This window comes from Actinacidiphila sp. DG2A-62 (assembly GCF_035825295.1).
Classification (GTDB): domain Bacteria; phylum Actinomycetota; class Actinomycetes; order Streptomycetales; family Streptomycetaceae; genus Actinacidiphila.
On the sequence record NZ_JAYMGI010000002.1, the window covers coordinates 6280375 to 6511060 of the forward strand.

Annotated in this window: 182 protein-coding genes, 1 tRNA gene, 8 pseudogenes and 1 riboswitch (2 of these 192 running past the window's edge); of the genes and pseudogenes, 115 read left to right on the plus strand and 76 right to left on the minus strand. The window is 73.5% G+C overall.

Annotation, left to right across the window (positions count from 1 at the left end; translation table 11 throughout):
- The 11 genes from VSR01_RS28340 to VSR01_RS28390 all read right to left on the minus strand — a co-directional run.
- Positions 1–36, minus strand: partial view of a DEAD/DEAH box helicase gene (locus tag VSR01_RS28340; protein WP_326451906.1) — the 5' portion only. The gene continues 2589 nt to the left of window position 1, outside the view; only the first 36 of its 2625 coding nucleotides appear in the window; the start codon lies at positions 34–36; its stop codon lies off the left edge, out of view.
- Positions 37–811: 775 nt separating this feature from the next.
- A complete protein-coding gene (locus VSR01_RS28345; RefSeq protein WP_326451907.1) occupies positions 812–943 on the minus strand; it encodes a hypothetical protein in 132 nt (43 codons plus the stop codon).
- Positions 940–1524 carry a hypothetical protein gene (locus VSR01_RS28350; RefSeq protein WP_326451908.1) on the minus strand — a complete coding sequence of 195 codons (585 nt, stop codon included), beginning with the start codon at positions 1522–1524 and terminating at the stop codon, positions 940–942. The genes VSR01_RS28345 and VSR01_RS28350 overlap by 4 nt, the downstream gene beginning before the upstream one ends.
- Before the next feature lie 75 nt (positions 1525–1599).
- Positions 1600–2208: a hypothetical protein gene (locus tag VSR01_RS28355; protein WP_326451909.1), complete on the minus strand. Its 609-nt coding sequence runs from the start codon at positions 2206–2208 to the stop codon at positions 1600–1602.
- Positions 2209–2257: 49 nt separating this feature from the next.
- Entirely contained in the window at positions 2258–3091 is an 834-nt protein-coding gene (locus VSR01_RS28360) for a hypothetical protein (protein ID WP_326451910.1), read from the minus strand.
- Positions 3092–3298: 207 nt separating this feature from the next.
- Complete coding sequence (locus VSR01_RS28365) at positions 3299–3814, minus strand: hypothetical protein (RefSeq protein ID WP_326451911.1); 516 nt, start codon at positions 3812–3814, stop codon at positions 3299–3301.
- A complete protein-coding gene (locus VSR01_RS28370; RefSeq protein WP_326451912.1) occupies positions 3811–5100 on the minus strand; it encodes a cytochrome P450 in 1290 nt (429 codons plus the stop codon). The genes VSR01_RS28365 and VSR01_RS28370 overlap by 4 nt, the downstream gene beginning before the upstream one ends.
- Positions 5101–5210: 110 nt before the next feature.
- Positions 5211–5840 (minus strand): GTP-binding protein, encoded by a 630-nt coding sequence (locus VSR01_RS28375; protein WP_326451913.1) that lies wholly within the window; start codon positions 5838–5840, stop codon positions 5211–5213.
- Positions 5824–6315: a DUF742 domain-containing protein gene (locus VSR01_RS28380; protein ID WP_326451914.1), complete on the minus strand. Its 492-nt coding sequence runs from the start codon at positions 6313–6315 to the stop codon at positions 5824–5826. Before VSR01_RS28380 ends, VSR01_RS28375 begins: the two co-directional genes overlap by 17 nt.
- Positions 6312–6791: a roadblock/LC7 domain-containing protein gene (locus tag VSR01_RS28385; protein ID WP_326451915.1), complete on the minus strand. Its 480-nt coding sequence runs from the start codon at positions 6789–6791 to the stop codon at positions 6312–6314. The genes VSR01_RS28380 and VSR01_RS28385 overlap by 4 nt, the downstream gene beginning before the upstream one ends.
- Positions 6791–9349, minus strand: coding sequence for a nitrate- and nitrite sensing domain-containing protein (locus tag VSR01_RS28390; RefSeq protein ID WP_326451916.1), 2559 nt, complete (start codon positions 9347–9349; stop codon positions 6791–6793). The genes VSR01_RS28385 and VSR01_RS28390 overlap by 1 nt, the downstream gene beginning before the upstream one ends.
- A 1827-nt stretch (positions 9350–11176) precedes the next feature.
- Here VSR01_RS28390 and VSR01_RS28395 point away from each other — a divergent pair.
- Entirely contained in the window at positions 11177–11776 is a 600-nt protein-coding gene (locus VSR01_RS28395; protein WP_326451917.1) for a 2'-5' RNA ligase family protein, read from the plus strand.
- A 255-nt stretch (positions 11777–12031) separates the two neighbouring features.
- Here the strand turns inward: VSR01_RS28395 and VSR01_RS28400 are convergent, their stop codons facing one another.
- On the minus strand, positions 12032–12625 hold the full coding sequence (locus VSR01_RS28400; RefSeq protein WP_326451918.1) for a GNAT family N-acetyltransferase: 594 nt from the start codon (positions 12623–12625) through the stop codon (positions 12032–12034).
- On the minus strand, positions 12622–13896 hold the full coding sequence (locus VSR01_RS28405) for a hypothetical protein (RefSeq protein ID WP_326451919.1): 1275 nt from the start codon (positions 13894–13896) through the stop codon (positions 12622–12624). The genes VSR01_RS28400 and VSR01_RS28405 overlap by 4 nt, the downstream gene beginning before the upstream one ends.
- Positions 13897–14121: 225 nt before the next feature.
- Here VSR01_RS28405 and VSR01_RS28410 point away from each other — a divergent pair, with 225 nt between their 5' ends.
- The 9 genes from VSR01_RS28410 (at position 14122) to VSR01_RS28450 (ending at position 24407) form a co-directional block, all read left to right on the plus strand.
- Entirely contained in the window at positions 14122–14634 is a 513-nt protein-coding gene (locus tag VSR01_RS28410; RefSeq protein ID WP_326451920.1) for a hypothetical protein, read from the plus strand.
- Between the two features lies 1 nt (position 14635).
- On the plus strand, positions 14636–15052 hold the full coding sequence (locus tag VSR01_RS28415; RefSeq protein WP_326451921.1) for an ATP-binding protein: 417 nt from the start codon (positions 14636–14638) through the stop codon (positions 15050–15052).
- A 292-nt stretch (positions 15053–15344) separates the two neighbouring features.
- Positions 15345–15686 carry a hypothetical protein gene (locus tag VSR01_RS28420; RefSeq protein WP_326451922.1) on the plus strand — a complete coding sequence of 114 codons (342 nt, stop codon included), beginning with the start codon at positions 15345–15347 and terminating at the stop codon, positions 15684–15686.
- A gap of 268 nt (positions 15687–15954) precedes the next feature.
- The gene (locus VSR01_RS28425) at positions 15955–16470 is read left to right on the plus strand and encodes an NUDIX hydrolase (protein ID WP_326451923.1); all 516 of its coding nucleotides are present in this window, start codon (positions 15955–15957) and stop codon (positions 16468–16470) included.
- Between the two features lie 188 nt (positions 16471–16658).
- Positions 16659–16835, plus strand: a complete 177-nt coding sequence (gene fxlA / locus VSR01_RS28430) for an FxLD family lanthipeptide (RefSeq protein WP_326451924.1) — start codon at positions 16659–16661, stop codon at positions 16833–16835.
- Positions 16804–19983: a lantibiotic dehydratase gene (locus VSR01_RS28435; protein WP_326451925.1), complete on the plus strand. Its 3180-nt coding sequence runs from the start codon at positions 16804–16806 to the stop codon at positions 19981–19983. The genes fxlA and VSR01_RS28435 overlap by 32 nt, the downstream gene beginning before the upstream one ends.
- Positions 19980–21227, plus strand: coding sequence for a lanthionine synthetase C family protein (locus VSR01_RS28440; protein WP_326451926.1), 1248 nt, complete (start codon positions 19980–19982; stop codon positions 21225–21227). The genes VSR01_RS28435 and VSR01_RS28440 overlap by 4 nt, the downstream gene beginning before the upstream one ends.
- 50 nt (positions 21228–21277) lie before the next feature.
- Entirely contained in the window at positions 21278–23311 is a 2034-nt protein-coding gene (gene fxlM, locus VSR01_RS28445) for a methyltransferase, FxLD system (protein WP_326451927.1), read from the plus strand.
- An 82-nt stretch (positions 23312–23393) separates the two neighbouring features.
- On the plus strand, positions 23394–24407 hold the full coding sequence (locus VSR01_RS28450; protein ID WP_326451928.1) for a hypothetical protein: 1014 nt from the start codon (positions 23394–23396) through the stop codon (positions 24405–24407).
- A 281-nt stretch (positions 24408–24688) separates the two neighbouring features.
- Here the strand turns inward: VSR01_RS28450 and VSR01_RS28455 are convergent, their stop codons facing one another.
- Complete coding sequence (locus VSR01_RS28455; RefSeq protein WP_326451929.1) at positions 24689–25612, minus strand: FkbM family methyltransferase; 924 nt, start codon at positions 25610–25612, stop codon at positions 24689–24691.
- 253 nt (positions 25613–25865) lie between these two features.
- Here VSR01_RS28455 and VSR01_RS28460 point away from each other — a divergent pair, with 253 nt between their 5' ends.
- On the plus strand, positions 25866–26567 hold the full coding sequence (locus VSR01_RS28460; RefSeq protein ID WP_326451930.1) for a hypothetical protein: 702 nt from the start codon (positions 25866–25868) through the stop codon (positions 26565–26567).
- 261 nt (positions 26568–26828) lie between these two features.
- Here the strand turns inward: VSR01_RS28460 and VSR01_RS28465 are convergent, their stop codons facing one another.
- Complete coding sequence (locus VSR01_RS28465; protein WP_326451931.1) at positions 26829–27584, minus strand: hypothetical protein; 756 nt, start codon at positions 27582–27584, stop codon at positions 26829–26831.
- Positions 27585–27651: 67 nt separating this feature from the next.
- Complete coding sequence (locus VSR01_RS28470; protein WP_326451932.1) at positions 27652–28209, minus strand: ATP-binding protein; 558 nt, start codon at positions 28207–28209, stop codon at positions 27652–27654.
- A 537-nt stretch (positions 28210–28746) separates the two neighbouring features.
- Between VSR01_RS28470 and VSR01_RS28475 the strand changes: the two genes are divergently transcribed.
- Positions 28747–29289 (plus strand): MmyB family transcriptional regulator, encoded by a 543-nt coding sequence (locus VSR01_RS28475; RefSeq protein ID WP_326451933.1) that lies wholly within the window; start codon positions 28747–28749, stop codon positions 29287–29289.
- Here the strand turns inward: VSR01_RS28475 and VSR01_RS28480 are convergent.
- On the minus strand, positions 29201–30250 hold the full coding sequence (locus VSR01_RS28480; RefSeq protein ID WP_326451934.1) for a PhlD: 1050 nt from the start codon (positions 30248–30250) through the stop codon (positions 29201–29203). The two genes, VSR01_RS28475 and VSR01_RS28480, sit on opposite strands and share 89 nt — an antisense overlap.
- Positions 30251–30440: 190 nt before the next feature.
- A complete protein-coding gene (locus VSR01_RS28485; RefSeq protein ID WP_326451935.1) occupies positions 30441–31676 on the minus strand; it encodes an IS256 family transposase in 1236 nt (411 codons plus the stop codon).
- A 1037-nt stretch (positions 31677–32713) separates the two neighbouring features.
- On the opposite strand from VSR01_RS28485, the gene VSR01_RS28490 reads away from it, so the two are divergent.
- Together VSR01_RS28490 and VSR01_RS28495 are read left to right on the plus strand one after the other, a co-directional pair.
- Positions 32714–32887 (plus strand): helix-turn-helix transcriptional regulator, encoded by a 174-nt coding sequence (locus VSR01_RS28490; RefSeq protein ID WP_326453864.1) that lies wholly within the window; start codon positions 32714–32716, stop codon positions 32885–32887.
- Positions 32884–34263 (plus strand): tyrosine-type recombinase/integrase, encoded by a 1380-nt coding sequence (locus VSR01_RS28495; RefSeq protein ID WP_326451936.1) that lies wholly within the window; start codon positions 32884–32886, stop codon positions 34261–34263. Before VSR01_RS28490 ends, VSR01_RS28495 begins: the two co-directional genes overlap by 4 nt.
- Before the next feature lie 205 nt (positions 34264–34468).
- On the opposite strand, the gene VSR01_RS28500 is transcribed toward VSR01_RS28495, so the two are convergent.
- Positions 34469–34540, minus strand: a tRNA-Arg gene (locus tag VSR01_RS28500).
- A gap of 179 nt (positions 34541–34719) precedes the next feature.
- Here VSR01_RS28500 and VSR01_RS28505 point away from each other — a divergent pair.
- The 26 genes from VSR01_RS28505 (at position 34720) to VSR01_RS28630 (ending at position 64336) form a co-directional block, all read left to right on the plus strand.
- Entirely contained in the window at positions 34720–35226 is a 507-nt protein-coding gene (locus VSR01_RS28505; RefSeq protein ID WP_326451937.1) for a response regulator, read from the plus strand.
- A 168-nt stretch (positions 35227–35394) separates the two neighbouring features.
- Positions 35395–36528 carry an ArgS-related anticodon-binding protein NrtL gene (gene nrtL / locus VSR01_RS28510; RefSeq protein WP_326451938.1) on the plus strand — a complete coding sequence of 378 codons (1134 nt, stop codon included), beginning with the start codon at positions 35395–35397 and terminating at the stop codon, positions 36526–36528.
- Positions 36529–36702: 174 nt separating this feature from the next.
- Positions 36703–38094: a diaminopimelate decarboxylase gene (gene lysA, locus VSR01_RS28515; protein ID WP_326451939.1), complete on the plus strand. Its 1392-nt coding sequence runs from the start codon at positions 36703–36705 to the stop codon at positions 38092–38094.
- A gap of 152 nt (positions 38095–38246) precedes the next feature.
- Positions 38247–39539, plus strand: a complete 1293-nt coding sequence (locus tag VSR01_RS28520) for a homoserine dehydrogenase (RefSeq protein WP_326451940.1) — start codon at positions 38247–38249, stop codon at positions 39537–39539.
- A gap of 33 nt (positions 39540–39572) precedes the next feature.
- On the plus strand, positions 39573–40673 hold the full coding sequence (gene thrC, locus VSR01_RS28525; RefSeq protein ID WP_326453865.1) for a threonine synthase: 1101 nt from the start codon (positions 39573–39575) through the stop codon (positions 40671–40673).
- 465 nt (positions 40674–41138) lie between these two features.
- Positions 41139–42062, plus strand: a complete 924-nt coding sequence (gene thrB, locus VSR01_RS28530) for a homoserine kinase (protein ID WP_326451941.1) — start codon at positions 41139–41141, stop codon at positions 42060–42062.
- Positions 42063–42484: 422 nt separating this feature from the next.
- Positions 42485–44539 (plus strand): transcription termination factor Rho, encoded by a 2055-nt coding sequence (gene rho / locus VSR01_RS28535; protein WP_326451942.1) that lies wholly within the window; start codon positions 42485–42487, stop codon positions 44537–44539.
- A 293-nt stretch (positions 44540–44832) separates the two neighbouring features.
- Complete coding sequence (locus tag VSR01_RS28540; RefSeq protein ID WP_326451943.1) at positions 44833–46596, plus strand: trypsin-like serine protease; 1764 nt, start codon at positions 44833–44835, stop codon at positions 46594–46596.
- 182 nt (positions 46597–46778) lie between these two features.
- Positions 46779–48542: a trypsin-like serine protease gene (locus VSR01_RS28545; RefSeq protein ID WP_326451944.1), complete on the plus strand. Its 1764-nt coding sequence runs from the start codon at positions 46779–46781 to the stop codon at positions 48540–48542.
- 287 nt (positions 48543–48829) lie between these two features.
- Positions 48830–49981, plus strand: coding sequence for an LCP family protein (locus VSR01_RS28550; RefSeq protein WP_326451945.1), 1152 nt, complete (start codon positions 48830–48832; stop codon positions 49979–49981).
- Between the two features lie 235 nt (positions 49982–50216).
- Positions 50217–50441, plus strand: a complete 225-nt coding sequence (gene rpmE, locus VSR01_RS28555) for a 50S ribosomal protein L31 (protein WP_326451946.1) — start codon at positions 50217–50219, stop codon at positions 50439–50441.
- A 179-nt stretch (positions 50442–50620) separates the two neighbouring features.
- A complete protein-coding gene (gene prfA, locus VSR01_RS28560; protein WP_326451947.1) occupies positions 50621–51700 on the plus strand; it encodes a peptide chain release factor 1 in 1080 nt (359 codons plus the stop codon).
- A 21-nt stretch (positions 51701–51721) separates the two neighbouring features.
- The gene (gene prmC / locus VSR01_RS28565) at positions 51722–52567 is read left to right on the plus strand and encodes a peptide chain release factor N(5)-glutamine methyltransferase (protein ID WP_326451948.1); all 846 of its coding nucleotides are present in this window, start codon (positions 51722–51724) and stop codon (positions 52565–52567) included.
- A gap of 160 nt (positions 52568–52727) precedes the next feature.
- Positions 52728–53375 (plus strand): L-threonylcarbamoyladenylate synthase, encoded by a 648-nt coding sequence (locus tag VSR01_RS28570; RefSeq protein WP_326451949.1) that lies wholly within the window; start codon positions 52728–52730, stop codon positions 53373–53375.
- On the plus strand, positions 53372–54046 hold the full coding sequence (locus VSR01_RS28575) for an arsenate reductase/protein-tyrosine-phosphatase family protein (RefSeq protein ID WP_442785567.1): 675 nt from the start codon (positions 53372–53374) through the stop codon (positions 54044–54046). Before VSR01_RS28570 ends, VSR01_RS28575 begins: the two co-directional genes overlap by 4 nt.
- 141 nt (positions 54047–54187) lie before the next feature.
- Positions 54188–55492, plus strand: a complete 1305-nt coding sequence (locus VSR01_RS28580; RefSeq protein WP_326451950.1) for an MraY family glycosyltransferase — start codon at positions 54188–54190, stop codon at positions 55490–55492.
- A 278-nt stretch (positions 55493–55770) separates the two neighbouring features.
- Complete coding sequence (locus VSR01_RS28585) at positions 55771–56238, plus strand: hypothetical protein (protein WP_326451951.1); 468 nt, start codon at positions 55771–55773, stop codon at positions 56236–56238.
- A gap of 303 nt (positions 56239–56541) precedes the next feature.
- Positions 56542–57348, plus strand: a complete 807-nt coding sequence (gene atpB, locus VSR01_RS28590; RefSeq protein WP_326451952.1) for a F0F1 ATP synthase subunit A — start codon at positions 56542–56544, stop codon at positions 57346–57348.
- A gap of 100 nt (positions 57349–57448) precedes the next feature.
- The gene (gene atpE / locus VSR01_RS28595; protein WP_326451953.1) at positions 57449–57697 is read left to right on the plus strand and encodes an ATP synthase F0 subunit C; all 249 of its coding nucleotides are present in this window, start codon (positions 57449–57451) and stop codon (positions 57695–57697) included.
- Positions 57698–57738: 41 nt separating this feature from the next.
- Positions 57739–58287, plus strand: a complete 549-nt coding sequence (locus tag VSR01_RS28600) for a F0F1 ATP synthase subunit B (protein ID WP_326451954.1) — start codon at positions 57739–57741, stop codon at positions 58285–58287.
- Positions 58284–59099, plus strand: coding sequence for a F0F1 ATP synthase subunit delta (locus VSR01_RS28605; RefSeq protein ID WP_326451955.1), 816 nt, complete (start codon positions 58284–58286; stop codon positions 59097–59099). The genes VSR01_RS28600 and VSR01_RS28605 overlap by 4 nt, the downstream gene beginning before the upstream one ends.
- Positions 59100–59222: 123 nt before the next feature.
- On the plus strand, positions 59223–60794 hold the full coding sequence (atpA, locus tag VSR01_RS28610; protein WP_326451956.1) for a F0F1 ATP synthase subunit alpha: 1572 nt from the start codon (positions 59223–59225) through the stop codon (positions 60792–60794).
- Between the two features lie 4 nt (positions 60795–60798).
- Positions 60799–61752, plus strand: a complete 954-nt coding sequence (locus tag VSR01_RS28615) for a F0F1 ATP synthase subunit gamma (RefSeq protein WP_326451957.1) — start codon at positions 60799–60801, stop codon at positions 61750–61752.
- A gap of 5 nt (positions 61753–61757) precedes the next feature.
- Positions 61758–63197 carry a F0F1 ATP synthase subunit beta gene (gene atpD, locus VSR01_RS28620; protein WP_326451958.1) on the plus strand — a complete coding sequence of 480 codons (1440 nt, stop codon included), beginning with the start codon at positions 61758–61760 and terminating at the stop codon, positions 63195–63197.
- A gap of 119 nt (positions 63198–63316) precedes the next feature.
- A complete protein-coding gene (locus VSR01_RS28625) occupies positions 63317–63691 on the plus strand; it encodes a F0F1 ATP synthase subunit epsilon (RefSeq protein WP_326451959.1) in 375 nt (124 codons plus the stop codon).
- A gap of 147 nt (positions 63692–63838) precedes the next feature.
- Complete coding sequence (locus VSR01_RS28630; protein WP_442785568.1) at positions 63839–64336, plus strand: DUF2550 domain-containing protein; 498 nt, start codon at positions 63839–63841, stop codon at positions 64334–64336.
- A gap of 212 nt (positions 64337–64548) precedes the next feature.
- Here VSR01_RS28630 and VSR01_RS28635 read toward each other — a convergent pair whose 3' ends face one another.
- Entirely contained in the window at positions 64549–65121 is a 573-nt protein-coding gene (locus VSR01_RS28635; protein ID WP_326451961.1) for a cob(I)yrinic acid a,c-diamide adenosyltransferase, read from the minus strand.
- Between the two features lie 129 nt (positions 65122–65250).
- Between VSR01_RS28635 and VSR01_RS28640 the strand changes: the two genes are divergently transcribed.
- From VSR01_RS28640 to VSR01_RS28660, 5 genes and pseudogenes are all read left to right on the plus strand, one after another.
- Positions 65251–66318: a sigma-70 family RNA polymerase sigma factor gene (locus VSR01_RS28640; RefSeq protein WP_326451962.1), complete on the plus strand. Its 1068-nt coding sequence runs from the start codon at positions 65251–65253 to the stop codon at positions 66316–66318.
- A 165-nt stretch (positions 66319–66483) separates the two neighbouring features.
- Positions 66484–67986, plus strand: a complete 1503-nt coding sequence (locus tag VSR01_RS28645; RefSeq protein ID WP_326451963.1) for an MFS transporter — start codon at positions 66484–66486, stop codon at positions 67984–67986.
- 239 nt (positions 67987–68225) lie between these two features.
- Positions 68226–69095 (plus strand): 3-hydroxyacyl-CoA dehydrogenase family protein, encoded by an 870-nt coding sequence (locus tag VSR01_RS28650; protein WP_326451964.1) that lies wholly within the window; start codon positions 68226–68228, stop codon positions 69093–69095.
- 316 nt (positions 69096–69411) lie between these two features.
- Positions 69412–69711, plus strand: a pseudogene (locus VSR01_RS28655) (STAS domain-containing protein); the annotation flags it as partial.
- Between the two features lie 336 nt (positions 69712–70047).
- Positions 70048–74313: a hypothetical protein gene (locus tag VSR01_RS28660; RefSeq protein WP_326451965.1), complete on the plus strand. Its 4266-nt coding sequence runs from the start codon at positions 70048–70050 to the stop codon at positions 74311–74313.
- A gap of 55 nt (positions 74314–74368) precedes the next feature.
- Here VSR01_RS28660 and VSR01_RS28665 read toward each other — a convergent pair whose 3' ends face one another.
- Complete coding sequence (locus VSR01_RS28665) at positions 74369–75262, minus strand: sulfite exporter TauE/SafE family protein (RefSeq protein WP_326451966.1); 894 nt, start codon at positions 75260–75262, stop codon at positions 74369–74371.
- 137 nt (positions 75263–75399) lie between these two features.
- On the opposite strand from VSR01_RS28665, the gene VSR01_RS28670 reads away from it, so the two are divergent.
- Positions 75400–76062, plus strand: a complete 663-nt coding sequence (locus VSR01_RS28670) for a FadR/GntR family transcriptional regulator (protein WP_326453867.1) — start codon at positions 75400–75402, stop codon at positions 76060–76062.
- 154 nt (positions 76063–76216) lie between these two features.
- Positions 76217–76711, plus strand: coding sequence for a DinB family protein (locus VSR01_RS28675; RefSeq protein WP_442785714.1), 495 nt, complete (start codon positions 76217–76219; stop codon positions 76709–76711).
- Between the two features lie 28 nt (positions 76712–76739).
- On the opposite strand, the gene nucS is transcribed toward VSR01_RS28675, so the two are convergent.
- Positions 76740–77402: an endonuclease NucS gene (gene nucS, locus VSR01_RS28680; RefSeq protein ID WP_326451968.1), complete on the minus strand. Its 663-nt coding sequence runs from the start codon at positions 77400–77402 to the stop codon at positions 76740–76742.
- 306 nt (positions 77403–77708) lie between these two features.
- Between nucS and VSR01_RS28685 the strand changes: the two genes are divergently transcribed.
- Entirely contained in the window at positions 77709–78101 is a 393-nt protein-coding gene (locus VSR01_RS28685) for an SCO5389 family protein (protein WP_326451969.1), read from the plus strand.
- Positions 78102–78202: 101 nt separating this feature from the next.
- On the opposite strand, the gene VSR01_RS28690 is transcribed toward VSR01_RS28685, so the two are convergent.
- The gene (locus VSR01_RS28690; protein ID WP_326451970.1) at positions 78203–79228 is read right to left on the minus strand and encodes an LLM class flavin-dependent oxidoreductase; all 1026 of its coding nucleotides are present in this window, start codon (positions 79226–79228) and stop codon (positions 78203–78205) included.
- A 203-nt stretch (positions 79229–79431) separates the two neighbouring features.
- Between VSR01_RS28690 and VSR01_RS28695 the strand changes: the two genes are divergently transcribed.
- Complete coding sequence (locus VSR01_RS28695) at positions 79432–79770, plus strand: ATP/GTP-binding protein (protein WP_326451971.1); 339 nt, start codon at positions 79432–79434, stop codon at positions 79768–79770.
- A gap of 15 nt (positions 79771–79785) precedes the next feature.
- Here VSR01_RS28695 and VSR01_RS28700 read toward each other — a convergent pair whose 3' ends face one another.
- From VSR01_RS28700 to mce, 5 genes are all read right to left on the minus strand, one after another.
- Complete coding sequence (locus VSR01_RS28700) at positions 79786–80562, minus strand: ABC transporter permease (RefSeq protein ID WP_326451972.1); 777 nt, start codon at positions 80560–80562, stop codon at positions 79786–79788.
- Position 80563: 1 nt separating this feature from the next.
- Complete coding sequence (locus VSR01_RS28705; protein ID WP_326451973.1) at positions 80564–81733, minus strand: ABC transporter ATP-binding protein; 1170 nt, start codon at positions 81731–81733, stop codon at positions 80564–80566.
- Between the two features lie 142 nt (positions 81734–81875).
- The gene (locus VSR01_RS28710) at positions 81876–82814 is read right to left on the minus strand and encodes a cellulose-binding protein (RefSeq protein WP_326451974.1); all 939 of its coding nucleotides are present in this window, start codon (positions 82812–82814) and stop codon (positions 81876–81878) included.
- Positions 82815–82917: 103 nt separating this feature from the next.
- Positions 82918–86472 (minus strand): polarized growth protein Scy, encoded by a 3555-nt coding sequence (gene scy, locus VSR01_RS28715; RefSeq protein WP_326451975.1) that lies wholly within the window; start codon positions 86470–86472, stop codon positions 82918–82920.
- A 226-nt stretch (positions 86473–86698) separates the two neighbouring features.
- Positions 86699–87163: a methylmalonyl-CoA epimerase gene (gene mce, locus VSR01_RS28720; protein ID WP_326451976.1), complete on the minus strand. Its 465-nt coding sequence runs from the start codon at positions 87161–87163 to the stop codon at positions 86699–86701.
- A 166-nt stretch (positions 87164–87329) separates the two neighbouring features.
- On the opposite strand from mce, the gene VSR01_RS28725 reads away from it, so the two are divergent.
- From VSR01_RS28725 to VSR01_RS28740, 3 genes and pseudogenes are all read left to right on the plus strand, one after another.
- Positions 87330–88505 (plus strand): acetyl-CoA C-acetyltransferase, encoded by a 1176-nt coding sequence (locus VSR01_RS28725; protein WP_326453868.1) that lies wholly within the window; start codon positions 87330–87332, stop codon positions 88503–88505.
- Between the two features lie 86 nt (positions 88506–88591).
- Positions 88592–89548, plus strand: coding sequence for a methylmalonyl Co-A mutase-associated GTPase MeaB (gene meaB / locus VSR01_RS28730; protein ID WP_326451977.1), 957 nt, complete (start codon positions 88592–88594; stop codon positions 89546–89548).
- Between the two features lie 498 nt (positions 89549–90046).
- A pseudogene (locus tag VSR01_RS28740) lies at positions 90047–90825 on the plus strand (polysaccharide deacetylase family protein).
- 58 nt (positions 90826–90883) lie between these two features.
- Here the strand turns inward: VSR01_RS28740 and VSR01_RS28745 are convergent.
- From VSR01_RS28745 to VSR01_RS28765, 5 genes are all read right to left on the minus strand, one after another.
- Entirely contained in the window at positions 90884–91366 is a 483-nt protein-coding gene (locus VSR01_RS28745; protein ID WP_326451980.1) for a MarR family winged helix-turn-helix transcriptional regulator, read from the minus strand.
- A gap of 152 nt (positions 91367–91518) precedes the next feature.
- The gene (locus VSR01_RS28750; protein WP_326453869.1) at positions 91519–92205 is read right to left on the minus strand and encodes an AIM24 family protein; all 687 of its coding nucleotides are present in this window, start codon (positions 92203–92205) and stop codon (positions 91519–91521) included.
- 29 nt (positions 92206–92234) lie between these two features.
- Positions 92235–92885, minus strand: coding sequence for an AIM24 family protein (locus VSR01_RS28755; protein ID WP_326451981.1), 651 nt, complete (start codon positions 92883–92885; stop codon positions 92235–92237).
- Positions 92885–93523, minus strand: coding sequence for an AIM24 family protein (locus VSR01_RS28760; protein WP_326451982.1), 639 nt, complete (start codon positions 93521–93523; stop codon positions 92885–92887). The genes VSR01_RS28755 and VSR01_RS28760 overlap by 1 nt, the downstream gene beginning before the upstream one ends.
- Positions 93524–93527: 4 nt before the next feature.
- The gene (locus VSR01_RS28765) at positions 93528–94394 is read right to left on the minus strand and encodes a DUF2127 domain-containing protein (RefSeq protein WP_326451983.1); all 867 of its coding nucleotides are present in this window, start codon (positions 94392–94394) and stop codon (positions 93528–93530) included.
- 200 nt (positions 94395–94594) lie between these two features.
- Between VSR01_RS28765 and VSR01_RS28770 the strand changes: the two genes are divergently transcribed.
- Positions 94595–94969, plus strand: a complete 375-nt coding sequence (locus tag VSR01_RS28770; RefSeq protein WP_326451984.1) for a DUF3817 domain-containing protein — start codon at positions 94595–94597, stop codon at positions 94967–94969.
- Positions 94970–95038: 69 nt separating this feature from the next.
- On the opposite strand, the gene VSR01_RS28775 is transcribed toward VSR01_RS28770, so the two are convergent.
- Positions 95039–96070 carry an ArsR/SmtB family transcription factor gene (locus VSR01_RS28775; protein WP_326451985.1) on the minus strand — a complete coding sequence of 344 codons (1032 nt, stop codon included), beginning with the start codon at positions 96068–96070 and terminating at the stop codon, positions 95039–95041.
- Positions 96071–96140: 70 nt separating this feature from the next.
- Between VSR01_RS28775 and VSR01_RS28780 the strand changes: the two are divergent.
- The 7 genes and pseudogenes from VSR01_RS28780 to VSR01_RS28810 all read left to right on the plus strand — a co-directional run.
- Positions 96141–96872: pseudogene (locus tag VSR01_RS28780) on the plus strand (MFS transporter); the annotation flags it as partial.
- A gap of 167 nt (positions 96873–97039) precedes the next feature.
- The gene (locus tag VSR01_RS28785) at positions 97040–97456 is read left to right on the plus strand and encodes an MFS transporter (protein WP_326451986.1); all 417 of its coding nucleotides are present in this window, start codon (positions 97040–97042) and stop codon (positions 97454–97456) included.
- 211 nt (positions 97457–97667) lie between these two features.
- Complete coding sequence (locus VSR01_RS28790; RefSeq protein ID WP_326451987.1) at positions 97668–98141, plus strand: Uma2 family endonuclease; 474 nt, start codon at positions 97668–97670, stop codon at positions 98139–98141.
- A gap of 98 nt (positions 98142–98239) precedes the next feature.
- A complete protein-coding gene (locus VSR01_RS28795; RefSeq protein WP_326451988.1) occupies positions 98240–98746 on the plus strand; it encodes a MarR family winged helix-turn-helix transcriptional regulator in 507 nt (168 codons plus the stop codon).
- 116 nt (positions 98747–98862) lie between these two features.
- A complete protein-coding gene (locus VSR01_RS28800) occupies positions 98863–99204 on the plus strand; it encodes a DUF3817 domain-containing protein (RefSeq protein WP_326451989.1) in 342 nt (113 codons plus the stop codon).
- An 84-nt stretch (positions 99205–99288) separates the two neighbouring features.
- Positions 99289–100989: an acyl-CoA mutase large subunit family protein gene (locus VSR01_RS28805; protein ID WP_326451990.1), complete on the plus strand. Its 1701-nt coding sequence runs from the start codon at positions 99289–99291 to the stop codon at positions 100987–100989.
- Positions 100990–101209: 220 nt separating this feature from the next.
- Entirely contained in the window at positions 101210–101404 is a 195-nt protein-coding gene (locus VSR01_RS28810) for a DUF397 domain-containing protein (RefSeq protein ID WP_326451991.1), read from the plus strand.
- A 54-nt stretch (positions 101405–101458) separates the two neighbouring features.
- On the opposite strand, the gene VSR01_RS28815 is transcribed toward VSR01_RS28810, so the two are convergent.
- Positions 101459–102073 carry a TetR/AcrR family transcriptional regulator gene (locus VSR01_RS28815; RefSeq protein ID WP_326451992.1) on the minus strand — a complete coding sequence of 205 codons (615 nt, stop codon included), beginning with the start codon at positions 102071–102073 and terminating at the stop codon, positions 101459–101461.
- A 333-nt stretch (positions 102074–102406) separates the two neighbouring features.
- Between VSR01_RS28815 and VSR01_RS28820 the strand changes: the two genes are divergently transcribed.
- The 4 genes from VSR01_RS28820 to VSR01_RS28835 all read left to right on the plus strand — a co-directional run bounded on the left by VSR01_RS28820 (position 102407) and on the right by VSR01_RS28835 (position 106864).
- The gene (locus VSR01_RS28820) at positions 102407–103378 is read left to right on the plus strand and encodes a tetratricopeptide repeat protein (RefSeq protein WP_326451993.1); all 972 of its coding nucleotides are present in this window, start codon (positions 102407–102409) and stop codon (positions 103376–103378) included.
- Positions 103379–104094: 716 nt separating this feature from the next.
- A complete protein-coding gene (locus tag VSR01_RS28825; protein ID WP_326451994.1) occupies positions 104095–104739 on the plus strand; it encodes a DUF6230 family protein in 645 nt (214 codons plus the stop codon).
- Between the two features lie 123 nt (positions 104740–104862).
- Positions 104863–105462, plus strand: coding sequence for a DUF6114 domain-containing protein (locus VSR01_RS28830; protein WP_326451995.1), 600 nt, complete (start codon positions 104863–104865; stop codon positions 105460–105462).
- Positions 105452–106864, plus strand: a complete 1413-nt coding sequence (locus VSR01_RS28835) for a hypothetical protein (RefSeq protein WP_326451996.1) — start codon at positions 105452–105454, stop codon at positions 106862–106864. The genes VSR01_RS28830 and VSR01_RS28835 overlap by 11 nt, the downstream gene beginning before the upstream one ends.
- 121 nt (positions 106865–106985) lie before the next feature.
- Here the strand turns inward: VSR01_RS28835 and pyk are convergent.
- The 3 genes and pseudogenes from pyk to pta form a co-directional block, all read right to left on the minus strand.
- Positions 106986–108411 (minus strand): annotated as a pseudogene (gene pyk / locus VSR01_RS28840) (pyruvate kinase).
- Between the two features lie 146 nt (positions 108412–108557).
- The gene (locus VSR01_RS28845; protein WP_326453870.1) at positions 108558–109691 is read right to left on the minus strand and encodes an acetate kinase; all 1134 of its coding nucleotides are present in this window, start codon (positions 109689–109691) and stop codon (positions 108558–108560) included.
- A 104-nt stretch (positions 109692–109795) separates the two neighbouring features.
- Positions 109796–111886, minus strand: coding sequence for a phosphate acetyltransferase (pta, locus tag VSR01_RS28850; protein WP_326451997.1), 2091 nt, complete (start codon positions 111884–111886; stop codon positions 109796–109798).
- Positions 111887–112106: 220 nt separating this feature from the next.
- On the opposite strand from pta, the gene VSR01_RS28855 reads away from it, so the two are divergent.
- Positions 112107–113105 (plus strand): 2-hydroxyacid dehydrogenase, encoded by a 999-nt coding sequence (locus tag VSR01_RS28855; protein WP_326451998.1) that lies wholly within the window; start codon positions 112107–112109, stop codon positions 113103–113105.
- 49 nt (positions 113106–113154) lie between these two features.
- Positions 113155–114180, plus strand: coding sequence for an ATP-dependent 6-phosphofructokinase (locus tag VSR01_RS28860; protein ID WP_326451999.1), 1026 nt, complete (start codon positions 113155–113157; stop codon positions 114178–114180).
- A gap of 63 nt (positions 114181–114243) precedes the next feature.
- On the opposite strand, the gene glgB is transcribed toward VSR01_RS28860, so the two are convergent.
- The 4 genes from glgB to VSR01_RS28880 form a co-directional block, all read right to left on the minus strand.
- Positions 114244–116817 (minus strand): 1,4-alpha-glucan branching enzyme, encoded by a 2574-nt coding sequence (gene glgB, locus VSR01_RS28865; RefSeq protein WP_326452000.1) that lies wholly within the window; start codon positions 116815–116817, stop codon positions 114244–114246.
- A 196-nt stretch (positions 116818–117013) separates the two neighbouring features.
- On the minus strand, positions 117014–118747 hold the full coding sequence (locus tag VSR01_RS28870; protein WP_326452001.1) for a maltokinase N-terminal cap-like domain-containing protein: 1734 nt from the start codon (positions 118745–118747) through the stop codon (positions 117014–117016).
- Between the two features lie 261 nt (positions 118748–119008).
- Positions 119009–120709: a maltose alpha-D-glucosyltransferase gene (gene treS, locus VSR01_RS28875; RefSeq protein WP_326452002.1), complete on the minus strand. Its 1701-nt coding sequence runs from the start codon at positions 120707–120709 to the stop codon at positions 119009–119011.
- A complete protein-coding gene (locus tag VSR01_RS28880; RefSeq protein ID WP_326452003.1) occupies positions 120706–122691 on the minus strand; it encodes an alpha-1,4-glucan--maltose-1-phosphate maltosyltransferase in 1986 nt (661 codons plus the stop codon). The genes treS and VSR01_RS28880 overlap by 4 nt, the downstream gene beginning before the upstream one ends.
- A gap of 401 nt (positions 122692–123092) precedes the next feature.
- On the opposite strand from VSR01_RS28880, the gene glgP reads away from it, so the two are divergent.
- Positions 123093–125708, plus strand: coding sequence for an alpha-glucan family phosphorylase (glgP, locus tag VSR01_RS28885; RefSeq protein ID WP_326452004.1), 2616 nt, complete (start codon positions 123093–123095; stop codon positions 125706–125708).
- A gap of 122 nt (positions 125709–125830) precedes the next feature.
- Here glgP and VSR01_RS28890 read toward each other — a convergent pair whose 3' ends face one another.
- Both VSR01_RS28890 and VSR01_RS28895 read right to left on the minus strand, forming a co-directional pair.
- Complete coding sequence (locus VSR01_RS28890; RefSeq protein WP_326452005.1) at positions 125831–126037, minus strand: cold-shock protein; 207 nt, start codon at positions 126035–126037, stop codon at positions 125831–125833.
- A 206-nt stretch (positions 126038–126243) separates the two neighbouring features.
- Entirely contained in the window at positions 126244–128337 is a 2094-nt protein-coding gene (locus VSR01_RS28895; protein ID WP_442785715.1) for a M4 family metallopeptidase, read from the minus strand.
- Between the two features lie 407 nt (positions 128338–128744).
- Between VSR01_RS28895 and VSR01_RS28900 the strand changes: the two genes are divergently transcribed.
- On the plus strand, positions 128745–130640 hold the full coding sequence (locus VSR01_RS28900) for an ABC transporter ATP-binding protein (protein WP_326452007.1): 1896 nt from the start codon (positions 128745–128747) through the stop codon (positions 130638–130640).
- Between the two features lie 106 nt (positions 130641–130746).
- Positions 130747–132564 carry an ABC transporter ATP-binding protein gene (locus VSR01_RS28905; RefSeq protein WP_326452008.1) on the plus strand — a complete coding sequence of 606 codons (1818 nt, stop codon included), beginning with the start codon at positions 130747–130749 and terminating at the stop codon, positions 132562–132564.
- Between the two features lie 37 nt (positions 132565–132601).
- On the opposite strand, the gene VSR01_RS28910 is transcribed toward VSR01_RS28905, so the two are convergent.
- Positions 132602–133198 (minus strand): hypothetical protein, encoded by a 597-nt coding sequence (locus tag VSR01_RS28910; protein ID WP_326452009.1) that lies wholly within the window; start codon positions 133196–133198, stop codon positions 132602–132604.
- 323 nt (positions 133199–133521) lie between these two features.
- Between VSR01_RS28910 and VSR01_RS28915 the strand changes: the two genes are divergently transcribed.
- On the plus strand, positions 133522–134883 hold the full coding sequence (locus VSR01_RS28915) for an MFS transporter (protein ID WP_326452010.1): 1362 nt from the start codon (positions 133522–133524) through the stop codon (positions 134881–134883).
- Here the strand turns inward: VSR01_RS28915 and VSR01_RS28920 are convergent.
- Together VSR01_RS28920 and VSR01_RS28925 are read right to left on the minus strand one after the other, a co-directional pair.
- Positions 134864–135816: pseudogene (locus VSR01_RS28920) on the minus strand (IS481 family transposase). The gene VSR01_RS28915 and the pseudogene VSR01_RS28920 overlap by 20 nt on opposite strands.
- Positions 135817–136264: 448 nt before the next feature.
- Complete coding sequence (locus tag VSR01_RS28925) at positions 136265–137311, minus strand: NAD-dependent epimerase/dehydratase family protein (RefSeq protein WP_326452011.1); 1047 nt, start codon at positions 137309–137311, stop codon at positions 136265–136267.
- Positions 137312–137349: 38 nt separating this feature from the next.
- Between VSR01_RS28925 and VSR01_RS28930 the strand changes: the two genes are divergently transcribed.
- A complete protein-coding gene (locus tag VSR01_RS28930; protein WP_326452012.1) occupies positions 137350–137811 on the plus strand; it encodes a MarR family winged helix-turn-helix transcriptional regulator in 462 nt (153 codons plus the stop codon).
- 387 nt (positions 137812–138198) lie between these two features.
- On the opposite strand, the gene VSR01_RS28935 is transcribed toward VSR01_RS28930, so the two are convergent.
- The gene (locus VSR01_RS28935; RefSeq protein ID WP_442785569.1) at positions 138199–139527 is read right to left on the minus strand and encodes an MFS transporter; all 1329 of its coding nucleotides are present in this window, start codon (positions 139525–139527) and stop codon (positions 138199–138201) included.
- Between the two features lie 48 nt (positions 139528–139575).
- Positions 139576–141810 carry a glycogen debranching protein GlgX gene (gene glgX, locus VSR01_RS28940; protein ID WP_326453872.1) on the minus strand — a complete coding sequence of 745 codons (2235 nt, stop codon included), beginning with the start codon at positions 141808–141810 and terminating at the stop codon, positions 139576–139578.
- A gap of 254 nt (positions 141811–142064) precedes the next feature.
- Between glgX and VSR01_RS28945 the strand changes: the two genes are divergently transcribed.
- The 5 genes from VSR01_RS28945 to VSR01_RS28965 all read left to right on the plus strand — a co-directional run bounded on the left by VSR01_RS28945 (position 142065) and on the right by VSR01_RS28965 (position 147349).
- Entirely contained in the window at positions 142065–143087 is a 1023-nt protein-coding gene (locus tag VSR01_RS28945; RefSeq protein WP_326452013.1) for a L,D-transpeptidase, read from the plus strand.
- 272 nt (positions 143088–143359) lie between these two features.
- Positions 143360–144520 (plus strand): L,D-transpeptidase, encoded by a 1161-nt coding sequence (locus VSR01_RS28950; RefSeq protein WP_442785716.1) that lies wholly within the window; start codon positions 143360–143362, stop codon positions 144518–144520.
- Entirely contained in the window at positions 144520–145287 is a 768-nt protein-coding gene (locus tag VSR01_RS28955; protein ID WP_326452015.1) for an enoyl-CoA hydratase/isomerase family protein, read from the plus strand. The genes VSR01_RS28950 and VSR01_RS28955 overlap by 1 nt, the downstream gene beginning before the upstream one ends.
- Positions 145288–145507: 220 nt before the next feature.
- Positions 145508–146002, plus strand: coding sequence for an ATP-binding protein (locus VSR01_RS28960; protein ID WP_326452016.1), 495 nt, complete (start codon positions 145508–145510; stop codon positions 146000–146002).
- A 420-nt stretch (positions 146003–146422) separates the two neighbouring features.
- Positions 146423–147349, plus strand: a complete 927-nt coding sequence (locus tag VSR01_RS28965) for an NADP-dependent oxidoreductase (RefSeq protein WP_326452017.1) — start codon at positions 146423–146425, stop codon at positions 147347–147349.
- A 9-nt stretch (positions 147350–147358) separates the two neighbouring features.
- On the opposite strand, the gene VSR01_RS28970 is transcribed toward VSR01_RS28965, so the two are convergent.
- Together VSR01_RS28970 and VSR01_RS28975 are read right to left on the minus strand one after the other, a co-directional pair.
- Positions 147359–149812: an endonuclease/exonuclease/phosphatase family protein gene (locus VSR01_RS28970; RefSeq protein WP_442785717.1), complete on the minus strand. Its 2454-nt coding sequence runs from the start codon at positions 149810–149812 to the stop codon at positions 147359–147361.
- Between the two features lie 341 nt (positions 149813–150153).
- Complete coding sequence (locus VSR01_RS28975; protein ID WP_326452018.1) at positions 150154–150831, minus strand: TetR/AcrR family transcriptional regulator; 678 nt, start codon at positions 150829–150831, stop codon at positions 150154–150156.
- 210 nt (positions 150832–151041) lie between these two features.
- Between VSR01_RS28975 and VSR01_RS28980 the strand changes: the two genes are divergently transcribed.
- Entirely contained in the window at positions 151042–152466 is a 1425-nt protein-coding gene (locus VSR01_RS28980) for an MFS transporter (RefSeq protein ID WP_326452019.1), read from the plus strand.
- A 407-nt stretch (positions 152467–152873) separates the two neighbouring features.
- Here VSR01_RS28980 and VSR01_RS28985 read toward each other — a convergent pair whose 3' ends face one another.
- Entirely contained in the window at positions 152874–154397 is a 1524-nt protein-coding gene (locus tag VSR01_RS28985; RefSeq protein WP_326452020.1) for a Na+/H+ antiporter, read from the minus strand.
- Positions 154398–154545: 148 nt separating this feature from the next.
- The gene (locus VSR01_RS28990) at positions 154546–155475 is read right to left on the minus strand and encodes a quinone oxidoreductase family protein (protein ID WP_326452021.1); all 930 of its coding nucleotides are present in this window, start codon (positions 155473–155475) and stop codon (positions 154546–154548) included.
- Positions 155476–155571: 96 nt separating this feature from the next.
- Here VSR01_RS28990 and VSR01_RS28995 point away from each other — a divergent pair, with 96 nt between their 5' ends.
- Complete coding sequence (locus VSR01_RS28995; protein WP_326452022.1) at positions 155572–156120, plus strand: MarR family winged helix-turn-helix transcriptional regulator; 549 nt, start codon at positions 155572–155574, stop codon at positions 156118–156120.
- Here the strand turns inward: VSR01_RS28995 and VSR01_RS29000 are convergent.
- On the minus strand, positions 156080–157633 hold the full coding sequence (locus VSR01_RS29000) for an MDR family MFS transporter (protein WP_326452023.1): 1554 nt from the start codon (positions 157631–157633) through the stop codon (positions 156080–156082). The two genes, VSR01_RS28995 and VSR01_RS29000, sit on opposite strands and share 41 nt — an antisense overlap.
- Positions 157634–157768: 135 nt before the next feature.
- On the opposite strand from VSR01_RS29000, the gene VSR01_RS29005 reads away from it, so the two are divergent.
- Positions 157769–158368 (plus strand): TetR/AcrR family transcriptional regulator, encoded by a 600-nt coding sequence (locus tag VSR01_RS29005; protein WP_326452024.1) that lies wholly within the window; start codon positions 157769–157771, stop codon positions 158366–158368.
- 113 nt (positions 158369–158481) lie between these two features.
- Entirely contained in the window at positions 158482–158919 is a 438-nt protein-coding gene (locus VSR01_RS29010; protein WP_326452025.1) for a group I truncated hemoglobin, read from the plus strand.
- On the opposite strand, the gene VSR01_RS29015 is transcribed toward VSR01_RS29010, so the two are convergent.
- A complete protein-coding gene (locus VSR01_RS29015) occupies positions 158909–159886 on the minus strand; it encodes a GlxA family transcriptional regulator (protein ID WP_326452026.1) in 978 nt (325 codons plus the stop codon). The two genes, VSR01_RS29010 and VSR01_RS29015, sit on opposite strands and share 11 nt — an antisense overlap.
- 186 nt (positions 159887–160072) lie before the next feature.
- Between VSR01_RS29015 and VSR01_RS29020 the strand changes: the two genes are divergently transcribed.
- From VSR01_RS29020 to VSR01_RS29030, 3 genes are read left to right on the plus strand one after another with little or no spacing between them, the layout of a single operon-like run.
- Positions 160073–161314, plus strand: coding sequence for an MFS transporter (locus tag VSR01_RS29020; RefSeq protein ID WP_326452027.1), 1242 nt, complete (start codon positions 160073–160075; stop codon positions 161312–161314).
- Positions 161315–161366: 52 nt separating this feature from the next.
- On the plus strand, positions 161367–161582 hold the full coding sequence (locus VSR01_RS29025; RefSeq protein ID WP_326454021.1) for a hypothetical protein: 216 nt from the start codon (positions 161367–161369) through the stop codon (positions 161580–161582).
- Positions 161579–161851, plus strand: a complete 273-nt coding sequence (locus VSR01_RS29030) for a DUF3515 family protein (RefSeq protein ID WP_326453874.1) — start codon at positions 161579–161581, stop codon at positions 161849–161851. The genes VSR01_RS29025 and VSR01_RS29030 overlap by 4 nt, the downstream gene beginning before the upstream one ends.
- A 135-nt stretch (positions 161852–161986) precedes the next feature.
- Here VSR01_RS29030 and VSR01_RS29035 read toward each other — a convergent pair whose 3' ends face one another.
- From VSR01_RS29035 to VSR01_RS29050, 4 genes and pseudogenes are all read right to left on the minus strand, one after another.
- Entirely contained in the window at positions 161987–162643 is a 657-nt protein-coding gene (locus VSR01_RS29035) for a fasciclin domain-containing protein (protein WP_326452028.1), read from the minus strand.
- Positions 162644–162804: 161 nt separating this feature from the next.
- Positions 162805–164465 (minus strand): annotated as a pseudogene (locus VSR01_RS29040) (molybdopterin-dependent oxidoreductase).
- Between the two features lie 372 nt (positions 164466–164837).
- Positions 164838–165167 (minus strand): hypothetical protein, encoded by a 330-nt coding sequence (locus VSR01_RS29045; RefSeq protein WP_326452029.1) that lies wholly within the window; start codon positions 165165–165167, stop codon positions 164838–164840.
- Positions 165164–166054, minus strand: a complete 891-nt coding sequence (locus VSR01_RS29050) for an isocitrate lyase/PEP mutase family protein (RefSeq protein ID WP_326452030.1) — start codon at positions 166052–166054, stop codon at positions 165164–165166. Before VSR01_RS29050 ends, VSR01_RS29045 begins: the two co-directional genes overlap by 4 nt.
- Before the next feature lie 306 nt (positions 166055–166360).
- Here VSR01_RS29050 and VSR01_RS29055 point away from each other — a divergent pair, with 306 nt between their 5' ends.
- From VSR01_RS29055 to VSR01_RS29065, 3 genes are all read left to right on the plus strand, one after another.
- Entirely contained in the window at positions 166361–167539 is a 1179-nt protein-coding gene (locus tag VSR01_RS29055) for a DUF5954 family protein (RefSeq protein WP_326452031.1), read from the plus strand.
- 182 nt (positions 167540–167721) lie between these two features.
- On the plus strand, positions 167722–171225 hold the full coding sequence (locus VSR01_RS29060) for an NEW3 domain-containing protein (RefSeq protein ID WP_326453875.1): 3504 nt from the start codon (positions 167722–167724) through the stop codon (positions 171223–171225).
- Positions 171226–171316: 91 nt separating this feature from the next.
- Positions 171317–171937, plus strand: coding sequence for a hypothetical protein (locus VSR01_RS29065; protein WP_326452032.1), 621 nt, complete (start codon positions 171317–171319; stop codon positions 171935–171937).
- A gap of 37 nt (positions 171938–171974) precedes the next feature.
- On the opposite strand, the gene VSR01_RS29070 is transcribed toward VSR01_RS29065, so the two are convergent.
- Positions 171975–172364 carry a PPOX class F420-dependent oxidoreductase gene (locus VSR01_RS29070; protein ID WP_326452033.1) on the minus strand — a complete coding sequence of 130 codons (390 nt, stop codon included), beginning with the start codon at positions 172362–172364 and terminating at the stop codon, positions 171975–171977.
- 129 nt (positions 172365–172493) lie between these two features.
- Here VSR01_RS29070 and VSR01_RS29075 point away from each other — a divergent pair, with 129 nt between their 5' ends.
- Positions 172494–173114, plus strand: coding sequence for a TetR/AcrR family transcriptional regulator (locus tag VSR01_RS29075; protein ID WP_326452034.1), 621 nt, complete (start codon positions 172494–172496; stop codon positions 173112–173114).
- Positions 173115–173282: 168 nt separating this feature from the next.
- Here VSR01_RS29075 and VSR01_RS29080 read toward each other — a convergent pair whose 3' ends face one another.
- Positions 173283–174206: an NADP-dependent oxidoreductase gene (locus tag VSR01_RS29080; RefSeq protein ID WP_326452035.1), complete on the minus strand. Its 924-nt coding sequence runs from the start codon at positions 174204–174206 to the stop codon at positions 173283–173285.
- A gap of 97 nt (positions 174207–174303) precedes the next feature.
- Between VSR01_RS29080 and VSR01_RS29085 the strand changes: the two genes are divergently transcribed.
- Entirely contained in the window at positions 174304–174912 is a 609-nt protein-coding gene (locus VSR01_RS29085) for a TetR/AcrR family transcriptional regulator (RefSeq protein WP_326452036.1), read from the plus strand.
- A 22-nt stretch (positions 174913–174934) separates the two neighbouring features.
- Here the strand turns inward: VSR01_RS29085 and VSR01_RS29090 are convergent, their stop codons facing one another.
- On the minus strand, positions 174935–175867 hold the full coding sequence (locus tag VSR01_RS29090; RefSeq protein ID WP_326452037.1) for an NAD-dependent epimerase/dehydratase family protein: 933 nt from the start codon (positions 175865–175867) through the stop codon (positions 174935–174937).
- Positions 175868–176017: 150 nt separating this feature from the next.
- Between VSR01_RS29090 and VSR01_RS29095 the strand changes: the two genes are divergently transcribed.
- On the plus strand, positions 176018–176938 hold the full coding sequence (locus tag VSR01_RS29095) for a LysR family transcriptional regulator (protein ID WP_326452038.1): 921 nt from the start codon (positions 176018–176020) through the stop codon (positions 176936–176938).
- 12 nt (positions 176939–176950) lie between these two features.
- Here the strand turns inward: VSR01_RS29095 and VSR01_RS29100 are convergent, their stop codons facing one another.
- The 6 genes and pseudogenes from VSR01_RS29100 to gcvT form a co-directional block, all read right to left on the minus strand.
- Positions 176951–178357 (minus strand): amidase, encoded by a 1407-nt coding sequence (locus VSR01_RS29100; RefSeq protein WP_326452039.1) that lies wholly within the window; start codon positions 178355–178357, stop codon positions 176951–176953.
- A gap of 155 nt (positions 178358–178512) precedes the next feature.
- Complete coding sequence (locus VSR01_RS29105; protein ID WP_326452040.1) at positions 178513–179100, minus strand: TetR/AcrR family transcriptional regulator; 588 nt, start codon at positions 179098–179100, stop codon at positions 178513–178515.
- Between the two features lie 44 nt (positions 179101–179144).
- On the minus strand, positions 179145–180530 hold the full coding sequence (locus tag VSR01_RS29110; RefSeq protein ID WP_326452041.1) for an L-serine ammonia-lyase: 1386 nt from the start codon (positions 180528–180530) through the stop codon (positions 179145–179147).
- A 217-nt stretch (positions 180531–180747) separates the two neighbouring features.
- A complete protein-coding gene (glyA, locus tag VSR01_RS29115) occupies positions 180748–182001 on the minus strand; it encodes a serine hydroxymethyltransferase (RefSeq protein WP_326452042.1) in 1254 nt (417 codons plus the stop codon).
- 60 nt (positions 182002–182061) lie between these two features.
- A pseudogene (gene gcvH, locus VSR01_RS29120) lies at positions 182062–182450 on the minus strand (glycine cleavage system protein GcvH).
- 87 nt (positions 182451–182537) lie between these two features.
- A complete protein-coding gene (gcvT, locus tag VSR01_RS29125; protein WP_326452043.1) occupies positions 182538–183665 on the minus strand; it encodes a glycine cleavage system aminomethyltransferase GcvT in 1128 nt (375 codons plus the stop codon).
- 188 nt (positions 183666–183853) lie between these two features.
- Positions 183854–183962, minus strand: a riboswitch (glycine riboswitch).
- Between the two features lie 112 nt (positions 183963–184074).
- Between gcvT and VSR01_RS29130 the strand changes: the two are divergent.
- Positions 184075–184814, plus strand: a pseudogene (locus tag VSR01_RS29130) (enhanced serine sensitivity protein SseB); the annotation flags it as partial.
- Positions 184815–185140: 326 nt separating this feature from the next.
- Positions 185141–185905, plus strand: a complete 765-nt coding sequence (locus VSR01_RS29135; protein ID WP_326452044.1) for an enhanced serine sensitivity protein SseB C-terminal domain-containing protein — start codon at positions 185141–185143, stop codon at positions 185903–185905.
- A gap of 104 nt (positions 185906–186009) precedes the next feature.
- On the opposite strand, the gene VSR01_RS29140 is transcribed toward VSR01_RS29135, so the two are convergent.
- Positions 186010–187536, minus strand: a complete 1527-nt coding sequence (locus VSR01_RS29140; protein WP_326453876.1) for a DUF885 family protein — start codon at positions 187534–187536, stop codon at positions 186010–186012.
- Positions 187537–187847: 311 nt separating this feature from the next.
- On the opposite strand from VSR01_RS29140, the gene VSR01_RS29145 reads away from it, so the two are divergent.
- The 5 genes from VSR01_RS29145 to VSR01_RS29165 all read left to right on the plus strand — a co-directional run bounded on the left by VSR01_RS29145 (position 187848) and on the right by VSR01_RS29165 (position 193941).
- Positions 187848–188846 carry an ABC transporter permease gene (locus tag VSR01_RS29145; RefSeq protein ID WP_326452045.1) on the plus strand — a complete coding sequence of 333 codons (999 nt, stop codon included), beginning with the start codon at positions 187848–187850 and terminating at the stop codon, positions 188844–188846.
- 82 nt (positions 188847–188928) lie between these two features.
- Positions 188929–190674, plus strand: coding sequence for an ABC transporter substrate-binding protein (locus tag VSR01_RS29150; protein ID WP_326452046.1), 1746 nt, complete (start codon positions 188929–188931; stop codon positions 190672–190674).
- Between the two features lie 98 nt (positions 190675–190772).
- A complete protein-coding gene (locus VSR01_RS29155; RefSeq protein ID WP_326452047.1) occupies positions 190773–191786 on the plus strand; it encodes an ABC transporter permease in 1014 nt (337 codons plus the stop codon).
- Positions 191787–191827: 41 nt separating this feature from the next.
- Positions 191828–192871: an ABC transporter ATP-binding protein gene (locus tag VSR01_RS29160; protein WP_326453877.1), complete on the plus strand. Its 1044-nt coding sequence runs from the start codon at positions 191828–191830 to the stop codon at positions 192869–192871.
- 17 nt (positions 192872–192888) lie between these two features.
- Positions 192889–193941, plus strand: a complete 1053-nt coding sequence (locus tag VSR01_RS29165) for an ABC transporter ATP-binding protein (RefSeq protein WP_442785570.1) — start codon at positions 192889–192891, stop codon at positions 193939–193941.
- Between the two features lie 237 nt (positions 193942–194178).
- Here the strand turns inward: VSR01_RS29165 and VSR01_RS29170 are convergent, their stop codons facing one another.
- Together VSR01_RS29170 and VSR01_RS29175 are read right to left on the minus strand one after the other, a co-directional pair.
- The gene (locus tag VSR01_RS29170) at positions 194179–195345 is read right to left on the minus strand and encodes a cysteine desulfurase family protein (protein WP_326452048.1); all 1167 of its coding nucleotides are present in this window, start codon (positions 195343–195345) and stop codon (positions 194179–194181) included.
- Between the two features lie 122 nt (positions 195346–195467).
- Complete coding sequence (locus VSR01_RS29175; protein ID WP_326452049.1) at positions 195468–196331, minus strand: thioesterase family protein; 864 nt, start codon at positions 196329–196331, stop codon at positions 195468–195470.
- Between the two features lie 110 nt (positions 196332–196441).
- Between VSR01_RS29175 and mnmA the strand changes: the two genes are divergently transcribed.
- The 11 genes from mnmA (at position 196442) to gatB (ending at position 210547) form a co-directional block, all read left to right on the plus strand.
- Positions 196442–197608 (plus strand): tRNA 2-thiouridine(34) synthase MnmA, encoded by a 1167-nt coding sequence (gene mnmA / locus VSR01_RS29180; RefSeq protein ID WP_326453879.1) that lies wholly within the window; start codon positions 196442–196444, stop codon positions 197606–197608.
- Positions 197605–198135, plus strand: coding sequence for a TIGR00730 family Rossman fold protein (locus VSR01_RS29185; RefSeq protein ID WP_326452050.1), 531 nt, complete (start codon positions 197605–197607; stop codon positions 198133–198135). Before mnmA ends, VSR01_RS29185 begins: the two co-directional genes overlap by 4 nt.
- Entirely contained in the window at positions 198132–198920 is a 789-nt protein-coding gene (locus VSR01_RS29190) for an SDR family oxidoreductase (RefSeq protein ID WP_326452051.1), read from the plus strand. The genes VSR01_RS29185 and VSR01_RS29190 overlap by 4 nt, the downstream gene beginning before the upstream one ends.
- Positions 198921–199177: 257 nt before the next feature.
- Positions 199178–200359: a hypothetical protein gene (locus VSR01_RS29195; protein ID WP_326452052.1), complete on the plus strand. Its 1182-nt coding sequence runs from the start codon at positions 199178–199180 to the stop codon at positions 200357–200359.
- Between the two features lie 623 nt (positions 200360–200982).
- Positions 200983–201945 carry a methionine synthase gene (locus tag VSR01_RS29200; RefSeq protein WP_442785718.1) on the plus strand — a complete coding sequence of 321 codons (963 nt, stop codon included), beginning with the start codon at positions 200983–200985 and terminating at the stop codon, positions 201943–201945.
- Positions 201946–202011: 66 nt separating this feature from the next.
- Positions 202012–204258 carry an NAD-dependent DNA ligase LigA gene (gene ligA / locus VSR01_RS29205; RefSeq protein WP_326452054.1) on the plus strand — a complete coding sequence of 749 codons (2247 nt, stop codon included), beginning with the start codon at positions 202012–202014 and terminating at the stop codon, positions 204256–204258.
- 219 nt (positions 204259–204477) lie between these two features.
- Positions 204478–206952: a putative bifunctional diguanylate cyclase/phosphodiesterase gene (locus VSR01_RS29210; protein WP_326452055.1), complete on the plus strand. Its 2475-nt coding sequence runs from the start codon at positions 204478–204480 to the stop codon at positions 206950–206952.
- A gap of 44 nt (positions 206953–206996) precedes the next feature.
- The gene (gene gatC, locus VSR01_RS29215) at positions 206997–207293 is read left to right on the plus strand and encodes an Asp-tRNA(Asn)/Glu-tRNA(Gln) amidotransferase subunit GatC (RefSeq protein ID WP_326452056.1); all 297 of its coding nucleotides are present in this window, start codon (positions 206997–206999) and stop codon (positions 207291–207293) included.
- 5 nt (positions 207294–207298) lie between these two features.
- The gene (gene gatA / locus VSR01_RS29220; protein WP_326452057.1) at positions 207299–208792 is read left to right on the plus strand and encodes an Asp-tRNA(Asn)/Glu-tRNA(Gln) amidotransferase subunit GatA; all 1494 of its coding nucleotides are present in this window, start codon (positions 207299–207301) and stop codon (positions 208790–208792) included.
- On the plus strand, positions 208789–209013 hold the full coding sequence (locus tag VSR01_RS29225) for a hypothetical protein (protein WP_326452058.1): 225 nt from the start codon (positions 208789–208791) through the stop codon (positions 209011–209013). Before gatA ends, VSR01_RS29225 begins: the two co-directional genes overlap by 4 nt.
- A gap of 25 nt (positions 209014–209038) precedes the next feature.
- Positions 209039–210547, plus strand: coding sequence for an Asp-tRNA(Asn)/Glu-tRNA(Gln) amidotransferase subunit GatB (gene gatB / locus VSR01_RS29230; RefSeq protein WP_326452059.1), 1509 nt, complete (start codon positions 209039–209041; stop codon positions 210545–210547).
- An 80-nt stretch (positions 210548–210627) separates the two neighbouring features.
- On the opposite strand, the gene VSR01_RS29235 is transcribed toward gatB, so the two are convergent.
- Both VSR01_RS29235 and VSR01_RS29240 read right to left on the minus strand, forming a co-directional pair.
- Positions 210628–211284, minus strand: a complete 657-nt coding sequence (locus VSR01_RS29235; RefSeq protein WP_326452060.1) for a hypothetical protein — start codon at positions 211282–211284, stop codon at positions 210628–210630.
- A gap of 58 nt (positions 211285–211342) precedes the next feature.
- Positions 211343–212335 (minus strand): serine/threonine protein kinase, encoded by a 993-nt coding sequence (locus VSR01_RS29240; RefSeq protein WP_326452061.1) that lies wholly within the window; start codon positions 212333–212335, stop codon positions 211343–211345.
- Positions 212336–212661: 326 nt separating this feature from the next.
- Between VSR01_RS29240 and VSR01_RS29245 the strand changes: the two genes are divergently transcribed.
- Together VSR01_RS29245 and VSR01_RS29250 are read left to right on the plus strand one after the other, a co-directional pair.
- Positions 212662–212961, plus strand: a complete 300-nt coding sequence (locus VSR01_RS29245) for a hypothetical protein (protein WP_326452062.1) — start codon at positions 212662–212664, stop codon at positions 212959–212961.
- Positions 212958–216164, plus strand: coding sequence for a helix-turn-helix transcriptional regulator (locus VSR01_RS29250; RefSeq protein ID WP_326452063.1), 3207 nt, complete (start codon positions 212958–212960; stop codon positions 216162–216164). Before VSR01_RS29245 ends, VSR01_RS29250 begins: the two co-directional genes overlap by 4 nt.
- 122 nt (positions 216165–216286) lie before the next feature.
- On the opposite strand, the gene VSR01_RS29255 is transcribed toward VSR01_RS29250, so the two are convergent.
- The 3 genes from VSR01_RS29255 to VSR01_RS29265 form a co-directional block, all read right to left on the minus strand.
- Complete coding sequence (locus tag VSR01_RS29255; protein ID WP_442785719.1) at positions 216287–217477, minus strand: PQQ-dependent sugar dehydrogenase; 1191 nt, start codon at positions 217475–217477, stop codon at positions 216287–216289.
- Between the two features lie 388 nt (positions 217478–217865).
- Entirely contained in the window at positions 217866–218948 is a 1083-nt protein-coding gene (locus VSR01_RS29260) for an esterase-like activity of phytase family protein (RefSeq protein ID WP_326452064.1), read from the minus strand.
- 349 nt (positions 218949–219297) lie between these two features.
- Positions 219298–220425, minus strand: coding sequence for an aldo/keto reductase (locus VSR01_RS29265; RefSeq protein WP_326452065.1), 1128 nt, complete (start codon positions 220423–220425; stop codon positions 219298–219300).
- 63 nt (positions 220426–220488) lie between these two features.
- Here VSR01_RS29265 and VSR01_RS29270 point away from each other — a divergent pair, with 63 nt between their 5' ends.
- The 6 genes from VSR01_RS29270 to serA all read left to right on the plus strand — a co-directional run.
- Positions 220489–221466 carry a 2-hydroxyacid dehydrogenase gene (locus tag VSR01_RS29270; RefSeq protein ID WP_326452066.1) on the plus strand — a complete coding sequence of 326 codons (978 nt, stop codon included), beginning with the start codon at positions 220489–220491 and terminating at the stop codon, positions 221464–221466.
- A 353-nt stretch (positions 221467–221819) separates the two neighbouring features.
- Complete coding sequence (locus VSR01_RS29275; RefSeq protein ID WP_442785571.1) at positions 221820–225083, plus strand: putative bifunctional diguanylate cyclase/phosphodiesterase; 3264 nt, start codon at positions 221820–221822, stop codon at positions 225081–225083.
- A 254-nt stretch (positions 225084–225337) separates the two neighbouring features.
- Positions 225338–227209 carry an acetolactate synthase large subunit gene (locus VSR01_RS29280; RefSeq protein ID WP_326452067.1) on the plus strand — a complete coding sequence of 624 codons (1872 nt, stop codon included), beginning with the start codon at positions 225338–225340 and terminating at the stop codon, positions 227207–227209.
- A gap of 32 nt (positions 227210–227241) precedes the next feature.
- Positions 227242–227769 (plus strand): acetolactate synthase small subunit, encoded by a 528-nt coding sequence (ilvN, locus tag VSR01_RS29285; RefSeq protein ID WP_326452068.1) that lies wholly within the window; start codon positions 227242–227244, stop codon positions 227767–227769.
- Between the two features lie 89 nt (positions 227770–227858).
- A complete protein-coding gene (ilvC, locus tag VSR01_RS29290) occupies positions 227859–228857 on the plus strand; it encodes a ketol-acid reductoisomerase (RefSeq protein WP_326453882.1) in 999 nt (332 codons plus the stop codon).
- Positions 228858–229193: 336 nt separating this feature from the next.
- Positions 229194–230686: the 5' portion of a phosphoglycerate dehydrogenase gene (gene serA, locus VSR01_RS29295; RefSeq protein WP_326452069.1), read on the plus strand. It continues 100 nt past the right edge of the window; the window shows 1493 of its 1593 coding nt (coding positions 1–1493); its start codon is at positions 229194–229196; its stop codon lies off the right edge, out of view.

Here is a 230686-nt window from a genome sequence, read left to right on the forward strand (position 1 = left end):
ATCTTCTTTCTGGTGAATATCTTCGTCGTCTCGCATGCGGGGCTTGGTTCCGGGGAAATCCGTATCAGCGGTCGGCTACAGGTAGCTGTGGGGATAATCAGGGTGGAAGCCTGGTTGCTTCGCAGCGCGAAGGTCGTGGCGAGGCTGTGTCGGATACGCCGGCATGACGGCGGCGCCCGCAGATTGCCGGCGGCCACGACCAGACACGGGACGGGTCCGCGCTCTCGTGGGGCAGCGCTAACGTTTGACGCTCCGGTGAGGGGTCATCGACCGACGCGCGGGTCCGGTCGTCGGGCCATGCCGGTCTCGCCAGGCGCGACGGCCTTCTCATGCGACCGACGCGGAGAAGACGGATATCGGTCTCCGCGGCCCGTGGCGGTGAAAGAGCCGGGGCAAGACCGCCAGCCGAGGCACCAGCGGTAAAGGGGCCGTCACGAGGACACGTCGGACGGAGCGTGGCGCCTCCTGTCAGGTTCGCTCGGCTGCCACCGGAATACCAGCGGCAGTTGGCGCACCCAGGTTTCTCGTATCACGACTGCTCGTCGTCCGGCCGCCGGATGACGGCCATCGATCCCCGGTCCGGGCTCGAACCGGGGTCGTCGAGCATTCGCAGACGGCGCGCTGGCGGAGCAGGTCCCGTTGACGTCCGGCTGGCGACCGCGGGGCGTATGGCCTGGTCGCTGGACCCCCGCTGGAGCACCAGAACGGGCGCGAGGGCGCATGTTTTTCTCGGAGTTCCGGCGGATCTCGACGACGGACTGGCATTAAATGCCTTGCAGAAGAGAGCGCGGCCGGACAGCGGTCAGCGTGCCTATCCAGGACTTATCTGCTGTGATGAAGCGTCACCGCCGGTGTGGCCGATCGGCGCCGCTGGGACCGGGGCGAGGCCAACTGCCGCGAGTTCGGCTTCCAGGTCGACGATGGTGACGTCGTGGAGAGTCATGGCGTACTGCCCTGTGAGGCGGCACGGGCGGGGGCGGGGCGGCCGGAGTGAGTGATCTTGTAGGGCTCGCCGAGGGCCCCGGTGATCTGGGGAGCCCCGGCCCGGAAAGCGGTGAACCCGCCGACACGGCGCCCGTAGGAACAGCGGTCGCGGGCGGCTCGGGCGTGCGGGAGGCACAGCGGCGGCTGGAACGTGACGATCCCTTGCGGCCAGTTCCGGCGCAGGCGCGCCTCGGCCGGCGCGACGTCGAGGAAGAGCACGCCCTGCTCGGTGACGCTGGGGCGGCCGGTGCAGTAGTGGCACAGCATCCCGGTCATGCACTCGCGCTGTCGCCCGGGGTGGACCGTCGACCACAGGGGCCGGCCGGTGGGCCAGCCGTGCGCGTCGAGATTCTGCTCGACCCTGGGCAGCAGCAACCCGTGGCGGTCGCGGTCCTGCGGTCGCTCGTCGATGTAAGCCAGCTCCTGCGCCGGCAAGCCGGGGGCCGCGGGCGTGGCGATCGCACGCAGCGTCAGCGCCCGGTCGGTGAGATCGGCCTCGCCTTCACGGGAGGTGATGTACGGAATGGAGTGCTCAGCCATCAGATGCGTAGGTTCCTTCTCGGCCGTCGCCGGCCGCACAGCCCACCTCCCCCGGCGGGCGGGGGCGGGCGCGGGTCAGGGGGTGGGGTAGGTGATGGTGTGCCGGACGCTGCCGTCCTCGCTGGTGGTGATGGCGAGGTGCCCGTAAAGGTCGGTGAGGTGGCGCCGTCGCGCCGCGGCGACGGGGGCGGAAAGCCAGAACCGGCGCGGGGGTTCACCCCACGCTGCGGTGTAGGCGTCCGCGGTCAGACAGGCGCTGGTGTAGGGGAGCGCGCGCACGGGCGTGCGGTGGTTCAGGCGCACACCAGAGCGGTCGGTCACAGCGCGTAGCAGCGCGACCTGTGCGGTCAGGGCGTGCACGGCATCACGGACCGGCGCGGGGACGGGCAGCATGCCGGGCAGGTCGTCGCCGGCGAGGACGAACGCGGCGGCCTCTAGGGCGAGCATCCGGGCGGCTTCGCTGATGAGGGCCGGGGCGTCGTCGGGGCTGAGGCGGTCGATGAGCATCGCCCCGAAGAGCGTCGGAGCTGTCCGCAGATGGGCTTCGGCAGCGGCGGTGAGAGCCCGCCAGTTCGGGTTTTCGGTCCACTCGCCGAGGATCACCGGCGCTTCGGCCGCGAGCTGGCTGGGCAGGTCGCGGTGGGACTGCCGGGGAGGTCGGGGCTCGTCGGTCGGCGGGGTCATGCGGCGTCTCCCGCCTGGTCCGTGCCCGGAAGGGTGATCAGGCGGGCGGTCAGGGCGTCGGCCCGGGCCGGGCGAGCCGGCCGAGAATGAGAGCGGGCTCGGTGTGGCACCGGCGGCAGTAGGGCGCGTAGGCGACGTCGACCAGCCCGGTCGCCGCCGGCCGGAGGGCGTCGGCGAGCTGGTCGGCGAGCTGCTCCCCTGCGGTCAGGTCGTCGGGATCGGCCTGTTCGGGAATGGGGCTGTCGGGGTGCAGGCGGTGCAGCAGCAGGACGCCGTCGGGCACGGTGATCTCGCCCAGGGCGACCTGTCCGGATTCGAGGCGGGGCCGGGCTGCGACCCCGATCCCGGACAGCGCCGCGGTCAGGCGCCATACGGTGGCGTGCAGGCCGGTCAGGTGTGCCTCGATCGCCTCGGCCAGGCGGACGGTGCCGTCCCGGTCCAGACTCCCCAACGGCAGGGCAGGGGTGCCGTCCGCCGCGGTGCGAGGGGCCCCGGCCGCCAGTTCGACGCCGGCGGCGCGGGCGGCGGCGTGCAGCCAGCGCCCCGCGGGGGCCACGCCCGGCTCCATGCCCAGCTCGGCGTTTGGCTGTGGGTCCGTGGTCGAAGCGGTTGCGGTGCCGGAGAGCAGGCGGGCAAGGGTGCGGACGGTGGCCTCTCCGGCGTCCCCGAGCGGGATGCGGTTGCCGTCGGTGGTTGCGACGGGGTATCCGAGGCTGAGGTGTAGACCCGCGGTGCGGGCGGCGGTCCGTAGCCGGCCGAGCGCTGCGACCAGCCCGGCTTCGGCGCTGATGGCGCTGTCGTGGGTGTCGCCGGTGTTGTCGGTGAGGACGCTGGCGGTCAAGTCCCCGGTGCGGGGGCCCGGTGCGGCTTCGGTGGTGGTCATGGTGCCTCGTGACGGGGAGGAAGAGCCTGGTGGGTTGAGACGCGGGGGTGCCTGCCGCCGCCGTGTGCGGGCGGCGGCGGCCGGTGGCCTGCCGGTCATCCCGGACGGGGGTTCCGGGGAGGGGTTCGGCAGACCGTTGGCAGCGCCCGGCACGGGGGTGCCTGGGGCGCGGGACTGCGTCGACCTGGCCGAGTGGCGGTCGGGTGGTCAGTGCGTGGGCGGCGGCCGGGCCGGGCGGGTTCTCAGGGCCCTGTCCGGACCGGTGGCGGTGGGTGTGGCGGTGAGGGCGGCGTGCAGGGGGAGCGGGGGTGTCAGGAGGCGTCCGCCGGGGTGGCGGCGGATCCAGCCGCTGCCGCGGGCGGGCGGCAGCACAACGCAGCCGTGCGCCCTGTAGTCCACGCCCGTGCCGACGCCGGTCCAGTCCAGGCCGGTCTGTGAGCCGGGGGGCAGCAGGAACCCCCACGACCAGCCGTCGACGGTGAACACCGCGCCGACCATGTCGGGGGCGATGCGGTCCAGGCGTTCCACTGCGGGCGCGGCCAGCGGGCCGGGCACGAGCACGACCTCGAAGCCGTGCCCGACCGCCACCGGCACTGGCCGGTCGTGCAGCAACAGGGCGGGCAGCAGCCACAGCTCCTCGCATCTGCCCGCCGCGGCGGGCGCGGCCGAGGCGGACGGCGCGGTCGTCGGGAGCAGAGGCAGGGACGTCGTCGGAGCGTTCACAGCGTGTCCTGTGCTGTTGCGGGGGCGGGGCCAGCCGTCTGCGGGGGTGGCGTGGCGTCGGCCGGGGCGGTGCGGCCGGGCGGAGCGGGGCGGGCGCGCACGGGCAGGGTGCGGTAGCCGCGCAGGGTGTGGTTGAGCAGGCGTTCGCCGGGCCCGGCGGGGTCGAGGTGGTGGGCGTGGCGGGCCAGCGCGGTCAGGACGGCGTGGGCCTGGAGGCGGGCGAGGGGGATGCCCGCGCACAGGTGGGGGCCGGTGCCGAACGCGAGGTGGCCGCCGGGGTTCGGGCGGGCGGGGTCGTAAGCGTCGGCGGTGGGGCCCCAGCGGCGGGGGTCGCGTCCGGCCGCCCCGTACAGCACCCACACCTGGTCGCCGGCGCGGATGCGCACGCCGTCCAGGTCGACGTCCGTGGTGGCCCGGCGGCCGAAGCCCTGTATGGGGGCTTCCAGGCGCAGGCTTTCGTCGAAGGCCGGCGTGGCCCAGGCGGTGGGGGCGGTGCGCAGGCGGGCCCAGGCGGTGGGGTGGCGGGCGAGCTGGCCGATGGTGTCGGCCAGGCCCAGCACGGTGGTGTCCATGGATGCTGCGGTGTAGGCGCTGGCGAGGGGGATGGCGTCAGTCTCGACCAGTCGCCCGGTGTCCACGGCGGCGAAGATGGCGCCCATCCAGCTGTCCGGCCGCACCCGTTCGCGGGTGACCGTGGTGTGCAGGAACTCCACCATCCTGGCGGCGATCGGCAGCGCGGCCTGGTAGCGGGGGTTGGCGGGGCCGAACAGGTCGAACGTGGCGGGCGCGCCCGCCTGGAGCTGGGGCAGGGTGGTCTTGGGCAGGCCCATCAGGTCCATGACGGTGCCGGTGACCATTTCGGCGGCGACCGCGACGGCGTCGACCACTCCGTCGGCCTCGGCGGCGTTGTTCAGGTGGGCGGTGACGATCCGCTCGGCGCGGGCGGTGATGTCGGCGGTGAGGAGTTGGACGGCGCGGGGGGCGAGTTGCGCGGACAGCACCCGGCGCAGCCGTCGGTGGGCCTGCCCGTCACTGGCCAGCACCGTCCCGGCCAGCACCGTGTGGTTGGCCAGGTCGGTGAGGGCGATGCCGTCGGCCGAGGCGAAGGCGTCGTCGTGCAGCACGCGCTCGGCCACCTCGTGCCGTGCGACGGCCCACACCTGGTGCGCGGGCAGGTAGACCGCTGGGCCCTTCTCCCGCAGCACGTGGTAGGCGGGGTAGGGGTCGCGCAGGGTCGCGTCGCAGAACAGGTCGACGTCGCTCGACGGGACGGGCAGGACAGGCATTGCAGGGCTCCGGAAGAAGGAGAGGAAGGAGGAAACAGGCGGGAAGCGGACGGGGGCGGTGGTGTGGGTGGCGCGGTGGTGGGGTGCTCCGTGGCTGCTGGTGGGCGGGTTCAGGTGACGGCGGGCTCGCGCAGGCGGTGCTCCACCAGCGCGATCAGTGCGCGCAGGCTGGAGGCGCTGTCGCGGGCGTCGACCTGCACCACCGGGACCGTGTCGGAGAGGTCGAGCGCTCGGCGCAGCTCCGGCTCGGCGTAGGGCTGCCGCCCATGGAAGGCGTTGACCGCCACGACGAACGGGACACCGCGGCGTTCGAAGAAGTCGACGGCGGCGAAGCAGTCGGTCAGGCGGCGGGTGTCGGCCAGCACGATCGCGCCGATCGCGCCGCGCACCAGGTCGTCCCACAGGAACCAGAACCGCTCCTGGCCCGGCGCTCCGAACAGATACAGCGTGACCGCCCCCTCCACCGACGCGTGGCGTGAAACGGCGCCGGCGGTGATGGTGCGGCGGCCGAAGTCCAGCGCGACCGTCGTGCTCGTCTTCCCGCCGACCCCGCTCGTGTCGTCGACCGTGTTGGGGGCGGTGATGTCGGCCTCCGTCGACAGCGGCTCGATCTCGCTGACCGCGCCGACGAAGGTGGTCTTGCCGACACCGAACCCGCCGGCCACCACGATCTTCACCGCAGGCGCGAACACGGGCGTGGCCGCGGCCGGGCCCGGGCCGGCGCTAGAGGGCTCGGGCACGGGCACGTAAGCCCCTTCCGTGGTGCGGCCCGCCAGTCAAGACGGTGCCGGGTGCGGTACCGGACGGCGCGTCAGGCACCGTGCCGGAGGTGGTCGGTAAGTCGTCGAGGGAGCGGCGCAGGCCGGCGGCGATCCGCTGGAGCAGCGCGGTGGAGACGGTGGAGGCGCCGGCCATGTCCAGCGGGGGCGTGGCGGTGACGGCGCCGGCCGCGAGCAGATCGCGGACCAGCACGGTGACCACGCCCAGCGGAAGCCGCATCCGGGCGGCCAGCTCCGCGACCGCCGCCGGTGTGCGGCACAGCTCCAGCACACGCTGCTGGTCGCGGTTGAACGCCAACTCCTGCGGCAGGCGACGGGCCAGGACCTGGGTGTCCAGCCCCACGGTCTCGTCCGGCGCGTGGACCCGGCCCGCGGTGCTCGCGTAGGGACGAGACTGCCCGGAGCGGCCGGAGGACCTTGGGGGTGGGCTGGTCATGCGGTCGGCCCGGGCAGTTGCGCGGTGCCGCGGCGCTCGGTGTCCAGCAGCGCGCCCAGGTCCTGGTCCAGGCGGGCCAGGTGATGGCCGAGCATGCCGGGCTCGGCGCTCTTCAGGGCGTAGAGCAGGACCAGGCTGTGCCGGCCGATGGGTCCGATCACGCACCAGCCGTCGCGGGCCTCGACCAGACTGCGCACGTGGCGGCCGACCCCGCCGTCGGCCGTGACGCGCTCGGCGAGACTGGCGAGACTGGCGAGCATCGCGCTGCGCCGCTCCCCCGCCTCCCGGTGCAGGTCGCGGGGGTCGCGGCCGGGCTGGGCCACGACGTCGACAGTCCCGGAGGCGTACTGGAGGATGCCGTCGCGGGTGGCGATCACCGCGTCCTGCAGGTGGGCGACCTCGGCCAGGCGCCGGTCCAGGAGCTGCTGCACCTGGGGGTTGCCGGCCGCCGGAGGCTGTGTGTGCGTGATGGTCATCAGGCGGGTCCGTTCTGCTTCGCGGGGTCAGGGGATTCAGGGGCGCCACCGTGGCTGTCGCGGCTGTCGGCTGTGTCGGCGGGCCGGTAGGTCGACCACGCGGCCTGCACCGTCGCGGGATCGTCGGGCGGCTCGGTGAACGGCTGCTCGCGGCGGGCGGGTTCGGCGCCAGGGGGAGGGTCGGCGAGGGCGGGGTGCAGATGCTGACCTCGGGCACGCCGCGGCAGCAGCGGGGCACCGGCGGCGGTATTCGAAGGCAGGCCGTCCCCGGTGTGGGCAGAGCCGTCGCCTGCGCCGGCCGCGAACGTCGAGACCTCGCCGCGGCCGAACGTTCCTGCCGCCGGGGCCGGGCCGCCGCGCGGCGTCTGCAGTCCGACATCCCAAGCGCTCCCGCTGGAGCCGGCCGACGGCGGTTCGGGCGCCCGCGCTGGCGGTACCGGCTGGGCGGAGGACGGGGCACCGGGATGCCCGGTCGCCGGCGCGGGGCGGGTGCGGCGGGGCATCGGCGGCGCGGCCAGCGGCGGAAGCCGGTGCGGCTCGTGGCCGCCGGAGTCCCGGTCGGCGGTCTTGGGAGCGGGGTCGGTCGCCGGGGATGCGGGTTGATCCGGGCCGGGCGCGGCCGTGATGGTCTGGCGGATCATCAGCGTGGCGTGCACGCCCCCGTAGACGCTGCGGCCGAGTCGGACGCTCAGGTGGTGGCGTCGGGCGAGCTGGGCGACGGTGGCAAGGCCGACCTGTCCGTGCAGGGCCGCCATCACTGCGAAATCCGGACTGGGGGTGGCCAGGATGCGGTTCGCGTGTTCCAGCGCCTGCGCCGTCATCCCGGCGCCGGCGTCCACCACCTCTACCGCCACCCCGTGGACGGCCGCCGTCGAGGTCACCGTGACCGGCCCGTTGGAGTAGGCCAGCGCGTTGTCCAGCAGCGCCGCCAGCGCCTGCACTACGCCGGCCGCGTGCTCCGGCGCCACCCACAACCGCTCCGCGACCTGGTTGCGCACACGGCCGGGCTCCCCGGTCGCCACGCCCGCGTCGTTGACCAGGTCCACCAGGGCCAGCGGCGCGGTGTAGAGCATCCCGCGGGCCCGCTCGGTCACCAGCGTCGACAAGTTCTCCTGGTAGCGGCGCGCGGCCGTCGCCGCGGCATCCACCGCCACCAGCTGCCCCACGACCGGCTGCGCCCTCGGCTCGGTCATCAGCTCGGCCAGCCCCTGCAGACTCCTGCTCAGGTGGACCAGGGTGCGGTCGGCGGTCGCGCTGACGAACTCGCCCAGCCCCCGCCGGTCGGCGGCCTGCAGCGCCGCCACTGCCACCGCGGTGCGCTGCGCACGCACCAGGGCCCGCTCGATCACCGCGAACTCATCCGCCGGGCCGTCGGGTTCGGGGAACTCCGCGGCGGGGTCGACGGCCTCGCCGGTGCGCAGCCGCTCCACCACGCCCTCCAGCCGGGCCGCGCCCGCGGTCGTGGAGGCGACCACCTGCCGCTGCCGCCGGGCGATGCCCAGCACCAGCCATACCACCAGGGCGGCCACCAGGCCGATCCCCACGGCGATCGCGACGAGCGTCCACACCACCCGCGTGCGGATCGCGTCAGCCCGCGCGACCCCGTGCGCCAGCAGCCCTTGCGTCCGGGCCAGGTTCAGCGCGGCGATCTTCTGGCTGACCCGCCCGTACGCCGCATCCCAGCCCGCCAGCCCCGCGATGTCACCGGCTTCCACGCTGCCACTCGCCGACGGCGCCGAGACCACCGCCGACTGCACCCGCATCAGCGTCGCCCAGTCCGCGCTCCGTGTGATCGCGGCGTACGACGCCGCCTCGGCCGGCGGCAGATACGGCCCGACCCACCGCTGATACATCACCGCCTGCGCACCGGCCGCCAGCGCAAACTCGCGGCGCCCGGACGGCGTCAGCTCACCCTTGGCCTGCGCCTGCGCCAGCAGCGTGTCCTCGCGCGACAGCGCGTCATCGGCGTAGAAGAGCCCGACGAGCGGACGCGTCTCCAGCACCAGCTTCGGATCGTCCATCGCCGACAGATCCTGGTAGAACGCGATCAGATCACCGATCAGGTCCGTGTAGTCGCCGGCCACCGCATCCGCATCACCCCCGCGGGCATCGGCCTGGGCCCGCACCCGCGGCAGCGACCCCAGCCGGGCGTAGACCCGCTCCACGAACGGCCAGGAATGCCGCTCGCTGACCCGAAGCGTCGACCCCGACAATGTCTGGAACCGCGCCTCGGCCGCGTCCGTCCGCACCCGCTGCGCCGACAGCGCGGCCCGCGAAGCCCTCGACGGCGCCGCCATCGCCACCACACTCGCCCGCCGCTCAGCCTGCACCGCAACAAACAGCGGCAGCGAGTCCTCACCACCCAACCGCCCCGTTTCCGACGCGGTCCGCAGACTCCGCTGCTGCTGCCACCCCGGCACCACCACCAACACCGCTAACGCCATCAGTGCCACCACCGCCACCACCGCGATCAGCACCAACCGCGCACGCACCGTCAAACCGGAGGCCGGTAAGGGCTGGCGAAACCTGCGGTGAGCGGTTGACACGCTGGAGTTCATGAGTCCTCGTTGGGGAGAAGTCGACTGCGAAGCCCTCTGCAGTCCCCGCGCCTTCAGCAAGCGAGGCGCGGATAGGGTCCTGGGCAGTGGTGCGTTGCAGCACTACGGTCGCGTCAGCCGTCCCCCGCGGTCACGGGCGCGGTTGTCCATAGATTCCGGACACCTGACAGGCCCCTGACCTGCGCTTGGGCGCGAATGCCCACCGAAAAAAGGGCAGCCGTCCGCAGCGAACCGTGGGCACTCAGCCACTCGGCGGATAACTCGGCGCTACCGTGGAAGCACCTCACCGACGCACTGGGACGGTCTCATGGCACAACCTCCGAGGCCCGGCAGCAAAACAGAACGCGACGCGCTTCGTCGCGAGATGCTTGCTGCTGGCTGCACACTCACCGAAGTTGCTACCGAGATGCGCACACGATGGGGATTCCGCGCGCGTGAGGGATGGCGGCATGCCCTCGGCTGGTCCCAGCAGGAAGCGGCCGACACCATCAACTCGATAGGTGCCCGGCGCCCTCGATCCGTCGCTGCGGACGCGTCCTTGGTGGGAAAGTGGAAAAATTCCCCCTTCCCGGCGGTCGCCGACCTTCGGAGACCGTGCTCAGTCTTATGTCTGAGGCGTACGGCTGCACCCCCGACCAACTGCTCGATCTGCACGATCGCCGCGCCAAACTCAGCGTCCCGAGAAGCGATACCGCTGCGAAGTCTGAGCCGACGTTGGCTGCGGACAGGACCGTCAACTCGCCCGGCCAAGCGATGTCAACCGGGGAAGGGCAGCGCCCGATAAGCACGGTCGCCGTCCGAGAAGCTGCTGACGAGTCCTCAGCATGGGCTGCGTGGGCCGAGACAACTAATGTGGGCGACATCGCTCTAGAGCAAATCCATGCAGAAATTCGGAGGCTCTCCGCCGATTATCTCGTGGGTGACGCGGTCGATGCGTTCACCCGGACTCGTCTGCTTCGAGACCGTACATTTCGGCTCCTCGAAGGCCACCAATGGCCAAGACAGGCCACGGACCTCTACGCCGCAGCTGGGTATCTGTGCACGCTGATGGCTTGGATGAGTAGCGATCTCGGACATCTAGCCGATGCCGACGCTCACGGACGAACAGCATGGTTGTGCGCCGAGGCGATCGATCACGCCGAGCTACGTGCTTGGACGGCATCTACACGAAGCAAAATCGCCTTCTGGGATGGGCGGTTGAAAGACGCAGTCGAGTGGGCAAGGAGAGGAACGGCAGCGTCCGCAACAGGGACGGTCCAAGTTCTCCTGGCCTGCCAGGAAGCTGACGCCTGGTCCCGGCTCGGCGCCGTCACGGAGACGGAGGAGGCCCTACTTCGAGCGACCGCCGCACGAGACAGCGTTCGAGGTGATGATGAGATCGGAGGGCTCTTCGCCTGCTCCCCGGGTCGACAGGAGCAGTACCACGCCGGGGCGCATCTGCGCATCGGTGCCTACGCCCAGGCTTTTACGGAAGCCGACAACGCACTTCGACTCCTGCGGGCCCAGCCGGTACGGGCCTACGGAACGGAGGCCCAATCCACGATCTCGTCTGCGATGGGTCACATCGGGGTCGGGCAACCGGAGGCGGTGTTAGAGACTCTGGCCCCGGTGCTGCAGCTGCCTCCCGAGCAGCGCCTCGACACAGTCGTAAGCCGTATGCGCGACCTAGCGGGAATGATGGCGTCGACCCCCAGCGCACGAGGATCGGCAAGCGTCCAAGCGCGCACAGCGCTGGCCGATTGGTGCCAGGACTCGGCCCCTCGCAGGTTGGCCCTCTCGCCAGGCAGCGTCGACAAGTGAAAAGATCGCGACATGTCTCCTGAACGCATGGCCAATCACTGGTGGTGGCGCCCCGGCTGGAGCGTAGGCCGGCGGTTTTACACCTGGCATCTCACCTGGGACACCGAACCGGACATCCACCGGTTCGCCGAGGGGTATCGCCAGGCACTGGCTCCGGCCGGGGGCCTGGACCTCATCCCGAACCAGTGGCTCCACCTGACCATGCAAGGCGTGGGGTTCGTCGAAGACATCACCAACTCCGAGGTCGAGGCGATCAGTCAGGCCGCTGGCGCCCGTCTCGCCAGACTTGATCCCTTTCGTCTCACCTTCGGGACACCTGTGATTGATCCCGAGGCGATCCTCGTCCCGGTCCAGCCAGCTGAACCCGTTCGCCGACTCCGATCCGAAGTTCGGGCGGCGATCGGAGAAGTCCTCAACGACGTGCCGGAAAGCGCTGACGGGTTCACCCCACACGTGAGCCTGGCCTACAGCAACACCGAAGGCCCGGCGGCACCCCACGCCGCAGCAGTCGCAGACGCCCACGTACCGCCGGCCACCGCTCTTGTCACACACGCTGACCTCATCATCATCCACCGCGACCATCAGATGTACGAATGGACGACTGTCAAGCAGGTAAGGCTCGGGTGACGAACCGGGTCTGTCGACCCACCATCATGGGACGGCTGCCACGGGGCATGCGACATCACCGCCCATGTGGAGGGCTCCGGCCGGTGTCTTGCCGCGTACGTCGTCTCGGAGCCCCCCCGCCACGGCTTGGACAGTGCGGCGGACGTGTCCGTACGCGTCCTGGGCCGGTGTCCGGACACCGGCCCCGGCAGTGCGCGGCGGAGCCGTGGTCGGGGCTGTGTCGTGCCAGGTCAAAGGGCGTCCGGGCGTGTCCGTTCAGGCTGTCCGAGCGGTGTCCGCGGGCATGTCCGGACCGGCTGCTGGACGGAGGTCCAGCACCATCGCGTCGTACCAGGGAGCGTCGGGGGAGGGCCGGGAGGTGGCGACTGCCCGGTAGCCCCACCGGTCGTACGTCGCCCGGACGCGCGGGTGATCGCGCTCCACGAGCAGGGATGCGCGGCTCTCGGGCCGCTCGCTCATCAGGTCGTTGTGGATCGCGCGGGCGACGCCGGCCCCGCGCCACGCGGTGCGCACCATGATCTCGCACAGACCGAACATGTCTGCTCCGACGCCGTATTCGCGGACGTCGGAGGAAATCACCGTGTCCATCTCCCGCCACTCCTGCTCGGAGTCGGGCCGGCCGTAGGCATAGCCGACGATCTCGCCGTCGATTTCGCCGACGACACAGGACCAGCCGGGATTCGAGCAGTGCCGGTCGAGGCGCTCGGTGAAGCGGGGCACGGAGAAGAACGGGTCGGTTTTGGCTTCCGCCGCGTAGACCTCGGCGTAGACGTCGATGAGCTGCTGCCGGATCTCCGTGGCGTGCTGAGGCCCGTAGTGGGTCGTGGTGAGCACGCTGGCTGACGTCATGATGCGACGACCTCTCGATAGCGGTCGGCGAACTCGGTGGCCCCAGTCGGCGGGTTCCTCTGTACGTCGCCGACGAACCTTGCAAGGTGTTTTCCCCACCGGGGCGATCGCACACGGGCGGTGCCCATGAGGTCCAGGGCGCGGTGCGCCGCGGAAAGCGCTTCGTCGGCCCGGCCGGCGGCGAGGCGGTTGCGTGCGAGGCTCACCTGCGTCGCGAAGCTGTTGCGGCCGAAGCCGGTCGGAAGGAGTTCGAGGGCGTTCTCGTCACGGTCGGCCGCGGTGCGGTAGCGGCCGAGGTGGTAGTCGACGAGCGCGGCCTGCCCGGTGATCTCGGCGGGTCCCACGAACTCCAGCCAGGGCGCGGTGGTTGTGGTCGCGCGGTCCAGGGCGAGGTCTGCGCGGTGCAGGGATTGGCCGGCGCGGCCGCGTTCGCCGCTGACGGCCTGGCCGAGAGCCACCCGGGCGTGTAGAAGCGCGGACAGGCGCGGGTCCCGCCGGTTGCGCGTGGCGTCCAGGGCGTGGCGGGCGATGGCCACCGCCTGATCGCCGTGGCCGAGATCGCATTCGAGGCGGGCCATGTAGCTCCACACACGGGCCTGCAGGGTGGAGTCTTCTGCGAGTAGCGAGTAGCGCAAGGCCATGTCCCACCAGCGGCGGGCCTCGGACGGGCTGCCGCCGTCGTAGGCGAACCAGCCGGCGGACGCTGCCAGCCCCCCGACTGCGGCGTGCAGGCGCCTACGGACGGAGGCGCCGCAGGTGCACGCGCGTACGGACAGTTCCACGTGCTCTACGTAGCGGGCGGCGACATCGGCGAGCTCGACGCCGCCGTGGCGGTCGTCAAGGGCATGGAGTTCGGCGGTGGCCGCGCAGATCGCGTCGACGTCGGAGACTCCGAGGCGCCCTTGGCCGGGCAGCGTCGGGAGGGCCAGGGCGGTACCGAGGCCGAGGAGGAAGTGGCGGCGGAGCACGTGCGATCCCAGGGCGGTTGAGGATGGTGCGTTGCCTCGGACCATAGCGCCGTCGTATCCCGGAGGGGGTGTGAACCCCATCTCACCAGCCGGCACGCCGAAGAGCGCTTCAAGAGGAGCGCGGTACTTCTCGTTCGGCCATGCGGTCTCGCCGTTTAAGAAGCGCCCGACCTGCCGGGGAGAGCAGGGTAGGGGGACCCCGGTGAGCTTGATGGACATGTTGATAACGGCGTCGGAAAGCTGCTCGCGGGTTCTGATGTTCCGGGCGGACATCAGGGCGCGAAGGGCGGCGTTGTCGGCCATGTGCACTCCCAAGGGCTGCTCGGTTCACGACGGTAGCCGCGCGACGACGGCCCGTCAGCAAAACGTCCTCCTGGATGAGAAGTAACTGGCGCCAAACCGTCCTTCAGATGCCCTGCCGGTGATTGCGAACCTGGTTGCGAGCACCGCGCCGGTCTACGTTTCGGCCGCGCAGGGCTCGGACCGGGACGGTGTAGACCGTCGGAACGCACCCGTTGGAGTGCTGAGATGCCGAGCACGCACGCGAATCGCCCGCAGCGCCGCGCTGTGGCGGACTGGCTGTCCGCTGCGGCGTCCCACCGGCAGCGGACCCACGAGGAGTGGCGTAAGCAGGGCATCGCGCTGATCCAGTGCGGGCCGCTGTTCAGCGCGGTGCGGATCCCCGCTGATCTGGTGTGGTCGGCAGCCGGTTCGACCGACGCGGAGACGGTCGCACGCTTACTGGCGGACACGTTGCGCGGCGGGGTGTTCGCTCAAGCGGCGGGCCGCCGGTACTACGCCTTGGTCGAGCCGGACGCCGGCCGGCACTCGCGCGAGACGGACGCCGAGGTCCTGGGCGCAGGCACGTATCTGGGTGTGCCGGCCGTCGACCGCACCGCGGCGGGCACGGCCGCGTTCTGGGTTGTGCCCGTGGTCCGGCCGGGAGCGTTGTGTGCCGCGCGCGATGTCGCGGAGTTGGTGGCCGCCGGCCGTGCGGCTCTGGTCCGGTCCCTGTCGAGCGGTGGTGACGGAGGTGAATGAGGTGCAGTGCCTGGACTTTCGCGCCGGCGCGGGCCGCCTGCCCGTGTACAGCCGGACGTTGCCGCGCGAGGCCGGTTCGGCGGGCGTCTCCCGCCGGGTGGTGACCACCGTCTTGGCCTCATGGCATCTCCGGGTCCTGATCGATGACGCGCGGCTCGTCATCGACGAGCTGGTGGCCAACGCCGCCGACCACGCCGAGGGTGCGTCGATCCGCGTCACGATCACCCGCACCGAGCGGGGCGTGCGCCTGGCCGTGACCGACATGGACCACCGGCAGGCCGTGCTCCGCAGCGCGCTGCCGGGCGACGAGACCGGCCGTGGCCTGTTCCTGGTCGACGAGATCAGCGACCGGTGGGGGGTCGATCCGCTGCCCTGGGGGAAGCGCGTGTGGGCCGAACTGGCCCTGGCCGTGGAATGAACGAGCGCACCGAGCAGGTGGTCTGCACGGTGGCCACAGCCTGCCTGGTGCTCGCCCTGACGTTCGACATCGCCACCAGATAAGACCCCCACCCCGTCCAGCGGCGTTCTACGGGCTGGCGCCGCCCCTGTGCCTCCCCCGTGGCACGGGCCGGAGTGGGCCAACCGGTCCCCCGCTGGTGGGGATCGGCGCGCGCCCGGCCGCCAAACGTGCTCCGGCGGCCGGGCAGCGCGAACACACACACCGAAGGAGAACGGCCATCAGTACCCCCCAACAGCCTCCCGGCTGGACGTTGAGCGATGGCTCTCGCCCGATCAACCCGCAGCAGCTGGCACCACACCAGTTTCGCCTCAACGACTGGGTGAGCGTGGACGGGCACGGGCACGCCTACCGCATCACGAATCTCCGGCAGGTGGACGCCGGCCGCATGGTCGAGCTGGCCCACCACGACCGGGTCTACCTCAAGGCGGGGGCCACGCTGATGGTCTTCGAGGTGGTCCCGCCACCCGAGGGCCACGAGGGCGACGACCTGGACGAGGAGTTGGCCTGCGCGCCGGCCGCGCCTGCCAGGGGTCGGGGACGACGAGCTGCGCCGGGGGCAGGCCGGTACGCCCCCGGCCGCCGCGGACGCTGACCGTGGGCGGCCGCACGTGGGTCCGCGGCCTGTGCCGGCGGTGCGAGAGCACCGACCGGTCGGTGCCGTGGCTCGGCCCCGTGCACACCATCTACGGTGCCGGTGCCCTTCACGCCTGTGAAGGAGTGCATCCGGCGCCTGAAGGACCTGGCACTCACGGATGTCCACACAGCGTCTGCACCGAATGAACTCCCGTTCCCGGCTGGCGACCGGTCACCAGCCGGGAACGGACTCCACCGATTAACAACTACGACAGGAGAACCGCACCGTGGCACACCGCGATACGGACTTACAGCACCCCGGCCAGCGCCGCAACGGCGGCGCCTGGTTGATTTTGGACGACCAGGATCGCGCCCTGCTGGTGCAGCCGAGCTACAAGGACGGCGTGTACCACCTGGTCGGCGGCGGCGCCCACCGCAACGAACCGCCGCACCTCGCCGCCGTCCGGGAGGCCCGGGAGGAGATCGGGCTCACGCTCATCCCGCACACGCTGCTCATCACCGACTGGGTGCCGGACAACCCGGGCCGGTCCGCCGAGGCCACCACCCTCGTGTTCTTCCACCGCCTGGCACCGGGTGAGCTGGACAAGCTCGTGCTCAACGCGGGCGGCACGCCAGACGGTGAGACGCCCGAGCTGCTCGACTACAAGTTCCTGGCCGACGAGGAGTTGGACGCGCACTGCGCGCCGTACATCGTCCGACGCATCCGGGAAGCCAAGGCCGCCGTGACGGACCCCGCCCTGCGCGGCTACCGCATGGAGGGCCGCCGTATCGACGCGGCGTGATCGTGCCTTTGCATCCGGCGCGAGCGCTGCCGGGGTTCTTCGGCGTGAAAGCACCGAGTCACGGCGGTCGTGCGCGGCGGAGCATGGATGGATGACCACGAGTTCGCGCTCGTCCTGAGCTTCCTGGTGCGCGCCCGCCGGGCCCGGAACCAGGGGAACCCATATGCAAATCCTGATCGGAGGAACCCATGGCACCCAGTGCTGTCACCGCCGAAGCGTCGCCCACCGCGACCGATCCCACCGTCCCCGCATGGGACTTGGACATCACCCTGGTCGAGCAGGTCGACCCCGCGAAGATCGTCGTGATGACGGACGACAACTGCGGCAACACCTGTGAGAAGAGCACCTGCATCAGCGCCGTCTGATGTCCTGACAAGTTCGGCCGGGCGCCCGCCCTCGGGTGCCCGGCCGGCCGCTCGAAGCTGCGGAGGATTGGTGAGCCACAAGCGTTTCCAAGCTGCTGACGGTGCCCTGATACGTGCCGTCGGCATCGGCGCAGCAGCGAACGTGCCGGACTGGCCGGCGCCGACCGGGTCGGGAACCGAAGCGGTCACGGCGTGGACATCCTGGATGCGGCAGGTCCTCCAGCACGGCGTCTTACGTGACGCGCTCGAACACGCCGCGCCTGACCTGGTCCTACGGATCAGCGCATTGGCCGACGCGCGGGTCCCTGACGAACGTGACAGCCGGCGGGCCGCGGTGTCCGTCGCCCGCTACGTCGCGCGTCTTCGTGGTCGCGCCACCCCTTTCGGGCTCTTCGCGGGCGTGACGCCTGCCGCCTTCAAAGACCGCGCACGCGCCCGGTGGGGCGAACAGCACCTCGCCGTCGCAGCCGCCGATGCCGGCTGGCTGGACGCGGTGATCACCCCTCTGGAGACCGACCCCTGCACGCTTCCCCACCTCGCTGTGGTCGCGTCCACCACCGCCGTCGTGCGCGACGATCGCCTCGTCGTGCCGTACCGGGCCCTGCGCACCGCCATTGGGACGGGTGCCGCGGAGGTCTCCCTGCGTCACATCGCCCCGGTGCGTGCCGCCTTGCAGATGTCGCGCTCGCCCATCGTCGTGGCCGATCTGATCGAGAAGCTGCACGCCGACTTCCCGGATGCCTCTGCCCAGCAGATCACCACCCTGGTCACCAGCCTCGTGGAGCAAGGGGCGCTGCTGACCAACCTGCGTGCCCCGAGCACGACGCCGGATGCTCTCGGACACCTGCTCCGGGTGCTGTCGGCCGTACCGGACGCCGCTGGCCTGCCATACGGCGAGCTGGCCCAGATCCACGAGCTGTTGGTTCGGCACGTCGCCGCTTCTCCGGCCGCCGCCCGCGTGATCCGGTCCGACGCCGCACAGCGCATGCGTCGCCTGGCGCCCAGCGACCGTCATCCCGTCGCGGTCGACCTCCGCCTCGACGGCGTCATCGAACTGCCGGGGGCGGTCGCCCGGGAGGCGGAGCGCGCCGTCAGGCTGCTCGCCCGGCTGAGTCCGGCACCGTACGGTCCTGCGGCCTGGCAGGAGTGGCATCGCAGGTTCTACGGCCGGTACGGCACCGGGGCGCTCGTGCCTCTGCTGGATGTCGTCGCGGACAGCGGCATCGGCTGGCCGGCCGGGTACCCAGACGCCGCGGATGCCGAACCGCAGCCGAGCAACCGGCGACGCGACGCGGTACTCCTGGCTCTGGCCCAGCGCGCAGCACTCGAAGGGGATATCGAGGTGCTGCTCACCGAGGAGCTGATCGCGGATCTGGAGCGGACCGAGCACGGAGAGAACCGCTGGCCGGACCACCTGGAGATCGTCGCCCACGTCGGCGCACCGTCCCTGGCCGCCCTGGAGGGCGGCCGCTTCCGGCTGACGGCGACCTCCGTGTCCCGCGGCGTGGGCGTTGTCACCGGGCGGTTCCTCCATCTGATGTCGCCCGCTGAACGCGTCAGCCTCGTCGGCGACATCGTGCACGCGCGGAACGGGTCAACGCCCGCCCAGCTCTCCTTCACTCCGCTCGACCCGCGCACCGCCCACGTCGCCCGCAGCACGCGCATGCTGCCTTCGGTCATCAGTATCGGCGAGCACCGCGACCCCGCCGAGCCGGGTGTGCTCACCCCGCAGGACCTCGCCATCGGGTGCGACCCGGACCGTCTGTACCTTGCGGCGCCGCAGCACGGCCTCGTGCTGGAACCGGCCGTCTTCCACGCCCTGAATCTGCACACGCACACGCCGCCGCTGGCCCGGCTCGTCAGCGAGATCACCCGGGGGAAGACCGCAGGTGTCAGTGACTTCGACTGGGGGGCCGCCAGCGGCCTGCCGTTCCTGCCCCGCATCCGCCAGGGCCGGGTCGTGCTCGCTCCTGCCCGGTGGCATCTGGAGGCCGCTGATCTGCCGGGCCGGGCCGCGCCGTGGCCGACGTGGGAGGAGCAGCTCCGCCGGGTCCAGATCCGCCGCCGCATTCCCGGACGCGTCCTGCTGCTCCAAAGCGACTTCCGCCTGCCGCTGGACCTTGACAGCGCCGCCGGGCGCGCCCTCCTGCGCGAGCACCTGAACACGCACCCCCGAGCCGTGCTGGTCGAGGCGCCGCCGCCGGACGCCGACGGCTGGTGCGGCGGACGGGCACACGAGGTCGTCATCCCGCTCACCTCCGCCACGCCCACGACCCCGACCGTTCCCCGTCCTGCCCCGGAGCGAGTCGTCACCCCCACGGTCTCTCAGCTCCCAGGGCGCGGCCGACTGCTCCTGGCCGACTTCTTCGGCGACCGGAAACGGCAGAACGCCGTTCTCGCCCACCTCCCCCGGCTCCTGGCCGAGTTGGAGGCCGAGCGCTGGTGGTTTCTGCGCTTCCGGCACGAAGACGCCGGTGACTGCATCCGCCTTCGGATCGCGCTGCGCGACCCTGCCGCGTTCGGACCAGCAGCCAGCCGGGTTGGCGCCTGGGCGGACGGCCTGCGCCACGCCGGTCTGCTGCGGGACCTCACGTTCGCCACCGACCACGAGCAGACCGGCCGGTGGGGCGCAGGACCGGCGCTCGACGCAGCCGAAGGCGCCGCAGCCGCCGACTCGCGCGCGGTCCTGACCCAACTCGCGGCCCCGAGCCCGCTGCCGGCCGAGGCGGTGACCGCGGCGAACTTCGTCTCCATCGTCGCCGCGTTCACCGGCAGCCCGCAGGCGGCCGTGCGCTGGCTGATCTCCCACGTGCCGCCCACCCCGCCCGGCCGGAGACCGCGCCCCGTTCACGCAGCAGCCGTGGAAGCTGCCGATCCCCGCGACGACTTCGCCGCTCTCCTGGCTGTGGCCGGCGGCGAGACGATCCGCAGCTCCTGGACGGAACGAACGAAGGCCCTGGCCGCGTACGCCGCGCACTGGCCGAGCCCGTCCACTGCGGGCGTGGACCGCGACGCGGCCCTCAACTCGCTGCTGCACACGCATTACCTGCGCGCCCACGGCGTCGATCCGGCCGGCAAGCGGCGCGTCCTTCACCTCGCCCGCGCGGCGGGGCTCGCCGCCGCTGCACGCACCGGAGTGCGCCCGTGACCCCCGACGAGATCCTGGCCACGGCCGATCGTCTCGCCGACCCGACCGCGGGGCACCTGCCGACCGGCGAGGCGTGGTGGAGGCAGTCGCTGGCGCACGGCGCGCCCGGTATCGCCCTGCTGCACACCGAGCTGGCCGCCGCCGGCGCCCGGCCATGGGACCGGGTGCGGACCTGGATGGAGGTCGTCGCCGCCGGGCCCATCACAATCGGGCCCCAGGCCGGGTTGTTCTACGGCGGCGGGGCCGCCGCGTTCGCCCTGGCCGCGGTGAACGCGGCCCGCCCCGGTACGTACACCGGCCCCCTCGCCGTCCTGGACAGCAGGCTCGCCGAGGACACCGTCCGCCGCACCGCGGGAGCCCGCGCCCGGATCGACGCCGGGGAACTGCCGCACCTTGCCGAGTTCGACACGCTGCGCGGTCTCGCCGGCCTCGGCCGATACCTCCTCCGCCGTGCCCCGGCGAACCAGGACCAGACCGAGGCGCTGACCGCGGTCCTGGACTACCTCGCCGCCCTGACCGGGCCGCTGGTCGACGGGCAGGACGTCCTGCCCGGCTGGTGGACCCGTACCGGTCCCGGGGGAGAACCCGACGATGAGGGCTTCGACGGCGGTCACGCCAACTTCGGACTGGCACACGGCATCGCAGGCCCGCTCGCGCTGCTGTCTCTCGCCCTCCTGCGAGGGATCGAGGTCCCCGGACACCGCGCTGCCATCACCACCATCAGCGACTGGCTGAACAGCTGGCGGACCGGCGACGGCGACAACGCCCGCTGGCCGTACATGATCACGCGCGCGGAGTACCGCGAGCAGCCCTCCCAGGTCGAGCACAGCGGCGCCCGGCGGCGCCCTTCCTGGTGCTACGGCACCGCCGGCCTCGCCCGCACCCAGCAGCTCGCCGCCCTCGCCCTCGATGACCCCGCGCTGCGCGCCACCGCCGAACACGCCCTCATCGGAGCGCTCACCGATCCCGCGCAACTGGCCGCCACGGTCGACACCACGATCTGCCACGGCTACGCCGGCCTCGCCCGCATCGCCGAACGGGCCGCGGCCGACGCCGACCCGCCGAACGCCGAACACCTCCGCCCCCTCATCCCCGACCTGCTGTCCCAGAGCCCCGACGCCACGACAGGTCCCTACAGCCACGGCCTACTGGAAGGCGCGGCGGGAACGGCCCTCGCAGCCCTGACGACCGGCACCGGCGCACCGCCGGTCACCGGCTGGGACACCTGCCTACTCATCGCCTGACCGAACGGAGCATCCGCGTGCTGCCTGAGCGCGCCCCATGGCGCCAGTACATGATCGAATTCGCCGATTCCGCCGTCGCCGACGATGTCGCCATCCACGGCCTGGTGCCCGTGCTCGACGGGGCGGCGCAGTGGTGGTTCATCCGCAAGCCACCCGGCTGGCGTCTGCGGCTGCGTTCCGAAGACCCGCGGCCCGCCGTCATCGAGACCGCGCTCGCCGATCTCCAGGCGGGCGGCCGCATCACCAGCTGGACCCGCGGCGTCTACGAGCCCGAAGTCCGGGCCTTCGGCGGCGAACTCGCCATGGACGTCGCCCATCGGCTGTTCCACCACGACAGCCAGCACCTGCTCACCGCCCAGGGCTCGGACGGGCTCGGCCCGCGCGAGAGGGCGGTGCTGCTCTTCTCCACACTGTTCCGTGCCGCCGGCCTGGACTGGTTCGAGCAGGGCGACGTCTGGGGGCAGGTCCTCGACCTGCGCGGAACGGCATCGGTCCACGCCCTGCCCCCGCACCGGGCCGCGGCGGTCGGCGAGAAGGTACGCCGCCTGATGCGAGTGGACGCGAGCAGCGCCCCCGAACTGCTGCCGCCGACCTGGACCGACGCTCACGCCGAAGCCGGGCAGCAGCTCGCCCGCCTCGCACAGCACGGCCAGCTGGACCGCGGGCTTCGCGCCGTTCTGGCGCACTGCTTCATCTTCCACGCGAACCGTGCCGGCCTCGCCGCAACCGACCAGGCCACCGTCGCCCACCTCGCCGCGACCCAGGTCTTCCACACGCCGACACGGCCGAATCACGCTGTCGCCCCCTCCGACACCCATAAGGTCCGCACCATGACGAGCACCACCACCTCCGCCGACACCCCGGAAGCCGCCGAGCTTCGCGCCCGCCTCACCGAAAGCCTGGTGAAGAAGGGCAAGGTCTCCAGCCCCGCCGTGGAAGCCGCTTTCCGGGCTGTTCCGCGCCACTGCTTCGTGCCCGGCAGCCCGCTGCCGGAGGCGTACGCCGACGACGCCGTCTACACCAAGTGGGGGGCCGACGGCGCGCGGATCAGCGCCGCGTCCCAGCCCACCATCGTGGCGCTGATGCTCGAACAGCTCGGGATCGAGCCGGGCAACCGCATCCTGGAAATCGGCGCGGGCACGGGCTACAACGCCGCCCTCATGGCAACCATCACCGGCGAAGCCGGCCACGTCACCGCCGTCGACGTGGACGAGGACCTCGTGGACGGCGCCCGCGCCCACCTGACCACGGCCGGCGTCAGCGGCGTGGACATCATCCTCGGGGACGGCGCCCTCGGCGCACCGGCCGCGGCCCCGTACGACCGCATCATCGCAACCGTGGGCGCCCACGAAGTTCCCCGCCCCTGGCTCGACCAGCTCCGGCCGGATGGTCGGCTCGTCGTCCCGGTCCGCCTGCGCGGCGCCGTCTCCCGCAGCATCGTCTTCGAGCGCGGCAACGAGGGCTGGACGAGCACCGGCAGCGAGATGGCGGTGTTCATGCCGCTGCGCGGTATCGGCGACGACGCGCGGCGCGTCATCGACCTCACCGGCGACGGGCAGGTCACCCTCCAGACGCACAAGGACAACGTGCTCGCCACGGCCGAGACCAGCACCCTGGACGGCGTCCTGGCCACCGACCGGCACGTCGAATGGACCGGCGTCCACTTCGTGCCCATGGAGTCCTTCGAATGGCTGGACCTGTGGCTTTCCCTCCGTCTGGATGACCCGCTGATGCGCATGGAGGTCAAGACCGAGGCCCGCGAACAGGGCCTGGTCACCCCCATGTTCCCCACGGTGGCCATGGCCACCGCCGCCGGGGACGGCAGCCTCGCGTACCTGACGATCCGTCCCGCCGACCCAGCCGACGACGGCACCCGCCGCTACGAGGTCGGCGTCATCGGCCATGGCCCCAGCGCGCCCCGGCTCGCCGCGTCCGTCGCCCGGGAGATCACTGTCTGGAACGACACCTTCCGCAGCCGCACCGTCCGCTTCCACCTTCCCGACCGCCCCGAGCCCACCGCCCCGGACACCGGCCGGTTCCTGCTCGACCGCCCCCAGACCCCTATCACCGTCACCTGGGAGTGACCCGGTGGACCTCGGACAGATAGCCCGTCGGTTTCCCCTCGTCGCCCGCCCCCGACCGGCCTGTCCGCCGCTGCCGGACCGCGTGGCCACCATGCGCCGGCACGCCGCGGCAGCCGCGAGGGACACCGACCAGGCATCCGCCTCCGCGGTCTTCAACCTGGCCGCCCTCCTGGCATCGGACGTCGGCCTGCCGGACCTGGCCCGGCAGTGGTGCCACCGCCAGGCCGATGTGTACCTGCGCGCCCACCCCCTGGGCGCGCAGGCCGCACGCCACGCGCTCGAACCCGTGATCAACCTTGCCCGGCTCCACATGCGAGCCGGCGACGGCGAACGCGCCCACGCCCTCATGGAGGACTTGTTCACCGCGGTCAACGACCGCGCCGACACCGTCATCGAGGGCATCGCCCTGCCCGCCGAACATCTCACCGCGCGCCTGGAGGACCAGCACGATCTCCGGGCGTGGCTGTGGTCGGCCCTGCTCGCCACCAGTGCCCGCGCTCTGGCCATCGCCGGCCGCTGGAACCAGGCGCACGACCGGCTCCAGGCGCTCCGCGGGGTCGGCCGACGCCTCTTCGACGGGCGACAGATCGCGATCCTCGCCCACGCCACCAGTGGACGCCAGGACGCTGCCCTCGCGCTCCTGGCCGAGACCGCGCCCGGAGACCCCTGGGAGAAGGCTGTTGCGGCAGTGCTCACCATCATGTGCCGCAGTGGCGCCACCGACACCGAGGCCGACGACGCGCTCAAGCTGTGCGGTCGGGTCCCGACCGCGGAGGGGCTGGACGTCTTCCACACCCGGCTGCGCCTCGCCCTGGTCGACGCCCTCGGCGAAAGCGACCGTGCGCCCGAGGTCTGCCAGGACGTCATCACCCGCGCATGCATATCCGGCGACGGCTACGCGGCGCGCGACGTCCTGGGGCACCCGGTCTGCAGCGCAGCTCTCCAGCCTGCGCAGCAACAGACCCTCGCCGACGCGGTCGGCGCCGCCGGTCTGGGGCGGCGCTCGATCCCCGCGGACCTGCACGCCGACGTCCTGGCAGCGCTCGCCACCGCGGAGACCGTGCTTCTGCGGACTCTCGATGTGGCCAGCGCGTAGCGGCTCCGAGCTTCCAGCTGTCCATGCGACGTTCGGCGTGACGGCCGGGCTGTCGGTCACCGAACCTTGACTTCGACCAGGGGGGTGGCAGCTTGAAGTCCAGACCGGTTGGCCGCCGTTGGCGGACGCGGCGGGCTCCGAACAGGGGGCCGGGGCTAGATTAACGGCGAACCATGTGACACCGAGCGACATCAGGGCAACCCCGAGCGCTTCGGCCTGCCCCACGGGTCTTTTCCAACCCCCGTACCCGCCTTGGGACATCTGCCAATAGAGCAAGAAAGTCAGGGCAGCGTCTCGGCATCGACGCGCGAGAAGATCAGGTCGCTCTCGCCGGTCACCGGGCCGCGCCACCGTACGGGCACAGCGGACGCCCCGCGCAGGGCAGTCGGGTACGACGCGGCGGCGTACTCGTTGGCCAGGCGGTAGACGTGGAAGCCGGCGCCGCGCATGGTGTCGAGCAACTCCTCGACACTGTCGCCGAGTTGCTCCATGCGCTCGGGGGTGACCTCGACAGTGATCTCGGCGTCCGGGCGGAGCCGGCCGAGCATCGGGGCCATGCCCCGGACGACGCTGCCCTCGGCACCCTCGACGTCGACCTTGATGACGCGGGCCGTTGCGATCTCGTCGGCGTCGAGAATCTCGGGCAGCGGGTACGCCTCGATGTCGAACGTCGACTCGGCCGGCCCGTCGTAGGGGACGATGCTGTTCGCGCCCATGTTCGCGGAGCTGGCCAGTATGAACGTGAGCGTCTGCTGTTTGTCGGAGACCGCGGTGTGCACAGTGCGGATGTTGCGGCAGCGGTTGAGGCGGGCGTTCTGCGCGAGCCGCGCGGTGAACGCCTCGGACGCCTCGATCGCGGCCACCCGCCCCCGCGGGCCGACGAGTTGGGACGCCAGCACGCTGAAGTAGCCGATGTTCGCGCCGACATCGATGAACGTGTCGCCGGGCGCGAGCCGGTTCCGTAGCCACTGCGTCATCCGCGGCTCCCACACCCCGAACAGGTACAGGTACCGCTGAATGAGGTCCTGCGTATCGACGGCGAAGTGCGCGCCGACCGCGGTCTCGGTCACCCGGCGCCGCGGCTGCTCGCGCAGGTGCGGGTTCAGCCAGCGGTCGGCGAGCCGCGCCTTGCCGTACGTGCCCGGCGCACTGCGCACGTACCGCCGCCCCAGCGTGACCAGGGCTTCTGTCGTCGGGCCGCTCATTCGTACGCCTCTCCGCCGGGGGCCACGGGCACCGTAACACTGCCCCACGCGCCGCCGGGCCCCTAAGATCCTCAAGACGTCCTGACGACCTCGTGCAGCAGGATTCGGACCTGAGTACACAGCTGCTGGGGCTGCGGCCACACTCGCGAGCCGCCTATCACTCGTGAGCGGGAACGCAGACTGTTCGCGCCAACTGGGCGGGGCGGGGCCGGTAGTCTCGTAGCAGTTGGTACTGCTACACCCGGGGGATTCGATGTCCGTACGCGCTGGTGTTGCCGTTGCCGGCGGTATCTTGATGCTGGCCGCGTGCAGTACCGATACGTCGCCGACGGGCTCCGGGAATCCGGCACCCGCTGATCGGACCACGGCGGTGGCGACATCCGCTGCGCCCCCGACTGCGTCGCCGACGGCCGCGGCTGCGGGCGCGCCGTCGGTCACCGCGCTGCCGGTCGGACCGGGCCCGCAGAAGCACTACACAGTGCAGGCACAGCCCCCGGTCGGGACTTGCCATTACCGGTACGAGAAGGGCGAGCCGCTGGAGGACCCTGCCTGTACTCCCGGCGCGATCAGCCCCGCCGTGACCCAGGCCACCATCGGGACGACGATCTGCCGGAAGGGCGGGTACACCGGGGGGATCCGGCCACCCGAATCGGTGACCGCCAAGGAGAAAGCCGCTAACGCCAAGTCCTACGGCTACGCCGGCTCATTGTCCGACGCCGAGTACGATCACCTCGTCTCGCTCCAGCTCGGCGGCGACCCCAACGATCCCCGAAACCTGTTCGTCGAGCCGCCGGACCCTGGGCACAAGCCCGGCACCGGGGTGAACAACGCCAAAGACCCCGTCGAGACGAAGCTGCACACCGCGGTGTGCAGCGGCAAGATCACCCTGGCTCAGGCGCAGCAGGCCATCGCGACGGACTGGACGACCGCGCTCACCGTGCTCCACCTGGGCTGAAGCACTGGCTCCTGAGCGGCGTGCGGTCGAGCGGATGTCGGGGTTGTGCGACTGGGGATGTGGGTGCGGGGCCCGCGTCCCCATGTTCGCGGGCCCCGCGGCACGTCGGCGCCCCCGGGCGTGTCCGAGCCGGCGTGCCGGTCTGCGCAGGCCGTTCCGGTGGTCTGCGCTGACGGCCAGGCCCGGCGGGGAGCCGTTTTCGGGCCTGGCCCGGGGAGGTCGGCGGACGTTCCGCCTCCCCGGTCTGGGTGGCCGGTCGCCTCAGCCGGTTGCCGGGTCGGAGCCGGTTTCTGGGTGCGGGCGCGCCTCGTTGTCGTAGCTGCGGGGCGGGTGGGGCTGGAACGGCCATGCGGGCCATGCCGGTGCGGGGGTGGGATGAGGTGTGGGGTGCAGGCCGTAGCGTTCGGGGTGGGCGCTGATGTCGTCCGGACCGTCGCTGTTCAGCAGGGCCATCGCGGCGGCGATATCGGCTGGCCTCGGCGCGCCGGTGAGCTGCGCCAGGCTTCGCGCGGCGGCCAGCAGCGTCTCGGGGTTGGTGACGATCCAGCGATTGTCCGCCGGGGCGTCGGTGTTTGTGCTTTTTGCGGTGCGCTGGTGGGGGACGGTGTCGCCGGTCGGCGGCAGTTGCGAGGGCGGCGGGGTGATGCGTTCCAGCACCACGGTCAGGGTGCCGGGCTGGGAGGGCAGGGTCAGCCAGTGGGTGCCGGGGGGTGCGTCGTCGGTCGCGCCGCCGGTGGGGTTCTTGACGTCGTCGGCGGGGTGTGCGGTGCGGGTTGCGGCGAGCAGGCCGCTGCCGAAGGGGACGAGACCGAAGTCGTAGGGATGTTCCTCCAGTTCGGCGTCGTCGATGTGGGTGAGCAGGGTTCGCAGTGCGCTGTCGAGGGTCACGGGGACGGGCAGGTTCTGCTCCAGCGCGAACGTCTGGGCTGCGGCGAGCAGCGTCAGCCGGTCGGTGATGGCGTAGTCGCTGCGGGTGCGGATGGTCACGGTCAGCGGCACGATCGGCGAAGTGGCCAAGAGGAGTTCTCCTTCTGCCGCAGGGCGGTCTTCGGTCGGTGGGGGTTGGCGCCGGGTGGGGACGGTGTCACCCGTCTGTGAGATCCGTGGGAGCGGCCAGGAAGCGGTTGATCCAGAGGGCGGCTGTCATGCTGCGCACGCTGTCGGGCGTGCCGGGGGCGACGGGTAGGACCGCCCAGACGGTCTTGTGGCGGCGGGTTTCATCGATGCGGACGCCGTCGTGTCGGGCCAGGGCGTGTACCAGGGCCAGGCCGCGGCCGGATTCCGCACGGGGGTCTGCGTACGCGTCGGTGGCCAATCTGCCGGCCGCGGTCTCGCTGATGCCGCCGGGGTCCTGGTCCCGAACCAGGACGACTAGGTCGCCGGCGGGGCACAGAGCCAGGTCCAGATGGGTCGGGCCGTTCACGGTGTGCTGCGCCGCGTTGGTCACCAGTTCGGTGACGACGAGTTGCGCGTCGGCGGCGGTGTCCGGGTGCAGGTTCCAGCCGCCGCGTGAGAGAACTGCGCCGACGTACCGGCGGGCTGTGGCGACCGGGCGCTGGTCGCATGCAAGGGACAGGCGGCTGATCTGCTGCGGCCCGGCCATCAGGCGGGTGACCGCTGCCGTGGTCCGGGCGCTGGTCATGAAAGACTCCTCACTCCTGATGTGGTAGCAGGTGCTCCTGAATCCATATGAGCGCGGTTCAGGGCCCGTGAAAATGGTCGGGTCCCGTCCCTGGCCGGGGTCCGACCCGGGTCGACTCCGGACCCGGAGTGCCACGTCGCGGAGTGCGGTTATCCTGCCGATATGAGCCTTTCATCTTATTTTCCGAATATTGGTATGTGATGTCCGACCCCGGCCCGCCGGATCTGCTGCGGCACTGGCGCCGCCGTCGGCGGCTTGAGGACATCGAGGCTGTGGCTGCTCTGCGTCTTCCGCCGGAGCGGCTGCGGTACGGGCTGAGCGTGCCGGTCATGGCCTTGCTCCTGGGCGTCACCGAACGCCACTACCGCAGGATCGAGGCCGGGACCGCACACGGGGTCAGCGCGGCGCTGATCGACCGCATCGCCGTCCTGCTGGCGCTGAGCGCCGGCGAGCGCGAGACGCTGTACGTGTGGTGTGGCCACCGGCCGCCGGACCGTGACTCCGGCCCGTCGGACCCGGACGTGCCAGGCCGACCTGTTGTCGATGCTCCACGCGATGCGGCACGGGGCGTACTGGTGCAGCAACGGGTACGACGTCCTGGCCGTCAACGCGCGCGGCGCCGCGAACTGGCCCTGGATGCGCGCCCCGGGGGCGAACGTCATGATCAGCCTGCTGACCGGCGAAGGGCGCGAGCAGTGCGTGGACTGGGAACACCGTTGGGCCCCGCTGCTGCTCGCCCAACTGCGCAGGGAGATCATCCATCAGCAGGGCTCGGGCCAGCTGGAGGTCCTGGTGCGCCGGGTGTGCCGCGACCCGCTCGCGCGCAGGATCTGGGAGGGCACCGCCGACGTTCAGCCGCGCGCCTACGGCACCACCCGGCCCATGATCATGCCACCATGGGGCGCCGAGCCGGTGGAGATCACCGTCTCGGCCGTGACCCCCGTCGTCCGCCCCGACCTGCGGATGGTGTGCGCGGTCCCGGCACCGGGCGTCACGCCGTTTCCCGCGCTGTCCCGCGACCCCCGTCCGGGCCGGGGGAGTGGGTCTGCGCCGCGTCCAGGTAGAGGGCCGTCGCGCTGAAGCCCGGCCCGAACCCGATCACCAACCCGGGGCCCTTCGCGTCGCCGGCGGCCAGCGTCCGCTGCAACACGTCCAGGACCGCCGGCCCGCCCAGGTTGCCGCCGGACAGGGAAGCGAAGGAATGCCGCCCGGCCGTCTCGGGAAGGCCCAGCGCCTGCACGGTGCCGGCGATGATCCCGGGACCGCCCGGATGCACCGCGGCCCACTCCACCGGGCGCCCGTCCAGCCATGACGTCAGATGCGGCAGAACCTCCCCGGCCGCGCGGGATGCACGCGGCCCGGAATCGAAGTGCAGCCCGTCGGCGTCCACCCGCGACCAGTACCGGTCCCCCGAGTCAGGCTGGAGCCACTCCCACACCGCAGCCTCCCCGCACAGGCTACCGGCGCCCTCCGGTACGAGCGCCTCGTCACCGACCACCACCGTCGCCGCCGCGCAGTCCCCGAACAAGCCGCCGTACAGCACCGTCTGCAAGGACGCGTGCTCCGGGTGGTACAGCGTGCTCAGCGCCTCGGCCGCCACCACCAGCACTCGGCTACCCGGACGAGCCTGAGTGATCCGGGCCGCCTGAACGAGGGCGTGCACACCGCCCGCGCACGCCAGCGTGGTCAGAGGCACCCGGGTCACATCCGGGCGGAGCCCCAGACGCCGGATCATCTCCACCTCCAGCCCTGGCACCGTCCACGACGTGGAATGCGTCGTGACCACCGCATCCACCTCCGTGCGGTCGAGCCCCGCCACGGCCAGAGCGCTGATGGCCGCCTGCTCCGCGAGATCGGCCACCGCCGCCCAGACCGCCCGAGACCTGGGCCCCACACCTTCTAAGGCGGCCGTCTTCTCCAGCGAAGCCACCCACGGCCGGCTCACCACACCCGCGGCGCGAAGCATCCGCAGCCACACCGCGAGCCTTGGGTGCCCCGGATGTCTGGCCTCCAAATCGGCCGCGATCTCAGAGGTCAGCACCTCTACTGGCGCCCGGCACACCGTTGGGCATGTCATCGAAAACACAACGAACCCTCCTCCATCTCTGCCCAGCGTCGCAGGCACCGGCTGGACGCACCGCCGAACCGTTGAATGCCCGCTGAACGGTGAACACGGGGTCACGTCCGCTGGAGTGGTGTATCGACGGCCACTCGGTGATCTTGTTTTGAGGCTATGCGGTGAGTTCGGTGGTCAGGGTCGTGTTGCCGGTTTCTGACACGTTCGGGTGGCCGGTCTTGGCGAGGATGTCGCGGCTCATGTAGCGGCGGGCTTCGGTCCATTCGTCGTTCTGCTCGGCCAGGACAGCGCCGACCAGGCGGATCAGGGCGGTGCGGTCGGGGAAGATCCCGACGACGTCGGTGCGGCGGCGGATCTCCTTGTTCAGTCGCTCCTGGGGGTTGTTGGACCAGATCTGCCGCCAGATCTCGCGGGGGAACGCGGTGAAGGCCAGCAGGTCGCCCTGGGCGGTGTCCAGGTGGGCTGCAGCCTTGGGGAACTTCGCCTCCAAGGCGTTCAGCACGTGCGTCATCTGGGCTGTCACCGCTTCGGCGTCGGGCTGCTCGAAGACCGTCCGCAGCAAGGTGGCCACCCACGGCTGGGCGGACTTCGGGACCTGGCTCAGCAGATTCCTTGCGTAGTGGGTGCGGCAGCGTTGCCAGGACGCGCCGGGCAGGACGGCCCCGATCGCGGCGACCAGGCCGGTGTGGGCGTCGGAGACGACGAGCTGGACACCGGACAGGCCGCGGGCGGTCAGCGAGCGCAGGAACGCCAGCCAGCCGGCGCCGTCCTCGGCGGTGGCGACGTCCAGGCCGAGGATCTCGCGGTGCCCGTCGGCGTTGACGCCGACAGCGACCAGCGCGTGCACGTTGACGATCCTGCCGCCCTCGCGAACCTTCTGGGTCAGGGCGTCGACCCAGACGAACGCATACGGGCCGGCGTCCAAAGGCCGGTTGCGGAACGCTGCCACCTGCTCGTCGAGGTGCTTGGCCATCGCGCTGACCTGCGACTTCGACAACTGGGTAACGCCGAGGGACTGCGCGAGTTTCTCCACCCGCCGTGTGCTGACGCCCAGCAGGTAGGCGGTGGCGACCACGCTGATGAGGGCCTGCTCGGCCCGGCGGCGGCGCTCGAGCAGCCAGGCCGGGAAGTAGCTGCCCTGCCGCAGCTTCGGGATGGCCAGCTCGATCGTGCCGGCGCGGGTGTCCCACTCCCGCGGGCGGTAGCCGTTGCGGTGGTTGACGCGTTCGTCGCTGACCTGCCCGTACTCTGCATTGCAGAGTACGTCGGCTTCGGCGGACATGAGTGCGTCGCTGAACGTCTTGACCATCGCGCGCAGCAGATCGGGACTCGCCGAGGCCAGGTTCTCCTCGGTCAGGGCGTGCAGGGGCAGACTGTCAGGTGCGGTCATCGTGCTGATCTCCTTCGAGGCTAGACACTTCGAAGATCAGCCGGTGGCCGTCTCTCTATGCGGGCACCAACCCGGACGCCGGGACAAACCCCCGGATCAGGTCCCACCCGTTACACCACTTCCAAAGACGCAACCGAACACGGCTTCCTGCTCTTCCCGGCCACGCGGCAGCGTGCCACTCGCCTAGACCCGCAGGTGTAGGGGGTCCCGGGTTACGTTCCCTGCTCTTCGCCTGCCGCTCCCAAGACCCCAGGGATGCTGCTGTTGGCGGACGTTGATGTCTACCAGGACGTGGCTGTTCGCGCCGGTCATCAACGAGCCGGGGCGGCGCGGCCCTTGATGACTCGTGAGGGTGGGGGTGCCGCATGGATATGTCCGAGCCGAATTTCGCTAACGGCAAATGAATTTTCTCGTCAAAGGGTGGACGACTCGGCGGCATCCATGGCAAAGTATGGCTTTCCCCGGTTCGTTGCGGTGACCGTTTCCCTGTGCCCGTCCATGCGACTCGTGTTGCCCCACTGTTGTAGACGACGAAGTGCGGATGGACCTACCGTCACGTTACTGACGTGAGCCCGGGGTCGACTGCTTGGAGCATCGATAGCACGATTATGAGAGTCCGCTGCCCCCGTATTTGTGTCCCTCGCCGTGGGTAGGGAGCAGGGCTGCCCGCCCCTGCCGCCTGGGGCTACGGTCCCTATAACACGGAAAATACCGTCAGGCAAAACGCTCTTTCTGAGGATCATTGTTGTCGTCCCGCACCGACTGCTTGGCAGCGGATCAGCGGGGACTGCGGCCGGCGGCAAGGGGCTGCCGCCGTGTCCTTGCCGCGTTGCGTCCATGTGATTGCGCGGTTCGACGAGATGAGGGTCCTCTTTGCGACGAGCAACACGTCACTTCCAGCCGGTCCGAACATCGGTTCCGCGCCGTCCGGGACGGGGACGGGACAGAGGTACAACGGCTCCTCCCGCCAGCGGACTGCAGGAGGTTACGGCCGAGAAGGGGGCCGCGTGATCGGGCGGCCGAAAGGTGACGTGCTGATGACGGTGCCGGAGGTACTGGAAGAGCTAAATGGTATCTCGCGGCGAACATTTTACCGGTGGCGTGAGCTTGGTATGGGGCCGAAAGCGTTCAAGTTGCCGAATGGTGAATTGCGCATCCGGCGCAGCGTGTTCGTGCAGTGGTTGGCTGACAGAGAGGATGAGGCGGCTTGAAGACCAGCGACGTTCGCATATGGAGCGTCAGGGTCAAGCGACGACAAGGGAAAGACACCTACGAGGTGCGGTGGGCCGTAGCCGGGCGCGAAATCTCTCGATCCCGGGCGACCAAAGGGCTCGCTGACAAGCTCAGGGCGCGCTTGCTGATGGCTCAGGAAGCCGGAGAGCAGTTCGACACGGAGACCGGCCTTCCCGCATCCATGGAGGAACAGCAGGCCGGACTCAGTTGGTACGCGTTTGCGCTGAAATACCTCGCGATGAAGTGGCCCCATGCCGCTCCGAACTACCGTGACGACATCAACGAGGCTCTCACTGCCGTGACGAAAGCGTTGGTGCCCAAGCGTCCAGACCAACCCTCGGACAACGCTTTGCAACGAGCCCTGCGCGACTGGGCGTTCGTGCTGCCAGGACCAGCTGAGCGAGAGATGCCGACTGGAGCAGCCGCTGCGATCGACTGGGTGGCCATGCATTCGCCTGCGCTGAGGGACCTCGAACAACCGGCCGTGATGCGCGGAGTGCTCGATGCTCTGAAGCTGAAACTGGACGGGACGGCGGCCAGCAGCGAGACGGTGAAGAGGAAGCGAAAGGTTCTGGTCAACGCGCTCAACTATGCGGTGGAGTTGGGCGAAATCAAAGACAACCCCGTGAACGCGGTGTCCTGGCAGAAGCCGCCCCGGGTGATACCCGTCGATCCCCGCGTGGTGGCCAACCCCAAACAGGCGCGCGTACTGATCGACGCGGTGTCGTATGTGGGCGGGTACGAGCGGGCCCGGGGGCGCCGCCTGGTGGGGCTGTTCGCTGGGATGTACTACGCCGGTCTCCGCCCCGCCGAGGCCGTCGGCGTGGCGCGCGTAGATTGTGACCTGCCGGAGGAAGGGTGGGGCCGGGTTCTGCTGCACCGTACCCGGCCGACGGCGGGCAAGAAGTGGACCGGGACCGGCGAGGTGCACGACGACCGCGGGTTGAAAAACCGTGAGCCGGAAGATGTCCGGCCCGTGCCTCTGCCGCCGCAACTAGTCGCGATTTGGCGCGAGAGCATCGACACCTTCGGCACGGCCGACGACGGCCGACTCTTCTTCAACGAGCGCGGTGGCCTCGTGGGTTCCTCCACCTACTCGCGGGTGTGGGCGGAGGCTCGGGAACTCGGACTGCCGCCCGAACTTGCCGCCAGCCCTCTGGCCGACCGTCCGTACGACCTCCGTCACTCGGCGTTGTCAACCTGGCTGAACGCAGGGCTCGATCCCACGGAGGTGGCTGAACGTGCTGGTAACAGCGTCGAGATCCTCCTAGCCAGGTACGCCAAATGTCTGCACGGCAGACACGTCGTAGCCAATCGCCGTATCGACGCCCTGCTGAATGAATACGAGTCATGATCAGCATCGAGCGCCCCGCAGCACTAGTTGCGGGGCGCTCGATGTCCCCGTTCTAGGGGATTGTTCCGCGAATGTCCGATCCCGCGCATGTCCCGCGCTGCCCGTCCTAGAGGTGCCTTGCGTGGCGCATGGTTGCACACAGTGACAGACCCCCTGGTCAGGCGAACTACCTGATCAGGGGGTCTTGTAGGCACCTGACCTGCGGTGCCCCCGGCAGGATTCGAACCTGCGCACACGGCTCCGGAGGCCGTTGCTCTATCCCCTGAGCTACGGGGGCGACGGGAAGAACAGTACCAGGTTGGGAGGGGTGGGCCTGACAGGGTTTCGGTGGGGTGGGGGAGGGGGCGCGGGTGGAGGCTGTGGTGGGGGCGGATGGGGGAGCGGGGTTCACCCTTGGGCGGGAAGAAATGGGGAAAACGCGGACGGGTCGCGGCGGGCACGCCTAGGCTTTCGGGTGTGACGGGCGCGTCCGGCCGGGTCCTTGTGGTGGATGACAACAAGGTGATCCGGCAGCTGATCAGGGTCAACCTTGAGCTGGAGGGCTTCGAGGTCGTGACCGCGGCCGATGGTGCCGAGTGCCTGGAGATCGTGCACCGCGTGCAGCCGGATGTCGTGACGCTCGACGTGGTGATGCCCCGGCTCGACGGTGAGCGCACGGCCGCCCGGCTGCGCGCCGATCCCCGTACGCAGGACACCGGCATCGTCATGGTCAGCGCCGGCACCGTCGCGGACGGTGTCGGCGACGCCTACCTGGCCAAGCCGTTCGAGCCCGCCGAGCTGGTCGAGACGGTACGCCGCCTCGCCGCGCGCCGCGCCGCCTCCCCGCCCGGCGGCGACCAGTGCGGCCCGGGTGGCCCAGCCGGCCCGGGCGGCCCGAGCACCCCCAGCGGCTCCGACGACCCCGACGTCGACCCGCCGCCCGACCAGTACCGTGGCCGCACCCCCGCCACCTCCGGCCCGTAGGCGGGTAGCCGGTGGGTGGCCCGGTGGGCCCGGTGGGCCGGCGGCCCGGGAGACCGGCCGGCCCGTAGCCCCGCGCGCGCGTCGATCCGCCCGCCGCGGGCAGCGGGAGGGGGCCTCCGCCGAAACCCCCTCGCCCTCCCCGCCCCCTCCTCCCCTACGCTTTTGTGCGTGACCCCCGCCGAGCTGTCCCGCACCGTCCTCGCGACGGTGCGCCGTGCCGTCGAGGCCGGGGAGCTGGACGTGCCCGCGCTGCCGGAGCGCGCCGTGGTGCAGCGCCCGCCGCGTCCCGGCTGCGGCGACTACGCGACCAATGTCGCGCTCCAGCTCGCCGGCCCGGCCGGTCGCAGCCCGTACGAGGTCGCCGCCGTGCTCGCCCGCCGGCTGGAGAAGGAGCCGGGCATCGCCGGGGTCGAGATCGCCGGCGCCGGATTCCTGAACATCACGCTCGACGCGTGTGCGTACGGCGACGTCGTACGCCAGGTGCGCCAGCAGCGCGGCGGCTACGGGCACGGGGACGGCCTGGCCGACGAGGCGCTGACCGTCACCGGCGACACCGGCCCCCGCGCCGCCGTCGTCGCCGAAGCGGTCAACGCGCTGCTGCACGCCGCAGGCGCGCGCCCCGGCCCGCCGCAGCCCGTCACCGTCGCCGAGCCGCCGCTCCCGGCCGCCGAGCCGCCGTTCCCGGCCGCCGATTCGCCGCTCCCGCCGGCCGCGCCGCCGCTTCCGTCCGCCGATCCGGCGCTCCCGGTCACCGCGCCGCCGCTCCCGTCCGCCGAACCACCGCTCCAGGACACCACGCCCGCCGCGCCCCCCGCGCCGGGCGCCCTCGGCCCCGACGCCACCCGCTGGGCCTACCTCCGCCCGCCCGCCGAGGACGTCCCCCGCCTCACCCCCGACCTCCTCGTGCAGCGCGAGGCCAACCCGCTGTTCCGCGTCCGCTACGCCCACGCCCGCACCCGGGCACTGCAACGCCACGCCCACGACCTGGGCATCGACGTCGAACAGCCGGCGCAGGACCCGTACCACCACCCCGCCGAGACCGAGTTGCTCGGCCTGATCGCCGACTTCCCGCGCGTCGTGGAGACCGCCGCGCGCCGCCACGCGCCCGACCGGGTGGCGCGGCACCTGGAGCGGCTCGCCGACGCCTTCCTGCGCTTCCAGCAGGAGTGTCCGCCGCTGCCGAAGGGCGACGAGAAACCCTCGGCCGCCCACGCCGCCCGCCTCCGCCTCGCCGACGCGACGGGCGTCGTGCTCGCCGGCGGCCTGCACCTCCTCGGCATCACCGCCCCCGACCACCTCTGATCCCCCGACCACCTCTGAACCCCCGGCCGCGCCGGTACGCGCCCGCGACGCCCGCCCCGCACCCGGCCGCCGATCACGCCGACACGCCGACACGCCCGTCACACCGATCACGCCGAGCCAAGCGCCCAGCACCACCAGAGCACCACCCGAGCCCCGCACAGAAAGTCCACGCCCGTGAGCCGCTCCGCACACCCCGCAGGCCCCCGTCACGCCGACGTGCTGCCCGAAGGGCACTACGCCGCGCCGCCCGCCGACCTCAACCACCTCGACCCGCGGATCTGGTCGCGCACCGTGACCCGTAACGACGACGGCGCCGCGCAGGTCGGCGGCCTGGACGTACGGGCGCTGGCGCAGGAGTACGGCACCCCCGCGTACGTGATGGACGAGCAGGACTTCCGGGCCCGCTGCCGGGCCTGGCGCAGTGCCTTCGGGGACGGCGCCGACGTGTTCTACGCCGGCAAGGCGTTCCTGTCCCGCGCCGTGGTCAGGTGGCTGCACGAGGAGGGCCTGAACCTCGACGTCTGCTCCGGCACCGAACTCGCGGTCGCGCTCGACGCCGGCATGCCCGCCGAGCGGATCGCGCTGCACGGCAACAACAAGAGCGCCGCGGAGATCGAGCGCGCGGTGGGCGCCGGCGTCGGGCGGATCGTGCTCGACTCCTTCCAGGAGATCGACCGGGTCGCCGACGCGGCCCGGCGGCACGGCGTCCGGCAGCGGGTGCAGATCCGGGTCACCGTCGGCGTCGAGGCGCACACCCACGAGTTCATCGCGACCGCGCACGAGGACCAGAAGTTCGGCCTGTCGCTGGCCGACGGGCAGGCCGCCGAGGCGGTCCGCCGGGTGCTGGCGCGAGGCAGCCTGGAGCTGGCCGGCATCCACAGCCACATCGGCTCGCAGATCTTCGACATGGCCGGCTTCGAGGTGGCCGCCCGCCGCGTGGTCGGACTGCTCGCCGCGGTGCGCGACGAGCACGGCCTGGAACTGCCCGAGATCGACCTCGGCGGCGGCCTCGGCATCGCGTACACCCCCGACGACGACCCGTGGGAGCCGCAGGACATCGCCAAGGCGCTCGGCGACATCGTCACCCGCGAGTGCGAGGCGGCCGGGCTGCGGCCGCCGCGGCTGTCCGTCGAGCCCGGCCGCGCGATCGTCGGCCCGACCGCGTTCACCCTCTACGAGGTCGGCACCACCAAGGAGCTGCCGGGCCTGCGCACCTACGTCAGCGTGGACGGCGGGATGTCGGACAACATCCGCACCGCGCTGTACGACGCCGAGTACTGCGTCGCGCTGGTCTCCCGCACCAGCGACGCGGAGCCGATGCTCAGCCGGGTGGTCGGCAAGCACTGCGAGAGCGGGGACATCGTGGTCAAGGACGCGTTCCTGCCCGCGGACCTTGCCCCCGGCGACCTGCTGGCGGTGCCCGCCACCGGCGCGTACTGCCGGTCGATGGCGAGCAACTACAACCACGCGCTGCGTCCCCCGGTGATCGCCGTCGCGGACGGCCGCGCGCGGGTGATCGTACGGCGCGAGACCGAGGACGACCTGCTGCGCCTGGACGTCGGCTGAGCGCAAATTCGCCGCCGATCGGCGGACCGGCGGAAAAAATGTCCGCCGCGTCCGCCGTACGGCGCAGGGGTCTCGCGATCCGGACAGGGCGTGGCTTCTCCCGTCCGGTGCGTGAGACTGGGTTCCTCACGAGGTACGAGAAACGAGGTCGGATGATGCGTACGCGTCCGCTGAAGGTGGCGCTCCTGGGGTGCGGTGTGGTCGGCTCCGAGGTCACGCGCATCATCACGACGCAGGCGGACGACCTGGCCCAGCGGATCGGCGCGCCGATCGAGCTGGCCGGGATCGCCGTCCGCCGCCCCAACCGGGTCCGCGAGGGCGTGCCGTCCGACCTGCTCACCACCGACGCCACCGCGCTGGTCAAGCGCGGCGACATCGACGTGGTGGTCGAGGTCATCGGCGGCATCGAGCCGGTCCGCACGCTGATCACCACCGCCTTCGAGCACGGCGCGTCGGTCGTCTCGGCGAACAAGGCGCTGCTGGCCGCGGACGGCGCGAGCCTGCACGCCAAGGCTGCCGAGCACGGCGTGGACCTCTACTACGAGGCCGCGGTGGCCGGTGCGATCCCGCTGATCAGGCCGCTGCGCGAGTCGCTGGCCGGCGACCGGGTCACCCGGGTGCTGGGCATCGTCAACGGCACCACCAACTTCATCCTCGACAAGATGGACTCCACCGGCGCCGGCTACAGCGAGGCGCTGGACGAGGCCACCGCGCTCGGTTACGCCGAGGCCGACCCGACCGCCGACGTGGAGGGCTTCGACGCCGCCGCGAAGGCCGCGATCCTGGCCGGGATCGCCTTCCACACCCGCGTCACCATCGACGACGTGCACCGCGAGGGCCTCACCGAGGTCACCGCCGCGGACATCGCGTCGGCCAGGAAGATGGGATGCACGGTCAAGATGCTCGCGATCTGCGAGCGCTCGGCCGACGGCCGTTCGGTCACCGCCCGGGTGCACCCGGCGATGATCCCGCTGAGCCACCCGCTGGCCTCCGTCCGGGAGGCGTACAACGCCGTCTTCGTCGAGGCGGAGGCGGCCGGGCGGCTGATGTTCTACGGTCCCGGCGCCGGCGGTGCACCCACCGCCTCCGCCGTCCTCGGCGACCTGGTGGCCGCCTGCCGCAACAAGCTGGCGGCGACCACCGGAGCCGGCGAGTCCGCGTACACGCACCTGCCGGTCAGCCCGATGGGGGATGTGGTCACCCGCTACCACATCAGCCTCGACGTGGCGGACAAACCCGGCGTCCTCGCTCAGGTCGCCACGGTGTTCGCCGAGCACGACGTGTCCATCGACACCGTGCGCCAGCAAGGCAAGGACGGGGAGGCCTCGTTGGTCGTCGTGACCCACCGGGCCAAGGACGCGGCGCTCTCGGCGACCGTGGGGGCCTTGCGCAATCTCGACACCGTACGCGGTGTGGCCAGCATCATGCGCGTGGAAGGGGAGTAGATCCTGATGAACGCAAGCCTGGACGAGCCTCGAATGCCCGACGGCGCCGCGGCGCCGCGCACCGGCCGCGCCGCCGGCGCCCACCAGTGGCGGGGGATCATCGAGGAGTACCGGGACCGGCTGCCGGTCTCCGCCTCGACCCCCGTGGTCAGCCTGCTGGAGGGCGGTACGCCGCTGGTGCCCGCGCAGGTGCTGTCCGAGCGGACCGGCTGCGACGTGTACCTGAAGGTCGAGGGCGCCAACCCCACCGGGTCGTTCAAGGACCGCGGCATGACCATGGCGATCTCGCGGGCCAAGGAGGAGGGCGCCCAGGCCGTCATCTGCGCCTCCACCGGCAACACCTCCGCGTCGGCCGCGGCGTACGCGGTGCGCGCCGGGATGGTCTGCGCGGTGCTGGTGCCGCAGGGCAAGATCGCGCTGGGCAAGATGGGCCAGGCGCTGGTGCACGGCAGCCGCATCCTCCAGGTGGACGGCAACTTCGACGACTGCCTGGACCTCGCCCGGGGGCTGAGCGAGAAGTACCCGGTGGCGCTGGTCAACTCGGTCAACCCGGTCCGCATCGAGGGCCAGAAGACCGCCGCGTTCGAGATCGTGGACGCGCTCGGCGACGCGCCGGACATCCATGTGCTCCCGGTCGGCAACGCGGGCAACATCACCGCGTACTGGAAGGGCTACCGCGAGTACGCGGCGGACGGTGTGGCGTCGAGGCGGCCGCGGATGTGGGGCTTCCAGGCGTCCGGCGCCGCGCCGATCGTCAACGGCGAGCCGGTGCGCCAGCCGCAGACCATCGCCACCGCGATCCGGATCGGCAACCCGGCGTCCTGGCAGTTCGCCGAGCAGGCGCGGGACGAGTCCGGCGGGCTGATCGAGGCGGTGACGGACCGCCAGATCCTGGTCGCGTACCGGCTGCTCGCCGCGCAGGAGGGCGTCTTCGTCGAGCCCGCGTCGGCCGCGTCGGTGGCCGGGCTGCTCAAGGCCGCGGACGAGGGCCGGGTCGACCCCGGCCAGCGGATCGTCTGCACGGTCACCGGCAACGGCCTGAAGGACCCGGACTGGGCGGTGGCCGGGGCGCCGCAGCCCACCACGGTCCCGGTCGACGCGGACACCGCGGCCCGCAGCCTCGGGCTGGCCTGACCGACGGCGCGCCGGCCCGACCGCGGCGCGCCGGCCCGACCGCGGCGAGCCGGCCCGCCCGGGACGGCCCGGCCCGATCCGCGAAGCGTCGGGCCGACCCGTGGCGACCCGGGCCCATCCGTGGCGACCCGGGCCGACCCGTGGCGACCCGGGCCCATCCGTGGCGACCCGGGCCGCCCCGTGGCGACCCGGGCCGACCCGCGGCGGCCTGCTGCCGCGCAGGCGGGGGCGCACACACGGCACGCGACACGCATCACGCGCGGTGCGTGCGCCCTATGTCGCAGGAGAACCTTCCTTCGATACGCTTGGTTCAGCGGCGCGCACATCGTGCGTTCGATGCGTTCGTATCGTTCGTGCGTGCCCCGCATCCGGCGGTTGTCCAAGGACCGCCGACTCCCCGCCCGGCCGCGACGGCAACGATGCCGCGCCCGCAGGGCGACCCGCACCGAGGAGATTCGTCGAACCATGGCCGGTCCCGCGTTCCGCGCTGCCGCAGTACGAGTGCGCGTCCCCGCGAGCAGCGCCAACCTCGGCCCCGGCTTCGACGCGTTCGGCCTGGCCCTGGGGCTCTACGACGACGTGGTGGTCCGCGTCGCCGACGCCGGGCTGCACGTGGACATCGCGGGCGAGGGCGCCGACACGCTGGCCCGCGACGAGAAGCACCTGGTGGTGCGGTCGCTGCGGACCGCCTTCGACCTGCTCGGCGGCCAGCCGCGCGGCCTGGAGGTGGTGTGCGCCAACCGCATCCCGCACGGCCGCGGCCTCGGCTCCTCCTCGGCCGCCATCTGCGCGGGCATCATCGCCGCCCGCGCGGTCACCATAGGCGGGCCCGGGGTGCTCGACGACACCGCGCTGCTGGAGCTGGCCACCGAGATCGAGGGCCACCCCGACAACGTCGCCGCCTGCCTGATGGGCGGCTTCACGCTCGCCTGGACCGAGGGCGGCGCCGCCCGCGCGGTCCGGATGGACCCCGCCGGCTCGCTGGTGCCGGTGGTCTTCGTGCCGGCCGTGCCGCTGGCCACCGAGACCGCCCGCGGACTGCTGCCGCGTACCGTCCCCCATGTGGACGCCGCGGCGAACGCCGGCCGGGCCGCCCTGCTCGTGGAGGCGCTCACCCGGCGTCCTGAGCTGCTGCTTCCCGCCACCGAGGACCGCCTGCACCAGGAGTACCGGGGTCCGGCCATGCCGGAGAGCCTGGCGCTGGTGAACCGGTTGCGCGCGGAGGGCGTCCCTGCTGTCGTGTCGGGCGCCGGGCCCACGGTGCTCGCGCTGACCGACGAGGGGGCCGCGGACAAGGTCTCCCGGTTCGCCGGTGAGGGCTGGGCGGCCAACCGCCTGGCGCTGGACACGGCCGGGGCCAGTGTCCTGCCGCTCGCAGGGGGGCAGTGACACGATTGCCGGCCGGAGAGAGGGGAATATGTGTGGGACGGGGTAGTGTTAACCTCAAGCCAGCATTCGCCGCCCGATGGGCGCGATGCGCTGTGTCCCCGCAAGTGCCGGGTGCGTTGTCGCACACGGCAGCGGTCGGCACATCTTCCGGGAGCCTCCCACACCGCACAGGCAGCCTGACTGGGGAGTCGGACAGCCTGCCCGCGCAGTGTCGAGCACGCTCCGGATTCGGTACGTGATCCAGGGGTTGTCCCACGGGTTCTCCACGGGGGCTCCTCGGTACCGATTCAGCACGTATGTATTTCTGCCGCCATCAGGCGGACCACCGCCCCGGCTCTGAACAGCGGAAACGCACAGATCCGGACAGCACGACCGGTCGCCGAGCCAGACAGGCCGACGTCCGCTCCAGGGAAGGACCCTTCGTGAGCGACACCACCGATCTGATGGGCGTGCGCGCAGACAACTCTGTCGCCTCGTCCGACGCCGCCGCTCCTGCCTCCGGTGCCGCCCCGGCCAGTCCCACGCGGCGGCGCCGGACCGGTACCGGTCTGGACGGCATGGTCCTGGCCGAACTCCAGCAGCTGGCCTCCGGCCTCGGCATCAAGGGCACCGCGCGGATGCGCAAGAGCCAGCTGATCGAGACCATCAAGGAGCGCCAGGCCGGCGGCGGGGCGACCGCCCCGCAGGCCGAGGCCGCGCCGGCGGCGGAGAAGCCGAAGCGCAGGGCCACCTCCCGGGCCCGTCTGGAGCAGGCGGGCGAGGTCGAGACGGCGCAGGGCGCCGAGGCCCAGCAGATCGAGATCCCCGGCCAGCCGGCCGGTGAGAAGGCCAAGACCGCGGCGAGGGCCGAGCAGTCCGACCGCGGCGACCGCGCCGGGCAGGCCGCCCAGGCCGCCGCCGACACCGCCGAGGGCCGCCAGGGCGGCGCGGCGGACGCGGACCGTGCCGACCGCGGCGACAAGGGCGGTGACCGCGCCGACAAGGGCGAGAAGGCCGACAAGGGCGAGCGCGGCGACCGCGGCGACAAGGGCGGCGACGCCAAGCAGGGCCAGGGCGGCGACGACCGCCAGGACCGCCAGCGCGGCCAGCGCGGCGACCGCCGCGAGCGGCAGCGCGACCGCCAGCGCAACCGCGGCGAGGACGGCGGCGACGGCAACCGCCAGCAGCGCCAGGGCGGCGGCCAGAACCAGGGCCAGGGCCAGCAGGGCGGCGGCCAGCAGGACGACGACGAGTTCGGCGAGGGTCGCGGCCGGCGCCGGGGCCGCTACCGCGACCGCAGGGGCCGCGGCCGGGGCCGTGACGACTTCGCCGGCGGCGGCGAGCCGCAGGTGGCCGACGACGACGTGCTGATCCCGGTCGCCGGCATCCTCGACATCCTCGACAACTACGCGTTCATCCGGACCTCCGGCTACCTGCCGGGCCCGAACGACGTGTACGTCTCGCTCGCCCAGGTCCGTAAGAACGGCCTGCGCAAGGGCGACCACGTCACCGGCGCGGTGCGGCAGCCCAAGGACGGCGAGCGGCGCGAGAAGTTCAACGCGCTGGTCCGGCTGGACTCCGCCAACGGGATGGGCGCCGACTCCGGCCGCGGCCGTCCGGAGTTCAACAAGCTCACCCCGCTCTACCCGCAGGACCGGCTCCGGCTGGAGTCCGACCCGGGTGTGCTGACCACGCGGATCATCGACCTGGTGTCGCCGATCGGCAAGGGCCAGCGCGGCCTGATCGTGGCCCCGCCGAAGACCGGCAAGACCATGATCATGCAGGCGATCGCCAACGCGATCACCACCAACAACCCCGAGTGCCACCTGATGGTCGTCCTGGTCGACGAGCGTCCGGAAGAGGTCACCGACATGCAGCGGTCGGTCAAGGGCGAGGTCATCTCCTCGACCTTCGACCGCCCGGCCGAGGACCACACCACGGTCGCCGAGCTGGCCATCGAGCGCGCCAAGCGGCTGGTGGAGCTGGGCCACGACGTGGTCGTGCTGCTGGACTCCATCACCCGCCTGGGCCGCGCCTACAACCTGGCGGCGCCGGCCTCCGGCCGCATCCTGTCCGGCGGTGTCGACTCCACCGCGCTCTACCCGCCGAAGCGGTTCTTCGGCGCGGCGCGCAACATCGAGGACGGCGGCTCGCTGACCATCCTGGCCACCGCGCTGGTCGAGACCGGCTCGCGGATGGACGAGGTGATCTTCGAGGAGTTCAAGGGCACCGGCAACATGGAGCTCAAGCTCGACCGCAAGCTCGCCGACAAGCGCATCTTCCCCGCGGTGGACGTCGACGCGTCCGGCACCCGCAAGGAGGAGATCCTGCTCGGCGGCGAGGAGCTGGGCATCGTCTGGAAGCTGCGCCGGGTGCTGCACGCGCTGGACCAGCAGCAGGCGATCGAGCTGCTGCTGGACAAGATGAAGCAGACCAAGTCCAACGCGGAGTTCCTGCTGCAGATCGCCAAGACCACGCCTGGCCAGAACAACGACTGACGGCAGCGCCGGCGGCGGCACCGACGCCGCCGGCCGCCCCGTCGGCACGAGCTGACGACGTGGGCTGACGACGTGGGCTGATGGCACGAACTGACGACCCGTCAGGAAGCGTCGTGTCGCGGCCCGTTCGCCGGACGTTCACCCGCCCCCCGGTTCCCGCCGGGGGGCGCATTCATGTCCGCGCCGTACGCTGCGGCGGCCGCAGGCAGGGGGACCTCCTGTGCGCACGTGTTCGTCCACGACAGGAGATCTGTGTGATCCGCTTCACCGGGGGGTGGCCGCGGCATGCCCGCGTGACCGCTCCGCTCGCGGCGCTGGCCATGGGCGCCGCGAGCCTGATCCTCGGCGTGCCCGCGCATGCCGACACCGCCCACGCCGACACCGCCCACGCCGGCGCCGCGCACGCCGACACCGCGCGGGCCGGCGCCGTCCGCGCCGCGACCACCGCGCGAGCCGGCGCCTCCGAGGGCGACGCCGCGCTGCGCGCCCGCGTCCAGCAGGCCGCGCGGCAGCTGACCGCCCCGCGCGGCGGCCACGCCGCGCCGCAGATCATCGGCGGCAGCACCACCAACATCGACAACGCGCCGTGGATGGTCCAGCTCTGGTACTTCAACGCGGACGGCACCGCGATCTTCTGCGGGGGCACGCTGGTCGCGCAGAACAAGGTGCTGACCGCCGGCCACTGCGTCGACGGCCTCGACTGGGCGGACAACGGCGTGGTGGTCGCCGACACCGGCGTCCTCGGCGGCACCGACGTCAGCCCGGTCGCCCTGGTCCGCTCGCAGTGGCTGCACCCGTCCTATGACGGCGCGGCGTACGACAACGACATCGCGCTGCTCACGCTGGACACGCCGCTGAACCTCAAGACGCTGCCGCTGGCCACGCCGAACGACGCCGCGCTCTACGCGCCCGGCACCCAGGCGACGGTGTACGGCTGGGGTGTCACCGACTCCGGGGTGGACAGCCAGAACCTCGCCGAGACGCTCCAGCACCTGACGCTGCCGGTCAACTCCGACACCGCGTGCGCCGACGAACTCGACGCCGCGGTCGGCGGCGACGCCTATGTCGCCGGCCACATGATCTGCGGCGGCGAGGGCGGCACCGGCGACGACGCGACGGGGAAGACGACCTGCTCGGGCGACTCCGGCGGTCCGCTGGTGGCCGGCGGCAAGATCGTCGGCGTGGTCTCCTGGGGCGTCGCGAACGACACCCAGGACTGCAACGTGCCGGGCACGTACGACGTGTTCACCAAGGTGTCCGGCTACGGCGGCGCGGTCCAGCCGCGCCTCTTCGACACCGACATCTCCCGCGACGGCAAGGCCGACATCGTCGCCAAGACGTCCGCGGGCGCTTCCTACGCCTACGCCTCCACCGGCACCGGCGTGCGGTCCAGGGCCAACGCCCCGATCTCGTTCGCCAATTACGACACCGTGGTCCAGGCCGACCTGGAACGCGACGGCTACCAGGACTACATCCTGCGCGCCACCTCGTCCGGCAACGTCTTCATGGGACACCGCACGGCCGACCGCGCCTCGTACTCCTACAGCCAGATCGGCTCCGGCTGGAAGACCGTCAAGGCGATCGTGGTGCCCGGCGACATGACCGGCGACGGCATCCCCGACCTGCTCACCGAGGACTCCGCGGGCCGGGTGTGGGTGTACCCGGGCAAGGGGAACGGGCTGTTCACCACCGCGGTGCTGACCAACGCCTCCTGGAGCCGGTACAACCTGGTCGTCGGCCACGGCGACTACACCGGCGACGGCATCGCGGACGTGCTCGGCCGCGACACCGCGAGCGGCGCGCTGTACGTGCTGCCGGGCACCGGGACCACCGCGGCGCCGTTCGGCCCGGCGGTGCAGGTCGGCAGCGGCTTCAACGGCTTCGACAAGCTGGTGGCCGTGGGGGACTTCACCGGCGACGGCCACGCGGACCTGCTGGCGCGGGTGCCCTCGGGGACGCTGTTCCTGTTCAAGGGACAGGGGGTGGCCGGCCCGGCCGCGTTCGCCCCGTGGCAGAAGATCAGCGGCGGCTGGAACATGTACAGTCTGCTCGGCTGACACCCTGGGTTTACCGTAACTTTGCCCGCCCTCCGGTCCTCGCCGGAGGGCGGGCTCATATGTATGTCATAGGATCTGGCAGCCGCAGGTTGGGGGGACCTCCTGCGGCTTCGATCCCGTGCCCCCGCCGCGCCCTTCGAGCGCGGCCGTCCTGGCACATCTTCTGACTCTCAGGAGTTCGCGTGCAACTTGCGCACCACATAGGGGGGAAGCGGCGACTGCCGCTGGTACGGCGGCTGTTGACCGCCTCGGTGGCCGCGGCCGCGCTCACCGCGACCGGCCTGACGGCCACCGCGCACGCCGACAGCGGCGGCGCCAAGCCGGTGCTGCTGCCCCCGAAGGGGGCCCACCTCACCGGCACCACCCAGCCCGCGACCACGTCGGGCAGCACCGCCAAGCCGCAGATCATCGGCGGCACCGACACCGCCTTCAGCGCCGCGCCGTGGATGGTGCAGCTGCTGTTCGAGTGGGACAACGACGGCAACTTCTACTTCACCTGCGGCGGCACCCTGGTGGCGCCCAACAAGGTGCTCACCGCCGCGCACTGCGTGGAGGACGAGAACGGCGCCGCGCTGGACTGGGTGAACCACGGCCTGGTCCTCGGCGGCACCGCCAAGCTCGTCGGCGGCGGGGGCAGCGACCCCGAGGGCACCGTCGCCACCGTCAAGCGGGTCTGGCACTACTCCTCGTTCAGCCCCGCCACGCTCGACAACGACGTGGCCCTGCTGACGCTCGACCAGCCGCTGCCGTACAAGACGCTGCCGACCGCCAAGAGCACGGACGCGTCGCAGTACACCGCCGGCACCCAGGCCACCGTCTACGGCTGGGGCGTCACCGACTCCGCCGCCGGCAGCCCCAACCTGGCCCCCACGCTGCGGCACCTGGCCGAGCCGGTGAACTCCGACGCGACCTGCTCCAGCGCGCTGGACGCGGCGGTCGGCCCCGGCGTCTTCAAGCCCGGGCACATGATGTGCGCGGGCGTGCCCGCCACCGGTGACGACACCACGAACAAGACCACCTGCTCCGGCGACTCCGGCGGCCCGCTGGTGGCCGGCGGCAAGGTCATCGGCGTGGTCTCCTGGGGCGTCGCCGACGACAGCCACGACTGCGGCGTGGCCGGCACGTACGACGTGTTCACCCACCTGTCGACCTACGGCGCGGCCGTCCAGCCGCACGTGGACGACAACGACCACTCGCGCGACGGACGCGCCGACCTCGCGGTGCGCACCACCGCCGGCGGCTCCTACGTCCACATCTCCAACGGCACGGCGTTCCCGACCCGGGTGACCTCGCCGGTCTCCTTCAAGGCCGACAACCTCGTCGTCCCGGCGGACCTGAACCGCGACGGCTACCAGGACTACCTGGTGCGCAACAGCTCCACCGGCGCGATCTACTCGGTGCGCCGCAGCGCCACCAGCGCGACGTACAAGGGCACCTACCTCTACGGGGGCTGGGGCTCGGTCAAGGCGATCGTGGTGCCCGGCGACCTGACCTCCGACGGCATCCCCGACATGGTCGCGGAGAGCCCCGACGGGCGCGTCTCGGTCTACCCGGGCAAGGGCAACGGCACCTTCGGCGCCCCGACCCAGTTCGCCTCCGGCTGGTGGCAGTACAACCAGGTGCTGGGGCACGGCGACTTCTCCAACGACGGGATCGCCGACGTCATCACCCGGGACGCGGCCACCGGCGACCTGTACCTGAACACCGGCACCGGCAAGGCGTCGGCGCCGCTGGCCCCGCGGGTGCTGCTGCAGAAGAACTGGGGCGGCTGGAACAAGCTGGTCGCGGCCGGCGACATCACCGGCGACGGCCGCGCGGACCTGGCGGCCCGCACCCCGTCCGGGACGCTGTACATCTTCCCGGGCAACGGCCAGGTCGCCTCCGGCGGCTTCGGCCACTCGCTGCTGGTCGGCACCGGCTGGCAGCAGTACGACATGATCGACTGACCGTCGCGGTCGGATCACCGGTGCGCCGGCCGCGGCCGGCGCACCCCGGTGGTCACCGTACGTGAGCGACAGGCACGGCAGGTGACGTCCGGGGAAACGTTCCGCGCGCGCCCGCATATCCCCTGAGCTGGGGGTATGCGGGCGTTCGTGTGCTCCGGCAGGCCCGCGACGGGGCCGGGCCGGATCCTCCCCGGATGCCGGATGCCCCGGTCATGGCGCACGATGGAATGTCCGACGCGGCGGGCCGCCCGCGGCGCCGGACGGATCGGACCGCCGGAGGTGGCGCCATGCTGGACCAACAGCTCCCGCCGGCCGGCTCCAGCCCCAGCGGGGCCGGGGACGGCCGCCGGCGGCGCCGTCGCGGCCTGCGCATCGCCGCGTGGACCGCCGCGGGCGTGGTGCTGGCCGGCGCGGCGGGGGCGGGCTACCTCTACCACCGGCTGAACGCCAACATCAACAGCGTCGACATCGACGGCGCGCTCGGCGGCCACCGCCCGGCCCCGCTCGGCAACGGCGCCATGGACATCCTGGTGCTCGGCTCCGACTCGCGCTCCGGCGCCAACCGCGCCTACGGCCACGACAACGGCACCGCGCGCTCCGACACCGCGATGATCGTGCACCTGGACAAGGGCCACCGCAGGGCGAGCGTGGTGAGCATCCCGCGCGACACCCTCGTCGACCGGCCGGCCTGCCGCACCGCCAAGGGGCGCGCGGCGCCGGCCGCGCACGCGGTGATGTTCAACTCCGCCTACGAGACCGGCGGGCCCGCGTGCGCGGTCAAGACCGTCGAGCAGCTCACCGACCTGCGCATGGACCACTACATCGAGGTCGACTTCACCGGCTTCAAGCACCTCGTGGACGCCCTCGGCGGGGTCCCGCTGACCACCACGCGGTCCATCCACGACACCAAGAGCCACCTGACCCTCGCGGCCGGCCGGCACACCCTGGACGGCGAGCAGGCGCTCGGCCTGGTGCGCACCCGGCACGGCGTCGCCGACGGCAGCGACCTGGGCCGCATCCAGCTGCAGCAGGCGTTCATGCGGGCGCTGCTCGACCGGATCGCCGGCATCGGGCTGTTCACCAGCCCCACCGAGCTGGTCTCGGTCGCCGACACCGCGACCAAGGCCGTCACCACCGACACCGGCCTCGGCTCGGTGAACAAGCTGATGGGCCTGGCCGACAGCGTCCGGCACCTGAAGGCGGGAGATGTGCACATGGTGACGCTGCCGGTGCGGTACGCGGTCGCCGACCCCGACCGGGTGCAGCCCATCGACCGGCAGGCCGCCATGGTGTGGGCGGCGCTGCGCGCCGACAAGCCGATCCCGGCCGCCGCCACCAAGGGCTCGGTCGCGGAGCGCGGCGGCGCGGGCAAGGTCGTCGCCGACCAGGGCGCCACCCCGTCCGCCCGCCCGCCCACCGGCTCCGGATCGCGCCGCTGACCTGCGCGGACGCGCGGAGGACGGGGCCGGGAGCGACGGCCGGCCCCGGGCGGAGCGGCCCCGGGCGCCCGGGGAACGGGGCCGGCGGGCGTGCGCCGGGGGCGGGAATTATCCGCGGCAGCCCCTGGTTTTGGGAGATGCGGCCAGTGCTGGCAGACTGGTCCGCTGGCCCCGGTTCACGCTCCCGCAAACCCGCGGTTGCGACCCGGCGCCCTCCCGAACCTAGGAGCATCCTTTGAAGCGCGACATCCACCCCGAGTACGTCGAGACCCAGGTCACCTGCACCTGTGGCGCCTCGTTCACCACCCGTAGCACCGAGACCAGCGGCCAGATCCGCGCGGACGTGTGCTCCGAGTGCCACCCGTTCTACACGGGCAAGCAGAAGATCCTCGACACCGGCGGCCGCGTGGCCCGCTTCGAGGCCCGCTTCGGCAAGGCCGCCGGGTCCGCCAAGAAGTAGCGACCCGACAGCGCCGGTCCACGGCCGTCCCCAGGGCGGCCGGACCGGCGCTTTGTCGTCCGCACTCCCTGTCGGCGCTCCCGACCGCGCGTCCTCGCGCGCCCCTTCCGTACCAGCGCCCCCGCGCCCCCGTCGCGCCGTCCACCGCGCGCACTCCACTTCGTCCCAGGGAACCCGAGATGTTCGAGGCCGTCGAGGAACTGATCGGCGAGCACGCCGACCTCGAGAAGCAGCTGGCCGACCCCGCGGTGCACGCGGACCAGGCCAACGCCCGCAGGCTCAACAAGCGCTACGCGGAGCTGACCCCCATCGTGGGCGCCTACCGCTCCTGGCGGCAGACCGGCGACGACATCGACACCGCGCGCGAGCTGGCCGCCGACGACCCGGACTTCGCCGCCGAGGTCAAGGAGCTGGAGAAGCAGCGCGAGGAGCTGACCGACCGGCTGCGGCTGCTGCTGGTGCCGCGCGACCCCAGCGACGACAAGGACGTCATCCTGGAGGTCAAGGCCGGCGAGGGCGGCGAGGAGTCCGCGCTGTTCGCCGGCGACCTGCTGCGGATGTACCTGCGCTACGCCGAGCGGGTCGGCTGGAAGACCGAGATCCTCGACGCCAACGAGTCCGACCTCGGCGGCTACAAGGACGTCCAGGTCGCGGTGAAGGCCAAGGCGTCGCACGAGCCCGGCCAGGGCGTGTGGGCGCGGCTGAAGTACGAGGGCGGGGTCCACCGGGTGCAGCGGGTGCCCGCGACCGAGTCCCAGGGGCGTATCCACACCTCGGCGGCCGGCGTGCTGGTCACCCCCGAGGCCGAGGAGGTCGACGTCGAGATCAACCCCAACGACCTGCGGATCGACGTCTACCGCTCGTCCGGCCCCGGCGGCCAGTCGGTCAACACCACCGACTCGGCGGTGCGCATCACCCATCTGCCGTCCGGCCTCGTGGTCTCCTGCCAGAACGAGAAGAGCCAGCTGCAGAACAAGGAGTCGGCGATGCGCATCCTGCGCTCCCGGCTGCTGGCCGCGGCGCAGGAGGAGGCCGAGCGCGAGGCGTCCGACGCCCGGCGCAGCCAGGTCCGCACGGTGGACCGCTCCGAGCGCATCCGGACCTACAACTTCCCGGAGAACCGCATCTCCGACCACCGCGTCGGCTTCAAGGCGTACAACTTGGACCAGGTGCTCGACGGGGACCTGGACGCGATGATCCAGGCGTGCGTGGACGCCGACTCCGCCGCCAAACTGGCCGCGGCCGCCGACGCCGGCTGACCGCCGAGAGGGGAATTGGTAGTGAATCTGCTGCTCGCCGAGGTGGCGCAGGCCGCCCAGCGACTCGCCGACGCGGGCGTGCCCTCGCCCCGCTTCGACGCCGAGGAGCTGGCCGCGTATGTCCACGGGGTCAAGCGCGGCGAGCTGCACAGCGTTCCCGACGCGGAGTTCGACGCCCGCTACTGGGAGGCGGTGGCCCGCCGCGAGGCCCGCGAGCCGCTCCAGCACATCACCGGCCGGGCCTTCTTCCGCTACCTGGAGCTCCAGGTCGGCCCCGGCGTCTTCGTGCCCCGCCCGGAGACCGAGTCCGTGGTCGGCTGGGCGATAGACGCGGTCCGCGCGATGGACGTCGCCGAACCCCTGATCGTGGACCTGTGCACCGGGTCCGGCGCGATCGCGCTGGCACTGGCGCAGGAGGTGCCGCGCTCGCGGGTGCACGCCGTCGAGCTGTCCGAACAGGCCCTGGAATGGGCCCGCAAGAACGTCGCGGGCAGCAAGGTCGACCTGCGGCACGGCGACGCGCTCACCGCCTTCCGCGACCTGGACGGCCAGGTCGACCTGGTCGTCTCCAACCCGCCGTACATCCCGCTCACCGAGTGGGAGTACGTCGCCCCCGAGGCCCGCGACCACGACCCCGAACTCGCCCTGTTCTCCGGCGAGGACGGCCTGGACGCCATCCGCGGCATCGAGCGCGCCGCCTCCCGGCTGCTGCGCCCCGGCGGCGTCGTGGTGGTCGAGCACGCCGACTCCCAGGGCGGCCAGGTGCCGTGGATCTTCAAGGAGGACGCGGGATGGGCCGACGCGGCCGACCACCCGGACCTGAACAACCGCCCGCGCTTCACCACGGCCCGCAAGGCGACGCCGTGACCGCGGGCCGCGCCCTGACCGCAGGCCGCGCCCCGACTGCGGGCGACGCCCCGACCGCGGGCCGCGCCCTGACGACGGCGCGTCCGCAACGCCCCCGGCGGCGCCCGCGACGCCGCCCGCACCACCCGCACTTCACGCACCGCTCGATGGAGGTCAGCTGATGGCACGGCGATACGACTGCTCCGAGGCGACGGACCGGGTCACCGGCCTGCGCGAGGCCACCTCGGCGGTCAAGCGCGGCGAACTCGTCGTCCTGCCCACCGACACCGTCTACGGCATCGGCGCCGACGCCTTCGACGCCGAGGCCGTCGGCGACCTGCTGGAGGCCAAGGGCCGCGGCCGCAACATGCCCTCGCCGGTGCTGGTCGGCTCGCCCAACACCCTGCACGGCATCGTCACCGACTTCTCCGAGCAGGCGTGGGAGCTGGTCGACGCGTTCTGGCCCGGCGCGCTGACCATCGTCACCCGGCACCAGCCGTCGCTGAACTGGGACCTCGGCGACACCCGCGGCACCGTCGCGGTCCGCATGCCGCTGCACCCGGTCGCCATCGAACTGCTCACCGCCACCGGCCCGATGGCCGTCTCCAGCGCCAACCTGACCGGCATGCCGTCCCCGCAGGACTGCGACGCCGCGCAGGACATGCTCGGCGACTCGGTGGCCGTCTACCTCGACGGCGGCCCGACGCCGGCCGCCGTGCCGTCATCCATCGTCGACGTCACGGGCAAGACGCCGGTGCTGCTGCGGGCCGGGGCGATCAGTGCGGAGGAACTCCGCAAGGTCGTACCCGACCTGCAGGAGCGCAGTTGACGCCGGACGGACGCGGCATACGGGGACCCGCGCCCGCGCCGGCGCGGGCGCACGCCGCCGCGGAGCACGGGGGCGCCGTCCCGGTGTTCCGCGTGCTCCACGTCTGCACCGGCAACGTGTGCCGCTCGCCGATGGCCGAGCGGCTGATGCGGCACGGCCTGTCCCGGCGGCTCGGGGACGCCGCGGCCGGCGTCCTGGTGGAGTCGGCCGGCACCTGGGGCCACGAGGGCGCGCCGATGGAGGCGCACGCGGCCGCGGTGCTCGCCGAACACGGCGCCGACCCGGCCGGCTTCACCGCGCGCGAGCTGCTGGACGAACACGTCATCGACGCCGACCTGGTGCTCACCGCGACCCGCGACCACCGCGCGCAGGTGATCTCGATGGGCCACGCGGCGGGCCTGCGCACCTTCACGCTCAAGGAGTTCACCCGCCTGGTGCGCGCGATAGACATGGCCACCCTGCCCGAGGGCACCGTGGCCGAGCGGGCCCGCGCGCTGGTCAGGGCCGCCGCCGCGCTGCGCGGCTGGCTGCTGGCGCCGAGCCCCGACGCCGACGAGGTGCACGACCCGTACGGCGCCCCGGTCGGCTACTTCCGCAGCATCGGCGAGGAGATCCACACCGCGCTCGACCCGATGGTCACCGCGCTGACCGGCATCCCCGCGGCGGTCTGACCGCCGGCCGCGCCCGCCCCGGCGCCCACCGGCCGCCGCAACCGCCCTACCCTTTTCCCGGCCGGTGCAACCGCCGGCGGACCCTGTGAGTCTTGAGAGGTGTTCGCCGAGCAACCCCGGCCACCACTAGGGTGTGACGCTGTGCGCGAGTATCTGCTGACTCTCTTCGTATCGGCGGCGGTCACCTACCTGCTGACCGGCCCGGTGCGCAAGTTCGCCATCGCCGCCGGCGCCATGCCGCCGATCCGCGCCCGCGACGTGCACCGCGAGCCCACCCCCCGCCTCGGCGGCATCGCCATGTTCGGCGGGCTGTGCGCGGGACTGCTGGTCGCGGCCCACCTGAACAACATCAGCGACGTCTACAAGCTCTCCAACGAGCCGCGCGCGCTGCTGTCCGGGGCCGGGCTGATCTGGCTGCTGGGCGTGCTGGACGACAAGTGGGGCGTGGACGCGCTGATCAAGCTCGGCGTGCAGATGATCGCGGCCGGCGTGATGGTGCTCCAGGGCCTGACCATCCTGTGGCTGCCGGTGCCGGGCATCGGCCCGGTCGCGCTCACCCCGGTGCAGTCGACGCTGCTGACCGTGGCGCTGGTGGTGATCACCATCAACGCGGTGAACTTCGTGGACGGTCTGGACGGTCTGGCGGCCGGCATGGTGTGCATCGCCGCCATCGCGTTCTTCATGTACGCCTACCGCATGTGGTACGGCTACGGCATCGAGGCGGCCGCGCCCGCCACGCTCTTCAGCGCGATCCTGATCGGGATGTGCCTGGGCTTCCTGCCGCACAACATCCACCCGGCCCGGATCTTCATGGGCGACTCCGGCTCGATGCTGATCGGCCTGGTGCTCTCCTCCGGCGCGATCTCCATCACCGGCCAGGTCGACCCGGACGCGATCACCGACCTGACCGGGTCCACCAAGGAGACCGTGCACTTCATGGTGCCGGTCTACATGCCGCTGCTGCTGCCGCTCACCATGATCGCCATCCCGGCCGCCGACCTGGTGCTCGCCGTGGTGCGCCGGACCTGGAAGGGCCAGTCGCCGTTCGCCGCCGACCGCGGCCACCTGCACCACCGGCTGCTGGAGATCGGCCACTCGCACGCCCGCGCGGTGTGGATCATGTACTTCTGGGCCGCGCTGATCGCCTTCGCCGCGGTCGCCTTCTCGGTCAACTCCTCCAGCCTGATGATCGTGTTGGTGATCATCGCGCTGAGCGCGGTCGGCCTGGTGGCGCTGCTGCTGCCGGCCTTCACCCCGCACGCCCCGCGCTGGGCGGAGTCCGTGGTGCCGCCGCGCTACCGCCGCCGGCGCCGGCGGATGGCGGCGGCCGCGGCCGCCGCCGAGCGGGAGATGCGCTCGGCCAACCCGCCCGCGCTGGGCGGCGCGACCGCCGTCGGCGACCGCGCGCCGCTGCCCGAGCGCCGCCGCCCGGTGAAGACCCGGTGAAGGGGCGACAGGTGAAGGGCGGACAAGGGTAACTGGACAAACTGGACGGCGTGTCGGGTTCACATGGATGTGACAGGCAGCACACCTCCATGGTAAAGACCGCATCAAATACTTTGTGATACCGTTCACGAAAGCAGGGAACACGCCGAGAGAACCGCTGGAGCGGTCAGTCGGCGCGGGGGCTCGACCCCCGTGGCCCCGTACTCCCCGCACCCCTGATTACGCTCGTCTCCGACGACACCCGCTCTGCCCCAACTCCCGCCGGAGGAGCCGTCCCCGTGCAGACGAACATGCAGACGAACGACGCCCGCATTCTCCGCGGAGCCGCGATCATCGCCGCTCCGGTGGGAGTGGTGGCCACCGTCGCCAGCGCGGTCATCGCCGGCGGCAAGGGGCTGATCGGCGGTGTCGTGGCGGTCGCTGTCGTCGCGGTCTTCTTCGGGCTCGGGTCGTGGGCGCTGATGCGCCTGACCCAGGACCGCCCGCAACTGGCGATGAGCGCGGGGATGCTCATCTACGTCGTGCAGATCCTGCTGATCGGCATCTTCATCGTGGTGTTCAGCGACACCACCGCGTTCAACCCGCGAGCCTTCGGCGTCACCCTGCTGTGCACCGCGCTCGCCTGGGTGGGCGGGCAGGTGTGGCAGGCGATGACGGCCAGGATGCTCTACGTCGAACCCGAACCCTCCGTGCCGCCCGCCGAGGAGGCGACCCCGGTGAGCTCGGGGGCCCGCGATGCGGGTTAGGGCAGTCACAGACCCTAAGGGGCGGGTAAAGAGCCGCCATTCACATCTGCTATCGTCCGGAATCGCATCTGGACGTGGAGGCCCCTCGCGCATCGGGAATGTGCTGCCCCCGCGCCCATCGGTGTACTCGGAACCGGGGCCGCGTACGGCCCGCGGCCCCCGGGTGCCCGGTCTTCGATGCGGGCTCCCAGCGGACGGCGGCGGCTTCGCCCTGCCCCGTACGCAGTGCCGACCAGCGGCCCCCGTGGCCGCGCTGACACACAAGGTTGCCGTTACTTATGCGTCACGACGAAGGAGTCACGGGTGAGTGCCCACACGCTGCTCGCTGAGCCTGGATGCCACATCCAGCACGACTGCGCTTTCCCCGCGCCGGGCCTGCACTCGTTCGACTTCAAGCCGATCTTCAGCATCGGCAGCTTCGACTTCACCAAGCCGATGCTGCTCGCGATCATCTGCATGCTGCTGGTCGTCGGGTTCTTCTGGGCCGCGTTCCACAAGCCCAAGCTCGTCCCCGGCCGGGTGCAGCTGATCGGTGAGATCGGCTACACGTTCGTCGCCCGCAGCATCGCCCGCGAGGTGATCGGCAAGAAGGGCGACAAGTACGTGCCCTTCCTCACGTCGATCTTTTTCTTCGTGTGGATCATGAACGTGATGTCGGTCATCCCGCTCGCCCAGTTCCCGGCGACGTCGCGGTTCGCGTTCCCGGTCGCGCTGGCCGCGCTGGTGTTCATCACGTACATGTACCTGACGTTCAAGAACCACGGCTTCGGCGGCGGCATCAAGAACCTGGTCTGGATCGACGGCCTGCCCAAGCCCCTGGTCCCGCTGATCGTGGTGCTGGAGTTCTTCTCCAACGTCATCCTCCGGCCGTTCACCCTCGCGGTGCGGCTGTGGGCCAACATGTTCGCCGGTCACATGCTGATCGTGATGTTCAGCGTGGCGACCTGGTATCTGCTGACCCCCGCCTGGTTCACGGCGGTGTCCGGCGGTTCGCTCGTCATCGCGATCCTGATGACCGCCCTGGAGGTACTGATCCAGTTCCTGCAGGCGTACATCTTCACGCTGCTTGCCTCGATCTACATCCAGGGAGCGCTCGAAGAGGGTCACTGACCCCCGGCGGGGGTCGCCGACCCCCGCAAGGCGCCCACCACCACACCGTTTTCCGCTGGGAAGCCCCCCAACGGACCGCAAAACGAAGGAAGACAGGGAAATGTCTGCCGAGCTCGTCAACCTCGCCGCCTCCACCACCGTCGCGGGCCGCATGGGCGCGATCGCCTACGGTCTGGCCGCCATCGGCCCCGGCGTCGGCATCGGCCTCGTCTTCGGCCACTCGATCGAGGCCATGGCCCGCCAGCCCGAGGCCATGCCGATCATCCGTACCAACATGTTCCTCGGCTTCGCCCTCTGCGAGGTGCTCGCGCTCCTCGGCCTGGTCGTTCCCTTCATCTTCCAGAAGTGAGCCGGCCCCGCCGCTAAAGCAACCCGACGAAAGGTTCAGACATGATGACCTTCCTGGCGGAAGAGGGGGCGCAGAATCCGCTCATCCCCGACACCGCGGAACTGATTGTCGGCCTGATCTGCTTCTTCATCGTCTTCGGTTACCTCGGAAAGAAGCTCCTGCCGAACATCCAGAAGACCCTGGAAGAGCGGCACGACGCCATCGAGGGCGGCCTGGAGCGCGCGGAGAAGGCGCAGGCCGAGGCCAACCGCACGCTGGAGGAGTACAAGGCGCAGCTCGCCGAGGCCCGCCACGAGGCGGCCCGGATCACCGAGCAGGCCCGGCAGCAGGGTGCGGAGATCATCGCGGAGATGCGCGAGGAGGGCCAGCGCCAGCGCGAGGCCATCATCGCCTCCGGCCACGCCCAGATCGAGGCGGACCGCCGCCAGGTGACGGTCGCGCTGCGCCAGGAGGTCGGCCGCATCGCCACCGACCTGGCCGGCAAGCTCGTCGGCGAGTCCCTCCAGGACAGCGCCCGGCAGAGCCGCACCATCGACCGCTTCCTGGACGGGCTCGACGAGTCCGCCTCGGCAGCCGAGGCCAGCCGATGAACGGAGCCAGCCGCGACGCGCTGCACGCCGCCCGCGAACGGCTCGACACGCTGACCGCGAGCCGGACCGTCGACGTCACCCGGCTCGCCGACCAGCTCGCGGCGCTCACCGCGCTGCTCGACCGCGAGGGCACCCTGCGCCGCGCCCTGACCGACCCGGCCCAGGACGGCGAGGCCAAGGCCGAGCTGGCCCGGCGGCTGCTGTCCGGCCAGATCAACGCGGACACCCTCGACCTGTTCAGCGGCATGGTCAGGGCCCGCTGGTCGCAGTCCCGCGACCTGACCGACGCGGTCGAGGAGCTGGCCGACAGCGCCGACCTCATCGCCGCCGAGCGGGACGGCTCGCTGGACGACGTCGAGGACGAGCTGTTCCGCTTCGGCCGGATCGTCGGCAGCAGCGCGGAGCTGCGCACGGCGCTCGGCAGCCGCGCCGCCACCGGCCAGGCCAAGGCCGACCTGGTGCGCTCGCTGCTCGGCGGCCGGGCGGCTCCCGTCACCCAGCGGCTGGTCAGCCGTCTGGTCACCGCGCCGCGAGGACGTAGCCTGGACGGAGGGATCGAATCCCTGTCCAAGCTGGCCGCCGCTCGCCGGGGCCGGATGGTCGCGGAGGTCGTCTCGGCGGTCCCGCTCAGCGACCGGCAGAAGGAGCGCCTGGGCGACGCACTGGCCAGGATCTACGGCCGGCGTGTGCACCTGAACCTCGACGTGGACCCCGAGGTCCTCGGCGGAGTCCGGGTGAAGATCGGCGACGAGGTCATCAACGGCTCCATCGCGGACCGCCTCGACGAGGCGGCGCGCCGGATGGCGGGCTGACCCCCACCGCCCGGCGACACCAACTCAAGAAGCATGAAGGCGGCCCGAGTTGGCCGCAGTGCTCTGGGGGAAATCCCCAGACCCCCAGAACATAGGGCCCAACAAGGAGAGCAGGGAACCCAGATGGCGGAGCTCACGATCCGGCCGGAGGAGATCCGGGACGCGCTGGCGACTTTCGTCCAGTCGTACCAGCCGGACGCCGCCTCGCGCGAGGAGGTCGGCACGGTCAGCGTTGCCGGAGACGGCATCGCGAAGGTCGAGGGACTGCCCTCGGCCATGGCGAACGAACTGCTGAAGTTCGAGGACGGCACCCTCGGCCTCGCCCTCAACCTCGAGGAGCGGGAGATCGGTGCGATCATCCTCGGCGAGTTCGACGGCATCGAGGAGGGCCAGCCGGTGCAGCGCACCGGCGAGGTGCTCTCGGTGGCGGTCGGCGAGGGCTACCTCGGCCGGGTCGTCGACCCGCTGGGCAACCCGATCGACGGCCTCGGCGAGATCGAGACCGAGGGCCGCCGCGCCCTCGAACTGCAGGCGCCCACCGTCATGCAGCGCAAGTCGGTGCACGAGCCCATGCAGACCGGCCTCAAGGCCGTCGACGCGATGACCCCGATCGGCCGCGGCCAGCGCCAGCTGATCATCGGCGACCGGCAGACCGGCAAGACCGCGCTGACCATCGACACGATCATCAACCAGCGCGACAACTGGCGCTCGGGCGACCCGAAGAAGCAGGTCCGCTGCATCTACGTCGCCATCGGCCAGAAGGGCTCCACCATCGCCGGCGTGCGCGCCGCACTGGAGGAGGCCGGCGCGCTGGAGTACACCACGATCGTCGCCGCCCCGGCGTCCGACCCGGCCGGCTTCAAGTACCTCGCCCCCTACACCGGCTCGGCCATCGGCCAGCACTGGATGTACCAGGGCAAGCACGTGCTGATCGTCTTCGACGACCTGTCCAAGCAGGCCGACGCCTACCGCGCGGTCTCCCTGCTGCTGCGTCGCCCGCCGGGCCGCGAGGCCTACCCGGGCGACGTGTTCTACCTGCACTCCCGCCTGCTGGAGCGCTGCGCCAAGCTCTCCGACGACCTGGGCGCCGGCTCGATGACCGGCCTGCCGATCGTGGAGACCAAGGCCAACGACGTCTCCGCGTTCATCCCGACCAACGTCATCTCCATCACCGACGGCCAGTGCTTCCTGGAGTCCGACCTGTTCAACGCCGGCCAGCGGCCCGCGCTGAACGTCGGCATCTCGGTCTCCCGGGTCGGCGGCTCCGCCCAGATCAAGGCGATGAAGCAGGTCTCCGGCCGGCTGAAGCTCGACCTGGCGCAGTACCGCGAGCTGGAGGCGTTCGCCGCCTTCGGCTCCGACCTCGACGCCGCGTCCAAGGCGCAGCTGGAGCGCGGCCAGCGGATGATGGAACTGGTCAAGCAGGGCCAGTACGCCCCGTTCCCGGTCGAGGACCAGGTCGTCTCCATCTGGGCCGGCACCACCGGCAAGCTGGACGACGTACCGGTCGAGGACATCCGGCGCTTCGAGCGGGAGCTGCTGGACTACCTGCACCGCGAGCACAAGTCCCTGCTGACCGCGATCGTCGAGACCGGCAAGCTGCCGGACGAGACCATCGAGACGCTCACCGAAGCGGTCGCCGCCTTCAAGAAGCAGTTCGAGACGTCCTCGGGCGCGCTGCTGGTCGAGGGCTGATCGCATGGGCGCACAGATTCGGGTCTACAAGCGCCGGATCAGGTCCGTCACCGCCACGAAGAAGATCACCAAGGCGATGGAGATGATCGCGGCCTCGCGGATCATCAAGGCCCAGCGCCAGGTGGCGGCCTCGTCCCCGTACTCCGACGAGCTGACCCGCGCCGTCACGGCGGTGGCGACCGGCTCCAACACCAAGCACCCGCTGACCACCGAGGCGGAGAACCCGACCCGGGCCGCGGTCCTGCTCGTCACGAGCGACCGCGGTCTGGCCGGCGGCTACTCCTCCAACGCGATCAAGGCCGCCGAGCGGCTCGGCGAGCAGCTGCGCGCCGAGGGCAAGGACGTGCGGTCCTACGTCGTCGGCCGCAAGGCGGTGGCCTACTACTCCTTCCGCGAGCGCGACGTCGCCGAGGCCTGGACCGGCTTCTCCGACAGCCCGCAGTACTCCGACGCCAAGGCCGTCGCGGCGCCCCTGATCGAGGCGCTGCAGCAGGACACGGCCGAGGGCGGGGTGGACGAGCTGCACATCGTCTTCACCGAGTTCATCTCGATGATGACGCAGAACCCGGTCGCCAGGCGGCTGCTGCCGCTGACCCTCGACGGCGCCGAGGCGGGCGCCGACCCGGCCGGCGACGGCGCGGGTGCGGCGGTGGAGCAGCGCCAGAAGGGCGAGGCGCTGCCGCTGTTCGAGTTCGAGCCGTCCGCGGAGGGCGTGCTGGACGCGCTGCTGCCGCGTTATGTCGAGAGCCGGATCTACAACGCGCTGCTGCAGGCCGCCGCTTCCGAGCACGCGGCCCGCCGCCGGGCGATGAAGTCCGCCACCGACAACGCGGAAGACCTCATCAAGTCGCTCACGCGGCTTGCCAACGCGGCCCGCCAGGCCGACATCACCCAGGAAATCAGCGAGATCGTCGGTGGCGCCAGCGCCCTGGCCGACGCGAACGCGGGGAGTGACTGACCACTATGACCACCACTGTTGAAACCACCGCCACCGGCCGGGTGGCGCGGGTCATCGGCCCGGTCGTCGACGTGGAGTTCCCCGTCGACGCCATGCCGGAGATCTACAACGCGCTGCACGTCGAGGTCGCCGACCCGTCCGCGGACGGCGCCACCAAGACGCTGACCCTGGAGGTCGCGCAGCACCTGGGCGACGGCCTGGTCCGCGCCATCTCCATGCAGCCCACCGACGGCCTGGTCCGCCAGGCCCCGGTGACCGACACCGGCGACGGCATCACCGTGCCGGTCGGCGACGTCACCAAGGGCCGCGTCTTCAACACCCTGGGCCAGATCCTCAACGACCCGCAGGCCGAGTCCGAGGTCACCGAGCGCTGGGCGATCCACCGCAAGGCGCCGAAGTTCGACGACCTCGAGTCGAAGACCGAGATGTTCGAGACCGGTCTGAAGGTCGTCGACCTGCTCACCCCGTACGTCAAGGGCGGCAAGATCGGCCTGTTCGGCGGCGCGGGCGTGGGCAAGACCGTGCTCATCCAGGAAATGATCATGCGTGTGGCCAAGCTGCACGAGGGCGTTTCCGTCTTCGCCGGCGTCGGCGAGCGCACCCGTGAGGGCAACGACCTGATCGAGGAGATGGCCGAGTCCGGCGTGCTCCCGCAGACCGCGCTGGTCTTCGGCCAGATGGACGAGCCGCCGGGCACCCGGCTGCGGGTCGCCCTGGCCGGCCTGACCATGGCGGAGTACTTCCGCGATGTGCAGAACCAGGACGTGCTGTTCTTCATCGACAACATCTTCCGGTTCACCCAGGCGGGCTCCGAGGTCTCCACGCTGCTCGGCCGGATGCCCTCCGCGGTGGGTTACCAGCCGAACCTGGCCGACGAGATGGGCCAGCTGCAGGAGCGGATCACCTCCACCCGCGGTCACTCGATCACCTCGATGCAGGCGATCTACGTCCCCGCGGACGACCTGACCGACCCGGCGCCGGCCACCACCTTCGCCCACCTCGACGCGACGACCGTGCTCTCCCGGCCGATCTCGGAGAAGGGCATCTACCCCGCGGTGGACCCGCTGGACTCCACGTCCCGCATCCTGGACCCGCGCTACATCTCGCAGGACCACTACGACTGCGCCTCGCGCGTCAAGGGCATCCTGCAGAAGTACAAGGACCTCCAGGACATCATCTCCATCCTCGGCATCGACGAGCTGGGCGAGGAGGACAAGCTCACCGTCTTCCGCGCGCGGCGCATCGAGCGCTTCCTGTCGCAGAACACCCACGCGGCGAAGCAGTTCACCGGTGTCGACGGCTCGGACGTGTCGCTGGACGAGTCGATCGCGGCGTTCAACGCGATCGCGGACGGCGAGTACGACCACTTCCCGGAGCAGGCGTTCTTCATGTGCGGCGGTCTCGACGACCTGAAGGCCAACGCCAAGAAGCTCGGCGTCAGCTGAGCCGCAGTCCGGCGTGCGCGTGAGGGGGGCCGGACCCGGGTCCGGCCCCCCTCACGCACCCCTTATTCTTTGTCTTACGCATCCTCCGCGGACGGAGGGTGCCGACCCGAGGAGCCGTCTTGGCCGATCTTCACGTCGAGCTGGTCGCCGCGGACCGCAATGTCTGGTCCGGCGAGGCCAACCTGGTCGTCGCCCGCACCATGTCGGGTGACATCGGCATCATGGCCAACCACGAGCCGCTGCTCGGGGTGCTGCAGTCCGGTCCCGTGACCATCCGCACCAGCGACGGCGGCACCGTCGTCGCCGCGGTCCACGGCGGGTTCATCTCGTTCGCGGACAACAAGCTCTCCATCCTCGCGGAGATCGCCGAGCTGGCCGACGAGATCGACGTCGACCGCGCGGAGCGGGCCCTGCAGCGGTCCAAGTCCGAGACCGACGCCGCGGCCCAGCGCCGCGCGGAGGTCCGGCTGGCCGCCGCGGCCGGCGCGCACTGAGCGCGGACGGCCGGCGGACAGCGGGACCGCAGGACTTACGGCGCCGCGGACTGCCCCTCGGGGGTGGTCCGCGGCTGGCGGTGATACTGGTGGTATCGGAGCAGTAACAGCAGCGACAGGCCGTGCGCACGGCCACGGAGGAGGCCGGTGAACGTGATCGTCTCCGTGGAAGCCGTGGGAGCGCTGCTGATCGCGGCCCTGCTCGGGCTGTTCCTGTTCGGGCTGCGCCGGCGGCTGATCCAGCGGCCGGGCGGCACCTTCGACTGCAGCCTGCGGGTCGCGCCGGGCTCCCCGGCCCCCGGAGGCGCCACGGCGGCGGCCATCGACGGCGCGGAGCCGGCCGCCCCCGGCGGCAAGGGCTGGGTCTACGGGGTGGCGCGCTACAGCGGCGACCGCGTCGAGTGGTTCCGCGTCTTCTCCTACGCGCCACGCCCACGCCGGGTACTGGAGCGTCCCGCCATCGAGGTCACGGGCCGCCGCGCACCGCAGGGCTCGGAAGAGCTGGCACTCCTGTCGGACGCGGTGGTCCTTTGCTGTACCCACCGCGGAGTCCGCCTGGAGCTGGCGATGAGCGACGACGCCCTCACCGGCTTCCTCGCCTGGCTCGAAGCAGCCCCTCCCGGCCAACGCGTCAACGTCGCCTGACCCCTCCCGGCGGCGCCGCCCGCCCCCCCGCGACCACCTGGTCCCCCCCGAGGCGATGAGAAGTGAGCGCATCCCAACGCTTCGAACCCCCGGTGCTGCGGAGTCTGCGAGCGATCGGCTGCGCGACGACGCCGTTCGCATCGGATGGGACGGCGAGGATCTTTTCGCCGACTGACGGGCGGCTTCTCGGGGGTGTCGGACGGACTCTCCGCTCAGCGGTTCTCGCCCGGGACCCACAGGACGTCGCCGACCTCGGCGTTCGCGGTGCGGGCGAGGATGAAGAGGAGGTCGGACAGGCGGTTGAGGTAGGTCGCGGTGAGGGGGTTCATCGTGTCGCCGTGCTCGGCCAGGGCCGCCCAGGTGGAGCGCTCGGCGCGGCGTACCACGGTGCAGGCCTGGTGGAGCAGGGCCGCGCCGGGGGTGCCGCCCGGGAGGATGAAGCTGCGCAGCTTCTCCAGCGGCTCCAGGAAGCGGTCGCAGTCCGCCTCCAGCCGGTCCACGTAGGACTGCTCGACGCGCAGCGGCGGGTACTTCGGGTCCGGCGCCACCGGGGTGGCCAGGTCCGCGCCCACGTCGAACAGGTCGTTCTGCACCCGCACCAGCACCCGCGCCACCTCCGGCGCGAGACCCCCGAGCGCGAGCGCCACGCCCAGCACCGCGTTCGCCTCGTTGGCGTCGGCGTAGGCGGCGATGCGGGAGTCGGTCTTCGCGGTGCGGCTCATGTCGCCCAGCGCCGTCGTGCCGTCGTCGCCGGTACGGGTGTAAATGCGGGTGAGATTGACCATGCCGTCGAGCTTAGGGCCTGCGGCCCCGGGGCCCGCGGTGCGCGGCGGCGATGAATCCCCGGTGCGGCGCGGATCGGTATCCGTGGGACCGTAACCGCACGGACCTGACGACGGATGTGGGGATCGGCGATGGCGACACCGCGGGCGGAGCAGCAGCGGGCACATGACGGCGGGGAGCCCGTACGGGCCGGGGACCGGCCCGGGGACCGTGAGGAGTTCGCCCGCCTCGCCGACCCGTACCGGCCCGAACTGCTCGCCCACTGCTACCGGATGCTCGGCTCGGTGCACGACGCCGAGGACCTGGTCCAGGAGACGTACCTGCGCGCCTGGCGCTTCTACGGCGGCTTCGAGGGCCGCTCCTCGCTGCGCCGCTGGCTCTACCAGATCGCCACCAACGCCTGCCTGCGCGCGCTGGAACGCCGCCGGCGCACCCCCATGCCCTCGGGCCTGGCCGGCCCCGACGACCGCATCGACCGGCCGGTGACCGCGCGGCTGGACCTGCTGTGGATGGAGCCGCTGCCCGACGCGCTCGCCGGCCTCGACCCCGCCGACGCCGCGCGCCCGCACACCGCCGACCCGGCGTCCGTGGCGGTCGCCCGCGGCAGCCTGCGGCTGGCCTTCGTCGCCGCGCTCCAGCACCTGCCGGCCCGGCAGCGCGCGGTGCTGATCCTGCGCGACGTGCTGGCCTTCTCCGCCGCCGAGACCGCGCTGACGCTCGGCACCACCACCGCCGCGGTCAACAGCGCGCTGCAGCGCGCCCGCGCCCACCTGGCCCGGGTCGCGCCCGCGGAGGAGCAGTTCGCCGAGCCGTCCGAGCCCGAGGCCAAGGCGCTGCTCGACCGGTACGCGGCCGCGTTCGAGAACGCCGACGTGGACGGGCTGCTGCGGCTGCTGCGCGACGACGCCGTGCTGGAGATGCCGCCGTACCCGACGTGGTTCACCGGCGCCGAGCGGGTCGCCGACTTCCTGCGCCCGCGCGCGCTCGTGGAGCCAGGCCGCAACCGCATGGTGCCGGTGCACGCCAACGCGCAGCCGGGCATGGCGCACTACCTGCGCGGCGACGACGGGATCCTGCGCGCGCACGCCGTGCACGTGCTGACCCCGGCCCCCGACGCGTCCCGGATCGGCCGGATCGCGGTCTTCCTCAGCCCGCGGCTGTTCCCGCGGTTCGGGATGCCGATGCGGTGGCGCGAGTAGCGCGCAGCGGCGACGGGCCGCGCGGGCCGCCGCGGGGAGCCGCCGGGCGATCGGCCACGCCGTCGACCGGACGCACGGCGCGCGATGAGTCCGGCGCGGCGGGCGGATCTCTCTACGCGTCACGTCGTCAGCGGCCCGAGGGCCGACGCGAGAGGAACGCCCGTCATGGCGGAAGCCACCCGTACCGACTCCTCCACCTCCTCCACCTCTTCCACGGCCGGCGCCGCCGCACCGCCCGCGGGTCCGCCCGCGCCCGCCGCGGCCGGTCCCGGCGGCGCGACCGCCGTCCCCGCCGCCCGCCGCGGCTGGACCCTCGTCCTCGCCTCCTTCGGCAGCTTCCTCGCCGCGCTCGACGTCGTGGTCGTCGCGACCGCGCTGCCGGTGATGCGGGTGGACCTGCACGCGAGCCTGTCCAGCCTGGAATGGACCATCAACGCCTACAACCTGGTCTTCGCCTGCCTGATGATGACCGGCGCCGCGCTCGGCGACCGCTTCGGCCGGCGCAGGACCTACGTCGCGGGACTCCTCGTCTTCGCCGCCGCGTCCGCGGCCGCCGCCCTGTCCGGCTCGGTCGGCCCGCTGATCGCCGCACGGGTGGTGCAGGGAGCGGGCGCCGCGGTGCTGCTGCCGCTGACCCTGACGCTGATCAGCGACGCCTTCCCGGCCGAGAAGCGCGGCGCCGCGATCGGCGTGTGGGGCGGGGTCTCGGGCCTGGGCATCGCCGCGGGACCGGTCGTCGGCGGCGCCATCACCCAGGGCGCCACCTGGCAGTGGATCTTCTGGCTGAACGTGCCGGTCGCCGTCGTCGTCGCGCTGCTCGCGCGGCTGCTGCTCACCGAGAGCCGCGGTCCGCGCCCGCAGCTGGACATCGTGGGGCTGCTGCTGGTCGGCGCCGGGATGTTCGCGCTGACCTGGGCGCCGGTCCGCGCGCCCGGGGCCGGCTGGGGGAGCGCCGAGGTGATCGGGGCGCTCGCCGCGGGCGCCGTGCTGATCGGCGCGTTCGTCGGCTGGGAGCGCCGCACCCGGTTCCCGATGCTGCCGCCCGCCTACTTCCGCTCCCGCGCCTTCTCCACCGCCAACGCGGTGATCTTCTTCCAGGCGATCTCGCTGATCGGCACCCTCTTCTTCATGACCCAGCTCTTCCAGGTCGCGATGGGCTACCGGCCGTTCGAGGCGGGCTTGCGACTGCTGGTCTGGATGGCCACGCCCATGGTCGTCGCGCCGATCGCCGGCACCCTGGCGGACCGGTTCGGCAACAAGCCGTTCATGGCCGGCGGCCTCGCACTGCAGTCCGCCGGGCTCGCCTGGCTCGGCGCGACGGTCCACACCGGCGTCGGCTACGGCTCGCTGATCGCGCCGCTGCTGATGTCGGGCGTCGGCATCTCGATGTGCTTCCCGACCACCGCCAACGCGGTGACCGCCGCGGTGCCGCCGCAGGACGCGGGCGTGGCGGCCGGCGCCAACACCGCGCTGCGCGAGCTCGGCGGCGTCTTCGGCGTCGCGATCCTGTCCGCGGTGTTCGCCGCGCACGGGGGCTACGGGTCCCCGGCCGCCTTCGTCGACGGCTTCCGGCCGGCGATCCGGGTCGCCGCGTTCGTCCCGGTGATCGGCCTGGTCGCCGCGCTGCTCGCGCCCGGGGGCACTCCGCCGGCGGCGGAGGAGGGCTGACGGACCGTCGGGGCGGTCTCCGCTTGCGCGCGTGCCGCCCGGGGACGCCGTGCGCCCCGGGCGGTGCGTGCCGCCCGCGTCCGGGCGCCGTGCCGCCCCCTCCCGGGCGACGCCCGCACCCCCTCGGCCGCGCCGCCGTGCGACCAACGACACATGGTGACGCGGCCTACATCCTGTCGCGCCCGTGCCTGAACGGGCGTTAGGGTCCGGCCAGATACCCCAACGGAGAGGTGTGTGCCGTGGCGAAGAAGCTCGCCGTCATCGGAGCCGGACTGATGGGCTCGGGCATCGCGCAGGTCTCGGCCCAGGCCGGCTACGACGTGGTGCTGCGCGATGTCACCGACGAGGCGCTGGCCCGCGGCAAGGACGCGATCGCCGCGTCCTACGGCAAGTTCACCGCCAAGGGGAAGATGACGCAGGCCGACGCCGACGCGGCGCTGGCCCGCATCACCACCACCACCGACCTCGAAGCCGCCGCCGACGCGGAGATCGTGGTCGAGGCGGTCTTCGAGAAGATCGAGGTCAAGCAGGAGATCTTCGCCGCGCTCGACAAGATCACCGGGCCGGACGTGGTGCTCGCCTCCAACACCTCCGCGATCCCGATCACCAAGATCGCCGCCGCGACCTCCCGCCCCGACCGCGTGGTCGGCACCCACTTCTTCTCGCCGGTGCCGCTGATGAACCTGTGCGAGCTGGTCCGCGGCCACAAGACCAGCGACGAAACCCTCGCCCGCGCGCGGGAGTTCGCCGAGGCGGTCGGCAAGACCTGCATCGTGGTCAACCGCGACGTGGCCGGCTTCGTCACCACCCGGCTGATCTCGGCCCTGGTCGTGGAGGCGGTCAAGCTGTACGAGTCGGGGGTCGCCACCGCCGAGGACATCGACGTCGCCTGCAAGTTGGGCTTCGGCCACGCGATGGGTCCGCTGGCCACCGCGGACCTGACGGGCGTGGACATCCTGCTGCACGCCGCGGGCAACATCTACACCGAGTCGCAGGACGAGAAGTTCGCCTCGCCGGAGATCATGCGCCGCATGGTCGACGCCGGCGACCTCGGCCGCAAGAGCGGCCAGGGCTTCTACACGTACGAACCGATTCACTCACAGGAGTGAATTCGGTCTCGGTTGGTTCACAGACGGCAACTTCTCCAGGCGACGGGCCGTCAGTTGTGTGAAGACATAAGAGACAGACCGACAGATCGACGGACGGACGGTCGCGAGCGCGTCCGCGTCCCGCGCGGTTCCGCGGGGGCTCGCCGAGCACCGCGGGACCCGACCGAGCCGCACCGAGCCGCACCGAGCACCGCCGAGCACCGCCAGGTCCCGTCGAGCCCGACCCAGCACCGCCGAGTTCCTCCCGTTCCACCGATCCGTACCGAGTCCCATCCGTCCGCCGGAACATCCCGCCCGAACTGCCCGGGGAGTGACCATGCACATCAGGGGCGACCACGCCGAGCTGGTCGTCGGGGGGCGCCTCGACGTGCGCAGCGCGGCGGACGCCCGTACGGCGCTGCACACCGCGGTCGACTCCGGCCGCGGCGACCTGGTGCTGGACCTCACCGAGCTGGACTCGTGGGACGCGACCGGTCTCGGCGTGATCATGGGGGCCCACCGCAGGGCCGGCCGGGCGAACCGGCGGCTGGTGCTGCGCGGCGTCCCGCCGCAGATGCAGCGGCTGCTGGTGGCCACCCGGCTGCACCGCATCCTGGCGATCGAGGGCGCGGAGGCGCTGGCCCCCGCGGCCGCCCCGGCCGCGGCCGACCCGGCGGGCGCGGCCGAGCCGGTGGGCGTGGCCGAGCCGGTCGGCGCGGCCCGGATCGCGGGTTCGGGCGCCGCCGCGGCGGAAGCGGCCGAGGCCGAAAGGTGACGTTGGGCACGTAAGGGGAGCGCGGCACCCCCGCCCCTTCATGGATACTGTGCGAGCCTCTAGAGTTTGCGCATCGATGGCCAGGCGGCGTGCACACCGCACGCCGGAGCAGGGCGGCCGGGTCGGATTCCGCTTGCGGGCGGGGCCCCGCGGCCCGGGCAGGCCCCCACACGTTGACCCGCCTGGGGGGCGTACGACATGGACCAGCACCAGAACCCCTTCCCGGGCGGCGCGCCGGACGGCGAGGCGGACCCCGGCGACGCGGAACGCTCCGGCGCGCCCGCACCCGCCGGCCCACGCGGCGACGCGGTGCCGCCCGAGGACGCCCCCGGCCCCTCCATACGACGCCCCGGCCTGCCCACGCGGGACCCCGGCGCCGGCGCGGGCCCGTGGAGCGGCGGACCCGGGCGGCGCGGGGCGCGCGGCGAGGTCCCGCCGGGTGGTCCGGGCGCGGGTGGCTCGGGCGCGGGGGGTCCGGATGGTCAGGGCGCGGCCGAGGCGGACCGGTCGGCGGCCGGCGGCGGCGCTCCGGGCGCGGCGGGGCGTGAGGCCGGCGCGGGCGAGGGGTTCGATCCGTTCGCGCCCTTCGACCTCGGCGGCGCGGACGGCGTGGAGCCGTCGCGCCTACCGGGGAGCGAGATCGAGCTGGCGTCCGGCCGGACGGTGGCCGTCTTCGGCGACGCGGGCCGCGGTGCGGGCCGGCGCGATCGGGACCGCGACCGTGACCGGGGCCGGGACCCCCTGGGCGACTCCGGGGAGCTGACGCCGTTCGGCGTGCCCGCGCGGGACGCCGAGGAGGCGGACGGCGGACCGGGCGGTTCGCGCGGTCCGGGCGGCTCGGGTGGCTCGGGTGGCTCGGGCGACGTGAGCGGTGTCGGCGGCGTCGGCGGGGGAGTGGGCGGCCGGGCGCCGTTCGGGCCCGGCGGGCAGACCACGCCGCTGCCCGCGCTGCCGACCCGCGGCGCCCGCAGGGGTTCCGGGTTCGGGCCCGGCTCCTCCTTCGCGTCCGGGACGGGCGCCGCGCAGGGGGGCTTCGACGCGTTCGGCCTCGGCGGCGCGCCGGCGTCCGGCGGCCCCGCCACGGGCTCCCACCCCGCCCTCGGTCCGGGCACCCCGCCCGGCCCGGACGCCGCGTCCGGTTCCGGCACCGACGCCGCGTCCGGTACGGGCTTCGACCCCTTCGGCACCGGCGGCGCGGCGCGTCCAGGCCCTGCCGATCCCGTCACCGACCCCGCGGCAACCCCCGGCGGTCCGGCCGCCCCCGGCGCATCCGGCGGCCCGGTCGACCCCACCGGTCCCGGCAGCTCCGCCGGCCTCGGCGCCGCCGGTGGCCCCGGCGGCCCGGCCACCCCGGCGATCTCGGCCACTCCGGCCAACTCCGCCGCCTCCGCCACCCCGGCCAACTCCGCCGCCTCCGCCACCCCCTCCAGCTCCGGGAGCTTCGACGGCTTCGCCGCGGGCGCCGGCGCCGGGCGTGGGGGAGCGCGGCGCAGGGCCGTACCGCCGCCCGCCGGATCGTCGGGCGGCGGGTCCTCGGTGGCCGGGGACCTCTTCGACTCCACCAAGCCCGTACCGCGGCTGAACCGCCCCGCGCGCGATCCGCTCGCGCCCGAGCTGAACACCCCCAGCAGCGGCACCGCCCGGGTCCCGCGCATCGTCGCGGGCGACTTCCTGCTCACCGTGAACTCCGTCGACGGCACCGAGGTCGCGCCGTGCCCGCCCGAGGAGCGGCCCGCCCCGGTCCGCCGCACCCGCGAGGAGCGCGCCGCGCGGATGGCCGCCGCACGCCCCGCGCCGCCGCCCGGCCCGCCCGCACCGGAACCCCCGCTGCTGGAGCGCGACGAGGAGCGCGAGCGGCTGATCCGGCTGCTGGCCCGCGGGCGCTCGGTCCGCGTCACCGGTGCGTCCGGCTCCGGCCGCACCGCGCTGCTGGACTCCGTCGCCAACGCCTGCGGCGACCTCGCGCCGTACGGCGTGCTGCGGCTGTCCGGCTACCACCGCACCGCCGCCGACGTCCTCCAGGACCTCTACGCCCTGGTCTACGCCACGCCCGCCGGCCCGCCCGGCGGCCCCGGCGTGGGCGGCGGGGCGAGCGGCGGCGTCCCCGCCCACCGGCCGGGTCCCGCGGAACTGGCCGACCTGCTCAAGGACGTCGGCGCGGTCGTGGTCCTCGACGACCTGGAGTTCGGCGGGGCCGCGCTCGAAGAGGTGCTGGCGACGGCGCCGGAGTGCGCGTTCCTGATGTCCGCCACGCCGGACGTCGCCGCGCCCGCGGCCGAGTCGGGCGTCGAGGAGGTCTTCCTCTCCGGGCTCACCCGCGCCGCCTGCGTCGACCTGCTGCAACTCGTCGCGGCCCGGCCGCTGGAGGAGGACGAGCGGGCCTGGGCGGCGGACCTGTGGTTCGAGTCCGAGGGGCTGCCGCTGCGGTTCGTGCAGGCGGGCGCGCTGCTGCGGCAGCGCGACGCGCTGCGGACCCCGCAGGACCAGCCGGACTGGGACGACTCCGTCTGGGAGAACGGTTCGCCGACCGCGGGCGGCACCGGCGGTGCCGGTGGTTCCGGCGGCGCCCCCGGCGTGGTCGGCGCTGTCGGCGGCGTCGGCGGCCAGGGCTCGCCGCCGCCGCTGCCGGACCTCAGCGCGTTCGACGGGCCGAGCGCCTTTGACGCGCTGAGCGCGTTCGACCGGCCGGACCGGGCCGGGGCGGCGGGCACGGATTCGGGTCCGGCCGACGCCGACGCCGACGGCGCGTCCGCGGCGGGCGGCCCCGGCGGCCGTACGGGCTCGGGCGGCCGTACCCGAACCGGTGCTGCTACGGGAAGCCGTACGGACAGCGGCGGTCGTACCGGCGGCGACTCGCGATCCGCCGGCTCGCGGGCCGGCGACCCGGTGCTGCGGCTGCCCGCCGAGGAGGTGCCGCTGCCCTCGCTCGCGGAGAGCGCCGCGCCCGCGGAACTGCTCGCCTCGCGGCTCGGCGAGTCCGCGCGCGAGGCGCTGGCGTTCGCGGTCGCGCTGGACGGCGAGTGCCCGCACTCCTCGCACCTGCCGGCGCTGGTCGGCGACACCCGCGGGGACGCGGCGCTCGGCGAGCTGACCGCGGTCGGCCTCGCGGTGCCGGTCGCCTCGCACTTCCGCCTCGCGGCGGGCGTCGCACAGCAGCTGTCGGCCGCGCTGGCCGCGGAGGGCGAGCTGTCCGACGTCCAGGCGCACACCGCGGCCCTGCACTACTCCTGGTGGACCGGCCACCCCTCGGTCACGCCCGAGCGCGCGGCGAGCGAGGCGGAGGCGGTGCTCGCCGCGATGAGCGCGTGCCGCGACGGCGGCCACGCGAGCGCGGCGGTCCTGCTGGCGCGCACGGTCGCGCCGGTCTTCGCGGCGGCGCTGCACTGGGGCGCGTGGGAGCGGGCGCTGCGGATCGGTCAGGAGGCCGCGCGGCTGTCCGGCGAGGTCGCGGAAGAGGCGTACTTCCACCACGAGTTGGGCGTGCTCGCGCTGTGCACGGGCAACACCGACCGGGCCCGCGCCGAGCTGGAGGCGTCGATCGCGCTGCGCGGCGCGCTGGCGGACCGTCAGGGCACGACGGTCGGGCGGCGCACGCTGGCGCTCGTCGCGGACCGGGAGCTGGCGGCGGCGGGGATGCCGCCGGCGGCGTTCGCGGAGCTGCCGCCGGGGGAGGGCGCGGCGGCGGGCGACGGCGACACGGTCGTGATCGCCAAGGTGCCCGGTCCGGGGGGTCCTGGCGCGGGCTCGGCAGCCGGCGCGGGTGCGGGTGCTGGTGCGCACGCGGTGCGGCGGTCGCGGCGCAAGCTCGTCGCGGCGGGCGCGGGGGTGGCGATCCTGGCGATCGTCGGCGGCATCGTGGCGGTCGGCGCGTCGTCCGGCTCGGGCGACGCCCCCAACCAGGTCAAGCCGATCGAGTCCGTCGAGCAGGACGCCCCCGACACCACGCAGGCCCCGCCGGCCGACGGCACGACGGCGTCCCCGCCCTCGACGTCCCCTTCGACCTCCACATCCCCCTCGACGTCCGCCACTCCGTCGACCCCCTCGGCGACGACGCCCACCACGGCCGGCGGCCCGCTCTCCACGCCGCCGACCACGCCGACGCCGAGCCGCACCACCCGTCCGCCGGCGGGCGGCAGCAGCGGCGGCTCCTCGGGCGGTTCGAGCTCCGGAGGCTCCACGACCACCGGTTCGTCCGGCGGCACCACGTCCACGGGCGGTTCGACGACGGGGAGCACGTCGGGGTCGACCGGTGGCACGCCCACCGGCGGCACGTCGACGGGCTCGACGGGAACGCCGACCGGCGGCACGTCGACAGGTACCACCGGCAGTCCCACGGGGGGCACCAGTACGGGCACCTCGGGCGACGGCGGCACGACCACCGGCACGTCGACAGGTACCACCGGCAGTCCCACGGGCGGCACCTCCACGGGCACCTCGGGCGACGGCGGTACCACCGGCACCTGACGGGGCAGCGCCTCCTCCGGGAACGCAGCGCTCACCGGCGCGGCGACCGCGCTCCTCACTCGGCAGCGCCGCCCGCCGGGATCTCGACCGGGCCGGCGCTGCCGGAGACGTCGCGCACCCGCGCGCGACCCATCCGCACCAGCTCGCGCACGGCCACGAAGAGGCAGAAGGCCGCGTACACAACCGACAGAGCCGTGGCGTTCAGGACCAGCGCCAGGACCGCGCCCAGAACCGCACCGGGGAGCGCGCCGAGGTTCAGCGTCAGGCTCAGACGGGGTGACGCGGTGCGCTGCCGGGCGTGCATGATCCAGCCGACGATCGAGTTGGGGAAGAACATCAGCAGCGAGGTGCCGATCGCCGTGTGCAGCTCGCAGCCGAAGAGCACCATCAGCACCGGGACGGCGAGGAGGCCGCCGCCGAGTCCGACTGCCGCCGCCCACGCGCCGATCAGGGACCCGCACACGAGCGAGACCGGGGCGATGTAGGCCCAGCTGGAGACGACCCCGGCCGGGAAGACCGCCCCGCCTTCCAGCGGGTCGGTCCCGGCGATGTCGAGCACGAGCTTGACCACGGACGCCAGCAGTACGGCCACGAAGAGCCGCCGCAGCACGGCCGGCGACACCTTCAGCAGAAGCGCGGCGCCGAACAGCCCTCCGATCGTTCCGCCGATGAGCACACCGAGGCCGGCGTGCCAGTCGAGGTGACCGCCCACCAGCGCGAAGGTCAGCGCGCCGACCCCGACCACCGCGGTGTTCGCGGCCGTGGCGGTGCCGTGCAGCGTCGGCCGCGGCAGTCCCGTCAGTGATTCGAGCGCGGGCACGTAGAAGACCCCGCTGCCGCCGCCGAAGAGCCCGCCGATCATGCCGCCGATCGCCCCGACGCCGAGCTCGGCCGGCAGGCCGCCCTTCATGGGGCCGGGGTGGGGAGAGGATGTGCGAACCGCGGGCATCAGGCTTCCTCCTGTCGCTGACGAGTGCGCCACACCCTACACAACTTGTCTGAGGAGTAGAGAACTACCTAGGTCGCACAGAGGCGCTACTCTTCTCGTATCAGCTCATGCGAACAGGGAGAGCGAGTGTGCCCTCGATGATCCAGCGCCACCCTCTGGCGGCGCAGACGGCCGAGATCCTGCTCAGGCGCATCCAGGCCGGCGAGTGGCGGCTGGGCCACAAGCTCCCCGGGGAGACCACGCTCGCGGTGCAGCTCGGCGTCGGCCGCTCGACCGTCCGGGAGGCGATCCGCGAGCTGGCGGGGAAGGGGGTGGTCGAGACGCGGCAGGGCGCCGGGGTCTTCGTGATCGCGGTCGACGTGGCCGAGGACTGGGAGGCCGTCCTCAAGAGGGTCTCGATCGTCGCCGTCATCGAGGCGCGCGTCGCGATCGAGGCCGAGGCCGCCCGGCTCGCCGCGCACCACCGCACCCCGTCCGACATGCGGGCGCTGCGCCGCGCGCTGTCACGGCGCGACGCGGGAAACCAGGCGGTGGACGACCTGGTGGACGCCGACATGGCGCTGCACCGCGCGGTCGTCGCGGCCTCGCACAACGACGTGCTGGTCGAGCTGTTCGACAGCTTCGTCCCGCGTATCCGCTCGGCGATGATCGACATGCTCGGCCTCAAGCCGATGGCCGACCCCGGCGCGGACGACGACGCCCACGCCGAACTCGTCGAGGCGATCGCCCGCCGGGACGTGGCCGCGGCCGCCGAGGCGAGCCGGGCGCACCTGTCCTCGCTCAAGGCCGAACTGTCGTGACCATGGAGGCACGTGAGCGCAGACCTCCGGCTGATCGGCGGACTCTCGCGGCCTCCGGCGACGTCCGCGCAGCGCTCCCGAGGCGGACCGAGGAGAACCGCCTGACGCCCCCCGGCGGCGTGGACCGATCACCTATCGTTCCGCCATGACGACGATGGAGCCCCGCCCCGATCTCCGGCCGCCCGGTCTGAACGCCGACGAGAAGACGACGCTGCTGGCCTTCCTGGACTACCTGCGCGAGTCCGTCCTGGCGAAGGCGGCCGGCGTCCCGGAGCCGGCGGTGCGCACGGCCGGCGTCCCCTCCGGGACCAGCCTGCTCCGACTGGTCAAGCACCTGACCGCCGTCGAGCTGAACTGGTTCGTCTGGGCCTACGCCGGCGCCGCCGGCGAGCGCTGGGACGACGAGGGCGCGGTGTCCGCCGACGACACCGCGACGGGCCTGGCGGACGCCTATCGCCGGGCGATCGCCCAGGCCAACGCCATCGTGCTCGCCTGCGCCGACCTGGACCGTCCCGGCGCCCGCTCGCTCCGCGAGACCCCGCCGCCGTCGATGCGCTGGGTGCTGGTGCACATGATCGAGGAGACCGCCCGGCACGCCGGCCACGCGGACATCCTGCGCGAGCAGATCGACGGTTCGACCGGACGGTGACGCCCGCCGGACCTCCGGGACCGATCCCTCAGAAGAGGCGGTCTTCCTTGTTGTCGATGCCGCGCAGCTCGTCGTAGTCGAGGATCACGCAGCGCATGCCGCGGTCCTCGGCGAGGGTGCGGGCCTGGGGGGCGATCGTCTGGGCCGCGATCACGCCCTCGACCGGCGCGAGGGTGCTGTCGCGGTTGAGGAACTCCAGGTAGCGGGTGAGCTGTTCGACCGCGTCGATGCCGGCCCGCCGCTTCATCTCGATCGCGACGGTGCCGCCCGCGGCGTTCCGGCACAGGATGTCCACCGGGCCGATCGCCGTCGGGTACTCGCGGCGGATCAGCGTCCAGCCCTCGCCGAGCACCTCCATCCGCTCGGCCAGCAGCTCCTGGAGGTGCGCCTCGACGCCGTCCTTGATCAGGCCGGGGTCGACGCCCAGCTCGTGCGAGGAGTCGTGCAGGATCTCCTCTATCGTGATGATCAGCTGCTCACCGGCCTTGTTGGTGACCGTCCACAGGTTGTCCTCGGCCTCCTTGAGGCTGCACGGCGGCGACATCCAGTTGAGCGGCTTGTACGCGCGGTCGTCCGCGTGCACGGAGACGCTGCCGTCGGCCTTGATCAGCAGCAACCTGGTGGCGGACGGCAGATGGGCGGAGAGCCGGCCCGCGTAGTCGACGGAGCAGCGGGCGATCACGAGACGCATGGAGCGCAACGCTACTCGACCGCGCCCCGCCCGCGCGATTCGGTCCGCTCCGCCCGCCCGCGAAGCCCCCGAGGGCGCCCCGCCGGGCCCCCGCCGGCGACCCGTGCCGGGCCCCCGCCGCACCCCCGCGGACCTGGTCCGAACTTGGCCGGTTGTCGGTGTCGCCGCCTGGTGCGTGCCTGGCACACGCGCCTAACGTGAAGCCCGGCAGGCCGGGACCGACGACGCGTGGTGACCGCCGGGCCGGCCGTGGCCAACCATCCGGCAGACCCCGTCGCGCCCTTCGGGGTCACGAGAGGAGTACCCATGTCCCTCGACGTCTCACCGGCCCTTCTCGAAGCGGCCGAGCGAGGCGAGGTCGACGAGCAGGAGTTCGTCGACTGCGTCCGGACGTCCCTCCCGTACGCGTGGGAGATGATCAGCTCGCTGGTGGCGCAACTCAAGGTCGACGGGGGCGAGTTCGCCGACAACCAGGTGCCGCCGCCCAGCGAGAAGGAGCGCGGCCAGCTGCTGCGCGCGCTGGCGAGCGACGCGATCCGGGGTGCGCTGCAACGGCACTTCGGGGTGCGGCTGGCGTTCCAGAACTGCCACCGTGTCGCGGTGTTCCCGCTCGACCCCGCGGTCGACGCGGCGTACGGCAGGTTCACCTCCGTGCGGTCCCAACTGCTCAACCAGTCGCCGGAGTTGCGCGACTGCTGAGTCCTGGCGGCGCCCGGTACGGGCGGACGGGGGAGCACGCCCGCCCGCGCCGGGCGGCCCGGCGGACGTAAACCCGTCCAAGGCCGCCCACATGCGCCGGATCAGGCCAGTTCCGGAAGCACCTCCGCGCCGAGCCTGGCGATGTTCTGCAACGTCGTCGGCAGGTCGCCCGAGCCCTCCGCGAGCAGCGCGAACCGGGTGATGCCGGTCGCCTCCGCGGTCGCCGCGAGCCGGTCGGCGCACAGCCGCGGCGGCCCCACCGGGTGCAGCCCGCAGAGGAGTTCGGTGTACGCGTGCGGGTCGCGCATCGCCCGCGGGCTGCCGTCCAGGGTGCGGTGCGCGGACAGCCCCTGCTGCAGCCACCCGGGCATCGCCTTGAGCAGCGTCTCCACCGCGTCCTGCCGCGTGTCCGCGACCTGCACGACGCCCGCCGAGACGTGCGGCGCCGCCTCGACCGCCTCGCGCGGATGGCCCGCGGCCAGCGCGGCGCGCCGCCACAGCCCGACCATCCCGGCCTTCTCCTCGTCGCCGCAGTGCATCCCCAGCAGCATCGGCAGCCCGCGCGCGGCGGCCAGCCGTACGGTCTCGGGCGAGGTGCACGCCACCACCACCGGCGGTCCCGGCCGGCCGTCCAGCTCGTCCGAGCGCGGCACCACCGGCACCTCGCGGAACGCGTACCGCGGCCCCCGCCCGGCCACCGCGGGCTCGCGCAGCCAGCGCAGCAGCAGGTCGAGCGACTCGGGGAAGCCCGCCTCGAACGCCGCCAGGTCCGCGCCGAAGACCTCCAGGTCCACCCACGGCCCACCGCGGCCCACGCCGAGGGTGAACCGCCCGCCGGACAGCAGGTGCAGCAGCGCTGCCTGCTCGCCGAGCGCCACCGGGTGCGAGGTCGGCAGTACGCTGACGGCCGTGCCGATGCCTATCCGCCGGGTGCGGCCGAGTAGGACCCCCGCGAGGGTGATGGCCGACGGGCAGACGCCGTAGGGCACGAAATGGTGTTCCGCCAGCCAGACCGCGTCGAGGCCGGCCGCCTCCGCCGCGACGGCCGCGGCGGCCGTCCGGTGCAGGGCCTCGCCCTGGCCCTGGCCCGGGAACTGCGCCGCGACGGCGAACGTCCCAACTCGCATCGCTCACTCCCTCCTTGCCAGTTTTCTAACGCCTGGCACGTGCCAAAGGCACGGCTTTCCGGGGAGTTTTCATGATTTTCGGCAGCGACGCCGCAGATGGACGTGTTCGGCCCGGCGGCCGGCGCCGCGTAATCTGGAGGGGCAGTCAGCCGAGTCCGCCCGGGTCCCTGCGGCCCCAGCAGTCCCCCCACCGCGAGGTGCCCGTGTCGCCGCGACGTAACCGCCCGCACAAGCCGGCCGCTCAGGGCTCCCGCGGGGCCGGGCACGAGGAGGGGGACGGCGTCTCCTACGGCCACGGCGGCACGGTCGAGGAGTGGCGCGGCGAGGAATGGGTGGTCCGCGCGGTCGCCGGCGCGGCCTCGTCGAAGTGGTACCGCTGCCCGGGGTGCGATCAGGAGATCGCGCCGGGTACGCCGCATGTGGTCGCTTGGCGCGAGCACGGCGGGGTGGACGACCGGCGGCACTGGCACCGGGCATGCTGGAACGCGAAGGAACGCCGGACCAGCAAGGTCCAGCGTTCCCGCAACGCCCCGCGTCACTGATCCTCGGCGCGGGCGTTACGCGTCGCGGGACTTGAGGAGGACGAAGCCGCCGAGGAGCGCCGCGGCGACCCAGACGGCCATGATCGCGATGCCGCCCCACGGGCCGTACGACGTGTGGTTGTCGGGGTCGGCCACCACCTGCATGATCTTCTGGCCCGCCTGGTCCGGCAGGTACTTCGCGACCTTCTTCACGCCCGGGATCGCCGACAGGATGCTGGAGACGATGAAGAAGAACGGGATCAGGGTGCCCAGCGCGACCATCGGGCTGCGGACCATCGTCGCGACGCCGTAGGCGAACAGCACCATCAGCGTCATGTAGATCGCCGCGCCGACCAGCGCGCGCACCACGTGCGCGTCGCCGAGCGAGGCGGTCTTGTGGCCGCTGAGCACGCCCTGCCCGACGAAGAACGACACGAAGCTGATCACGATGCCGATGACGAAGGTCAGCGCCGCGGCGACCGCCGCCTTGCAGACGTAGAACGTGGTGCGCTGCGGCACCGCGGCCAGCGAGGTGCGGATCATGCCGGTGCTGTACTCGCTGGCGATCAGCAGCGTGCCGAACGCGATCAGCGCGAGCTGGCCGAGGAACAGTCCGGCCAGGCTGGTGTTGGTCGGGTCGAAGGTGAACTTGTCGGTGAGGCTCATGTCGTCCCAGTTGATCCGGTACGCCAGGCAGATCAGCCCGCTGACGACGACGGTGAGCAGCAGCGCGAGGGTGAGCGTCCAGACCGTGGAGCGCACGGACTTGACCTTGGTCCACTCGGACTGGAGGACGGCGGACGGCGCGGCCATGTCAGCGGCCCTTCTTCGAGTTCTTGCGGTTCTTGTCGGCCCACTGCGCGCCCCACTGCGGCGCGGGCGGCTGCTGCTGCGGCGCCCCGGGGGGCACGGGCGCGTTCGGCGGGTACTGCGTCCCGGGCGGCGCCTGGACCCCGGGCGGAACCGGCGCACCCGGCGGAACCGGCGCACCCGGCGCGCCCGGCGGGACCGGCGGGAAGGGCCCGCCCGGCGGCACCGGCGGCACCGCCCCCGGCGGCAGCTGGCCGCCCGGCGTCACCGCGCCGTGCGCGTGGTACTCCACCGACTCCGCGGTGAGCTGCATGAACGCTTCCTCCAGCGACGCCCGCTGCGGGCTCAGCTCGTGCAGCACCAGCCGGTGCTGCGCGGCCAGTTCGCCCAGCGCGGCCGCGTCCCCGTCCGGGATCTCGAACGAGCCGTCACCGGCCTCCACCGCGGTCAGCCCCGCGGCCCGCGCGACGTCCTTGAACCGCTCCCGCTCCGGCGTGCGCAGCCGCACGAACGAGCGGGAGTTCTGCTCGATGAAGTCGGCCATCGAGGTGTCCGCGAGCAGCCGGCCGCGGCCGATCACGATGAGGTGCTCGGCGGTCAGCGCCATCTCGCTCATCAGGTGGCTGGAGACGAAGACCGTACGGCCCTGCGCCGCCAGACCCTTCATCAGGTTCCTGATCCAGTGGATGCCCTCCGGGTCCAGCCCGTTGACCGGCTCGTCGAACATCAGGATCTCCGGGTCGCCGAGCAGCGCGCCCGCGATGCCCAGGCGCTGGCCCATGCCCAGGGAGAAGCCCTTGGAGCGCTTCTTGGCCACCGCCGTCAGGCCGACGGTCTCCAGCACCTCGTCCACCCGGCGCCGCGGGATGCGGTTGGACTGCGCGATGCACAGCAGGTGGTTGTACGCGGTGCGCCCGCCGTGGATGGCCTTCGCGTCCAGCAGCGCGCCGATGTGCTTCAGCGGCTCGCTCAGCTGCGCGTAGTGCTTTCCGTCGATCCGCACGTCGCCGGCGGTCGGCGTGTCGAGACCGAGCAGCATCCGCATGGTCGTGGACTTGCCCGCGCCGTTCGGCCCGAGGAAGCCGGTCACCACGCCGGGGCGCACGGTGAAGGTCAGTCGGTCGACAGCGGTCTTGTCCCCGTACCGCTTGGTGAGCCCCTGCAACTCAATCATGCACGCGAGGCTAGCAACAACCGAACCCCCGCCCGAGGAGGGACGGGGGTTCGGCGCTACGCGTGGACCGCGGGGATCCTGTCGCCGAGCGGGCCGACGGGACCGACGGGACCGACGGCCCGCCGGCAAAGACCGCCGCGGGTCAGCGGGACTGCTGGGCCGGGACGCCGCGCGAGATCGGCTCGTCGTCGGCGGGCGCGCCCGCCGCGGCGACCGCCGCACCGGTCAGCGTGGCCAGCATCTCGCGGACGTTGGTCAGCTGGGCGTTGATGCTGTCGCGGCGGTTGGTGAGCGCCGCCAGCTCGCGCTCGGACTCGCTGCGGATGCGGTCGGCCTTGGCGTTCGCGTCCGCGACGATGTCCTCGGACTGGCGCTGCGCGGTCTCCACCGTCTGGCGGGCGCGGCGCTCGGCGTCGGTACGCAGCTTCTCCGCCTCCAGCCGCAGCTGCTCGGCGCGGTGCTCGATCTCCGCCAGCCGCTTCTCCGCCTTGGCCTGACGGGACGCCAGGTCGCGCTCGGACTGCTCGCGGCGCTTGGCCAGGTTGGTCTCGAAGTCGGCGGCGGCCTGGGCGGCCTTGGCGCGGGTCTCCTCGAACAGCGCGTCGGCCTCCTCACGCTTGGCCGCGGCGTCCTTCTGCGCCTCCGCGCGCAGCTGGCCGGCGTCGCCCTTCGCCTTCTCGACGATGCGCGCGCCCTCGTCCTCCGCCTTGGCCTTGCGGTCCGCGGCGTAGCTCTCCGCGTCGCTGCGCACCTGGTTGGCGGCGGCCTCGGCCAGCTCGCGGTGCTGCTCGGCGGCCCGGCGGGCCTCCTCGCGCAGGTCCTTCGCCTCCTCCTCGGCGAGGCGGAGGATCTTCTCCACCCGGGCGCCGAGGCCCGCGTAGGACGGCTCCGAGTCGTTCATTTGAGCCTGGGCGTTCTGGGTTTCGAGGTGCAGCTCCTCGATGCGCTTCTCCAGCGCGGTGATGCGCGTCAGCGCACTGTCGCGGTCGGCGACGAGCTTGGTGATGCGGTCGTCCACCTGACCGCGGTCGTAACCACGCCGCACGAGCTCGAAGCCGAAGGGGGAGGAAGTGTCGCTCATGGGGTTCCTGTCGATTCAGACCGGTTGAGGTGATAGGGGGAATCCTAGGGGCCCGGACGGCGTGTCACCGAGCCATTGCGCATCAGGTATGGAAAATGTGCGCTCAATCGAGTGGAGCATCGTCGTTGCGCTTGCCACTCGTTCGGGTGGTTCCTGCCGAGGCGCCCGCCGCGACGGCGTTCTTCGTGCCGGCGCCCGGCGTCTCGAACGACTCCAGCGCCTCCAGCACGTCCTGCACCCGGGAGATCTCCGCGTTGATGTCCTCCCGGCGGCGCATCAGCGTGTCCAGTTCGCGTCTGCCCTCGGCGACCATCCGCTCGGCCTCCGCGCGTGCCTCCCCCTTGACCCGCTCGGCCTCCCGCTCGGCCTCGGTCCGCTTCTGCTCGGCCTCCTTCAGCAGGCCCTCCACCTTCTTCACCGCCGCGATACGGACCTTGGTCGCCTCCGAGGTCGCGGTCGACTTGATCTCCGCGGCCTTCGCCTCCGCCTCGGCGAGCTGCTCGGTCGCGGCGGCCACCAGCTTGTCGACCCGCTCGCCGACCGACTTCATCGCCTCCGCGGCCTCCTTGCGGGCGCGCTCGTGCAGCTCTTCGACCTCCGCCTCCACCCGCCGGCGCAGCTCGTCGGTGCGGTCGCGGGTCTCGGTGGCGTGGGTGCGGGCCTCGTGCAGCAGGGTGTCGGCGTCCTGACGGGCCTTCTCCACCAGGCCGTTGCCCTCCGCGGTGCCCTCGGCGACCAGCCGCTCGGCCTCCGCGCGGGCCGCGCCCACCATCGCGTCCGCCCGCTCCTCGGCCTCGGCCGCGGTCTTCACCGCCTCCGCCTGCGCCTTGCCGATCAGCTCGTCGGCCTGCTCCGCGGCCTCGCTGCGGCGCTTGTTGGCCGCCTCGCGCGCCTCGTCCAGCATCCGCTGGGAGTTCGCCCGGGACTGCTCGGCCTCGTGCTCCGCGGCGGCCAGCGCCTCGCGGGACTTGGCGCCCAGCCGCTCCGCCTCCTCGCGGGCCTTGCCGACGAGCTGGTCGGCCTGGTTCGCGGCGTCGGTGCGCAGCCGGTTGGCGTCCTCGCGGGCCTGCGCGCGCAGCCGGTCGGACTCCTCTATCGCCTCGGTGACCGTGCGGTCGGCCAGCGAACGGGCCTCGGCCGCCTCCTCGTGCGCCTCCCGGCGCATCCGCGCCGCGTCCTCCGAGGCGCGCTCCCGCTCGGAGTTGGCGTCCGCGTGCAGCCGGTCCGCCTCGCCCTGCGCGTCCGCGCGCAGCTGCTGCGCGGCGTGCTCGGCCGCCGAGCGCAGCCCGGCGATCTCCTCCTCGGCCTCGGCGTGCAGATGCGCCACCGAGTCCCGCACCTGCTGCGCGGTCGCCTCCGCCGCGGCGACCAGCTCGGTCGCCCGCTGCTCCGCCTCGGCCACCAGCCGGTCGGCCTCGGCCGCCGCCTCCTCCACCCGTCGGCGGGCGGTCGCCAGCAGCTCGTCGCTGTCCCGGCGGGCCTGCTCGCGCTCCTGGCCGGCCTCGGTGCGCGCCGCCTCCAGCAGCTCCTCGGCCTCGCGCCGGCGGCGGGCCGCCTCCTCCTTGGCCGCGGCCAGCGCCTCGGCCGCCTCGACGCCCAGCCGCTCGGCCGCCGCCGCGGCCTCGGCGCGCACCCGGTCGGCGGTCTCCTGCGCCTCCGTCCTGCGCTGCTCGGCCTCCGCCGCCGCGTCGGCCTGCAGCCGCACCGCGACGGACTCGCCCTCGGCGCGGGTCTGCGCCGCGTCCGCCGCGGCCTCGTCGCGCAGCCTGACCGCCTCGGCCTCGGCCTGCTCCAGCAGGGTGCGGTTGCGCTCGGCGGTCTCCTGCCGCAGCCGCTCCGCCTCCTCGGCGGCCTCGGCGCGGATGCGGTCCGCCTCCGCGTGCGCGTCCCGCAGGCCCTGCTCGGCCGCGGTCAGCCGGGCCTCGGCCTCCTCGCGCAGCCGGACCAGGTCCGCCTCGGCCTCGGCGCGCATCCGGGCCACCAGGGAGTCGGCCTCGGCGCGCTGCTCCTGGGCGGCCCGCTCGGCGCCCTCCTTCAGCGCGGCGGCCTGCCGCTCGGCCTCGGCGTGCAGCTCCTCGGCCTCCGCGCGGGCGGCCCGCAGCGCCTCCTCGGCCTTGTCGTTCAGCGCCGAGGCACGCTCCACGGACTCGGTGCGCATCCGCTCGGCCTCGACGGACGCGCCCTGGCGCATCTCGTCGCCGTCGGCCTTGGCCTTGGCGAGCAGCTCCTCGGCCTTGCTCGCGGCCTCCTCGATCTGCTGGACCGCCTCGCGCCGGGCCTCGCCGCGGATCCGCTCGCCCTCGGCGACCGCCTCGGCGCGCAGCTGCTCGGCCTCGCCGCGCAGCCGCCGGGCCTCCTCCTGCAGCTCGACGGTGCGGGCCCGGTACTCCTCGGTGTCGTCCTGGGCGGCGCCGCGCAGCTCCTGTGCCGAGGTCTCGGCCTCGCTGCGCAGCCGCTCGGCCTCCGCCTCGGCCTCCCGGCGGATGCGCTCGGCCTCCTCGGCCGCGGCCTTCGTGGTGGACTTCGCGTCCTCCGACGCCTTGGTGAGGATCTCCTCGGCGGACCTGGCGGCCTGCGCGAGCTGGGCGGCGGCGTCCTCCTGGGCCTTGGCCCTGGCCGCCTCCTGCGCCTCGGCCCTGATCCGCTCGGCCTCCGCGCGGGCGTCGGCGACGGTCTGCTCGGCCTCCGCCTTCGCCGCCTCCGCCTCCTTGGTGGCCTCGGCGACCATCCGGGCGATCTCGGCGCGCGCGGTGCGGGTGCGCTGCTCGTTCTCGGTCTCGGTGGCGGCCAGCCGCTTGGCGGCGCCGGCGGCGGCCTCCTCGCGCAGCCGGTCGGCCTCGGCGCGGGCGGTGCGCAGCGCCTCGTCGGCCTCCCGCATCCGCTCCTCGGCCAGCCGGGACAGCTCGGCGGCGCGGGTACGGGCCTCGTCGGACTCGCTGCGGGTGGAGGTGCGCAGCTGCTCGGCCTCGGTGGTGGCCTCCGCGGCCTGCGCGGACGCGGCGGTCAGCAGCCGCTCGGCGTCGGCACGGGCCCGGCGCAGCAGCTGCTCGGCCTCGGCGCGGGCCGCCTCGGCCTCCTGGGTCAGCCGCTGGCTGGTCTGCTCGGCGAGCCGGGTGGCCTCGGCGCGGGCCGCGGCGAGCGCCGCCTCGGCCTCCGCGCGGGTCTCCTCCAGCAGCCTGCGGGCCTGGGACTCGCTGCGGGCTCGCAGCTGCTCGGCCCACGCCACGTTCTCGTTGACGTGCGTCTCGACGGTGGCGCGGCGCTCGGCCAGCTCCTCGTCCAGCTGGCGGCGCCGGGCGGTGGCCTCGGCGTGCCACTGGGCCTCGAACCGGGACTGGTGCTCGGCCTGCTCCTGGAGCAGCCGCTGGGTCTGGGCGCGCGCCTCGCGCAGCTCCCGCTCGGCGTCGGCGCGCAGCTGGTCGGCCTGGATCTGGGCGTTGCGCAGCAACTGGTCGGCCTGGTGCCCGATGGTGTCGTACGCCGGGCGGGCGGCGAGATTGCGCCGCGCCTCGTGCAGCTTGGCGCGCAGCACCTCGACCTGGTACCCGAGGTCGTCGGCGTGGTCGACGGCCTTGCCCCGCTCGGTCCGAAGCCGCTCCATCTCGGCTTCGAGCAGGGAGAGGTGGTCGTCAGCCCGGTAGCTGTCGTTGCCCCGCACTCCGCGGTCCCATCGGTCTCCTGGCGTCCTCACCCGCCGACCGGGTGAGATCCTCCGTCACCCCGTTTCGCGACGGGGCTGTACGAGGAATGGTGTCAGATCAGCGTCGCGGGGCGGGAGCGTACGAAGGTGCTCGCCCCGTGGACCCGGCCACTCTACCGGGCAGAACGGGGGCAACGTCAGTGGTCCCGTGCGGTCTTCGGCCGTTGTGGCCGGTCTTGCGCGGTCAGCGGGCGCCGGCCTCCCGCGCGGGGCCGTCCCCCTGCCCCTGGCCGGCCGAGGTCACCAGTTCGGTGAGCACGCCGTGGCAGTCCTTGGGGTGCAGGAAGGTGATCCGCGACCCCATGGTGCCGTGCCGCGGCTCGTCGTACAGGACCCGTACGCCCTTGTCGCGGACGGCCGCGGAGGCCGCGTCCACGTCACCGGTGCCGAAGGCGATGTGGTGCACGCCCTCGCCGTTCTTGGCCAGCCACTTGCCGACCGCCGAGTCCTCGCGGGTCGGCTCCAGCAGCTGGATGTACGAGGCGCCGCCGTCGGAGGTGCCGCTGATCCTGAGCATGGCCTCGCGGACGCCCTGCTCCTCGTTGACCTCGGTGTGGAACACCTCGAAGCCGTACGTGGCACGGTAGAAACCGACGGTCGCGTCGAGGTCGCGGCAGGCGATCCCGATGTGGTCGATGCGCGTGAACATGCAGACAGTGGACCGCAGCCGCCGCGGTCACGCAACGTGCGCGCCGTCACACGTTCCGCCCGGTGACTGCGGGCGCTACCGCTCAGTACATTGAGATTAACCCTCGTTAACCTCTCTCTTCTCGCGAAGGGGCCGCACCATGAGCACCCAGGCAGCACGCACGTCCGTGATCGTCGCCGGCGCGCGCACCCCGATGGGCCGCCTCCTCGGCAGTCTGCGCAGCTTCTCCGGCGCGGACCTGGGAGGCATCGCGATCAAGTCCGCGCTGGAGCGGGCCGGCGTCTCCGGCGAGCAGGTGGAGTACGTGATCATGGGCCAGGTGCTGCAGGCCGGCGCCGGGCAGATCCCGGCCCGCCAGGCAGCGGTCAAGGCCGGCATCCCGATGAGCGTGCCGGCGCTGACGATCAACAAGGTGTGCCTGTCCGGGCTGGACGCCATCGCGCTGGCCGACCAGCTGATCAGGGCCGGCGAGTTCGACATCGTGGTGGCCGGCGGCCAGGAGTCCATGACCAACGCCCCGCACCTGCTGCCCAAGTCCCGCGAGGGCTTCAAGTACGGCGCGATCCAGATGCTCGACGCGATGGCGCACGACGGGCTGACCGACGCCTTCGAGAACATCGCGATGGGCGAGTCCACCGAGCGCCACAACACCCGGCTGGGCATCGGGCGCGCCGCGCAGGACGAGTTCGGCGCGCTGTCCCACCAGCGGGCCGCCGCGGCGCAGAAGAACGGCCTGTTCGACGCCGAGATCACCCCGGTGGAGATCCCGCAGCGCAAGGGCGACCCGGTGGTCTTCAGCCAGGACGAGGGCATCCGCCCGGAGACCACGGCGGAGAGCCTGGGCAAGCTGCGGCCGGCGTTCAGCAAGGACGGCACGATCACCGCGGGCACCGCCTCGCAGATCTCCGACGGCGCCGCCGCGGTCGTGGTGATGAGCCGCGCCAAGGCCGAGGAGCTGGGCCTGGAGTGGATCGCCGAGATCGGCGCGCACGGCAACGTCGCCGGCCCGGACAACTCGCTGCAGTCCCAGCCGTCCCACGCGATCGAGCACGCGCTGGGCAAGGCCGGGCTCACCGTCGCCGACCTGGACCTGATCGAGATCAACGAGGCGTTCGCCGCGGTCGCCGTCCAGTCCATGAAGGACCTCGGGGTGACACCCGAGAAGGTGAACGTCAACGGCGGCGCCATCGCGCTGGGCCACCCCATCGGCATGTCGGGAGCCCGTATCGTGCTGCACCTGGCACTGGAGCTGAAGCGCCGCGGCGGCGGCACCGGGGCCGCGGCCCTGTGCGGCGGCGGCGGCCAGGGCGACGCCCTGATCGTCCACGTGCCGGCCCGCTGACCCGGGCGCCGGGCCGCCCGCGGCCCCGATAGGCGCGGGCGGCGGCCGGGAGTACGGACCACCCACGGGAAACGGAGTACGGGTCGATGGCGGATGTGGCGGCGCTGGTGGAGCAGGCCCGCGAGGGGCGGCCGCGGGCGGTGGCCCGGCTGATCTCGCTGGTGGAGGGTGGCTCGCCGCAGCTGCGGGAGGTGATGGCGGCGCTCGCGCCGCTCACCGGCGGCGCCTACGTGGTCGGCCTGACCGGCTCGCCCGGCGTCGGCAAGTCCACCTCCACCACCGCCCTGGTCAGCGCCTACCGCGCGGCGGGACGCCGGGTCGGGGTGCTCGCCGTCGACCCGTCCTCACCGTTCTCCGGCGGCGCCCTGCTCGGCGACCGGGTGCGGATGTCGGAGCACGCCTCGGACCCGGGCGTCTACATCCGCTCCATGGCCACCCGCGGCCACCTCGGCGGCCTGGCCACGGCCGCGCCGCAGGCGGTGCGGGTGCTGGACGCGGCCGGCTGCGACGTGATCCTGGTCGAGACCGTCGGCGTCGGCCAGTCCGAGGTCGAGATCGCCGCCCAGGCCGACACCTGCGTGGTGCTGCTCGCCCCGGGCATGGGCGACGGCATCCAGGCGGCCAAGGCCGGCATCCTGGAGATCGGCGACGTCTACGTGGTCAACAAGGCCGACCGGGACGGCGCCGACGCCACCGCGCGCGAGCTGAACCACATGCTGGGCCTGGGCGAGAACCGCGGCCCCGGCGACTGGCGCCCGCCGATCGTCAAGACGGTCGCGGCCCGCGCCGAGGGCGTCGAGGAGGTCGTCGAGGCGCTGGAGAAGCACCGTGCCTGGATGGACGAGCGCGGCGAGCTCGCCGCGCGCCGCCGCCGCAGGGCGGCCGGCGAGATCGAGAACATCGCGCTGACCGCGCTGCGCGCCCGCATCGGCGACCTGCGCGGCGACCAGCGGCTGAGCGCCCTGGCCGGCCGCGTCGCCGAGGGCGCCCTCGATCCGTACGCGGCGGCCGACGAGCTGATCGAGGGGCTCACCACGCGGTAGCGCGGGGGTCGCCACGCGGGAGCGCGAAGCCGCGGCGGGTGGGGCCGGTGGCGCGTGGGGCTGCGGCGCGCGGGGCCGTGGCGCGTGGGGCCGTGGCGCGTGGGGCCGTGGCGGGCGCGGCCGGCCGGGCGCCGCGGGCGTCGAACGCACCCCGGACACGGGTCCGGCGGCCCGCTATACATCGCATGTATACCTCCCGTGTACAGTGCACGTCGGACCGGCCCGCGGGGGCCGGTCGTCATGACGAGGGGGGTCTCCCGCATGCGGAGCACGACCACCGTGCGGGCAGGCCGCACGATCACCGCGCCGACGACGGGCGAGCCGGTGACGGCGCCGGGCGAGCCGGCGTCGGCGCAGGACAAGCCCGCGACGGCGCCGGGCGAGCCGACGACCCGGGCGGCGAGAACGCGGCGCGCGGCTCGGGCGGCCCGCGCGGCCCGGCCGGCGCGGATACCGGGGGCGATACGCGGGGCGCGGGCCCGGCGGGCGTCGCGGGCGGTGCGCGCCGCCGTGACCGCGCTGGCGGCCGGCGCCCTCGCGGTCGCGCTCACCGGGTGCGACGGCTACGACGCGACCTCGCCGGCCGCCGCGCGCAAGGACGCCCCCGCGGTCGGGGCCGCCGCCTTCGCCGCCGGCCCGGCGGCCCGGTCGACTGCCGCAAGGCCAAGTGCGTCGCGCTGACCTTCGACGCCGGGCCCAGCGTGCGCACCCCGCAGATCCTGGCCATCCTCGCCAAATACCACGTGCACGCCACGTTCTTCACGCTCGGCAAGAACCACGTCCGGGTGCACCCGGAGATGGTGCGGGCGATGGCCGCGCAGGGCCACGAGATCGAGACGCTCACCTGGAGCCACCAGATCCTCACCAAGATCGACAAGGACGAGGTGCGCAAGGAGATCACCCAGGGCGCCGACGCGGTGGAGAAGCTCACCGGCGTCCGGCCCACCCTGCTGCGCCCGCCGCAGGGCCGCACCAGTCCGGCGGTCACCAGGATCGCCAAGGACCTCGGCATGGCCGAGGTGGTCTGGAGCGCCAACGGCGCGGACTACAAGACGACCGATTCCCACCTGATCGCCCAGCGGATACTCCACCAGACCAAGCCGGACGGGATCATCCTGCTGCACGACCTGGTCGACCCCACGAACGTGGGCTACAACGGCACGGTCGCCTCGATAGCGCCGATCATCTCCACCCTCCAGGCGCGCGGCTACACCTTCGTCACCGTCAAACAGCTCCTGGCGCCCGGCACTCCGGTGCCCGGCAAGGTCTACAAGTAGCCGCGGACCCGGGCGCCGCGCACCCCGGGCGCCGCGGTCCGCGGCGCCCGGCCGCCGCTCAGCGGCCCCGCTCGGCCCGCAGGTGCTCGGCCACCGGCAGCAGCGCCTCGCGGTAGGCGGCCAGGTCCTCGGCCGAGATCAGGTCGATGAAGTGCTCGCGGACCGAGGCCACATGGCGCGGCGCGACCTCCCGCATGGTGTCCCAGCCGTGCTCGGTGAGCACCGCGAACAGCCCGCGGCGGTCGGACTCGCAGTTCTCGCGGCGGACCAGTCCGGCCGCCTCCATGCGCGTGATCTGGTGGGAGAGCCGGCTCTTGGACTGCAGGGTGGACCGCGCCAGATCGCTCATCCGCATCCTGCGCTCCTCCGACTCGGAGAGGTTGACCAGGATCTCGTAGTCGTTGTTGGTCAGGCCGAACGGTTGCAGGTCGCGCTCGAGGCGGTACATCAGCAGCCGGCTGACGTCGAGGTGGATGCGCCAGGCCCGCTGTTCGTCGTCGCTGAGCCAGGTCGTGGCACGTTCCGCGGTCTCGGTCTCCATACCTGAATGCTACCGGCGGTTGAACTGTGGATCTCCTTCAGGGTAGCCGTCCGGTCACCCAGGGAAACGATGTCATGGCCACGTGGTCACGCCCCGAGGGCCCTGTGTCCTCGCCCGAAAGGCCACCCGGTCGTGCCCGGGAGGCCGTTCGCTCACGGCCCGACCAACTCCTCCGTGGACTGCAGCAGCACCTGTCCGGCGCCGGTGAACTCGAACTGGTGCTCCTCGCCGGACGCCCCGCCGATCCCGGTGAGCGCCCGGATGCCGCCCAGCACCCCGCGCAGGTAGGCGTGGTCGTAGTGGTGGCACGGCGACGGGCAGTCCGCCCAGCCGACCAGCGCCTGCGGGTCCACCCGGATCGGCGGCTCGACGAAGTGCACCGCGCCGTTGGAGGCGGCCACGAACTTCCCCGTGCCGATCAGCGTCAGGAAGCCCGGGACGATCGACTGCTTCAGCGCCAGCCCCGGCTGGAAGGCCAGCAGGTTGCCGGCCCTGATGGTGAGGTTGCCCTCGTCCAGGTCGTAGGAGTTGACGTCGTAGGCGCGGTCGGCCAGCAGCATCCGCCCGCGGCCCTGCGCGACCACCCAGTCCGCGGCGTGCAGCGGGGAGTGGAAGTCGGCCGCGATCAGGTGGTCCAGCGGGCCGTAGCCGATGCCGTGGAAGTCGATCTCCCCGTAGTAGGCGATCATCTTCCCCTTCTGCAGGAACCACTGGCCGTCCAGCGCCACGCTGAAGGCGTACGGGTTGACGTTGTCGTCCTCCGGCAGCGAGTACGGGTCGAAGACCACTGGTCCCGGCGTGCCCGGCGTGCCCGGCGTTCCCGGCGCCTGCCCCGGCACCGGCCCCTGTCCCTGTCCCGGCGGGTGGCTCACAGCTTCTCCTCCGACGCCTGCACGTACACCGTGCCCTGTCCCGACAGTTCCAGCTGGAAGCCCTCGCCCGAGCCGCGGCCGACCATCTCGCGCCAGCCGATCGCGGTGGTCAGCCGGTTGCGCACGTCTCCGCGGTGGGCGACGTACGCCTGCGGGTCGACGTGCACCGGCCGGTCCGGGGCGATCGGCAGCTCCAGCACGCCGCCGTGCGCCATCACCGCCACCGAGCCCTTGCCCTGGAGGGTGGTGGTGAACAGGCCCTGGCCGGTGGCCTGACCGCGGATCACGCCCATCACGCCGCCCTGCGAGCCCATGAACATGGTGCCCTGGCGCAGCGAGCCGTCGAAGGCCAGCAGCCGGTCCGCCTCCACGTAGAGCGTCTCGCCGGCCAGGTCCACGGTGTGGATGTGGTGGCCGCCGTGGCCGAACATCACCGTGCCCTGCCCCTCCACGGTCATCAGCGGGGTGGCCTCGTTCGCCAGCCGGCGGCCGATCATCGACATCACGCCGCCCTGGCCGCCGGTGATGTTCGGGGTGAACGTCACCTCGCCGCGGTAGGCGAGCATCGCGCCGCGCTGGCTGAACAGCCGCTGCCCGGGGGTGACGACCGCCTCGACCATCTTGGAGTTGATCCGGGTGAACGGCATCAGAGCTGCCCTCCGACCGTGGTGCGCTCGCTGGGCTGGACATAGACCAGGCCCTCGCCCTCGAAGAGGATGCGGAAGCTCTCGCCGGAGCCCTCGCCGACCAGCGTCCGCCAGCCGACCGCGGTCTGCAGCTGCTGCCGCAGGTTCCCGGTGTGCGCGACGTACGCGCCCGGGTCGACGACCAGCGGGTGGGCCGCCGAGACGCGCAGCACCACGGCCGGCCCGTCGGACATGATCGCCGCCTGCCCGCTGCCCTCGACGGTGGTGGTGAACAGGCCGTTGCCCTGTGAGGCGCCGCGCAGCCCGGTGAAGGTGGTGCCGGTGCGCAGGCCTGCCTCGGTCACCAGCAGGTTGCTCGCCTCCACGTACAGCTTCTCGCCGGCCAGCCGGACCAGGTTGATCTCGGTGGCGCGGTCGGCGAAGTAGCAGGTGCCGTGGCCCTTGACCTCCATCACGGCCATGTGCTCGCCGGTGACCCTGCGGGTGACGATGCCGCGTAGGCCCTCGCCGCCGCCGGTCATCTTCTTGAACGTCATCTCGCCTTCGTAGGCGACCATCGCGCCGTTCTTCGCCTTGACCGCGTCACCCGCGAGGTCGACGGCCAGCACCCGCGTGCCCTGCAGCCGGAAGTCCGCCATCGGCTCAGCCCGCGTCGGGGGTGGTGGGGCGGGACGGCGCGCCGGAGCCGAGGTCGTAGGCGCCGGGACGGTGCTCGGACGCGTCGCGCGGGCGCACCGGCAGCGGCGCGGGCCGTTCGCCGGCCGCCTCCTCGACCTCCAGCAGCGAGGCCGAGCGGCGCTGCGCCTCGAACGCCGCGTGGCCGCCGCGGATGCCGAACAGCCGCTTGCCGATGAGGATGTAGAGCACCGCCAGGACGTTCAGCGCCAGCGTGCCGATCTTGAACCAGCTCATCTTCTCGGTGAGTTCGTAGACCTCGATCGGCAGGAACGCGGCGGTGGCGACCACCGCCAGATACTCCGCCCAGCGCTTGGCGAACCACAGGCCGACGCCCTCGACGACCTCGATCAGGGCGTAGCCGGCCATCGCCGCGGCCACCTCCTGCAGGTGCGACTTCTTGTAGTCGAAGGTCTTCTGGATGGTGCCGACGACGGGGGAGTGGTCCAGGTCGTAGCCGAAGTGGTCGGCCACCGGCCGGAAGACCGTCAGGTCCTCCTCGAACAGCCGCCGCACCGCGTCCTGGGAGTTGGAGAACTTCCACACCGCCCAGGCGGCCGCGATCACCAGCAGCCCGCGCAGCACCCGCTCGACGGCCAGGAAGCGCAGGATGAACAGGTCGCGCAGGGCCCGCCCGCGCAGCACCCGCGGCGCCCGGTCGGCCGGCCCGGAGCCGTGCGGCTCGCCCAGGACGAAGTCGCCGCAGCGCAGGCAGCGCCACACCGTGCCGACGGCGGTCGGCGCGTGCAGCTTCTCGCGCAGCCGCTGCTCGTCGGGGGCGTAGGTGATGTGTCCCTTGCGGGCGCAGTGCCGGCGGTCCCAGTCGATGCTCATCGGTCTTCTTCGTCCCCGTCGGGTCTCGGCGCGTCACGTGAGGTACGCACAGGGGGACGCTACCGCCCGGCGGGCGGTTGCCGACCCCCGTGCCGGGTCATCGATACGCGGCGGTGATAATGGGGAGCGGGCTTGTGAGCACGTTCACAATCGTGGGCCCCGGAACGCGCCGACCTGTTCGACTGTGAGGACCGATCCCCGTGGATCTCAAGACCGCCGCCGCCCTGCGCAGGCTCCGCCTGGTGTCCGCCCCCGAGGCGGTCTCCTTCCTGCTGCTGCTGATCTGCTCGGTGCTCAAGCGCACCACGGACTTCAACGCCGTGCCGGTGATGGGCATGGTGCACGGCGTCCTGTTCATCCTCTACGTGCTGTTCTGGGCCGACGCGTGGAACCGCGCGCGGTGGCCGCTGGGGCGCGGCGCGCTGTACTTCGTGCTGTCGGTGCTGCCCACCGGCGGCTTCTTCGCCGAGCGCAAGCTCGCGCACGAGGGCGAGGCGGCGGTCGCCGCGGCCCGCGAGGCGGCGGCGGCCGCGGGCGGGCCCGAGGAGCGCGAGGGCGCGGTCGGCACGGTCTGAGCCCGCGCGGGGCGCCGGACGGCGCGGTCGCGCACGGGTCGCCTCGGGTGCGGTCGCGCACGGGTCGCCTCAGATGAGGCCGCCGGTCGCCACCGCGATGCCCAGCGGCGTGCGCTCGTACAGCACCTGGTGCCCGTAGCGGCGCGAGGCGAGCAGGCCGGCGTCGCGCAGGACGCCCAGGTGCGCGGAGACCGAGGACATCGCCAGGTCGTGCCGGTGCGCGAGCGCGGTAGTGGTGGTGGGCGCGTCGAGCGCGGTGAGGATCGCCGCGCGGTTGGCGCCCAGCAGCCGGACCAGCGCGGTGGACGCGGCCGGCACGCTGCCCGCCCACAGTCCGCCGATGCCGCGGGCCGGGTAGACCACGGTCGGCTGCCATGGCGGGTCGAAGGCGCTGCCGGCCTCGGGCCAGAAGAAGACGCTCGGCACCAGGACGAGGCCGCGGCCGGGGGCGGCGCCGCCCGGCGCGGCGCTCCGCGCGGCGCCGGCGTCCGCGCCCGGCGGGGCCGGCGCGGGGTGGCCCTCGGCGGTCAGCGCGCCGTCGGACCAGCTGAGCTTGGGATGCAGCCCGGTGAACAGCCGCTGCATCCCGCCGTCCGCCAACCGCCGCGCGTGGTACGCCACATCGGCCTCCAGCACCGCGCGCAGCCGCGGCCAGTGCGGGGCCAGCAGCGCCGCCCAGGCGTGCTCGAAGAGCGTCGCGAGCTGCCGCACCGTGCCGGCCGGGTCGTCCTGCATGGCCCGGCCCCGGCGGGACTGCGCGGCCCCCGGCGTCTGCGCCAGCGCGGCGCCGATCTGCTCGCGGGCCAGCTCCGGCGGGGTCGCCCGCACGGCCGCCAGCTCGTCCTCCAGCGCGGCCAGCGGGACCTCGGGCAGCGGGTGCAGGAAGTCCGGCCCGTAGCCGTTCTCCGGCGCGAGCAGCCGGACCGGGGCGAGGTCCAGGCCCGCGGCCACCGACCGCACCTGCCGCAGCCACGGCAGGTGGTAGCCGTGCCGGTCCGGCCGGGACAGGGTTCTGATCGCGCCCTGGATCTCCCGCAGCGGCGAGATGGCGAACCTGCAGCGCAGCAGATCTTCCGCCGCAAACCGCACACGAAACGACATCACGCCCCACAAGATTCGGCTGCGTCCGAAAGACTACGACGGGTGGGGCCCGTGCCACCAGTGTGATGTCATGACAACGGACAGCGAACACCCGCCACACGGCGGCAACCCACCTTCGCCGGCCGGCTCGAACGACGCTCCCGCCACCCAGGGGAGCGGCGCGGACCAGAACACCGGCTACGGAGCGGTGTTCGCGGTCCGGGAGTTCCGTTTCGTCTTCGCCGCGCACGTCCTGTCCATCCTGGGCACGGTGCTGGCCCTGGTGTCGCTGGCGGTGCTGGTCTACCAGGAGTCCGGCTCCTCGGTGCTGACCTCGCTGGTCTTCGCGCTCACCGTGCTGCCCTACGCGCTCAGCGGACTGCTGCTGTCCGGGGTCGCCGACCACCAGCCGGCCCGCCGGGTGCTGGTGACCTGCGACCTGGTGTCGGCGGCGTGCGTGGCCGGGATGGCGTGGTCGGCGACGCCGCTGGCGCTGCTGTTCGTGCTGCTGGCGGTGCAGTCGATGATCTCGCCGCTGTTCATCGGGACGCGCGGCGCGAGCCTGGCCGAGATGCTGGAGGGCGACCTGTTCATCCTGGGCCGCTCGCTGATCCGGATCGTCTCGCAGAGCGCCCAGATCGTCGGCTTCGGCGTCGGCGGGCTGGTGCTGGTGTGGCTGTCGCCGCGGGCCGCGCTGTGCGTCACCGTCGGGACCTTCCTCGGCTCGGCGCTGCTGCTGCGGCTCGGCACCGTCGAGCGGCCGGCCCGGCGCACCGGCGGCAGCGCGCTGCTGCGCCAGTCGCTGGCCTCCTCCGGCCAGTTGATGGCGCACCCGCGCATCCGGGCGCTGCTGCTGATGTGGTGGGTGCCGCCGATGTTCTTCTCCGTCGCCGAGGGCGTCGCCGCGCCCTTCGCCGACTCCGCGGCGCCGGCTCGCTGGGCTTCGGGCTGCTGCTGGCCGCGATGCCGGCCGGCACGGTGGTCAGCGAGATGCTCGCCGGCACGCTGCTGCGGCCCGCCGCCCGCGAGCGCATCGCGCTGCCGCTGGCCGGCGCCTGCCTGCTGCCGCTGGCCGCCTTCGCGGTGCACCCGCCGCTGCCGCTGGCCATCGTGCTGCTCGCCCTCACCGGCCTGTGCGCGGCCTACGCGCTGGGGATGGACAAGTGGTTCGTCGACGAGGTCCCCGCGGACATGCGCGGCCGGGCCATGTCGCTGATGGGCGCCGGCCTGATGACCCTCCAGGGCATCGGCATGACGGCCGGCGGCGCCTTCGCCGAGTGGGCCCCGCCGTTCGCCGTCATCTGCGGCGGCGGCGTCCTCGGCACCCTCAGCGTCCTCGCCGTCATCCGCACCGTCCACCGCACCCGCCTCCCCCTCCCCGCCCCCGTCCCCACGCCCTCGCCCTGAAGGCCCCCGGCGCCTCCGGCGTTCCCCGACGTGCCCGTGGCGCCACCGGCCCCGTGGCATGCTGGTGGCGGATCCGCCCGTCCATCGTCCGCGCCGGAAGGAGCGCCGCGTTGAGCACCGCGCTGCCGCAATGGATGTATCCGCCGCGTGACAGCGGCTGGGAGGCCGACGACCTCGATCTCCTCCCCCCGACGCACCGCGCCACATCGAGTTGCTCGACGGAGCCCTGATCTTCAACATGTCGCCGCAGCGCAGCTGGCACGACCGGGTGATCCGCCGGCTCACCGCCATCCTGGAGGCCGCCGCGCCGGCCGGCTGGACGGTGGAGGCCCAGATGACGGTGAAGCTCAACCGGCGCAGCCGCCCGGAGCCCGACGTCATCGCCGCGTCGGTGCCGTACGACCCGCAGCGCACACGGTTCCTGCCCGAGGAGACCGCTCTCGTGGTGGAGGTGGTGTCCGCGGAGTCCGAGGACCGCGACCGCCGCTACAAGCCCGGGCTCTATGCCGAGGCCGGCATCAGGAACCTCTGGCGGATCGAGGACGAACGCGGGCTGCCCGTGGTGCACAGCTACGAACTCGACGACACCACGCACGTCTACGTGGCCACCGGCGTGCACCGCGGCAGGTTCGAGTCCGCGGTGCCGTTCGCGGTCGACGTCGACCTGGCGGGTCTCGTCGGCTGAGAGCCGCCCGGGCGGGGGCGAGCCGCATGCCGCGGGCGGGGCTCTCATTGGGCGAGACGGGTGGGCCCGGTATGTGACCGGCGGGTAGGCTCGGGGGCGTGCCGAAGCCCCTGAGTCTGCCCTTCGATCCGATCGCGCGCGCCGACGAACTGTGGAAGCGGCACTGGGGCGGGGTGCCGTCGATGAGCGCCATCACGTCGATCATGCGGGCCCAGCAGATCCTGCTCGGACAGGTCGACGCGGTGGTCAAGCCGTACGGGCTGACCTTCGCGCGGTACGAGGCGCTGGTGCTGCTGACCTTCGCCAAGGCCGGCGAGCTGCCGATGTCCAAGATCGGCGAGCGGCTCATGGTGCACCCCACCTCGGTGACCAACACCGTGGACCGGCTGGTGGCCGCCGGGTTCGTGGTGCGCCGGCCCAACCCCAACGACGGCCGCGGCACCCTCGCCTCCATCACCGACCGCGGCCGCGAGGTGGTCGAGCACGCCACCCGCGACCTGATGGCCATGGACTTCGGCCTGGGCGTCTACGACGACGAGGAGTGCGGCGAGATCTTCGCGCTGCTGCGGCCGCTGCGGATAGCCGCGGGCGACTTCGAGGAGTGACCCGGCCCGCACCCGGGTCGGCTCGCCCGCCGGGGGCCGCCTCCGCGCCGGCCCCGGCCGGCCCCGGCCCGCACCCGGGTCCGGCGCCTCGTTTCGCGAGGGATACCCTCGATGCCATGAAATCCAGCGTGCTGACCCGCTACCGGGTGATGGCCTATGTGACGGGCGTGCTGCTGATCGCGCTCACCCTCGGCGTCATCGCCAAATACGCGCTCGACATCAATGGCGCGGGCACCTTCACCACCGCGGTGGGCTTCGCCCACGGCTGGCTCTACGTCGTGTACCTGATCTTCGCCTTCGACCTGTGCTCCAAGGCGAAGTGGCCGATCGGCCGGATGGCCTGGGTGCTGCTCGCCGGCACCGTCCCGACCGCCGCCTTCTTCGTGGAGCGCCGCGTCACCCGTGAGCTGGCCCCGAAGGTGGTCCGCGCGGAGAAGCCCGAGCCCGTGAACGTCTGATCACCCCGGGTGAGACCCGGCTCACCACCCGGTGGGCCGTCTTCCCATCGACAGGTACTAGGACGTCCAAGTAAATTCGAGGGTATGGACGCCCACGGCATCGAGGAAGGCCGCCAGCGCTGGCAGGCTCGCTACGACTCCGCGCGCACCCGCGACGCGGACTTCAGCACGCTCTCGGGCGACCCCGTCGAACCGGTCTACGGCCCGCCGCCCGGCGCGGACGTGCCCGGCTTCGAGCGGATCGGCTGGCCGGGGGAGTACCCCTTCACCCGCGGCCTGCACGCCACCGGCTACCGCGGCCGCACCTGGACCATCCGCCAGTTCGCCGGCTTCGGCAACGCACGGCAGACCAACGAGCGCTACAAGATGATCCTGGCCGCCGGCGGCGGCGGGCTCTCCGTGGCCTTCGACATGCCCACCCTGATGGGCCGCGACTCCGACGACCCGCGCTCGCTCGGAGAGGTCGGCCACTGCGGCGTCGCCGTGGACTCCGCCGCCGACATGGAGGTCCTCTTCCAGGACATCCCGCTCGGCGACGTCACCACGTCGATGACCATCTCGGGACCGGCCGTCCCGGTCTTCTGCATGTACCTGGTGGCCGCCGAGCGCCAGGGCGTCGACCCCGCGGTGCTCAACGGCACGCTGCAGACCGACATCTTCAAGGAGTACATCGCGCAGAAGGAGTGGCTCTTCGCGCCCGAGCCGCACCTGCGGCTGATCGGCGACCTGATGGAGCACTGCGCCGCCGCCATCCCCGCCTACAAGCCGCTGTCGGTCTCCGGCTACCACATCCGCGAGGCAGGGGCCACGGCCGCGCAGGAGCTGGCCTACACCCTCGCCGACGGTTTCGGCTATGTGGAGCTGGGCCTGAGCCGCGGTCTGGACGTGGACGCCTTCGCGCCGGGCCTGTCCTTCTTCTTCGACGCCCACCTGGACTTCTTCGAGGAGATCGCCAAGTTCCGCGCCGCCCGCCGGATCTGGGCCCGCTGGCTGCGCGACGTCTACGGCGCGCGGACCGACAAGGCCCAGTGGCTGCGCTTCCACACCCAGACCGCCGGGGTGTCGCTGACCGCCCAGCAGCCGTACAACAACGTGGTGCGCACCGCGGTCGAGGCGCTGTCGGCGGTGCTCGGCGGCACCAACTCGCTGCACACCAACGCGCTGGACGAGACCCTGGCGCTGCCCAGCGAGCAGGCCGCGGAGATCGCGCTGCGCACCCAGCAGGTGCTGATGGAGGAGACCGGCGTCGCCAACGTCGCCGACCCGCTCGGCGGCTCCTGGTACGTGGAGGCGCTCACCGACCGCATCGAGGCGGACGCCGAGAAGATCTTCGACCGGATCAGGGAGATGGGCGCCAGGGCGGTGCCGAGCGGCGAGCACCCGATCGGCCCGATGACCTCGGGCATCCTGCGCGGCATCGAGGACGGCTGGTTCACCGGCGAGATCGCCGAGTCCGCGTTCCGCTACCAGCAGGCGCTGGAGAAGGGCGAGAAGGGCGTGGTCGGCGTCAACCGGCACACCGGCTCGGTCACCGGCGACCTGGAGATCCTGCGGGTGGGCCACGAGGTGGAGCGCGAGCAGGTGCGGGTGCTGGCCGACCGCCGCGCCGCGCGCGACGACGCCGCGGTCCGCTCCGCGCTCGACGCGATGCTCGCCGCCGCCCGCGACGGCGGCAACATGATCGCGCCGATGCTGGACGCGGTGCGCGCGGAGGCCACCCTCGGCGAGATCTGCGGCGCGCTGCGGGAGGAGTGGGGGAGCTACACCGAGCCCGCCCGGTTTTGAGCACGCCCGGCTCCGGGTCCGGTCCCGGGAACGGACCCGGAGCGGCTCCCGTGGGCGCCGCCGCCGCGCTCCCGGGGGGCGCCGCCCCCGCGCCCGTTCCGCCGCCCGGCCTGCCCGGTTGCGGCCGGGACCGGCCGCCGCGCGCCCCGGCGCGCGGCCCCCGACCTCGTACCCTCGTACAGGCCCATCGGTCCCGCGAGGAAGGAACGAGGAAGGAATTGTGTCCCTCGAAGCGACCGTCGGCGACGACGGGATGATCTACATCCGCGAGACGGAACAGCCGGACGTCGTCGCCGTCACCACCCCCGCCAAGTGGGAGGCGTTCGTCAAGGGCGTCAAGGCGGGCGAGTTCGACCACTTCGTGGCCGGCGTGCAGGCGGAGGCGCCCGCCCAGGCGGACGCGCCAGGAGCGTGAACCGCGCGCCGTCCCCGTACCGCCGTACGGGGACGGGCGGCCGGGTCGGCGCGGTCAGGCCAGGCCGGACAGGCCGCAGACCAGCAGCCGGGCCAGCCGCTCGGCCCACTCCTGGTCCACCGGCTCCGAGCTGACCATCACCCGGTGCACCACCGCGCCCGCGATCACGTCGAAGATCAGGTCGTCGCGGGCCGGCGCCGAGCCGTCGTCCGGCGGCAGCTCCCCGCGCGCCTGCGCGCGCTCGCGCCCGATCAGCACCAGCCGCTTCTGCCGGTCCACGATCGCCGCCCTGATCCGCCGCCGCAGCGCCTCGTCGAGGGTGGCCTCGGCGACCACCGCCATCAGCGCGGTCTTCGTCTCCGGCCGGCTGATCAGCTCGGCGAAGCGCAGCACCACGCCCTGGATGTCGGCCTGCAGCCCGCCGCGGTCCGGCACGTCGAGCTGCTCCTCGAACAGCGCCGCGACCGCGTCCACGACCAGCTCGTTCTTCCCCGGCCAGCGCCGGTAGAGGGTCGTCTTGGCCACCCCGGCGCGGGCCGCGACGTCCCCCAGGGTCAGCCGGCCCCAGCCCAGTTCGGCCAGCGCGGCGCGGGTCGCGTCGAGAATCGCCTCGTCCGCGGCGGCACTTCGCGGGCGTCCGGTGCGTTTGCCGGAGGGGAGGGCGCACATAGGGCGGACCATACCGGCCGGTAAGTAGCGCGGCGAAGTGATCCGTTTCACACGGCGCGTCCGCCGGGACCCGCCTCCCGGGCAGTTACGCTACGAGTCGTAGCGAAACGCTCGCCCCGACGACGAGCGGCAACCACCCGCGCGGACAGGGGTTCCGCGCCCGCACCATCCGTGCCACGCGCCCATCGCGCGGGGCACGGCGCACCACCCGCGTCGGCGGCGCCACCGCCGACACGGCGGACGACCAGCGCCGTGGCCGGTCCCGATCCCGCAATCCGGCGGGGTTTCCGGGTCTGTTCACGGTTTGCCCGGCGAGGGGGGAGGATTGGCCTCATGCAGCCACGCAACATGTCCATGAGCGGTGTGGTCGACCTCGCCGCGGTGAAGGCGGCCGGGGAGGCCAAGGCCAAGGCGGAGCAGGCCAGGGCGCAGCGGCAGGAGGGCGGCGCGGACGCCGCGGCCACCGGAGCGCCGCTGGTCGTCGAGGTGTCCGAGGCCACCTTCGAGGCCGACGTCCTGCAGCGCTCGGCCGAGGTTCCGGTCGTCATCAGCTTCTGGGCCGACCAGGCCGAGCAGAGCAAGCAGCTCAACGCGACGCTGGAGCGGTTGGCCGGGCAGTACCGCGGCCGCTTCGTGCTGGCCACCGCCGAGGTCTACGCCAACCAGATGCTCTTCCAGCAGTTCGGCGTGCAGGGCGTGCCGGCGGTCTTCGCAGTGCTGGCCGGGCAGGCGATGCCGCTCTTCCAGGGCGCGGCCCCCGAGGACCAGATCACCGAGGTGCTCGACCAGCTGATCGCCGTCGCCGAGCAGCGCTTCGGCATCGTCGGCGCCGAGACCGACCCGGGCGCGGCCCCCGCGCCCGCCGCCGCCCCGCCGCGCCCGGCCACCCCGCAGGAGCTGGCGCTGTCCGCCGCGCACGAGGCGCTGGACTCCGGCGACCTCGGCGGCGCGATCCAGGCGTACCGCAACGTGCTGGCCGACGAGCCGGCGAACGTCGAGGCCAAGCTCGGCCTGGCCCAGGCCGAGCTGCTGCGCCGGGTGCAGGGCGCCGACCAGCAGGCGGTCCGGCAGGCCGCCGCGGACGCGCCCGGTGACGTACAGGCACAACTGGCCGCGGCCGACCTGGATCTGGTCGGCGGCCATGTCGAGGACGCGTTCGGGCGTCTGGTGGACGTGGTGCGGCGCACCGCGGGCGAGGAGCGGGACTCCGCTCGGCTGCGGCTGCTGGAGCTGTTCGACGTGGTCGGGCCGGACGACCCGCGGGTGGCCGCAGCGCGGACCGCGCTGGCCAGGGTGCTTTTCTGACACCAGTTCGACCGGGGGCGCGGCGGCGGCCGGACGGCGGAGGGCGGTCGCCCTCCGCTCGTCGGGTGGTCGCCGCGGCGCGCGGAGCACACTCGGAGATTTAGCGACTTCCCGCCGTGGTTTATCAAACCGTGACAATAGAAAACCGCTGTTACTGGCGGTAGAGGAAGCGCCCGTATTTGTCGGGTCATCGACCCTTATGCCTGATTTACCTACCCGTGCGTCAACTACGCAGCGTGACGTGACTCCGGGTGGCGATCATGAATGCGCCACACTTCCGTTACTCGCTAGTAATGAACCCCTTGTGCACCGGCCGCGAATGGACCACGATCGGCCAAGCTCGGTCCGTAGCCACTGCCCGGCAGCCAGTCGGCGCCGCGGCTCCGGGTCCCCGCCGGGCGGGGGTGCGCGGTCACCGGCCGACGCCCCGGGACAGGGGGGTCTCCGTCCACCTGATGGATGCGGATGGAACCGGATGGAGCCTGTCCCGCAGGTTGCGCGAGAGCGTGGCCAGTGGTTGTCGCTCGGGGGTGATCGCCGACGATTCGGACGCAGCCGTCCGCAACTCCCCAGGGAGTCCCGGGGAGATCCCCCTGTGGGACGGACGGCCCACCGGTTCAGCGGCGCTCTCCTTCCCGAGGACGTAGCACTTCTCCCATCCCAGGCCGGGACCCGAACGAACCCGGTCGGAGATGTACGTCCGAGAAGGAGGAACTATGGAGTCGCTCGTTCGTGGCGGTACCAGATGGCGGCGGTTCGCCGTCGTCATGGTGCCGAGTGTCGCGGCCACCGCCGCGATAGGCGTGGCGCTGGCCCAGGGCGCGCTCGCCGCGTCGTTCAGCGTGTCGGGGCAGCAGTTCAAGGTCACGGCCAAGACCCTGCACGGTGATGGCTTCGTGCAGTACGGCAACGTCGTGGTGCCCAGCGGCCAGGGCCCGAAGGCCGTCGCCGTCTCGGCCTTCACCGACGCCACCATCACCGGGCTGTGCCAGTCGGTGGTCGTGCCCGCGCCGTTCATCGGCGACGTGACGCTGAAGCTCACCGCCGGCAACAACGGCAAGGAAGTCACGGCGAAGAACCTGTACATCGACCTCGACCAGCTCGACGCCGATGCCACGTTCAACGACATCAACATCGGTGTCGCCGCCGGAGCGACCGACCCGAACTACGCGGCCGTCGAGGACCAGGTCGCGAAGGACACCGAGCACGGCGGCGCCGCGTCCTTCGCGCAGGAGGCGAAGTCCGCCGACCTGACCGACGTGAAGCAGCGGGCCTGGGCCACCAGCGCGGGCACCTTCAAGCTCGCCGGCCTCAGCCTGCGCCTGCACAAGGGCTCCGGCGCCGGGGTCGAGTGCTACTAGGCGACGCCCCACGGGCGCCGTCGCAGTGCACCGCCTGAAGTGGCCCTCGGGCGAGCCGCGCGGGATGCGGCTCGCCCGGGTCACGACCCTTCTCCACCTTGCAGTCCCAGGGAGCTGTTTTCCATGAGCGCCGAGTCGACAGGACTGACCGCCCGCGCCCGCTACATCCGCCTGGCCTTCCGCCACTGGCGCTGGCAGCGGCCGTTCTGGGCCGGTCTGCTCACGCTGATCGCCGGCGTCCCGATCGCGTACTTCCCGTACGCGAACCTGACGCTGGGCCAGTTGACCGTGCGGATGGCGACCACCGCGGGCTCCGGCTCGCTGATCATCGGCGTGCTGCTGTTCGTGCTCGGCCTGACCATGTGGTTCCAGAGCGCGGTACGGGTCTTCGCCGGCGTCGCCGCGATCCTGCTCGCGCTGGTGTCGCTGGTGATCTCCAACTTCGGCGGCTTCCTGATGGGCTTCCTGCTCGCGCTGATCGGCGGCGCGCTCGCGGTGTCGTGGGCGCCCGGCGTCCCGGCGGCCGCCGAGCCCGGGGCGCAGGAGCAGGAGGAGCAGCCCGACGGCGTCCCGGCCGGCGAGGCGGGCAAGGCCGCGGACGCGTCCGCGCCCGGGGTCCCCGCGCAGCCCGGCGACCCCTACGCACAGCCCGAGCCGGTGCACGCAGGATCGCTCACCGAAGACGAGACCACAGAAGAGAACGGGAGGCACCGTGCTGGGTGACGAGGCTCAGCCGGCCGCCGGGTCCCGTGACGCCGCGCCCTCCGGGCCGCGCCACGCCGCTCCCCGCAAGTCGCTGCTGACCAAGCTGCACGTCCCGGCCGGCAAGGCCGTGGCGCTCGCCGCGATGCCCACCGCGGTGCTGATGGGCATGGGCTTCACGCCGCACTTCGCGCAGGCCGACGAGATGCCCAAGAGCAGCAGCCCCTTCAAGCCCGGCCCGTGCGTCACCCAGCCCGACAGCAAGGACGCGGCGGGCTCGGGCAGCAAGGACGGCGCCAAGGCGACCCCCACCCCGACGGCCTCGCCGAGCGCCACCGGCAAGGACGCCGCGGGCGGCAAGGACGCCGGCGGCAGCGGCAAGGACGGCGCGCAGCCCACCCCGACCACCAGCCCCTCGGCGTCCGCGCCCTCGGTCACCGACCCGGTCGCCAAGGCGCTGCCCAAGACGCAGCAGGCCACCCCGAAGGCGAGCCCCTCGGCCTCGCCGAGCGCGTCGCCGACGCCCAGCCCGAGCGCGTCCACGAACCCGCTGGACCCGCTGGGCCTGGGCAACCTGCTCGGCGGGCTGCTGGGCGGCCTGACCGGCAACGGCGGCGGCTCCACGCCCACGCCCGCGCCGACCACCCAGTCGCCGACGCCCGCGCCGACCACCTCCGCGCCCAAGCCCGACCCGACGCCCACCGGGTCGACCGGCTCCGGCTCGACGTCCGGCAAGGCGCCGTCCACGGGCTCCTCGGGCTCCTCCGGGTCCGCGGGCAAGGACGGCGGCAGCGGCAAGGACGCGACCAAGGGCCTCACGGACACCGTGGGCACGACCGTCAAGGGACTCACGGACGCCGCGGGCAAGGCCACCGGGACGACGCCCTCGGACGCCTCCGGCAAGGCCGCGCAGACGCCCACCGACGGCTCGCAGGGCTACCCCTGCCCGACCTACGACGCCAAGGCGCTCGCCGACGCCGAGACCGAGGGCGGTATCCCGCTGCTCCCGGACGAGCCGTGGACGCTGAAGAGCTCCAAGCTGGCCCTGCACGGCCTGAACTACGACGGCATCGTGCAGGTGCGCACCTGGAGCGGCCAGGTCAAGGACGTGCTGAAGTTCACCGCGAGCGGCGTCGACATCGACGACCTGTGGCAGATCGTCGACCAGCCGCAGGGCGGTCACACCTGGGTCAAGGCCCGGGCCGGCTCGACCTCGACGATCCGGGGCGGCACGGTGACGATGTACACCGAGTCGCTCAGCGGCAACCTGCTCGGGCTGATCCCGATCACCTTCACGCCCAAGGCGCCGCCGCCGCTGACCCTGCCCGAGCTGTTCTTCACCGACGTGACGGTGCAGCAGGCCGCGCAGTTCGGCGGCAACCTCACCGTCCCCGGCATGCAGGTCCTGCCCGGCCAGCCCTGAGCCGGCCCGCCCGGCCCCGCGCCGGCGCCCCGCACACGACCGCGCGGCCCGTACCCCCTCCCACCCGGGGTACGGGCCGCGCGGCGTTCGCGGGCGGCCGGGCGCGCGGCCCGGCGGGGCGTCAGGCGCTGAGGTCGCCCAGGTGGTGGACGCGCACCAGGTTGGTGGTGCCGGGGACCCCGGGCGGAGCCGGCGGTGATGATGACCGTGTCGCCCTTGGCGTACTCCGAGCGCTTGAGCATCTCCCGGTCCACCAGCTCGACCATCGCGTCGGTGGTCTCCACGTGCTCGACCACGAAGCACTCCACGCCCCAGGTCAGCGCCAGCTGGTTGCGGGTGGACTCCTGCGTGGTGAACGCCACCACCGGCTCCGGCACCCGGTAGCGGGCCAGCCGCCGCGCGGTGTCGCCGGACTGGGTGAAGGCCACCAGCGTCTTCGCGTCCAGGAAGTCGCCCAGCTCGGCCGCCGCGCGGGCCACCGCGCCGCCCTGGGTGCGCGGCTTCTTGCCCGGGGCCAGCGGCTGCAGGCCGCGGCAGAGCAGTTCCTCCTCGGCCGCCTCGACGATCCGCGACATCGTCTTGACCGTCTCCACCGGATACTTGCCGACCGAGGACTCCGCGGACAGCATCACCGCGTCCGCGCCGTCCAGGATCGCGTTGGCCACGTCGGACGCCTCGGCGCGGGTCGGCCGGGAGTTGGTGATCATCGACTCCATCATCTGGGTCGCCACGATCACCGGCTTGGCGTTGCGGCGGCACAGCTCGACCAGCCGCTTCTGCACCATCGGGACCTGCTCCAGCGGGTACTCCACGGCGAGGTCGCCGCGCGCGACCATCACCGCGTCGAACGCCATGACGACGTCCTCCATGTTCTCCACCGCCTGCGGCTTCTCCACCTTGGCGATGACCGGGACCCGGCGGCCCTCCTCGTCCATCACCCGGTGCACGTCCCGCACGTCCTTGGCGTCCCGGACGAAGGACAGCGCGACCATGTCCACGCCGATGCGCAGCGCGAACCGCAGGTCGGCGATGTCCTTCTCGGACAGCGCCGGCACGTTGACGGCCGCGCCCGGCAGGTTGATGCCCTTGTGGTCGGAGACCACGCCGCCCTCGACGACCAGGGTGCGCACCCGCGGGCCGTCGACCTCGATCACCCGCAGCGCCACGTTGCCGTCGTTGATCAGCACCGGGTCGCCCTGCGAGACGTCGCCGGGCAGGCCCTTGTACGTGGTGCCGCAGATCGACCGGTCGCCCTCGACGTCCTCGGTGGTGATGGTGAACTCGTCGCCGGACACCAGCTCCACCGGGCCCTCGGCGAAGGTGCCCAGGCGGATCTTCGGGCCCTGGAGGTCGGCCAGCACGCCCACCGCCCGCCCGGTCTCCTCGGCCACCTTGCGCACCCGCTGGTAGCGGGCCTCGTGCTCGGCGTGGCTGCCGTGGCTGAAGTTGAGGCGGGCGACGTTCATGCCGGCTTCGACCAGCGTCTTGAGCTGGTCGTAGGAGTCGACGGCGGGACCCAACGTGCAGACGATCTTGGCTCGGCGCATGGGCGATATCCTATCGGTTTGTTCCGCACCGGAATAATTCTGGATTGCTGTCCTGGGTCGTTCCGGTTGCTCACTGGCTACGGCTACGGCTACGGGCCGGGGCTACGGCCCGGGTTCGGGCTGGTGCTGCACTCGGCTGCGGGATGTCAACCTTGCGCCAAGGCGTAAGTATCGCGCGCGATGGCCAGCTCCTCGTCGGTGGGGACCACCGCGACCGCCACCGGCGAGCCGTCCGCGGAGACCAGCCGGGGGCCGCCGGCCCGGACCGCATTGCGCACCGGGTCCAGGACCACGCCGAGGTTCTCCAGGTCGCGCATCGCCGCCGCGCGGACCGCCGCGGAGTTCTCGCCGACCCCGGCGGTGAAGGCGATCACGTCGACCCGGCCCAGCACCGCGGTGAACGCGCCCACGTAGCGGCGCAGCCGGTGCACGTAGACGTCGAAGGCGAGCCGGGCGTCGGCGTCGCCCTCGGCCATCCGGCGGCCGATCTCCCGCATGTCGTTGTCCCCGCACAGGCCCAGCAGACCCGACTTCTTGTTCAGCAGCGTGTCGATCGCGTCGGTGTCCAGGCCCGCGACCCGCGCGAGGTGGAAGACCGCGCCCGGGTCCAGGTCCCCGGACCGGGTGCCCATCACCAGGCCCTCCAGCGGCGTCATGCCCATGGTGGTGTCCACGCACACCCCGCCGCGCACCGCGGACGCCGAGGCGCCGTTGCCCAGGTGCAGCACGACGGCGTTGACCTCGCCGGGCTCGCGGCCGAGCAGGGCCGCGGCGGCCCGCGAGACATAGGCGTGCGAGGTGCCGTGGAAGCCGTAGCGGCGGATGCCGTAGCGCTCGGCGGTGCCGGCGTCGATCGCGTACCGCGCGGCGGCCTCGGGGAGGGTGGCGTGGAAGGCGGTGTCGAAGACCGCCACCTGCGGCAGGTCGGGGCGCAGGTCGCGGGCCACCTCGATGCCGGTGATGTTCGCCGGGTTGTGCAGCGGCGCGAGCGGCACCAGCGCGCGGATGCCGTCCAGCACCTCGTCGGTGACCAGGGTCGGCTCGGTGAAGCGGGTGCCGCCGTGCACCACCCGGTGGCCGACCGCGGCCAGCCGCGGCGAGTCCAGGCCGAGGTCCTGCCCGGCCAGTTCGTCGGCCACCGCGCGCAGCGCCGAGGCGTGGTCCGCCACGCCGCCCGGCTCGCCGATCCGCTCGACCGTGCCGGAGGCCAGCCGGGTCTCGTCGGCCATGTCCATCAGGCGGTACTTCACCGAGGAGGAGCCGGAGTTGAGCACCAGCACCCGGGTCGCGCCGCCCTCGGCGCCGCGTCCCGTGCCGCCCTCGGCGCCGCGTCCCGTGCCGCCCTCGGCGCCCGTGCTACCCCCGGCCTCCGTGTCGTGCCCGCTCACGCGTCCTCCCCCTGGTCCCCCTGCGCCTGGATCGCCGTGATGGCGACGGTGTTCACGATGTCCTGCACCAGCGCGCCGCGCGACAGGTCGTTGACCGGCTTGCGCAGCCCCTGGAGCACCGGGCCGACCGCGACCGCCCCGGCCGAGCGCTGGACCGCCTTGTAGGTGTTGTTGCCGGTGTTCAGGTCCGGGAAGACCAGCACCGTCGCCTGCCCGGCCACCTTCGACTCCGGCAGCTTCGTCGCCGCGACCGAGGGCGAGACCGCCGCGTCGTACTGGATCGGCCCCTCCACCAGCAGGTCCGGCCGCCGCTGCCGGACCAGTTCGGTGGCCGCGCGCACCTTGTCCACGTCCGCGCCGCTGCCCGAGGTGCCGGTGGAGTACGACAGCATCGCCACCCGCGGCGCCACGTCGAAGCGGGCCGCGGTCGCCGCGGCCTGGATGGCGATGTCCGCGAGCTGCTCGGCGCCCGGGTCCGGGTTGACCGCGCAGTCGCCGTAGACCAGCACCCGGTCGGCCAGGCACATGAAGAACACCGACGAGACGATCGCCGCGTCCGGGCGGGTCTTGATGATCTCGAAGGCGGGGCGGATGGTCGCCGCGGTGGAGTGCACCGCGCCCGAGACCATGCCGTCGGCCAGCCCCTCCTGCACCATCAGCGTGCCGAAGTACGACACGTCCGCGACCACGTCGTAGGCCAGTTCGTACGACACGCCCTTGTGCGCCCGCAGCCGCGCGTACGTGGCGGCGAAGCGCTCGCGCAGCGGCGAGGTGTGCGGGTCGATCACCGCGAGGCCCGGGTCGTCCAGCGCGATGCCCAGGTCGCCGGCCCGCTTGCGGATCGCGTCCTCCTCGCCGAGCAGCGTCAGATCGCACACGCCGCGCCGCAGCAGCACCTCCGCGGCCCGCAGGATGCGCTCCTCGGCGCCCTCCGGCAGCACGATCCGCCGCCGGCGCGCGCGGGCCCGCTCCAGCAGCGCGTGCTCGAACATCATCGGCGTCACCCGCTCCGAGCGCGCCACCGACAGCCGCCCGGTCAGCTCGGCGGTGTCCACGTGCGTCTCGAACAGGCCCAGCGCGGTCTCCGCCTTGCGCGGCGTGCCCGCGCCCAGCTTGCCGTCCAGGCCGAACAGTTCGGCCGCGGTCGGGAAGGAGCCGGTGGGCACCGCGAGCACCGGCGTGCCGGGCGCCAGCCGCTCGGCCAGCGCGAGGATGTGCGCGCCCGGCTTCTCGTCCAGCGTCAGCAGCACCCCGGCGATCGGCGGCGAGCCCGCGGAGTGCGCGGCCAGCGCGCCGACGATCAGGTCGGCCCGGTCGCCCGGCGTCACCACCATGCACCCCGGCGTCAGCCGCGGCAGGAACGCCGGCAGCATCGCGCCGCCGAACACGAAGTCCATCGCGTCCCGCGACAGCCCCGCCTCGTCGCCGAGCAGCACCTGCGCGCCCAGCGTCTCGACGATCTGCCGGACCGTCGGCGCCGCCAGCGCCGGCTCGTCCGGCAGCACGTAGACGGGCACCTCCAGCGTCCTGCGCAGCTGCGCCGCGGCGCCGTCCACCTCGGCGGGGGCGACCCGGTTGGCGATCAGCGCGATCACGTCGCAGCCGAGGTTGGTGTACGCGTGGTGGGCGTTGCGGACCTCGGCGACCACCGAGTCCGCGCTCTGGTCGCGGCCCCCGATCACCGCGATGACCGAGGCGCCGCACTCGTTGGCCAGCCGGGCGTTGACGCCCAGCTCCGCCGGCAGGTTGGTGCCGGCGAAGTCCGAGCCGAGGATCAGCACCGTCCCGTACTCCTCGGCCACCCGCAGGTAGCCGTCCACCAGACGGGCGGTCAGCGCGCCCTGGCCCTCCTCGGCCTGGAGCGCGGCGGCCTCCTCGTAGCCCATCCCGAAGACCGTCGCCGGGTCCTGGGTGAGGCGGTAGCGGGTCCGCAGCAGCTCGAAGATCCGGTCGGGGGCGTCGTGCACCAGCGGCCGGTAGACCCCGACCCGGTCCACCTGCCGGGTCAGCAGCTCCATCACCCCCAGCTCGACCACCTGGCGGCCGTCGCCGCGGCCGATCCCCGTGACATAGACGCTGCGCGTCACCCCTGGACTCCGATCCCGCGGTCTGCTCGTGGTGTTCCGGTCGGGCCCGCGTGCCCAGACACGACGCTAACGCGCGGCCGGTCCGGACGGGCGGCGAGGCGGGGCCACGGGAGTTCGCGTCGCGCTGCCGCCCGCGGGCTCCCCGGGTTCGCCGCCCGGTGCACGTAGGGTGAGCACAGCGCGGACGCCGTGCGGGCGCGGCGCGGGAGGAGGCGGAGCGGTGGAGATCCTCGCGACCGGGGTGCAGCGCGACGAACGGCCGCTGCTGGAGGCCGCGGTCACCCCGCGCCACCAGATCCGCTGTGTGGAACCCGCCCTCACGCCCGACACGCTGCCGCTGGCCGCGGGCTTCGAAGCGGTCTCCACCAGCGTCGACGCGGTGCTGGACGCGCCCGTGCTGGAGGCGCTGGTGCGCGGCGGCACCCGGCTGGTCACCCAGCGCTCCACCGGCTACAACAACATCGACCTCGACCACGCCGAACGGCTCGGCCTGACCGTGACCCGCGTCGCCGACTACTCCCCGTACTCGGTCGCCGAGTTCGCCTGGACGCTGGCCACCGCGCTCAACCGCCGGATCGAGCGGTCCGCGCGGCGCACGAGGGACCTGGACTTCCGGCTGGACGGCCTGCTCGGCCGGGACTTCCACGGGCGCACCGCCGGCGTCATCGGCACCGGGCGGATCGGCACCGCCTTCACCGCCATCGCCCGCGGCTTCGGCATGCGGCTGCTCGGCTGGGACATCACCCCCAACCCGGCCTGCGAGGAGCTGGGCATGGAGTACGTCGAGCTGGACAGGCTCTGCCGGGAGGCCGACCTGATCAGCCTGCACGTGCCGCTGATGCCCTCCACCCACCACCTGCTGGGCGAGCGGCGGCTGGCGGAGATGAAGGACGACGTGATCCTGGTCAACACCGGGCGCGGCGCGCTGATCGACTCCGCCGCGCTGACGGCGGCGCTCCAGGCCGGCCGGCTCGGCGGCGTCGGGCTCGACCGGTACGAGGAGGAGGCCGGCGTCTTCTTCTACGACAAGGCGCTGGAGGTGATGACCGAGGAGACCCTGACCCGGCTGACCGCCTTCGGGAACGTCCTGGTCACCTCGCACCAGGCGTACTTCACGGTGGACGCGGTGCGGCAGATCGCCACCGCCACCGTCCGGAATGTGGACGACTATCTCGCGGGACGGATCACGGAGTGCACCCTGGTCCCGAAGTCGCCATGACGTCACGGCCGCCGACGGCGCGGCCGACCACCTTTGGGAGACACCGCTCATGCGCATCGGAGTCCTCACCGCCGGGGGCGACTGCCCCGGCCTCAACGCGGTCATCCGCTCGGTCGTGCACCGCGCGCTCACCGGGCACGGCGACGAGGTCATCGGTTTCGAGGACGGCTTCGTCGGTCTGCTCGAAGGCCGCTTCCGGCCCCTGGACCTGAACTCGGTCAGCGGCATCCTGGCCCGCGGCGGCACCGTGCTGGGATCGGCCCGGCTGGAACGCGCCCGACTGCGCGAGGCCGCCGACAACGCCGAGGACCTGTGCGCCGAGTACGGCATCGACGTGCTGATCCCGATCGGCGGCGAGGGCACGCTGACCGCGGCGCGGATGCTCTCCGACGCCGGGATGCCGGTGGTGGGCGTGCCCAAGACCATCGACAACGACATCAACGGCACCGACCGCACCTTCGGCTTCGACACCGCGGTCACCGTCGCCACCGAGGCGATCGACCGGCTGAAGACCACCGCCGAGTCGCACCAGCGGGTGATGGTGGTGGAGGTGATGGGCCGGCACGCCGGCTGGATCGCGCTGGAGGCGGGCATGGCCTCCGGCGCGCACGGCATCTGCGTCCCGGAGAGCCCCTTCGACCCGGCCGACCTGGTGGCGATGGTCGAGGAGCGGTTCTCGCGCGGCAAGAAGTTCGCCGTGGTCTGCGTCGCCGAGGGCGCCCACCCGGCCAAGGACACCATGGAGTACGGCGTCGGGGAGATCGACAAGTACGGCCACGAGCGCTTCACCGGCATCGGCACCACGCTGGCCCGCGAACTGGAGGCCCGGCTGGGCAAGGAGGCCCGCCCGGTCATCCTCGGCCACGTCCAGCGCGGCGGCGTCCCCACCGCCTACGACCGGGTGCTGGCCACCCGCTTCGGCTGGCACGCCGTCGAGGCCGCCCACGGGGGCGCCTTCGGCCACATGACCGCCCTGCACGGCACCCGGATCGACCTGGTGCCGCTGGCCGACGCGGTCACCCACCTCAAGACGGTCCCCGAGGACCGCATGCACGAGGCCGAGTCGGTCTTCTGACCTTCCGTCAGCGGGCGCCCCGGGGCCGGGAGACCTCCGCCGGCCCGGGCGGCCCGGCGCGCCTCACACCAGGGGGCGCAGCCACACCGTGGCCAGCGGCGGCAGCGTCAGCGCGATGCTGTGCGGGCGGCCGTGCCAGGGCGCCGGGTCGCTCTTGACCGGCCCCTCGTTCAGCACGCCGCTGCCGCCGTAACGGGCGTCGTCGGTGTTGAGGACCTCGGTCCAGACCGTGTCCGGCGAGCCGAGGCGGTAGTCGCGGCGCACCACGGGGGAGAAGTTGCTGACGCACAGCAGCGGGCGGCCCTGCGCGTCGTGGCGGATGAAGGAGAAGGTGTTGTCGTCCGCCGCCCCGCCGTCGACCCACTCGAAGCCGGCCGGCTCGGTGTCGCGCTCCCACAGCGCCGGGGTCGCGCGGTAGACCGCGTTCAGGTCGCGCACCAGGTCCCGCACGCCGCGGTGGTCGCCGGCCGCCGAGTACGTCTCGTCCAGCAGCCACCAGTCCGGCCCGCTGTCGTGCGACCACTCCGCGCCCTGCGCGAACTCCTGGCCCATGAACAGCAGTTGCTTGCCCGGGTGGGCCCACATGAAGCCCAGGTAGGCGCGGTGCGTGGCGCGCTGCTGCCACCAGTCGCCGGGCATCTTGGACACCAGCGCGCCCTTGCCGTGCACCACCTCGTCGTGCGAGATCGGCAGCACGTAGTTCTCGCTGTACGCGTACACCATCGAGAACGTCATCTCGTTGTGGTGGTACTTGCGGTGCACCGGCTCGTGGCCGACGTACTCCAGCGAGTCGTGCATCCAGCCCATGTTCCACTTCAGCCCGAAGCCCAGACCCCCGAAGCCGGTGTGGCCGACCTCGTGGGTCGCGCGCGTCACGCCGTCCCAGGCCGTCGACTCCTCGGCGATCGTCACCACGCCGGGGCAGCGCCGGTAGACGGTGGCGTTCATCTCCTGGAGGAACGCCACGGCGTCCAGATTCTCCCGGCCGCCGTACGCGTTGGGCAGCCACTCGCCGCCCTCGCGCGAGTAGTCCAGGTAGAGCATCGACGCGACCGCGTCCACCCGCAGGCCGTCGATGTGGAACTCCTCGCACCAGTACACCGCGTTGGCGACCAGGAAGTTGCGCACCTCGGTGCGGCCGAAGTCGAACTCCAGCGTGCCCCAGTCCGGGTGCTCGGCCCGGCGCGGGTCGGCCGGCTCGTACAGCGGCTCGCCGTCGAAGCGGGCCAGCGCCCAGTCGTCCTTGGGGAAGTGCGCCGGCACCCAGTCCATGATCACGCCGATGCCGGCCCGGTGCAGCGCGTCCACCAGGTGGCGGAAGTCGTCGGGCGAGCCGAGCCGCGAGGTCGGCGCGTAGTAGGAGGTCACCTGGTAGCCCCACGAGCCGCCGAACGGGTGCTCGGCGACCGGCATCAGCTCCACGTGCGTGAAGCTCAGCTGCTGCACGTACGCCGGCAGCTGCTCGGCCAGCTCGCGGTAGCCCAGGCCCGGCCGCCACGACGGCAGGTGCACCTCGTACACCGAGAACGGCGCGCGGTGCGCGGGGACGTCCGCGCGGTGCGCCATCCACTCCGCGTCCTGCCACTCGTAGGCGGACTCGGTGACGATCGAGGCGGTGTTCGGCGGGACCTCGGTGGCGCGGGCCATCGGGTCGGCGCGCATCGAGCGGGAGCCGTCCGGCCGGGTGATCTCGAACTTGTACGCGGTGCCCGCCCCGACGCCCGGCACGAACAGCTCCCACACCCCGGAGGCGCCCAGTGAGCGCATCGGGAACGCGGTGCCGTCCCAGAACGTGAAGTCCGCGGCCAGCCGCACCCCGCGCGCGTTCGGCGCCCACACCGCGAAGCGGGTGCCGGTCACGCCGGCGTGCGTCATCGGCCGCGCGCCCAGCGCCTTCCACAGCTTTTCGTGCCGGCCCTCGTGGATCAGGTGCAGGTCCAGTTCGCCGAGCGCGGGCAGGAAGCGGTACGGGTCGTCGACCACGTGCTCACCGTCGTCGTAGGACACCACCAGCCGGTATGCCTGCGGCACCGCGTCCAGCGGCAGCACCGCGGAGAACAGCCCGTCGCCCTCCGCCTCCAGCGGCGTGCGCACGCCGTCGATCAGCACGGCGACGCCGCGCGCGTAGGGCCGCAGCGCGCGGAAGCGCACGCCGCGGGTCCCGCCGGCGCCGTCGGGGACCGGGTGCGCGCCGAGCAGCGCGTGCGGGTCGTGGTGCGCGCCGTGCAGCAGCCGGCGGCGGTCGTCCTCGTCCAGTGAGGACGGCGCGGGGACGGTGACGGCGGCGGGCACGGCGGCGGGCACGGCGGCGCGGGCCGCGGGCTCGGTCGCGGGGGCGGGGACGCGCGCGGCGGCGGGGGAGGACGACGGGGCCGACGTGGCGGTGGACCCGGGCGCGGACGTGGGCGCGGAGCCCGGCGTGGGCGTGGAGCCGGATGTGGGCCCCGGCGCGGAGCCGGGCGCGGGCGTGGCGGCGGCGGTGCGCGGGGCGCGGGGGGCCGTGCCGGAGGCCCCCGGATGCGGAGTCGTCCCGTCGTAGCCGCGCGCGGCCGCCTCCGGAGTGACACCGGTGGCGTCCGCCGCGGGCGCCGCGGCGGTCGGACGGTCCTGCGGGGTGTCGGCGTTGCGGGGGCTCACGGCAGGGACTCCTCGGCGATCGGGACCTTCGGGCGGGGCGGGACGGGTCGGCGGTACGAGCGGGCGCGTGCCGTACCCGCAGTATCGGGGCGCGCGCCCGGCCCGCAGGACGGGCGCGTGCAGGAGGGGGGCGGCGAGCGGCGTAGGGCCGCGGGCGCGGCCGGAGGCATGCGGACGCCCCCCGGGGGCGTACGGCTCAGGGGGCCGCCGCGGCGAGGCGGGAGAGCGCGGACAGCGGGATGGGCAGCCACGCCGGGCGGTGCCGGGCCTCGTAACGGGCCTCGTACACCGCCTTGTCGGTCTCGAAGGCCCGTATCAGCACCGCCTGCTCACGCGGGTCGACGCCGCTGACCTCGGCGTAGCCGGTGCAGAAGGCGTCGCGGTGGCGGGCGGCCCAGGGGACGTTGCCGCTGTGGTGGGCGGCGTAGTCGAAGGACCGCAGCATGCCCGCGACGTCCTGCACCGGCGGCGCGGGGCGGCGGCGTTCGGCCAGCGGGCGGGCCGGCTCGCCCTCGAAGTCGATCAGCACCCACGCGCCGTCGGGGCCGCGCAGCGCCTGCCCGAGGTGGAGGTCGCCGTGCACGCGCTGGGCGGACACCGGGCCGCCCGCGCCCGCCGTGGCCAGCGCGGCCAGGTCCTCGAACGCCGAGCGCAGCGCTCCCGCGTACGGACGCACCGCCGCGACCTCGGCGGCTGTCTCCTCCAGCCGCCGCACCATGCCGGAGGCCAAACGTTCCAGCGCGGCGCCGTCGAGCGGCCGGGCGGGCAGCGCCGCCGCCAGCGCGGCGTGCACCTCGGCGGTGGCCCGGCCCAGCCCGGCGGCCTCGGCGCGGAAGTCGCCGTCCTCGGCCACCGACGCGAGCGCCAGCGTCCAGCCGTCCGCGGACCCCGGCAGGAAGCGCTGCAGCACACCGAGCGTCGCCGCCTCACCGGCCCCGGCCCCGGCGTCCGCCCCGGAAGACGGGGACGCGCCCGCGCCGGACCCCGCGCCGGACCCCGCGCCGGACCCCGCGCCGGACCCCGCGCCGGACCCCGCGCCGGACTTGGACCCGGCGCCCGCGTCGCCGGCTGCGGCCCCGGCGCCCGACCCCGCGCCCGCGTCCGCCTCGTCCGTCCCCGCCGGCCGCAGGCCCTCCGCCTCGAACCAGGCGACCGGCTCCGCGACCCGGCGCGAGCCCGCCCGCGCCAGCGCGAGCGACAGCTCCAGGTCCGGGTTGACGCCGGGGGACACCCGGCGGAACAGCTTGAGGATGAACGCGTCGCCGTACACCACCGAGGTGTTGGACTGCTCCGCGGTGACCACCCGGGGCGTCAGTCCCGGCGGGAAGTGCGCGCCCGGCTCGGTGGTGAAGCGCAGCCGCCCGGCGCGGCCGGGCGCCCGCAGGCGTTCCAGCAGCAGCGCGGCCAGCCGCGGGTCGTGCGGCGCGTCGTAGAGCGTCAGCCCGTCGTAGGGCCCGCCGACCGCCTGGCCGAGCGAGGCCCGCACCAGGGCGGGCGGCAGCAGCGGGTGCGCGCCGAGCAGCAGTTGGTAGCAGTCCGCTGGACGCCCCGGCTGCTCCACGTCCACCAGCACGTGCAGCAGGCCCATCGGGCCCAGCGGCCCGCCCGGCGGCACCAGCTCGGTCGCCGCGGCCAGCCGGAACCGGCCGATCGGCAGCCCCTTGCCGGCGAACCAGCGCTGGCGCGGCAACCAGCCGCGCAGCAGCGGGTCGAGCGAGCGCAGCAGCGGACCGGGCGACAGCGGCTGCGGCTGCGGCTGCGGCTGCGGCTCGGGTGCGCGGGGCGCGGCGGTGCGGGCGGCCTCGGCGCGGGCCGCGGCGTGGGACGCCTCGGCGCGGGCCGTGGCCGGATGGGCGGTGGAGGGATGGGCGGTGGAGGGATGGGCCGTGGTGGAGGACGACGGAACACGGGTCCGGGAGCTGTCCGACATGACGTCCTTTCCCCGGGGGAGTCGCGCACCCGGCCCTACACGAGGCGGGGAGCGCCAGCCTCCCGGATGACGGGTACGGGCTGTCCGGCGACACGGGGAGCCTGCCCCGGGCGGGTGACAGGAAACCGCCGTACGGGCTGCTGCGGAGGCTTTGTCGATCCTGCCAAAGGAGCGTCAGGCCCGCACGTCGGCGGGAGGCGTGGGGCCGCCGCGGTCGGCCGTGCCCGAGGGGGCCGGAAACGCCGTTCCGGCCCCCCGCCGTCAGGAGGGATCGCGCCTGAGCCGGAACCAGTAGAAGCCGTGCCCCGCCAGGGTGAGCAGGTACGGCAGCTGGCCGATCGCCGGGAACCGCACCCCGCCGATCAGCTCCACCGGATGGCGGCCCTGGTACTGCCGCAGGTCCAGCTCGGTGGGCTGGGCGAACCGGGAGAAGTTGTTCACGCACAGCACCAGGTCGTCGCCGTCCTCGCGCAGGAACGCGAGCACCGCGGGGTTGCTGGACGGCAGCTCGGTGAACGAGCCGGTGCCGAACGCCGGGTTCTGCTTGCGGATCTCGATCATCCGGCGCGTCCAGTGCAGCAGCGAGCTGGGCGAACTCATCTGCGCCTCGACGTTGGTGACCTGGTACCCGTACACCGGGTCCATGATCGTCGGCAGGTAGAGCCGGCCGGGGTCGGAGGAGGAGAAGCCCGCGTTGCGGTCCGGCGTCCACTGCATCGGGGTGCGCACGCCGTCCCGGTCGCCGAGCCAGATGTTGTCGCCCATCCCGATCTCGTCGCCGTAGTAGAGGATCGGCGAGCCGGGCAGCGATAGCAGCAGCGCGGTGAACAGCTCGATCTGGTTGCGGTCGTTGTCCAGCAGCGGGGCCAGCCGGCGGCGGATGCCGATGTTCGCGCGCATCCGCGGGTCCTTGGCGTACTCCGCGTACATGTAGTCGCGTTCCTCGTCGGTGACCATTTCGAGGGTCAGCTCGTCGTGGTTGCGCAGGAAGATGCCCCACTGGCAGCCGGCCGGGATCGCCGGGGTCTTGGCCAGCACTTCGGAGACCGGGTAGCGGGACTCGCGGCGCACCGCCATGAAGATCCGCGGCATCACCGGGAAGTGGAACGCCATGTGGCACTCGTCGCCGCCGGCGGCGTAGTCGCCGAAGTAGTCGACCACGTCCTCCGGCCACTGGTTGGCCTCGGCGAGCAGCACGGTGTCCGGGTAGGACGCGTCGATCTCGGCCCGCACGCGCTTGAGGAAGTCGTGGGTGCGCGGCAGGTTCTCGCAGTTGGTGCCCTCCTCCTGGTAGAGGTACGGCACCGCGTCCAGCCGGAACCCGTCGATGCCCAGGTCCAGCCAGAACCGCAGCGCGGCCAGGATCTCCTCCTGCACCGCCGGGTTCTCGTAGTTGAGGTCCGGCTGGTGGGAGAAGAACCGGTGCCAGTAGTACTGCTTGCGCACCGGGTCGAACGTCCAGTTCGACGTCTCGGTGTCGACGAAGATGATCCGGGCGTCCGGGAACTGCTTGTCGTCGTCGGCCCAGGTGTAGTAGTCGCCGTACGGCCCGGTCGGGTCGCTGCGGGACTGCTGGAACCACGGGTGCTGGTCGCTGGTGTGGTTCATGACGAAGTCGATGATCACGCGCATGCCGCGCTGGTGCGCGGCGTCCACGAACTCCACGAAGTCGGCGAGGTCGCCGAACTCCGGGAGGACCGCGGTGTAGTCGGCCACGTCGTAGCCGCCGTCGCGCAGCGGCGAGGCGAAGAACGGCGGCAGCCACAGGCAGTCGACGCCCAGCCATTGCAGGTAGTCGAGTTTGGCGGTGATTCCCTTCAGGTCGCCTACGCCGTCGCCGTTGCTGTCCTGGAAGGAGCGGACGAGGACTTCGTAGAACACCGCCCGTTTGAACCAGTCGGGGTCACGGTCCTTGGCGGGCGTGTCCTCGAAGGTGTCGGGGACGGGTTCGTTGACGATCAACTGAGTGACCCTCCGATCGATGGAGACGGTCGCAGCGACAGGACGTGCGCGGGCGCGCGGCCCGGCTCGAGGCGCACATAGTTGTCCCTGCCCCAGTGGTAGGTCTCGCCGGTGAGCTCGTCGCGCACCGGGAACGACTCGTGCCAGGAGAGGCCGAGTTCCGGCATGTCCAACGACAGCGTCGCCTCCTGGGTGTGGAACGGGTCCAGGTTGGCGACCACCAGGACGACGTCGTCACCGCGCCGTTTGGAGTAGGCGAGGATCGCGTCGTTGTCCACCGGGTGGAAGGCGATGTCCCGAAGCTGGCGGAGCGCCGGGTGCCGGCGGCGCAGCCGGTTGAGCGTGGTGATCAGCGGGGCCAGCGAGCGCCCCGCCGCCTCGGCCGCGGCCCAGTCGCGCGGCCGCAGCTCGTACTTCTCCGAGTTGAGGTACTCCTCGCTGCCCGGGTGCGCGGGGGTGGCCTCGCACAGCTCGAAGCCGGCGTAGACCCCCCAGCTCGGCGAGAGGGTCGCGGCCAGCACGGCCCGCACCTCGAACGCGGGCCGGCCGCCGTGCTGCAGGTAGGCGTGCAGGATGTCGGGGGTGTTGACGAAGAAGTTCGGCCGCATCCAGGCCGCCTTCTCGCCGCTGAGCTCCCGCATGTAGTCGGTCAGCTCGTCCTTGCCGGTGCGCCAGGTGAAGTAGGTGTACGACTGCTGGAAGCCGATCTGGCCCAGCGTGCTCATCATCGCCGGACGGGTGAACGCCTCGGCCAGGAAGACCACGTCGGGGTCGGTGCGGTTGATCTCGGCGATGACCTTCTCCCAGAACACCACCGGCTTGGTGTGCGGGTTGTCCACCCGGAAGATCCGCACGCCGTGCGCCATCCAGTGCCGCAGCAGCCGCAGCGTCTCCCGGACGATCCCGGAGAAGTCCTGGTCGAAGGCGATGGGGTAGATGTCCTGGTACTTCTTCGGCGGGTTCTCCGCGTACGCCACCGTGCCGTCCGGGCGGCGGGCGAACCACTGCGGGTGCTCCTCGACCCACGGGTGGTCCGGCGAGCACTGGAGCGCGAAGTCCAGCGCCACCTCGATCCGCAGCTCCTTGGCCCGGGCCACGAAGTGGTCGAAGTCCTCCAGGGTGCCCAGGTCCGGGTGGACCGCGTCGTGGCCGCCCGCCGGGGAGCCGATCGCCCACGGCGAGCCGACGTCGTCGGGACCGGCCGTCAGGGTGTTGTTGCGGCCCTTGCGGAACGATGAGCCGATCGGGTGAATCGGCGGCAGGTAGACCACGTCGAAGCCCATCGCGGCGATCGCCGGCAGCCGCTTCGCCGCGGTGCGGAAGGTGCCCGAGCGCAGCGTGCCGTCGGCCTCGCGCACCGCGCCCTCCGAGCGCGGGAACATCTCGTACCAGGAGCCGAACAGCGCCCGCTCCCGCTCCACCTGCAGCGGCATCGGCCGCACCGCGCTGACCAGCTCCCGCAGCGGATGCCGGTCGAGCACCGCGACCACCTCGGGGTCCAGCGCGGCGGCGTGCCGGGCGGCGGCCGTCCGCTTGGTGTCGCGCAGCGCGTCCACCACGGCCAGCACGGTCTGTCGGCCGTCCTTCTTCGGCACCCCGGCCGCCGCCCGCTCGTGCAGCAGCGCGCCCTCGGCGAGCACCAGTTCGGTGTCGATGCCGGCCGGGATCTTCACGCCCGCCACGTGCCGCCAGGTGGCCACCGGGTCCGACCACGCCTCCACGGTGTACGTCCAGCGGCCCTCGGAGGTCGGCGTGACCCGCGCGCCCCACCGGTCGGTGCCCGGCGCCAGCTCCCGCATCGGCGTCCACGGCCCGCTGCGGCCCGACGGGTCGCGCAGCACCACGTTCGCCGCCACCGCGTCGTGCCCCTCGCGGAAGACGGTCGCGGTCACTTCGAAGGACTCGCCGACGACCGCCTTGGCCGGCCGGCGGCCGCAGTCCACCACGGGACGGACGTCGACGACGGGGATACGACCGATCATTTCCTCACCTGGCAGCTCAGTAGGGCTCTGGATGACGCGGACGGCGCCGGACGGCGGTTCCCTGTGCTCTTTTCTAACCCCTGTGGACGGGACCGGCCCGTCCGCGCGGCGACCGCGCACCGCGTTCACCCGGGTGGGCTTGCCGCCCCGGGGGCGCCCCGGGGCTGTCGTCCCGGGGCGCCCCCGAGCTGTCGTGCGGCCATGGCGGGAGCCTGCCCCGCCTTCGCCGGGGGAACGCACGACCTGACGGCGTTTCGGGAGCGCACCGCCGGGCCGCCGTGATGCGCCCCCGCCCGCCATGCCGCCCCGCGCGCTCCCACGAGCCCGCCGTTCGAGCGTTTGAAAAGCGGGATTGCGGACAAGGCCCGCGGGCGTCCCGCCGTCCGGGCTACGGTCGAGGGGTGAAGGCAATCCGTCGATTCACCGTGCGCACCGTCCTGCCGGAACCTCTGCGCCCGCTGGGGGAACTGGCCCAGAACCTACGCTGGTCGTGGCACCAGGAGACGAGGGAGCTGTTCCGGGGGGTGGACCCGGAGGGGTGGGCGGCCACCCAGGGCGACCCCGTCCGGCTGCTCGGCTCGGTCTCCAAGGAGCGGCTCACCGCGCTGGCCGGCGACCGCCGCTTCCTGCGCCGGCTGTCCACCGCCGCCGAGGACCTCGCCGACTACCTCTCCAACCCCCGCTGGTACCAGGACCAGAGCGACCTGCCGGCCGCCGTCGCCTACTTCTCGCCCGAGTTCGGCGTCACCTCCGCGCTGCCGCAGTACAGCGGCGGCCTGGGCATCCTGGCCGGCGACCACCTCAAGGCCGCGAGCGACCTCGGCGTCCCGCTGATCGGCGTCGGCCTGCTGTACCGGCACGGCTACTTCCGCCAGAGCCTGTCCCGCGAGGGCTGGCAGCAGGAGCAGTACCCGGTCCTCGACCCGAACTCGCTGCCGATGGCGCCGCTGTGCGACGCCGAGGGCGAGCCGGTGCGGATCTCGCTCACCCTCACCGGCGGCCGGCTGCTGGCCGCCCGGATCTGGAAGGCCCAGGTCGGCCGGGTGCCGCTGCTGCTGCTCGACTCCGACGTGGAGGCCAACCAGCCGGCCGAGCGCGACGTCACCGACCGGCTCTACGGCGGCGGCAGCGAGCACCGGCTGCTGCAGGAGATACTGCTGGGCATCGGCGGCGTGCGCGCGGTGCGCGCGTACTGCCGCATCACCGGCCACCCCGAGCCCGAGGTGTTCCACACCAACGAGGGCCACGCCGGCTTCCTGGGCCTGGAACGCATAAGGGAGCTGTCGCTGGAGGGGCTGGACTTCGACGCCGCCCTGGAAGCGGTCCGGGCCGGGACCGTCTTCACCACCCACACCCCGGTGCCGGCCGGCATCGACCGGTTCGACCGCGACCTGGTCGCCCGGCACCTCGGCGAGGGCGGCGCGCTGCCCGGCGTCGACGTCGGGCGGGTGCTGGAGCTGGGCCGGGAGACCTACCCCGGCGGCGACCCGCACCTGTTCAACATGGCCGTGATGGGCCTGCGGCTGGCCCAGCGGGCCAACGGCGTGTCCACCCTGCACGGCGCGGTCAGCCGGGAGATGTTCGCCGGACTGTGGCCGGGCTTCGACCCCGACGACGTGCCGATCACCTCCATCACCAACGGCGTGCACGCCCCCACCTGGGTGGCCCCCGAGGTGCAGCAGCTCGTCGCCCGGCACGTCGGCGCGCAGCACACCGAGGACGCGCTGACGGTGGGCGGCGCCGAGCGCTGGCGGGACGTGTCCAAGATCCCCGACGGCGCGCTGTGGGAGCTGCGCCGCACCCTGCGCGAGCAGCTGGTGGAGGACGTGCGGCGGCGGCTGCGGGACTCCTGGCGGCAGCGCGGCGCCGGCGAGGCGGAGCTGGGCTGGACCGACAGCGTCCTGGACCCGGACGTGCTGACCGTCGGCTTCGCCCGCCGGGTGCCCTCGTACAAGCGGCTGACGCTGATGCTGCGCGATCCCGACCGGCTCAGGGAGCTGCTGCTGCACCCCGAGCGGCCGATCCAGATCGTGGTGGCCGGCAAGGCCCACCCGGCCGACGACAGCGGCAAGCGGCTGGTCCAGGAGCTGGTCAGGTTCACCGACGACCCGCGGGTGCGGCACCGCATCGTCTTCCTGCCCGACTACGACATGCGGATGGCCCGGCTGCTCTACCCCGGCTGCGACGTCTGGCTGAACAACCCGCTGCGCCCGCTGGAGGCGTGCGGCACCTCGGGGATGAAGGCCGCGCTCAACGGCTGCCTCAACCTGTCGGTGCTGGACGGCTGGTGGGACGAGTGGTTCGACGGCGACAACGGCTGGGCGATCCCCACCGCCGAGGGCGTGGCCGACGAGGACCGGCGGGACGCGGTGGAGGCCGCGGCGCTGTACGACCTGCTGGAGGACCAGGTCGCGCCGTGCTTCTACGACCAGGGCGGGCGCGGGCTGCCGCAGCGCTGGATCGAGATGGTCCGGCACACCCTGGCCACGCTCGGCCCCAAGGTGCTGGCCGGCCGGATGGTCCGCGACTACGTCACCGGCCTGTACGCGCCGGCCGCCCGCTCGCACCGCGCGGTGCGCGGCGCCGCGGCGGCCGAGCTGGCCGAGTGGAAGGGGCGGGTGCGCTGGGAGTGGCCCCAGGTCTCGGTGGACCACGTCGAGACCTCCTCGGTGGAGGAGAACGGGGCCGCCGAGCTGGGCGCCACGCTCACCCTGCGCGCGCAGGTCGCGCTCTCCGGCCTGGACCCGCTGGACGTGGACGTGCAGCTGCTGTCCGGCCGGGTCGACGCCTCGGACCGGCTGGTCGACCCCGCGGTGGTGTCGCTGAAGCCCACCGGGCGGACCGACACCGCGGGCCGCCACCACTACGAGGGCCCGCTCACCCTGGACCGCACCGGCGCCTTCGGCTACACCGTCCGGGTGCTGCCCGCGCACCCGCTGCTGGCCACCCCGGCCGAGCTGGGCCTGGTCGCGGTGCCGGCCGAGGCCGGCGGCCTGACCGCGGGCGTCCTGCGCTGACAGCGGCGCGCGGCGGGAGTCCTGCTCCCGCCGCGCCCGTGCGGTCCGGTCTCAGCCGTCCGGCCTCAGCGGTCGGGTCGCGGCTGTCCGGTCAGCGGTCCGGTCCGGTCCGGACTCCGGTCTCAGTGGACGGTGCGGATGTTCTCGGCCTGCGGGCCCTTCTGGCCCTGGGTGACGTCGAACACCACCTTCTGGCCTTCCAGCAGTTCCCGGTAGCCCTGGGCGTCGATGTTCGAGTAGTGGGCGAAGACGTCGGAGCCGCCGCCGTCCTGCTCGATGAAGCCGAAGCCCTTTTCCGAGTTGAACCACTTCACGGTTCCGGTTGCCATATTTCTTCTCCTACGGGGTGGGGCAGAGTTTCCAGCTCCGCACTGTACGGACCGGAATAGCCGGACATGTTCACCCACACCGGAGAAATCAGGCAAAAAACACGACAGGCGTCGCCCCGGCGGGGGCGGCGCCTGTCGCGGTGTGCCGTACGGCTGGGCCGTTCAGGTGAACGTGTCAGCCGGTGCGCGGCCGGGGACCGGCCGGCTCAGCTGACGTTGAGGGCGGTGTCGTCGACGAGGAAGGAGGTGGCGAGGCTGGAGTCCTCGGTGCCGGTGAACTTCAGCGTGACGGTCTGGCCGGCGTACGAGGAGAGGTTGATGCTCTTCTGCACGTAGCCGCTGGAGCTGTTGAGGTTGGAGTAGGTGGCCAGGGTGGTGGAGCCGGCCGCGACGGTGAGCTTGTCGTAGGCCGTGCTCGTGCTGGTCTCCTTGGTCGTCACGTAGAGGTAGAAGGTGAAGGTGGCGCTGGTGCAGCTGGCCGGGATGGTCACGGACTGCGACAGCGTGTCGGTGTGGGTGCTGCCGTAGCCGTCCAGCCAGGCCTTGTAGGAGCCGGAGTGGGCCGGGGCGCCGGTGCTGTTGTCGATCACGCCGGAGCTGGCGGACCAGCCGGTGCTGCCGGACTCGAAGCCCGGGTTGGTCAGCACCTGGGCCGCGGTGCAGGTGCCGCCACCGCCGCCACCGCCGCCGCCCACCCGGCTGCCGACGCCGATCGCCGCCCAGGTGTTGGCCACCGTGTTGTAGGTGTCGCTGCCCGCGCCCCACAGGTCGGCCGCGGCCTGGAGGGACTGGGTGCGCGCCGCCGCGTAGTTGGTGGTGGAGGTGAAGCGCTCGGTCAGCGACTTGTACCAGAGCTTCAGCGCGTTGGCCCGGCCGATGCCCGGCACCGACTGGCCGTCGTAGGTCGGGCTGTTGTAGCTGACGCCGCCGATCACCTTCGCGCCGCTGCCCTCGGACAGCAGGTAGAAGAAGTGGTTGGCCGGGCCGGAGGAGTAGTGCACGTCCAGGCCGCCCAGGCTGGAGGACCAGTAGTCCTTCGAGCCGCCGTCCTTGCTCGGCTGGTCCATGTAGCGCAGCGGCGAGCCGTCGCCGTTGATGTCGATCTTCTCGCCGATGAGGTAGTCGCCCGGGTCGGAGGCGTTGTTCGCGTAGAACTCCACGCCGGTGCCCATGATGTCCGAGGTCGCCTCGTTGAGGCCGCCGGACTCACCCGAGTAGTTCAGGCCCGCGGAGTTGGCGGTGACGCCGTGGCTCATCTCGTGGCCCGCGACGTCCAGCGCGGTGAGCGGATGGGCGTTGCCGCTGCCGTCGCCGTAGGTCATGCAGAAGCAGGAGTCGTCCCAGAAGGCGTTGACGTAGCTGTTGCCGTAGTGGGTGCGGGAGTAGGCGGCCCGGCCGTCGTTCGCGATGCCGTTGCGGCCGAAGGTGTTCTTGTAGTAGTCCCACGTCTCCTGCGCGCCGTACGCCGCGTCCACGCCGGCCGTCTGCGCGGTGGTGCCGTTGCCGTCGCCCCAGGTGTCGTCGGCGTCGGTGAACAGCGTCCCGGTGCCGGAGGTGGAGTGGTTGAGGTTGTACGTCTTGTGGCCGCCGCGGGTGTTGTCCAGCAGCTGGTAGGTGCTGCCCGACAGCGTGGTGCCGATGGTCACCTGGCCGCTGTACTCACTGTTGCCGACGCCGGTCTCGATGCCCTGGTAGGAGTAGAGCTTCTTGCCGGTGGCGGCGTCGGTGATCACGTGCAGCTGGTTGGGCGTGCCGTCGTCCTGGAACCCGCCGACCACCGACTCCCAGGCCAGCACGGGGGTGCCGGAAGCGGCCCAGACCACCTTGCGCGGCGCGCCGGCCGCGGCCGGGTCGGTCGCGCCCTGGGCCTTCGCCGTGGACAGCGCGGCGGCCTTCGCCGCGTCGGCGGAGGTGGCCGCGGTGGTGGTCGGCACCGAGATGACCGCGTTCGTCGCGCGGTCGACGCCGGTGGTGGCGCCGGCCGCGTCCCGCGCCACGACCAGGTCGCCGCCGAGCACCGGCAGGCCGGCGTAGGTGCGCTCGTAGCGGGTGTGGGTGGTGCCGTCGGCGTCCTGGACGACGTCCTTGACGACCAGCTTCTCCTGCGCCCCCAGGTGCAGCGAGGACGCGGCCGCCGCCGTCCCGGACTGCGCCTGGGCGATCAGGGCGGCGTGCTGGGCGGGGGACAGCGACGCGGGCAGCGCGCCGGCGCGCGGCTGCACATGGGCCGCGCTCGCGGCGGTGCCGCCGGCCGGGGCGCTCGCCGCGGCCGGGCCGGCCGGGAAGGCCACCGCGACCATGGCGGCGCCGGCTATCAGCGCGCCTGCGGCGGCGGCTGTCGTGCGGGGGGATCTGCGCACTGGTGAACTCCTTCTGCGGCGGCCGCTTGTGGCGGCCGGGACAGTCCGGGCCGTGTGGGGTCGGTGGGGTGCCCGGGCGATGGTGAACCGTGCGGGTGTGGTGGGACGGCCCACAGGGTGGCATTCTTTACCTGTCCATGTCATTGACATGGCCTGAACTTGGCCGAAAGTCGTCCGATGAGCGGATTCGGGCATCCGTATAGCGGGCGCGGGGAGGCTGCGACGTGGGCGCGCGGGGGGCGGGCGCGGCGCGTGCGCGGCGGGCGCGGGGGGTGCGCCGGCGGACGCCCGGCCGGCGGGGAAAACCAGGTGAGGCTGTCGGTGGCGGCCCCTAGGGTCGTGAGGTGATGCCTGCCACGACCCCCGACGCCGCGCCCGTCCGCCCGCCCTCCCGCTCCTCCGTCCGCTCGCTGCTGCGGCTGTGGCCCTACGTCAGACCCGTGCGCGCCAGGCTCGGCTGGTCGGCGGCCGTCGCGATCGTCGCCTCCTGCATGGCGCTGCTCATCCCGCTGGTGCTCAAGTGGATGGTCGACGGACCGATCTCCGACCACGACACCGGCGGCATCTGGATCGGCGGCCTGCTCGTGCTGGTCCTCGGCCTGCTGGAGGCCGGGCTGTTCGGCGTTCGGCGCTGGCTGGTGGCCCGGCCGCTGGCCGGCGTCGAGGCGGCGATGCGCGCCGACCTCTACCGCAGGCTGCAGCGGCTCCCGGTGGCGTTCCACGACCGCTGGGCGTCCGGCCAGCTGCTGTCGCGCGCCACCATGGACCTGCAGATCCTGCGCATGTTCCTGGCGTTCCCGCTGGTCTTCCTGGTGGTCAACACCGCCACCGTGGTCATCGGCTTCGCGATCCTGTTCGTCCAGTCCTGGCTGCTCGGGCTGCTGCTGCTGGCCCCGGCGGTGCCGCTGGTCGTCCTCTGCTCGTACTTCGAGACCTCCTACGCGCTGGCCGCCCGCCGCGCCCAGGACCAGGCCGGCGACCTGGCCACGCTGGTCGAGGAGTCGGTGCTCGGCATCCGCATCGTCAAGGCGTTCGGCCGGCACCGCAGCCAGGCCCGCGCCTTCCGCGACCAGACGCAGGGGCTGTGGCGCACCGAGATGCGCAAGGCCCGGCTGCTGTCCGACCTGTGGGCGGTCATCATCACCCTGCCCGAGATCGCGATCGGCGCCGCCCTGGTCGTCGGCGTCCTCCAGGTCTCCGACGACCGGCTGTCCGCCGGCACCCTGGTCGCCTTCCTGTCCACCGCGCTGGCGCTGCGCTGGCCGGTGGAGTCCATCGGCTTCCTGCTCGCCATGACCAACGAGTCGGCGACCGCGGCCGACCGCTACTTCGAGGCGATGGACACCGCGGAGACCGACCCGGGCGGAGCGGACCTGCCGCACCACGCCGACGGCATCCGGCTGGAAGGCGTCCGCTTCCGCTACCCCGACGCCCCGGACGGCACTCCCGACCTGCTCACCGGCGTCGACCTGCACGTGCGGACCGGCGAGACCATGGCCCTGGTCGGCGCCACCGGCTGCGGCAAGACCACGCTCACCGCGCTGCTGCCCCGGCTGCACGAGGCCACCGGCGGCCGGATCACCCTGGACGGCGCCGACATCGCCGAGCTGCCGGTGGGCCGGGTCCGCGAGCTGGTCGCGGTCGCCTTCGAGGAGCCGACCCTCTTCTCCGCGACCGTGCGGGAGAACGTCCTGATGGGCGCGGGTCCGGACGGCGCCGACGAGGCGCAGGTGCGGCGGGCGCTGGAGGTCGCCCAGTGCGACTTCGTCGACCGGCTGCCCCAAGGACTGGACACCCAGGTCGGCGAGCAGGGCCTGAGCCTGTCCGGCGGCCAGCGGCAGCGGCTCGCACTGGCCCGCGCGGTGGTCGGCCGGCCCCGCTTCCTGGTGCTGGACGACCCGCTGTCGGCGCTGGACGTGCACACCGAGGCGCTGGTCGAGGCCGCGCTGCGGGAGGTGCTGCGCCGGACCACCGCGCTGGTCGTCGCGCACCGGCCGTCGACCGTCCTGCTCGCCGACCGGGTCGCGCTGATGTCCGGCGGCCGCGTCACGGCGGTCGGCACCCACGCCGAACTGCTGCGGGACAGCGCGGAGTACCGGCGCCTGATGTCCGGCGGGGACGACGCGGAGGCGGCGGAGACCTCGCAGTCCCCGGGCGGCGCGGACACCCCGGACGCCGCGGACACCCCGGACGCCGCGGACCTGGACGAGGCCGCCGGCCTGGAGAGGAGCGACGCACGATGACTTCCGTGGCCGAACAGCCCGAGGCGGAAGCCGCGGCGACGACGCAGCCGGGGGAGGAGCCGGCGAGGCGGCCGGCCTGGACGGGGGCGGCGCGCCCGGCACCGCCGTGGCCGACCCGTTCGCCGCGGACGTCCTGCCCGCGCCCAAGAACGCCCAGCTCACCCTGCTGCGTTCGCTGCTGCACGACCACCGGCGCCGGGTCTGGCTGGGCACCGTCCTGCTGCTGGTCCAGCAGGCCGCGGTCCAGGCCGGGCCGCTGCTCGTCGCGTACGCCATCGACCACGCCATCCCGCAGGTGCGGCACGGCCGGCACGGCGCGCTGATCGCCGTCGCCTGCGGCTACCTGGCCTGCGGACTGGCCGCCGGCGTGCTGCAGCGCGGCTTCATCCGGGTCGCCGCCCGGGTCAGCCAGGACGTGCTGGTGGACCTGCGCGGCCGGATCTTCCGGCACGCCCAGACCCTCAGCCTGGACTTCCACGAGCGCTACACCTCCGGCCGGCTGATCGCCCGCGCCACCTCCGACGTCGAGACGATCCGCGAACTGCTCACCGACGGCCTGGAGGAACTGGTCGAGGTGGTGCTCTCCGCGGTGTACATCAGCGTGCTGCTGTTCTTCCTGGACTGGCGGCTCGCGCTCGCCACGCTCGCGTCGTACGGGCCGCTCTACGTCGCCGTCCGGATCTTCCAGCGCCGCTCGATGATCGCCTACCGCAGACGTTCGACGGCCATCGCCGCGGTCATCGTGAAGTTCACCGAGACGATGAACGGCATCCGGCCGGTGAAGGCGTTCCGCCGCGAGGAGCCCAATGACGCGGCCTTCGCCGAGCTGAACCGCCGCCACGAGCGCGCCAACGGCGACGCCATCCTGGAGATGGCCCGCTACGTCGTCGGCTCCCGCCTGATCGCCAACATCACCATCGCGGCCATCGTGCTGTGGGGCGCCTACCGGGTGGCCGAGGGCGGCATGGCGCTCGGCGTCCTCGCCGCGTTCGTGCTCTACCTGCGCCGGCTGTACGACCCGATCGACCGGCTGGGGATGTTCCTCAACTCCTACCAGTCGGCCGCCGCCTCGCTGGAGAAGATCGCCGGGCTGCTCGCCCAGGAGCCGACCGTGCCCGAGCCGCGCGAGCCGCGCCCGCTGCCCGAGCGCGGCGGCGAACTGCCCGGCCGCGAGGTGGTCTTCGACGGCGTGCGGTTCGCCTACCGCACCGGCGGCGAGGTGCTGCCGCGGTTCGACCTGACGCTGCCGGCCGGCCAGACCGTCGCCGTGGTCGGCGCGACCGGCGCGGGCAAGTCGACGCTGGCCAAGCTGCTGGCCCGGTTCTACGACCCGACCGACGGCCGGGTGCTGCTCGACGGCGTCGACCTGCGCGACCTGGCCCGTCCCGACCTGCGCGACCTGGCCCGTCCCGACCTGCGCCGCGGGGTGGTGATGGTGACCCAGGAGGCGTTCCTGTTCTCCGGCACGGTCGCGGACAACATCGCCATCGGACGCCCCGACGCCACCCGCGAGCAGGTCGAGGAGGCCGCCCGGGCGATCGGCGCGCACGACTTCATCGCCGCGCTCCCGGACGGCTACGACACCGACGTGCGCAAGCGCGGCGGCCGGATCTCCGCGGGGCAGCGCCAACTGGTCGCGTTCGCGCGGGCGCTGCTCGCGGACCCGGCGGTGCTGATCCTGGACGAGGCCACCTCCTCGCTCGACGTGCCGGGCGAACGGGCGGTGCAGCACGCCATGCACACGGTGCTGCGCGGCCGCACCGCGGTGATCATCGCGCACCGGCTGTCCACGGTGGAGATCGCCGACCGGGTGCTGGTGATGCGCGACGGCCGCGTGGTCGAGGACGGCCCGCCCGCCGACCTGATCGCCGGCTCCGGCCACTTCGCGGGCCTGCACCAGGCCTGGCGCGACAGCCTGGTCTGAGCGGACAGCCCGGGCCCACCGGGGCCTGCGTCCGCCGCTACCCGCGGGCCGGCGCGGACAGTTGGCGCAGCGTCCAGCCGTGGCCGCGCGGGTCGAGGGGGCGGGTCGCGGCGGTGAAGACCTCCGCGGCGCGGCGGTAGGACAGCCGGCCGCGGGACGTCGCGAACAGCGGCCCGCGCACCCGCCCGAGGACGAGCAGCGGCAGCAACCCGGCCGCGCCGTCGCCCCAGCGCAGCGCGGTGTCTCCGTGCTCGCGGGTGCGCCGGGCCGGCAGGTCCAGGTGGTCGACGTCGAGGGCGAGGACGCGCTCGATCGCCGCGCCCGACTCGTGCAGCACGTGCCACAGGGCCTTCTCCCGCAGCGGGACGGGCAGGTCGAGCACGGCCCGCACCTGGCGGGCGTCGAGCCCGGACCCGCCGCGCGGCTCGGCCACCGCGACGCGGCGCAGTCCGGCCGCGGGATCGCCGGCCAGCCAGCCCTGTTCCCGCCACCAGGACAGCGCCGCGGTGAGGATCGACAACTCGCGGTTGGCGGTGCGCGCGCCCGCGGTCGCCGCCCGCGCCGCGAACGCCGCCCGCAGCCGCGTCCGGGCCCGCGGGGTCTCCAGCAGCGCCAGCGGAACGGCCGGCGGCACCGCGCCGCGCCGGCTCCGCCCGCCGGCGCGGGGCGGTCCACCAGCGCCCAGGCCCAGGTGGTGAGCGCGATGCGGTACACGCGGCGCGACCCCTCGCCGAGCGCGGCCCCGGTGAGGAACCGCTCCACGGCGACCGCGTACTCCACCGGCCGGCTCATCGGCGTACTCCTCCCGTCCGCCGCGACAGCTCCCCGTATCCGTCCACAACCGCAGTAAACACCTCTCGACTCGACCCACATTGAGCTTAGCCTTGATCCGAGGCGACTCATATCTTGGCGCCGTGGGTCTGGCGTGTCGGCGTCCGGCCCCCGCACGCTGCGCCCATGCCCGACACCTCCCGGCGCTTCCGCCGCCCCGCTCCCGGCTCCCGCCCCGGCCCCGCCGCCCGGCTCGCGGTCCTGCGCGAACGCGACTTCCGCCGCTTCTTCCTCGGCTACGCCACCTCGCTGCTCGGCTCGTCCATGGCGTCGGTCGCGGTGACCTTCGCGGTCCTGGGCGCCGGCGGCGGGGGCACGGAGGTGGGCGCGGTGCTTGCCGCGCGGACGCTGCCGCTCGTGCTCGTGCTGCTCGTCGGCGGCGTCGTCTCCGACCGGCTCGGCAGCCGCCGCGTGATGCTCGCCGCCGACGCCGTGCGCTGCCTCACCCAGGCGGGCCTCGCGGCCGTCCTGTTCGCCCGCGCCCCCGCGCTGTGGACGCTGATCGCGCTGGTCGCCCTCTGGGGCGCGGCGGAGGCGCTGTTCACCCCGGCACTGGGCGCGCTGGTGCCGGGCATCACCCGCGACGCGGTGCTGTCCGACGCCAACGCGCTGCTGGGCATGGTCCGTTCCGGCGCGTCCATCGTCGGCCCGGTGCTCGCGGGGCTGCTCACCGCGGCCGTGGGCGCGGCCGTCGTGCTCGCCCTGGACGCCGCGAGCTACGCGGCCAGCGTCGTCGCGCTCCTGCTGCTGCCCCGCACCGCGCCGCCGGCCGCGCACACGGCGTCCTTCGCGGCCGAACTGCGCGAGGGCTGGACGGAGTTCCGGTCCCGTACGTGGGTGTGGGTGACCTCGGTGCACTACTGCCTGTTCAACTTCGTGGTCTGGGCGCCGTTCCTGGTCCTCGGACCGGTGCTCGCGCAGCGCCGGCTCGGCGGCGCGAGCGCGTGGGGCGTGGTCATGGCGGTGTACGGCGCGGGCGCGGTGGCCGGCGGCCTGGCGCTGCTCGGCCGCCGGCCCCGCCGGCCGGTGTTCACGGCGACCGCCGCCTCGCTGGGCTTCGCGCTGCCGCCCGCGGCGCTCGCGGCCGGCCGGAGCCTGCCGTGGATCTGCGCGGGCGCGTTCGCCGCGGGCGTCGGCGCGGCGGTGTCCGGCGCGCTCTCCACCACCGCCATCCAGCGGCAGGTGCCGCGTGAGGCGCTCGCGCGGGTGAGCGCGTACGAGAGCTTCGGGGCGTTCGTCCTCGGGCCCGCGGGACTGGCCGCCGCGGGACCGCTGGCCGCCCTCGCCGGCGCGCCGCGCGTCCTGGCCCTCGGCGCGGCCTGGCAGGTCGCCGCGGTGGCCGTGGTCCTCGCCGTCCCCGAGGTCCGCGGCGCGGACCGGGGCGGAGCCGCGGACCCGGCGGACGGACCGGAGAGCCCGCCCCCCGCGCCTGCGCCGGGCGCTCCCGATCCCGCGGCCCCCGCGCCCGCTAGCTGTACTGACCCGTGAGGTTGGTGACGCGACTGGCGGGTGGTTGGCCCTTCAGCGCAGTGTGCCCGCGGTGGTGGTTGTAGGTGTGCAGCCAGAGAGGGTAGGCATCGCGTCGTTCAGCTTCGGACCGGTAGGGCTTGGCGTAGGCCCATTCGTCGAGAAGGGTGCGGTTGAACCGTTCGACCTTGCCGTTGGTCTGGGGGCGGTAGGGGCGGGTCCGCTTGTGTGAAATCCCCTGCTCGGCAGGTGAGTTGCGCCAGAGGCGGGATCGGTAGCAGGACCCGTTGTCGGTCAGGACCCGGCGGACGGTTATTCCGGCGGTGGCGAAGAATGTGTGGGCCCGTTGCCAGAATCCGACGGCAGTTTCCTTCTTCTCGTCGATCAGGATCTCGCTGTAGGCGAGCCGGGAGTGGTCGTCGATGGCGTTGTGCAGGAAGCTCATGCCCGCCTTCGCGCGGTTCTTACGGCCCGCCTGCCTGCCGAGGTCCTTGTGACCGCCGCCGTCGGGGATGTTGCCGAGCTTTGTGATGTCGACGTGTACGAGGTCGCCCGGGGTGGCGTGTTCGTAGCGGCGGATGACCCGGCCGGTGACTCGGTCCAGGTGGGTTAGACGGGCGAGACCGTAGCGTGTCAGGACGCGGTGGACGGTGGCCGGGTTCAGTCCGAGAAGGTAGGCGATGCGAGCAGGCCCCAGTGGCGCAGGATGCGGACCTTGATGATCCGGCGCTCGGTTCGGGCGGGGGTCCGGCGTGGGCTGCGCTGAGGCCGTGAGGAGCGGTCGGTCATGCCGGCCACGCCGAGTTCGCGGTAGCGGGTGGCCCACCGCTGGGCCGTGGTGGGTGAGACCTGGAAGCGTTCAGCGGCCCGCCGCAGCGGCCAGCCGTCCTCGACGACACAGCGGGCCAGGCGCAGGCGGCCGGTCTCGGTCAAGGGCGCGTTCCGGTGGACCATGCGGGGTCTCTCTGAGTCTGAGAATGACGATGGCCGGGCGCACGGGCGAGTCCCGTACTCCCAGCCGGGGTGGGGTGGTGTTGTTCGCGACGTCGAGAAGCGGTGCCAGGGCTGTGAGCAAGGGCGAAGGCAGGTCGGACGGCATGATCTCGCCGCACCACGTACCGTCGCCCGAGCCGTCGGCTTTACGCGGTGGCGAAGAACGTTTTGAGATGATCGGCCACGGCCTTCGGATTGCCGCGCCCGGACGCGAGAGCGGCCAGGCTCAGAACATCGTCCGATGCCCCATGCGGGCGCAGCCAGTGCTGGGGTGCCGCGACCAGCCGGACGCATATTCCTGGTTGGGTGCGGATCCTCTGACGTGGCGGTCGGGATCAAGCCGTGAGGCCGGCTGACGTAGTGACATCGCGGCCGCGGTTTCGTTCCTGGGGCGCAGCGGTGGCGGCAGTTACCGACTTGCCGAGTCTTTAGCCGTGAGCACGGCGGCAGTGTCGGTGATCGTCTGTTCGGTGGGGCGAGGCTGCCAGCCAAGCTGCGTACGTGCCTTGCTGTTATCGACGAGCCTCTTGCGGCCGAGCTGGGGGCGGACCATCGCCAGCTGCGGGTTCCGCCGAGCGAGCAGCTTGACGATGATGTCGGGCATGGTGCGCGTGGGCACCTTGGCGGCTTCGTCCGGGAGCTTGTCGCGCAGGATGCGGGCGATGTCCCGGTACCACAGGAAGCTGCCCGAAGCGAGGAAACGCTGGCCTGCGGCGGCTGGATTCGTCATGGCGAGAATGTGCAGTTCGGCGACGTCACGGACGTCGACGACATTCCATCCGATGTTCGGAACGGCGGGGATTTCCCGGGCGAGCAGGCGGCGGATCACGTCGGTCGTTCCTGCCCCGTTCCGCGCGCCCAGCGGGGGGCCTTGCATGAACGTCGGCAGGACGGCGGACAGTTCGAGCCCAGTCGCGGTAGCAAGTTCCCATGCGTCGCGCTCAGCGAGGATCTTGGAGTCCGGGTACGCGTGAGCTGGGGTGCCGGACGGCTCGGCGTATGTCGTTTCGGTCGCGGGCGTGCCCGAGTCACCCGCACCGGCCGTGATGCCGGAAGACGTGAGCACGGCACGCTTCACCCCGGCGCGTGCGGCGGCACCCAGGACGCGACGGGTGCCCTCGCGGGCCGTCGTGATGAGATCTACGCCCGGGTCGAAGGGCATCGGCGACGCGGTGTGAATCACGTAATGGGCGCCCTCGAAGGCCCCGTCCCAGCCCTCGTCGCTGAGGAGATCAGCGACAGCGAACTCGATGGTCCCGGCCGCTTCCGCGCCCGCGCGCTCGCCGACGGCGGCACGTACCTGCTCCGCCTTGCCGAGGCTGCGCACGGTGGTACGCACCCGGTAGCCGCGCTGGAGCAGGCCCGCGATCACCCAGCCTGCCAGGTAGCCCGTTCCGCCGGTAACGAGCACCGTCTCATCTTCGTGACCGTGCGCCATTCGATCCTCCATAATCATTGAGTTTCTCATTGATGTTACGAGCGTAACATGGCCCCATGACCACTGCCCGTGACGTGACGACGCCGACGACCCGCCGTGAGGACGTCGAGCGGAAATCCGAGATCGTTCGTGTTCTCGTGGAGGTGGGGAGCTCCGCGAACGCAGTCGTAGCCCGGGTGCTCGGCGAGTACGGAGTGCCGGCTTCCGTCGCCAGCACGCTGTGGGCGCTTGCGCCGGGAACTGAGCCGCCGACGATGCGGGACATCGCGGCCCGCCTCCGCTGCGATCCCTCGACGGTCAGTCTCGCTGCCGACAAACTCCAGAGAGCGGGACTCGTTGCCCGCCAACCGCACCCCGTCGACGGCCGCAAGCGAAACCTGGCTCTGACGGAACGCGGGCACGAACTATGGGAGGTGCTCAGAACGCGGCTTCACGCCTCCGGCCTCTTCACTGGTCTCGACGCGGAGGAACAGCACACCCTGCTCGCGCTGCTGACGAAAATGCAGCGGCCGCGCTGAGTGCCGTCCCAAGGGCGCTTGCCGATGCGCGAGATGATCTTGAGGTGAGCGCTGTGGTGACGGCTGCGGAGCCGGGGTGCATTCTCGGGCCGAGTAACCGGCAGCTCCGCGAGCCGGCCTATGGGGCGCAGGCACTCATTGATCAGGAATGGCAGCATCGAGGGCTGCAAGAGGTCCCACACTGTCCGTGAGTACCAGCGTCTCCACCTCCCCGCAGTCAGCAAAAAATACAGCCTCACCGCCTGAACCGGCCGTCACTTCAAAGGATCCGCACCCTTCCTGGTTCGCAACTGAGGGCCGCTCGGCGAGTGGTCAGCACCTCCGAGTCACCCACGGCGTGTTCGCGCTCGCCGGACTGCCTGTCACCAACCTCCGCGGTCAGAACAGCTAGGGCACCCGGCGCAGATCGCGGATCGCGGGCACGCAGAGCAGCGTCGTGGCGACGGTGACCGCCACCGCGCTCCCGGCCAGCAGGACGTGCGAGGCGCCGAAGGCCGCCGCGGCCGGGCCGGCCAGCGCCTGGCCGACCGGGACCATGGCCACCGAGCCGGCCACCTCGTAGGCGTGGATCCGGTTGAGGATGTCGCCCGGCACCTGCGTCTGCACCGAGGTCGCCCAGTTCACGCCCCAGTACGCCGAGCCGACGCCGGCGACGAAGACGCAGCCGCAGACCGCCGGGACCGGCAGCGCGAGGCCCACCGACAGCGGCATCAGACAGGTGGCGAAGACCGCGAACGACCCCGCGCGCAGCGGCCGCCGCGCCCGCAGCCGCATCGCGAGCAGCGCCCCGGCCGCGGTGCCGCCGCCCAGCGCCGAGTTGACCAGGCCGTACGCGCCCGCGCCGTGCGCCGGGATCAACTGCCCCGCGGCCAGCGGCGTGAACGGCCCGACCATGCAGACCATGTACACCATCCACACCACGATCACCGACCACATCCAGGTGCGGGCCCTGAACTCCCGCCACCCCTCGGCCAGATCGGTGCGGAAGGTGCTCACCGCGCGCGACACCCGCGGCGGCAGCGGCGCGAGCCGCAGCAGCACCAGGCAGGCCGCGCTGGTGGCGTAGGTGGAGGCGTGCACCACGAACACCGCGCCGGGCGAGGTCAGTCCGATCAGCACACCGGCGAACGCCGGTCCCAGCAGGCCCGCGGTGGACTCCGCGGTGCGCGTCACCGCGTTGGCGCCCTGCACGTCCGCCGCCACCCGCGGCACCGTGCTGGCCACGCCCGGCTGGAACATCGCCGCCGCCGTGCCGTTGACCACCGCGATCACCGCGACCTCCCACAGCCGCACCCGGTGGGTCAGGAAGAGGTACGCGGCCAGCGACTGCGAGCACACCCGCACCAGGTCCGCGCCGATCATCATCGCCCGCGCGTTGAACCGGTCGGCGAACACCCCGCCGAAGACCACCAGGCCCGCGAAGCACGCCGTGGAGGCCGCCATCACCAGACCGATGTCGCCGGCCGAGTAGCCGTACGACAACAGGCCGGCCGACAGCGCCACCGGCAGCATGGTGTCGCCGAGCATCGCCACCGAGCGGGCGGTGAAGTAGAGCCGGAAGTTCGCCGACCACAGCCGCCCGGGGTCGGGGAGCCCGCCGTTCCGCGCGGCGGTCGCGGCGCCGAGCGGCCGGGCGGACCTCGGCGGGCGGGCGGCGTCCGGCCGGGCGGCGCCGGGCTGTCGGCCTGCGGCGCCACGGGACGGGGAAGAACTCACCGCGCCACTATGGACCGGGCCGCCGCACCGCGTCCATACAGTTGTTGATCAGCGCGTTTCCCGTACCCGGTACAGCCGCAGCGAGCGTCCGGGGACGCTCAGCCGCGCCCCGCCCGGCACCTCGGGAACCCGTGCCGCGTCCGCCTCCGCCGGCTCCCCGTCGGCCGGTCCCAGCCACGCCTGCTCCCGCGCGGTGTCCAGCAGCAGCGCGTAGCCCGCCGCCCACGGCGCGCCCGGCAGCACGAAGGACACCGGCCGGTGCCCGCCGTGCGCGAGCAGCAGGAAGCTGTCGTCGACCACCCGGCCGCCGCGCGCGTCGCGCTGCGGTATGTCGCGCCCGGACAGGAACATCCCCAACGTCGAGGACTGCGCGAACCAGTCGCCCTCCGTCATCTCCCGCCCGTCCGGCCGGAACCACGCCACGTCGCGCAGCCCCTCCGGCGCCAGCGCGAGACCGGAGAAGAAGCCGCCGCGGCGCAGCACCGGGTGCGCGCGGCGCAACGCGATCAGCCGCGCCGCCAGGTCCCGCAGCGACCGCCAGCCGGGGTCCTCCAGCAGCGACCAGTCCACCCAGCTCGTCGCGTTGTCCTGGCAGTACGCGTTGTTGTTGCCGCCCTGGGTGCGGCCCAGCTCGTCGCCCGCGACCAGCATCGGCACACCGGTGGACAGCAGCAGCGTGCCCAGCAGGTTGCGCAACTGCCGGCGGCGCAGCGCCGCCACCGCCGGGTCGTCGGTCTCACCCTCCGCGCCGCAGTTCCACGACCGGTTGTCGTCCGAGCCGTCCCGGCCGTCCTCGCCGTTGGCCGCGTTGTGCTTGTGGTTGTACGACACCAGGTCGCGCAGCGTGAAGCCGTCGTGCGCGGTCACGTAGTTGACCGAGGCGTACGGCCGCCGGCCGCCCCAGTCGTAGAGGTCGCTGGAGCCCGACAGCCGGTAGCCGAGGTCGCGCACGTCCCCGGTGGCGCCGCGCCAGAAGTCCCGCACGGTGTCGCGGAAACGGTCGTTCCACTCCGTCCACAGCGGCGGGAACGCGCCCACCTGGTAGCCGCCGGCGCCCACGTCCCACGGCTCGGCGATCAGCTTGACCCGGCGCAGCACCGGGTCCTGCGCGATCACCGCGAGAAACGGGGAGAGCATGTCCACGTCGTGCATCGCCCGGGCCAGCGCCGCCGCGAGGTCGAAGCGGAAGCCGTCCACGCCCATCTCGGTGACCCAGTAGCGCAGCGAGTCGGTGATCAGCCGCAGCACCTGCGGCTGCACCACGGCGAGTGTGTTGCCGCAGCCGGTGTAGTCGGTGTAGCCGCGCGGGTCGGCGCCGAGCCGGTAGTAGCCGCGGTTGTCGATGCCGCGCAGCGACAGCGTCGGGCCGCCCTGGCCGCCCTCGGCGGTGTGGTTGTAGACCACGTCGAGGATCACCTCGATGCCGGCGGCGTGCAGCGCCCGCACCATCCGCTTGAACTCGCCGACCTGCTGCCCGCCCGAGCCGCTCGCGCTGTAGCCGGCGTGCGGGGCGAAGTAGCCGATCGAGTTGTAGCCCCAGTAGTTGCGCAGACCCCGGCGCTCCAGGTGCTCCTCGTGCGCGAACTGGTGCACCGGCAGCAGTTCCACCGCCGTCACCCCGAGCGAGGTCAGGTGCGCGATCGCCGCCGGGTGCGCCAGGCCCGCGTAGGTGCCGCGCAGCTTTGGCGGTACCTCCGGGTGGCGGCGGGTGAAGCCGCGCACGTGCAGCTCGTAGATCACCGAGTCCGACCAGGGCGTCTTCGGCCTGCGGTCGTCCTGCCAGTCGTCGTCATCGTCGACCACCACGCCCTTGGGGACGAAGGGCGCGGAGTCCCGGTCGTCCCGCACGGTGTCCGCGACGTGCCGCTCCGGCCAGTCCCGCACATGGCCGTACGTCTCGGGCGCGAGCACGAACTCGCCGTCCACCGCCCGCGCGTAGGGGTCGAGCAGCAGCTTCGCGGGGTTCCAGCGGGCGCCGGTCCACGGGTCCCACCGGCCGCCGACCCGGTAGCCGTAGCGCTGTCCCGGCCCGATCCCGGGCAGGAAGCCGTGCCACACCTCGTGCGTCAGCTCCGTCAGCGGCACCCGCGTCTGCGTGCCGTCGGCGTCGAACAGGCACAGCTCGACGGACTCCGCGCCGCCCGCCCACAGCGCGAAGTTGGTGCCGGTGCGGCCGTCCGGGCCGGTGCGGAAGCGCGCGCCGAGCGGCTGCGGGCCGCCGGGCCACAGCGGGGGCGCGGCGCGCCCGGCGGCGGGCGCCTCGGCGCGCGCCGGGCGCGGCACCCTGGGCGGCGTGGTCCGCGGGGCGTGCGGGGGCTCCGCGTCCGCCCGGTCGGCAGCGCCGAACTCGCGTGTCTCCGACACGTGTCGCCTCCCGGCGGCTCCGAGGCGCGCGGGTGCGCGGCCCGGCGTCCCCGCCCGGCCCGCGGCCGCGGCCTCCCTCGATGTCCCTGCCCCCTTCCTTCCCTTTCAGGGGCCGGGTGTCACCCGGCGTACGCCTGCGCGTTTCCCCGCCCCCGCCGTGTCGTTGACCAGGCGTGAGGACCGCCCCCGCCCGTGCCCGTGCCACCGCCCGTACCCGTGCCGCCGCCCCCGCCGCCCCTCGCGTCGCCCCCGCCGCGCCGGCGCGTTCCGCCGCGCGTGCGGCGCTCGCCGTGCTCGCCGCCCTCGCGGCGCTGCTCGCCGGCGGCTGCGGCGCCGCGCCCTCCGGCGACCACAAGGACCCGCGGCGCGCGTCCGCCGCGCCCAGCGCCTCGCCGCGCACCACCTTCGTCGGCGTCTTCAGCCCCGAGGACGGCTCCACCGTCGGCAGCGGCCTCATCGTCTCGCTGCGCTTCAGCCGGCCGATCACCGACCGGGCCGCCGTCGAGCACGCCGTCACCGTCACCTCCCGGCCGGCCCGCCGGGTCGTCGGCCACTGGTTCGGCGCCCGCCGGCTGGACCTGCGCCCGGCCGACTTCTGGCCGGCCGGCGCGCGGGTCACGCTCACCCTGCGCCTGGCCGGGGTGCGCGGCGCGCCCGGCGTCTACGGCAGGCAGGACAAGTCCGTGCACTTCACCGTGGCGCGCGACCAGCGCAGCACCGTGGACGTCCGCACCCACACCATGACCGTGGTCCGCGACGGCGTCCTGCTGCGCTCCCTCCCGATCACCGCGGGCAGCCCCGAGCACACCACGTACAACGGGATCATGGTGATCACCGAGAAGTACCGCACGACCCGGATGAACGGCAGCACGGTCGGCTTCGGCGGCGAGTACGACATCCCCGACGTGCCGCACGCGATGCGGCTGACCGCCTCCGGGACCTTCGTGCACGGCAACTACTGGTCGCCGCCGGGCGTCTTCGGCGCGGCCGACGTCAGCCACGGCTGCGTGGGGCTGCCGGACGTGCGCGGCGCGGGCGACCCGGACACCCCGGCCGCCTGGTTCTACGACCACTCGCTGATCGGCGACCCGGTGCGGGTGCTCGGTTCGGACGACGCCGTGGTCGCCCCCGACAACGGCCTGGGCGGCTGGAACCTGGACTGGCCGCAGTGGACGGCCGGCTCCGCGCTGGGCTGACCCGGCCGCCTCGCGACCGCCCGGCCCTCCCGTCCCCCGGCTACGCCGCGGGGGGCCGCCGGGGCCACCGTCCGGCGGGTTCTGGGACGGAACGGTGACAATTCCGTGAACCGGGCTCTCAGATTCTTGTGGTTTTCTTTGCCGAGCAGGGGGCCTGGGGGTTGTCCGGTGTGTTGTCGGGTGTGTCGCGCTAGGGGAGTCGAGAGTTGAAGCCGATAGGTGTGGGGTCGGGCGTGCGCAGGAGCGTCGTGGCGCTCGCGCTCGGTGGAGTGATGATGCTGGCCGCGGCCTGCGGGCCGGGCGGCGACGACGCGGGCGGGTCGGGCGACTCCACGTCCGGCGGCTCGGCCGCCACCACCTCGCCCGCGGTCTCCACCGCCGTGGTCGACATCGCCCCCAAGGACGGCGCGACCGACGTCGCCACCACCGGTGAGCTGAAGGTCTCCGCGTCCGGGGGCAAGCTCACCTCCGTGGTGGTCAAGGACGACAAGGGCCGGCCCGTCGACGGCGCCATATCCGCCGACGGCCTGGGCTGGACGCCCAGCGGCCACCTGGACACCTCCACGCAGTACACCGTCGACGCGGTCGCCAAGGACGGCAGCGGGCGCGAGTCCGACAAGCACGCCACCTTCACCACCGTGGTCCCCAAGGACACCTTCGTCGGGTTCTTCACCCCCGAGGACGGCTCCACCGTCGGCGTCGGCATGGAGGTCTACCTCCACTTCAACCGCGCGATCACCAACAAGGCCGCGGTCGAGAAGGGCGTGACCGTCACCGCCTCGCCGGCCGTCGACGTCGCCGCGAAGTGGAACGGCAGCCAGGACCTCTACATCCGCCCGGCCGACTACTGGGCGGCCGGCACCGAGGTGACGCTGAACCTGAACCTCAACGGCGTCGAGGGCGCCCCCGGCGTCTACGGCAAGCAGCACAAGTCCGTGCACTTCACCGTCGGCCGCCGCCAGGTGAGCATCGTGGACGCCGCCCAGCACACCATGACCGTGTACCGGAGCAACAAGGTGGTCAAGACCATCCCGATCTCCTCGGGCGCGCCGGACCACACCACGTACAACGGCAAGATGGTGATCTCCGAGAAGTACCTCAAGACCCGGATGAACGGCGACACCGTCGGCTTCGGCGGCGAGTACGACATCCCGGACGTGCCGCACGCGATGCGGCTGACCAACTCGGGCACCTTCATCCACGGCAACTACTGGGCCGCGCCCTCGGTCTTCGGCAACAGCAACACCAGCCACGGCTGCGTCGGCCTGCGCGACGTGCGCGGCGCGGGCGACCCGGACACCCCGGCCGCCTGGTTCTACACCCACTCGCTGATCGGCGACGTGGTCCAGGTGGTCAACTCCAAGGACAAGACGGTCCAGTGGTACAACGGCCTGAACGGCTGGAACCTCTCCTGGAGCGAATGGAAGTCCTGATGACCGTCACCCTGGACGTCGAAGCCGGCGTCGGCACCCTGCGGCTGGACCGGCCGCCGATGAACGCGCTCGACGCCGCCACGCAGGACCGGCTGCGCACGCTGGCCGAGGAGGCGGGCCGGCGGCCGGACGTGCGGGCCGTGGTGGTCTGGGGCGGCGAGAAGGTCTTCGCGGCCGGCGCGGACATCAAGGAGATGCAGGGCATGTCCTACCAGGACATGGTCGACCGGGCCCGCGACCTCCAGGACGCGTTCACGGCGGTGGCCCGCATCCCCAAGCCGGTGGTGGCCGCGGTCACCGGGTACGCGCTGGGCGGCGGCTGCGAGCTGGCGCTGTGCGCGGACTTCAGGATCGCCGCCGAGAACGCCAAGCTGGGGCAGCCGGAGATCCTGCTCGGGCTGATCCCCGGCGCCGGCGGCACCCAGCGGCTGGCCCGGCTGATCGGCCCGTCCCGGGCCAAGGACCTGATCTTCACCGGCCGCACGGTGGACGCGGCCGAGGCGCTCGGCCTCGGTCTGGTCGACCGGGTGGCGCCCGCGGACGAGGTGTACGTCCAGGCGCGCGCCTGGGCCGAGCGGCTGGCCCGCGGGCCCGCGTACGCGCTGCGCGCCGCGAAGGAAGCGGTCGACGCGGGCCTGGACACCGACCTGGACACCGGGCTGACCATCGAACGCACGCTGTTCGCCGGGCTGTTCGCCACCGAGGACCGCGAGACGGGCATGCGCAGCTTCGTCGAGAAGGGCCCGGGCAAGGCCGTCTTCGGCTGATCCCGGCCGGGGACCCGTGCGGACGGCGCAGGCGCCTTCGTCCGGCGGTCGTCAGCGGTCGTCGGCGCGCGTCGGCGGCCGTACAGGCCCCGCCGCGAGCGCCGGCGCGTTCGGACGCGCCCCCGGGCGGCCGCGCAGTCCGCCCCGGACGGGGGTGGACGGCAGGCCAATTCCGGCGGTTGTCCGGCGGAACCCGCGCTTTACGGCCATCATGAAAAGCATGGCGGGTCTGAGCGGGTCGGAGCAGCCGCAGCGGGGACGTGCCGCGGCGGTCGCCGCGCCCCTCCCGCCCGGCGCCGGTGACAGCGCGCTGGAACTGCTGGGCGATCCCTCGGACGGCGAGGTGACCCTGACCTCGCGGCCGGAGTCGGCCGCCACCGCCCGCCGGCTGGCGCTGTCGGTGCTCCGCCGCTCGGGTCTGGGCGGGTACGCCGACGTCGTCGAGCTGCTGGTCTCCGAACTGGTCGGCAACGCGGTACGGCACACCGGCGCCCGCACCTTCGGCCTGCGGGTGGTGCCGCGGCGCGGCTGGGTCAGGGTCGAGGTGCGCGACCCGTCGCGCGCGCTGCCCTGCCTGCTGCCGGTCCGCCCCACGGACGTCAGCGGGCGCGGCCTGTTCCTGGTGGACCACCTGTCCGACCGCTGGGGCGTGGACCTGCTGCCGCGCGGCAAGACCACCTGGTTCGAGCTCCGCGTCACCGAACGCCTGCCGTAGCCGCGCGCCCTGGCGCCCAAGAACAAGAACCTGGGCGCACAAGAAGAGGCCCTCCGCCGTCGGGGGGGGGTGACGGCGAGGAGGGCCTCTTCGAAACCGCCGCGAAGCAGGGGGGTGTGGTCCGCGGCGCCTGTGGAACGGCCGAGCCCGGGTCTGGTGGCCGTTGCCAACGACTGTCGCACGACAAGCGGGCCGCGGGCAAATTCCAGTAGTTGGGCGTTTCTCCGCAAAACGGTCATCTCGCGGACGAATATGAGGGTGACATAGGCCACGTGCCTTCTAAACAATGGCTAAATGCTCTCATGACCTTTTCATATAGCGCACGGAGACTACACCGGGAGACTACGCGGACACCGGACGGCCCTGGCGTGCTGGACTCTGGGCACAACGCACCGCACTTCACCGAAGGACCGTGATCCCATGACGAAGGCTGTCGTCCTGACCGAGTTCGGCGACCCCGGCGTACTGCACACCGCGGAGGTCCCGCTGCCGGACCCGGGCCCCGGCCAGGTCCGCGTCGCGGTGCGCGCCGCCGGCGTCAACGCCCTCGACGCCAAGATCAGGTCGGGTGCGATGCGACAGGTCTTCCCCGTCACCTTCCCGCACGTCCCCGGCCTGGAGGCGGCCGGCGTCGTCGAGGCCCTCGGCGAAGGCGTCGAGGGCCTCGACGTCGGCGAGGAGGTCTTCGGCTGGACCGTCACCGGCAGCTACGCCGAGCAGGCCATCGCCGACGCCGCCCGGCTGACGATCAAGCCCGACACGGTCGACTGGCAGCAGGCCGTGGCCCTCCCGGTCGCCGCCGAGACCGCCTACCGCGCGTTCGACCTGCTCGGCGTGCGCCCCGGCGAGACGCTGCTGGTGCACGCCGCGGCCGGCGCGGTCGGCGGCATCGCGGTGCAGATCGCGGTGGCCCGCGGGCTCACCGTGATCGGCACCGCGAGCCCGGCCAACCACGACTATCTGCGCTCGCTCGGCGCGGTCCCGGTCGCGTACGGCGAGGGCCTGGCCGACCGGGTGCGGGCGGTCGCCCCCGGCGGCGTCGACGCCGCGCTGGACGGCGCGGGCCGCGGCGGCTCGGTCGCCGCGTCGGTCGAGCTGACCGGTGGCGCCGAGCGTGTCGTCGCCATCACCGATCCGGCCGGCGCCGCCGAGCACGGTGTGCGCTACACCTCCGACACCGACGGCCGGGGCGGCGAGGCCGCGATCGAGGAGGCGCTCGCGCTGATCGCCGCCGGCAAGCTCGCCCCGCGCGTCCACGCCGCCTACCCGCTCGCCGACGCGGCGCAGGCGCACCGCGTCAGCGAGTCGGGCCACGTCACCGGCAAGCTGGTCCTGACCGTGGCGTGACGCCGCGGGTCACGGCTTGAGCCGCACCACCTGCGGGTCGTGGTCGCTGGTCTGGTTCGCGAACTCGGCGTTGATGTGGACCACGTCGTAGTCCGCCTTCTTCGCCAGGCCCGGGCTGACCAGGATGTGGTCGAGGACCTGCGAGTTGCCCTCGTACACGTAGGAGTAGCGCTCCCTGGCCGGGAGGGTGTTCACCAGATCGGTGAGCACCCTGCCGTCCTCGGTCAGGCTGAGCACCGCGGGCGAGAACTGGTAGTCGTTCAGGTCGCCCAGGACCACCACGTCCGCCTTCGGGTCCGCCTGCTCCAGTTGCGCCACGAAGTCGTGCTCGATCACCGCCTGCCGCACCCGCTGCACCTCGGAGCTGCGCACCGGCGGCTGGAAGCGGCTGTCGATGCCCTGGTCGCCGCCCTTGGAGTCGAAGTGGTTCGCGATCACGAACAGCTTCTTGCCGCGGAAGGTGAACTGCCCGGCCAGCGGCTTGCGGCTGTCGTTCCACGCGGCGTCGGCCGGCGCGATGCGGCCGGGGGAGGCGGTCAGCGCGGTGGCCGCGCCGGTTCCGGTGACGCCCACGGCGGTGGTCGAGTCGCCGCCGGGGATGTCGGTGAAGCCCACCCGGGCCGGGTTGAACAGGAACACCGAGCGGATGTTGCCGCCCGGCTGGCCGCCGTCCTTGTCGTTGACCGGGTCGATCTCGCGCCACTGGTAGCGCGGGCCGCCGGCCGCGGCGATCGCGTCGGTCAGCTTGGTGAGCGTCCGGTCCGCGGCCACCGTGCCGTCGTCGGTCGCGCCGCTGTTGTCCTGGATCTCCTCCAGCGCCACGATGTCGGGCGAGCGCAGGTCGGTGACCAGGCCCTGGGCCAGCGCGTCGAACTTCGACTGCGGGTTGGACGGCGCCAGGTTCTCCACGTTGTACGTGGCCACCGCCGCCTGGTCGGACTTCGCCTTCGCGGTCACCTCGGGCTTGATGCCGCCGCTCACGACGGTGCCGAGGGCGCGCGCCTGGAGTGCGTACGTGCCGGCGAACTGGTTGTAGTCCAGCGGCCCGGTGGCGCCGTCCTTCAGCGTGTCGCCGACGTTCGCGGTCGGGAACGCCGAGGTCGCCGTCGGGATCAGCGACTGCACCATCAGGCGGCCGGAGTTGGGCTGGTCGTAGCCGGTGTAGAGGGTGCCGCCGCGCTTGGTCGGGTTCTGGTCCGGCTTCACGGTGACCCACAGCTCGGAGTACGGGTCGGTGGCGCCGACCACCCGGCTGGTGCCGATCCGGACGTTCATGCCCTCCAGCGAGGCGTACAGGTCCAGCGCGTACTGGTCCGGCCGCAGCGGGACGTTCTCGATGCTGCCGCCGCCGGCGCTGGGCACGAACGCGTCCGGCACGCTGCGGGAGTCCAGCACCACCGGGGCCGGCAGCGGGTTGCCGCTGGAGACCACGGTGACCTTCGGCTTGGTCAGCTCGGTGACCGCCTGGCCGCCGGCGCTCGCGCCGCCCGGGTAGTAGTCGGAGACGGTGGCGTCCACCGACACCGCGTCGCCGACCGCGACCGTCGGGCTCGCGGAGGTGAAGACGAACACGCCCTCGCTGGTCCGGGGGTTGGCGTCCGGGTGGGTGTCCTGGAACCAGAAGCCCTTGGAGGAGCCGTAGTCGCGCACGCCGGTCACCACGCCGGTGACGCCGGCGACCGCCTTGCCCTCCAGCGGCGAGACGCGGGTGTCGCCCTGGATGTCGTGGATCGCCGCGGTGACCGGCGGCGGGGAGGTGGGCGGCGTGGTGCCGCCGGTCCCGCCGGTGTCGCCGCCCGTGCCGCCCCCGGTCGCGCCGCCGGTCGTGCCGCCGGCGCCGGCCGCGTTCTGCGGGCTGGGCGCTCCGGCGGTGAAGTCCGCGGCGTTGTCGTCGGTGTCGGCGAGCGAGGAACCGCGGGCCACCGACTGGGTGTTGCTCGCGCCCGCGGCGGCGCCCGAGCCCTCGTGCACCACCGCGGTGCCGTAGCCGACCAGGTCCTTCACCCGCGGGTCCGCGGCGCAGTCCGCGGCCGTCACGCAGGTCAGCGGGTCGGCGCCGGAGACCAGCGCGACGGTGCCGCTGGTGCCGGACATCGCGATCGCGCCGGTGGCGTCGGGCGTCGGCAGCGGCGTGCTGCCGCCGGTGCCCGCCGCCTCGCCGACCAGGTAGCGGCCGTGGCCGGCCAGCGCGCCGGCCAGCGCGGTGACCTGCCACTTGGACGAGGCGGTCGGGGCGCCCGACAGGTACTGCACGCTGTAGCCGCCGAGGTCCAGCGGCGCGGCGCCGGCGTTCGCCAGCTCCACGAAGTCGTTGGTGTACGTGGCGCCGGAGTTGCCGCCGCCTCCGTACACCTCGGCGATCAGGCCGTCGGCGGACGGCGCGGCGAAGGCGGAGTGGACGGTGAGTCCGGCCAGGACGACGGCGCCGGCTATGCCGATCGGCAGGATGCGCCTGCGGAGCAGGGAGCCCGCGGGGCCCGCCGCGGCTGCGGCCTGGGGTCTCGCGGGGCGGGGCGGCGTGGCCTCGGAGGGGTGCGACACCGGAGCGGTTCTCCTTCGTGCGGAGCAAGAGGACATGACGGCGCGTCGGCTCCCGCGGCGTGCGGGCTCCGTTGCGCGACCGGCCTCAAGATACGCGCGTAGATCGGGGCGCAGAAGGAGTTCTCAGGTTAAATCCGGGTGTGCGGTCGGATACGCCGCACATGTGCCGAGATGCGCGCCCGGGCGTGCGCGCCGGCGCGGCCCGGACCGGCGGGCTCGGTCGGGGAACGCGAGTCGGCGCGGGCCGTGCGCGCCGGCCCGGATCAGGCGGGGAGGGCGGCGGCGTCCGCGGCGTTGCCCCGGATGCCGGTGACGATCATCGCGACGCCGCGCGCGTAGTAGGCGTCCCCGCTCGCGCACTCGGTCAGCGCGAACGCCGAGGCGACCAGGTGCGGGTAGCGCGCCGGGTCCAGTGCGAGCAGCGCGGCCCGCTTGGCGCGCAGCAGCGCCTCGTGCGCGTCGGGGTCCGGGCCGTTGACCCGGCCGGGCTCGGTGACCACCAGGCTGACCAGCGAGCTGAGGATCTGGCACGCCGTCTCGGCGGCCTGCTGCACCGGCATCCCGCCGTCCGCCAGCAGCGCCAGGGTCCGCTCGGTCAGCATCCGGCCCGACTCGCACAGGAACATCCGGGTGAACAGCAGCGGCGAGAGGTTGGGGTGCGGGCGGACCGCCGCGAGGATCGCGTCGAGCAGCGCGTGCAGCTCCTCGTGCCAGGGGCGCCGCGGGTCGTGCGGGACCGCGGCGACGTCGTCCAGCAGCCGCTCGGCGATCGCGTCGAGCAGGCCCTCCTTGTCGGCGAAGTGCCGGTAGAGCGCCATCGGCGTCACGTCGTGCGACTGCGCGACGCGGCGGATGGTGACCGCGTCCAGCCCCTCCTCGTCCGCCACCGCCGTGGCCGTGGCGACCAGCTCGTCCCGGTTCAGGCGCCTCTGCGCGGCCATGGGTCCCGCCCTCCTCGGTTGCCGGTGTGTGGACAGCGTACACAAACGGCGGCTGCGTACGAGATATGTGTACGCCGTACACTCGCGGGGTGTAGGGTGACGCCGTACGCGTCTGATGTAAGCATACGTCGTATACGTCGACGTCCTGTCCGGCGCGTCACGGCTTTTCCGCTTCCCGCCCTGCCCGAACCCGTTCCTGGGGGACCCGACATGCGACGCAGTCCCTGGGCCACGCTCACCGTGCTGGCCCTCGCCCAGTTCATCGTGGTGCTCGACGTCACGATCGTGAACGTGGCGCTGCCCGACATCCAACGCGACCTCGGCTTCACCACCGACGGCCTGCAATGGGTGATCAGCGCCTACACCCTGCTTTTCGGCGGCTTCCTGCTGCTCGGCGGGCGGGCCTCCGACCTCTTCGGCTCCCGCCGGGTCTTCGTCACCGGCCTGGTGCTGTTCGGCGCGACCTCGCTGGCCGGCGGCCTCGCGCCCTCGCCCGGCTGGCTGATCGCCGCACGCGCGGTGCAGGGCCTCGGCGGCGCGCTGCTGTCGCCCGCGGCGCTGTCCATCCTCACCGTCACCTTCGAGCACGGCCGCAGGCGCACCATCGCCATGGGCGTGTGGGGCGGCCTGGCCGGCCTCGGCGGTACCCTCGGCGTGGTCGCCGGCGGAGTCCTGGTCGACTCCGCGAGCTGGCGGTGGGTGTTCATCGTCAACGTGCCCATCGTCGTCGCGCTCGTCGCGGTCACCCCGCTGTTCGTCCGGCCGTTCACCCCGCACGCCGACCAGCGCGGCTTCGACCTGCTGGGCGCGGTGCTCGGCACCGGCGGCCTGCTCGCCGTCGTCTACGGCGTGGTGCGCGCCGAACCCGTCGGCTGGTCCTCGGCCGAGGTGATCGGCTGCCTGGCGGCCGGGGCGGTCCTGCTGGCCGCGTTCGTCGCGGTCGAGGCGCGCGCCGCGGCGCCGCTCGTCCCGCTGGGCCTGCTGCGCTCGCGTGCGCTCAGCACGGCGGGGGGCGCGCTGGCGCTCAACGGCGCGGCGTTCCTGTCGATGTTCTTCCTCACCGCGATCTTCCTGCAGCAGGTGCGGGGCGGCTCCGCGCTGCGGGCCGGCGTGGAGTTCCTGCCGATGGGCGGCGCGGCGATCGCGGCGGCCGTCGCCACGACGCCGCTGGTGTCGCGGTTCGGCACCCGGTCGATCCAGGTGGTCGGGGCGGTGCTCAACGTCGTGGCGCTGCTGCTGCTCGCGCGGGCCGGGGCGCACGGGTCGTACGTGACCGGGATGATGCCGGGGCTGATGCTGTTCGGGGTCGGGATCATCGTGGTGAGCGTGCCGGCGCAGATCGCGGCGGTGGCGGAGGTGAAGCCGCGGGAGGCCGGGGCGGCGTCGGGGGTGGTCAGCGCGTTCTACCAGGTCGGCGGTGCGTTGGGGCTGGCGGTGGTGACGACGCTGTCGACGTCGCGGACGAACGCGGTGGCGGGGGGCGGGGGGTCGCCGGTGGACGCGCTGGTGGCGGGATACCACCGGGGGCTGATCGTCGCGGCGGTGTTCGCGGCGGCGACGACGGTGGTGACGGCGCTGGCGCCCAGGGTCGCGCCGACCCCCGAGCAGATCGCCTCCGGCGCGGTCCCCGCCTGACGCCGGACGCTGTCCCTGGCCGGGCGCGCTGCGTCGCGGCGTGGCTCGGGTGATCCCGGTCGCCTGTGCGCTGGGCGTCGAGCCATCAGGGGCGCGGCGACCTGCGCGCCGCCAACGCGCTGAGCGTTCACCCCAGGGGCGCGGGGAACTGCGCGACAAGCCACAGCGGACCCGCGGCCGGGCTCGGCGGATACGGGGCAGACGCGTGGCCGGTCTTTGAGGGGCGCGGGGAACTGCGCGACAAGCCACAGCGGACCCGCGGCCGGGCACGGCGGATACGGGGCAGACGCGTAGCCGGTCTTTGAGGGGCGCGGGGAACTGCGCGACAAGCCACAGCGGACCCGCGGCCGGGCACGGCGAATACGGGGCAGACGGGTGGCCGGCTCTAAAGTGAAGCCGAGCACTGATCAGCCGCCGCGGATCGGCAACCCGGCGGGGGAGGACGCCGCGGCCTCGCGGTCGAGGCGGGACTGAAGCGTGGTCAGCGTGGCCGACGAGATCGCGTGAGCGTCATAGAGGCGGCGCAGCTCCGCGCGCTGCGCCGCGATGACGTGGAGGCGCAGCTCGCGGGCCGCCGCCTCGTCGGGCGCGGCCAGCGCCGCGCGCTGATGGGCGACCACGGCCGGCGGAAACCCCCCACCCGCCGCGGCGAGTTCGTCGAGCCGCGCGTGCGCCGCACGGGCCAGCGCCGCCCGCGCCTCGTCCTCCTCGCGGGCCACCCGGTGCGGCGCGACCGCGAGCCCCGACCGCGCGACCAGCGGCGCCAGCGTGAACCCCTGCACGACCAGCGTGACCACCACCACCGCCGTGGTCAGCACCAGGACCAGCGGACGCCCCGGCAACGGCCCCCCGCCGTCGGCGACCAGAGGCACCGACAGCGCCGCGGCCAGCGGCATCACCCCGCGGGTACCGGCCCAGGACGCCACCGCCGCGTCCGGCCACGACGGCCGCAGCCGCGCCGGCCCCGCGACCGCGGTCAGGACCACCATCCAGACCAGGCGCAGCACGACCAGCACCCCGGCCAGCGCGAGCGCCTGGAGGGGCCACCGGCCCGACCCGGGCGGCAGATCGCCGACCAGCTCCGGCAGCGTCAGCCCGATCACCCCGAACACGACGCTCTCCAGCACGAACACCACCACCCCGTACACCGCCTCCCGGTGGAGGCGCACGCGCGCGTCGCCGAGCCGGTGCCCGGAGCGGCCGAGCAGCACCCCCGCGACGACCACCGCGGTGACGCCCGACGCGTGCGCGGACTCCGCGAGCACGTACGCCGCGTACGGCGTCACCAGCGCGATCACCGTGTCCAGCACGGGGTCCGCGGTACGCCGGCGCAGCAGCGCCACCACCCCCGCGACCACCGCGCCGACCACGCTGCCGCCCCCGGCCAGCACCGCGAACCGGCCGATCGCCGACCCCGCGTGCACCGGCCCGGCCGCGACCGCCACACCGATCGCCACCTTGAAGAGCACCAGCGACGTCGCGTCGTTGAACAGGCTCTCCGCCTGCACCAGCACCTGGGTGCGGCCGGGCAGCGGGAGCCGGCGGCCGAGCGCGGTCACCGCCACCGGATCGGTGCTCGACAGGATCGCGCCCAGCACGAAGGCCGTCGCCGGCGAGAGCCCGGTCAGCGCGCTCGCCGTGAACGCCACCGCCGCCGCCGAGGCCAGCACCAGGCCGAACGCCAGCACCGTCACCGGACGCCAGACGGTCCGCAGATCGCGTAGGGGCAGCTCCTCGGCCGAGGCGTACAGCAGCGGCGGCAGCACGACCAGCGCGATCGCCTCCGGCGGCACGTGCAGCTCGGGCGTCCCGGGCACCAGCGCCACGCCGAGTCCGGCCAGCACGAGGAGGGACGGCGCGGGGATGTCGCGCAGCCGGGCGAAGGTGGCCACGGCGGTGGCCAGGATCACGAGGAGCAGAACGGTCGCCACGGTGTGCACGTACGGGGTCTCCTGACCGCGTTACGGGGCCCCGCCGCGCCTCCCGCGGCAGTCCGTCCCCGTGCCGACCAGGCTTCCCGGCACACCGCGTCGATCCTAACCCGGACCCGTGCGCCCGTCGGGTCCGTCCCGCCCCCGCTCAGGGCACCAGCACCAGGCGGTCCCCGCCGGCGTCCGCGGTCCACGCCGTCTCGACCTGCGCGAGCGGCACCGCCCGCGCCCGCACGTCGAAGGCGCCCTCCGCCACCGCCGTCGCCAGCTCGGGGAGTTCGGCGACGATGTCGCGGCCCGGCACCGACCCGATGCCGCTGCCGACGATCTGCAGCCGCGCCGAGCGCAGCGCCGCGGACGGGATCGGCGCCTCCAGGCCGCCCACCGAGCCGATCTGCACCCAGGTCAGCTGCGCCGCGCGGTCCGCGCGGGCGGTGAGCACGTCGACCATGGCCCGCGCGGTCGGCGCCCCCCAGACGTAGTCGAGCACCACGTCGACATCGGCCGCGCCGGTCAGGTCGTCGAGGGTGCACACGGCGTCCGCGCCGAGCGCCCGCAGCGGGGCGAGCCGCCGCGGGTCGCGCCCCGCGGCGATCACCTGGGACGCGCCGAACCGCTTGGCGACCTGGACCGCCATCCGGCCCGCGCTGCCGGTCGCGCCCAGGACCAGCACCCGCCCGCCCGCGGTGAAGCCGATCCGCCGGCGCAGCGCGATCCAGGAGGACATCGCCGGGTTCATCGCCGCGGCCAGCAGCACCGGGTCGGCGTCCGGGGGCAGCAGGACGCTGCGGCCGGTCTCGATCACCGTCCGCTCGGCCATCGTGCCGAGCGCGGTGTCGTGCGCGACGGCGTAGCGCAGCCGGCCCTCGCCGTCGCGTACGACCGCGTCCACGCCCGGGACCAGCGGGAGTTCGCCGGTGCTGGTGTAGTGCGAGCCGTTCGCCTGCGAGCGCACGCGGGGGTGCAGCGCGGCGGCGAGGACCTCGACCACCGCCTCGCCCCGGCCGCCCGCGACCGGCTCGGGGTGCTCGGTGTAGCGCGGCGGCGAGCCGAACGACGTGACGACGGCGGCGTGCATGGCGACTCCAGGGAGGGATCGGCGAAAATGGTTGGCGTTACGAACCATTGCATTATTGGTTGGCATTACGAACCATGTCAAGTAGAGTCCTGGGTCATGAGCGGCGAGACGGTCGAGGCGGCGCGGGACGCGGTGGGCCACCGGGGGGTGCGCACCGGCGCGGACGGCGTCCCGGCCGCCGACGCCGTCCCCGCCGCCCCCGGAGTCGACGGCGTCGACGGCGTCGACGGCGCGGACGAGGAGCGGTTCGTGGACGCACTCGCGACCAGCGCGTTCGTCGTGATGGGCACGCTGACCCGGATCGGCGCCGAGCACGACCTCTCGCTGACCCAGATGCGCGTCCTCGGCATCCTGCGCGACCGCCGGCCGCGGATGGCCGAACTGGCCGACCACCTCGGGCTGGAGAAGTCGACCATGTCCGGCCTGGTCGCCCGCGCCGAGCGGCGCGGACTGCTCGCCCGCGCCAAGAGCCCCTCCGACGGCCGCGCCATCGACGTCTTCCTCACCGACGCCGGCCTCGACCTCGCCACCCGCGTGCACGACGAGGTGCGCCGGGCCCTCACCCCGCTGACCGGCGCCCTCGACGCGCGCGACGCGCGTACGGTCACCCGCCTGCTGGAGCGGATGCTCGGCGACCCCTTCTGACCCCGAACCGCGCCGCGCCCGCAGCCGCGTCATCCGCGGACGCGGACCTCTCCCCCGCGGGACCTCCCGGGCCGCCGGGGCCGCCGGACGCCGCGCCCCGCAGCGGCACCTCCCTGACGCACAGCGCGAGCACGAACGCGACCGCGCACACCCCCGCCGCCAGCAGGAAGATGTGCCGGGTCCCGGTGGCCACGCCGTGCGCGTACGCCGCGGTGTGCGGGCCGCCGGCCGGTCCGTGGCCGGTGGCCGCTGTCAGCAGCGAGCCGAAGGCCGCCACCCCCAGCGAGCCGCCGAGGGTGCGGAACAGAGCGGTGGTCCCGGAGGCCGCGCCGATGTCGCGCATCGCCACGCTGTTTTGCGCGATCGTGCCGGACATCTGCATGGTCAGGCCGAGCCCGGCACCCGCGATCATCAGATACGCGCTGGTCAGCCAGAATGACGTGCCCGCGCCCATCGACGCGAGCAGCAGCATCCCCGCGGTCAGCAGCGCCGTGCCCGCGACCGGGAACACCTTGTAGCGCCCGGTGCGCGACATCGCCTTGCCCGCGAACGTTGACACCACCGCCACTGGCGCCATCAGCGGGAGCAGCAGCAGCCCGGAGTCGGAGACCGAGGCGTGCTGCACTGTCTGCTGGTATAGCGGCACGTACAGCGAGCAGCCGAACATCACCACGCCGACCGCGGCGAGCATCCCCACTGACAAAGGGAAGTTGCGGTGCCCGGTGAACATCCGCAGCGGCAGGACGGGTTCAACCGCGCGCCGTTCGCGGGCGAGGAAGCCGGCGCCGGCGGCGAGCGCGACGCCCGCGGCGGTCAGCACCTGCCAGGACCCCCATGCGTAGGTGCTGCCGGCCCACGTCGTGCCGAGCACGGTAGCCGAGATCGCCGCGGTCATCAGCGCGATGCCGGACCAGTCGACGCGCGCGGCCCCCCGGGCGGCCGGCAGGCGCAGCATCACCGCGACCCAGACCAGCGCGACGACGCCGATCGGCAGGTTGAGGTAGAAGGCCCAGCGCCAGCCGAGGTGCCCGGTGATCTGGCCGCCGAGCAGCGGGCCGCCGACCGTGCCGACAGCCATCACCGACGCGGTCATGCCCTGGTACCTGCCACGTTCGCGCGGCGGCACGAGCGAGGCGACGAGCGCCAGCGCCCCCGCGCCCAGCCCGCCGGCGCCGAGGCCTTGGAGCGCGCGGAAGCCGATGAGCTGGGTCATCGATCGGGACGCGCCGCTCAGGCACGAGCCGAGGAGGAACACCGCGATCGAGATCAGGAACAGCCGCTTGCGGCCGTAGAGGTCGCCGAGCTTTCCCCATACCGGGGTGGAGACGGCGGTGGTCAGGGCGTAGGCGGTGACGACCCAGGAGATGTGGTCCAGGCCGCCGAGGTCGCGGACGATCGTCGGCATCGCGGTGCCGACGACGTTGGTGTCGAGCATCGCCAGCAGCATGGCGAGCATCACGCCGAGCAGGACCAGGCGGGTGCGGCGAGGCGTCTCGGCCGGGGGCGGGGACATGGCGGATCACTCCTTGTGGAGGGGCGGGGTATCGGTGGCGCCTCCAGAAAAGCACACTCGTGCACTAAGTGCAACTGTACAACTTTTGGTAAGAGTCGCTATATGGTGCCGTGCCGGAAGTGATATCGTGGCGCCATGAGCGCCACGAGCGTGTCGGCGATCGGCCGGCGGGAGCGGAAGAAGGCGGCTACGCGGGCCGCCCTGGCCGACGCCGCCCTGCGGATGTTTCTGGAGCGCGGGTACGACAACGTCACCGTGCGGGAGATCGCCGACGCCGCGGACGTGTCCACGACGACGCTGCTCAAGCATTTCCCGAGCAAGGAGGCGCTCGTCTTCGACCGGGACACCGAACTGGAGGCGGCCCTGGTCGGCGCGGTGACCGACCGCCCGGCCGGCGTCTCGGTGCCGCGGGCACTGCGCGACTACATCGCCCGCACCCGCATCGACCTGTTCACCACCGACGAGCGCGACGAATTCCTGGATCTGGTGCGCGCCACGCCGGCGCTGAGCGAGTACTGGCACAAGATGCTGATGCGCCACCAGGACGCGCTGGCTCGCGCGATTGCCGCGGAGACCTCCGCGCCGAGCGACGACCCCCGGTGCGCGGCGCTGGCCCACTTCGCGCTGGAGGCCTCCGCGCTGGCCGGCCGGGCAGCCGACCCGCTCGCCGCTGTCTACGCGGCCTTCGACCTGCTCGAACGCGGCTGGGGCGCAGGCGCCGGGGACGGCGTGTGAGCACCGGGTTACGCCCTCCTCTCCGCCCGGCCCGTGCGGCGGTCAGCGGGACCTGACCGCCCTGTAACCGCGCGCTCACGCGGCCGCAAGGGCCGGCGGCCACGGTGGGAGCCATGACCGACACCGCACCGTCCGCGTCCACCCCGGAAGCCGTATCCGCGCCCGCGTCCGCCTCGGAGCCCGGCACGTCCGCGCCCGCCACGCTGTTCGACCGGCTCGGCGGCGAGCCCGCCGTCGCGGCCGTCGTCGACCTCTTCTACGCCCGGGTGCTCGCCGACGGCGACCTCGCGCCGTACTTCGCCGGCGTGGACACCGACCGGCTGGCGCAGCACCAGCGGCGCTTCATCGGGCAGGCGCTCGGCGCCGCCCGCCCCTACTCCGGCCGCTCGATGCGCAAGGCCCACGCGCACCTGGGCATCACCCCGGCCGCCTTCGCGCGCGTGGTGGAGCACCTCGCCGCCGCGCTCGCCGAGGCGGGCGCGGACGACGCCGCGATCGCCGAAGTCGCCGCGCTGCTCGGGCCGTTGGAAGAGGAGATCGTCACCGCGTGAAGGCGCGGCGGTAGGCGGTCGGGGTGGTGTTCAGGGCGCGGCGGAAGTGCAGCCGGAGGTTGGCCGCCGTGCCGAGGCCGCAATCGTCGGCCACCCGGTCCACCGAGTGGTCGGTGGTCTCCAGCAGTTCGCGCGCCCGGCCGAGCCGGGCGGTGACCAGCCACTGCAGCGGTGTGGTGCCGGCCTCCTCGGCGAACCGGCGCATGAAACTGCGCTCCGACATGCCCGCGTGGCGCGCCAACTCCCGTACGGTCAGCGGTTCTCCGAGGCGCTCCAGGGCCCAGGCGCGAGTGCCGGCCAGCGAGGTGTCGCCGGCCTGCGGCACCGGCGCGGGCACGAACTGCGCCTGGCCGCCGTCGCGGTGCGGCGCCGCGACGATGCTGCGGGCCAGCCGGTTGGCGGCGACCGCGCCCACGTCGCGCCGCACGATGTGCAGGCACAGGTCGATGCCGCAGCACACGCCGGCCGAGGTCAGCACATCGCCCTCGTCGACGTAGAGCACGTCCCGTTCGGTCCGCACCCGCGGGAACTCCCGCTCCAGATCGGCGATGTACTGCCAGTGCGTGGTGGCCCGCAGGCCGTCCAGGACGCCCGCGGCGGCCAGCGTGAACGCGCCGGTGCAGATGGACACCACCCGCCGGCCGCGGTCGCGCGCCTCGGCGAGCAGCTCCAGCACGGCGTCCGGCGCCCGCCGCAGATGCGCCTCCGCGCCGGGCACGACCACGGTGTCCGCCGCGCGCGCCTCGTCCAGGCCGCCGTCGACCAGCAGCGCGAAGCCCGCGGCGCCCGCCACCCGGTCGGCCGGGCCGCACAGCGAGACGCGGTACGGGGTCTCCGGGCGCGGACTGAAGATCTGCAGCGGGATCGCGACATCGAGCGGCGTGACACCGTCGAGGGCGAGGACGGCCACGCGGTGGACGGCGGCGGTGGTGGCACGGGTGGCACGGGTGGCGGTCGCGGCGGTCATGACGTGATCCTCATGGCAGGATTCTAACGTAAGCAGGCAATTCCGCCACTCGCCTCCCGCCGGACGCCGCACGAGCCTGGAGGCCATGAATGGATCAGACGTCCCCGTCGCCCGCCCGCGGCGCTCCGTGTCCGCGCGCCGCCTCACCGCCCCGCCCGCGGTCCGCGCCGCCCGCGGAGGCGCCCTGTGACCACCGGGACCCTGCGCACCGACGGCGCCGCGACCGTCCCGGCCGGCCGGCCGCGCGGCACGGCCCGCCTGGTGCTCCTCGCCTCCATCGTCGTGTCGTTCCTCGCCTCCTCCAGCGCGCCGACGCCGCTCTACGCGGTCTACGCCGACGCGTGGCACTTCTCGCCGATCACCACCACCGTGGTCTTCGGCGTGTACGCCATCGCGGTGCTGCTGGCGCTGCTCGTGCTCGGGCGGGTCTCGGACCACGTAGGCAGGCGGCCGGTTCTGCTGACCGCGCTGGCGCTGCAGATCGCGGCGATGGCCGTGTTCGCGACGGCCGGCGGCACGGCCGAGCTGTTCGTCGGCCGGGTGCTCCAGGGCGTCGCCACCGGCGGCGCGCTCGGCGCGCTGGGCGCGGCGATGCTCGACGTCGACCGGGCCCGCGGCACCCTCGCCAACGCCGCCGCGCCGGGCATGGGCACCGGCCTGGGCGCGCTGGCGTCCGGCGTGATCGTGCAGTTCCTGCCGGCGCCGACGCATCTGGTGTACCTGCTGCTGATCGCCGTGTTCGCGGCGCAGGCGGCGGGGGTGGCGCTGATGCCGGAGACCGTCGGCCGCGCGCCGGGCCTGCGGGCGTCGCTGGTACCGGAGTTGGCGGTGCCGCGGCGGCTGCGCGGGCCGGTGCTCGCGGCGGCGCCCGCGCTGTTCGCGGTGTGGGCGCTGGCCGGCTTCTACGGCGCGCTCGCGCCCGCGGTGGCCCGCCAGTTGTCCGGCTCGACGTCCGAAGTCACCGGCGGCCTCGGGCTGTTCGTGCTGGCCTTCACCGCGTCGCTGGTCACCGTCGCGCTCAACCGCGCCGCGCCGCGCACGGTGATGCTCCTCGGCATCGCGCTGCTGGTGGCCGGCTCCCTCGGCACCTGGGCGTCCACCGAGGCGTCCTCGACGGCCGGGTTCTTCCTGTGCGCGGTCGTCTCCGGGGTCGGCTTCGGCGCGGGGTTCCAGGGCGGCATCCGCACCGTCGTCCCGCTGGCCGCGCCCCACGAACGGGCCGGCGTGCTCTCCGTCCTCTACGTCGTCTGCTACTTCGGCATGGGCGTGCCGGCGGTCGCCGCGGGCGTCCTCGTCGTCCACGGCGGTGGCGGCCTGACCGGCGTCACCCGCGACTACTGCCTCTTCGTCACGGCCCTGGCGCTGTCCGCCCTCACGGCCCTCCTCCGCACCCGCCCACCCGAGCCGGTGGCACCGGCGGGCCGATGACGCCGCGCCGGCCGCCGCGGGACGGTGAGACGCGGCGGCCCAGTATCCCCGCGTGAGCTGCCACCGCCGCGCGCTGCTGATCGGACTCGCCCTCGCCCCGGCCGCGGCCTGCCTGTGGCTGACGGCGGCGACGGACACGCCGCCCCCCGCCGTGGCGCTGCCCGCCCCCGCTCCGGAGGCGGCCGGGTACTGCGCCGCGTTGCACGCCCGGCTGCCCCCGAGGTCGCGGGCCTGGCCCGCGCCGACCCGGAGCCGCACTCGGATCTGACGGCCGGCTGGGGCGCGGGCGCCGTCGTTCTGCGCTGCGGGGTGCCGCGGCCGGCCGAGGACGCGGACGCGCGGGCGGACGGCCTCGACCTGGCCGGGGTCTCCTGGTCCTTCACCCGCGCGCCCGACGGCGCCGCCCGCGTCACCACCACGCTGCGCAGGGCGTACGTCGAGGTCCGTCTCCGCGGCGCGTTCACCCACGACGCGGGCCCCCTCGCCGACCTCGCGCCCGCGATTCGCGGGAGCGTGCCCGAGGGCATCGCCTCCTGACCCGGCGGACGCGCCCTCGAAGGCGTCATGGTCTCGGGCTACCCGAGCGACGCCACCGAGAACGCCGTCCCGGCCGGTACGACCCGGCCCGGCACCTCGCCCCCGGCGGCTCGCAGGCCGCCGGGGGCCCGGCGGTTACTTGGGCGGCATGAGGACGGTGTCGATGATCTGGACGGTCGCGTTGGCGGTGCTGACGTTGCCGCAGACCACGTTGGCGGTGTTGTTCACCTTGTAGGACTCGCCGGAGCCCGAGGTGGTCAGGGTGCCCTTCTCCAGCGTGGTGTAGGTGCCGTGGGAGAGGCCGTCGGGAGCCTTCACCGGCTGGCCGACCACGTGGTACGTGAGGATCTTGGTGAGCATCGCCTTGTCGGCCAGGACCTTGTCGAGGGTGGCCTTCGGGAGCTTGTCGAAGGCGTCGTCGGTCGGCGCGAAGACGGTGATGCCCTGTGCGCTGTTGAGGGTGTCCACCAGGCCGGCCTTCTGCACCGCGGCGACCAGGGTGGACAGCGCCGGGTTGTGCGAGGCGGCGGTGGCGACCGGGTCCTTGGCCATGCCGTCGAAGCTGCCCGAGCCGGCCTTCGGCACCGCCGCGCAGCCGGGCCCGAAGGGCTCGGTCATCGCCGCGGCCGACGACGGCACGGACGACGTGGCGGGGGCCGAACTCGGCGCGGCCGGTGCGGAAGAGGACGCGGAGTCCGAGGAGTCCTTGCTGTCGGAGCAGGCGGCGAGCGCCAGTGGCAGCAGCGCGGCGGCGGAGACCGCGAGGGCGAGGCGGCGGGACTGCGTGTTCATGATGGTTGTTCTCCGGTCTTCGACTGTCGGGTACGGATGTCTTCGGGTACGGATGTCTGGGGTGGGAAGGCGGGAGCGGGCGTCGGCGCCGCGCGCCCGGGTGCGGGGCCGGACCGGGCCGGTGGTCGGTCCGGGTGCGGTGTCGGGGTCGGGCGGCCGGGTCAGGTCACGTCGACCACCACCGAGTGCCAGCCGGTCGCGCCGTCGGGGACGGTGCCGACCCGGTGTTCGGTCTGGGTCCGGCCGTCGCGGTCGGTGGCCCGGACCTCCAGCCGGTGGGTGCCGGGCGTGGCGTCCCACGTCCACGTCCACTGCCGCCAGGTGTCGGTCGTGTCCTCGGCGGCCAGCCGCGCGGTGTGCCACGCGCCGCCGTCGACGCGCACCTCCACCCGGTCGATGCCGCGGTGCTGCGCCCAGGCGACCCCGGCCACCGGCACCGGCCCCGCCTCGGGCGTGCCGAACGGCTTGGGCGTGTCGATGCGCGACTCGGCTTGATCGGGGCCCGTCGGGACCAGCCGCGTCGCACCCAGTAGGCGTCGTACGCGTCGAAGGTGGTCAGCTCCAGGTCCTTGAGCCACTTGCACGCCGACACGTAGCCGTAGAGCCCCGGTATCACCACGCGGACCGGGAAGCCGTGCGCGAACGGCAGCGGCTGCCCGTTCATGCCGACCGCGAGCATCGCGTCACGCCCGTCGAGGACCGTCTCCACCGGCGAGCCGATGGTCATGCCGTCCACGGAACGCGCCACCAGCTGGTCGGCCGGGCCGCCGCGCGAGGGGGCGCGCACGCCCGCCTCGCGCAGCAGGTCCGCCAGCCGCACCCCGATTTAGCGGGCGGTGCCCACGTAGGGGCCGCCGACTTCGTTCGAGACGCAGGTCAGCGTGATGTCACGCTCGATCAGCGGCCGGCGCAGCAGATCCTGGTAGGTGTACGTCAACGGGTGCGGCACGCCGAGTCCGTGCAGGCGCAGCCGCCATGTGGTGGCGTCCACCTTCGGGACGACCAGGGCGGTGTCGACGCGGTAGAAGCTGCCGTTGGGGGTGATGAACGGGCTGACACCGGGCACGCCCGCCTGCGCGCCGCGCGGGACCGGCGGCGCGGGGGAGGCCGGGCGCGGCAGCACGACCGCGGTGCGCGAGGCGACCGCCGCGGCGCCGCTGTGGTCGTTGAGCACCCGGCCCGCGACGCCGGCACCCGCGGAGGCGGCGGCGGTGGCCGTCGCCGCGAGGAGGAAGCCGCGGCGGTCGACGCCGGAGGGGACGGTGGGGGTGTCCGGGGCCGGCGGGCGGGCGGGTACGGCCCCGGGGGACGCGTGCGGTGCGGCGAGGCGGCCGGAGAGCAGCCACAGGACGGCGACGCCCGCGACCGCGCCGACGAGGGAGGGGAGCACGTCCAGGCGGTGGCGTTCCGGGCGGCTCCAGGCCGCGAGCACGCCGACGAGCCCGAACGCGAGGACGCCCGCGCATCCCGCGCGCCGGTACCGCAGCGCGGTCAGCCCGAGGGCCACCGCGAACAGCGCCAGGATCACCACGATGCCCAGCTGCAGGAACAGCTTGTCATCGGTGCCGAAACGGCGGACCGCGTAGTCCTTCACCGACGGCGGGGTGCGGTCGATGACCGCGCCGCCCACCGCCACGATCGGGCTCGCCTCCGGGCGGATCGCCGCGGAGACCAGTTCGGCGACGGCCAGGGACGCGGCCCCGGCCAGCAGGCCGGACAGTCCGCCCAGCGTGAGGCGCGCCGCCCGGCGCCCGCGGTGGCCCCACCGGGCCGCGCGGGACGCGCGCCCGGAGGCCGTTCCGCCCTGCTCCTCTTCGCTCATGCCGGTCATTCGGAGCAGGGCGGCGGGCGGATGGGTCTGTCATCCGATCAGGTGACGGGAGCCCGGCGACGGGGCCGGTCGGAGCCGGTTTCAGGGCTGGTTCCAGGCCGGTTTCAGGGCCGGTCAGGGCTGGTCGGGTGCGGCCCGGACCGGCCGCCCGGCCGGCGGGGGAGCCGCGGCGGCCCCGGCGTTGCGCCGGGGCACGGCGCGGAGCCCGCCGGCCGGTGGGGCACGAACGTCCGCGGCGTGTGCGGAGCGCCTGTGCGGACGTTCGTGCCCCGGTGGGCCCGGGCCCGGTGAGCCCGGTGAGCCCGTGGGCTCGGGGCCCGGTGAGCCCGGGGCTCGGTGAGCCCGGCCGGTGCGGCGGCCGAGTCAACCCCGGAGGCCGGCGCAGTCGGCGCCGTCCTCCTCCGGGTCGCCGGTGCCGAAGAGAGCCTCGATCGCATCGACCGCGCTGCCGTCGTGGTCGCTGCCGGCGTCCCCGTGGCCGGTCTGGACGTTGGCCGTCCGGTCGACCTCCAGGATCGAGTCGGAGTGCGAGTTGTCCAGCACGGTGACCAGGCTCCCGTCGGCCGACGCCGGCGCCGCCGCGCAGCCCAGGGCCGCCGTGGCCAGCAGCACCACGACCCGGGCCCGCGCCCGGGTCCCGGCCCGCTTCCGCGACCGGGTCAGGACCCGGGCCCGCGTGGCGGACGTGCTCACGCGTCGACGGTTTCGCGGGCGGGGGCGGACGCGGCGGCGGGCACGCGGTGGCGCGCGATGTTCCGCTCCAGCAGCCGGGTGGACGCCGCGACGCCGATCCCCTGCGTGTCGTCGACGGCGGGCAGCCGGCCGTCGGCGGCCTTGAGCTCGGCGAGCGCGGCGCCCACGGCCGCGTGCGCCGCGAACAGGCACGGCGTGCTGTAGATCGCGACGTCCATGCCCAGCTCGGTCAGCTCGGTCAGCGACAGCCGCGGCGACTTGCCGCCGGCGATCTGGTTGAACAGCAGCGGCTTGTCGCCGACCGCCGAGCGGATCCGCCGCATCCACTCCACGCTGCGCACGCCGTCCACCAGCACGACGTCCGCGTCGGTGGCGGCCAGCCGCTCGGCCCTGAGCAGGATGTCCTGCTCCTCCGTCGCGTCCGTGCGGGCCACCACCACCAGGTCCCTGCGGGTGGCGAGCACCATCTCCAGCTTCTCCAGATACTCCTCCAGCGGCAGCACCTGCTTGCCGTCGGCGTGCCCGCAGCGGCGCGGACGCTTCTGGTCCTCCAGGATCACCCCCGAGGCGCCGATCCGCTCCAGCCCCTCCACCACGTGGCAGGCGACCTCCGGGTCGACGTAGCCGTCGTCGATGTCCACCAGCAGGTGGTGGTCGGGGAAGGCGCCGCGCAGCCGCTGGACGAACGCGACCATGTCCGGCCAGGCGATGAAGCCGATGTCGGGCAGCCCGTAGTACGACGCGGCGAACCCGAAGCCGGAGACGAACATCCCGTCGAAGTGCTCGGCGGCCAGCGACGCCGAGTACATGTCGTAGACGCCGATCAGGGGGGTCGTCCCCGGCGAGGCGATCGCCTCGCGCAGGGTGCGGCCGTAGTTCGTCTTCATGATGACTCCTTGAGAGTTGAACAACGCCCGGACCGGGCGCAGTTGCAGGTGAGGCCGTGGTGAACCGCGGCCCATTGCCAAACCAATACGTTTCCTGTGCTTTCTCTTGATTCATAGTTGGGGAAGCCGTGAGTCACTCGCGTGGCGTAGGGCGTTCACCGCAGAAACGTCACGCGGTTCGGCCGCCCGCACGACCGCCGCCGCGCGCTACCACGCGGACCGATCCCCGGTGCGAAGTGCGCGGCTTTTTCGGCCAAGTTCGCGGAACGCCCGCGCGGGAGGGCCCGGTTCGGGCACAGTCGGTACATGAACGGCTACCAGGACGGCGTGCCCGGATACCTGACCATCAGAGTGACCCCGCAGGACGGGCCGATCGCGGCCTTCGCCGACCAGGAGGCGTGGGCGGCGCGGCAGCGCTACCCGCACCTGCACGGCGTGGGCGTCGCCGAGTACTTCTGGGCGCGCGAACGCGACCTGGGCGGCTGGGAGTTGTCCGAGCACAGCGGGAGCTGGCCGCAGCAGGCCAGGGACATGCTGGGCTCGCACTTCCGGCTGCGGGCCAAGGCGGCGCGCGACGCCGGCGACTTGTCCGCCGCGCGGTCCTGGCAGCGCGCCGCCGAGCGGATGGACCGGGCCGTCGTGGACGACATCGCCGTGTGCGGGGAGCGGTTCAAGGTCGTGCGGGTCTCGCACTTCATCCGCTCGGGCGACAGCGGCCCCGAGCCGCCCCGCCCCTCCGACCCCGACCCGGGCGAGGTCGGCGAGTCGCACCAAGTGCCGTCGCGCACCAAGGGGTTCGTGGTGGACCCGTACATCGGCACGGGGCTGTCCGACGGCATCCTCAAGCTGGACCTGGTGCGGTTCGTGCCGGTGCTGGAGGGCGCGCCGGAGGAGATCAACGAGGACGCGCGGCGGGCCGTGCGCGCCTACCCGGGCGGGGTCCTGCTCCCGGCGGCGTATCTCGTCTCCGTCCGGCGGGACGGCGGCTGGGAGTACCACCAGCCCGGCTCCACGCACGCGACCCCGCAGGGCGCGCGGGACGCGCTGGCGGTGTGGCTGCGGGTGGCGGCGCCGGTGACGCTGCGTCTGTCCGAGGAGTTGACCGAGGTGTACGCGGCGGCGGCCGACCGGCTGGACGAGAAGCGCTCCAACACCCTGAGCGTGGACGGCCACCGGTTCCGGGTGACCCGCGTCGAACGCCTCGCCCGGATCGGCCCGGACGGCCCCGAGGGCCCGCGCCCCTCCGACTTCGACCCCGAGGAGCCGGTCGACGTCCAGAGCGAACGGCTGCGCAGGGAAGGCGTCATCGACGAGGAGGGCAACGATCTGAGACCGCTCCCGCGCCCGTCCGAGCAGCCCGCGCCCCCCGGCCCGAACCTGCGCGACCTGTGGGAGAAGGAGAAGGAGCGGGTGCGCCGGCTCCAGGAACGCCGCGCGCGCGAAGCCGGCACGCCCGGCCCGGAGCCGGACACCCCGGCCGGGTAGGTCCGCCGCCGGGGAAGGTCTTTACAACGTTAGAGGAAACCGGTCACGGGTCTTGACGCGCCGCATCACGCGGTGCGGAAATGAGGTGCCCAGAAATTACATCGTTGTAGAGCCGCGCGGGTCGACGTGTGCCCCCGCCCTGCGGGCGCGGCTCTCGCGCGACCGGAGGACCCGCTGTGAGGATGCGCAGAGCCGGCGGAGCGGTGGCGATCGTCGCCGCGTTCGCCGCCGTTGCCGGAACGACCGCCACGGCCGGAGCGGTCACCGCCGGAGGGACGGGGGCGGCGGCCGGCCGGGGAGGGGGCGCACCCGCGGCCGCCGCCGACCCGTGGACGCTGACCAGCACCGCCTACGCGGCCCAGGACATCACCAGGACCCCGTTCGTCGGCAACGGCTATCTGGCCGAGCGGCTGCCCGCCGTCGGCCAGGGGTACCAGGGCGACCTCGGGCCCAGCGGCTACCAGTTGGACCAGCAGCCCAAGCAGCGGCTGACCACCTCCCTGGTCGCGGGCGTCTACAACAAGGGCCTGACGCCCTCGGTTCCGGGCATGGAGTACATGGCCTCGCTGCCGACCTGGAGCACGATGGCCCTCGGCGTGGCCGGGCACACCCTCGACGCGACCGTGCCGCAGACCCAGCTCAGCGGCTACCAGCAGCGGTTGGACCTCGCGCACGGCGCCGTCACCACCTCCATGACCTGGACGCCGGAGGCCGGCAGGGCCACCGCCGTACGCGTCGAGGTGCTCGCCAACCGCGCGCAGGAGCACCTCGCGCAGGTCCGGCTCACCGTCACCCCGCAGTGGACCGGCGACCTCTCGCTGGCCGCGCTGCTCGACGGCGCCGGCGCCCAGGGCATCGACGCCACCTCCCGCGCCGTCACCACCGCGACGGACACCGCGACCGTCCAGCTCAGCACGCCGGGCGACGGCACCCGGGTGGTGGAGACGCAGACCCTGGTGGCCGGACCGGGCACCAGGGTCTCGGCGCGCACCGCCGTCGAGCCGGCCGCCGTCGCCGCCACCGCGGGCGAGAACTGGACGATCCCGGTCGCCGCGGGCGGCACGTACACCGTCACCAAGTACGTCGGCATCGCGACCTCGAACGACGCGACCGCGAACGCCCCCGGCCGCACGGCCGGAGCGGCGGACCTCCGCGACCCCGCCCGCACCGCGGCCCGCGCCGTCCAGGACGCCGTCCGGCAGGGCTGGCCGAAGCTCACCGCGCGGCACGACGCCGCCTGGGCGGCGCTGTGGAAACCGAACATCCTGGCCGGGGACGACGCCGACCTGCAGGCCGACGTCAACATGTCCTACTACACGCTCTACTCCAGCCTGCGCGCGGGCAGTTCGTGGAGCATCGCGCCGGCCGGGCTGACCAGCCTGGACTACAACGGCGAGATCTTCTGGGACGCCGACACCTGGATGTTCCCCTCGCTGCTCGCCTTCCACCCCGAACTCGCCGAGTCGGTGGTGATGTTCCGCTCCCGCACCCGCGCCCGGGCGGAGGCCGACGCGAAGGCCAACGGCTACGACGGCGGGATCTGGGCCTGGGACAACGGGCCCGGCGGCGACTGCGGCGACCTCGGCCACCCCATGTGCGTGACCTTCGAGGACCACCTGGAGAGCGACATCGCGCTCGCGCAGTGGCAGTACTACCAGGCCACCGGCGACACCGCCTGGCTGAAGGACTACGGCTACCCGGTGCTGAAGGACGTCGCCGCGTTCTGGGCGAGCCGGGTCACGCCAGGCGCGGACGGCGCGTACCACATCGTGGGCGTCACCGGCCCCGACGAGTACCACGAGCACGTCACCGACAACGCCACCACCAACGCCGGCGCGGTCGTCGCCCTGCGGAACGCCGCCGCCGCGGCGGCCGTGGTGCACCAGACCCCCGACCCCGCGTGGACCCGGATCGCCGACCGGATCGCGGTGCCCACCGACGCCGACGGCAGCCACCCCGAGTACGCCGGCTACACGAACCAGACCGCCAAGCAGGCCGACACGGTCATGCTCACCTACCCGCTGGGCTACGTCACCGACCCGGCGTCCGCCGCGGCCGACCTGGACCGCTACATGCCGGTCACCGACGTCAACGGACCGGCGATGACGCACTCGGTGGAGTCGGTGATCGCCGCGCGGATCCAGCAGCCCGGCTGCCTGGCCGACACCCTCTTCGAGAACGCCTACCGGCCGTATCTCAAGGGCCCGTTCCGCCAGTTCGCGGAGACCCAGGGGGACGTGCCGCTGCAAGGCGGCGGCTACGGCCCGGCGTTCACCTTCGCCACCGGCGCCGGCGGGTTCCTGCAGACCTTCGTCCAGGGGTTCGGCGGTCTGCGGTGGGGCGCCGACAGCCTGGCGCTGGCCCCGACCCTGCCGCCGCAGCTCGGATCGGGCATCACCCTGGCCGGGCTCGCGTACCACGGCAGCAGGCTGAGCGTGCGCATCGGCGCGACGACCACCACGGTCACCCTCGACTCGGGCCGGCCGGTCGCGCTCAGCACGCCGGACGGCGCCAGGACGGTCACCCACGGCCGCCCGGTGACGCTCAGGACGGCCCGCCCCGACCTCGACCCGACCGACGACCTCGCGCGCTGCGGGACCGCCTCCGCCGACTCCGCGCTGCCGGCCCAGTACGCCGCGGGCGCCGTGGACGGCAACGACACCACCACGTGGACCGCGGCCGCCGGCGCCTCCTCCCTCCAGGTCGCGCTGACCGGCCGCGACGCGGTCGACCACCTCCACGTCCGGTGGGGCGCCACCCGCCCCGACACCTACACCGTCGAGGTCCAGGACGGCGCGGGCGCGGCCTGGCGGCAGGTGGACCAGGGCAGCGTCCCGGCCGTGGGCGACCTGGCGGCGCACTGGAGCCGTACGCAGGCCACCGCGGTGCGGCTGTCGTTCGCCGGCGCGGTGCCGGCGGCGGTCGCCTCGCTGAGCGTGCCCCGCGCACGGGCCGCCGACCTCACGGCGACGCTGGCGGCCGAGGGCGCCTCGCCCGGGAAGCCCACCACCGTGCGGCTGACCCTCGCCTCCGTCGGCGGCGCCGACGCCCGCCACGTGGTGAGCGCCCTGCGGGTGCCGGCCGGCTGGCAGGTCAGCCCCGACCCCGCGCCGATCACCATCGCCCAGAGCGGCCACGCCGACCAGCAGTGGACCGTCACCCCGCCGGCCGGTCAGGCCACCACGGCCGCCCGCATCACCGCCAGCACCGCCTGGGACGGCACCGCGGGACGCGACACGACCACCGCCGCTGCCGTCCTGCCGGTCGTGACGCCCTCGCCGCTCGGCGCGACGATCGAGGCGGAGGCCGGCGCGCTCAGCGGCGGCGCCCAGGTCGCGGGCGACCACGGCGGCTACACCGGCAGCGGTTTCGTGGCCGGCTGGTACGCCGGGGCCGCCGACACCGTCGCGGTGCACGTCCCGGCCGCCGGACCCCGTACCGTCACCGTCCGCTACGCCAACTCCCTGGGCGGACAGCGGCCGCCGCTGCAGAACGTCACCCGCACGATCACCCTCGACGCCGGCGGCTCCCGGCAGCAGGTCCAGCTGCCCGTCACCGGGAGCTGGGACACCTGGTCGACCGTCAGCGTCCCGGTCGACCTCCCCGCCGGGGACGTGCCGATCACCCTCACCGTCGGACCGGCCGACTCCGGCAGCGTCAACATCGACAGCCTGACCGTCGACTGACGGGCGGTCGGCCCGCCCGGGAGGGGTCCCGGGCGGGCCGCCTAGCGTGGAGCGCGACGGCGCGCGGGGGCCGGGCAGGGAGGAAGGGCGGGTGGCGGACCGGCCGGCGCGGGAGTGGGACGCACAGGTGGCGCGGCTCGCGGTGGAGAGGGCGCGGGCGCAGCAGGACCGCCGCTCGCCGCGCGGCCGCCGGAGGCGACTGGTCCGCCGCCTGGCCCTGGCGGGGACCGGGGCGGTACTGGCCCTGTGCCTCCACCACAGCCCCTACAAGCCCACCGTCCCGGTCTGTGACGAGAAACCGATGCGGCGCGGGGACCTGTGCATGGTCATCGCCCACGGCAGCCCCGGCTCGGGCACCTTCGACTACGACCAGATGCAGGCCCGGGCCCGGCACGCGCACGACGAGGACGACACCGCCGTGACCGTCATGAACGACGTGGGCTGGGCGGCGCTGTCGATCGGCGGCCTCGCCGCGCTCATGTCGGCGGCGGGAGCGCTGCGCGGCCGGCCGTGGGGCAGGCCGGCGGACCGGCCCTGCCCGCGCTGCGGCCGGGCGACGCTGCGCGAGCGCCACGTCGGGGTGACGGCGCCCGCAGGGCGCACGGCGCAGGTGCGGCTGGTGACGCTCTGCACCGCGGAGTGCGGCCACGCCGAGACGCGGGCCGCGCGGGACCTGACGGCGCAGGTGGTCAACCGGGGCGAGCCGCGCTGACGTCAGCCGCCGCCCGCGCCCGACGTTCGGGCCGGCCTCAGCGCGGTGACGGGACGACGCGGATGCCGACCGTTCCCTTCGTGCCGCGCCGCAGCCGGCTGGCGAGGAGCACCAGGCGGCCGGACAGGCCGTACTTGCGGGCGATCTCGGCGCGGTAGCGCGCCGTGGTCCGCGCGTCGCAGATCTCGGCGGTCGCCTCGACCTGCGCGCCGGTGGGGTTGCCGCGGATGTCGCACGGGCCCACGAGGACGTCCGCGCGGGCCCGGACGCGCCGCACCTTCCAGGAGTCCGCCACCGTCCAGACGCCCAGGGCCGCGCCGTCGCGCACCACCCAGACCGGGGTCGAGACGGCGCTTCCGTCGGCGCGGTAACTGGTGAGCAGCAGGTACCTGCCCGCTGCGAGCGTGCTGACCGTCGTGTCGTCCATGGCGCGCTCCCAAGCCCGTTCCTGCGGCGCTTCATGCCGGGTCCGCTCCATCGTACCCGGCCTTACTTGACAGAGATGACGGATTCTGTCCACTCTGCCAAGTACCGGAGACCCGACGGAAGGGACACCGTGGCCGGGGAGCAGGGCGGCGCATCGCCGCGGACGCGCGTCCCGCGCGGGGCGGGCGGAACCGGCCGGGCCGAGGACATGCTGTCCGCGGCCCAGGGAGTGTTCCTGCGCTTCGGCTACCGCAAGACGTCGATGGACGAGGTCGCCCGGGCGGCCGGCCTGTCGCGCCAGGGCCTCTACCTGCACTTCGCCACCAAGCAGGAGCTGTTCCACGCGGTCGTCACGCGCATGGTCGACGCGGTCCGCACGGCCGCGCTCGCCGCGCTGGAACGCGCCGACCTGAGCGTTCCGGAACGGCTCCTGCGCGCCCTGACCGCCCTGGCGGGGGACGCCGGGGGACTGGGCGGCGGCGCCGCGAGCGACCTCCTGCGGGCGGCGGACGCGCAGGCCGGGCCGCTGCTCGACCAGGCGCGCACCGAGATCGTCGCGGCCATGGCCGCGCTCCTGGAACGCAGCGGCGCCGCCGCGCCGTGGCGGGACGCCGGACTCACCGCGACGGACCTGGCCGAGCACCTCTACCTGTTGCACCCCGCCGTCGCCCGGTCCGGCGAGGACCCCGCGCGGCAGCGCGAGCGACTCGCCGTCGCCGTCCGCATCGTCACGCGCGGCCGCACCGGCTGAACCCCTGCCCGGCCGTACCGCCTGATCCGCGCGCGGCGCCGCCCGAACCATGCGGGCGGCGCCCGAACCATGCGGGCGGCGCCCGAACCAGGCGGGAGCCGCCCGGCCGCGGCGGGACCCCGTCCGTCCCCGTCCGTCCCGCGCGGCGCCGGCCTCGCCGGCGACCGCCTACACCAGGGTGACCACGATCTTGCCGTGGACGCGGCGGCCGGACTGGAGCCGCACGGCCTCCTGTATCCGCTCGAGGGGAAACGTCTCGGCGATCGGCACGGTGAGCTCGCCGGCCGCGATGGCACCGGTGATGTGCGTCAGATCCTCCGGGCTCGCGTCGAAGCCGCTGGTGGCGCGCACGCCCTGCGGGGGGTTGGGCGCCGCGATCGTGGCGATCCGCTCCGCGGGGACGCCCAGCGCCAGCGCCGCCTCGGCCGTTTCCGTGCCGAACAGGTCGATGGCCGCGCTGACGCCCCCGGGGACCGTCGCGCGCACGCGGTCCTCCAGGCCGGGGCCGTAGGCGACCGGCTCGGCGCCGAGCCCCCGCAGGAAGTCGAAGGTGCCTTCGGATGCGGTGCCGATCACCCGGGCGCCCGCGAGCCGGGCGAGCTGGACGGCGAACACGCCGACGCCGCCGGCGGCTCCGCCGATCAGGACGGTGTCGCCGGCCTTCACGCCAGTCGCCGTCAGCGCCGCCGACGCCGTCAGTCCGGCCACCGCGAGGGTGCTGGCCACCTCGTCGCTGACCTCGGCCGGCGTGTGCCGCAGGGCGTTCGCGCCGGACGGGTCGATCACGACGAAATCGGCGGCGGCCTGGGCCGTCGCGGCGCCGTAGACGCGATCGCCCACCGCGAAGTCGGCGACTCCGGCGCCGACCTCGTCCACGGTGCCCGCGAAGTCGGTGGCGAACCCGGCCGGCAGGGTGATCCCGAACCGCTGTGCCGCCTCGGGCACGGAGGAGAGCACCCAGTCCATCGGGTTGAGTCCGACCGCGGTCACCCGGACGCGGACCTCGCCCGCGCCCGCGTGCGGCTCCGGTACCTCGCGCAGTTCCAGTACCTCGGGGCCTCCGAAGGTGTCGTACACGACGGCTCGGCTCATGACGCGCTCCAGACAGTGAAGGGATGGTTGGTGATGGGAGTTTGTCCCATCACCGTACCACGTGACGGGACTTTCTCCCATGGCCTAGGCTGCTGGCATGGCGAGGTGGCAACCCAACACACCCCAGCGGCTGGCGCTGGCGGCGCTCACCCTGTTCGCGGAGCGCGGTTACGACGCGACCACGGTCAACGACATCGCCGAGCGGGCCGGGCTGACGAAGAGCACCTTCTTCCGGCACTGCAACGACAAGCGCGAGGTCCTCTTCCTCGGCCGGGACGTCATGGCGTCCCGGCTGGCGGACGCCGTCCGCGCCACCTCGGCCGCCACGCCCCCGGCCGACGTCCTCGCGGCCGTGCTCGACGCGGTCGCCGCCTTCTTCCCGCCGGAGCGCCGCGCCACGGCGGCCACCCGGGCGACGGTCGTCGCCTCGCACGCCGAGCTGCGCGAACGCGAACTGCTCAAGGGTGCGGAGCTGGCGGGCGTGATCGAGAACGCGGCACGGGAGCAGGGCCGCGGGGAGACCGCCGCCCGGTTCCTGGCCGCGCTCGGGCTCCTCGCGTTCGACATCACCTACCACCGCTGGATCGCGGACCCCGAGGAGCGCGGCTACCGCGACCACGCCGCCGAGACCCTGGCCGAGCTCGCCGAGCAGGCGAGCGCACTGCTGCCCGGCGCGGACCGCCCTGTGAGCGGCGCGCCGCACTGAGCACGGCCGACGGCGGAACTCCTCAGACGCGGGCGGCGGCCATCGCCTTCCGGACGGCTTCCAGGCCCGTGGCGTGGTCGACGACCGGCCGGTAGCCGAGGTCGATCACCGCCTTGTCCGTGCGCAGGGTGCACTGCTGTCCGAGGAACCACCGGGCGGGTACGGGGATCTGGTCCGCCGCGGTCTCGGCGTCCATGTCGGGGACCGCGGCGTCGACGCCGTGGATCGCGAAGTGCGCCTCCAGGAACGCGCGGAGGGTGACGCGGTGCAGGTCGGTGACGAAGTACGCCTGGCCCGGCCGGCCGCGCTGCCAGCCGAGCACGAGCCCCTCGACGGCGTTGTCGACGTACGTCACGTCGGTGGTGTGCCGGCCCCCGTCGATCCAGGCCAGCCGCCCCGCCTTCGCGGCGGCGACCAGGCCGTCGACGAGGGAACTGTGGGGTCCCCAGACGAACCGGGGGCGGATCGACACCGTGGCGAAGCCGGGGGCGTCGGCGTCGAGCACGATCTTCTCGGCCGCGGCCTTCGTGGCGCTGTAGGCGGCCGGCGAGTCGGGCCGCAGCGGCGCGGTCTCGTCGACGTCCACGAGCGGGGCGCCGGCCAGGAGCGCGGCCTCGCTCCCGCAGTGGACGAACCGCGGGACGCCGGCGTGGCGAGCGGCGTCGACGGCCGCCCGGGTGCCGCGCACCGTCACCAGCTCGTGGCGGTCCCGGTCCGCGGTGATGTCCGTCTCGGCCGCGAGGTGGAACACCACCTCGCGGCCCCTCAGCGCGTCCTGCCAGGTCAGTGGGTCGGTCAACTCGCCCCGCACCGGCTCCGCGCCCAGCGCCGAGACCTTCGCGGCCGCTGCCTCGCTGCGCACCAGGGCGCCCACCGAGTGCCCCGCGCCGACGAGTCGGCGTACCAGTGCCCGGCCGATGAACCCGGAACCGCCGGTGACGAACACGCGTGCCATGGATCGCTCCTTCGCTCTGTGGGAGGCCCCGGCTCCGTGCGAACCCTTCGCCGGCCCGGCGCATCGGCCTCGTGGAGTAGAGCAACCGGGCCCGACCAGAGCTTCCCTCGATGCCACTCATGCTTCGACGGGCTGCGATAACGTTTATGAATGGCTTCACTGCGGGCACTGGAGTGCCTCGTCGCCGTCGCGGACTCCGGGTCGATCACGCGGGCCGCGCTGCTGCTGCACTCGTCGCAGCCCGCCGTCTCCCACCAGCTCGCCTCGCTGGAACGCGAGACCCGTACCGCGCTGCTGCGCCGCGAGCCCCGGGGGGTCAAGCTCACCGCCGCGGGGCGCGCCGCCGTCGCCGACGCCAGGCGGGCGATCGAGGCGGCCGACGCCGCGGTCCGGTCGGCGCGCGCCGCGGGCCAGGCGGCCGGAGGAGTCCTGCGGGTGGTCTGCGCGCAGAGCCTGACGGTGCCGCTGCTCGCCGCCGTCGTACGGCAGTGGCACCGCCGCCGCCCGGAGGTCGCGATCACGCTGCGGGAGTCCACGTCGATGGACGAGACGCTCGGCCTCGTGGACTCCGACGAGGTCGATCTGGCGGTGCTGCCCGCTCCCCCGGCCGGGCGCTTCACCGTCACCGTCCTCGCCGAGGAGGAGATCGTCCTGGCGGCGCCCGCCGACCACCCGCTGGCCGGGCAGCCGGCCGTGCGTCTCGCGGACCTCGACGGCGCGCCGCTCGTGCACTTCGCACCGGACAACGGGCTCAGCGGCTGGCTCGACCAGTCCCTGGCCCGGGCGGGGGTCCACCCGCAGACGGTGATGAGGACCTCGGTGACCGCGACGGCGCCGCAGCTCGCCGCCGCCGGGCTGGGCGTCGCCGTGTGTCCCGTGAGCGCGGTCGGCCAGGGTTTTCCGGGAGCGGTGCGGTCGTTCTCGCCGCGCTGGGTCAGGCAGGTGGCGGCGGTGACGGCCACGGAACCGGAACCGCTGGTCGCGCGGTTCGTCGCCGACCTGCGCGGGCACGGCGTGAGCGTGCCCCGCGACGTGCGCGACCAGCTGTCGGCGCGGCCGTCGCCGCCTTGACGGCGCGGCCGGTCAGAGCGCGGGGTGCCGGTCGCGGACCGGGCTGAGCGACTCCAGCAGCGCGGCGACGTACAGGATCGTCGACTCGCAGTGCCAGCCGGCCACCAGCTGCACGCCGATCGGCAGGCCCTCGCCGCTGGTGCCGAACCGCAGGGACAGCGCCGGCAGCCCGGTCAGGTTGAACGGCACGGTCGCCGTCTGGATGTGGGCGGCCGGCACCGTCCGGCCGTCCACGGTGAGCCGGGAGACCCCGTGCGGGTGCGCGGGGACGGGCAGGACCGGGAGCAGGAGGGCGTCGTACCGCCGGAAGTAGGCGGCGAACGCGTCCCGCAGACGCTCGACGCCCTGCTCGGCCTGGACGTAGTCGTGGACGGACGTGTCGGGGCTCGCGAGCATGTGCGTCGAGATCCTGCCCATCCGATCCTCCTGACCCGCGGTCACCTCCCGGAAGGCCGGCTTCACCTCCATGACGTGCTGCCGGTAGAAGAGGTCGAGCGGGTTGTCCCGCTCCAGCGCCGGGATGTCCGCCGCCTCGACCACGACGCCCGCGCCGTGCAGCGCTTCCGCGGCACTCCGCACGGTCGCGGCGACCTCCGGGTCGATCGGGCCGAGTCCCGAGTCGGTCAGCCACCCGACGCGGACCGGCCGGTCCGGCGACGCGCCCAGGCCCGCGTCGAAGGTGCGCGGAACGCTGGCGAGACCGTCGGCGCCGTCCGGTCCGGACAGCAGCGCGTACGCCAGCGCGAGATCGCGGACGGTGCGGGCCATCGGACCGACGTGCCAGTCGCGGCGCGGCGCCCGCGGCCAGACCCCGGTCATCGGGATCCGTCCGTGCGTCGGCTTGAGGGCGGCGATGCCGGTGTGGGCGGCTGGTCCGCGCACCGAGATGGCCAGGTCGCTGCCGAGCCCGAGCGGCGACATGCCGGCCGCGATCGCCGCCGACTCGCCGCCGCTGGAACCGCCGGGGGTCCGGTCGAGGTTCCAGGGGTTGTTCGTCCTGCCGGTCAACAGGTTGTCGGACTCGGTCGAGTACGAGAACTCCGGCAGGTTGGTCTTCGCGAGCAGGATCGCGCCGGCCCGCTTCAGCCGGGCCACGCTGGTGGCGTCGGTGTCCGGGACGCGGCCGGCGAAGATCGGGGAACCGCGCTGGGTCAGCACCCCGGCGGTGTCGAACGAGTCCTTGGCCGTGAACGGCACGCCGTGCAGCGGCCCGACCTCCTCGCCGGCCGCCAGCGCCGCGTCCGCGGCCCGCGCGGCCTCCAGGGCGCCGCCGGCGAGCGTGACGACGGCGTTGACGCGGGGATCGGTGGCCTCGATCCGGTCGAGGTGCGCGCGCACCACCTCGACGGAGGAGACCTCCCGGGTGCGGATCAGCTCGGCGAGTTCGGTCGCGTCGCGGTGGACGAGGTCGGCGGTCATGAGGGACTCCTGTTTGTAGACCGGTCTACTAGAAACGGGGTCCGCTGTCCCCGGACCGGTGCGTCGGGGGCGGGGGAGAGGTTCAGGTGCGGGCGGTCGGGGGGCGGGGGAGGGTGAGGGTCAGGTGTGGGCGGTCGCCGGCGGAAAGGGGGGCGTCAGGCGCCGAGGACCCGGCGGGTGACCGCCATGGCGCGGTCGAGGTGGCGGGCGCTGCGGTGGATCTTCGCCATCGTGCTCGCCCCGAGCCACACGTCGTAGAGGGCCTCGGCCGTGGCGCGGGGGCTCTCGTCGACGGTCACGGACCCGTCCGCGACGCCGTCGGCGATCATCCGCTCCAGGCGGTCGACGATCGCGGCGGTCCCGGCCTTCGTCGCCGCCCGCATCGCCTCGGAGAGGTCGGCGACCTCCGCGCCGAGCTTGACGACCAGGCAGCCGCCCTGGCAGTCGTCCGCGGCCTGGAGGTCGTAGAACCTCTGCCAGTAGCTCATCAGGTGCTCCGCGGAGCTCCTGTCCCTGTCGGCGGCGATGCCGTCCATGGCCGCCAGGTAGTCGTCGAAGTAGCTCGTCATCATCGCCTCGCCGAAGGCGTCCTTGGAGGCGAAGTAGTGGTAGAAGGACCCCTTGGGCACGCCGGCCGCGGCGAGGACCTCGTTGATGCCGACGGCGGCGTACCCCTTCACGGCCACGATCCGCCGCGCGGCCTCCAGGAGGCTCTGGCGCGTGTCGACCCTGGTGACTGGCATACGCCGACCGTACCACCGGATTAGACCGGTCGTCTAGGAACCGGTCAGCACTCGATGACGTTCACCGCGAGGCCGCCCCGCGCGGTCTCCTTGTACTTGATCTTCATGTCCGCGCCCGTCTCCTTCATCGTCTTGATGACCTTGTCGAGGGAGACGTGGTGGCGGCCGTCGCCGCGCATCGCCATGCGGGCCGCGGTGACCGCCTTCACCGCGGCCATGCCGTTGCGCTCGATGCAGGGGATCTGGACCAGGCCGCCGACGGGGTCGCAGGTCAGGCCGAGGTTGTGCTCCATGCCGATCTCCGCGGCGTTCTCGACCTGCTCGGGGGCGCCGCCAAGGATCTCCGCGAGGCCGCCGGCCGCCATCGAGCAGGCCGAGCCGACCTCGCCCTGGCAGCCGACCTCGGCGCCGGAGATCGAGGCGTTCTCCTTGAAGAGCATGCCGATCGCGCCCGCCGCCAGCAGGAAGCGGACGATCGCGTCCTCCTGCTCCTGCGCCGGGCCGCCCTTGGGCGCCACGAAGTTCAGGTAGTAGTGCAGGACCGCCGGGATGATGCCGGCCGCGCCGTTGGTGGGCGCGGTCACCACCCGGCCGCCCGCGGCGTTCTCCTCGTTCACCGCCATCGCGTAGAGGGTGACCCACTCCATCGCGTGGCGCGCCGGATCGCCCTCCGCGCGCAGCTGCCGCGCCGACTGCGCCGCGCGCCGCCGCACCTTCAGGCCGCCCGGCAGGATGCCCTCGCGCGACATCCCGCGCCGCACGCACGCCTCCATCACCCGCCAGATCTCCAGCAGCCCGGCCCGGATGTCGGCCTCGCTGCGCCAGGCCTTCTCGTTCTCCATCATCAGCGCGGAGATCGACAGCCCGGTCTCCCGGGACAGCCGCAGCAGCTCGTCGCCGGTGCGGAACGGGTGCCGCAGCACCGTGTCGTCCAGCTTGATCCGGTCCTCGCCGACCGCGTCCTCGTCCACCACGAAGCCGCCGCCGACCGAGTAGTACGTCTTCGCCAGCAGCTCGGCGCCGGACGCGTCGTAGGCCGCGAGCGTCATGCCGTTCGCGTGGTACGGCAGCGAACGCCGCCGGTGCAGCACCAGGTCCCGGTCGGCGTCGAACGCGATCTCGTGCGCGCCGAGCAGGCTCAGCCGCTTGTCGGCGACGATCCGCGCGGCCTCCTCGTCCGCGGTGTCCACGTCCACGGTCCGCGGGGAGTGCCCGGACAGCCCGAGCAGGACCGCCTTCGGGGTGCCGTGGCCGTGGCCCGTCGCGCCCAGCGACCCGAACAGCTCGGCGCGCACCGACGCGGTGTCGGCGAGCAGCGCGTCGTTCTTCAGCCGGTGCACGAAGATCGAGGCCGCGCGCATCGGCCCCACGGTGTGCGAGCTGGACGGGCCGATGCCCACGGAGAACAGGTCGAAGACCGAGATTGCCATGGTCCCTCCGGGACAGGGGGTTGCGGGTGAAAGGTCACGCTCGGGGGACGCGCTGACGGGTGGAGGCCGGGCTCGGGGGACGCGCTCACCGGTGGAGGCCGCGCTCGGGGACGCGCTCACCGGTGGAGGCCGCGCTCGACGCGCGCCCGGGAAGCGCCCCCGGGGCGCGCCCGGCCGACCGGCGGCCGGGCGCGCGGTCACGCGGGGCGGCGCCCGGCTACGCGTAGAGCGGGTGCTTGAGCGTCAGGGCCGTGACCCGCGCCCGCAGCGCCGCCGCGTCGTACTCCGGCAGCAGCGCGGCCGCGATCACGTCGGCCACCTCGCAAAAGTCCTCCGCGGTGAACCCGCGCGTCGCCAGCGCCGGCGTCCCGATCCGCAGGCCCGAGGTGACCATCGGCGGCCGGGGGTCGTTCGGCACCGCGTTGCGGTTGACGGTGATGCCGACCTCGTGCAGCCGGTCCTCCGCCTGCTGCCCGTCCAGCGCGGACTCCCGCAGGTCGACCAGGACCAGGTGGACGTCCGTGCCGCCGGACAGCACCGCGACGCCCGCCCCCGCGAGGTCCGGCGCGGCCAGCCGCTCCGCGAGGATCTTCGCGCCCTCCAGCGTACGCCGCTGCCGGTCCTTGAACTCCTCGGTCGCCGCGGCCTTGAACGCCACCGCCTTCGCGGCGATCACGTGCTCCAGCGGACCGCCCTGCTGGCCGGGGAAGACCGCCGAGTTGATCTTCTTGGCCAGCTCGGCGCGGGACAGGATCACCCCGCCGCGCGGACCGCCCAGCGTCTTGTGGGTGGTGGTCGTCACCACGTCCGCGTACGGCACCGGCGAGGGGTGCAGCCCGGCCGCGACCAGCCCGGCGAAGTGCGCCATGTCGACCATCAGATACGCGCCGACCTCGTCGGCGATCCGCCGGAACCGCTCGAAGTCCAGCTGCCGCGGGTACGCCGACCAGCCGGCGATGACCAGCTTGGGCCGGTGCTCCTTGGCCAGCCGCTCGACCTCGTCCATGTCGACCAGGCCGGTCGCGCCGTCCACGTGGTAGGCGACCACGTCGTAGAGCTTGCCGGAGAAGTTGATCTTCATGCCGTGGGTCAGGTGGCCGCCGTGCGCCAGGTCCAGACCCAGGATGGTGTCGCCGGGCTTGAGCAGGGCGAACATCGCCGCCGCGTTGGCCTGGGCGCCCGAGTGCGGCTGGACGTTCGCCGCCTCGGCGCCGAACAGCTCCTTGACCCGGTCGATCGCCAGCTGCTCGATCACGTCGACGTGCTCGCAGCCGCCGTAGTAGCGGCGCCCGGGGTAGCCCTCGGCGTACTTGTTGGTCAGCACCGAGCCCTGGGCCTGGAGGACGGCGGCCGGAGCGAAGTTCTCCGACGCGATCATCTCCAGCGTGGACTGCTGGCGGTGCAGCTCGGCGTCGACCGCGGCGGCGACGTCGGGGTCGAACTCGTGCAGGGACTGGTTCAGCAGGGACATCTGCGGCGTCTCCTCATCGTCGGCGTCCTCGGCATCCTCGGGTCTGGCTCGGACCGCGGCTCAGCCCGCGACGAAGGCGTCGTACTCGGCGGACGACAGCAGCTCGGCGTCCTCGCCGGCCCCTCGGCCGTCCGCACCTTGAACAGCCAGCCGCCCTCGAACGGCGCCGAGTTGACCAGGGACGGGTCGTCGGAGACGTCCTGGTTGACCTCGGTGACCTCACCGGACACCGGAGAGAACAGGTCGCTGACCGACTTGGTGGACTCCAGCTCGCCGCAGGTCTCGCCGGCCGTCACCGTCGCCCCCACCTCGGGGAGCTGGACGAAGACCACGTCGCCGAGCGCGTCGGCGGCGTGCGAGGTGATGCCCACGGTGCGCACGCCGTCCGCGGGCTCCGAGACCCACTCGTGCTCCTTGCTGTAACGCAGCTGCTCAGGATTGATGCTCATGACGGAATTCTCCCGGATGATCAGAGGAAGGGTGCGGAACGAAAGGCGGGCGGCCGGCGCGTGCGGCCGGCCGGCGCCCCGGGGCGCTCAGCGCTCGCGCCGGTAGAACGGCAGCGCCACCACGTCGTACGGCTCCTGCGTGCCGCGGATGTCCACCGCGACGCCGGCCGTGCCGGGCGCCGCGTGCGACGGGTCCACATAGGCCATCGCGATCGGCACGCCGAGGGTGGGGGAGGGAGCGCCGGAGGTCACCTCGCCGATGACCCGGCCGGTGCCGTCGGTGACCGGGTAGCCGGCCCGCGGCACCCGGCGGCCCTGGGCGACCAGCCCGACCAGCACCCGGGGCGGCTGCGCGGCGGCCTTCTCCGCCGCCGTGGCGAGCGCCTCCCGGCCCACGAAGTCGCCGGGCTTGTCGAACTTCACCACCCGGCCGAGCCCGGCGTCGAACGGCGTCAGCGCGGTGGTCAGCTCGTGGCCGTACAGCGGCATGCCGGCCTCCAGGCGCAGCGTGTCGCGGCAGGACAGCCCGCACGGCACGAGCCCGGCCGGGGCGCCCGCCTCGGTGAGCGCCTGCCACAGCCGCTCGGCGTCGGCGGGGGAGACGAACAGCTCGAAGCCGTCCTCACCGGTGTAGCCGGTGCGGGCGATCAGCGCGTCCACCCCGGCGACCGTGCCGGGCAGGCCCGCGTAGTACTTCAGGCCGTCCAGGTCGGCGTCGGTCAGCGAGGCCAGGATCGCCGGGGACTGCGGGCCCTGCACGGCCAGCAGCGCGTACGCGTCCCGGTCGTCGCGCACCGCCGCGTCGAAGCCCGCCGCCCGCTCGGCCAGCGCGTCCAGCACGGTCTGCGCGTTGGAGGCGTTGGCGACGACCAGGAACTCCCGCTCGGCCAGCCGGTAGACGATCAGGTCGTCCAGGATGCCGCCGTCCGGCGCGCAGATCATCGTGTACCGGGCCCGGCCGACCGCGAGCGCCGACAGGTGGCCGACCAGCGCGTGGTCCAGCAGCTCGCCGGCCTGCGGGCCGGTCACCGCGATCTCGCCCATGTGGGACAGGTCGAACAGGCCGGCGCGGGTGCGTACCGCCTGGTGCTCCTCGCGCTCGCTGGCGTAGCGCAGCGGCATGTCCCAGCCGGCGAAGTCGGTCATGGTCGCGCCGAGGGCGCGGTGCACCGCGTCGAGTGCGGTGCGGCGGGGCTGGCTCGGGGGTGCGCTCATCGGAAACGGGCTCCCAGGTGAGGACGGTCCGGGTGTCGCGGACGGTACGGGTACGAGGCCGAAGCGGCCTCCCCATCTGTCATCGGAACCTGAGAGGTTCACCGTGACCCCGCCAGGGGTCCGGCTTGCACCGTGGGTGGGAGGGGCCGCGGCCGCCGGGCCGGGATCCCTCCGCTTTTCAGATCTGCCTCGCCCGCGCGGTATCTGTGCCTGAGAGATTCAAGGGAGGACTTGCTCCTTCGGCGCCCGGCGCCCTCCCCTGGGGGGACGGAACCGGAACTCTCCCGCGCGGCCTCCAACGGCCGGTATGCGTGTTGTGCCGCCCATCATTGCATGCCCGGCCCGTACCGCCGCACGAGCGGCTAGGGTTTCCCGGGCAACGGCGGCACATGGGCGGACAAGGGTGGACATGGAGAATCCGGCACCGTACATACCGTACTCATGGCCGGCGAACGAGCTGGAGGAAGTGCTGTCGGCGAGCGTCGGCAACCCGTCGGCCGGCCCCGGCTGATGGAGGTCCTCGGCCGTTCCCGGGTGTGGGTACCGCTGCCCAACGGCGGCGGCGCCCCCGGCTTCGACCTGCCCACCATGGAGTTGGGCGGCGCGCCCTACGTGCCGGTCTTCAGCTCCGAGCAGCAGTTCCGGCAGGCCGCCGAGGGCATGTCCTGCACGGTCGCGCCGGTGCACGAGTTCGCCCGCGGGCTGCCCCCGGCGGTCGGCATCGCGGTGAACCCCGGCGGCGCGGTCGGCGTGCCGCTGCCGCCCGCGGCGGTCGCCGAGCTGTGCCGGGCCGACCCGGGCACCGGGACGCCCGCCCCCGGCGCGCGGGTGCTGCTGTGGGAGCCGGACCACGAGGACGAGCCGGTGGAGTTCCTGGCGGCGGCAGCGGCGGAGTTCGCGGTGACCCCGGTGGTGCTCACCGCCCGCCGCACGCTGGCCTCGGTCGAGGACGAGCCGCCGGCGCTGTTCGTCGGCGTCGAGCTGGACCGCTGGCAGGAGGAGGACCGGGCGGCGGCGATGGACGCGATCAGCCGGGCGCTGGGCGCGCAGCCGCTGCACTGGGAGGTCCACCTGATCCTGCTGGACGTCGCGCAGGACCCGGTGGGCGACTGGATGCTGGAGACGGTCCGGCCGTTCTACGCCCGCGACTGCAGCCGGCGGCAGGCCGGCGCGTGCTCCGCCCCGCGAGGCGGCCCGGCCCGGCGGGGCGGCCCCGCGCGGCGGCGCGTATACGTGCCGTTTACGCGGCCTATAGACGGTGCGGCTTGGGTGTGCGGTGGGGCGCGGCGCGCGTGCGGCGCCCCCGGCGCGCGGGCCGGACCCGCACGCCGCTGTGGTGCGGCTCGCGTCGGGACGCGTTCCGCCGGGAACACTCGACCTGATTTGATGGCGCCGGGAGGAACCTCGGGAGCGGCCCGGGGCCCCGGCACGACGGCGAAGCGGAATCGGCGGACGAACGGAAAGGGCGGTCCCAGGTGATCGCGGGCGCGCAAGGCGGTGCGGCGGCGGCCGGCCAGGTGGAGCAGACCCTGCTCCAGGTGGCGCCCGGCCGGTTCGACGCATACGAGGACCTGCTCGCGTCGCTCGCCGAGGGCCAGGTGTGGATGCTGCTGTGGCAGGGCTCGCCCGGTTCGCCCGACGCCCAGTACGGCAGCATGCAGGTCGGCGGGCACCCGTACGCGCCCTGCGCGACCTCGCCGCGCGAGCTTGCGGCCAGCGGCTGGACCCGCGAGCACGAGGTGGTCTCCGGGCGGGACATCGCGCTGACCCTCTACCCCGACCGCTGCGGTCTGTGGCTCAACCCGCACGCGTCCGGCGGCGGCGTCGGCGTGCCCTGGGCGGACCTGCGGCGGATCGCGGTCGGCCTGGACCTGCTGCCCGCGGGGCCGCTGCAGATCGGCGAACCCTCGCTGCAGCTCCCGCAGTTCGACGCGCTGCTCGCCCAGGCCGCCCAGAACACCCCGGCGGTGCGCTCGCTGCGCCGCGCCTGGGTGCAGCCGGCCCTCGGCGAGCCGTACCTGGCCATCGGCGTGGAGGTCTACGACGGCGCGCCGCAGGCCGTGGAGTCGGTGCGGCAGATGATGCGGCAGGCGGTCGCCGGGGTGCCCGACGGGGTGGCGGTCTCCACGGTCGCGATGGCCGACGCGTACGACCCGGTCGCGCTGTGGATGCGCAGCAACGCCGCCGCCTTCTTCGACCGCGACGCCTACGCCCGCCGGGCCGCCTGGGGCCGGCCGTAGCAGCGGGCCGCGCCCGCAGGCCTTCCGGCGCCGGTACGCTCACCCGTCCGCGTAAGCCCTCGGCCCGGGGCCGCGCCCGCCCCGCGCGCCCCCGGGCGACCCCGCTACCCGCGCCCGGGCGGCCGGGTGAGTGCCGCGTCGATCAGGCCCAGCGGCGGGCTGCCCAGCGCGAGCAGCGCCGCGTGGAACCGGGGCAGCCCGAAGTCCGCGCCCCACGCCCGGCGCGCCTTCTCGCGCAGCCGGAGGATCTCCAGCTTGCCCCAGGTGTAGCGGCCGTAGCCGGCGTCGAAGGTGCCGCGGCGCGCCTCGGAGGCGGCGCCGGCCCGCGCCAGGTGGGCGTCGCGCATGAACAGCCGCGTCGCCTCCTCCAGGTCCATCCCCCCGGTGTGCAGGCCGATCGCGCAGGTCAGCCGGGTCACCCGGACCAGCGCCTCCAGCGCGACGCCGATCGCGAAGCGCGGGTCGCGGGCCCGGAAGCCCTCGTCGAGGCAGACCTCCTCCACGTAGTGCGCCCAGCCCTCGGCGAAGGACAGGCTGTGCAGCTCCCGGCGCACCCGGCCCGCGGCCCGGCGCAGCGCCCGGCCGTGCGCGAAGTGCCCCGGCGCCACCTCGTGCACGGTGATCGACGGCAGGCTGGTGCGGCTGAAGACGGTCAGCCACTCCTCCTGCTCCCGCGCCGGCCAGTCCGGCTCCGGCGGCGTCACGTGGTACCAGGACGGGGCGTCCGCCTCGGCCGGCGCCGCCCAGTTCATCATCGCCATCGACCAGCGGCGCGACGGCGGCGCCGGACCCACCAGGCACTCGCCGTCCACATACGGCACGAGCCCCCGGTCCCGGGTGAAGTCCACCACCTCGTCGGTCAGCCGCGCGGCCTCCGCGATCACCCCGTCGGCGTCCGGGTGGTCGGCGAGCAGCTCCGGGATCAGCTCGTCCGGAGTGCGGTGCGGGTCCAGCGCCCGGCAGGAGTCGGTGAGCAGCTCGGTCAGCCGGGCCCGCTCGCGCTCCGCCTGCCGCGCCAGCGCGTCCAGGTCCACCCGCAGTCCCTCCTGCGCGCCCATCAGCGCGGCCAGCGCCGGGCCGCCCAGCCGCGGGTCCGGGTCGCCCTCGCGGGCCGCCCGCTCCAGGTGCGCCACCAGCGCGGCGTGCGCCCGCAGCGCCGCGGCCTCGGTGCCGCCGCGCTCGGCGTCCAGGCCCGCGGCGAGCCCGTGCGCCGCGCCCAGCAGCGCCTGCGCGACCGGCGCGGGCACCGCGTCCAGCGAGCGCAGCGAGCCCTCCACCGCCTCCGGCCACTGCTCCAGATGCCTGGCGCGGGCCCGCGCGCGCTCCCGGGCGGGCGCGTACTCCCGGTCGTAACAGGCGAGTTCGAGATTGGACAGGTGCGGATACGGGTCGCGCCGGTGCAGTTCGAGTTCGCCGTACTGGACGCGCACCGACTCCTCGAACACCCGCAGGTGCGCCTCGTCGTGCGGGTCGTCCAGCGGGCCGTCCGCATCCCGGGCGCGGTCGAGGGCGGCGAGCGCGGCGCGCACCCCGCCGGGGGAGAGGTCCTGCACCCGGCCGTCGTACTCGTGCAGGCCGGACATCTCCCGCGCCTGGGGCATCATCAGGTCGAACACCGCGCTGAGCCGCATCTCCACCACCCGACCGTACCCCGCCGTGTGTGCGGATAGCGGTGTCGCGCGCTCGGGTAACGGTCGAAGAAGCGACACATCACAGTTGCGCATCCCTTCTCCGTCAGGTCTGGCGGGTGATCGCGACGGCACACAAGAATCCAGCGGCAGGGGGCTGAGGCACGTCCGCGCACGTGCCTTCCGTATCAACCACAACAACCGCACCGCCGGTTGTGGCATCCGCACCACCCACATCCGATGAGTGATGAGTGGGGCCGCTACAGCGGCGGGCGTGCGTCGGCTACCCGCCGGCGAGAGGGGTCAGCTGCACCATGACCGCACCGATGGAGACCACCCCTGGGCAGGCAGGGCCACCACCCGAGGCCATCCTCAGCGGGGCGGGGCGGAAGACGATCGAGGGCCGCTCCCTCGGTCGCATCGCCTGGACGCGACTGAAACGCGACAAGGCCGCCATGGCCGGTGGTGTGGTCGTGATCCTCCTGGTGATCCTGGCCATCCTGGCCAAGCCCATCGAGTCGGTCTTCGGCCTCGACCCGAACCAGTTCCACCAGGACCTCATCGACCCCGAACTGCTGTCGCCCAAGAGCGGCTGGGGCGGCATGAGCTGGGCGCACCCGCTGGGCGTGGACCCGAAGTTCGGCCGCGACATCCTGGCCCGGATCATCGAGGGCTCCTGGATCTCGATGCTGGTGGCCACCGGCGCCACGCTGCTGTCGGTGGTGATCGGCACGGTCATGGGCATCGTCGCGGGGTACTACGGCGGCTGGGTCGACAGCGTTATCAGCCGCCTGATGGACACCTTCCTGGCCTTCCCGCTGCTGCTGTTCGCGATCTCGATCTCCGCCTCCCTGCAGGACGGCGCCTTCGGTCTGAACGGCCTGCCGCTGCGGATCTCGGTGCTGATCTTCGTGATCGGCTTCTTCAACTGGCCGTACATGGGCCGCATCATCCGCGGCCAGACTCTCAGCCTGCGCGAGCGCGAGTTCGTGGAGGCGGCCCGGAGCCTGGGCGCGCGCGGACCGTTCATCCTCTTCCGCGAGCTGCTGCCCAACCTGGTGGCGCCGATCCTGGTCTACTCGACCCTGCTGATCCCCACCAACATCCTCTTCGAGGCCGCGCTGAGCTTCCTCGGCGTGGGCATCGCGCCGCCGCAGGCGTCCTGGGGCGGCATGCTCACGCAGGCGGTGGACGTCTACCAGTCCGACCCGCAGTTCATGTTCGTGCCCGGCCTGGCGATCTTCATCACCGTGCTGGCCTTCAACCTCCTCGGCGACGGGCTGCGCGACGCGCTCGATCCGCGCAGCAAGTGACCTCACCGGCGGACCCCAGGGCACCCGCCCACCACCCGGGGCAACTCAAGGACACCCCAAGGAACAGGGAGCAATCTTCGGTATGAACACCAGAAAAGCGACAGCCGCGCTGGCGCTTGTCACCGCCATGGCCCTGGGGGCTTCGGCCTGCGGCGGCTCCAAGAGCAGCTCGGGCGGGTCGGGCAAGAAGGACGACGCGCTCACGCAGATCGTCAACAAGTCCGACAAGAAGGGCGGGACGGTCACCCTCGAGGACTCCGACGTCCCGGACTCCCTCGACCCGGGCAACACGTACTACGGCTGGGTGCAGAACTTCTCCCGCCTGTACGCGCGCACCCTGCTGACCTTCAAGCCGGCTCCCGGCAAGGACGGCCTCACCGTGGTCCCGGACCTGGCGACGGGCCTGGGCACTCCCAGCGCCGACGCCAAGACCTGGACGTACCACCTGCGCACCGGCGTGAAGTTCCAGGACGGCTCCCCGGTCACCTCCAAGGACGTCAAGTACGCCATCGAGCGCAGCAACTTCGCGCCCGACGTGATGTCCAACGGCCCGAAGTACTTCGCCGCGTACCTCCAGGGCGGCGACAAGTACCAGGGCCCGTACAAGGACAAGTCCGCGAACGGCCTGGCCTCCATCGAGACGCCCGACCCGCAGACCATCGTCTTCCACCTGAACCGGCCGTTCGCCGACTTCGACTACCTGGCGACGTTCTCGCAGACCTCGCCGGTCCAGCAGTCGAAGGACACCGGCTCCACCTACGTCCAGCACATCCAGTCCACCGGCCCGTACATGTTCCAGTCGTACGCCGAGGGCAAGGAGGCCGTGCTGGTCCGCAACCCGCAGTGGAGCAAGGCCACCGACCCGGTGCGCACCGCCCTGCCGGACAAGTACGACATCAAGTTCAAGATCCTGCAGAAGACCATCGACAACAACCTGCTGGCCGACAACATCACCGTCGACTCGGCCGGCACCGGCGTGGACTCCTCCAGCCAGTCGAAGATCCTCGGCAACCCCAAGCGGCTGGCCAACACCGACGACGCGATCGCCGGCGCCACGTCGTACATGGCGATGAACCTGCACGTCGCGCCGTTCGACAACGTCAACTGCCGGATCGCCGTGCAGTACGCGGTGGACAAGAAGTCGGTCGTCGAGGCCGAGGGCGGCGCCGTCAAGGGCGACGCGGCCAGCACGCTGCTGCCGCCGTCGGTCAACGGCTACACCAAGTTCGACGAGTACCCGACGCCGAACAATGCCGGTGACGTGGCCAAGGCCAAGGAGTACCTGAGCAAGTGCGGCAAGCCGAACGGCTTCCACACCACGCTGACCGCGCGCACCGACCGCCAGACCGAGGTCGACGGCGCCACCGCGATCCAGGCCGCGCTGAAGAAGGTCGGCATCATCGTCGACATCAAGACCTTCCCGGCCGGCAAGTACTTCTCCAACTACGCGGGCGTGCCGGACTACGTGCACTCGCACAACATCGGCCTGATGATGATGGCCTGGGGCGCCGACTGGCCGACCGGCTACGGCTTCCTGGACCAGATCGTCGACGGCAGCGCGATCAAGCCGTCCGGCGGCAACAACCTGATGGAGCTGAACGACCCGGCCATCAACAAGGCGCTGGCCGACGCGATCTCCAACACCGACGCCGCGGCCCGCACCAAGGCGTGGGGCGACATCGACAAGATGGTCATGAAGAACGCCTCCGTCGTGCCGCTGATCTACCGCAAGAACCTGCTCTACCGTCCGCCGTCCGCCACGAACGTGACTGTCGCCGAGGCGTACCTGGGCATGTACGACTACCTGCTGATCGGCTCCACGAAGTAGCAGCCGCAGCCCGTACGCATCATCCGAAAGGCAGGTGAAGGCTCGGGCGTCCGCCGGTCCGGTTCTCCCCGGACCGGCGGACGCCCCGCCGGACGGCCGTGCTCGCATACTTCATCCGACGCGTTTTCGCCGCGATCGTGCTCCTGCTGGTGGTCAGCGCCATCACGTTCGCGATCTTCTTCCTCGTCCCCCGGATCGGCGGACAGACGTCCTCGCAGTTGGCCGCCCAGTACGTGGGGAAGGACGCCAGCCCCGCGGCCGTGGCGGCGATCAAGAAGAACCTCGGCTTCGACCTCCCGCTCTACGAGCAGTACTGGCACTACATCAAGGGCCTGGTCGCCGGCGCGAACTACCACTACGGCCCCGACGCGGTGAAGTGCCACGCGCCGTGCTTCGGCTACTCCTTCAAGAGCCACGTCGAGGTCTGGCCGCAGCTGAAGTCCCGGATGCCGATCACCTTCTCGCTGGCCATCGGCGCCGCCGTGATCTGGGTCATCACCGGTGTCGCGGTCGGCGTGGTCTCCGCGCTCAAGCGGGGCTCGGTCCTCGACCGGCTGTCCATGGGCGTCGCGCTGGCCGGCGTCTCGCTGCCGATCTTCTTCACCGGCATCCTCGCGCTGAGCCTGTTCACCGTGCAGTGGCCGCTGTGGAGCAACGGCATGAACTACGTGCCGTTCACCCAGAACCCGGCCGACTGGGCCTGGAACCTGCTGGTGCCGTGGTGCACCCTCGCCTTCCTCTACTCCGCGCTGTACGCCCGGCTCACCCGGGCGGGCATGCTGGAGACCATGGGCGAGGACTACATCCGCACCGCGCGGGCCAAGGGCCTGCCGGAGTCGACGGTGATCGCCAAGCACGGGCTGCGCTCCGCGCTCACGCCGATCGTCACCGTCTTCGGCATGGACTTCGGCCTGCTCGTCGGCGGCGCCGTCATCACCGAGACGGTGTTCTCCTTCCAGGGCATCGGCGCCTACGCGATCCAGGGCATCCAGGACAACGACCTGCCGATCGTCATGGCGGTCACCCTGGTGGTCGCCTTCTTCGTCGTGGTCTGCAACCTGCTGGTGGACCTCGCCTACGCCGCCCTCGACCCCCGCGTGAGGTACTCGTGAGCAACAACGTCAACGACGGGACGACCGCGGCCCCCGCGCCGCTGGACGCCCCCGAGCAGAGCGGCGGCGAGGCGTTCTTGTCGGTGCGGGACCTGCGCATCCACTTCGACACCGACGACGGCCTGGTCAAGTCCGTCGACGGGCTCAGCTTCGACCTGCGGCGCGGGCGCACCCTCGGCATCGTCGGCGAGTCCGGCTCCGGCAAGTCGGTCACCTCGCTGGGCATCATGGGCCTGCACCGCACCTCCCGGGCGAAGATCTCCGGCGAGGTCTGGCTGGACGGCGAGGAACTGGTCGGCGCCGACCCGGACCACGTACGGCGGCTGCGCGGCCGCAAGATGGCGATGATCTTCCAGGACCCGCTGTCGGCCATGCACCCGTACTACAAGGTCGGCTCGCAGATCGTCGAGGCCTACCGGGTGCACCACAAGGTCACCAGGAAGGTCGCCGCGGAGCGCGCGATGGAGATGCTCGACCGGGTCGGCATCCCCGAGCCGCGCAAGCGGTTCCACGACTACCCGCACCAGTTCTCCGGCGGCATGCGGCAGCGCGCGATGATCGCGATGGCGCTGGTCAACAACCCCGAGCTGCTGATCGCCGACGAGCCGACCACCGCGCTCGACGTGACCGTGCAGGCGCAGATCCTGGACCTGATCCGGGACCTGCAGAAGGAGTTCGGCTCCGCGGTCATCATGATCACCCACGACCTGGGCGTGGTCGCCGAGGTCGCCGACGACCTGCTGGTGATGTACGCCGGCCGGTGCGTCGAACGCGGCTCCGCCGAGAAGGTGTTCACCGAGCCGCAGCACCCCTACGCCTGGGGCCTGCTCGGCTCCATGCCGCGGCTGGACCGCGAGCGCACCGACCGGCTCAACCCGGTCAAGGGCGCGCCGCCGAGCCTGATCAACGTGCCGTCCGGCTGCGCCTTCCACCCGCGCTGCCCGTACGCCGCGCTGACCGGCGGCGCCGCCGACACGGTCGTCCCGGAGCTGCGCGAGGTGGCCCCCGGCCATGTCGTCGCGTGCCACCTCGGCGCGGACGAGCGCAACCGGATCTGGACCGAAGAGATCGAACCGAAGCTGTGAAGGGCCAGGACGAAGCCGTGGCGGAGACAACCTCCCTCGACAAGGGCGCGGCCCCGCAGCCGGCGCCGCGCGACCGGGAGACGCTGCTGAAGGTCAGCGGACTGGTCAAGCACTTCCCGATCACCAAGGGGCTGCTGCGCCGGCAGGTCGGCGCGGTCCAGGCGGTCGACGGCATCGACTTCGAGGTCGGGGCCGGCGAGACGCTGGGCGTGGTCGGCGAGTCCGGCTGCGGCAAGTCGACGATGGGCCGGCTGATCACCCGGCTGCTGGAGCCGACCGGCGGCACGATCGAGTTCGACGGCCGGGACATCACGCACCTGAGCGTCGGGGCGATGCGTCCGATGCGGCGCGACGTGCAGATGATCTTCCAGGACCCGTACTCCTCGCTGAACCCCCGGCACACCATCGGCACGATCGTCGGGGCGCCCTTCCGGCTGCAGAAGGTGCAGACCGAGCAGGGCGTGAAGAAGGCGGTGCAGAACCTCCTGGAGCTGGTGGGCCTGAGCCCGGAGCACTACAACCGCTACCCGCACGAGTTCTCCGGCGGCCAGCGGCAGCGCATCGGCATCGCGCGGGCGCTGGCGCTCAAGCCGAAGCTGGTCGTCGCGGACGAGCCGGTCTCGGCGCTGGACGTCTCGATCCAGGCGCAGGTCGTCAACCTGCTGGACGACCTGCAGTCCGAGCTGGGCCTGACCTATGTGATCATCGCGCACGACCTGTCGGTGATCCGGCACGTCTCGGACCGGATCGCGGTGATGTACCTCGGCAAGGTGGTCGAGATCGCCGACCGCGAGGACCTGTACGGGTCGCCGTTCCACCCGTACACCACCGCGCTGCTCTCCGCGGTGCCGGTGCCGGACCCCAAGCGGAAGCAGAAGCGCGAGCGCATCCTGCTCAACGGCGACGTGCCGTCGCCGATCGCGCCGCCCGCGGGCTGCCGCTTCCACACGCGCTGCTGGAAGGCGACGGAGGTGTGCAAGACGGTCGAGCCGCCGCTGGTCGCTCTTGCCGCGGGGCATCAGGTGGCGTGCCACCACCCCGAGAACGCGCCGGAGCCTGCGGCGGGCTGAGGGGAGTACGTCAGCTCAGCGCTGGGCGTTGAGTTGCCAGGGGCGCTGGGCTACGTTCGCGCCAGGCGCCAGCTCAATAGGGGCGCGGGGAACTGCGCGAGCAACCCATCTGCGGCCCGCAGGTCGTCACCGGCCCGAAGGGGCAGATCGGTCCGATCCGGACCACAGGCCCGGTGGGTGGTTGCTCGCGCAGTTCCCCGCGCCCCTGATGGCTGAAGCCCAGCGCCGGGCTGACGGCTATGTCAGGCCGGCGGTGCGGGCGCGGGCGACCGCGGGGCCGATCGCGGCCAGCAGCTCCGCGACCTCGTCCGCCGTGGACGTGTGGCCGAGCGAGAACCGCAGCGTCGCCCGCGCGTGGTCGGCCGGCCGCCCCATCGCCAGCAGTACGTGGCTGGGCTGCGCGACGCCCGCCGTGCACGCGGACCCGGTCGAGCACGCGATCCCCTGCGCGTCCAGCAGCAGGAGCAGCGCGTCCCCCTCGCAGCCGGGAAACGTGAAGTGCGCGTTGCCCGGCAGCCGGCCGGGCCCGGTCGGCGGCCCGTTGAAAATCGCGTCCGGCACCGTCGCCAGCACGCCGCGCACCAGCTCGTCCCGCAGCGCCCCGACCTCGCGGGCGAACTGCTCGCGCCGTTCCACCGCGAGCGTCGCCGCGGTGGCGAACGCCGCGATGGCCGGCACGTCGAGCGTGCCGGACCTGCTGCGCTCCTGGGCGCCGCCGTGCAGCAGCGGCACGGGCGTGTCCTCGCGGCGCAGCACCAGCGCGCCCACGCCGTACGGCCCGCCGACCTTGTGGCCGGTGACCGTCAGCGCGTCGACCCCGCTCGCGGCGAAGTCGACCTCGACCTGGCCGAACGCCTGCACCGCGTCGGAGTGCAGCGGCACCTCGAACTCCCGGGCGACCTCGGCGAGTTCCGGCACCGGCAGGACCGTGCCGACCTCGTTGTTCGCCCACATCGCGGTCACCAGGGCGACGTCGCCGGGATCGCGCGCGATGACCGCGCGCAGGGCGTCGGGCAGCACCCGGCCGGCCTCGTCGACCGGCAGCCACTCCACGACCGCGCCCTCGTGGTCGGCCAGCCAGTGCACCGCGTCCAGCACCGCGTGGTGCTCGACCGGGCTGGCCAGCACCCGCACCCGGCGCGGGTCCGCGTCCCGGCGGGCCCAGAACAGCCCCTTGACCGCGAGGTTGTCCGACTCGGTGCCGCCGCCGGTGAAGACGATCTCGCTGGGCCGGGCGCCGAGCGCGGCGGCGAGCTCCTCGCGGGACTCCTCGACGGTGCGCCGTGCCCGCCGCCCCGCGGCATGCAGCGACGAGGCGTTCCCGGTCGAGGTCAGGTGCGCGGTCATCGCCCGGACCGCCTCCGGGAGCATGGGCGTGGTGGCGGCGTGGTCGAAGTAGGCCATGATGCCCCCGATTCTACGATCGCCCCACGCCTGCCCGGACCACTCGTGACGCCCCCGGACGTCCCTCGCCGGCAGCTTCTCGCGGGCCGCCGCGGCCCCGCTCCCGGCGGCGGCCGGCGCCGCTACCCCCGCGGCGCGCGGGCGAGCTGGCGGGACTGGGCGACCAGGCGGTCGGCGCTGTCCCACAGCTCGCAGTCCTCCTCCAGGAGGCCGCCGGCGAGGTTGCGGGTGGTCAGGGAGACCCGCAGCGGGCCGGGCGCGGGCTTGGCGCGCAGGTGGACGGTGAGTTCGAGGGTCGGCGTCCAGCCCTTCAGGCCCAGGTCGAAGGCGGTCGGGGGCAGCGCGTCCACCGCGAGCAGCAGGGACATCACGTCGTGGTCGCGCCCGTCGGCCAGGCCCAGCCAGCCGCGCATCTGCCCGGACCCGGAGGGCATGCCGATCGCCCAGGCTGCGGTGGCCGGGTCCAGCCGCAGATCCAGCCGGTCCAGGATGGCGGTCGAGCCCTCGACGGGACCGCCGGCGGGCGCGTCCGCGGAGGAGACGCAGTCGGCGTAGGAGGGCATCGCCGGCGGCAGGGCGGAGGTGCGCACCTCGTCGGGCAGCGCGTCCAGGTCCCCGTAGCCGGCGATCACGCGTATGCGCTCGACCTCGCGGCCGTCCTCGCCGGTCTGGAAGAGCGACGCCTGCCCGGTGGACATCGTCCGGCCGGCCCGCACGGTCTGCGTCCTGATCACCGCCGGGCCGGGCTGGGACGCGGTCAGATAGTGCGCCGTGATGGTCAGCGGATCGGGGTGCGGCAGGGCCTCGCGCAGCGCTCGCCCGAGCACGGCGAGCAGATACCCGCCGTTGACCGCCGCGATGATCGTCCAGCCCGCGGACAGCACCGCGTCGAAGCTCCCCGGCTCGCCGGGACGGGGCGTCACCGCCGTGTCCCGGTCGAACTCGTTCGTCGTCCCGCCGCCCGCGAGGGCCTCCACCTGTGCCATGTCCGTAGGTTACCCATCAGTAGGTGCTGTTTGTCCACTGCTGTCGGGTGAACGCTGAGCGACCGCTTACCCGTTCCCGCCGTTACCCTGGACGGGTGAGCGACAACCCCATCGAGCCCGGTCAGCCGCCGGCCGCGCGCCCGGGCCCGGGCGCCGACGCGCGCCCGCGGCTGCGCGTCCTGGCCGCCATGAGCGGCGGTGTGGACTCCGCGGTCGCCGCGGCCCGCGCCGCCGAGGCGGGCCACGACGTCACCGGCGTCCACCTCGCCCTGTCCGCGAACCCGCAGAGCTTCCGCACCGGCGCCCGCGGCTGCTGCACCGTCGAGGACTCCCGCGACGCCCGCCGCGCCGCCGACGTCATCGGCATCCCCTTCTACGTGTGGGACCTGGCCGAACGCTTCCGCGAGGACGTCGTCGAGGACTTCGTCGCCGAGTACGCGGCGGGCCGCACGCCCAACCCCTGCTTGCGCTGCAACGAGAAGATCAAGTTCGCCGCGCTGCTGGACAAGGCGCTCGCCCTCGGCTTCGACGCGGTCTGCACCGGCCACTACGCCTCCGTCGTGGTCCGCCCCGACGGCCACCGCGAGCTGCACCGCGCCAGCGACGCCGCCAAGGACCAGAGCTACGTCCTCGGCGTGCTCGACGAACGGCAGCTCGCGCACGCGATGTTCCCGCTCGGCGACACCCGCACCACCAAGGACGACATCCGCGCCGAGGCCGAGCGCCGCGGCCTGGCCGTCGCCCGCAAGCCCGACAGCCACGACATCTGCTTCATCGCCGACGGCGACACCCAGGGCTTCCTGGCCGCCCGGCTCGGCTCGGAGCCGGGCGACATCGTCGACGAGTCCGGCGCGCGGCTGGGCGCCCACACCGGCGCGTACGGCTTCACCGTCGGCCAGCGCAAGGGCCTGCGGCTCGGCGTGCCCGCGCCCGACGGCAAGCCGCGCTACGTCCTGGACATCTCCCCGGTCGACAACAAGGTCACTGTCGGCCCCGCCGAGGCCCTGGACGTCACCGCGCTCACCGCGATCCGGCCGCGCTGGTGCGGCGAGCCGCCGGCCGGCCCGGCCGCGTACACCGCGCAGCTGCGGGCGCACGGCGAGGACGTCCCGGTGACCGCGGAACTCGTCGACGGCGAGCTGCGGGTGGCCTTCGGCGAGCCGGTGCGCGGCGTCGCCCCCGGCCAGGCGGTGGTGCTCTACGACGGCACCCGGGTCGTCGGCTCGGCGACCATCGCCACCACCGACCGCGCGGTGCGCGCGGGTGCCGGCGTATGAACGTCGGCGTGTTCCTGTCCGCGGCCGACCTGGGCGAGGAGTACACCGCGCCCGCCAAGGAGTTCGGCAGGCTGCTCGGCGAGGGCGGCCACACCCTGGTGTGGGGCGGCTCCGAGGCCGGTCTGATGAAGGTCGTCGCCGACGCCGTGCAGGAGGCGGGCGGCCGGCTGGTCGGCGTCTCGGTGGAGTTCCTGCACCAGCTGGCCCGCGCGAACGCCGACGAGATGGTCGTCGCCCGCGACCTCGCGCACCGCAAGGCCGAACTGCTGGCCAGGTCCGACGCGATCGTCATCATGGTCGGCGGCACCGGCACGCTGGACGAGGCCACGGAGATCCTCGAACTGAAGAAGCACGGCATGCACCGCAAGCCCGTGGTGCTGCTCAACAGCGGCGGCTTCTACGACGGCCTGGAACAGCAGCTGCGCCGCATGGAGAGCGACGGGTTCCTGCCGCTGCCGCTGGACGAGCTGGTCCACTTCGCGAGCGACGGCGCGGCCGCGCTGGCGTACCTGGGAGAGCAGGAATGAGCGAGACACTGCCGGACGGCTCCGGCGCACCGGACGGCTCCGGCGTACCGGACGGCTCGCGCGGATCGGACGGCTCGCGCGGGCCGGGTCCGCGACCGCGCGTCCACCTGCTGACCGGCGGCGGCTCCGGGATCGGCGCGGCGCTCGCCCGCCGGCTGCTGGACCGCGGCGACGAGCTGTGGCTGCTGGCCAGGGACGCTGGCCGGGCCCGCGAGCTGGCCGCGCGGCACCCGGGCGTGCGCACGCTCGTCGGCGACCTGGGCGAGCCCGCCCGGCTGTCCTGGGCACTGGGCCATCAGGCGCCGCCGGACCGGCTGGACAGCCTGCTGCACATCGCGGGCACGGTCGAGCTGGGCCGGGTCGGCGACCTCACGCCGAAGATCTGGAACGAGACGCTCGCGGTCAATCTGGTCGGCCCGGCCGAGCTGACCCGGCTGCTGCTGCCGCAGCTGCGGCTGTCCCGCGGCCACGTGGTCTTCGCCAACTCCGGCGCGGGGCTCACCGCGCACGCCGAGTGGTCGGCGTACGCGGCGAGCAAGCACGGCCTGCGCGCCCTCGCGGACTCGCTGCGCGGCGAGGAGCACGCCAACGGGGTGCGGGTCACCACGGTCTACCCCGGCCGCACCGCCACGCCCATGCAGGCCAAGGTCCACCAGCAGGAGGGCAAGCAGTACGACGCGGCACGGTGGATCGACCCGGAGTCGGTCGCGACGGCCGTCCTCACCGCGATCGACCTGCCGCGCGACGCGGAGGTGACGGACCTGAGCGTCCGGCCGGGGGCTTGAGCGTCCGCCCCGGGGCCTGAGCCTCCGGCCGGGGGTCCGAGCCTCCGGCCGGGGGCCGGGCTGCCGAGCCTCGGCCGGGGGCCCGCGCCGCGCGGGGCGCCGCGCGCGCCCGACCGCGCGCTACCGCACCTGACCGCACCCCGATCTCCCCCGACCGTGTGGTTCCGGGTCCGCGCCGTTGACGCGTCGTCCGGTTCGTCCGCATCCGGACCGTAGGGTCGTCCGCGCCCCACCCGGTCCGAGGGAGCGGATTGACCATGGCCTCAGCCACCGCCGCCCGCCGCGGCTCGCCGCACCCCGCGCTGGCCGCCGCCCTGCGGTTCGCCGCGCCCGCACTGCTCGGCTACGCCGCCGCCCGGCTGCTCGGCATCGGCCTGCTGACCTACCTGGCCGAGCGGCGCGGCGAGTCGCCCGGCACGGTGCTGTACGGGTCGTGGGACGCGCGCTGGTACCAGGACGTGGCCGAACACGGCTACGACCACACCGTCAGCGGCACCCCGGGCACCTGGCACGCCTGGAGCAACCTCGCCTTCTTCCCGCTCTACCCATGGCTGTGCCGGATCGCCGACGCGGTCCTGCCGGTGGGGCTGCCCACGTCCTGCTGGCTGGTGGCGACGGCCGCGTCGATGGCCGCGGCGTGGCTGGTGTTCCTGGTCGGCGACCGGCTGCACGGGCGGACCACCGGCACCGTGCTCGCCGTGCTGTGGGGGTGCCTGCCGCACGCGGTGGTCGAGTCGATGGCGTACACCGAGTCGCTGTTCACGGCGCTGTGCGCGGGCGCGCTGTACGCGGTGCTGGCCCGGCGCTGGGTGACCGCCGGGCTGCTGGCCGCGCTGGGCGGACTGACCCGGCCCACCGGGATCGCGCTCGCCGCGGCGGTCTCGGCGGTCGCGCTGCTCGCGGCGGTGCGGGCGTCGCGGTGCGGCGGGTCGTGGTGGCGGCCGGGCGCCGCGGTGCTGCTGGCGCCGGCCGGGTGGGCGGCCTTCGTGGTCTGGGTGGGGCTGCGGCTGCACCGCGCGGACGGCTACTTCGCGGTGCAGGACGCGTGGGGGAACAAGCTCGGCAAGGGCGGTTACCTGCTGCGGCGCGTCCGCTGGGTCTTCCTCGGGCAGCGCGGCGGCGACGTGCCGGTCGCGTACGTCGTCGTCACGCTCGTCGTCGTGGCGTCCTTCGCGCTCTTCGCGCTGTGCGTGGTGCAGCGCCAGCCGCTGCCGCTGCTGCTGTTCTGCGGGGCGCTGCTCGCGGTGGTCGCCCTCGGCAAAGGCGCGTACATCGCTCGCGCGCGTTTCCTCCTGCCGGCCTTCCCCCTCCTGATCCCGCTCGCCCGCGTCCTCGCCCGCGCCCACCCGCGCACCATCGCGTACACCCTCACCACCGCGGCCCTCGCCTCCGCGGTCTACGGCGCCCACCTCACCCTCATCTGGACCGGCCCCCCATAACCCGCCCCCGGCCGATTCGCCAGGAGGCCCCGCCTCCTCCGCCTTCCTCCGCCGCCGCGGCGGGACGCGGGACGGCGGAGTTCGGCGGTGCCGAGCCGACGCCTTGCCCGCGGCGGGGGCGGGTGTTTCGGAGGAGGTTCGTCTCCAGCACCGACCTCCGCTGCCGGCGCGGTCCGGCGGTGACGGACCGCCCCGCCCTGCGGGCCCCGCGGCCGGTTCCCCGCCGGGGTGCGGTGGTCCGGAGGAGGCTCCGCCTCCTCCGCCTCCTCCCGCCGCCGCGGCGGGATGCGGGATGGCGGAGTTCGGCGGTGCCGAGCCGGCGCCTTGCCCGCGGCGGGGGCGGGTGTTCGGAGGAGGTTCGTCTCCAGCACCGATCTCCGCTGCCGGCGCGGTCCGGCGGTGACGGGCCGCCCCGCCCTGCGGGCCCCGCGGCCGGTTCCCCCGCCGGGGGTGCGGTGGTCCGAAGGAGGCCCCGCCTCCTCCGCCCCTCCCTCCGCCGCCGCGGAGGGTGCAGGTCGGCGGGGGGAGAGCGCGCGAGCGAATACTCTGCGGGGGTGACTAGCGATGACGTTGCCGACGAGGCGTTCACCCTGCCGGAAGGCGCGGCGACCGGGGTCGGGTCCATGCCGGGCGGCGACGCCCGCGAAGCGGCCAAGATCGCGGTCGAGGCCGTCGACCGGCTCCCCTTCCTCCCGGAACTGCCCGCCCGCGGCCCCGGCGCGGACATGATCGGCCGCACCCTCGGCCTCCTGGTCGACCTGTACGCCCGCGTCGAGCCCAGCGGCTGGCGCTTCGGCGACCGCCCCGGCCGCGACACCCGCCGCGCCCGCTCCTGGCTCGGCGAGGACCTCGACGCCCTGGAGGAGTTCACCCAGGGCTACCAGGGCCCGCTGAAACTGCAGGCCGTCGGCCCCTGGACGCTCGCCGCCGGCGTGGAGCTGCGCGGCGGCGAGGCCGCGCTGGCCGACCCCGGCGCCTGCCGCGACCTCGCCGCGTCCCTCGCCGAGGGCCTGACCGCCCACCTCGCGGAGGTCAGAAAGCGCGTCCCCGGCGCCCGCCCGCTGCTGCAGCTCGACGAGCCGTCGCTGCCCGCCGTCCTGGCCGGCCGGGTCCGGTCCGCCAGCGGCTACCGCACCCACCCCGCGGTGGACCGCGCCGCCGCGCAGTCCGCGCTGCGCGACCTGATCGCCGCCGCGGGCGCCGCCGGCGTCCCGGTGACCGTCCACTCCTGCGCCCCCGACGTGCCGTTCGCGCTGCTGCGCTCGGCCGGCGCCGCCGGGATCTCCTTCGACTTCCAGTTGCTCACCGAACGTGACTGGGACGCCGTCGGCGAGGCCGTCGAGGCCGGCACCGCGCTCTTCGCCGGTGTCGTACCCGGCGACGATGCCCCGTTGTCAGACCCTGCGGGTAGCGTCAGTGGTGTTCGGGCGCTGTGGCGCAGGTTGGGACTGGCACCGGAGACCGTCGGCAGCTCCGTGGCCGTCACCCCGGCCTGCGGTCTGGCGGGGGCCTCACCGGCCTACGCCCGTGCCGCCCTCGTGCACTGCGCGAAGGCCGCACGCTCGCTCGTCGACAACCCTGAGTGACAGCGCACGCCGCGCGCACACCGCGCACACCGCGCAGACGGCCCACCGCGTAGGAAGGACGGAACCGTGGCAGCCCTGGAGGACGCGACGCCCGCGGAGATCCCCGCGCAGGCGCGAGAGCAGCACGCCCGCCTGGCCGAGCAGATCGAGGAGCACCGCTTCCGGTACTACGTCAAGGACGCCCCCGTCATCAGCGACGCGGAGTTCGACAAGCTGCTGCGCGCCCTGGAAGCGCTGGAGGAGGAGCACCCGGCGCTGCGCACGCCCGACTCGCCGACCCAGAAGGTGGCCGGCGCGTACGAGACGGAGTTCACCTCCGTCGAGCACCGCGAGCGCCTGCTGTCCCTGGACAACGCGTTCACCGACGAGGAGCTGTCCACCTGGGCCGACCGCGTCGCCGCCGAGCTGGGTCCGCCGGACAACGACCACAGCCCGTACCACTTCCTGTGCGAGCTCAAGGTCGACGGCCTGGCGGTCAACCTCACCTACGAACACGGCCGCCTCACCCGCGCCGCCACCCGGGGCGACGGCCGCACCGGCGAGGACATCACGCAGAACGTCCGGACCATCGCCGACATCCCCGACCGGCTGACCGGCGAGCGGGTGCCGGAGCTGGTGGAGATCCGCGGCGAGGTCTACTTCCCCGGCGAGAAGTTCGAGGAGCTGAACGCCCGGCTGGTCGAGGGCGGCGACAAGCCCTTCGCCAACCCGCGGAACGCCGCGGCCGGCTCGCTGCGTCAGAAGGACCCGCGGATCACCGCCGCCCGGCCGCTGCGGATGGTCGTGCACGGCGTCGGCGCGCGCGAGGGCTTCGCCATCGACTGCCAGTCGCACGCCTACGAGCTGCTGCGGGAGTGGGGCCTGCCCACCGCCCGCCACAACAAGGTGGTCGACTCCCTGGACGCGGTCCGCGAGTTCATCGCCTACTACGGCGAGCACCGGCACGACGTCGAGCACGAGATCGACGGCGTGGTCGTCAAGGTGGACGAGATCGCGCTGCAGGGCCGCCTCGGCTCCACCTCGCGCGCGCCGCGCTGGGCCATCGCCTGGAAGTACGCCCCCGAGGAGGTCAACACCAAGCTGGTGGACATCCGCGTCGGCGTCGGCCGCACCGGCCGCGTCACCCCCTACGCGGTGGTGGAGCCGGTCACCGTGGCCGGCTCCGAGGTCGAGTTCGCCACGCTGCACAACCAGGAGGTGGTGAAGAAGAAGGGCGTCCTGATCGGCGACACCGTCGTGCTGCGCAAGGCGGGGGACGTGATCCCGGAGATCCTCGGCCCGGTGGTGGACCTGCGCGACGGCAGCGAGCGGGAGTTCGAGATGCCCGCCGAGTGCCCCGAGTGCGGCACCGCGCTGCAGCCGATGAAGGAGGGCGACATCGACCTGCGCTGCCCCAACGCCCGCGGCTGCCCCGCCCAGTTGCGCGAGCGGCTGTTCTACCTGGCCGGCCGCCGCAGCCTGGACATCGAGAACTTCGGGTACGTGGCCGCCGCCGCCCTCACCCGCCCCCTGGAGCCCGCGGACCCGCCGCTCACCGACGAGAGCGGCCTGTTCGACCTGACGATCGAACAGCTGCTGCCGATCAAGGCGTACGTCCTGGACCAGGACACCGGCCTGCCCAAGCGGGACCCGGAGACCGGCGAGCCGAAGGTCGCCACCGTCTTCGCCAACCAGAAGGGCGAGCCGAAGAAGAACGCCGTGGCCATGCTGGACAACATCGCCGCGGCCAAGGAGCGCCCGCTCTCCCGCTTCCTGACCGGCCTGTCCATCCGGCACGTCGGCCCGGTCGCGGCCACCGCCCTGGCCCGCGAGTTCCGCACCCTGGACGCGATCATGCAGGCCGAGGAGGAGCGGCTGGCCGCCGTCGAGGGCGTCGGCCCGACCATCGCGGCCTCGGTGAAACAGTGGTTCACCGAGCAGTGGCACCTGGACATCGTCCACCGCTGGCAGAAGGCCGGGGTGACGTTCACCGAGCCGGGCTCGGCCGAGGGACCGAGGCCGCTCGAAGGACTCACCGTGGTCGTGACCGGAACGCTGGAGCACCATACCCGGGATGGCGCAAAGGAGGCCCTGGGCAGCAGGGGAGCGAAAGTCACCGGCGCGGTCTCCAAGAAAACGGATTTCGTCGTGGTGGGCGACAACCCCGGTTCCAAGTACGACAAGGCGATCCAGCTGAAGGTCCCGGTGCTCGACGAGGACGGCTTCGCGCTGCTGCTCGACCAGGGCCCGGACGCCGCCCGCGAGGCCGCCGTCAACCCGGCGGAGGAGGTCGCGGAATCGCACGGGGATTCGGCGTCCGAATCAACTGAATAGCCACCAGATGTCACCCGATCAGCCCATATCAGAATGCGGCGACACCCCAGGTCGCATTCGGGCAATGGCAGCCGATCGGTGCCCGAGGCAGCGTGTGTCGGCCTACTGTTGAGAGGCGCGCCTGCTGGGCATCAACCTTGCAGCGGCTCCAGTGGGTTGCCGCCGCGGGCACGAGCGCGGCGGACCTGCCGCGTGATCTGGGCTGTGAGAGGGACGGGCATGGACACCACGGAGAGCGTCGGACCTGCGCCGGTGACCGGCAGTCAGGCCGCCTCCGTACTCTCCACCGGCCCCGGGCCGCTGGCGCGGACCCTGGTACCGGCCGTCGCGGCCGTCGCGCTCACCGCGGGCGTGATCCGGGTGCTGGAGGGCGGCGACGCGCTGTTCCCGCGCGGCACCGTCGGCTGGGCGTTCGCCGTCCTCACCGGCGTCATCGTCGGCCACCTGGTCGCGATGGGCCCCGACCGCTGGTGGGGCGGCACCGGCTCCGGCGCCGCCCTCACCCTGGCCATGCTGCTGCTCTACGGCTGGGTGCCCGCGGTGCTGGTCAGCCTCGCCGTGGTGGTGCTGGTCGGCGCCGCGCGCCGGCACCGCTGGCGGCAGGCGGCGCTGCACGGCGCCGTCGACGTGCTGGGCATCGGCGCGGGCGCCCTCGTCCTCGACCTGTGCGGACGCACCCCCTCGGTGGAGCACCCCTGGGAGCCCGCCGGATGGTCGCCGACCGCGGCGGTCACCGTCACCGTCACCGCCCTGGCCTATCTGGCCGGCACCCGGGCGCTGCTGTGGTGGGCCTACGCGCCGCGCGGCGACGGCCTGCCCACCGTGGGCCGCGCCGCACTGCTGCGCCAGGGCACGGTGGGCGTCGCACTGCTCGGCATCGCCCCGCTCATCCTGGTCGTCGCCGCCGCCAAGCCGGTGCTGCTGCCGCTGTTCGCGGTGCCGCTGATCGCCCTGGACTCCACCCTGTGGATCGCCCACGCCCGCGCCGTGGAGCAGCTGCGCGACCCGCTCACCGGGCTGCCGAACCGCCAGTGGCTGCTGGAACGCACCTGGAAGGCACTGGACGCCGGCCGCCGCGACGCCGCCCTGGCCGCGTCCCAGGCCGCCGCCCAGGCCGCCTCCCGCGAGGCCCCGGACGCGCGCCCGGACGCCTACCCGGACGCCTTCACCGCCGCGGCCCGCGCCCCCCGCACCCCGCGCGCCCCCCGCACGGTCCGGACCCCGCGCACCGCCGGCGCCACCGGCCTGCTCGGCGCCGCCACCCCGGCCGGCCGCCGCCGCGCCGCGACCGCCGCCGGCTGGACCCGCGGCCGGCGCGCCGCGTCCCTGTGCGCCGACCCGCGCACCGGCGGACAGGGCCGGGTCGGGCTGATCCTGATCGACCTCGACAAGTTCCGCTCGGTCAACGACACCCTCGGCCACCTGGCCGGCGACCGGCTGCTCACCCAGATCGCCGACCGGCTGCGCCTCGCACTGCCCCGCGGCGCCGAGGCCGCCCGGCTCGGCGGCGACGAGTTCGCCGTGCTGCTGCCCTCCTGCGACTCCCCGACCAGGGCCCAGCGCATCGCCCGGGGCCTGGTCGCCGCCCTCGGCTCCCCGATCGGCCTGGACGGACTGACCCTGGTGCTGGAGGCCAGCGCCGGGGTCGCCGTCTTCCCCGACCACGCCACCGACGCCGAGGACCTGCTGCGCCGCGCCGACGTCGCGATGTACCAGGCCAAGCGCGACCGCAGCGGCGCCGAGGTCTACGAGGCCAAGCGCGACGCCAACACGCCCGGCCGGCTCGGCCTGCTCGGCGACCTGCGCCGCGCCCTGGAGACCGGCGGCGTCGAGCTGCACTACCAGCCCAAAGTCAGGTTCGACGGCCAGGTGGCCGGCCTGGAGGCGCTGGTCCGCTGGAACCACCCCGAGCGCGGCCGGGTCAACCCCGACGAGTTCATCACCATGGCCGAGACCTCCGGCCTGATGCCGCAGCTGACCGAGTACGTACTGGAGACCGCGCTCGCCCAGATCGCCCGCTGGCGGGCGGCGGGACTGGACGTGCCGGTCGCCGTCAACGTCTCGCCGCGCGACGTCCACTCGCCCGGCTTCGCCGGCGCCGTCGCCGCCCGGCTGGCCCGCCACGGCGTGCCGCCCGGCGCGCTCCAGCTGGAGATCACCGAACACGTCCTGCTGGAGGACCCGCAGCGCGCCGCCGACACCCTCAACGGACTGACCGGGCACGGCGTCAAGATGTCGCTCGACGACTTCGGCACCGGCTACTCCTCGCTGGTGCACCTGCGCCGGCTGCCGGTCAGCGAGCTGAAGATCGACCGATCGTTCGTGGCCCGGCTGGTCGCCGACAGCGAGGACGCCGAGATCGTCCGCTGCACCGTCGACCTCGCGCACTCCCTCGGCCTGATGGTCGTCGCCGAGGGCGTCGAGGACGACGAGACGTGGGAGCGGCTGCGCGACATGCGCTGCGACGCGGTGCAGGGCTGGCTGGTCGCCGCCGCGATGCCGCCCGACGAGGCCACCGCGTGGCTGCGCGCCCGCGGCGTCTCCGGCTGGCAGCGCCCGGCACTGCCGCCCGCGCTCCCGCCGGCCGGCGCCGCCTCCGGCCCGTCCGGCGGGGGCGCGGGCGAGGACGCGGAGCAGCCGGACCGCGCGAGGGCCGAGGGAATCGTTTCGCGGTCGGGGTCGGTGGGCCCATAGGATTGGGGCCACCATAGACATCTCACCCCCCAGAGGATCGCTGCATGCCTGGCATCACCCGCGAGGAGGTCGCCCACCTCGGCCGGCTGGCACGTCTGGAGCTGTCCGCCGACGAGTTGGACCACTTCGCCGGACAGCTCGACGACATCATCGGCGCGGTCGCCCGCGTGTCCGAGGTGGCCGCCGAGGACGTACCGCCGACCTCGCACCCGCTGCCCCTGACCAACGTCATGCGGCCGGACACCGTCCGGCCGTCCCTGACCCCGCAGCAGGCGCTGTCCGGCGCCCCCGCACAGGAGCAGCAGCGCTTCAAGGTCCCGCAGATCCTGGGCGAGGAGTGAGCGCCGTGACCGACGTCATCCGGCTCACCGCCGCGCAGACCGCCGAGAAGATCGCCTCCGGCGAACTCACCGCCGTCGAGGTGACCGAGGCCCACCTGGCCAGGATCGAGGCCGTCGACGAGAAGGTGCACGCCTTCCTGCACGTCGACCGCGAGGGCGCGCTCGCGCAGGCCCGCGCGGTGGACGCCAAGCGCGCCGCCGGCGAGCCGCTCGGCCCGCTGGCCGGGGTGCCGCTGGCGATGAAGGACATCTTCACCACCGAGGGCGTGCCGACCACCGTCGGCTCCAAGATCCTCGAAGGGTGGATCCCGCCCTACGACGCGACGGTCACCAAGCGTCTGAAGGACGCGGGCGTGGTGATCCTCGGCAAGACCAACATGGACGAGTTCGCGATGGGCTCCTCCACCGAGAACAGCGCCTTCGGCCCGACCGGCAACCCCTGGGACCTCACCCGCATCCCCGGCGGCTCCGGCGGCGGCAGCGCCGCGGCCCTGGCCTCGTACCAGGCGCCGCTGGCCATCGGCACCGACACCGGCGGCTCCATCCGGCAGCCCGCCGCGGTCACCGCGACCGTCGGCGTCAAGCCCACCTACGGCGGCGTCTCCCGCTACGGCATGGTCGCCTTCTCCTCCTCCCTCGACCAGGGCGGCCCCTGCGCCCGCACGGTCCTGGACGCCGCGCTGCTGCACGAGGTCATCGCCGGCCACGACCCGATGGACTCCACCTCCATCGACGCGCCCGTGCCGCCGGTGGTCGAGGCCGCCCGCAGCGGCGACGTCGCCGGCCTGCGGGTCGGCGTGGTCAAGGAGTTCGGCGGCGAGGGCTACCAGCCCGGCGTGGTGCAGCGCTTCACCGAGGCCGTCGCGCTGCTGGAGGAGCTGGGCGCCGAGGTCGTCGAGCTGTCCTGCCCGTCCTTCACCTACGCGCTCGCCGCGTACTACCTGATCGCGCCGTCGGAGTGCTCCAGCAACCTGGCCCGCTTCGACGCGATGCGCTACGGCCTGCGGGTCGGCGACGACGGCACGCACTCCGCCGAGGAGGTCACCGCGCTCACCCGCGACGCCGGCTTCGGCCCCGAGGTCAAGCGCCGCGTCATCCTCGGCACCTACGCGCTCAGCTCCGGCTACTACGACGCCTACTACGGCTCCGCGCAGAAGGTGCGCACCCTGATCACCCGCGACTTCGAGCGGGCCTTCGAGCAGGTCGACGTGATCGTGTCGCCGACCACCCCCACCACCGCGTTCCCGATCGGCGAGCGGGCAGACGACCCGATGGCGATGTACCTGGCCGACCTGTGCACCATCCCGGCCAACCTGGCGGGAAACGCGGCCATGTCACTGCCCTGCGGCCTCGCGCCGGAGGATGGTCTTCCGGTGGGACTGCAGATCGTCGCACCCGCGCTCAAGGACGACCGGCTCTACCGGGTCGGCGCCGCCGTCGAGGCCGCCTTCGTGAAGAAGTGGGGCCATCCGCTGCTTGAGGAGGCACCCCAGCTATGAGCAACGACAAGAAGTCCAAGGGCCGTTTCGGCACCTACCTGACCATCGGCAGCACCCTGTTCGCCGCCTTCAACAACCTCAAGAAGGTCCGCAACGCGCGCGGCGAGAACGACACGCTGCAACTGGTCGACGGGCTGATCCGGGTGGCCGCGGTCGCCACCGGCGTGGCGCTGCTCGTCCGCGACCTGCGCGAACCCGACGACGACATCCTGGCGGACTGAGCGTTCCGAGAGAGTTGAGACAACTGTGACCGTCACGGATCTGCTGTCCTACGACGACGCGCTGGCCTCGTACGACCCGGTGATGGGCCTGGAGGTCCACGTCGAGCTGGGCACCGAGACCAAGATGTTCTGCGGCTGCTCCACCGAGCTGGGCGCCGAGCCCAACGCGCAGACGTGCCCGACGTGCCTGGGCCTGCCCGGCTCGCTCCCGGTGGTCAACGCGGTCGCCGTGGAGTCCGCGGTGAAGATCGGCCTGGCGCTCAACTGCGAGATCGCGCAGTGGTGCCGGTTCGCCCGGAAGAACTACTTCTACCCGGACATGCCGAAGAACTTCCAGACCTCCCAGTACGACGAGCCGATCGCGTACAACGGCTACCTGGACGTCCAGCTGGAGGACGGCGAGGTGTTCCGGGTGCTGATCGAGCGCGCCCACATGGAGGAGGACACCGGCAAGTCGACCCACGTCGGCGGCGCCACCGGCCGCATCCACGGCGCGACGTACTCGCTGCTGGACTACAACCGGGCCGGCATCCCGCTGATCGAGATCGTCACCAAGCCCATCGAGGGCGCCGGCGCCCGCGCGCCCGAGGTGGCCCGCGCCTACGTCGCCGAGCTGCGCGAGCTGATCAAGGCGCTGGGCGTGTCCGAGGCCCGCATGGAGATGGGCCAGATGCGCTGCGACGTCAACCTGTCGCTGCGTCCGCGGGGCCGCGAGGCGTTCGGCACCCGCAGCGAGACCAAGAACGTCAACTCGCTGCGCAGCGTGGAGCGCGCCGCCCGGTTCGAGATCCAGCGGCACGCCGCGGTGCTCTCCTCCGGCGGCACCATCGTGCAGGAGACCCGGCACTTCCACGAGGAGGACGGCTCCACCACCTCGGGCCGGATCAAGGAGGAGGCGGAGGACTACCGCTACTTCCCCGAGCCCGACCTGGTGCCGGTCGCCCCGGCCCGCGACTGGGTGGAGGAACTGCGCGCCACCCTGCCCGAGCTGCCCCGGCTGCGGCGCGAGCGGCTGAAGACCGAGTGGGGGATCTCCGACCACGAGATGCAGTCCGCGCTCAACGCGGGCGCCATCGACCTGATCACGGCCACCATCGACGCCGGCGCGGACGCCGCCTCGGCCCGCAAGTGGTGGATGGGCGAACTCGCCCGGCACGCCAACGAGTCCGGTGTCGAACTCGCCGCGCTGGACATCACCCCGGCGCAGGTGGCCAGGGTCTCCGCGCTGGTCGCGGCCGGCGACCTCAACGACAAGCTGGCCCGCCAGGTCATCGAGGGCGTGCTGGCCGGCGAGGGCGAGCCCGACCAGGTGGTGGAGCGGCGCGGCCTGAAGGTCGTCTCGGACGACGGCGCGCTCGGCGCGGCCGTCGACAAGGCCATCGCGGAGAACGCGGCGATCGCCGACAAGATCCGCGGCGGCAACCTCCCCGCGGCCGGCGCGCTGATCGGCGCGGTCATGAAGCTCACCCGCGGCCAGGCGGACGCCAAGCGCGTGCGCGAGCTGGTCCTGGAGAAGCTGGGCGTCCAGGGCTGAGGGCACGGGCCCGCGGTACGGGTCCGGTACGAGGGCGGCGTTCCCCTTCCGGGGAGCGCCGCCCTCGGTGTGCCGGGGCCTCAGCGCAGCAGCGTCGGCGCGGCGAGGACCACCGTGCCGCAGGCGTCCTCCGCGCCCGGCGCCCACTCCACGCGCAGCCGCAGCACCCCGGACACGTCCAGCCTGCGGTGGAAGGACTGCCCGATCGCCACGTGGTCCCGGTCCAGCCGGACGCCGTCGGCGAGGACGGTGACGGTCATCGGCTGGTTCCTGCTGTTGTCGTCCAGCCCGAGCACCACGTCGAAGGCCCGGTACGAGCGCCCGAGGTTGTACTCGGCGTACCCCGCGTCGCAGTCCGTGGTGTGCAGCGCGTCCTCGTACCGCGTGCCGTCGACCGCCGACGTTCCGCTCTCCAGGCCGTAGTACGTGGAGTCCACCGGGTCGATCGCGGTCAGCGAGTCACCGGCGCCGGAGACGCCGGCCCCGGAGACGCCGGAGGTCGTGGAGGAGCCGGACGCGGAGGGGGAGCGCGGGGCGCCGTCGGCCGTGCCGTGCCCGCCGTCGCCGTCACCGCCGGACAGCACCACCCCGGCGTACCCGCCGCCGCCGACCAGCAGCACCGCCACCACCGCGGCGAGCCCGGCCCGCAGCCCCCGGCGCCGCCTGCCGCCGGCCGGCGCGGCGCCGGCCGGGGTCGCCGGCGCGGGGGCGTCCCGCGGCGGCGCCGACCTCGCCACGGGCGCGGGCGCGTGGACCGGGGGCGGCGGGACGGGGGACGGGGGAGGGGCGACGGCGTCACCGGGAGCGGGACCGGCGACGGGGCGGTCGCAGGCGCGGCCGTCGGGGGCGCGGGGAGCGGCGGGCGGGTGGTCGTGGCGATGACGGCGGGCCGCAGCTCGCGCACCCACGCCGACAGCGACGCGGGCCGCGCGTCCGGCTCCACGGCGAAGATCGACGCGAGCCGGGCCGCGCGGTCGGGCGCGAGCTGCGCGAATTCCGGCAGCGCGAGCAGCGCCGCCCGCAGCGCCTCGGCGGTCGCGGCCGGGGTCTCGCCGCTGAGCAGGAAGTAGGCCAACGCGCCGAACGCGTACCGGTCGGTGGCCGGGGTGAGCTGCCCCCGTAGACCTCCGGCGCGGCGAAGCCCGGCGTGAACCAGACCTCGGCGGTCCGGTGGTCCGCGGCGAGCTTGCTCAGCCCGAAGTCGACCAGCGTGGCCTGGCCGTGCGCGTCGACCATCACGTTGCCGGGGGACAGGTCGCCGTGCACGACCGTGCGCCCCGAGGGCGTCGCCGCGCCGCTGTGCAGCCAGTCCAGCACGTCCGCGAGCTGTTCCAGGCAGCGCACCGCCTCCCGCCGCTCGGCCGGCGTCCGCAGCGTGCGCTCGGCCCGCCAGTCGCGCAGGTCGAGCCCGTCGACGTGGTTCATCACCAGGTAGAGCGCCCGCCCGGTGCCGGGAGCTGTGCCGGCGAGCGCGCCGCGCGGGTGCGCGGAGGGACCCTCGAAGTGCTCCCGGATGCCGACCACGCCCAGCCGGTGCACGAACCGCAGCAGCTCGGCCTGCTCCCGCCACTTCTCGCTGATCCGTGCGAACAGCTCGCGCGAGAGCGTCTGGCGCGCGTCGAGCACCTTGACCACGACCGGCTCGGTCGCGCCGCCCAGCTCCAGTTCCGCGAGGTAGAGGACCGCCTCGCCGCCGCGCCCGATCGAGCGCAGCAGGCGGTAGCGGTCGGGGGCGTTGTCGGGCCCGATGTAGAGACCGGTGTCCACGAGCGTCTGCTTCCCTCCCATGCCCCCGCCCGGCGTCCCGACGCACCGGCGCACAGGGGACGTTCAGACTCTCCCGGCGATCGTTTCCGGGTCAAGGACGCGGGGTGCGGGCAGGCCGCGTGTAGGGACCACGTATGCGCCGGCCGGGTCCCGTCCGGACCCGTCTAAGGCCCCCGGCGGCGACCGTGCCCGCGTCTAAGGCCCCCGCGGGCCGGCCGGGCCCGGCGGCTAAGGACCGCGCGGGCGCGGCGGCGGCGGAAGTTCGGGAAGGTGTCCGATGTGGCGGACCCCCGTGGAGGACGAGGCTGGACAGCGTCAGAAGGAGCCGTCTTCCAAGGAGCGAGACCGTGTTCGGCTACGAGATCCAGCAGGACCGCCGTCAGCAACTGCAGCGTGAGGCCGACGCGTGGCGGCTGGTGCGCGACGCCCGGGCGGCCCGCGCCGCCGAGCGCCGGGCGCACCGCAACGAGGCCCGCACCGCCTCGCGCACCGCCGCCCGTACCGACGCCGAGGGGGCGCCCGCACCGGACGCCGTGGTCCCGGGCCGTGCGGTTGCGGACGCCGCTGCTTCCCCCGGCGCCGCCCGCACGCCGCGCCGCCCCCTCGGCCGGGTCCGCCGGGCCCCGCACGCGCGCGGCACGGCATGAGCACCGCAGCCACCGCGACCACCGCGGCCACCGGGGCCACCGGGGCCACCGCGACCACCGGGCCCGGGGGCGCCGCGGCGGCCTCCGTGCCCGCGGCGTCCCGCGCACCCGCGGCGTCCCCCGCGCCCTCCGTGGGCCGGGCGCCGGCCGCGTCCCCCGCACCCGCCGCGGCCGCCGCGTCCGCCCGCGGAGTAATCGGTGTCGTCGCACCGGCCCGCCGTGACATCCTCGACACCGTGCAGACGCAGTCCCTGAGCCCCGTCTTCATCGGCCGCGACGCCGAGCTGAAACGGTTGTCCGCGGCGCTCGCGGCGGCCGACCGCGGCGAGCCGCAGGCGGTGCTCATCGGCGGCGAGGCCGGTGTCGGCAAGACCCGGCTCATCGAGGAATTCCTCGCGGCGGCGCGGGACACGGGGGCCGTGACCGCCGTCGGGGGATGTGTCGAGATCGGCGCGGAGGGACTTCCGTTCGCGCCGATCTCGACGGCTCTGCGCGACCTGTACGCCACGGTCGGCCCGGAGCTGCTCACCGCCGTGGCCGGCCAGGAGGCCGAACTGGCCCGGCTGCTGCCCGAGTTCGGCGAACCCGGGGCGCCGCGCGACCCGCGCGACGAGACCGGCCGGGTGCGGCTGTTCGAGCTGACCGTGCGGCTGCTGGAACGCCTGGGCAGCGACCGCACCCTGGTGCTGGTGGTCGAGGACCTGCACTGGGCCGACCGCTCCACCCGCGAGCTGCTCTCCTACCTGTTCCGCTCGGTGCAGCGCGCCCGCGTGGTCGTCGCTGCCACCTACCGCGCCGACGACATCCACCGCCGCCACCCGCTGCGGCCCTTCCTCGCCGAGACCGACCGGCTGCGCACCGTCGACCGGATCGAGGTGGCCCGCTTCAGCCGCGACGAGGTGCGCCGCCAGCTCGTCTCCATCCTCGGCGCCGAGCCCGAGGACGCCGTCGTCGACCAGGTCTTCACCCGCTCGGACGGCAACCCCTTCTTCGTCGAGGAACTCGCCTGCTCGCTGCGCCGCGGCTGCACCACCGGCATCAGCGAGTCGCTGCGCGACCTGCTGCTGGTCCGGGTCGAGGCACTGCCGGACGACGCTCAGCGGGTCGCCAGGATCATCGCCGAGGGCGGCAGCACGGTCGAGTACCGGCTGCTCGACGCGATCGCGGGGCTGGACGAGGACCGGCTGCTCGACGCGCTGCGCGCGGCCGTCGGCGCCAACATCCTGGTGCCGACCGACAGCGGCGACGGCTACTGCTTCCGGCACTCCCTGGTGCGCGAGGCGGTCGGCGACGACCTGCTGCCCGGCGAGCGCAGCCGGATCAGCCGCCGCTACGCCGAGGCCATCGAGGCCGACCCCACGCTGGTCCGCGCCGACGAGCGGGCCGCCCGGCTGGCCAGCTTCTGGTACTGCGCGCACGACCCGGCCAAGGCGCTGCCCGCGGTGCTGCGCGCCTCCGTCGAGGCCCGCCGCCGGCACGCCTACGCCGAGCAGCACCGGCTGCTGGAACGCGCGCTCGAACTGTGGGACGACACCCCCGAGGAGGTACGCGCGGCGCTGCGTCCGGCCGACTACGCCGAGGCGTACCCGCCGCTGGCCCAGGGGGTCGGCGGTCCCGGCGAGTGCGGCGCCGAGACCCCGCTGAGCCTGCTCGACCTGCTCGCCGAGATCACGGTGGCGGCCCGGCTCAGCGGCGAGCGCGAGCGCGCGTACACCGTCGCCAAGCGGGCGCTGAAGCTGATGGAGCGCGACCGCGCCCAGGACCCGCTGCGCGCCGCCTGGTTCTGGTCCCAGCGCTCCCGGCTGACCGAGGACCTCGCCCGCGGCGACGGCTGGGAGGAGCTGTCCCGGGCCCGCGAACTGGTCCGCGGCCTGCCGCCGTCGGCCGCGCACGCCGAGGTGGTCGCGCTGATCGCCGGCTGGATCATGGTCCACAAGTCCGGCGACGAGGGCATCGAGACCGCCCGCCGCGCGGTCGAGCTGGCCAGGGCGGCCGGCGACCGCGACACCGAGCTGCACGCCCGCGTCACGCTCGGCCTGCTCCGCGCGGACTGCGGCGACGTCGAGGGCGGCATCGCCGAGGTCGAGCAGGTGCGGCGGCTGGTCAGCGGCCGGCGCCGGTCGGCGATCCTGGCCCGCACCTACGGCAACCTGTCGTCCGCCCTGGAGGGCGCGGGCCGCTCCCGCGAGGCGGTCGCCGTCGGCCGCGAGGGCCTGGAACTGCTCGGCGAGCAGGCCGCGCACATCACCCGCGCCTGGCTGCTCGTCAACCAGGGCGAGTCGCTGTTCTGGCTGGCCCGCTACGACGAGGCCGCGGCGCGGCTGACCGAGGCCCGCGGGCTGGTCGGCAGGAACTTCCTCCAGGCGGGCGTCGAGACCCACCTCGGCTTCCTCGCCGCCGCCACCGGCGACACCGACGCGGCCGAGCGCCACCACGCCGTCGCGAAGGAGCTGCTGGAGCACGACACGCAGCCGCAGCACCTCATCCCGATCCGCACCCTCGCGGTGCAGGTGGCCGCGGCGCGCGGGCGGTTCGCGGACGCGCGGGCCGAGCTGGCCGGCGGGGTGCGGGCCGCCTTCCCGGTCGGCACCGCGCGCTACGCCTGGCCGCTGCTGGCCGCCGGCGCCGCCGCGGAGGCCGACGCCCCCGAGGCCGACCCGGCCGCGCTCGACCTGATCGCCGGCGCGGCGGCCGGGCTGCCCCGCGACACCTCGCTCGCCGAGGCGTACGCGCTGCTGGTCGACGCGGAGGCCGCGCGGGCCCGCGGCGAGGCCGGGCCGGCCCGCTGGGCGGCCGTCGAGGAGGCGTTCGCGGCGCAGGAGCGGCCGATGGAGCTGGCCGCGGCGCGGTTCCGGCACGCCGAGGCGCTGCTGGCGTCGGGCTCGCCCCGCCAGGCCGCGCCGCTGCTCGCCGAGGCGCTGGCAGCGGCGGAGGACGCGGGGGCGGTCCCGCTGGCCGCGCGCATCGCCCGGCTGTCCGCCCCCCGCGGCGGCGCGGCCCCCGACCCGCTGGGCCTGACCGCCCGCGAGCGCGACGTGCTGCGGCTGGTCGCCGACGGACGCACCAACCGCCAGATCGCCGAGACCCTCTTCATCTCGCCCAAGACGGCCAGCGTCCACGTCTCCAACATCCTCGCGAAGCTGAGCGTCGCCACCCGCGGGGAAGCCGCGGCCCTCGCGCACCGCCTGGCCCTCTTCCCCTGACGCGGGCCGGGGACGCCCGCGGAGCCGCCACGCCCGGCACCCGTGCGACCAGCGCTTGTGCGCCCGGCGCCCGGCGCCTGTGTGATCGGCGTCCGGCCGGCCGTGGCGCCGCGCCCCCGGCGTCAGGTCACCGTGAGGCGGAGGACGCGGTCGTCGGTGGGGGCCGGGGTTCCCCGGTTGTCGGTGTTGCTCGTGGTGAGCAGCAGTGTGTGGTCGTCGAGGGCGAGCAGGCCGCGCAGCCGGCCGTAGCGCGAGGCGAAGAACGCCTGCGGGGGCGCGGCGGCCTTCGTGCCGTCGAGGGGGACGCGCCAGAGCCGCTCGCCCTTGAGGGAGGCGAGCCAGATCGAGCCGGCCGCGTAGGCGATGCCGGAGGGCGACGCCTGGTCGGTGTGCCACTGCGCGACGGGGTCCACATACCCCGCGCGGTGGGCGATGCCCTCCACGACCGGCCAGCCGTAGTTCCCGCCCGGCACGATCAGGTTCAGCTCGTCCCACGTGTCCTGGCCGAACTCCGAGGCCCACAGGTGTCCTTGGGGGTCCCAGGCCAGGCCCTGGACGTTGCGGTGGCCGGGGGAGTAGATCAGGGAGCCGGCCGTGGGGTTGTCCTTGGGCGGTTGGCCGTCCGGCGTCATCCGCAGGATCTTGCCGGCCAGCGAGGACATGTCCTGCGCCAGCCCGCGCTGCCCGGTCTCGCCGGTGCCGGCGTAGAGCATCCCGTCCGGGCCGAAGGCGATCCGGCCGCCGTTGTGGATCGTGCCCATCGGGATGCCGCGCAGGATGGTGTCGGGCGAGCCGAGCTGCTCGTTCCTGCCCCGCGAGGGGTCGTACAGCATCCGCGCGATGCGGTTGTCGGACTCGGTGGTGAAGTACGCGTAGACCAGGTGGTCGGTGCCGAAGTCGGGGGAGAGCGCGAGGCCGAGCAGGCCCTGCTCGCCGCCCTGGGTGTGGTAGACGCCGGGAACCGTGCCGACCGCGGACACCTTGTGGGTCGCCGGGTCGACCAGGGAGATCCGGCCGCTGTCGCGGGAGCCCACCAGCAGCTTGCCGTCCGGCAGCCTAACCATGCCCCAGGGCTGCGCCAGCTTGCTCGCCACCGTCGCGGTCACCTTGGCGGTGCCCTTCGCGGGCGCGGGCGTCGGCGTGGGGGTCGGCGTCGGCGTCGCGGTCCCGGTGGACGGCGAGCGGCCCGAAGGGCCCGGCGCGGTCGCCGTCGGCCCGCTCGCGGACGGCCTGCCCCCGCCCGGCGGCGTGATCTTCCCGCCGCCGTCCGAGCAGCCGCCCGCCACGAGCGCGGCGACGACCGCGAGCGCCACGGCCCCGGCCCGTGCGGAGGTGCGCCGCGCGGCGGGCGCGGCGGGTGCGGCGGGCAGGACGGACGGCGTGGGCGCGGTCAGCGCGGTGGGTGCGGCGGGCGTGGTAGGCGCGGTGGGCGCGCCCGTGGGAACAGACCTGCCGGAAGCGGCGGAACGGCAGGCGGTCACCTTCGCGGTCTTCACCCGCCCAGCACATCACACCGGCCCGCGCTCCGCCCGCCGTTCCCCGCCGCGGGACCGGGCCGGCGCACCGGACCCCGGCGCCGGACCCGCGCGTAGGACCACCTGCCGGACCCCGGCGCGGGACTCCGGGTACCCGGCTCGCGCACCCGGGAGAGCCAGGCGACCGGGAGAGCCAGGCGACCGGGAGAGCCCGGCGGCGGGCGTCCTACCGGGGCAGCCGGGCGGTGAGCCGGTAGAGCCGCGTGGTCTGCACCGGGTTCGCGTTGTCGTCGCTGACCAGCAGCACCCGCAGGGTCCCGGCCGGGCCGCGGCCGTCGACCGTGACGCCCTCGATGTTGTCCAGCAGCGGGTTCGGCTGCGGCTGCTTCGCGGTCGCGCCGAGCGACGGGCAGGCGCCGATGTCGGCGATCGTACGCGCCGCGACCGGCCGCACGCCCCGCTGACCGTCCGTCAGGACGTCGACGCCGGCCACGTCGGTGGCGCCGCGCGGATCGGCCAGCACCAGGTGCACGGTGTTGCCGACGCCGGAGGTGTACGTGCGCTCCAGCACCAGCAGCCGCCCGTCGCCGGTGGAGGTGATGTCCGAGACGTCCAGGCCGGGGTCGGTCCTGAACGCGTACTGCGGGCCGAGCCGGAAGGCGTCGGAGCGGCCGATCCGCTGCCAGGTCTGGAAGCGGCGCAGGTCCGGCGCGTCACCGGTGAGCGCCCCCTCCATCGACGCGACCAGGGTCCGGCCGCCGGGCAGCAGCGCCAGCCCCTCGAAGGTCAGGTTGTGCGTGGCGCGCCCGGCCGGCGCCACCTTCAGCGCGTCCGGCACCGGAAGGGCGCCGAGCTCGCGGCCGGAGCGGGAGAACAGCGAGACGGAGGGAGCGGTCTCGTCCGTCACCAGCCGGGTGCCGTCCGGGTTCACCGCGACGGCCTCGGAGTCCAGGATCGTGCCGTCGCGGTGGGCGAGCGGCTGCGCGGACAGGACGTCGTCGGTCCGCGGGTCCAGCGTGTAGAGGTACGAGCTGTCCCCGACGGCGAGCAGTCGGCCGTCCGTGTCGTGCGCGAAGCCGGACAGCTCGGAGACCGGCGTGCCCGCAACGGACGTCTTGTCGAGCTGGTCGGAGAAGCCGGTGATGCCTACGTAGGGGGAGCAGGCGGCGGGCGCGTGGCCGCGCGCGGGCGCGGGGGAGCGGCCCGGCGCGTGGGCCTGGGCGGCGGACGGCGCGGCGAGCGCGAGGGACAGCGAGAGCGCGGCGGTCGACAGCGGGGCGGCCAGGGAACGGAGGCGCGAGCGGCGCACGGGCGGGTCCTTTCAGTCACGGTTGCGGCCCACTGTGCCGTGTGCGCCGGGCCCGGCGTGACAACCTTCGGCGAACTCCCCTTGAACGGACCCGGTTTCGCCCTGCTTGCGGCCGTGTCCGGTGCCTGTCGTGCCTGTCGTGCCTGTCGTGCCTGTCGCGCCCGGCGCGCCGGCCGTGCCCGTCGCGCCCGGCGTGCCCGGCGGCCCGCGAGCGCCGCGGCCCCGCGCGCCCGGCCGCGGGCCTGACCGGCGGCGGCCGTGAGCCCCTGAGTCCGCGGGCCCGTGAGTCCTCGCCGGCCTGCGAGCCCGCGCTCAGTCCCAGGACCCGCGCTCAGTCCCGGGGCCGCCCTCAGTCCCAGGACCCGCGGGCCGGCGGCAGCGCCGCGATGTCCGCCAGGTCGTCGGCGCTGAGCGCCAGATCCGCCGCCGCGGCGTTCTCTGCGACCCACGCCGGGGTCTTGGCGCCGGGGATCGGCACCACGCCCGGTCCCTGCGCGAGGGCCCACGCGAGCGCGACCTGCGCGGGCGTCGCGCCGTGCCGGGCGGCGACGCGCCGCAGCCCGGCGACGATCGGCTGGTTCGCCGCCATCATCTCCGCGGTGAACCGCGGATGCCTGGCCCGCAGGTCGTCCGGCTCGAACCCCTCGCCGGGCGTCAGCGTGCCGGTGAGGAAGCCGTTGCCCAGCGGCATCGCGGCGAGCAGCCCGACGCCGTGCGCCTCGCACCACGGCAGCAGCTCCTCCAGCGCCTCGGGCGCCCAGACCGACAGCTCCGCCTGCACGCTGGAGACCGGGAACACCTGCTGCGCCCGCGCCAGTTGCCGCAGCGTCCGCGCGTGCAGCGTCCCTCCGGCGGTCCCCGCGCCCGTACGCCGGCCGGCGCCTGTACGCCCGCCCGCGCCCGCGCCCGTACGCCCGGCGCGACCGTCCGCGCCCCCGCTCGCGCCCCCGCTCGCCCGGTGCGCCGCGCGCCCGCCCGGCCGGCCGCCGCGCTGCTCGCCCCGCGCGCCCACCGCGCACAGCCCGAGCGCCCGCACCTTGCCCGCCGTGACCAGCTCGGCCAGCGCGCCCCAGGTCTCCTCCAACGGGACCTCGGGATCGGCGCGGTGCAACTGGTACAGGTCGATCACATCGGTCTGCAGCCGGCGCAGCGACGCGTCGCAGGCCCGTTTCACGTACGAGGGGCGGCCGTTGGCGACGACGTGCTGCTCGCCGACCAGCAGCCCGCACTTGGTGGCGACGAACGCCTCGTCGCGCCGCTCCTTCAACACCCGTCCGAGCAGCAGCTCGTTGGTGAAGGGGCCGTACATGTCGGCGGTGTCCAGCAGCGCGGCGCCGAGGTCGAGCGCGGTGTGCACCGCCCGCACAGACGTCTCGCCGTCCTGCCGCGAGGTGCTGTACGCCCAGCTCATCGGCATGCAGCCGAGCCCGACCGCACCCACTTCGAGGGCCGCCGCCCCGACCCGCCTGCGCTCCACCCTGTCTGCCTTCCTCCACACCGTCCCCACCCGGCCGCCCCACTGTGCCATAGCCTCCTGACCATGACCGATTCACCAGGTTCTCCGGCCGCCGGGCAGGACCCGGACCGCCCCCAGGTGTGGCTGCCGCTGCCGCCGCAGGAGGTGGCGGGGCTGCCCGACGCGTTCCGCTACGTCTTCTGGGACGCCACCGCGCCGGACTTCCCCGCCGACCCGGCGGACGCGGTGTTCTACGTGGTCCCGTACATGAAGGGCCCGGACGCCGTGGCCCTGCCGATGCCGCGGATGCGCCGCGTCCAGGTGGTGCAGACGCTCAGCGCGGGCGTCGACGCCGTCATCCCGCACCTGAAGGGGATGCCGCCGGGCGTACGGCTGTGCAACGCGCGCGGTGTGCACGAGGCCAGCACCGCGGAGCTGGCGCTGACCCTGGTCCTGGCGTCGCTGCGCGGCCTCCCGCGCTTCGTGCGCGGCCAGGACAACGAGAAGTGGTACTCCGGCTTCTACCCGGCGCTCGCCGACCGCCGGGTGCTGATCGTCGGCTACGGTGCCATCGGCGCGGCGGTCGAGGACCGGCTGGCGGCCTTCGAGTGCGAGGTGGCGCGGGTCGCGCGCACCGCCCGGGATGCGCCGCGCGGCCCGGTGCACGCGCTGGCCGAGCTGCCGGAGCTGCTGCCGTCGGCCGATGTGGTGGTGCTCACCACCCCGCTCACCGAGCAGACCAGGGGACTGGTCGACGCGTCGTTCCTGGCCGCGATGAAGGACGGTGCGCTGCTGGTCAACGTCGCGCGCGGGCCGGTGGTGGACACCAAGGCGCTGCTCGCGGAGACCGAGTCCGGGCGGCTGACCGCGGCCCTGGACGTCACCGACCCCGAGCCGCTGCCGCCCGGACATCCGCTGTGGCACGCGCCCGGCGTGCTGATCAGCCCCCATGTGGGCGGCAGCACCTCGGCGTTCCTGCCGCGCGCCCACCGGCTGGTCCGCGACCAGCTCCGCCGCTTCGCCGCCGGCGAGGAGCTGCGGAACGTGGTCGCGACGAGCTGAGCGCCAGGCGCCAGGCGACTGCACCGGGTGTACGCCGTCGCCCATATGATTACACAGGGTAGATCGACCCTATCGCTGAGTGACGATTCTGGTGTATCGTCACGTCGGGGGACCCACCGCGAGCGTCCGCGCCGCCGACGACGGCGGGGACGACGAGCAGGTCGAGTGAGCAGGTCGAGCAAGTAAGGGGGGCGACGGGCGATGCACGGCGGAGCGACCGATCCGGACACGCGGGCCCAGCGCACCGAGGACCGACGCGGCGGCGTCACCGGTCCGACCGGTCCGACCGGACGGACCGGGCCGGGCGGGGCGTCCTGCCGCGGCCGCGCCGCCGCACGCCCCGGAGCGGCACGGTGACCGCCACCGGCGCGGTGCTCGCGACGCCGCAGCCCGACCACGGCGACCGCGACCGCGCCGGCGGCTCCGGCGCGCCCGGCGGCGACCGGAAGGACGATCGCGGCGGGGAGCGCGGGCGCGCCGCCCTGCTGCCGCAACTGGTCCTCGCGGTGCTCTGCGCCGGCTACACCACCGGCGCCGCCCTCGGCTGGGGTTCCACCGAAGTGGCCCTGATCATGGGCGACTTCGGGCTGGCCGCCGCCTCCGCCGGCGCCGCCGTCTCCGCGCTGCTGTACGCCCGCAGGGTCGCCGGACCGCACCGCCCGGCGTGGCTGCTGTTCGCCGTCTCCTCCTCGATGCTCGCCCTGGGCAACGCCATCTGGGGCTGGTACGAGGTGATCCTGCGCGAGCCGGTGCCGCAGACCTCGGCCGCCGACTTCTGCTTCCTGCTCTTCGCGCCGCCCGCCGTCATCGGCCTGCTGGTGCTGGCCAAGCGCCCGGTCACCCGGCCCGGCTGGATCTGCCTGGCGCTGGACACCTGGCTGATCGGCGGCTCGCTGCTCACCCTGTCCTGGAGCCTGGCGCTGGCCCACACCGCGCGTTCGGACGGTCCGAGCACCACCAGGATGGCGCTGTCGCTGGCCTACCCGCTGCTGGACATCGTCCTGGTCAGCATGGTCCTCGCGCTGCACTTCCGCCGCTCGGCCGCCAACCGCGCCGCCGTCAACACCGCGCTGGCCGCGCTCGCGCTGACGGTGCTGTGCGACGCGCTGTTCACCTCGCCGCTGCTGCGGGCGCACTACCGCTCCGGACAGGTGCTGGACGCCGGCTGGTTCGCCGGCGCGCTGCTGATGGCGTACGCCCCCTGGGTCGGCCCGCGCCACCACCCGCCCCGGCGCACCGGCGCCACCACCCGCAAGGTCGCCGGCTCGCTGTCCGCGCTGACGCCGTACCTGGCCGCGGCGGTGTGCACCCTGGGCATCCTCTACGACGTGATCACCGGTCAGAAGTGCGACCGCGTGGTGCTCTTCACCGGCTGCACGGTGGTGCTGGCGTTGGTGGTCCGGCAGGGCATCATGCTGCTGGACAACATCGCGCTCACCCAGGAACTGGCCCACAAGGAGAACCACTTCCGCTCCCTGGTCCAGGGGTCGAGCGACGTCATCATGATCGCCGCCCCCACCGGTGTGCTGCGCTACGTCAGCCCCGCCGCCAAGGGCGTCTACGGCCGCGATCCCGAGGAACTGGTCGGCACCGAACTGGCCGCCCACATCCACCCCGAGGACCTCGGCCGGGTGGTGCACGAGGTGCGCCGCTTCCTGGCCGCTCGCCCCGGCGACGAGCCCGCGACGCGCATCGAGTGCCGGATCAGGTCGGGACACGCCCGCGACCCGGTCGGGGACGCGGAGGGCGCGCGCTGGCTGCATGTGGAGTCCAGCGTCAAGCGCTACCAGGGCGGCCTGATCTTCAACAGCCGCGACGTCACCGAACGCGTCAGGCTCCAGGCCCAGTTGCAGCACAACGCCTCGCACGACCCGCTGACCGACCTGCCCAACCGGGCGCTGTTCACCGAGCGCCTCGGCAAGGCGCTGCGCGGCCGCCGGTCCGGCGACGGGCACGCCGCGGTGCTCTACGTCGACCTCGACGGCTTCAAGGCGGTCAACGACTCGGCCGGCCACCAGGCCGGGGACGACCTGCTGGTGCAGGCCGCCCGCAGGCTCAAGGACTCGCTGCGGGTCGGCGACACCGCGGCCCGGCTCGGCGGCGACGAGTTCGCCGTGCTGATCGCCGGTCCCGGCTCCCGGGACGACGACCCCGCCCCGGGCCGGGACGCCGCCCCCGGCTACGACCCGGCTTCCGGCCACGCCCCCGTGTCGGGCTCGCCCCCCGGCCACGCCCCCGCGTCCGGTTCGGCTCCCGGCCGCGATCCGGCGCACGCCCCCGGCCGCGGCGGCCCGGCAGTCGACCGCCAGATCCGGGAGATCGCCGACCGGCTGCGCGCCGCGCTCTCCGCGCCCTACCGCACCTCGGCCGGCGAGATCACCGTCGGCGCCAGCATCGGCATCGCCTTCGCCCGGCCAGGCGACAGCCCGACCGCGCTGATGCGCAACGCCGACCTGGCGATGTACCGCGCCAAGCAGAGCGGCCGCGGCCGGGTCGAGCTGTACGCCCCGCGGCTGCGCGCCGAGGCGGTGCGCCGCGCCGAGCTGTCCGGGCGGCTGCGCCGGGCGCTGCACGACGGCGAGCTGACGCTGCTGCACCAGCCGGTGGTGGAGCTGGCCGGCGGCCGGATCACCGGCGTCGAGGCCCAGCCGCGGTGGCGCTCGGGCGCGGGCATCCTCTTCACGCCCGCCGAGTTCCTGCGCCGCGCCGACGAGCACGACGACCCCGACCCGCCGGACGCCGCGGCCCCGGACGCCGCCGAGGAGGCAGCCGCGGAGGCCGCCGCGGGCGGCGCGCGGGCCGGCGACCGACGCTTAGAGCGCCTGGAACCCGGCCGCTGGCTGCTGGAACAGGCGGTCGCCCAGGCCGCCCGCCGTTACGCCGAGGGACACCGGCTGCCGGTGACCGTGCGCTTCCCGGTCCGCCGGCTGTTCCACCGCGAGCTGCCCGCCGGCGTCGTCGAGGCCCTGCTGGACCGGCACGACCTGCCGCCCGGCGGCCTGGTGCTCGAACTGCCCGGCGGCGACCCCCGCATCCCGCACGAGGAGCTGGAACGGCGACTGGCGGTGCTGCGCGGCATCGGCGTGCGGATCGCGCTCGGCGGCTTCGGCGCGGGCCACGGAGCGCTCGCCGCGCTGCGCGCCCTGCCGGTGGACCTGATCAAGCTGGACCGGTGTCTGACCGAGGGGATCGCCGAGTCGGTCCGCCACCACAAGATCACCCAGGGGCTGGTGCGGATCGCCGCCGACCTCGGCATCCGCACCGTCGCCGACGGCGTGGACCACCCGGACCAGGTGGACGCGCTGCGCGAGATGGGCTGCCAGCACGGCGTCGGCATGGCATTCTCCGAGCCGCTGGACGAACACCGGCTGCGCGGCTCGCTGGCCCGCGGCGGCTTCCCGGTGCCGCGGGACGCCGTCCCCCGGGAGGCCCCGCCGCCGAATCCGCCGCAGAGCCGGCCGCCGCAGGCCCCGCCGCCGAACCCGCCGCCGGAGGGCGGGCCGCCCGGGGGCGCACCGGGCGTGCCACCGGAAGGCGTACCGTCGAGGCCGTGCGAGGCGGCCCTGCCGGTACCCGCCGCCCGCTCACATACTGAGACGCCCGTCCCACCCGCTTGACACCCCCGGGGCGCGCGGAGGAAGGTCGGGCCATGCACTCCCGAATTCTCGTACTTGGACAGCGCGTCGGCTGACCGAGGCACCCACCGCCTCGCACCCCACCGGCGCGCTCCCCTCGCTTGCCTCACGGCACGAGGGGTTTTTTGTTGCCCGGGACGCATGCGGGCGGCGAGGAACCCTCCGCGCGGACGGCCCCCATTCCCGCAGCACCTCACCACCCTCAGCACCCTCATCTTCGAGAGAAGAGAACGCAGATGACCGAGCAGGCCACCGGGTCCCACCATCCGCAGCCGCGGGCCCGCAGCGCGGCGCCCGCCGCTCCCGCCGAGCGCATGACGGGCGCGCAGGCGCTCATCCGCTCCCTGGAGGCCGTCGGCGCCGACACCGTATTCGGCATCCCGGGCGGCGCGATCCTGCCGGCGTACGACCCGCTGATGGACTCCTCCAAGGTCCGCCACGTGCTGGTCCGCCACGAGCAGGGCGCCGGCCACGCCGCCACCGGCTACGCGCAGGCCACCGGCAAGGTCGGGGTGTGCATGGCCACCTCCGGCCCCGGCGCGACCAACCTCGTCACGCCGATCGCCGACGCCCACATGGACTCCGTGCCGATCGTCGCCATCACCGGCCAGGTCGCCTCGAAGTCCATCGGCACGGACGCCTTCCAGGAGGCGGACATCTGCGGCATCACCATGCCGGTCACCAAGCACAACTTCCTCATCACCCGCGCCGACGACATCGCCCGGACCATCGCCGAGGCGTTCCACATCGCCTCCACCGGACGCCCCGGCCCGGTGCTGGTCGACATCGCCAAGGACGCGCTGCAGAACGAGACCGTCTTCAGCTGGCCGCCGCAGCAGGACCTGCCCGGCTACCGCCCGGTGACCAAGCCGCACGCCAAGCAGATCCGCGAGGCCGCCCGGCTGATCAACGAGTCCCGCCGCCCGGTCCTGTACGTCGGCGGCGGCGTGCTCAAGGCGCGGGCCACCGCCGAACTGCGCATCCTGGCCGAGCTGACCGGCGCGCCGGTCACCACCACCTTGATGGCGCTCGGCGCGTTCCCCGACAGCCACCCGCAGCACGTCGGCATGCCCGGCATGCACGGCAACGTCTCCGCGGTCACCGCGCTGCAGAAGGCCGACCTGATCGTGGCGCTCGGCGCCCGCTTCGACGACCGGGTCACCGGCCGCCTGGACACCTTCGCGCCGCTGGCCAAGGTCGTGCACGCCGACATCGACCCGGCCGAGATCTCCAAGAACCGGATCGCCGACGTGCCGATCGTCGGCGACGCCCGCGAGGTGCTCGCCGACCTGATCGTCGCCGTCCAGGCCGACCACGAGGCCGGCCACAAGGGCGACTACAGCGCCTGGTGGGACCAGCTGAACTTCTGGCGCAACACCTACCCGCTCGGCTACGACCTGCCCGACGACGGCAGCCTGTCCCCGCAGCAGGTCATCGAGCGGATCGGCCAACTGGCCCCGGAGGGCACGCTGTTCGCGGCCGGCGTCGGCCAGCACCAGATGTGGGCCGCGCAGTTCATCAAGTACGAGAAGCCCGGCACCTGGTTCAACTCCGGCGGCGCCGGCACCATGGGCTACGCGGTGCCCGCGGCCATGGGCGCCAAGGCCGGCCGCCCCGAGGCCACCGTGTGGGCGATCGACGGCGACGGCTGCTTCCAGATGACCAACCAGGAACTGGTCACCTGCGCCCTGAACAACATCCCGATCAAGGTCGCCGTCATCAACAACGGCGCCCTGGGCATGGTCCGCCAGTGGCAGAACCTCTTCTACGGCGAGCGGTTCTCCAACACCGTGCTGCACGACGGCGCGGAGAACGTCCCCGGCTCCACCCGCGGCGTCGGCTCGGTCACCAACCGCGGCACCCGCGTCCCGGACTTCGTCAAGCTGTCCGAGGCGATGGGCTGCGTCGGCCTGCGCTGCGAGTCGCCCGACGACCTGGACAAGGTGATCGCCGAGGCCAACGCGATCAACGACCGCCCGGTCGTGGTGGACTTCATCGTGCACGAGGACGCCATGGTGTGGCCGATGGTCGCCGCCGGCACCTCCAACGACGAGATCATGGCCGCCCGCGACGTCCGCCCGGACTTCGGCGACGCGGTGGACGAGTGAGCCGGACGACGCGAGAGAAGGAAACCACCCCCATGTCCAAGCACACCCTCTCCGTCCTGGTGGAGAACAAGCCCGGCGTCCTGGCCAGGATCACCGCGCTGTTCTCCCGCCGCGGCTTCAACATCGACTCCCTCGCCGTCGGCACCACCGAGCACCCCGACATCTCCCGCATCACCATCGTGGTGAACGTCATCGACGAACTCCCGCTGGAGCAGGTCACCAAGCAGCTCAACAAGCTCGTCAACGTGCTGAAGATCGTCGAACTCGACCCCGGCGCCGCCGTCCAGCGCGAACTCGTCCTGGTGAAGGTCCGCGCCGACAACGAGTCCCGCTCGCAGATCGTCGAGATCGTCCAGCTCTTCCGCGCCAAGACCGTGGACGTCTCGCCCGAGGCGGTCACCGTCGAGGCCACCGGCAGCGCCGACAAGCTGGAGGCGATGCTCAAGATGCTGGAGCCGTTCGGCATCAAGGAGCTGGTGCAGTCCGGCACCATCGCCATCGGACGCGGCGCCCGCTCCATCACCGACCGCAGCCTGCGGGCCCTGGACCGGTCCGCGTAGCGAGACCGCAGGACCCGCCCGTGCCCGCCAGTCGTACGGTGGGCCGTACCACCCGTACCACCCGAAGAAGACCCGAGGAGAGACCCCAAGTGGCCGAGCTGTTCTACGACGACGACGCCGACCTGTCCATCATCCAGGGCCGCAAGGTCGCGGTCATCGGATACGGCAGCCAGGGCCACGCCCACGCGCTGTCGCTGCGCGACTCGGGCGTCGACGTGCGCGTCGGTCTGCACGAGGGCTCCAAGTCCAAGGCGCAGGCCGAGGAGCAGGGCCTGCGCGTGGTGCCGGTCGCCGAGGCCGCCGCCGAGGCCGACGTCATCATGATCCTGGTGCCGGACCCGATCCAGGCCCGCGTCTACGAGGAGTCCATCAAGGACAACCTCAAGGACGGCGACGCCCTGTTCTTCGGCCACGGCCTCAACATCCGCTACGGCTTCATCAAGCCGCCGGCCGGCGTCGACGTGTGCATGGTCGCGCCCAAGGGCCCGGGCCACCTGGTGCGCCGCCAGTACGAGGAGGGCCGCGGCGTCCCGTGCATCGCGGCGGTCGAGCAGGACGCGACCGGCAACGGCTTCGCGCTCGCGCTGTCGTACGCCAAGGGCATCGGCGGCACCCGGGCCGGCGTCATCAAGACCACCTTCACCGAGGAGACCGAGACCGACCTGTTCGGCGAGCAGGCGGTGCTGTGCGGCGGCACCTCCGCGCTGGTCAAGGCGGGCTTCGAGACCCTGGTCGAGGCCGGCTACCAGCCGGAGATCGCGTACTTCGAGTGCCTGCACGAGCTGAAGCTCATCGTGGACCTGATGTACGAGGGCGGCCTGGAGAAGATGCGCTGGTCGGTCTCCGAGACCGCCGAGTGGGGCGACTACGTCTCCGGCCCGCGGATCATCAACGAGGGCACCAAGGCGGAGATGAAGAAGATCCTCGCCGAGATCCAGGACGGCAGCTTCGCCAACAACTGGATCGCCGAGTACAACGCCGGCCTGCCGAAGTACAACGAGTACAAGAAGGCCGACGAGAACCACCTGCTGGAGACCACCGGCCGCAAGCTCCGCAAGCTCATGAGCTGGGTGGACGAGGAGGCCTGAGCCCTCCGCGGGGCCCACGGTGAGTGATCCGCGGGCCCCGGCCGCCGGACGGGACGACGCGCGCCCGTCCGGCGGCCCGCGCGGCCGCTTCCCCGGCGTCCGCGCAGGTCACGGCCCCGCCCGTCCGGCGGCCGGACACCGCTTGTCCGCGGCGTACAACCACCATCGGGTGATCCTTCCATCGCGTCGAGGGACAGCGTGCGACCCGCCGATACACTTCGTTAACAAGCGCGTCAGGCTCACAGCGTCGTGCGTCTTCCACGCGGCATGCCATCCCCGCCTCCCCGGAGCGGTCGTACGGGACCGGCCGCCCCCGCAGGACAAGTGAGGACCCACGTGAGCCAGAAGCCTGTCGTACTCATCGCAGAAGAGCTGTCGCCGGCCACGGTCGACGCCCTCGGCCCGGACTTCGAGATCCGGCACTGCAACGGCGCGGACCGAGCCGAACTGCTGTCCGCGATCGCCGACGTCGACGCCATCCTGATCCGCAGCGCCACCAAGGTGGACGCCGAGGCGGTCGCCGCGGCCCGCAGGCTGCGCGTCGTCGCCCGCGCCGGCGTCGGCCTGGACAACGTCGACGTGGCCGCCGCCACCAAGGCCGGCGTCATGGTCGTCAACGCCCCCACCTCGAACATCGTCACCGCCGCCGAGCTGGCCTGCGGTCTGATCATCGCCACCGCGCGCAACATCGCGCCGGCCAACGCCGCGCTCAAGGCCGGCGAGTGGAAGCGCAACAAGTACACCGGTGTGGAGCTGAGCGAGAAGACCCTCGGCGTGGTCGGCCTCGGCCGCATCGGCGTCCTGGTCGCGCAGCGGATGGCCGCCTTCGGCATGAAGGTCGTCGCCTACGACCCCTATGTGCAGCCCGCCAAGGCCGCCACGATGGGCGTCAAACTGCTGACGCTGGACGAGCTGCTGGAGACCTCCGACTTCATCACCGTGCACCTGCCCAAGACGCCCGAGACCCTCGGCCTGATCGGCGACGAGGCGCTGCACAAGGTCAAGCCCTCGGTGCGGATCGTCAACGCCGCGCGCGGCGGGATCGTGGACGAGGAGGCGCTGGCCGCCGCCCTCAAGGAGGGCCGGGTGGCCGGCGCGGGCCTGGACGTCTACGCCAAGGAGCCGTGCACCGACTCCCCGCTGTTCCAGTTCGACAACGTGGTGGCCACCCCGCACCTGGGCGCCTCCACCGACGAGGCCCAGGAGAAGGCGGGCATCGCCGTCGCCAAGTCGGTGCGGCTCGCGCTGGCCGGCGAGCTGGTGCCCGACGCGGTCAACGTCCAGGGCGGCGTGATCGCCGAGGACGTCAAGCCGGGCCTGCCGCTGGCCGAGAAGCTCGGCCGCATCTTCACCGCGCTGGCCGGCGAGGTCGCCGCCCGGCTCGACGTCGAGGTCTGCGGCGAGATCACCCAGCACGACGTGAAGATCCTCGAACTCAGCGCGCTCAAGGGCGTGTTCGAGGACGTGGTGGCCGAGACGGTCTCCTACGTCAACGCGCCGCTGTTCGCGCAGGAGCGCGGCGTCGAGGTGCGGCTGACCACCAGCAGCGAGTCGCCCAACCACCGCAACCTGGTCACCGTGCGCGGCACCCTCGCCGACGGCACCGAGGTCGCGGTCTCCGGCACGCTCGCCGGGCCCAAGCACGTCCAGAAGATCGTCGCCGTCGGCGAGGAGGACGTGGACCTGGTGCTCGCCGACCACATGGCCTTCCTGCGCTACACCGACCGCCCCGGCGTGGTCGGCACCATCGGCCGCATCCTCGGCGAGGTCGGCGTCAACATCGCGGGCATGCAGGTCGCCCGCGCCGCCGCCGGCGGTGACGCGCTGGT

Excerpts from the sequence above, each read along its gene's own strand:
- VSR01_RS28345 (WP_326451907.1), bottom strand. The coding sequence starts at position 943 with ATGACTCTCCACGACGTCACCATCGTCGACCTGGAAGCCGAACTCGCG.
- VSR01_RS28350 (WP_326451908.1), bottom strand. The coding sequence starts at position 1,524 with ATGGCTGAGCACTCCATTCCGTACATCACCTCCCGTGAAGGCGAGGCC.
- VSR01_RS28355 (WP_326451909.1), bottom strand. The coding sequence starts at position 2,208 with ATGACCCCGCCGACCGACGAGCCCCGACCTCCCCGGCAGTCCCACCGC.
- VSR01_RS28360 (WP_326451910.1), bottom strand. The coding sequence starts at position 3,091 with ATGACCACCACCGAAGCCGCACCGGGCCCCCGCACCGGGGACTTGACC.
- VSR01_RS28370 (WP_326451912.1), bottom strand. The coding sequence starts at position 5,100 with ATGCCTGTCCTGCCCGTCCCGTCGAGCGACGTCGACCTGTTCTGCGAC.
- VSR01_RS28380 (WP_326451914.1), bottom strand. The coding sequence starts at position 6,315 with ATGACCAGCCCACCCCCAAGGTCCTCCGGCCGCTCCGGGCAGTCTCGT.
- VSR01_RS28385 (WP_326451915.1), bottom strand. The coding sequence starts at position 6,791 with ATGACCATCACGCACACACAGCCTCCGGCGGCCGGCAACCCCCAGGTG.
- VSR01_RS28390 (WP_326451916.1), bottom strand. The coding sequence starts at position 9,349 with ATGAACTCCAGCGTGTCAACCGCTCACCGCAGGTTTCGCCAGCCCTTA.
- VSR01_RS28395 (WP_326451917.1), top strand. The coding sequence starts at position 11,177 with ATGGCCAATCACTGGTGGTGGCGCCCCGGCTGGAGCGTAGGCCGGCGG.
- VSR01_RS28400 (WP_326451918.1), bottom strand. The coding sequence starts at position 12,625 with ATGACGTCAGCCAGCGTGCTCACCACGACCCACTACGGGCCTCAGCAC.
- VSR01_RS28405 (WP_326451919.1), bottom strand. The coding sequence starts at position 13,896 with ATGGCCGACAACGCCGCCCTTCGCGCCCTGATGTCCGCCCGGAACATC.
- VSR01_RS28410 (WP_326451920.1), top strand. The coding sequence starts at position 14,122 with ATGCCGAGCACGCACGCGAATCGCCCGCAGCGCCGCGCTGTGGCGGAC.
- fxlA (WP_326451924.1), top strand. The coding sequence starts at position 16,659 with ATGGCACCCAGTGCTGTCACCGCCGAAGCGTCGCCCACCGCGACCGAT.
- fxlM (WP_326451927.1), top strand. The coding sequence starts at position 21,278 with ATGATCGAATTCGCCGATTCCGCCGTCGCCGACGATGTCGCCATCCAC.
- VSR01_RS28455 (WP_326451929.1), bottom strand. The coding sequence starts at position 25,612 with ATGAGCGGCCCGACGACAGAAGCCCTGGTCACGCTGGGGCGGCGGTAC.
- VSR01_RS28460 (WP_326451930.1), top strand. The coding sequence starts at position 25,866 with ATGTCCGTACGCGCTGGTGTTGCCGTTGCCGGCGGTATCTTGATGCTG.
- VSR01_RS28470 (WP_326451932.1), bottom strand. The coding sequence starts at position 28,209 with ATGACCAGCGCCCGGACCACGGCAGCGGTCACCCGCCTGATGGCCGGG.
- VSR01_RS28485 (WP_326451935.1), bottom strand. The coding sequence starts at position 31,676 with ATGACCGCACCTGACAGTCTGCCCCTGCACGCCCTGACCGAGGAGAAC.
- VSR01_RS28490 (WP_326453864.1), top strand. The coding sequence starts at position 32,714 with ATGACGGTGCCGGAGGTACTGGAAGAGCTAAATGGTATCTCGCGGCGA.
- VSR01_RS28520 (WP_326451940.1), top strand. The coding sequence starts at position 38,247 with ATGATGCGTACGCGTCCGCTGAAGGTGGCGCTCCTGGGGTGCGGTGTG.
- thrC (WP_326453865.1), top strand. The coding sequence starts at position 39,573 with ATGCCCGACGGCGCCGCGGCGCCGCGCACCGGCCGCGCCGCCGGCGCC.
- thrB (WP_326451941.1), top strand. The coding sequence starts at position 41,139 with ATGGCCGGTCCCGCGTTCCGCGCTGCCGCAGTACGAGTGCGCGTCCCC.
- VSR01_RS28550 (WP_326451945.1), top strand. The coding sequence starts at position 48,830 with ATGCTGGACCAACAGCTCCCGCCGGCCGGCTCCAGCCCCAGCGGGGCC.
- prfA (WP_326451947.1), top strand. The coding sequence starts at position 50,621 with ATGTTCGAGGCCGTCGAGGAACTGATCGGCGAGCACGCCGACCTCGAG.
- VSR01_RS28570 (WP_326451949.1), top strand. The coding sequence starts at position 52,728 with ATGGCACGGCGATACGACTGCTCCGAGGCGACGGACCGGGTCACCGGC.
- atpE (WP_326451953.1), top strand. The coding sequence starts at position 57,449 with ATGTCTGCCGAGCTCGTCAACCTCGCCGCCTCCACCACCGTCGCGGGC.
- VSR01_RS28600 (WP_326451954.1), top strand. The coding sequence starts at position 57,739 with ATGATGACCTTCCTGGCGGAAGAGGGGGCGCAGAATCCGCTCATCCCC.
- VSR01_RS28605 (WP_326451955.1), top strand. The coding sequence starts at position 58,284 with ATGAACGGAGCCAGCCGCGACGCGCTGCACGCCGCCCGCGAACGGCTC.
- atpA (WP_326451956.1), top strand. The coding sequence starts at position 59,223 with ATGGCGGAGCTCACGATCCGGCCGGAGGAGATCCGGGACGCGCTGGCG.
- VSR01_RS28615 (WP_326451957.1), top strand. The coding sequence starts at position 60,799 with ATGGGCGCACAGATTCGGGTCTACAAGCGCCGGATCAGGTCCGTCACC.
- atpD (WP_326451958.1), top strand. The coding sequence starts at position 61,758 with ATGACCACCACTGTTGAAACCACCGCCACCGGCCGGGTGGCGCGGGTC.
- VSR01_RS28635 (WP_326451961.1), bottom strand. The coding sequence starts at position 65,121 with ATGGTCAATCTCACCCGCATTTACACCCGTACCGGCGACGACGGCACG.
- VSR01_RS28640 (WP_326451962.1), top strand. The coding sequence starts at position 65,251 with ATGGCGACACCGCGGGCGGAGCAGCAGCGGGCACATGACGGCGGGGAG.
- VSR01_RS28645 (WP_326451963.1), top strand. The coding sequence starts at position 66,484 with ATGGCGGAAGCCACCCGTACCGACTCCTCCACCTCCTCCACCTCTTCC.
- VSR01_RS28660 (WP_326451965.1), top strand. The coding sequence starts at position 70,048 with ATGGACCAGCACCAGAACCCCTTCCCGGGCGGCGCGCCGGACGGCGAG.
- VSR01_RS28665 (WP_326451966.1), bottom strand. The coding sequence starts at position 75,262 with ATGCCCGCGGTTCGCACATCCTCTCCCCACCCCGGCCCCATGAAGGGC.
- VSR01_RS28670 (WP_326453867.1), top strand. The coding sequence starts at position 75,400 with ATGATCCAGCGCCACCCTCTGGCGGCGCAGACGGCCGAGATCCTGCTC.
- VSR01_RS28675 (WP_442785714.1), top strand. The coding sequence starts at position 76,217 with ATGGAGCCCCGCCCCGATCTCCGGCCGCCCGGTCTGAACGCCGACGAG.
- nucS (WP_326451968.1), bottom strand. The coding sequence starts at position 77,402 with ATGCGTCTCGTGATCGCCCGCTGCTCCGTCGACTACGCGGGCCGGCTC.
- VSR01_RS28685 (WP_326451969.1), top strand. The coding sequence starts at position 77,709 with ATGTCCCTCGACGTCTCACCGGCCCTTCTCGAAGCGGCCGAGCGAGGC.
- VSR01_RS28690 (WP_326451970.1), bottom strand. The coding sequence starts at position 79,228 with ATGCGAGTTGGGACGTTCGCCGTCGCGGCGCAGTTCCCGGGCCAGGGC.
- VSR01_RS28700 (WP_326451972.1), bottom strand. The coding sequence starts at position 80,562 with ATGGCCGCGCCGTCCGCCGTCCTCCAGTCCGAGTGGACCAAGGTCAAG.
- VSR01_RS28705 (WP_326451973.1), bottom strand. The coding sequence starts at position 81,733 with ATGATTGAGTTGCAGGGGCTCACCAAGCGGTACGGGGACAAGACCGCT.
- VSR01_RS28710 (WP_326451974.1), bottom strand. The coding sequence starts at position 82,814 with ATGAGCGACACTTCCTCCCCCTTCGGCTTCGAGCTCGTGCGGCGTGGT.
- mce (WP_326451976.1), bottom strand. The coding sequence starts at position 87,163 with ATGTTCACGCGCATCGACCACATCGGGATCGCCTGCCGCGACCTCGAC.
- meaB (WP_326451977.1), top strand. The coding sequence starts at position 88,592 with ATGGCGGATGTGGCGGCGCTGGTGGAGCAGGCCCGCGAGGGGCGGCCG.
- VSR01_RS28745 (WP_326451980.1), bottom strand. The coding sequence starts at position 91,366 with ATGGAGACCGAGACCGCGGAACGTGCCACGACCTGGCTCAGCGACGAC.
- VSR01_RS28755 (WP_326451981.1), bottom strand. The coding sequence starts at position 92,885 with ATGCCGTTCACCCGGATCAACTCCAAGATGGTCGAGGCGGTCGTCACC.
- VSR01_RS28760 (WP_326451982.1), bottom strand. The coding sequence starts at position 93,523 with ATGGCGGACTTCCGGCTGCAGGGCACGCGGGTGCTGGCCGTCGACCTC.
- VSR01_RS28765 (WP_326451983.1), bottom strand. The coding sequence starts at position 94,394 with ATGAGCATCGACTGGGACCGCCGGCACTGCGCCCGCAAGGGACACATC.
- VSR01_RS28775 (WP_326451985.1), bottom strand. The coding sequence starts at position 96,070 with ATGTCGTTTCGTGTGCGGTTTGCGGCGGAAGATCTGCTGCGCTGCAGG.
- VSR01_RS28785 (WP_326451986.1), top strand. The coding sequence starts at position 97,040 with ATGCTCGCCGGCACGCTGCTGCGGCCCGCCGCCCGCGAGCGCATCGCG.
- VSR01_RS28800 (WP_326451989.1), top strand. The coding sequence starts at position 98,863 with ATGAAATCCAGCGTGCTGACCCGCTACCGGGTGATGGCCTATGTGACG.
- VSR01_RS28805 (WP_326451990.1), top strand. The coding sequence starts at position 99,289 with ATGGACGCCCACGGCATCGAGGAAGGCCGCCAGCGCTGGCAGGCTCGC.
- VSR01_RS28815 (WP_326451992.1), bottom strand. The coding sequence starts at position 102,073 with ATGTGCGCCCTCCCCTCCGGCAAACGCACCGGACGCCCGCGAAGTGCC.
- VSR01_RS28820 (WP_326451993.1), top strand. The coding sequence starts at position 102,407 with ATGCAGCCACGCAACATGTCCATGAGCGGTGTGGTCGACCTCGCCGCG.
- VSR01_RS28825 (WP_326451994.1), top strand. The coding sequence starts at position 104,095 with ATGGAGTCGCTCGTTCGTGGCGGTACCAGATGGCGGCGGTTCGCCGTC.
- VSR01_RS28830 (WP_326451995.1), top strand. The coding sequence starts at position 104,863 with ATGAGCGCCGAGTCGACAGGACTGACCGCCCGCGCCCGCTACATCCGC.
- VSR01_RS28860 (WP_326451999.1), top strand. The coding sequence starts at position 113,155 with ATGCGCATCGGAGTCCTCACCGCCGGGGGCGACTGCCCCGGCCTCAAC.
- VSR01_RS28870 (WP_326452001.1), bottom strand. The coding sequence starts at position 118,747 with ATGTCGGACAGCTCCCGGACCCGTGTTCCGTCGTCCTCCACCACGGCC.
- VSR01_RS28880 (WP_326452003.1), bottom strand. The coding sequence starts at position 122,691 with ATGATCGGTCGTATCCCCGTCGTCGACGTCCGTCCCGTGGTGGACTGC.
- VSR01_RS28890 (WP_326452005.1), bottom strand. The coding sequence starts at position 126,037 with ATGGCAACCGGAACCGTGAAGTGGTTCAACTCGGAAAAGGGCTTCGGC.
- VSR01_RS28895 (WP_442785715.1), bottom strand. The coding sequence starts at position 128,337 with ATGGTCGCGGTGGCCTTCCCGGCCGGCCCGGCCGCGGCGAGCGCCCCG.
- VSR01_RS28900 (WP_326452007.1), top strand. The coding sequence starts at position 128,745 with ATGCCTGCCACGACCCCCGACGCCGCGCCCGTCCGCCCGCCCTCCCGC.
- VSR01_RS28915 (WP_326452010.1), top strand. The coding sequence starts at position 133,522 with ATGCCCGACACCTCCCGGCGCTTCCGCCGCCCCGCTCCCGGCTCCCGC.
- VSR01_RS28925 (WP_326452011.1), bottom strand. The coding sequence starts at position 137,311 with ATGATTATGGAGGATCGAATGGCGCACGGTCACGAAGATGAGACGGTG.
- VSR01_RS28930 (WP_326452012.1), top strand. The coding sequence starts at position 137,350 with ATGACCACTGCCCGTGACGTGACGACGCCGACGACCCGCCGTGAGGAC.
- VSR01_RS28950 (WP_442785716.1), top strand. The coding sequence starts at position 143,360 with ATGATGCTGGCCGCGGCCTGCGGGCCGGGCGGCGACGACGCGGGCGGG.
- VSR01_RS28955 (WP_326452015.1), top strand. The coding sequence starts at position 144,520 with ATGACCGTCACCCTGGACGTCGAAGCCGGCGTCGGCACCCTGCGGCTG.
- VSR01_RS28960 (WP_326452016.1), top strand. The coding sequence starts at position 145,508 with ATGGCGGGTCTGAGCGGGTCGGAGCAGCCGCAGCGGGGACGTGCCGCG.
- VSR01_RS28965 (WP_326452017.1), top strand. The coding sequence starts at position 146,423 with ATGACGAAGGCTGTCGTCCTGACCGAGTTCGGCGACCCCGGCGTACTG.
- VSR01_RS28975 (WP_326452018.1), bottom strand. The coding sequence starts at position 150,831 with ATGGCCGCGCAGAGGCGCCTGAACCGGGACGAGCTGGTCGCCACGGCC.
- VSR01_RS28980 (WP_326452019.1), top strand. The coding sequence starts at position 151,042 with ATGCGACGCAGTCCCTGGGCCACGCTCACCGTGCTGGCCCTCGCCCAG.
- VSR01_RS28990 (WP_326452021.1), bottom strand. The coding sequence starts at position 155,475 with ATGCACGCCGCCGTCGTCACGTCGTTCGGCTCGCCGCCGCGCTACACC.
- VSR01_RS28995 (WP_326452022.1), top strand. The coding sequence starts at position 155,572 with ATGAGCGGCGAGACGGTCGAGGCGGCGCGGGACGCGGTGGGCCACCGG.
- VSR01_RS29000 (WP_326452023.1), bottom strand. The coding sequence starts at position 157,633 with ATGTCCCCGCCCCCGGCCGAGACGCCTCGCCGCACCCGCCTGGTCCTG.
- VSR01_RS29005 (WP_326452024.1), top strand. The coding sequence starts at position 157,769 with ATGAGCGCCACGAGCGTGTCGGCGATCGGCCGGCGGGAGCGGAAGAAG.
- VSR01_RS29010 (WP_326452025.1), top strand. The coding sequence starts at position 158,482 with ATGACCGACACCGCACCGTCCGCGTCCACCCCGGAAGCCGTATCCGCG.
- VSR01_RS29015 (WP_326452026.1), bottom strand. The coding sequence starts at position 159,886 with ATGACCGCCGCGACCGCCACCCGTGCCACCCGTGCCACCACCGCCGCC.
- VSR01_RS29035 (WP_326452028.1), bottom strand. The coding sequence starts at position 162,643 with ATGAACACGCAGTCCCGCCGCCTCGCCCTCGCGGTCTCCGCCGCCGCG.
- VSR01_RS29050 (WP_326452030.1), bottom strand. The coding sequence starts at position 166,054 with ATGAAGACGAACTACGGCCGCACCCTGCGCGAGGCGATCGCCTCGCCG.
- VSR01_RS29055 (WP_326452031.1), top strand. The coding sequence starts at position 166,361 with ATGAACGGCTACCAGGACGGCGTGCCCGGATACCTGACCATCAGAGTG.
- VSR01_RS29060 (WP_326453875.1), top strand. The coding sequence starts at position 167,722 with ATGCGCAGAGCCGGCGGAGCGGTGGCGATCGTCGCCGCGTTCGCCGCC.
- VSR01_RS29070 (WP_326452033.1), bottom strand. The coding sequence starts at position 172,364 with ATGGACGACACGACGGTCAGCACGCTCGCAGCGGGCAGGTACCTGCTG.
- VSR01_RS29080 (WP_326452035.1), bottom strand. The coding sequence starts at position 174,206 with ATGAGCCGAGCCGTCGTGTACGACACCTTCGGAGGCCCCGAGGTACTG.
- VSR01_RS29085 (WP_326452036.1), top strand. The coding sequence starts at position 174,304 with ATGGCGAGGTGGCAACCCAACACACCCCAGCGGCTGGCGCTGGCGGCG.
- VSR01_RS29090 (WP_326452037.1), bottom strand. The coding sequence starts at position 175,867 with ATGGCACGCGTGTTCGTCACCGGCGGTTCCGGGTTCATCGGCCGGGCA.
- VSR01_RS29095 (WP_326452038.1), top strand. The coding sequence starts at position 176,018 with ATGGCTTCACTGCGGGCACTGGAGTGCCTCGTCGCCGTCGCGGACTCC.
- VSR01_RS29100 (WP_326452039.1), bottom strand. The coding sequence starts at position 178,357 with ATGACCGCCGACCTCGTCCACCGCGACGCGACCGAACTCGCCGAGCTG.
- VSR01_RS29105 (WP_326452040.1), bottom strand. The coding sequence starts at position 179,100 with ATGCCAGTCACCAGGGTCGACACGCGCCAGAGCCTCCTGGAGGCCGCG.
- VSR01_RS29110 (WP_326452041.1), bottom strand. The coding sequence starts at position 180,530 with ATGGCAATCTCGGTCTTCGACCTGTTCTCCGTGGGCATCGGCCCGTCC.
- glyA (WP_326452042.1), bottom strand. The coding sequence starts at position 182,001 with ATGTCCCTGCTGAACCAGTCCCTGCACGAGTTCGACCCCGACGTCGCC.
- gcvT (WP_326452043.1), bottom strand. The coding sequence starts at position 183,665 with ATGAGCGCACCCCCGAGCCAGCCCCGCCGCACCGCACTCGACGCGGTG.
- VSR01_RS29140 (WP_326453876.1), bottom strand. The coding sequence starts at position 187,536 with ATGCGGCTCAGCGCGGTGTTCGACCTGATGATGCCCCAGGCGCGGGAG.
- VSR01_RS29145 (WP_326452045.1), top strand. The coding sequence starts at position 187,848 with ATGACCGCACCGATGGAGACCACCCCTGGGCAGGCAGGGCCACCACCC.
- VSR01_RS29150 (WP_326452046.1), top strand. The coding sequence starts at position 188,929 with ATGAACACCAGAAAAGCGACAGCCGCGCTGGCGCTTGTCACCGCCATG.
- VSR01_RS29170 (WP_326452048.1), bottom strand. The coding sequence starts at position 195,345 with ATGGCCTACTTCGACCACGCCGCCACCACGCCCATGCTCCCGGAGGCG.
- VSR01_RS29175 (WP_326452049.1), bottom strand. The coding sequence starts at position 196,331 with ATGGCACAGGTGGAGGCCCTCGCGGGCGGCGGGACGACGAACGAGTTC.
- VSR01_RS29185 (WP_326452050.1), top strand. The coding sequence starts at position 197,605 with ATGAACGTCGGCGTGTTCCTGTCCGCGGCCGACCTGGGCGAGGAGTAC.
- VSR01_RS29190 (WP_326452051.1), top strand. The coding sequence starts at position 198,132 with ATGAGCGAGACACTGCCGGACGGCTCCGGCGCACCGGACGGCTCCGGC.
- VSR01_RS29195 (WP_326452052.1), top strand. The coding sequence starts at position 199,178 with ATGGCCTCAGCCACCGCCGCCCGCCGCGGCTCGCCGCACCCCGCGCTG.
- VSR01_RS29200 (WP_442785718.1), top strand. The coding sequence starts at position 200,983 with ATGCCGGGCGGCGACGCCCGCGAAGCGGCCAAGATCGCGGTCGAGGCC.
- VSR01_RS29210 (WP_326452055.1), top strand. The coding sequence starts at position 204,478 with ATGGACACCACGGAGAGCGTCGGACCTGCGCCGGTGACCGGCAGTCAG.
- gatC (WP_326452056.1), top strand. The coding sequence starts at position 206,997 with ATGCCTGGCATCACCCGCGAGGAGGTCGCCCACCTCGGCCGGCTGGCA.
- VSR01_RS29225 (WP_326452058.1), top strand. The coding sequence starts at position 208,789 with ATGAGCAACGACAAGAAGTCCAAGGGCCGTTTCGGCACCTACCTGACC.
- VSR01_RS29240 (WP_326452061.1), bottom strand. The coding sequence starts at position 212,335 with ATGGGAGGGAAGCAGACGCTCGTGGACACCGGTCTCTACATCGGGCCC.
- VSR01_RS29250 (WP_326452063.1), top strand. The coding sequence starts at position 212,958 with ATGAGCACCGCAGCCACCGCGACCACCGCGGCCACCGGGGCCACCGGG.
- VSR01_RS29270 (WP_326452066.1), top strand. The coding sequence starts at position 220,489 with ATGACCGATTCACCAGGTTCTCCGGCCGCCGGGCAGGACCCGGACCGC.
- VSR01_RS29280 (WP_326452067.1), top strand. The coding sequence starts at position 225,338 with ATGACCGAGCAGGCCACCGGGTCCCACCATCCGCAGCCGCGGGCCCGC.
- ilvN (WP_326452068.1), top strand. The coding sequence starts at position 227,242 with ATGTCCAAGCACACCCTCTCCGTCCTGGTGGAGAACAAGCCCGGCGTC.